Raw genomic sequence first — 229,015 nt, 5'->3', positions numbered from 1 at the left:
ATGCCGCGCCCCTCGTGCTGCGCCAGTCGGACGAGGCGGGGCGGCTGACCACCCACACCGGACACCCGGTCGACCGTATCGAGCGATGGGCGCTCGACGCCGACGGCAAGCTCTATGCCGCCACCGAGCACGGGCCAGCCATGGTGGAAGACCGCTATCTGCCCGCGGTCCTCGAACACATGCGCACGTCGTCCGGACGTCCCCTGCTCGACGACCCGCCTGGCTGGCTGGCCGATCCGCGTGCCGCCGCGCCCGGGCCGGCTCCGTCCACGCCCATCGTCTATCCGGCCGTCTCGCCTGCCGCCTCGCCGCTGGCACTGCTGCGGGAGCCCGCCAGTTCAGCCTTCGGTTTCGTGGACCGTCCCGCGCCTCCTGCCTGAGGCGCTCCCGCCGTCATGCCGGCGCCGCTCCTGACCGACACTTTCGAAGGCAGGCGCATGGCTGCTTCGAGCAGCCGGCGTCCCAGGTCTTCGCTGGCCGGCGTCATAGGAAGCCGCAGCTCGTTCTCCATCACTCCCTGCGCGGCGAGGAAATGCTTCAACGGCGCGGGGTTGGGCTCGGCAAACACCAGGGAAATCACCTCGCGCAGCGGCTGGAAGAGGCATCCGGCCTCCCCTTCCCGGCCCGCCTTCGCCCATGCCATGACCGCGGCGAAGAGATCCGGGCGTATATGCGCGGAAGCGGTAATGGCGCCCGCGTGTCCGCGCACGAAGTGGTCCAGGAAGGCGGCATCGTCCCCGCACAGAATGGGCGGTCCACCATGCGGCGGGCATGCGCGCAAGGCGCCCGGATCGCACGTCTTGACTGCGGTGCAATAGCCTTCCTGCCATAGCTGTACGAGGAGCTGCGGCGGCATCGGGCAACCTGTACGCTGCGGAACGTCGTAGACGATGACCGGCGCTTGCGTCACCTGCGCCACGCGGCGATAGTGCCAGATGACGCCAGCCGGCGCCGGACGCAGATAGTACGGCGGCGGCACCAGCCAGCCGTCGGGACACAGCGGGCCCAGCCTGTCGATGGACGAACAGAGTTCCCGGGTATCGACGCCGCCGGCGCCGAGCAGGATCGGCATATGCGGCAGCACTTCCCGTACGGCCTGAAAGCCGAGGATTTTCTCCTCGTCGGACATCAGGCTGCCCTCTCCGGTGGAACCAAAAAGCACCAGCCCGGCAATTTCCGGGGCTCCGTATCGATGGGCCAGGACGCGAAGCGCGTCCAGATCGATATAGCCGTCTCGCAAGGGCGTAACCAGCGGCAGCCACAGGCCGCCGATCGGACACCCACGGCCGGTTAATGGCGTCGTCATTGAATCAAGGCGTGAACGTTGCGGCACACATTGCCGAATTCGGCCTCTGGAAGATTCGCCATCACGGCGCTCATCAGCGTATCGACGGAGCAGCATCGAAGCCGCACCTGGAATGTGCAGCGGCCGGTACGGAGGTCGTCGTGAACCGTATATAGCTCTATCCTGTCCCCTAGGCAGGCGTGCAGCAGCCGCCGGGCCAGAGCCGCGTGGCAGGAGTCCACTCTTAGCGTGATGAGCGTGCAATCGGCATCCGCTTGGAGGTCCGGAGGCTCGTTCGTCGGTATCCGCGCTGCGGCGGCATGAGGTCTGAGCGCCATGGAGGAAGACGGCCCGGGGTGGGCCTCGGTAGTTGAGACGCCCCCACTATAGGAAGCCGCGCATATAAATGGCGCAAAAAATGGCCGGCCGGGCGTAAATACCGCATGCCAGATTTCCCGGCGCTGCCGGGCCTGCTGCGAGTTCAGCTCTGGAAGCGCTTGAGCAAGTCGCGCTCTTCCTTGAGGCGCCGCTGGTATTCGCGCACCTTGGCGTCGATCTGCGATTGCTCGTAGAAGTCCTTGGAGGCGGCGCGCGCCTGCTGCAGTTGTTCCACCGCGGCAGGCAGCGCCCCGGTCATGGCGTAGTAGTCCGCCATGGCGCGCCGCTCGTTCACCACGCGCCCCAGGCGCGAATAACTGACCGCCGCCATCTGGTGGAAGCGCGGCTCGCCGCTCCACTTGAGCATCTGTTCCTGGAGAAAGCCGACCGCCTCCTGGTCGCGCCCGGCCCGCTGCAGTGCCTCGGCCACGGCGACGGCCAGGCCGCGCTGCCGGGGCCAGCGCGCATAAGCGCTGCGGGCCAGCTCGACGGCGTGCGCGGTATCGTTGCGCGCCAGCGCCAGTTCGATGGCGAGGCGTTCGAGCAGGAAATGGGTGCGCGCGCCCGAGGTGGCGGCCATGTACGCTTCGTTGGCCTTGTCGAAGTCGCGCTGGCGCAGCCAGCCGACCGCCGCGCCATAATAGGCCGCGGCACGCTCGATGCCATCGGTCTCGGTTATGCGGCTCTCGAAATAGCGGATCGCCTCCAGTGTTTCCTGGCTGCCCGCTGCCTGCAGGACGCGCATCCTGGCTCGAACGAAATAGAAATCCGAGGAACTCGGGCGGACCTGCGCAGCGACGCCGCGCGCCCGGTTCTGCATATCGGACATGCGTTCGATGGACAACGGGTGGGTTCGCGTAAACGCCTGCCCGGTACTTTCGTTCAGGCCCGAGGCCTGCATCAGGCGGCCGAAGAACGACGCCATGCCATTGACGTTGTACCCGGCGGCCTCGAGCATTTGAAAGCCGGTGCGGTCGGCCTCGCGCTCCGCCTCGCGGGAGAACCCCAGCTGCGAATTGATGGCCGCGGCCTGGCCGAAGGCCATGGCGGCCTCGGGCGCCTGCGAATTGCCCCGGGAAGCCACCAGGGCCGCCAGCAGGGCCGCCACCATGATCAGGCTGTCCTGCTTCTGCTGGACCAGGCCGCGCGCAATGTGCCGTTGCACAACGTGTCCGATTTCGTGCGCCAGCACGCCGGCCAGTTCCGATTCGTTCTGCGCAGCCACCACCAGGCCGGTATGCACGCCGATATACCCGCCCGGCATCGCGAACGCGTTGATGGAGGGATCGCGCACGGCAAACACGTTGATCGCCGGGGTTCCGGCAGGTGCGTGGGACGACAATTGCGCCGCGATACCGGTCAGGTACTGGTTGAGGTCGGCATCGTCGATATAAGCGGGATCGCGCAGCGACTCCGTCATGATGGCCTCGCCCAGGCGCTGTTCCAGCCGGGGCGGCAGCTCTTGCGCAGACGAATCGCCCAGGTCGGGAAGGCCCACCGGCTGGGCCGGCGCCCAGGCGGGTACGGCGGCCGACAGCAAGGCCGGCAGCACCATGGCGGCCGCCTTGCGGCGTAGCGACGGGGGGCGTTCGGATTTGCGCATACCGGTATGATAGCCAGCTTGGGCGGCGGGTTCCCGCGCCGTATCGAAACGTAAAAAATAACCCAACACCATGAACACCAGTCCCCTGATCTCTCCGCAGGCATTGCATGCGTTGCAAACGTCGGGCAAGGCGCTGCTCGTCTGCGACTGCACCTTCGACCTGGCCGACCCGGGCGCTGGAGAGCGCGCCTACGAAGCCGGTCATATCCCCGGCGCCCGCTACGTGCACCTGGACCGCGACCTGAGCGGCGAGCCGACCGGCCGCAACGGCCGCCATCCCTTGCCGCGGCGCGAGGACTTCGCCGTCCTGATGAGTCGCCTGGGCGCTCGCGACGACACCTTGGTGGTGTGCTATGACGCCGTGGGCGGCGCCATGGCGGCGCGGCTATGGTGGCTGTTGCGCTGGGCCGGGCATGAGGCCAGCGCCGTGCTCGACGGCGGCCTGGCCGCCTGGCGCGAGGCAGGCCTGGCGCTGGAACCGGGACAGGCCCGCGCACCCCAACCGGGAGCGTTCAGCCTGCGCCCACCGCTGGTTGCTGCCGTCGACTACGACGAGATGCTGGCCAACGTCGGCCGGTCCGCCGGCCGTGTGGTGGTCGATGCCCGTGCCCCCGACCGCTTCCGCGGAGAAAACGAAACGCTGGACCCTATAGGCGGCCACATTCCCGGCGCGGTCAACCGCTTCTACCGCAACAACCTGCAGCCCGACGGCCGCTTCAAGCCGGCGTCGCAGCTGCGGGCCGAGTTCGGCGCGCTGGTGGGCACGACACCCGCGCAGCAGGTGGTCCACCAGTGCGGATCCGGCGTCACGGCCTGCCACAACCTGCTTGCCATGGAGATCGCGGGCCTGTCGGGCGCCGCGCTTTATCCTGGATCGTGGAGCGAATGGAGCAGCCGCCCCGGCTCCCCCATGGCCACCGGAGAACAATGATGCCGCAATCCCCCTTGACCCATTTCGATGCCAGCGGCCAGGCCCACATGGTGGATGTAGGCGCCAAGCCGGCCACCGCGCGGGTGGCGATCGCGGGCGGCACGATACGCATGCAGCCCGCCACGCTGGCGCTGATACGCGACGGCAGCGCCAAGAAAGGCGACGTGCTGGGTATCGCCCGCATCGCCGCCATCATGGCGGCCAAGAAAACCTCTGATTTGATCCCCCTGTGCCACCCCATACCGCTGACGCACGTCGCCTGCGAGTTCGTCGTGGACGAAGCCAATAGCGCCGTGCGCTGCACCGTACGCGCCGAGACCGTCGGCGGCACCGGGGTCGAGATGGAAGCGCTTACCGCCGTGCAAGTCGCGCTGCTGACCATCTACGACATGTGCAAGGCCGCGGACCGCGGCATGGTGATGAGCGATGTGCGGCTGCTGGAGAAACGGGGCGGCAAGTCGGGAACGTGGAAGGCGGCAGACGCGCCCTGACCTGCCCCTAGTGCAGCTTGACCCGCGGCTGCGAACGCCGGTTCAGGAAGCGGCTCAGAGACCGCAGGGTGGCGCCCCACCACCCGAGCACCGTGGCGTAATGCGACCAGTGCGTGGCACCGTACATCAGCCGCGCGATCCAGCCTTCCACCAGCAGTTTGCGGCCCGAGAGATTGCCCATCAGGCTGCCCACGCCTTCGGCATGGCCGATCGATACCAGCGAGCCGAAATCGCGAAAACGGAACGGCTGGGCTGGCGGCGCGCTGCCTTCTATGCGGGCCGACAGGATGCGCGCCAGGTAGGAAGCTTGCTGGTGCGCGGCCTGTGCCCGGGCGGGCACCGTCTTGCCGGTTTCCCGCCAGGGCGCGGCGGCGCAGTCGCCCAGGGCGTAGATATCGGGATCGGACGTGCGCAGGGTCTCGTCCACCTTCACTTGCTGCATGCCGTTCAGTTCCAGGCCGAGCTTGTCCATCAGCGCCGGCGCCTTGATGCCGGCCGCCCAGACACAGAGGTCGGCGTCGAACACCTTGTCTTGCGCCGCCACGGTATGGCGCGTGACTTCCGACACCCGGCAATCGGCCACGACCTGCACCCCCCGCTCGGTCAGCAACGCTTCGGCGGCCCGCGCCACGCGCTCGGGCAGCGGCCCCAGGATGCGGGGACCGCCTTCGATGAGGGTAATGCGCAAGTTCTGCGGACTCACCCCGGGCAGGCCATAGGCGGAAATAGTATGTCCTGCCTCGTGCAACTCAGCCGCCAGTTCGACACCGGTCGCGCCTCCGCCCACGATCACGACATTGACGACGCCCGGCGTGGCCTCGTCGGCGCCGATGGAAGCGCGCGCCATGATCTTGAGCAGCTCGAGCCGGAAACGCTCGGCAGCGTCGGTCGTATCGAGCGAAATGGCATATTGCTCGGCGCCGGGCGTATTGAAGAAATTTCCCAGGCTGCCGATCGCCAGCACCAGGGTATCGTAGGGAATGCCGCGCTCGGGAAGAATGGGCGAACCATCCGTGTCGCGCAGCGCCGCCACGCTGACCTGCCTCGCCTGGCGGTCGACGCCGGTCATCTCGCCAAGCACGAAGCGAAAGCCGTTGTCATGCGCCAGCATCGCGTAGGACAGGCCCTCGCGGTGGATGTCCACCGTACCGGCCGCCACTTCGTGCAGCGATGGTTTCCAGATATGGAAAGGCGAAGCGTCGATCAGGGTCACGTGCTCCGGCCCGTGGCGCCGTCCCAGGCGTACCGCCAGTTCGAGCCCGCCGGCGCCACCTCCGGCGATCACGATGCGATGCAATGGCCCTGATGTCATAAACGCTCCCTGGTGGCCGGCACGGGGATTCGTGCCGGGTCCGCTCTCCAGCAGACGGCATGCCTGCCGGCCGCTACTGGCCCGCGATCGACATTTCCGGCAGCAGGATGGACCCGGTGGTCTTGGTTCCCCGCGTGAGCGTATCCGCGCCTATTGCCGCGATGCTGCGGAACATGTCGCGCAGATTGCCGGCGATCGTGATTTCCTGCACGGCATGCTGGATCTCGCCGTTCTCGACCCAGTATCCGAACGCGCCGCGGGAATAGTCGCCGCTCACGTAGTTGATGCCCTGGCCGATCAACTCGGTCACAAGCAGGCCGGTTCCCAGCTTGCGCAGCATCGCGCGGAAGTCATCGGCCGGCTGCGTGAACCGCGAGGTCAGCGCCAGGTTGTGCGAGCCGCCGGCATTGCCGGTAGTGGCCATGCCGAGCTTGCGGGCGGTGTAGCTGGACAGGAAGTAGCCCTGGATGATCCCCGCCTCGACGACCTTGCGGGCCCGGGTGCGCACGCCTTCGTCGTCGAACGCGGCACTGCCTTGCGCGCCCTTGATGGCGGGGTCTTCCATGACGTCGATGTGCTCGGGAAACACCTGCTGGCCCAGGCTGTCGACCAGGAAGCTCGATTTGCGATAGAGCGCGCCGCCGCTCAAGGCCTGGGTCAGCGATCCCAGCAGGCCGCAGGCCAGCGGCGCTTCAAAGAGGACCGGATACCTGCCCGTGCGAATGCGCCGGGCCGACAGGCGCGATAGCGCGCGCTCGGCAGCGTAGCGGCCGACTCGGGCCGGATCGGCGAGCTTCGCCCAGTTGCGGTCGCTGGTGTACCAGTCGTCGCGCTGCATGTTGTCGCCCCGCCCGGCGATGGGCGATACCGACAGCGAGTGCCGCGAGTACGGATAGCCGCTCAAGAACCCGCGGGTATTGCCCATGATGAAATGCCCCTCGTACGAGGACACCGACGCGCCGTCCGAATTGGCGATGCGCTTGTCCGTGGACAGCGCAGCATGTTCGGCCTCGAGCGCCAGCTCGGCCGCCGCCTCGGCCGAGAGGCCCCACGGATGATAGAGCTCCAGGTCCGGGAACTCCGTCGCCAGCAGTTCCGCATCGGGCAGGCCGGCCGCCGGGTCCTCGGCGGTATGGCGGGCGATGTGATAGGCCGCCTGGACGGTATCGCGCACCGCCTGGTCGGAGAAATCGGACGTCGAGGCGGAGCCGCGGCGCTGGCCCACGTAGACGGTAATGTCCAGCGAACGGTCGCGGGTCTGCTCGACGGTCTCCAGCGCCCCGCGCCGCACCGACACCGCCAAGCCCTGGCTTTCGGATACCTCGGCCGCCGCGTCGGTCGCCCCGGCCCGCTTGGCCTCTTCCAGTACCCGCTCGACAAGCTGGCGGAAGGCGGCCTGGTCGGTCGAAAACGCGGGACGGGCCGAGGGGGAAGAAGGCGTTTTTCTGCGGGACGGGGAAGTGGTCATGGGCAACTTGGCTAATGGAGGCCCGCCGTGCGGGCAAGGCTTTATGATAGCGAATGTGGCCCACCTCTACCCGCTTCGCGCACCCGCGACCATGCCTCGCTCCAGACACTCTGCTTTGCCCTCCACAGCCGTTCGCGACCCCGGCGACGAAGACGAATTCCGCCCGCCCAGCAAGTCGCAGCTGAAGCGGCAGATGACCGCATTGCAGGAATTGGGCGAACGGCTCGTGGGCCTGCCGGACAGCAAGCTGCGACAGCTGCCGCTGGCCGAGCGGCTCTATGACGCCGTGCGCGAGGCCCAGCGCATCACCTCGCACGAAGCCAGGCGCCGGCAGCTCCAGTACGTCGGCAAGCTGATGCGCGACGCCCGGATCGAGCCCATCCAGGCCATGCTCGCGGAATGGGACGGCGAATCGATGGAGCAGATCGCCGCCTTCCATCAACTGGAACTATGGCGCGACCGCCTGCTGGCCGATGACCAATACGTGACCGCCTTCATGAATCAGTATCCGCATGCCGAGGCGCAGCCGCTGCGTGCGCTGATACGCGCCGCGCGCAAGGAACAGGCTGCCAACGCGGCGCTGCTTCCCGGCCGCGAACCGCAGCGCAAGCACTATCGCGCGCTGTTCCAGGAGATCAAGCGGCTGCAAGCCGCCGCCGACGCCGCCTCGCCGTCCCTGCCGGACGATGACGAAGACGGCGACGACGAAACCTGACCGGATTCTTCTTCGATACTCGCATTGCCATGACTACAGCCGACAAGCGCCTCGTGCGCCAACACCCCGACGAACTGCTCTGCGGACTGGTATCCATCAGCGACCGCGCATCGGCGGGCGTCTATGCCGACGAAGGCATTCCCGCCCTCAAGACCTGGCTCGGCAGCGCGCTGCGCACGCCCGTCCGCTATACCGAAAGACTGATCGCCGACGACGCCCCCGCCATTTCCGCCACCTTGATCGAGCTGTGCGACGAGCTCGGTTGCGATCTCATCCTCACCACGGGCGGCACGGGTCCGGCCCGGCGCGACGTCACGCCGGAAGCCACGCTGGCCGTGGCCAGCAAGGAAATGCCCGGCTTTGGCGAACAGATGCGCCAGATATCGCTGCGCTTCGTGCCGACCGCGATCCTTTCGCGCCAGGTCGCGGTGATCCGCGAGCGCGGCCAATCGGCCGACGACGGCGCCGCGCTCATCATCAATCTTCCCGGCCAGCCGAAGGCCATCCGCGAAACGCTGGAAGGCCTGCGCGAAGCCGACGGCACGCTGGCCGTGCCCGGAATCTTCGCGGCGGTGCCCTATTGCATCCAGCTCATCGGCGGCCCGTATGTCGAGACGCAAGACTCGGTCTGCAAGGCGTTCCGTCCCAAGGCGGCGATCCGGCCCGCATCCTGACCACGCATCGAACCTGGACACCGACCATGGCGAACCCTCTTCTTGAATGCGTCGAAGTCGAAACCGGCCCCCAGCCCTCCCGTGCCGTCATCTGGCTGCACGGCCTGGGCGCGGACGGCCACGATTTCGAACCCATCGTCCCAGAACTGGACCTGAGCGGCCTGCCGCCGATCCGCTTCGTCTTTCCGCACGCCAGCGTGCAACCCGTGACGATCAACGGCGGCATGGCGATGCGGGCCTGGTACGACATCGTCGCGGCCGACCTGGTACGGCGCGAGGACGAAGCCGGCATCCGGACCTCCCAGCGGCACGTCGAGGGGCTCATCGCCCGCGAGAACCAGCGTGGCATCGCCAGCCGGCACATCGTATTGGCGGGATTCTCGCAAGGCTGCGCCATGACGCTGCATACCGGCCTGCGCCATCCCGACAGGCTGGCCGGATTGCTGGCTTTGTCAGGCTACCTGCCGCTGGCTACGGGCTTCGCCGCCGAGCGACATCCTGCCAATGCCGCCACCCCCATTTTCATGGGCCACGGCACGGCCGACCCCATCGTCGCGCTGGACCGGGCAGCCGCCTCGCGCGATGCATTGCGGCAATTGGGCTACGACGTGGAGTGGCACGCCTACCCCATGCCGCATTCGGTCTGTGCACCGGAATTGGCCGATATTTCGGCATTCCTGCGCAAAGTGCTGGCTTGACGCCATCGAGACAGGCGATGCCCAGATGTGGTGTACTTCACGCGTAGCGTAGACGAAAGCGCCCGCGACACCTCACCGGCATGCGAGCGGTCATCTTCGTGACCTTCAAGGAGAAGCCATGTTCAAGAAAGTCCTGATCCCCACCGATGGCTCGCCGCTGTCCGCCCAGGCGGCCAACGCCGGCGTAAGCTTCGCGCGTTCGGTAAACGCGGAAATCGTGGCCCTGCACGTGACCCAGCCATTTGCTGCCACGATAGGCTTCGACGGCATGGCGGCCGCCTATGCGATCACCGACGATGCCTACGAAAAGGCCTCGGCCGAGCAGGCCGCCAAGTACCTGGACGCGGTTACCAGCCGCGCCGACACGGCCGGCGTGAAGAGCACGGCCCTGTCCGTTTCCAACTTCAATGTGGCCGACGGCATCGTGCAAGCTGCTGCCGAGACCGGCTGCGACCTGATCTTCATCGGCAGCCACGGCCGCAGCGGCTTGTCGCGCCTGCTTCTGGGCAGCGTCACGGCCAAGGTCCTGTCGCTGGCGCACGTGGCCGTCCTGGTCTACCGCGTCAAGGAAGACAAGAAGGACGACAAGAAAGGCAGCGCCGCTCCCGCCCGCTGACCCCTCGCTCGGCGCCGCGGCCGCATCCGCGGCGCCAGCCACTTCAGCGGTCTCCCGACTGCTCCCTGACGACCTCCCGCAGGCAGTCGAGCGCCATGTCCACCGCCGCGGGGCGCAATGTGTCATTGCGCCAGTACATCGCCACCGAGCCGAAGCCCGACAGCCGCAACGGCACGATACGCACCGCATTCATGTTTACCAGCCGCATGGCGGCCCGATGCGAGGCCACGCCCACCATGTCGCTATGCGCCAGCAACGTGACGTTCAGCGTGGCGGAGTTCGATTCGACGTAATCGGCCCGCGCATCCCGGCCCGCTGCAGCCAGCGCGGCATCCAGGGCATTGCGTATGGGCGTGCCCTTGGGCCACAGGACCCACCGATACGCCAGCACGTCGTCCCAGCCGGCCTCCGGCTTCTCGAACAAGGGATGATGCGGCCGGGCGACGAAGTGTATGGGCTCCAGGTACAGCGCTTCGGAGCGTATCGCGCGATCGTGCAGCTCCGGGGCGGAACGCCCCACCACGATGTCCAGGTCGCCCCGCTCCAGGCGCTCGATCAATTGGTCCATGGTGCTTTCCACCACACGTATCCTGGCCTGGGGCATGCGCTTGAGCAAGGCCAGCATCGCCAAGGGCACGGTATCGGGCGCCGAGGCGCCCGAGGTGCCGATCAGCACCTGGCCGCTCCCGCCTTCGCGCATCGCTTCCATCTCGCTGTGCGCGCGGTCGAGCTGGGCCTCGATGCGCCTGGCATGGGCGATCAAGGCCTCCCCATACGTAGTGGGACGCAAGCCGCGCGCGTGGCGCTCGAACAGCGGCAGGCCGATGTCGTCCTCCAGTTCACGCAGCCATTTGGACAATGCGGGCTGGGTGGTGTTGAGGGCGGCGGCCGAATGGCTGATATTGCGGGTCTGGGCAAGACTGAGCAGCATCTGGAGGTTGCGCAGCCGAAGGCGGTGGGTCCAATCCATGGCATGAAGATGCTCACCTATATCGACAAGGATATGGGTGAGAACAAAAAGTCATTTCTCAAAGCATATCTTTTTCCCGCATACTGACGGAAGAAAACCATGCCCGGCCAAGCCGGGTTTCCTTCCGGAGACATCATGCGACCCTTGCGTATTCTGGGCACCCTTGCCCTGGCCTGCGCCTGCACGAGCGCCTACGCCTGGCCCGATCGGCCCATCACCTTCATCGTTCCCTACACGCCCGCTACCGGCATCGACCTGGTGGCCCGCCACCTATCCGCCCAATTGCCCAAGACCCTCGGCCAGCCCGTAGTCGTCGAGAACGTCGCCGGCGCCAGCGGCAACATCGGCAGCGAACGGGCGGCGCGCGCCACGCCGGACGGCCATACCTTCATGGTGCAGGTGAACACCCTGGTCATGAACCGCAGCCTCTACAAGTCGCTGCCCTACGACCCGGTGGGCGACTTCGATCCCGTCGCACTGACCTCCTGGGGCACGCTGCTGCTGGTTTCGCCGCCTTCGCGCAAGCCGAACACCGTGGCAGAGCTGGTTGCCGCCGCCAAGGCGGAACCGGGCAAGCTCACGTATGCCACCCCCGGCGTCGGCACGCCGCATCATCTGTCCATGGCCCTGTTCCAGCAACAAACCGGGGTCGAGATGATGCACGTTCCCTACAAGGGCACGGCGGGCGCCGTTACCGACATCCTCGGGGGGCGGATCGACGCGATGTTCCTGCCGGTGCACGTGGCGCTTCCGCAGATCAAGGCGGGCAAGCTCAAAGCCATCGCCACCGGCAGCGCCAAGCGCCTGCCTCAGTTGCCGGACGTCCCGACCCTGGAAGAAGCGGGCATCAAGGGCGGCAATGTCGACATGTGGTACGGGGTCTTTGCACCCAAGGGCACGCCGCCCGACATCGTCGCGCGGATGAACCAGGAAATCTCCCGCATCCTGCAGGCGCCGGCCACCGCCGCCGCATTCGAGGCGCAGGGCATGGTGCCGGCCACTGCCACGCCCGCGGAATTCGGCAAGCTCGTCGCCAAGGATGCCCAGCGCTGGGCGGACGTGGTCCGCGCCGCCAACATCACCGCGGACTGAGGACCGGACCGTCCCCAAAGCAGCCTGCCCGGCCGAAAAACCCCACACGCCCAAGGCTTGTTTCGGCCAGAGTCGGCCTCATCCTGAAAGCGGAGATGACGGGAGGCCGCCTTGGACGATCTGCAGACGCTGTTGGTGCTTTATGGAGCATGGTTGGTATTCTTCAACGTCTTGTTGGAGCAAGCCGGCCTGCCCATCCCGGCCTATCCGCTGCTCGTAGTGGCCGGTGCGCTGGCGGCCCAGGGCGAACTTTCCTGGCCGCTGGTCCTACTGGGCACGACTGCGGCCTGCGTCCTCGCCGACAGCGCCTGGTATCTCGCCGGGCAGCGCTATGGCGCCCGGCTGCTCAGCACCGTCTGCCGCATTTCGCTCTCCCCTGACTCCTGCATACGCCAGACCCAGGGGCGCTATTCCCAGGTCGGCCCCCGTCTGTTGCTGGTAGCGAAATTTCTGCCGGGCGCCGGAGCGCTGACGACCGTCATGGCCGGCCTCACGCGAGCCCCCTATCGCGTGTTCGCGGGCTACGAGATCGCCGGCACGCTGATCTGGGCGGGGTCGGCCGTTCTGCTGGGCGCCGTGTTCCATCCACTGGTGGCCGACATCCTGCAGGCGATCGACGAATATGGCCGGATGGGCCTCCTGTTCCTGGGCACCCTGCTGGGGCTGTACATCGCCTACCGGATCTTCCAGCGGTGGCGCATCGTCAAGTACCTGCGCACGGTTCCCCGGCTGTCCGTGGACGAACTCATCGAGTGGGAGCAGGCCGGCCGCAAGCCGGTGCTGCTGGACGTCCGCCCCGCCCCGGCGCAGGATCCGTTGCCAGGTGCGCTGCCGGTCGATCTTCACGCCCGCATCGCCGATCTCGAGCTCGGTCCTCCGGACACCCCCATCGTCGTGTATTGCGCCTGCCCGAACGAAATATCGGCCGCACTGCTGGCAATGAGGCTGCGGACCGCCGGTTATGCCGATACCTGGGCGCTGCTCGGCGGGCACGATGCCTGGCGCGCCTACCGGGAAGCGCCCGACTCTGCGCTGGCCGCGCCGCTGACGGAACAGCCGTAAGCGCAGAGTCGGCGTGATGGCAATCCCGCGCACCGTTGCGGTTTAATTGAGCAACGCGCAACCACAAGGAAATTGCATGGGAATGGCTCACGTCATGCCGATCGAGATCGGGTTCAAGCACTGCGACCCGGCCGGTATCGTCTTCTACCCCCGATATGTGGAAATGCTCAACGACGCCGTCGAGCACTGGCTCAAACACGGCATAGGCAAGGGTTTTGCATTGCTGCATGGGGAACGCCGCGTGGCCATCCCCATCGTGAATCTCCAGGTGGATTTCGTCGCCCCCAGCCGCCTGGGCGAGGAACTGGAAGCGGAACTGCGCATCGAGGGGGTGGGCCGCACCTCGTTGAAGGTTGCCATCGAATTACGCGGCGCGGGGCCTGCGGGCACACGCCGCGTGCACGCCAAGCTGGTCCTGGTATTCATCGACATGAACTCCATGCGGCCGATCGCGGTGCCCGGCGACGTACGGGAAGCGATGATTGCAGGACGGTACTGGGAAGGTTGACGGGCGAAGCTGGACCGGGGCGATGCATCGCCTGCCTCTCTAGCGCCTTTCGCCTCGCCTGGGCACCGGTTTTTCCCCAGCCATGTGTATCCGTTCGCTAGCGGGGGAAGACCCGCGAGGGCAATTGTTCCGCCATGACAGCCCCTACTTCACCCATCAGTGACCGCCGATCCTCGCATGAGGCCTATGCGTAACACGCCGCGGCTGGCGGCTGTCCTACCCGCCCTTTGGGACGGCCGGCATAGATTTCCTGACATTTGAAATCTTTTGAAAATTACCCATCACATTGGCCACCTATACTCCGTCCGGCAAATAGAACGGGGAACGCATGGTTTTTCTGATCGTTGCTGCGGCCGTCGTATGCGTGGTCATTATCGTTTTCAAAGCCCGCCAGCGTGCGAGGGCCCGGGCCGCCGCACGCCAGAAATACGGCAAGCCCTGCCCCAGCTGCGGCAACTATGTTCATCCGGCCGCCGCCATCTGCAAGCACTGCTACGCGAGACTGCCGACGTCGAAGACCTGACGCAGGCGCGGGATCACGGCTTCCGGAATTTCAACAGGAGCCCGTCCGCTTCGCCGATGGCCGCATAGCGTTCACGATCCTTGTCCCCAAGCCGATAAGTAGGCGGCAAGGTCCAGACCCCCGCGGGGTGGTCCTTGGTGTCGCGCGGATTGGCCAGCAGTTCCGAACTTCCTTCCAGTACGAATCCGGCCTGCCGGGCCAGCCGTATCGCGTAGTCCTGACGCACGTAGCCGTCGGCAGCCTGAGGGTCCTGCGGCCGGTCGTCGCGGCCGCGATGGGCCTCGATGCCAAGCACGCCGCCCGGCTTGAGCGCCTTGTAGAACGCCGCAAAGGCAGCCTCGGCATAGCCGTCGCGCATCCAGTTGTGCAGGTTGCGGAAGGTCACCACCAGGTCGGCGGAACCCGGCGGGGCGATGTCGTAGTGGCCCTTGCCGAAGGCGGTTACCTGCACCTTGCCGTACTTGCCGGGATCGGCATCGAGCTTGGCGCGGAAATTGTCATAGTATTGGCGGTAATAGGGGCGGCCACCGCCTTCGCGGGGATATTGGGCGGCATAGTAAGTACCGCGGTCGTGCAAGTAAGGGGCGAGGATTTCGGTCCAATATCCGCCGCCCGGCGAAATTTCGACCACCGTGTCGTCCTGCTCGATGCCGAAGAAGTGCAGCACCTCGTAAGGCTTGCGATAGGTATCGCGGGCGACGAAGGCCGGTGTACGCGCCGGGCTCGCGACGGCTTGGCGCAAGGCTTCGTCCTCTTGCCGCGGAACGATGGCGCAAGCCGCCACGACCAGCGATAGGCCGGTAGCCACGATAATGGGTTTCAAGAACATGCGACCGACTCCTGTGAGAGTCCCAAGCGTATCACCCTACCCGTGCGTTCTGGCAAGGGCCGGCGTGCGGGGAAAACAGGACCGGTGCGCGCTCAGCGGCCGGAGGCCGCGGGCCGGTAGCTACTGAGCTGAGGCAGCACCTGGGCGCAAAGGACCTCGATCGCCTCCTGCTGGTTGGTCCCGACGTTGTGCAGGTAAATGCCGTCGAAGCCCATTTCGAAGTCCTCGGCCAGCCACGCCGCGTGCCTCGCAGGGTCCGCAGCGATCCGCACTGCGCGCTCGACATCGGCCGGCGTAACGTCCGCCGCCTGCCGCTCGAAAGCCTCCGTGGTCAGCGTATCGGCAGCGGTACGGCTGTCGCACACGTTTGTGCACCATTGGTCAAAGGCCTGCATCCTGGCCGTCTCGGCATCGCGTGCGTAGGCCATCTTCACTTGCAGATAAACAGGCTTGCCCACGCCGGCCGTTTCACGAAACGCATCGACAACCGACCGCATCGTCTCCCGCGCACCCGAGACGGTGATCAGGCCATCTGCCCATTCGCCGGCCCAGCGGGCCGTCTCGGGCGTCAGCGCGGCGGCAAGCAGCAAGGGCGGCTGGCCCGGCAAGGTATACAAGCGCGCGCGGTCCACGTGCACGGCCCCCCGGTGAGTCACTTCCTCGCCGCGCCACAACGCCCGCATGACTTCCACGGATTCGCGCAGCATCGCATGCCGCCGGGGCTTGTCCGGCCAAGGTCCGGCGATATGCTCGTTCAATGCCTCGCCGCTGCCCACGGCCATCCAGAACCGGCCGGGGAACATCTCGAGCAAGGTGGCGCACGCCTGGGCCACGATGGCCGGGTGATAGCGCAGAAAAGGACAGCAGACGACGCCCCCCGCGCAATCGGTCGAAGCCAGCGCAGCCCCCAGCCAGGACCATGCATAGCCGCTCTGCCCCTGGCGTCGGCTCCAGGGATGGAAATGGTCCGAGCAGCTGAAAACATCAAAGCCCCCGTCGCGTGCCTGCTTGACCAGGTCCAGCAACGAGGACGGGGAAAATTGCTCGTGGGAAGCGTGATAGCCGATCCCACCCGCAATGGACTGGCTGTAAGTGCTCGGTTGGACGCCCATGTACTCTCCGGAGAGGCTGGACCGTGCATGGACGGCGCCATGCACGGTCGACGAAACGACCGTGCCGGCGACGCTATATTCTCCCCATTAGCAGCAGCACGATCAGCACCACAAGGATGACGCCGATAATGCCCGAAGGCCCATATCCCCAATTGGCTGCGTGGGGCCAGGCAGGCAGGGCCCCGATCAAGGCGAGGACGAGAATAACGAGAATTATCGTAGTTAGCATGGCGTTCTCCTCAATGTGTGCCGGCTAGCCCTCGGCTCGAGGGCTGGCTGCGCATCAGCAATAATCACACCCGACCGTAGCCAAACGCACCGAGCAGCGGCAAGCCGGCCCCCGTGCGACGGACCGCATGTCCGTCGCCGGGGCAGGTGACAACGCCCCCGAAGGGGCGAAAGGGCTTGGCTCGTATAGACGGCTTATCGCTGCATCGATCCGCCGGACTGGGAGCCTCCACTGTCCGGCGTGGGAAGCGGCTTGCCGGACGAGCCGGTGGAAGGGCCCATGTCGGTCCGGGCATCCTTGTCATTGCCGCCGGGCATGGACCGTTCGCTGGGAGGGTTGCTCACCCCTGATTCGCCGCGTCCCGCAGGCAGCGGCTTGCCGGGCGCGCCGCTGGAGGGGCCCATGTCGGTCCTGGATTCGTGCTCGACGGCTCCCTGCGTCCTGGTAGAGTCCGGCTGGGTCTCGGAACCCTTGCCGGCCGGCAAGGGCTTGCCCGACGAGCCCGTCGACGGCCCCATGTCGGTCCGCGCATCGGCGTCTGTCTTATCTTGCGATTGCATACCGCGCGTGCTTTCCGTGGTTGAGCGGGTCGTGCCGGTATCGGTCGTTCCGCCGGAATACGAACCGGACTGCGCCAAAGCCAGCGGAGTGCCCGTGGCCAGCAGCGCGGCGAGAAGCGTCGTGCGGCAGTAGCTCAAGCGTTTCATGAGTTTCACCTTTCTTGCTGTTGGTGGAGCCACATAGCCCGCAAGAGGTGTACCCGATACCGCGCGTACTCCGGCCGGGCCGGCGCGATGCATCACGCCCGGATGGCCTTGGGCGCCAGCGTAAAACCGTCTCGCGGCATAGCAGGCAGGCGCCGCATGTCCAACGCCTCGGATGTCCGCACTACGTCGTAGTCGACGTGATTGAGCAGCACGTCCGCCGACACGTCCATCAAGGCCAACGTCGCGTCCTCCCCCGGACATCGATGGTGGGTCCGCGTGTCGGCGCCGCCCTGCGGTATGAAATCAAAATCGTTTGCAGCGCGCCGGCTGAAGCGTGCCGGAAGAAAGCGTTCCGGTTCACTCCAGCTGCGGGGGTCGTGATTGGTACCGTACAAATCCAGCATGGCGCGCGTGCCCCGCCGCAATAGCATCCCGTGCCACTCCGTATCTTCGGAGACGCGCGCCGCCACCGCGGGGAAAAAGGGATAGTAGCGGCGCACTTCATTGAGAAAGCACAGCCGGTAATCGGCGTCGCCGGTGCGCAACAGGGCCCGGCATTCCGGATATCGATGCAGCGCGTGGGCGACGAAGACAATAAAGACCGAGATCGCCACGACCGGTCTCAGGATATTGAGGAGTTCGGTTGCTGCGATACGGTTGGGCAGCGGCTCGCCATCGGCCCCCTGGTGGAACGCCGCGGCATGCAAGGCACTGCCCGCCGGCGCCTCCACCCTTCCCCGCCTCACCGCATCGATGATGCCGGCAAGCCAGCGCTCGGATCGCTGCCTGGCCAGGCGGGACTGCAGATGCGGAACGAGCCCGCGCGCCGCATCGTCGAACAGGGAAACGAGGTCGGCCGTCCGATCGCCTGCCGCAGCCTCGGGAACGGGCACCCCTGCCCACTCGAACACGGCTCGGCCCAGCACTTCCTGAGCCGCCTCATACAGCGCGACGGGCTGCCCGAGGGTCCAGGCCGACAGCATGGAATGCCACTGGCGGCGCACGCCGTCGGACAACGCTTGCAAAGCGGAACGGTCCAGGGCCTTGAGAAAAAGGGCCTTGCGTGCCAAGTGGGCCGATCCATCCAGTCCCTGCACCGCCCGTTTGCCGAACAAGGTGGCCTGCACCGCCTCGGGCGCGGCGCCCGCGCGCTGGAAATAACGGGTGTCGTAGAAGAACCGGGCCGCGTCGGCGCCGGTCATGCACACTGTGGGCTGGAGCAGTATGCGTGCTTCGAACAGGTCGGTGCCCAGCGCACGGCATTGTTTGGAGATAAAGCCGTAGGGATCGGCCAACAACGCAACGGTGCTGTCGATACGTCGGTCGCGCGGTACGGCGTGCATAGGCGTAGCCTTGGCATATCGCCAAGCGTGGTGGTGGGCAACCCTGGCGCGGCAGCAAGTTGCATACCGCGCACGCCGACCGCGATACAAAAAACAAAAGGGTTAGCGGCCTGAGGCACACTAACCCTTGGAATTCTTGGCGGAGCGGACGGGGCTCGAACCCGCGACCCCCGGCGTGACAGGCCGGTATTCTAACCAACTGAACTACCGCTCCGCAGCGGTATCTTTTACTACGGCCAACTTGCGTCGGCTGGCGTCCCCTAGGGGATTCGAACCCCTGTACTCACCGTGAAAGGGTGATGTCCTAGGCCTCTAGACGAAGGGGACCCGGAACTACAGTACTGCTAAACCACTTCTTCTTCACCTGGTGGAGGTAAGCGGGATCGAACCGCTGACCTCTTGCATGCCATGCAAGCGCTCTCCCAGCTGAGCTATACCCCCGTCCTGCGAAGAAGTGAGATTATGCACGTTTTTTAAATGTCGTGCAAGCGGGCCAGAACCTGTTCACGACCGAGCAGTGCCAGCACTGCATCGATGGCGGGGGTCTGCGCCCGCCCCGTTACGGCTACCCGCAACGGAATCCCGAGGGCCGGCATCTTAACACCATATTTCCCCAGGATGGTCTTCATCAGCGAAGAAATTTGCTCGCGGGTCCATTCGATGCCCGCCGCTTGCTGCGCGAAGTCCCGCAGCATCGTCCGCGCGGCATCGGTCAAGTGCTGGGCAACCAGGTCTCCCGGCGTCGCGGCCGGATCGAAGGCACCGCAGAACAGCATGGCGTCGTCCGCCAGTTGCTCCAGCGTCTCGGCACGCTCCTTGAGCAAGGCCATGATGGCCGGCAGGTCCACGCCGTCGGTCGACCCGCCGCGCTTGGCGATGCGCGGCGCCACCTGCTCGGCCAGGTCGGTGTCCGCGCTGTGCTTGATGTAGTGCGCGTTGACCCAGTTGAGCTTCTTGGGGTCCCACTGCGCGGCCGACTTCGACAAGCTGCGCGTGTCGAACCATTCGATCAGCTGCTCGCGCGTGAAGATTTCGTCATCGCCATGGCTCCAGCCCAGGCGCGCCAGGTAATTGACCATGGCTTCCGGGAGATAACCCTGCTCGTCGTACTGCATGACGCTGACCGCGCCATGGCGCTTGGACAATTTCTCGCCGTCGGGTCCGAGGATCATGGGGACGTGGCCGTACTCGGGCAGCGTGGCGCCCAAGGCCTCGAGGATGTTGATCTGGCGGGGCGTATTGTTGACGTGGTCATCGCCGCGGATGACATGGGTGATTCCCATGTCCCAATCGTCGACCACCACGCAGAAGTTGTACGTGGGCGTTCCGTCGGGACGGGCGATGATGAGGTCGTCGAGCTCCGCGTTGGCAATGGTGATCGGTCCTTTCACCAGGTCGTTCCAGGTGACGTCGCCATCGAGCGGGTTGCGAAAGCGCACTACCGGCTTGCGGCCTTCGGGCACCGGGGGCAGCGTCTTGCCCGGTTCCGGCCGCCAGGTGCCGTCATAGCGGGGCTTGCGGCCTTCCGCCCTGGCGCGCTCGCGCATGGCGTCGACCTCTTCCGGCGAGCAATAGCAGTAATAGGCCGAACCGGCCTGCAGCATGCCGGCCAGGACTTCGCGGTAGCGGTCCATGCGCTGCATCTGGTAGAACGGCCCTTCGTCGTGGTCCAGCCGCAGCCACCGCATGCCGTCCAGGATGGCCTGCACCGCCTCCGGCGTGGAGCGCTCCAGATCGGTATCCTCGATCCGCAACACGAAGGTACCGCCATGGTGACGCGCGAACGCCCACGAAAACAACGCGGTACGGGCGCCGCCCAGGTGCAGGAACCCGGTGGGCGAAGGCGCGAAGCGCGTACGAACCGCGGTATTGCGCCCCGAAGACGCCGAAGAATCGTTGCTCATAAAAATCTTGTCCTGATATCGATAAGTCCGGTAAAGCAGCCGCCAAGACCCGCGGCACGGGGACGCGGCTTCGCCGGTCCGCCAGTGCCGCCCGTCCGCGGGCGCGCAAAGCGCGCAGGGGGGACCATATATTACTTGCGACCCAGCCTCATATCCCTTGAAATGCGGTGAATCGCCGCACGACAAACCAAGGAGGGCCATGTCCCGCCACGCCCTGTCCCCGCTGTTCGACCCTCGATCGGTGATCGCCATCAGCGATCGTACGCTGCCGCTGATGGCTGCGCTTCCGGCCGCGCTGCGCGCCCGCACTACCGAGATCCGGCTGGACCAGCGCCTGAGCTACCGGTTGCCTGCCGCGCTGGCACAGGCCACCGGGCGGCCCGACCTGGCGGTGATCGGTGTGCCCCGTACCGCACTGCGCGCCACCCTGGAGACGCTTGCACCCGCGCGGCCCCAGGCAGTAGCCGTCCTCACGCATGAACCCTCGCTCGAAGACACCGAATTCTGCCGGGACTGGGCGGCCCGGCACGACTGCATCCTGCTGGGCCCGCACAGCTTCGGGCTACAACGCCCGCACGCCGGGCTCAACGCCAGCGTCCATCCGCAGCTGGGACGGGCCGGCCGTGTCGCCCTGGTCACTCAGTCCCGCTCGATCATGGCGGTCGTCATGGACTGGGCCGACGACAACCGCACCGGATTCTCCACGGTGGTATCGCTGGGCGCCGAAGCGGCGCTCGACATTCCGCGCGTACTCGACTTCCTGGTTGCCGATGCGCGCACCGACAGCATTGCGCTCTACCTGGAAGACGTGCGCGATGCCCGGGAATTCATGAGTGCGATCCGCGCCGCGGCCAGCGTCAAGCCAGTGGTGGTGCTCAAGGCGGGGCACACCGGCCGCGCGCGCACCAGCGTCCGGCCGCTCGGCGCGGCCGCCGGCGACGCCGTGGACGCGGCGCCGCCCGGGCCTTCGCCGGTCGCGCCCGACACGGTATTCGATGCCGCGTTGCGCCGGGCCGGCGCGGTACGGGTGCGCTACTTCGTACAGCTTTTTTCGGCGGTCAAGGCACTCAGCTTCACCAAGCTGCCCAGCGGCCGGCGCATTGCCGTGCTGGCCAACGGCAGCGGCCCGGCCCAGCTGGCGCTGGACTTGCTGGGGCCCGGCCGGGCCGTCATGCGCGCCGAGCTGGCCGAGGCTACGCGCGGCGAACTGGCCGCGACGCTCAGCAGCAACGCCTGGACCGACAACCCCGTCGTGGAGTTTTCACCGCCGGACCCCCAAGCCTGTGCGCAGGCGGTACGTACCATCGCCGCCGACCCCGGCGTGGACGGCCTCCTGGCCGTATTCTCGCCCGACCCCGAGGCCGATATGCGGGCGGTGGCGCAGGCGCTGGCACAAGCCGCGCCTGCCGCGCCCAAGCTGGTCATCACCTGCTTCATGGGAGATGCTGCCATGCGTCCGCTGCGGCGCATCCTCGACGATGCCGGTTCCCCCGCCTTCCGCACCCCCGAGGCCGCGGTGGACGCGTTCGGCAACCTGGCCACCTACCACTACAACCAGCAGCTGCTGCTGCAGACGCCACCGCCGGAGCCGCCGGGCCAGGAACCGGACCTGGGCGGCGCCCGCATACTGATCGACAGCGCCCGCCAGGACGGCCGCCTGACCCTCACCGAACCGGAAAGCAAGGCGCTGCTTGCCGCCTTCCACATTCCCGTGGTGCAGGTCATTCTCGCGCGCACGCCGGCCGAAGCCGTCATCGCGGCGCAACAGATCGGCTTTCCCGTCGCCATCAAGATCGACTCGCCCGACGTGGCCCGCAAATCCGCCGTGCGCGGCGTACACCTGGACATCCGCAACAGCACCGAACTGGTCACCGCCTATCACCGCATGCTGGCAAACGCGCAGGCAGCGGCGCCACAGGCCCGCATCGCCGGCATCACGGTGGAAGCCATGGCCGGCCCCCCGGGCTCGGCCAAGGTGTCCATGGGCGTAGCGCGCGACGCGCTTTTCGGCCCGGTCATCCGCTTCGGCCCGTCCCACTCGCGTGGCGAAGGTCCCGGCAACCGCAGCGTCGAACTGCCGCCGCTCAACGGGTTTCTTGCGCGGCGCTTGATGGAACGTTCGCCCATCTGGCGCTATGTGCTGGCCGCGCAGATTTCCCCGCGTGCCGTGGATATGCTGGAGGACATGCTGGTGCGCATTTCGGAAATCGTCTGCGCGCTGCCCGACATCGAAAGCCTGGACATCGATCCCGTCATGATCGATGGCGACCGGGTGGTCGCCACCGACACGCGGATTACGATGACACGCGAACCGGCCCGCGAGGCAGACCCGGGCCTGGGCGGCTATGCGCACATGGCCATCCATCCCTACCCCGCCCGGCTGGTCCGCCATCTGCAATTCAAGGACGGCTCTCCTTATGTAATCCGGCCGATACGGCCCGAGGATGCCGTGCCGTTGCAGGACTTCACGCGCCAGCTGTCCGAACATACGCGCTATATGCGCTTCATCTCTTTCATGAGGGAGCTCTCGCCGCGCACCCTGGCACGCTACACGCAAGTCGATTACCACCGCGAACTCGCACTGGTCGCAACGGTGTGGGAAGCCGACCCGGAACATGCGGGCGAGTTGCGCGAGGTCATCATCGGCGTCGCCCGCTATCTGTTGAACGCGGATGGCGAAAGCGCGGAGTACGCGCTGGTCATCGGCGACGCCTGGCAACGGCGGGGCCTGGGGCTGCAGTTGATGACCGCCCTGGTAGATGCCGCGCGCAAACAAGGCCTGAAGATCATCGAAGGCGTGGTACTGGGGACCAACCGCCCCATGCTCACGTTGATGGGCCGGCTGGGATTCCGCATCGACAAGGACGACGAGGATCCCAGCATGCGCCGCGTCTGGCTGCGCCTGGACCAAGAACCAGGCGCCACCGCTACTTCAGGCTGAAGTCCACGCCCGTCTGCCGGCCGCTCTGCGGCGCCTTGGACTCGACCTTGGGCGCCGTCAGGAAGGCCCGCTCGCCCAGCTTGGCTTCCCGCAGGACCGCCATGACGGCCTGCGCCCGCCTGACCGCCAGCTCACGCAGTTGTTCAGGCCCCGCCGGCACGCTCGCGGCCAGCAGCGCCTCCATCTCCGGGCCCGGCAGCGACTTGGCCAGGCCGATCATGTTGCGCGGCTTGTCGATCTTGGCATCGTCGTAGGCCGCCTCGAGATAGCGTGCCCGCTGCTGGGCGTCGAGCGGCGGCAGCGCATCGCCCGGCGTCTCTTTTTCCCGCTCGCGCAGTTCTGCGCGCTGCTGGGCGCGGATCAAGGCCTCCACGCCGGCCTTGCGCAACCCCTCGGTATCGACTTCGGGATTGGCACGGCCCGCCACATCCAGCCGCAGGCCCGGCCGGTCGTTCAGCGCCTTGACCAGGACCTCCACGCGCTTGCGGGCCTCGTCGTCCAGCACGGAACTGCCCGGCGCGAAGTCGATGTGCGACAGTTCCTCACCCGAACCGAAGGCCGACGCAAGCAGCGAAAACGGCGCCGTGACCGCCCGCATCACCAGATTGACGATCGCACGGAAAATAATGCCTCCGACCGAGAACTGCGGATCGTCCAGCGAGCCCGAAATAGGCAGCTGGATATCGATCTCGCCCCGGCTGTTCTTGAGCAGCGATACCGCCAGCTGTACCGGCAGCTTGAGCGCATCGGGACTTTCGACACGTTCGCCGAAGGTCAGCTGGTCGAGGAAGATCCGGTTGCTCGCTTGCAGCTTGCCGTCCTCGATCTGGTAATGCACATCCATCGACAACTTGCCGCGTTCGATCGCATAGCCCGCATACTTCGCCGCATAGGGCGTCAGCCCCGGCAGCTCCACGCCCTTGGCGCTGGCGCGAATGTCGGTATAGAGCCGCGGACCGAAGGGATGCAGCTTGCCGGTAATGTCGACCGGTGCATCGCCATCCACCTTGGCCGATACCTGCACGTCGGCCGGCTGCGGGTCGGCGGACGACACGGCCGAAATGCCGCCCTCGATATCCGTGAGATTGGCGCGATAGTTCGGCTTGATGAAGTTGTCGGTGAAATTGACGTGGCCCCGCGCCAGCCGCACCTGCCCGACGCGAAGATCGCGTTGCGTGGTGTCCGGCGCCCGCGCGGCCTCGCGAGGGGCTTGGGCTGCGGTGTCCTTGTCCTGCCGGGCGGCGTTTTCAGGCGCGTCTTCGGTGATGGAGCCGGACTGCTCTCCCGGCTGCACGAAGAGCTGAGAAAGATTCAGCCGCCCCTGCTCGTTCAGGATCAACCTGGCGAAGAAATCCTCGAGCGCGATGTCGCCCAGGTCGGCTTTGAGCGCATCGCCGGCACTCACCACGGCCAGGTTCTTGAACGCCAGCCGCTTCCACTTCAGGAAGTCGGCGGCATTGAGCTTGTCGACCATTTCGAGGTTGCTCACCTCGGCAGAACCGGTCCAGGACACGCGCTGGGGCTGCCTGCCGGTTGCCGCCATGTATTCGAGCCGGCCATTTGCGCCGGCCACGATACTGTTGACCGTCGCATTGAGCCGCTCGCCCAGGTAAGGCGCCAGGGCCGTCAGGTTCACGCGCCGTGCCCGGACCTGAGCCTTCACCGCAAGGGGTTCCGGCACGACGGTCCCCTTGAGGTCGGCGTTGCCTCGGCCCTGGATGGAGGAACTCAGCGAGAAATCGATGGGCGCCCGCAAATCGGAGCTGATGTTACGTGCGTCGAGCCGCAGGCCGTCCAGGCGCAGGTTCACGCGAGGCGCCACGGCTTCGTCGACCACGCGCAGGGAACTCTTTTCCAGAGCCAGGGTGCCGGCACTCCATTTCCACGGAGACTCGGCCGGGGCCGGCGTCCCGCGCGCACGAGACGGCGCGGGCGAGGACTTGGGCGAGGGCTTTTGGGCCACGGCCATCGAGGTCCAGCCTATCGCAGAAGAAGCACTGCGCCGGGCAGCAAGCGTCAAGCCGCTGAGCGCGATGCGCTCGGCGCGTATCGTCCGTGCGCCGGTGTCGCCCGCCAGGCCGCCGACATCGAGGGCGTCGAGCCTCAGGCTGGAGGCCTTGTCCGACAGCGGCGCCGCGACCAAACCGCGCAGGGCGAGACTGGCGTCGCTCCAGCGCACGACGGCGTTTTCGCCTTGTTCGAAGCGGAGCTTGGCCGCCGCGCCAACGCTCCCGTCGTCGATGCGCAGCGCGAGATACGGTTTCCAGAGGGGTGCCAGCGGAGCCAGCGCCATCTCGTCCAGCTTGAGATCGAGGTCGGCTGCCACGGGCTGGAGCCTGACCGTGCCGCCCGCCTCGATACGCCCGGCTTCGCCCACACGCGCGGCCAGCGTCACGGCCGGAGGCTCCCCCTGGCCGGCAGGCAGGCGCAGTCCGCGCAATTCCGCCGCGAGATCGGAAACCTGGTAGCCGAACTGTGCGGCTTCGTCATGCCAGTTCAGCCGTCCTTCCTGCAAGGCTACGGTACCAACGGACACGTTCCAGGCGTCTTCTGGCCCGGGCCCGGCCGAGGGTTGAGCGGGCTCAGCAGGCTCGGCAGACTGGGCCGGCTCGGCGCCTGCCGGGGACTGGAAGCGGGCCGCGATCTCCGCAAGATTCAGTTTCCCGTCGGCCGAGCGCGCGGCATGCAGCTCGGGTGCCGACAACACGATGCGCTCGGCATGGAAGCGGCGCGCCAGCGGTTCCAGCGAGAACTGTTCGACGGCCAGCTTGCCGAACGTAAACAAGGCGGCGTCGCCTGGGGCGCGCACGTCGGCCTCCCGCACGGCCGCCGTGCCTTCCAGCCGAACCTTGGGCGGGGCAGCGCCGCCCTCCTCGAACACGAGGCGGGCATCGGTATCGAGGCGGGCGTGCCTAAGCGTGAGCGGAATGGCGCCGGGCACCGCATCGGCCAGGGCATCCAGTCCCAGGTCATCGATCTTGAGATGGAGCAGCGAGGAACGCGGCGTATCGAAGGGCCGCGCGGTTCCTTCCAGGTTGAACGGGCTGCCGTTGATCAAGGCCGACAAGCGCGGCTGCACGTCGATGTCGGTGGCATAGGCCAGCGTCGACAGGAACGGGACGCCGATGGCCAGGTCGCGCACGGCATGCTGCCGGCCCGTGACCTTGTCGTCCACGGTGATCTCGCCTTGCGCCACGACGACATTGTTCAGCGAGAAGCGCGGCGGCGGGCCGTCCTCGGAAGCGGGTCGCGCGGCAAGGCGCTCGAGAATGTCGCTGAAGTTGAACTGCCCCGGCCCCTCGCGCACGATCGCAATCCGGGGCCCGGAAACAGTGAGCCCATCGACGACCGGCGCGAACCGGAATAGCGAAGAGATGGAGGCATTGACCTCGACCCGCGACACCGAAAGATCCGGGTTGACCCCCGCCCGGTCCAGAATCGCAAAGTCGTGGATCCGCAGGCGCAGCCTGAACGGGTTGAACGAGACATCGCCTATCCGTGCCGTCCGCCCCAGGACTTTCGGAATCTGCGCAGTGGCGACACTGCGGACCAGGTACGGAATACCCCAGGCGCTCAGGCCCAGGAACAACACCCACAAAGCAAGCAGAATGACCGCGATGCGCAGCAGCGGCTTGCGTCGCTGCCTGAGTTGGTCGCGCACCTGGGAAAGCGTGGCCGCCACGTCCCGGCGCGCTCAGCTGGCGCTGCGGGCGGACATGAACAGCTTGGTCGAACGTGCTCCGCTGCGGCAGAACGCCAGCACCGGGGCGGGCAGCGTGTCGAGCAGCGAGGAGAACTTGGCGACATCTTCGGGCTGGATATTCGCGCCGTTCACGGGCTGGTAGACGTAGGTCAATCCTGCCGCCTCTGCGGCAGCCTGCATCTGTGCGGTGGAGGGCTGCGCGGGCCCGCCCTCGAGGTCGGGCCGGTTGTTGATGACGCTCTTGAAGCCGGCGGCCGCGACGGCCGCCATATCCTCCGGTGCCAATTGCGGCGCCACGGCGAAATTCTCGGTAATGGGAGTGAAAGCGGACATGTGCGTCTCCGATGGAAGGGCTACCCTCTGCGCTTCGCACGGCGCCTCCCGGGCAACGCTGGCGGACCGGCGGAGCCGATCCGCGGTCCCTGGATGACACATGGCCAAAATTTTTGCAGCCCCTTGCCCGGGGGCGGCCGCTTGCGCGCTGGGGGCTCGCATAAGAGTCAATGCTAACCCGGAGACGCCTTGGAGACAAACGAAACGAGAGGCTCGCGTCGAGTTTCGCGGCGTCTTTCCCGGTTCGCCCAGCAAGCGCTGCAGGCTTGCGTGGATCCCGGCGGCTAGGGCCGCTGCGTGGCGATACGGCCGGCGGCCTCGCGCACCACTTCGATAAAAGCCGCCGCGGCAGCCGAAGGCGAGCGGAAACGGTCGCGGATCAGGACGATTTCGGAGCGGATCTCGGGCTCGCGCAACGGACGGGCCACGGTTCCGCCGTCGCTGGGCAGGAGAGCGCCATAGGGAGGCATGACCGCCACGCCGAAGCCCGCCTCCACCAGGCTGATGACCGTCGCCAGTTGGACGACCTCGATGGCGATCGACGGCCGCAGCCCCAGGCGGGCGAAACTGCGGTCGAGGAATTGGCGGAAGGTGTTCTCCGGCGTGAGGGTGACCAGTGGCGTGGCGGCCAGGTCGGACCACTTCAACACCCGCCGGCGCGCCAGCGCGTGACCTCGCGGAACCAGCGCCATGAGCGGTCCTTCGAGCAGGGGCTCGGTAAGGTATTCGTCGTGATCTTCGGGCAGTGCGCCTATGCCCAGGTCGATCTGGGCCGAAGCGATGCCTGCCGGGATCGCTTCCGAAGGAATGTCGCGCAACGTCAGCGCGATATGCGGATACGCCGCGCGAAACCGGGCCGCGATATCGACCAGCAAACGGGACATCAGCAACGGGGGCGCCGCGACGGTGACGTGTCCGTGCTGGCGCGAGGCCAAGCCCTTGACATTGCCCACGGCCGCCGACAAATCGGCTAGCAGCCGGGCTGCCGGCCCGCGGAATTCGCGCCCCGCGTCGGTCAGGCAGACCTGCCGCGTGCTGCGGTCGAACAACCGGCATTCCAGGCTTTGCTCGAGGTCCCGGATCAGGATGCTCAGACCCGACTGGGAAATATGGATGCGCTGGGCCGCCTTGCTGAAATTGCCCTCATTGCACACGGCGACGAAGGCTTCCAGCTGGCGCAGGGAAATGGACATCGCGGCCGCCCATCATTGGTAGTATTGAAATTCGATATAAATCTATATGAATATTTCAATTTTTACAATTAGTCTGCTCTGCTAGATTGCCAGGACCACTGACTGCAAGAGGCCCTGGCCGTGCCCGCTTCGCTCGTCCTTTACCGAGGCAAGATCATCACCTGCAACGATCGCAACGACGTTGCCAGTGCCGTGGTCATACGCGGACGGCACATCACCGCGGTCGGCAGCGACGACGACATGCTGGCCGCGGCCGGACCGGACGCCGCACGGGTGGACTTGGCCGGCAAGGCGGTGATTCCCGGCATGACCGACGGGCACGCCCACATGGACCGCGAGGGCCTCAAGCGCCACTTGCCGAGTCTGGCCGGCGCCGTCACGCGGGACGACATTCTCGACCTCATCGCGGCTGAAACCCGCAAGGCGCCTCCCGGGACCTGGATCGTGACGGGCCCTGTCGGCCAGCCCCCGGAATATCCCGAGCCGGAAGACCCGCTTGCCCATGGGCTCTACCCCACCCGTGACGAGCTCGACCGGGTCAGCGCCGGCCATCCGGTCTACATCCGTCCCATATGGGGCTATTGGCGCAACCGCGGGCCGCTGATTTCCGTGGCCAACAGCCACGCCTTGGCCTTGGCCGGCATAACGGCCGATACGGTATCGCCCTCGCCCGACGTGGACATCGAACGCGACGCGAGCGGGCGGCCCACGGGCCGCTTCGTCGAGCGGACCCTGGTTCCCATCGTCGAACATACCCTGATGCGAATCGCTCCAGGCTTTACCGCCGAGCAACGCGCGACGGGGCTGCGCCATGCCATGGCCGAATACAACCGCTACGGCACCACGGCGGTCTTCGAGGGCCACGGCGTAGCGGACGAAGTCATCCAGGCCTATGAGACGGTCCATGCGCAGCGAGCCTCGACCGTACGCGCGACGCTGGTGCTGAGCCCCTACTGGGGACCCTCGGGAAACGGACAGGCGTTCGAACTCTTGCGCGAATGGCGCGGCTGGCTCGCGCGCCGCGGCCGGGGCGACGAACTACTGCGCGTACAGGGGCTGTACGCCGAAATCGACAAGGACCCGCTGAACAACGCACTGCGAGCCGGCAACCATCCCTGCACCGGCTGGGCCGGCTTCCAGGCCGGCGCAGCGCTGCCGGCTGACGTGCTGGCCCCGCTGCTGGTAGAAGCAGCGGGAGCAGGCATACGCGTAGCAGGCATCTGGCCGGACCTGCTGCCGCTGTTCGCTGCCGCCCACCGGCGTCATCCGATCGATGGCCTGCGCTGGGTACTGGGCCACCAGCCCGTGCTCGATGCCGATGCCATCGCACAAATACGCGACCTGGGCATCGTGCTCACGACCCATACCAACCGCCACATCTACAAAGACGGCGACCTGTGGATGCAACGGCGCGGCGCAGCCGGGCAGGACGATATCGTGCCGCTGCGCCGGCTCCTGGACGCCGGCGTGCCTGTCGCCTTCGGGAGCGACAACCTGCCGGTGTCCCTCTTCGGCCCGGTCTGGCACGCCGTCGCGCGCCGCAGCCGCAGCGGCGGACACGTCGCACCGGCCCAGGCCCTGAGCCGGGAGGAAGCCCTGCGCATCGCCACGCGCGGCGGCGCCTATCTCACGGACGACGAAGGCCTGCGCGGCTCGATAGCGCCCGGCAAGCTGGCCGACCTCGCGGTACTGAATGCCGATCCATTGACGTGCGCCGAAGACGACCTCGCCACGCTGCATTCCCTATTGACGGTGGTCGACGGCCATCCCGTCGCCTCTGAACCTAGCAAGGAGATAGCCTTATGAAACCCGTCCTGCCGGCTCGCCGCCCCTTGACTGCCTGCCTCGTGGCTGCGGCCTGCTTCCATGGGTCCGCCGCCTGGGCGGCCGATGCCTGGCCGTCGCGTCCCATACGGGTCGTGGTTCCGTACGCGCCCGGCAATACCGGCGATATCACACTGCGCTTCGCCCAGCTCCAGCTGGAGAAGAAGTTCGGCGTCCGCCTCCTGATCGACAACAAGAGCGGCGCATCGGGCAACATCGGCGCGGACGAAGTCGTACGCGCGGCGCCCGACGGCTATACCTTTTTGCTCGGCGCGACGAACAACTTCGTGACCAACCAGTTCCTGTTCAAGAGCATGCGGTTCGACCCCATCAAGGACTTGATGCCTGTCTCGCTGGTCAGCAACGGCCCCTCCGTGCTGGTGGTCAACGGCGCCTCGGAAATACGGACGCTGTCGGACCTGACCGAGGCGGCCAAGAAGAACCCGGGCAAACTGAACTTCGGCTCCCCGGGCAACGGTACGCCGCCCCACCTGGCCGCGGAGCTGTACAGCCAGCTGGCCGACGTCCAGTTGACACACGTGCCCTATCGCGGCTCGCCTCCCGCCGTGCAGGCCCTGATGGCAGGGGAAATCCAGCTCTACATCACCGCGCTGAGCTCGGTCGCCGGCCATGTCGCGAGCGGCAAGCTTCGCGCCATCGCGGTCGCCGACAAAGAGCGCCTGCCTATCCTTCCTGCCGTCCCGACGACGGCGGAACAGGGGCTGCCTGGCTTGGTGACCGGGAACTGGTGGGGACTGGCCGCGCCGGTCGGGACCGATCCCCGGGTAGTCGACAAACTGGCCGGCGCGCTGCAGGAGGTGCTGCGGGACCCCGCCGTGCGCAAGCAATATACAGACATCGGCGTCACGCCGGTAGCCAGCACGCCGGCCGAGTTCGCCGCGCGTATCCAGCACGAAGCCCGGGCGTGGAAAACCGTGATCGAGAAAGCCAACATCCAGCAGGAATGACGCGCCCGTCAGAATTCGGTATGGACGCGCACCGAGAAGACCCTGGCCGGGCCGCGGTCGCGGTTGTAGCCCGGATGGCGGATGTATTGGGCATCCGCCGATATCCACAGGCGCCGAAGCGGCCGCCAGCTGTAGTAGAGCTCGGCGATCTGCTCGGTACCGTAGTTCAAGGCGCCGTCGCCCAAAAAGGCGCCCAGCCCGCCGCGGCGCAAGTACTCCCTATGTGGGCCGCTCAAGGCATTGAGCGCTAAGGCGGCGCCAGCTGCGTCGCCCGCGCGGCCCCATGCCGCGCCGTCGACCACCACGCCGCCGGAGATCGACCGGTCGATCTCCGTGAACGCATACGTTTCCGTCTTGCCATCAGCCCAACTGGCGCGCGCAAAGGCGATTGCATGGTCGCCCAAGGCCTGCTCGACGCCGATGCCCAGGCCGATCTTGGCGTGTTCGCGGCGCACCGGCGCAAGGTCGGGCACCCCGCCCTGGATCGACGCCGCTGCGACGGCGTCGTCATAGCGCGCCATGCGTGCCTTATTGCGAAAGGCCAGCAGGCGCAACGTGCCGGGACGGCCAAATAGCGCGTGGGATTTCTCGAACTCGACCTGGTCGCCATAGTGACGCCCCAGGCGCGTATCCAGCGGCAAGCCATTGGACTCCTTGGGCTGCATGAATCGCCCGGCCCGCACCGCCCACCCCTCGTCGATGTACTCCAGCGCAGCCCCCCACGTATAGCCGCGCGCGTCGGCCGGGTAGTCGTAGCTGCCATGGGTCATGAACGCCCAGTTCATGAACTGGGTGCGCGGATCATGACTCACGGAAACGGCATCGAAGATGTCCAGCGCCGAAAGGTTACCGGCCGTCAATACGATACGCCGCTTGTCGACGACACCTGCCAGTTGGTTCATATCGGCAGGCACGGCCTCGCTGCCCCGCCCAAGGCCCCACGTCTGGCGCAGGAACAGGCGTGCGCGATAGAACCTCATGTCCGAACCGGCGGTCTTGGCGAGTTCTCCGTTGGTCAACCCTCCCAGTCCGTGCAAGCCCGAAAACGGAATGCCTTGGGCCCGCTCGCCGTTCAGATGGACTTCCGCTCCTTCCCATAGCCGCGCGCCGACATCCACGGTGGCGGTCAGCGAGTAGCTGGTGGCCCGGCGGCCGGACAGGGAGTTCGTGCCGGCGTAAGGCGACGCGAAGGCGGGCTGACGTTGCCAGACGTAGGTCGATTGCCCATGGACCGCGAACCGCTCGGCAGGGTCGGCCGTCTCCTGCGCCACGGCGGGCAGGAGCAGCATAGGCATGAGCGACAAGCCGCACAAGAATGCCCGACAAGTGTGTGCCATGATTCTTTTTTGTGCTCGCAACCCAAAAGGCCAACGTACAATTGTGCGCCCGGGCCGTGACACGGTCGTGACGCCGCCCGGAATGCCAGCGCACACGCGCCCTTCCTGATGATGCAAGGAGAACCCATGACCTCTACGCCGGCCGAGCGGCCGCGCCAGCGCCTGATCGTGGCGATCACCGGCGCCAGCGGCTCCATTTACGGTCTGCGCCTGCTCGAAGCGCTACGCGAATTGCCCGATTGGGAAAGCCATCTCGTCGTGTCCGAGGCCGGTGTGCTCAACACCATGCACGAACACGGACTCGGCCGCAAAGACCTCGCCGGCCTGGCCGATGTCGTCTACCACCCCGGCGACGTCGGGGCCTCGATTGCCAGCGGCTCGTTCCTGACGGCGGGCATGGTCATCGCTCCCGCATCGATGAAAACCCTGGCGGCCGTCGCCCACGCCTATGCGGACAACCTCATCACGCGCGCCGCCGACGTGGTACTCAAAGAGCGGCGCCGCCTGGTCATGCTGACGCGCGAGACGCCGCTCAACCTGGCCCACTTGCGCAATATGGTGTCGGTCACCGAGATGGGCGGCATCATCTTCCCGCCCGTGCCCGCCTTTTATTCCGGCATCCAGAATGTGGATGACCTGGTCAACCACACCGTGCTGCGCACCCTGGACCTTTTCGGGATCCACTCCGAACGGCTCAAGCGCTGGAAAGGCCTCGGGCACCGTTCGTAGGAACCGCCGCGTCGATCAGAACGGCAGGCCGACGTAGTTCTCGGCCAGCGAGGTCGACGCAGCCTGGGAACCCACGAGGTAGTTCAGTTCGGCATGCTGGATCTTCTGCCCGAACTCGCCGTTCTCCGGAAACTTGTGCAGCAGCGAGGTCATCCACCAGGAAAACCTGACCGCTTTCCAGACCCGGGCCAGGCAGCGTTCGGAATACGTGTCGATGCCCTGCCGATCGCCGTCGTAGTAGCGGATGAAGGCATCCGACAAATAGCGCACGTCGGACACCGCCAGGTTCAACCCTTTCGCACCGGTGGGCGGAACGATATGGGCGGCATCGCCGGCCAGGAAGAGCCGGCCGAACCGCATCGGTTCGGCCACGAAACTGCGCAGCGGCGCAATGCTTTTTTCAATGGACGGACCCGTCACGAGGGAAGCGGCCGCTTCATCGTCCAGCCGGCGGCGCAGTTCGTCCCAAAAACGCTGATCGGACCAGTTCTCGACCTTGTCGTCCAGCGAGCATTGCACGTAATACCGGCTCCGCGTGTGCGAGCGCATGCTGCACAGGGCAAACCCCCGGACGTGGTTGGAATAGATCAGCTCATCGGAAACCGGCGGCGTATCGGATAGGACGCCCAGCCATCCGAAGGGGTAGATTTTCTCGTAGGTCTTGATGGCGGAGGCCGGCACGCTGGCACGGCTCACGCCGTGCGACCCATCGCAGCCGGCGATGAAATCGCACTCGACCACGTGTTCCACCCCGTCCTTGAAGTACTTGACCTTGGGATGGTCGGTATCGAAATCGTGCACGCTGACCCTCTCGGCCTCGTAGACCGAGGCATAGCCCGCGGCGTCCCGGGCGTCCATCAGGTCGTGCGTGACTTCCGTCTGACCATACACCGTGACGGTCTTGCCGCCGGACAGTTTCTTCAGGTCGATGCGATGGCGGCGGCCATCGAAACACAGCTCGATGCCTTCGTGCACCAGGCCCTGCTCATGCAGGCGCCGGTTGACGCCGATTTCGTCGAGCACGTCGACCGTGCCCTGCTCGAGTACGCCCGCGCGGATGCGCCCCAGCACGTATTCCTTGCTGCGCTGTTCGATGATGAGGGTATCGATGCCGGCACGGCCGAGGATCTGCCCCAGGAACAGTCCCGCCGGTCCCGACCCGATGATGGCGACTTGGACTCTCATGGCGCGTCTCCTATCAATGTTCTAACCCTGGCGATGTTACGAGGGCTACGCCACACGGTGAATAGATTTTGGGCACATCTTCATGGATAATCGGAACATTTGCCGCCCCTCGCGACTCCGCCATGAAAAGCAGCGTCCCAACCTATGCCCTGTACGGCGAACACGGCAAGAACCTTGTTCCTGAAAGCCTGCACTGCGAGTCCATCCCCCAGCGCAGCCGCCTTTACGATTGGGAGATCAAGCTGCATCGGCACGACTTGTTCGTGCAAATTCTGTACATACGATCCGGTACGGCAGCCATTCAGTTCGAGGACCGCCGGTTCGAAGCGCACGGACCATGCGCCCTGTTCGTGCCGGCCTTGCACGCGCATGGCTTCCACTTTTCGGAAGATATCGACGGCGCAGTGATCACCATCGTCACGCAGCAGATGGAAAGCCTGTTGACCCGGCATGCCGACTTGCTGGTCCCCTTCCAGGCGCCCAGCTTCATTCCCTTCGAAACCGAGGAAGCAGCCTATCGTCCGTTTTCCCAGGCCGTCGAGCTGCTGCTGGCCGAATACGCCGAATCCCATCCTTGGCGCCTGTCTCTGCTCGAATCGCTGCTCGGTACGGTACTGGTACTGATGGCGCGCAAGATCTCCACGCTGGCGCACTACGAGCCCGGCCGGCGCAGTTCGCGCGGCGTCATGCATCTGCATCGCTTCAAGGCGCTACTGAACCGCAGCTTCCGCGAACAGCGCGATATTTCCTACTATGCGCAGCGGCTGGGCATTACGCCCACGCAGTTGAACCGCATCTGCCGCGACGAGCTGGGGCTGTCGGCGCTGGGCGTGATCAATGACCGACTGCTGACGGAAGCCCGGCGGGATCTGGCGTATTCGTCACTAAGCGTAAAAGAAATCGCCCTCACTCTCGGGTTTTCCGACCCCAGCTACTTCTCGCGATTTTTCACCAAGCACGCCGGAACCTCGCCCAGCGAGTTCCGCACCATGGTGCGCGACCAGTTCGACCGTGAACGAATATCCCCCCCTACGGGGGCTTGACCGTCTGCGGTTTTCGCCATTACTTTCAGCAAGCTGTAAGCACATCGACCCGCTCGCCGCCCGGGTCCCCGGCTTGCTACCGCTGCCGATCGAGTACGCCGCATCGAGGACCCCGCCGTCATGAGCAACGCGTTCCCCGCATCGAACAAGCCCGCCTCCGGCACAGCGCCGCGCGAGGCCACGCACGCGCCGCGCCCCATGCTGAAGACGCTGGACATCATGGCGCTGGTGGTGGGCATCGTCATCGGGGCCGGCATATTCAGCGCGCCGTCGCTGGTCGCGGCACACGCGGGCAGTCCCACCTCCATGATGATCGCGTGGATGGTCGGGGGCCTGATCTCCATTGCCGGAGCCATGTGCTATGCCGAACTGGCCAGTACCTATCCGCACGCAGGCGGGGACTACCACTACCTGCGCCGCGCGTTCGGCGCCCGTCTGGCCTTTCTCTTCGCCTGGGCCCGGCTGACCGTCATTCCGACCGGCTCCATCGCCCTGCTGGGTTTCATCTTCGGCGACTACGCCTCCCAGATCGCCAATCTGGGGCCGGGCTCGTCGGCCATCTATGCGGCAGCGGTCATCGTGCTGCTGACCGCGGTCAACATCGCGGGACTGCGTACCGGTAAATGGACACAGAACGTACTGACCGCACTGGAGGTCGGGGGCGTGCTGCTCATCATCGCAGTCGGGCTGCTGTTCGCGCCGGAAGCAGCCCCCGCGTCCGCGCCCGCCCCGGCAACGGCGACCGCCAACTGGGGGCTCGTCCTGATCTTCGTCATGCTGACCTATGGCGGATGGAACGAGGCCGCCTACGTATCGGCCGAAGCCATGGGCCCGAGCCGCAGCCTGCCCCGTGCCTTGTTCTGGAGCCTGGCGCTGATCACGCTGCTGTACATGCTGGCCAACCTGGCTTACCTGAACGTGCTCGGCCAGGCCGGGATGGCGGGATCGTCCGCCGTGGCGGCCGACATGATGCGGCGCGCGCTGGGCGAGCCTGGCGCGCAACTCATCGCCCTGCTGATCGCCATCTCCGCGCTGACCTCCGCCAACGCGACGATCCTGACGGCCGCCCGCACCACCTATGCCTTCGGCCGCGACACGCCGGCGTTCTCGCTGCTGGCCAAATGGCATCCGCAATGGAACACGCCGGTCAACGCGCTCTGGGTGCAGGCCGGCATCGCCCTGGCGCTGGTCATGCTGGGCGCCTACACGCGCAGCGGCTTCGCCACCATGGTGGAATACACCGCGCCGGTGTTCTGGCTGTTCTTCGTATTGAGCGGGCTGTCGCTATTCGTCCTGCGACGCAAGGAGCCCGACGTGCCCCGTCCCTTCCGGGTCCCGCTCTACCCCCTGACGCCCCTGGTCTTCGTCCTCACCAGCGGCTACCTGTTCTATGCAAGCCTGCGGCATACCGGCGTCGGTGCGCTCGCGGGTGTCGCAGTACTGGCCATCGGCGCCGTCTTCATGTTGATCAGCCCTGGCCGCGGCGCCTCGGCCAAGCCCTGACCCTTCTTTCCGCCCCACTTCGGAGATAGTCCATGAAGCGACGCGATTTCTGCTTGACCGGCCTGGCGGCGACCGCCGCCACCGCAGCGCCCGCCTGGGCGCAGTCGTACGGCACCGCCCAACTCGTGGCGCGCTCGCCCGATGTGATCTTCGTACCGACGCCGCAACCGGTGGTGGACGCCATGCTGGAGGTCGCCAAGGTCGGCCCCAACGACATCCTGTACGACCTGGGCTCCGGCGACGGCCGCATTCCCGTCACTGCCGCCAAACGCTTCGGCATCCGGGCCGTGGGCGTGGACATCGACCCGCGGCGCATCGAGGAAGCCAATGCCAATGCCCGCCGCGAGCAGGTGACCGACAAGGTACGCTTCATCCAGGGCGACCTGTTCGAAGTCGACCTCAGCCCGGCCACCGTCATTACGCTGTACCTGCTACCGAGCCTGAACCTGAAGCTCCGGCCCAAGCTGCTCGCGCTCAAGCCAGGCACGCGCATTGTGTCGCACGCCTTCGACATGGGCGACTGGGAACCGCAGGAGCGGCTCACCGTGGACCATAAGCAGATCTATTTCTGGACCGTCCCGCCCAAACGCGGCTGAACGAGCGGCGTGCAGGGTCAAAGACGCGGCGAATTCAAGCGATCGAGGATTTCCAGCCCGTAGGCTTCGAGCTTGCGGGCGCCCACGCCGCTGATCGCACCGAGTTCGTCGAGCGAACGGGGTTGCGCAAGCGCGATTTCACGCAGGGTGGCGTCGTGGAAGATCACATAGGCCGGCACGCCATGGCTGCGAGCCACCTCGCCGCGCCACGCACGCAACGCGGTGAACAGCGCTTCGGCCTCCGGCGGCAGGTTGACGGGTGAACGGGCGCGGCTGCTCTCGCGTGCCCGGGCCGGCTTGGCGCTCTCGCGCCTGAGCATCAGCGTGCGCTCGCCCTTGAGCACGCTGCGGCTGCCTTCGGTGAGGGCCAGCGTGCCATAGGCGTCGTGGTCGACGGTAAGCAGGCTTTGCGCGATCAACTGGCGCAGCACATTGCGCCAGTCCTTTTCGCTCAGGTCGGCGCCCACGCCGAACACGCTCAGCTCGTCGTGGCGATGCTGCGCGATCCGTTCGGTGCGCTTGCCGCGCAGGATGTCGATGACATGGCCGGCACCGAAACGCTGGCCGCGTTCTTTCCAAAGCCGGTAGACCGCCGACAGTATTTTCTGGGCCGCCTGCGTGCCATCCCAGGCCTGGGGCGGCTCGAGGCAGGTATCGCAATTGCCACAAGGGCCGGATGCCTCGCCGAAGTACTGCAGCAGCCGTACGCGCCGGCACTCCACCGTTTCGCACAGGCCCAGCATGGCCTCGAGCATGGCCCCGGAGCGGCGCTTGTAGGCTTCGTCGCCGTTGGACTCGTCGATCATGCGGCGCTGCTGCACCACGTCCTGCAGGCCGTACGCCATCCACGCGGTGGCGGGCAGACCGTCGCGCCCGGCGCGGCCGGTTTCCTGGTAGTAGCCTTCCACCGACTTGGGCAGGTCCACATGCGCGACGAAGCGCACGTCCGGCTTGTCTATGCCCATCCCGAACGCGATAGTGGCCACCATCACCACGCCGTCCTCGCGCAGGAAACGGGCTTGGTTGGCCGCGCGGGTAGCTGCATCCAGCCCGGCATGGTAGGGCATGGCGTCGATCCCCTGGCCTCGCAGGAACTCGGCGATTTCCTCCACCCTCGCCCGCGACAGGCAATAGACGATGCCGGAATCGCCGGGGTGCTCCTGCTTGAGGAAGTCCAGCAGCTGGCGGCGCGGCTCGTTTTTCTCGACGATGCGATAGCGGATGTTGGGGCGATCGAAACTGGAAACGAAATGGCGCGCGTCGTGCAGCCCCAGCCGTTCGGCGATTTCATGCCGGGTCGCCTGCGTGGCGGTGGCCGTGAGGGCGATGCGGGGCACGCCGGGCCAACGCTCGTGCAGCGCGGACAGCCCCAGGTACTCGGGGCGGAAATCGTGCCCCCACTGGGACACGCAATGCGCCTCGTCGATCGCGAACAGGGCGATGCGGCCGCGTTCCAGCAACGACAGGCAGCGTTCGGTCAACAACCGTTCGGGCGCCACATAAAGCAGGTCGAGCTCGCCGGCGACGAAGGCCCGCTCGACCTCGCGCACGCGGGTGTAGTCCTGGGTGGAATTCAGGAATGCGGCGCTCACGCCCAGTTCGGTCAACGCATCGACCTGGTCCTGCATCAGCGCGATCAAGGGCGAGACCACGATGCCCGTACCACTGCGGACCAGCGCGGGCACCTGATAGCACAGCGACTTGCCTCCTCCGGTCGGCATCAGCACGAGCGCATCGCCGCCCGCGATGACATGCTCGACGATATCCTGCTGCGCACCGCGGAACTGGTCGTAGCCGAAAACCCTGCTCAAAACCTCCAGCGCGCGCTCGTCAGCCATGCGAGGCGGCCTTCCCGGCATGCAGCAGGTCCAGCGCTTGACGCAGGTCGGCGATCAGGTCGGCGGGGTCTTCCAGCCCGATGTGCAGGCGTACGGCCGGCCCTTCCGGCTGCCACCGGGTTGCGGTCCGGTAGGACGCGGCATGAACCACTGTGACCAGGCTTTCGAATCCGCCCCAGCTCGAACCAATGCCGAACAGCTGCAGGCCATTGACGAAACGGGTCAGCGCCGCATCGTCGACCGGCTTGAGCACTACCGAGAACAAGCCCGATGCGCCGCGGTAGTCGCGCTTCCACAGCGCATGCCCCGGATCGCTTTCCAGCGCCGGATACAGCACGCGGGAAACCTCAGGTTGCGCCTGCAGCCAGCGCGCTACCTGCAAGGCATTGCGCTCGTGCTGCCTGAGCCGCACGCCTAGCGTGCGCAGCCCGCGCAGCGCCTGGTAGCAATCGTCCGGGCTGACGCTGTAGGCATAGTCGTAGACCGTCTGGCGCACCGGTTTCCAATAGCGCTCGTTGGTGGACACCACGCCTATCATCAGATCGGAATGCCCCCCTATGTACTTGGTGCCGGCATGGATGGAGATATCGATGCCCAGCTCGAACGGCGAAGCCAGGTACGGCGTCACCCAGGTATTGTCGGCCAGCACGGGTATGCCGCGTGCGTGCGCCGCCGCGGCGATGGCCGGGATGTCCTGCATTTCGAAGGTGAGCGACCCGGGCGATTCGCAGAATACCGCGCCGGTGTTGTCGCGCAGGAGATCGGCGATGCCGGCGCCGATGAGAGGATCGTAATACTCGACCTCGATGCCGAGCGGGACCAGCCGGCGGTCGCAGAAGCCCCGCGCCGGCGAATAGGCGGAGTCGGTTACCAGCAAGTGCTGGCCCGGCTTGAGCACGGCAAGCAGCGCCACAACGATGGCCGACAGGCCATTGGGCGTGGCCACTGCCTGGTGGGCCCCTTCCAGTTGCGCGACGGCTTCCTCGAACGCGAACGTCGTGGGGGTGCCATGCCGGCCGTAGCTGACGGGCTTCTTGGCCAGGTCGCGCGGGGCCTCGTACGACTCTATCGTGGGATGGATGACGGTGGAGGTCCGGAAGACTGGCGTATTGACCATGCCGGAGTAGGCTTCGGGAGCGCGTCCGGCATGCGCCAGCAGGGTATCGGGCTTGGGCATGGCTGTCCTGGGTATGTTGCGGCGCTGCGCCGGTAGCCAGGGATTTTAGCGAAGTTGGTTGGTGCCCGGGAGCGGACGTCGGGCAAGTGCGTCCACGATCTCGTCGACGATCTCTTCAGGTGTGCGTTCCGCATCGGCCACGATGGCGTTCCTGGGGACCTCCAGGACCTGGAACTGGCTGCAGGCCAGGCGCGGATCGAAGAAATGCCCCTGCCGGCTGGCAAGGCGGCGCATGACGGTATGGTAGGAGACGTCGAGATGGACGAACACGATGTCCTCCCACGGCTTGGCCAGCACCGCCCGATAGCGCTCCCGCAGCGCCGAACAACTGAATACGTGCGTGCGTCCCGAGGCCAGGGCAGCTTCGATGGCTGCACGCATGGCGCGCAGCCAGGGAGCGCGGTCGCCGTCGTCGAGGGCCACGCCGCGTGCCATTTTTTCGATGTTGGCTTCCGGATGGAACACGTCTGCGTCGGAATAGCCGCAACGCAGGCGCGACGCCAGCAATCGCCCGATAGTGGTCTTGCCGCTGCCGGAAACGCCCATGATCACTATTACCATGCTGGTCTCCCCTTTTGATCGGCCGCAGCCTGGACGCGGATCATGCCGCGTGGCGGACGGGGGATCCGCAAGAATCATGCCGCCAGGGCCTCCACGCCGGCTGGCCGGTGGCACGCGGACATAAAAAAGCCGGCGCAGAACGCGCCGGCTTTTTTTGGCCCTGCCGACCGATCAGTTCTTCGGCTGCTGGCCGGGGCGGCGATGTTCGCGCTTGCGCTCGCCCCGCTCCAGGCGCTTCTTGACCACATCGGTCACGATCTGTTTTTGCTTGGCATCCAGCGATTCATAGGCCACGATCCAGGCATCGCGGGCAGCATCGAGCTTGGGCTTGAGCGCCTCGCGGTCGGCTTCATGCTTGGCCGTCAGGGCCCGCAGATCGAGCGGCCCCGCGTCCACCTGGGCACGCAGCGCCTTGAACCCTTCCTGGCGCTGGGCCCGCATGGCCTTGCCAGCTTCGCGGCTCAGGCCCTGGGCGGCATCCCACAGTTTCTGCTGGGACGCGTTCAGTTCGAGCTTGGACTTCAAGTGTCCCAGCATGGCCATAGGCGCCGCGCCGTGGTCGAATCCGCGGGGTCCCATGTGCCGATGGTGCCCGTGGTGGTGCCCGCGATGGCGCTCCGGCCCGGCCTTCTGCTCGGCCTGCGTGGTATTGTCCGCGGTGGCCTGGGCATGAGCGGCTTGCAGCACGCCTGCGCCTCCGGTAGCCAGGGCCAGTGACAGCGCGATCGTGCGAAGGGTGTTCTTGGTCATTGCGTTTACTCCTTGTCGACACCGCATCGAACTGCGGCGGTGACTGCATTCTGGTTCCGGACCGGTTTCGGACCCGTTGCGCGGCGGACCCCATCTGTTTCAACCGATTTCAGGCTGCTTGCGGCGGCCCCACCGTCACGAGAACATTTTCTCCATGGAAAAACCTGCCACCAAACTGCTCGTCGTCGATGACGACCCGGCCCTGCGCCAACTCCTGGCCGACTATCTGAACAAGCAAGGGTACGACACCCTGCTCGCGCCGGACGCCACCGACCTGGAGGCCCGCATCACCCGCTACTCGCCCGCCCTGCTGGTGCTGGACCGCATGCTGCCGGGCGGCGACGGGGCCGAGGCGTGCCGCCGACTGCGGCAACAGGGGGAAGACCTGCCGGTCATCCTGCTGACCGCGCGCGACGAGACGGTGGACCGCATCATCGGACTGGAATCCGGGGCCGACGACTACCTGGGCAAGCCATTCGACCCGCGCGAACTATTGGCGCGCATCGAGGCGGTCCTGCGGCGCAAGAGCGGTCCGTCGGCGCTGGTCAAAGACGCCCCGGTTTCCTTCGGGCCCTTCGTGTTCGACGCCAAGGCGCGGACGCTGCATCGCGGCGACGAACCGGTCCGCCTGACCGGCGGGGAATTCAATTTGCTCGAGGCGCTGCTGCGCAATGCCGGCAAACCGTTGTCACGCGAACGGCTGCTCGCCCTGGCTCGCGACGACGAGGCAGGCGAACGCAACGACCGCGCCATCGACATCGCGATCCTGCGCCTGCGCCGGGCCATCGAGGACGATCCCAAGCAGCCCCAGTGGATCCAGACCGTATGGGGAATCGGTTATCGCTTCGCCCCGCTGACGCCCAACGGCGAAGCGGCGCCGGCCTCGCCGCCGCTGCCATGAGCGCCACGCCCCGACCTCCCGGCGGACAGCCTTCCGCCCATGGCCCGGAAGCCCCGGCACCGCAGGGTAGAGGACCGGCCCGGTGGGCCGCTCGGCTGGTGCCGCGCTCGCTGCGCGCCCGCCTCATCCTCTTGATCCTGGGGTCGGTGCTGGTCGCACAGGCCGCGACCTTCCTCGCCATCGCGCACTATCGCCGCAATTTGCTGGAAAACGTGGCGCCGGACCTCATGGCCACCACGATCCGGACCCTGCGAGCATCCATCGCGCAGATCGACGAGAACGAGCGCGCCGCCTTCGTAGCGGCCGCGTCCCAAGGCGAGTGGCGCCTCGTTTCGCGCCCGGTGCCGCCACGGCCGCGGAGTGCCAACGAACGCCGGATGCGCGATACGCACCCTCCCCGGCCCCGGTTCGACCCCCTGCCGGGTGGCCGCATGCCCCCGGGCTTCCATCCGGGCGAGCACCGTTTCGGCCCCGAACGCCGCGGCCCCAGGGAAGCGCCGCGCTGGGCGGAAGACGATCCGCGCCCCGCCATGCGCGGCCTGATCCACCGGCTGAACACACAACTGGCCGACGGCACCCGCGTGGCCTTGTCGCGCGGCCCGGAACCTGCTTTGTTCATCTCGCTGAGCCCGGCGATCGGCAACGACGACGAACCGGTCATGCGGTCCTGGTTGGTGATTTCGCTGGAACGCATCAGTCCGCCCGTGAGGACGCCGCTCATCGTCATGTGGCTGGGTGGCCTGGGCGCGATCCTGCTGATCGCTGCCGGTTTCTCCTGGCACATCACGCGGCCCATTACGTCGCTCGCGCATGCGGCCGACCGGCTGGCGGCCGGCACGCCGGAACGGGTCGAGCCGGCCGGTCCGCACGAAACCCGCGTGCTGGGCGAGCGTTTCAACGCCATGCTCGACGCCCTGAACGAGGCCGACCGGGTCCGCCGCACGCTGCTGGCGGGCTTGCCGCACGATCTCAAGGGCCCCCTGGCACGCATGCGCCTGCGCACGGAAATGGTGGACGACACCGCGCTCAAAGAAGGCCTGCGGCAGGACGCGCAGGATATGCAACACATCGTCGACCAGTTCATCAATTTCGTGCGCGGCACCGACCGCGCCACCTATCACTTCACGCCCATCGACCTGGGCGACTGGCTGCGCGAACGCATCCACGCCTGGCAGGGGACCGGCAGCCAGGTCCGGTATGCCTCCCCGCCCGAGCAGGAATTGATCGTGCAGGCCGATGCCGTCGCCTTGGCACGATTGGTGGACAACCTGATCGAGAACGCCATGCAGCACGGCGCCCCGCCGGTGGAAATCTCCCTGGAAGCCCGCGCCGGGCAGGCATTGCTGGCCGTGCGTGACCACGGCCCGGGCATCAGCCCTGAGCGCCATGCCGACGCCTTCCGGCCATTTTCGCGGCTGGATCCGGCGCGCAGCCGCAGCGGCAACGTCGGACTGGGGCTGGCGCTGGTGGACGCCATCGCCCGTGCGCACGGCGGCCGGGTGGACCTGGAAGCCCCCCCCGGCGGCGGGCTGAAGGTGGTGGTGGCCATCCCGCTCCTTCGCGCCATGCCCCAGGAGGCCTGAACCGCCTGACGGCGAGCGCCTCGCGTAGGGGGGAACCCCGATTCATGGCAAAATCGGGACAAGGACTCGCTTGTCCAGCCACTCACGATGACCACACCCAACAAACCTGCTCCGGCCCCCGCCACCAATTTCCTGCGCAATATCGTCGAAGCGGACCTGGCGGCCGGCCGCTACGCCGACAAGCGCTGGGCCGGCCACCCGGGCCCGGCATCCGAGCTGGCGGATGCCCCGCTCGATCCGGCTCGCATCCGCACGCGCTTTCCGCCCGAGCCCAATGGCTACCTGCACATCGGCCATGCCAAGAGCATCAGCCTGAACTTCGGGCTGGCACGCGACTACGGCGGCGTCTGCCATCTGCGGCTGGACGACACCAATCCCGAAAAAGAAGAGCAGCGCTACGTCGACGCCATCGTCGATGCCGTGCGCTGGCTCGGCTACGACTGGACCGCCTTCGGCACCGAACACTACTACCACGCCAGCGACTATTTCGACTTCATGTACGAAGCCGCCGAAGCGCTGGTGCAGGCCGGAGACGCCTACGTCGACGAGCAGAGCCCCGAGGAAATCCGCGCCATGCGCGGCACGCTGACCGAACCCGGCACGGATTCCCCATGGCGCAACCGCCCGGCCGAAGAATCGCTTGCCAGGTTGCGCGAAATGCGCGAGGGCAAACATCCGGACGGGTCCATGGCGCTGCGCGCTCGCGTCGACATGGCCTCCCCCAACATGAACCTGCGCGACCCGGTCCTCTACCGGATCCGCCATGCCTCCCATCACCGCACGGGCGACAAATGGTGCATCTATCCGATGTACACCTACGCCCATCCCATCGAGGATGCGCTCGAAGGCATCACCCACAGCATCTGTACGCTGGAATTCGAAGACCAGCGGCCGTTCTACGACTGGCTGCTGGGCCGGCTGCGCGACCTGGGACTGCTGGCCGAGCCGCTGCCGCGTCAGCACGAATTCGCGCGCCTGAACCTGACCTACATCATCACCAGCAAGCGCAAGCTGCTGCAGCTGGTCAACGACGGCCATGTCGACGGTTGGGACGATCCCCGCTTGCCGACCATCCTGGGCCTGCGCCGGCGCGGCTATACGCCCGAGGCCATCCAGCTGCTGTGCGAGCGCACCGGCGCGTCGAAATCGGATTCGTGGATCGACTATTCGCTGCTGGAACAAGCCCTCCGCGACGACCTCGACCCCAAGGCCCCACGTTCGGTGGCCGTCTTGCGGCCGCTCAAGCTGGTCATCACCAACTACCCGGAAGGCGTCACGGAAGAATGCTCCGCACCGCGCCACCCTCACCATCCGGAGATGGGCAAGCGCGTCTTCCCCTTCGGGCGCGAGCTGTGGATCGAGCAGGAAGACTTCACCGAAACGCCGCCCAAGGGTTTTTTCCGGCTATATCCGGGCAACATGGTGCGCCTGAAGTACGGCTACGTCATCAAATGCACCGGCTGCGTGAAAGACGACCAAGGCAAGGTATTGGAAGTCCACGCCGAGTACCTGCCCGAAACCAAAAGCGGCACGCCGGGCGCGGACAGCGTCAAGGTCAAAGGCAACATCACGTGGCTCTACGCCCCCACCGCCGTGCCCGCCGAGATCCGGCTGTACGACCGGCTGTTCACCGAAGCCCACCCGAGCGCCGGCGGCAAGGACTTCCTCGAATACCTGAACCCCAACTCGATCGAGATCGTGCAGGGCTACCTGGAACCCGGCACCGACGGCACGCCCGGAACCTCGTACCAGTTCGAACGCTTCGGCTATTTCGTCGCCGACCGCGAAGACTCCACCACCCTGGCCCCCGTCTTCAACCGCACGACGACGCTGCGCGATTCCTGGACCGATAGGACGCCCCCCCCTACGCGCTGACGCGCGCCCCCCAGGGGGCGATGCGAGCGGACCGGCGGAGCCGGATCCACCGCATCCTGGGTCTAGTTCCGCTGTCTTGGCTTGCTGCGCCGGCGCTACGCTGGCAGCCAAATTCTCACTAGATCCAGAGCGCCGCGGATCCGGCTTTGCCGGTCCGCCAGCGCCGCCCCTTGAGGGGAGTGACCGTAGGTCACTCGGGGTGGGCTTTCCTTCCGGTCCGCCAGCGCCGCCCCCTTGAGGGGGAGCGGCCGAAGGCCGCCGGGGGGTGGGCCTCCCTAGGAGGGCTAGAGGTTGTGTCGGGCTCTCCCCGACACAACCTCTAACCCATCACAGCGCCGGTCCCGGTAGAATCTGCACTTTGCGCACTTGCGCCGTCCGGCGCCGCCCATGGAAGCCAGTCCCGTACTAGACATCAAAAGCACATCGCTTTATGCCATCCGCGTGGTGCTCCACACCTCGGATCTGCAGGCCGTCCTGTCCGCGCTCGAACAGCGCATGGAGGAAGCCGCCGGCTTCTTCGAGGACGAGCCGGTCGTGATCGATGCGTCCCGCCTGACCGCCCCGCTGGACTGGCGGGCGTTGGTGGAGGCGCTCAAACGGCATAGTCTGCCCACCATAGGCATCATGGCGCCGCCGGAGTTGGCCGATTCGGCCCGCGAAGCCGGATTGGCGCTGCTGTCGCTGCCGGCAGCCCCTGCCCGCTCGCCGTCGGCCGCTCCCGAGCCGGCTGCCGAGATCCCCGCGGCCCAGGAACCCGAGGCGCCGCCCGCCGCGAAGCCGGCCCCGCCCGAACCTGCGCCCCCGGCGGCCGACGTCCCGGTCGAGACCGTGGCCGAACAGGCGCCGGCGGCGCCCCGGTCGGTGCCGACCCTGGTCGTCGACAAGCCGCTGCGTTCGGGGCAGCGCGTGTACGCGCGCCATGCGGACCTCATCGTACTGGGCGTGGTCAGCCACGGCGCCGAGGTCATTGCCGATGGCAACATCCACGTCTACGGTCCGCTGCGCGGCAAGGCCATGGCAGGTGCCCGCGGCGACACGAACGCACGCATCTACACCACCCAATTCCAGGCCGAGCTGGTCGCCGTCGCGGGCGTTTACCGCACGTTGACCACCGCCCTGTCCCCCGACATCCAGGACAAACCGGCATTGATCCGCCTCGAAGGCGAAAAACTGCTGGTCGAACCGTTGCCCATCTAACTCATAAGGACCCACACCCCATGGCACGTATCGTTGTCGTGACTTCAGGCAAAGGCGGCGTCGGAAAAACCACTACCAGCGCCAGTTTCTCCGCTGGACTGGCGCTCCGTGGCCACAAGACCGCTGTCATCGATTTCGACGTCGGCCTGCGCAACCTCGATCTCATCATGGGTTGCGAGCGCCGCGTGGTCTACGACCTGATCAATGTCATCCAGGGCGAAGCCACCCTGAACCAGGCTCTGATCCGCGACAAGCAGCTGGAAAACCTCTACATCCTGCCGGCCTCCCAGACCCGCGACAAGGACGCCCTGACCCAGGAGGGCGTGCAGAAGGTCATGGATGGCCTCAAGGAAATGGACTTCGAATACATCGTCTGCGACTCCCCCGCCGGCATCGAAGCCGGCGCACTGATGGCGGCCTATTTCGCCGACGATGCGCTGGTGGTGACCAACCCCGAAGTCTCGTCGGTGCGCGACTCCGACCGCATCCTCGGCATCCTGTCGGCCAAGTCCCGCCGCGCCGTCGAGGGCGAGGAACCAGTCAAGGAATATCTGCTTCTAACGCGCTATAACGCCAAGCGCGTGGCCGAAGGCGAGATGCTGTCCCTCAAGGACGTGGAGGATATCCTGCGCATCAAGCTGATCGGCGTCATCCCCGAATCCGAAGACGTTCTGCAGGCGTCGAACCAAGGCTTGCCCGCGATTCACCTCAAGGGTACCTCGGTGGCCGACGCCTACCAGGACGTGGTCGATCGCTACCTGGGCCAGGACAAGCCGTTGCGTTTCGTGGACTACGAAAAGCCCGGCCTCTTCAAACGCCTGTTCGGAGGAAAATAACCGATGTCGCTGCTCTCCTTTTTCCTCGGACAAAAAAAGCCCTCATCGGCCGGTGTCGCCAAGGAACGGTTGCAGATCATCCTGGCACACGAACGATCGGGCAATGGCGCGTCGATCGACTATCTGCCCCAACTGCAGAAGGAGCTCGTCGCCGTCATTTCCAAGTACGTCAAGATCAATCCGGACGACATCAAGGTGCACCTGGAACGCCAGGACACCCTGGAGGTGCTGGAAGTCAAGATCGAGATGCCTTCGGCGAGCTGAGCCCCCGCGGCGCGCGCGCCGGCGCCGGCCTGCCCTGGGCGGCTCGCCAGAACGCTTCGGCAGCGGCGGGCTCCGCCTCGGCGCGCCGATACAAGCGGATGTCGAGGCCGATGCGCCACTCTTCCTCGCCCGCCGCAACCAACTCCCCTTTGTCCAGTTCGTCCCTCACCAGGCTGGCCGGCAGCCACGCGATTCCCCTCCCCCCGCGCGCCATGGACTGCAGCACCGTAGCCAGATGCGCGGTGACGGCTGTGTCGGCTCCCAGCCTGACCAACGCCGACCCGTGTACCGCCCGGATGATGCGCCCCAGTCCCGATTCGGCGCTGTAGGCCAGGATGGGCACGCCCCTGCCCGCACGGCGCTCCAGCGCGAAGCGCGGCCCGCCCCGCGCATCGGGGGCGCAAACCGGGATGAGTTCGTCGCCGCCCACCACGATGGACGGATAGGCGGCCGGGTCCAGCCGTGTCGGTGCCTGCTCGTGCGCATGGCATAGGAAGAACTGTGCTCGGCCCTGGGTCATCATGGCCTCGCACTGCTGAGCCACATCGGATACGAGCTGGATGGGGCCGAGGTTCAGGTGGGCTTCGAGCCGCCTGAGCCAATCGGGCAGGAAAGTCAGCGACAGCGCGTGCGTGGCGACAAAGCGCAATGTAGCCGAACTGGCCTGGGCCACCCGGCGCGCCTCATCGGGAATCCGTTCCACCCGGGCCAGCATATCCTGCGCCGTCGCGCGGAACCACAGGCCGGTGTCCGTCAGCGTAACCGGATGGGTGGTCCGGTCGAACAGGGTCACGCCCAGCCACTCCTCCAGCATCCGGATGCGTCGGCTGAACGCCGGCTGGGTCATGTGCCGCAGCTCCGCGGCCCGCGAAAAATTGCCGCACTCGGCAAGCACCAGGAAATCTTCCAGCCAGATCAGATTCATGGCCGATGCTTAGAAGGCATGGAAAGAGAAAAAACCGGCATTGGCCGGGCCGTCGGGCAAACGGCATGATACTCGCATGCATACTCCGGGAGTCGCCATGTCCATCCGTATTCTGGAAATCCGCGAAGTCACCAAGCCGATTTCTTCGCCTATCCGCAACGCCTATATCGACTTCACCAAGATGACGAGCAGCCTGGTGGCCGTCGTCACCGACGCCGTACGCGACGGCCGGCCGGTGGTCGGCTACGGCTTCAACTCCAATGGCCGCTACGGCCAGGGCGGCTTGATCCGCGAGCGGTTCGCGCCTCGCATCCTCGAGGCCGACCCGCGGTCGCTGCTCGACGACGCCGGCACCAACCTGGACCCTCACCGCATATGGGCCGCCGCCATGGCCAACGAAAAACCCGGTGGCCATGGCGAGCGCTCGGTGGCGGTCGGCACCCTCGATATGGCCGTATGGGACGCCGTGGCCAAGATCGAAGGGCAACCGCTGTTCCGGCTGCTGGCCGAACGCCACGGCGTCCAGGCCGACCCGCGCGTATTCGTCTACGCCGCGGGCGGCTATTACTACCCCGGCAAGGACCTCTCCGCGTTGCGCGCGGAGATGCGCTCCTACCTCGACCGTGGCTACAACGTCGTCAAGATGAAAATAGGCGGCGCCCCCATAGAAGAAGACCGCCAGCGCATCGAAGCCGTGCTGGCCGAAATCGACGGCCGCGGCCAGCTCGCCGTGGACGCCAACGGCCGCTTCGATCTCGATACCGCGATCGCCTACGCGAAGATGCTGCGGGACTATCCCTTGTTCTGGTATGAGGAAGCCGGCGATCCGCTCGATTACTCCCTGCAGGCCACGCTGGCGGAGTACTACCCGGGCCCCATGGCCACCGGCGAGAACCTCTTCAGTCACCAGGACGCGCGCAACCTGATCCGCTACGGCGGCATGCGGCCCGACCGCGATTGGCTGCAGTTCGACTGCGCGTTGTCGTACGGACTGGTCGAATACGAGCGCATCCTGGCGGTACTGCGCACCCATGGCTGGTCGCCGCGGCGCTGCATTCCTCATGGCGGCCACCAGATGTCGCTGAACATCGCCGCGGGACTGAGCCTGGGCGGCAACGAAAGCTACCCCGACCTGTTCCAGCCCTACGGCGGCTTTCCGGACGGCGTCGAGGTGGTCGATGGGCACATCACGATGCCCGAATTGCCTGGCATAGGCTTCGAAGGCAAGCGCGATCTATATGCCGAAATGAAGCGTCTCGCAGAGTGACCGCATAACGCCCCTGCCTGCTGTCCTGGACGCGTCGGCGCGCCTTGACGCAGGCCGTCCGCACCCATAAAATTGATCATGCTCAAAATTTAGCTCGTTCGATATCGAACGACGGGAATGAGGTGCTGGAGACAACATGAAGATCTGCCGCTATGACGATGGCCGTCTGGGCCTGGTGGAAGGAGACACCGTCTACGACGTTTCGAGCGTCAAGGACCGGCTGCCGCGGCTCGAGTGGCCGGTGCCCCCGGGCGACCTGCTCATCGAACGGCTGGACGAGCTCAAGCCCGCGCTGCTGGCCGCCAAGGCCAACGCGCCCACCCGCAAGCTCGGCGAAGTACGGCTGCTCAGCCCGGTGGCCACCCCGGCCAAGGTCATCGCCGCGCCGCTGAACTACCATGCCCACGTCGACGAATCGCTCGCCGACGCCCAGATCCATAACAACGTGCACGTGGCGCACTACGAAGGCTTCAAGAGCCCGGTCGCAAAGTTCGGCGTGTTCCTCAAGTCCGCGCAATCGGTCGTGGGCGCGGGCGAAGGCGTGCGCATCGCCTTCCCCGGCCGGCGCAACGACCACGAAGTGGAGCTCGCCGTGGTCATAGGCCGGCAAGGCAAGGACATCCCGGCCCGCGACGCCATGTCGTACATCGCGGGCTATTGCATCGGGCTGGACATGACCGTACGGGGTACGGAAGACCGCAGCTACCGCAAGTCGGCGGACACCTATACGGTGCTGGGTCCCTACCTCGTTACGGCCGACGAAGTCTCCGATCCGGGCAATCTCGGCTTCTCGATCCAGGTCAATGGCGAAATGCGGCAGAACGCCAATACCCGCGACCTGATCACCGGTATCGCCGAACTGATAGAAATCGCCTCGCACGTCTATACCCTGTACCCGGGCGACGTCATCATGACCGGGACGCCGGAAGGCGTGGGCACGGTCCAGCCGGGCGACGTCATGCATGCGCGGATCGAAGGAATAGGCACGATGGACGTGGCTGTGCGCGGCTAGCGCCTGCCTGCTGGCGACGCACCGCCTACGATGGCCGCGCCGCGAAGCCCGCCGGGCGGAGGAGACACATGGATAAAAGCACCCACGAAACGGCGTCGCCAACCAGCGACCGCGCTACCCGTGAAGCGTTCTATGCCCGTATCGGCGCCGATAACCTGGCGCCGCTGTGGGAACAGCTGCACAACCTGGTCACGAAGACCCCGCGGTCGGACTGCCAGCCGGCTCACTGGTCCTACCGCAAGGTGCGTCCGTACCTGACGGAAGCCACCGAGCTCATCACCGCCGAGGAAGCCGAACGCCGGGTACTCGTGCTCGAGAACCCAGGCCTGCGCGGCAAGGCCGCCATCACCACGTCGCTCTATGCCGGGCTCCAAGCCATCCTGCCGGGCGAGGTGGCACGCGCCCACCGCCATAGCCAATCGGCGCTGCGGTTGATCCTGGAAGGCAGCGGCGCCTACACCTCGGTCAACGGCGAAAAGACCATCATGCAACGCGGCGACTTCGTCACCACGCCATCGTGGACCTGGCATGACCACGGCAACGACAGCGATGCACCCATGATATGGCTCGACGGCCTCGACGTGCAGCTGGTGGGCATACTGGACGCCAGCTTCGCCGAGTCGTCCTCGTCCGACCGGCAGGCGCTGCAGCGCCCGGTGGGCGACAGCATCCTGCGCTACGGCAACGGCATGGCGCCGGTCGACTGGCAGCCGCCACCCAATCGGGCCTCGCCGCTGTTCTGCTATCCCTATGAACGCACCCGCGCGTCGCTGCTGGGCATGCGGGAGGGCGGCGCCCCTGACCCGCATCACGGCTACAAGCTGCGGTACGTCGATCCGCTCACGGGCGGTTCCCCGATGCCGACGATGGGCGCCTATGCGCAGCTGCTGCCCAAGGATTTCGCCAGCGCGCCCTACCGCTGCTCTTCGGGCACCGTGTTCACCGTGCTCGAAGGGCAGGTCAGAGTCGTGCTCGACGATCGCAGCTTCGAGGCGCAACCGAACGACGTCTTCGTCATCCCGAGCTGGGCCGCTCATCGCCTGGTCGCACAGGAGCAAGCGGTGCTGTTCAGCTTCTCCGACCGCCCGGTCCAGGAGGTACTGGGCCTCTGGCGCGAAAGCCGGGACTGAGGCGCTCGCTTACTTGCCTACGGCGGGCGATGGCGCCTGGACCGCCGCCGCGGCGGTGCCCGCGCTGCCGCTGTACGCGGTGTTCCCGTTGCCGCTCCGCGGCCGGGCCCTTCATGAACTTACTTGAGCCTTTGCCGATTCGAACCATGGAACATCACCCCGTCGTCATTTCCGGAGCCGGCCCGGTCGGCCTGGTAGCCGCACTGTCCCTCGCCCAGAAGGGCGTGAAAGTCATCGTCCTCGAGAGCGAAAGCCATATCCCCCAGGACCTGCGCGCCGGCACCTTCCATCCGCCCACCGTGGAAATGCTCGACACGCTCGGCATAGGCGAAACGCTGCGGTCGCGCGCGATACGCGTGCCGGAATGGCAGATCCGCGACCGCAAGGCGGGACTCGTCGCGCAATTCGACCTGGGCATGATCGCGGACCTGACGCCTTATCCCTTCCGGCTGCACGTCGAGCAGCACAAACTGTCCGCCATCGTCGCCGATGCGCTGCGCGGCCTGTCCAATGCCCGGCTGCTGTTCTCGCACCGGTGCACCGGCTACGAGCAGGATGCCGGCGGCGTCACCGTTCACTACGCCGGCCCGGACGGCGATGGTGAAATCCGTGCCAGCTACCTGATCGGCGCCGACGGCGCACGGAGCATCGTGCGCAAGACCATGGGAACGGAGTTCGAGGGCTTTACCTGGCCGGAACGCTTCCTGGTATTCGCCACACGCTACGACCTGCGGGAGCAGGGCTACACCGGCAACGCCTATATCGCCGACCCGGACGAATGGAGCGCCATCTTCATCCAGCCCCACGACGGTCCCCCTCCCATCTGGCGGATCGCCTTCCCCATCACACCCGACATGGACGAAACCGACGTGCTGGCGCCCGAGTTCGTCCAGGCCAAGATCAAGGGCTTCCTGTCCCCCGATCGCGACTACGACATTCCCTACAAGAGCGTCTACCGGGTTCACCAGCGCGTGGCCAAGGAGTTCCGCGACCGCCGGGTGTTCCTGGCCGGGGACGCGGCCCACGTCAACAACCCGCTCGGCGGCATGGGGCTGAACAGCGGCATCCACGACGCCATGAACCTGACCGAGAAGCTCGCCGAAGTACTGCTGCACGGCGCCGCGGACGACCTGCTGGACCGCTATCACCGGCAACGGCGCACGGTCAACGTGGAATACGTACAGGCCATCACCATCCGCAACAAGCGCCTGCTGGAAGAACGGGATCCCCAGGTACGGCAACAGCGCTTGGACGAGCTGCGGGCGACGGTCGCCGACAAGAAGGCCCATCGCCAGTACCTCATCAACTCGTCGATGATCGCCAGCGTACGGCGGGCCAACGAGATCCCCTGACCGGCGCGGTGCCGGCACCTGTCCATCGAAAAAAAGAGAGGAGACCATCATGCAAGATTCCGCCCCCTGCCCCGCGCGGCGCACATTCATGGTCGCCCTGGCGGCCGGCACGCTGGCGCCCGGCCGGCTCATCGCGGCCACCGATACCCTCGGCCTGTCCGACAAGACCGTGCAGGTCGTAGTGCCATTCACGCCCGGCACCACCCCCGACCTTTGCGCCCGGCTGTTCTCGCCCCGGCTGGCCGAACTTTCGGGCCGCACTTTCGTGGTCGAAAACAAACCCGGCGCATCGGGCATCATCGGCCTGTCGGCCGTGGCCAAGGCGCCGCCCGACGGCCACACCCTGGCCTTCAGCACCAATACCGCGTTGACGCTGCCGCTGGTCTACTCCTCGGTGCCGTTCGACGTCATCGAGAGCTTCACGCCGGTCGCCATGCTGGGGTCCACCAATTTCGCCCTGTGCGTGCATCCTTCGCTGGGCGTCTCGGACCTTGCGCAATTCATCGACCACGTCAAACGCAACCCGGGCACCGTGAACTACGGCTCGCCGGGCAAGGGCACCTTCCACCACCTCTGCATGGAAATGCTGGTCGCGCAGCTGGGACTGAACATGGTCCATGTGCCCTACAAGGGGTCGGCCGGCGCCACGACGGACCTGCTGGCCGGCCATATCAAGGCCATGTTCCAACCTATGCACGTCGCCGTCCCCATGCAGCAGGACAAACGCCTGGTCATCCTGGGCGCCTCGCGCCGGGAGCAAGACCCCACCTATACCGCCGTACCGCCCTTGGCGACGGTGGGTCTGCCCAACTACGACGCCGACGCCTGGTATGCCGTATGGGGACCGCGCGGCATGAAGGCAGACCAGGTGGGGCGCTACAACACCGCGTTCAATCGCTTGCTGGAAAACCAGGAAATCCGCGCCACGCTGGTGAAGCAGGGTGTCACGCCGCGCCCCATGAGCGCGGGCGCGCTGGGCGATCTGTCCAAGGCGGAACTGGCCAAATGGCGCGAAGTCGTGAAGGCTGCGAACATTCTTCCCGAGTAAGACCGGCGCGAAACCGGCACTCTGATACACAACGTCGTAAAAATGCAACAGCCTCGCCCGGTATCCCGGGCGAGGCTGCATGGACCTCTACCACAGCCGGCACGGGGCCGGTCTTTTGTCTTTCGTATTAGCGACGCTTGCCGACTTGGTCGCCCACGACGCCACCAATAGCGGCGCCGCCCACCGTACCCAGAATACCGCCGTTCGTGACCGCGGCACCGGCCAAGCCGCCCACGCCAGCACCGACCACGGTGCTCTTTTGCCGGCCGGACATGCTGTCCCAGGTGGAACACCCGGCTGCGGAGACGGCGATGGCGGCCCCGATCATCAGCTTGGCAACAAGATTAGCTTTCATGAGTGACTCCCTATAGTGCCTTGTGTACTGGCGGCCCGACTACCGTGCCGCTGCTTGGGATAACAGTGACAGATTCGCCTGCCGCTGTCTGTGAACGAACTCGACAAGCATTACACAAAGTAACCCTGTCCGCCTACATCCCGATATGAACAGGGGCTCGAATCCGCGCCCGATTAGGCTTATCCTGAATACCGTGCGAACTCGGAGATTTTCGGTGGACGCTGTTGTCACTGCACTACCCTGGCGCCTGGAAGACATCGATTTCTCGCGCGTCGACGCCAGCCGGGTCAAAGACGACGAGCCGCTGTTCTTTCTGTTGTGCAGCGCCTCGTTCGTAGAAAGCGGTTCCGATCTCTACACCCGCAACCTGGTCGATTATTACCGCGACGACCAGGACGTAGCGGGTTGGCTGGGACTGCACTGGGAACCCGAAGAACTGCAGCACGGCCGGGCCTTGCGGGCCTATATCGAGCATGTGTGGCCGGACTTCGACTGGGAAAGCGCGTTCAACAGCTTTTTCGACGAGTACTCGCAGCGTTGCACGCTGGAGGAATTCGAGCCTACCCGGGCCCTCGAACTCGCGGCACGCTGCGTCGTCGAGATGGGTACCGCCACGCTCTATCGCAGCCTGGCGGAATACGCGCCGGACCCGGTGCTGCGGGAACTGACCACCCATATACGGACCGACGAAGTCCGCCACTACAAGTACTTCTATCTATATTTCAACCGCTACAACTCGCTGGAAGGCAACGGGCGGATGAAAGTGCTGGCGGCCCTGGTGCGCCGGCTGCTGGAGATCCGCAACGATGATGCCGTGTGCGCGATCCGCCACGTCGTCAATCACCGCTACCCCGAACGCGCCAACGACCAGGCCTATGCGGACCGCATCAATGCCGCCGCGAGGAAGCTCATTCAGCGCAATGTCAGCGCCGACATGAGCGTCAAGATGTTCCTCAAGCCGCTGAACCTGCCTGCGCGCATGCAGAGCGGGATAGAAGTCCCCTTGACCCGGATGCTGCACTTCGCGCTACGCTGAACGCCGGGGCGCCGACGCGCCCAGCGTTTCGGCATGCCGGCCGTGCAGATAGTTGAGAATCTCCGCTGCCCGCTCCGCAGGCCAATTCCAGATTTCCGTCCATGGCAGGTAGGACGCAATGGCAAAATCGCGCTTGAATCCCGCCACCACGGCGGCGTAAGCGGTATAGCCCAGGCACTGCTCGCGCGCCCGGCACAGTTTCTCCAGGGCCGATTCGATACGATGACGCAGGACGGGATCCGCGCCTATGGTGCCAGGCACATGGCAGGCGTCGAACAAGCGGCCTTCGCCGCCATCGGACACGGGGAATAGGGGCTCGTTCATGGCATCGCTCCTGCGCGGGACGAAATGACAAATGGGCGGCACGATAGTCATTTGCGGTCGCTGCTTGAGCGCCGATCGGCGGGCCTGACTACTTCGCCGGTGGAAGGATCGAGATTGAGCTTGATCCGGGCGCCGCGCTTGTCGAACCCTTCGACTTCCCAGCAGCCATCGTCGCGCTCCACTTCCCGCACCTGGTAGCCGAGTTCCTCGGCCTTGCGTATGACCTGTTCGATGGGAACCCAGCGATCTGGGGGAACATAGGCACACTTGTCGGCCGCCTGGGCGGCGGAAGAAGCGGCAGCGGCGGCAACGGCGATAATCATGGCGGGCAACAGGCGCATGGCGGTCCTCGTTAGCGGTGAGTTGTCGATGGCAGGCAGAATAGCGGCCCGCCGCCCCGCCTTCCTGACCGCCCATGTCAGCGTTTTATCAGCCTATGCCTGCTAGTGTGCTTTCCATGTCTGCGAGCTTTCTCCTTCTCCGCCCCTTCCTGCCGCGCCTGGCCGCGCCGGCGCTGGCCATGGCGCTTGCCGCCGCCGCGGCACCAGCCGCCGCGGGGGACGACGATTGCGATAATGACCAGGACTGCGCCCGCGCCGCGCTGATGCAGGGCGAGATCCGCCCCTTGCCGGAGGTGCTGCGGGTAGTCCGCGACAAGGTGCCAGGGGATATCATCGAGATCGAGCTGGATCGCGAAGACGGGATGTGGATCTACGAGGTCAAGGTCCTGCCTTCCAGCGGACGCCGCAAGAAGCTGGAAATCGACGCCCGCAATCTCCATATCCTGAAGATCAACTAGCCATGCGCATACTGGTAGTCGAAGACGAGCCCCGCATCGCAGCCGACATCCGCGCCGGCCTGACGCAGGCGCATTACGCGGTGGACGAGGCCGCCGACGGCGAAACCGCCTGGTTCCGTGCCGGCACGGAAGATTACGACGCCATCGTGCTGGATCTGGGGCTACCCAAGCTCGACGGCCTCACCGTGCTGAAACGGCTACGCGCCGCCGACATCTCCACGCCGGTATTGATCCTCACCGCACGCGACGGCTGGCGCGACAAGGTCGAAGGCATAGACGCCGGCGCCGACGATTACCTGGCCAAGCCGTTCCAGATGGAAGAACTGCTGGCGCGGCTACGCGCCATCACCCGCCGGGCGGCGGGCCGATCGTCGGCCATCCTGCGCGCCGGTCCGGTGGAAATCGATACCCGCACGCGGATGGTGACGGTGCATGGAACGGCCATGGCCCTGTCCTCGCTGGAGTACCGGTTGCTGTCATACTTTCTGCATCATCCCGGCCGCGTCCTGTCCCAAAGCGAACTCATCGAGCATATCTACGAGGCCGGCAGCGACCGCGATACCAACGCCATCGAAGCCCTGGTCGCGCGGCTGCGCCGAAAGCTCGGGGTGGACCTGATCGAGACCCGGCGCGGCCATGGCTACCTGATTCCCGACGGCGCCCAATGAGCCGGCGTTCGCTGCTGGTCCGGCTCGGCTGCGCCGCGGCTCTGATGATTGTGCTGGCGCTGGCCTTGGGCGGCGCGGGGCTGACCTTGATTTTCGACCGGCAGATGGAGCGCCGCGCGGCGGCCGAGCTCGACGTGCATGCCAAGATGCTGGCGGCGCAGATACGCGTCGAAGCAAGCGGCGCGGTCTTCGTCGACGCTCCGCTGGCCGACCCGCGTTTCGAACAGCCCTATAGCGGCCTCTATTGGCAAGTCGATGCCCCGGGGGGCCGGCAAGCGCGCTCCCGTTCGCTATGGGATGCGGTCCTGCCCGTGGCGCCCGGACCGGCGGGCTTGCCGGCACGGACGGGTTGGATCGGGGGGCCCGAACACAGCCGGCTGCTGGCAGTCCAACGGACTGTGCTGCTGGAGGACGTCGGCCCCGAAACGGCAGTGCACATCGCCGTGGCGATCGACAGCGCCGACCTGCAGGCCGAGCGCCTGTCGTTCCTGGGCCTGTTGGTGCCGTCGCTGCTGGCCCTGGGCGCCGTACTCATCGTTGCCATGGCCGGCTTCATCCAGCTCGCGCTGCGCCCGTTCCGCGCCCTGCGTGGCGAACTGGGGCAGATCCACGCCGGTCGGCGGCGCCAGCTGTCGCGCGACGTACCGGACGAAGTGCAGCCGGTCGTGGACGACCTGAACCGGCTTATTGCCTTCCAGGACGCCGCGGTGGAACGGGCGCGAACCCAGGCCGGCGATCTCGCGCACGGACTGAAGACCCCGCTGGCGGTGCTGGCTGCCATGGCCCGCGAGGCGCGCGGGCAGGGCCGCGACAAGCTGGCCGCCGACATCGAGGAACAGGTACGGACCATGGGCCGCCACGTCGACCGCGCGCTCGCCCGGGCACGCGCCGGCATGGCGGCCGCGCTCGGTACCCATGCGGCCGACGTGGCGCTCGTGGCCCGCAAGACCATACGGGCGCTGCGGACGCTGCCCGGCGCGGACAGCCTGCGATGGAAAGAAGACATACAAGAGGGGCTGCGGTTCGCCGGCGACGAGGGCGACCTGACCGAACTGCTCGGCAACCTGCTGGACAACGGCCGCAAATGGGCTGCTGCGGAGGTACGCCTGACTGTGCGCACGGCCACCCCGGGCATGCTCGAAATCGTGATCGAGGACGACGGCCCCGGCCTGCCGGAGGACGAAGCCGTACGGATAGAACGCGGCCGGCGCTGGGATGAAACCCGCCCCGGGACCGGTTTCGGCCTGGCGATCGCACGCGACCTGGCCGAAGCCTATCGCGGCGCAATCGCGTTCTCCCGCTCTCCGCACCTGGGCGGGCTTAAGGTGACGATGACGCTGCCGCGAGCCCGGTCGGGCGCGGCAGGCGCCGGCGCTACTTCAGCGGCTTGAAGCGCACCCGCTTGGGCTTGGCGCCCTCTTCGCCCAGGCGCCGCTTCTTGTCGGCCTCGTATTCCTGGTAATTGCCGTCGAAGAACACGACCTGCGAATCGCCCTCGAACGCCAGGATGTGCGTGGCGATGCGATCCAGGAACCAGCGGTCGTGGCTGATGACCATGACGCTGCCCGCGAACTCCAGCAAGGCGTCTTCCAGGGCCCGCAAGGTCTCCACGTCCAGGTCGTTGGACGGCTCGTCCAGCAGCAGCAGGTTGCCGCCGGCCAGCAAGGTTTTGGCCAGGTGCAGTCGCCCCCGTTCACCGCCCGACAGGTTGCCGACGATCTTGTTCTGGTCGGCGCCTTTGAAATTGAAGCGCCCCAGGTAGGCGCGCGAGGGCATCTCGAAGCGGCCCACCGTCAGGAGGTCCGCCCCGTCGGCCACGGCGTCGAACACGGTCTTGCTGTCCTCGAGCGCATCGCGCATTTGCTCCACATAGGCCAGCCGCACCGTGGACCCGCGCTCGATCTCGCCGCTGTCGGGCTGCTCCTTGCCCGCGATCATGCGGAACAACGTCGACTTGCCGGCGCCGTTCGGGCCGATGATGCCCACGATGGCGCCAGGCGGCACGCGGAAGCTGAGGTTGTCGATCAGCAGGCGGTCGCCATAGCCTTTGCTGACATTCTTGAACTCGATGACTTCGTTGCCCAGGCGCTCGGCCACCGGAATGAAGATCTCGGAGGTTTCGTTGCGCCGCTGGTATTCGTGGGAGCTGAGTTCCTCGAAACGCGCGATGCGCGCCTTGGACTTGGCCTGCCGCGCCTTGGGATTCTGGCGTACCCACTCGAGCTCTTTCTTGATGGTCTTCTGGCGGGCCGACTCATTGGCCTCTTCCTGCTTGAGGCGGGCTTCCTTCTGTTCCAGCCAGGAGCTGTAGTTGCCCTTCCACGGAATCCCGTGGCCGCGGTCCAGTTCCAGTATCCATTCCGCCGCATTATCGAGGAAGTAACGATCGTGGGTGACCGCCACCACCGTCCCGGGGAATTTCTGCAGGAAAAGCTCCAGCCATTGGACACTTTCGGCATCCAGGTGGTTGGTGGGTTCGTCCAGCAGCAGCATGTCGGGCTTGGACAGCAGCAGCCGGCACAGCGCTACCCGGCGCTTCTCGCCGCCCGACAGGTTGCCCACCACGGCGTCCCAGGGCGGCAGGCGCAGTGCGTCCGCCGCGATCTCGAGCTGGTGCTCGACGTCGTCGCTGCCGCTGCCGCTGCCCGCTGCAATGATGGCCTCCAGCTCGGCCTGCTCCGTGGCCAGCGCATCGAAGTCGGCATCCGGCTCGGCATAGGCGGCATAGACCTGCTCAAGCCGCTTCTTGGCGGCGAACACTTCGCCCAAGCCTTCCTCGACGGCTTCCCGCACCGTATGCGCGGGATCGAGCTGGGGTTCCTGCGGCAGGTAGCCGATGCGCAGGTTGGGCATGGGCTGGGCTTCGCCCTCGATGTCCTTGTCGATGCCGGCCATGATACGGAGCAACGTGGACTTGCCGGCGCCGTTCAAGCCCAGCACGCCGATCTTGGCGCCGGGGAAGAACGACAGGGAAATATCGCGCAGGATCTGCCGCTTGGGCGGCACGACCTTGCCGACGCGATTCATGGTGTAGACGTATTGGGCCATGGATGAACGGTACGTAAAAGAGTCAGTCCAGCTTGATGCCGGCCTGTTTGACGATGTCTCGGTTGTTGTCGTACTCGGCGCGGATGAAGCGGGCGAAATCGGCCGCGCTGCCGCCGGTGGGCACGTTGTCGCTGCCCACCAGCCGCGCACGCACATCGGGCTGCGCCAGGGCCCGGTTGATCTCGGCGTTCAGGCGATCCAGCACGGCTTCGGGCGTGCCTGCGGGGGCGAAGATGCCGAATACCGACATCATGTTGGCCTTGGGGAAGCCGGCCTCGGCGAAGGTCGGCACGTCGGGCAGGAAGTCGATCCGGGCGGGCGCGCCCACCGCCAGCGGGCGCAGCTTGCCGGCCTTGATGTGGCCATTGAGCACGGGGCCGAGATTGGTGGTCAAAAGTTCGAACTGTCCGCCCAGGGCGTCGTTCTGCTGCTGGCCGCCGCCCTTGTACGGGATATGCGTGATGTCCACGCCGGCCGCGCGCTTGAACTGCTCCAGGGTAATGTGGCCGACCGTGGCCAGGCCGGAGGTACCCCATCGCAGCGCGCCGGGCTCGCGGCGCGCCTGCTCGACCACGTCGGCCAGCGTCTTGCCGGCGAAGGCAGGCGTGCCAAGCAGGACCACGGGGGAATACATCACGCCGACGACAGGAACGATGTCCTTGAACGGATCGTAATTGACCTTGCCCAGCAATGGGTTGAGCGACAGCGGACTGATGGACGAAAAGCCGATGGTGTAGCCGTCTGGAGCGGCCTTGGCGACCGCGTCCATGCCCAGCGTGCCGCCTGCGCCAGCCTTGTTCTCGACAATGACGGACGTGCCGAGCTGGGCGCCCAGCTTGTCGGCCAGCGCCCGCGAGACGATGTCGCTGACGCCGCCGGGCGGGTAGGCGACGACGATGCGCACGGGCTTGGCGGGCCAGGACTGGGCGGCGGCGGAAGTGGCGGCGAGCGCCAGCATGCCGGCGCAGACGGAGAGCAGAGGTTTGATCATGGCAATGGCGAAGAAGCGCCGCCCCGGCGCGCGGTGGCACGCGGGCGCGGCCTTGCGGAGGCGCTATTGTAGTGGACGCGGCTGCCAGCCTGTTCTTGGTATGCTGTGGGCACGAACCACTCACTGCCCGCCGCCATGCTGCCCTTCGACTGGAAATTCCCGTACCCCTCGCAGAAAATGCCGCTGCTGGCGGCAAACGCAGTCAGCACCAGCCAGCCCCTGGCGGCGCAGGCCGGCCTGCGCATGCTCTACGACGGCGGCAATGCGGTCGACGCCGCCCTGGCCACCGCGATTGCGCTGACCGTGCTCGAGCCCGTCATGAACGGAATAGGCGGCGACCTCTTTGCCATCGTCTGGCACGAAGGCCGCCTGCACGGCATCAATTCGAGCGGGCGCTCGCCGGCGGCGTGGACGCTGGACCGCTTTCGCGGCAGGACCACGATGCCGGTCACCGGTTGGGACGCCGTGACGGTGCCGGGCCAGGTCGCCGGCTGGCGTGCCTTGTCCGAGCGCTTTGGCAAGCTGCCGTTCGAGCGGCTGTTCGAGCCTGCGCTCGGGTACGCCCGCCAGGGCTTCCAGGTCACGCCCCAAATAGCCCGCCTATGGGAGCAGCAGGCGCCCGCGCTGGCCGGCGAGCCGGGTTTCGCGCAAGCCTTCTTCCGCGACGGCACGACCCCCCGGGCAGGCGATCGCTGGCGCTTTCCCGAACAGGCCGACACCCTGGCCGACATTGCGCGGACCGGGGGCGAGAGCTTCTACCGCGGCGCGCTGGCCCAGAGAATCGTTGACTTCGCACAGCAGACCGGCGGCGCGCTGGCGCTGGCGGACCTGGCGGCCCACGAAGCCCAGTGGGTCGAACCGCTGAGCCAGGACTTCCGGGGCTATACGGTGCATGAAATCCCGCCCAGTGGCCAAGGCATCGCCGCACTCGCCGCACTCGGCATGCTGGACCGGCTCGACCTCGAAGGCATGGGCCTGGACAGCCCGGCGATGTATCACGCGATGATCGAGGCAATGAAGCTGGCCTTCTCGGATCTGCACGAACATATTGCCGACCCGGCGGCGATGCGCGTTGCGCCAGCCGACCTGCTGGCCCCCGACTACCTGGCGCGGCGAGCGGCGCTGATCGACCCCGCCCGTGCCGGCGCTCCGGCCGCAGGCACGCCCAAGCTGGGCGGCACGGTCTACCTGGCGGCAGCCGATGCCGACGGCACCATGGTTTCATTCATCCAGTCCAATTTCCAGGGGTTCGGATCGGGCGTGGTGGTGCCGGGAACCGGCATCTCGCTGCACAACCGCGGCATCGGTTTCAATCTGCGCCCGGGACACGTCAATTGCGTCGGCCCCTCCAAGAAGCCGCTGCACACCATCATCCCGGGCTTCGTCACGCGCGACGGCCAGCCGGTGATGGCCTTTGGCGTCATGGGCGGGACCATGCAGGCGCAGGGACACGTGCAAATGATGGTGCGGCTGGGCGCGTTCGGCCAGAACCCCCAGGCCATGAGCGACGCCCCGCGCTTCCGGGTGGACGACGGCATGGTCAGGCTGGAGGCGCACACGCCGGCGGCGGTCGTCGAGCAATTGCGCGGCCTGGGCCACACGGTCGAAGTGTCCGAGCCGCAGAGCCTGGACTTCGGGTCGGCTCAGTTGATCTATCGCAGCGACGACGGCTACATCGCCGCCTCCGACTCACGGCGCGACGGCCAGGCCGTCGGTTATTGAACCTTGCCCGTAAGCCGCCCGGCGGGCGGCTTCAAGAGCGCGTCGGCACTTCGGGCGCCGGCGAGGCCTCTGGCGCAGTGTCCTCGGCGCGCGCTTCTTCCTCGCGGCGTTCCTGCCGGAGCAAACGGTTCGCGGCCTTGCGCAGAGGCGCCAGCAAGCGCGCCATGAGCGTCAACTGCGTCAGGACCAGGCGGTGACCGTCATCGGCATCGTCGGGCAGTTGCTCGAGTGCCAGCGCAAGCGCCTGCTCCTCGACGCTACTGGCCGCCAGCGGCGTCCGGTGGGTCAGTCCATCGGCGATTTCGTCCAAGGCCTGGATCACCCCCATGGTCATGCGCGCGATGTCGGCATCGCTGGCATGGTCCGACAGGCTTTCGCGATGGGCCCCCAGCCCCGACAGATAATTCAGCAGCGTGTGCGACAAGGTCAGGAAGCGCAGGCCCGCGTCGGCATCCCGCCGAAAGTGCCCGGGTTCGGCCAGCATGTTGGACATCGCCATGGAAAGCGCGGCATCGGCGTTATGCGCGTTGCGGCGCGCGAGCCGGTACGCCAGGTCGTCGCGCTTGCCGGTTTCGTACTGGATCATGATCTCGCGCAAGTAGCGGCTGTTGGCCGCCAGCGCGTTGGCCGCGACCTGGTTCAGCCGCCGTCCCTGCCAGTCCGGCATGACGACCAGTACCGCAATGCCCGCTACCAGTGCGCCCAGCAAGGTATCGACCAGGCGCGGCACGAACAGGTCGTAGCCATTGCCGATCTGGTTGAAGCACAGCAGCACCAGCAGCGTGATGGCTGCCGTGCCTATCATGTAGCGCGTGGCCCGGGTGGCGAAGAACACCACGCCGGCCGCGACCGCGAACAAGGCCTGCACCAACAGGCTGGAAAACAACTTGAACACCACCCATCCCAACGCCAGGCCCAGCACCGTCCCCAGCACCCGCTGCACCAACCGCGTACGGGTGGCGCCATAGCTGGGCGCGCAGACGAACAGCGTAGTCAGCACGATCCAGTAGCCCTGCTCGGGGTGCACGAGGTGCAGCATGCCGTAGCCCGCCGCCATCGCCACGGTCAGCCGCACGGCATAGCGGAATACCGGCGCGCTGGGCGTCAGCTGCAAGCGTATGCGGTCGAAAGCCTCGCCGACCGACTGGGGAGAACGGTCGAACAGGCTGTTGTCCTGCTGCTGCTCGTCCAGCTTGTCGGGATTGCTGGCGCTGCCCAGGCGCCGGTCCAGTTCGGCCAGGTTGGCCGAAAGCGCGCCGACGGAACGCAGCAGCCGCGCCCATTCCGGCCGGTTCAGCCGCCGCAGGTAATCCAGCGACGCATCGAGGTCCGCCTTGGCTTGCCGGGCCTCGTCGCCCGCGTCGAACGGCTGGCGCATCCGTATCGCGCGTGCCAGCCGCCGGCAGGCCTGTCCCTGCAGGTTCAACAGCCGCTGGCACCGGAACATGATGTCGCTATGAAAGAACGCCTCGGCCAGATCGTTGTACGGATAGTGCGAGGAGCTGGCCCGCTCGTGCACGTCCTGCGCGATGAAATAGAGGCGCAGGTAGCGGGCGGTCTTGCGACCGGGGCGGCTTTGGCCGAGGCGGCTGAAGATGCTTTCCTTGGCCGCGTTGAGTGCCGTGACGACCTTGCCGTTGAGACGCGCGAGCTCCAGCCGGCGCGCTTCGAGATCGATCCCGCGGACCGGCTCGAACAGCGATGCCTTCAGGACCAGGTAGTCGCCCAGCACCGCGTACAGCGCGGCCAGCCGTTGCTGGACCGGCTGGTGCACGAACAATGCCGCCCACAGCACCGACAATGCGCCATACCAGGCGGCGCCGGCCATCAACAGCGCCGGCTCGCGCCAGAAACCGCCATCGCCCCGGTTTTGCTCCACGCCTATGGTGGTGTAGATGGCCAGGATCAGCGTCGCGTAGCCTATGGCCCGGTAGCGCTCGCCGATGGCGCCCAGCATGGTCAGGCAGAAGGTAGAGACCACCATGCCCGCCAGGAACAGCCACGGATACGGAAACAAGGCCTTGACCGCGATCGCCGCCACGGCGAAGCATGCGAGCGTGACGAGCTGCGCCAGCAGCCGGCCGCGCCAATTGTCGTCGGTCTCCGCCAGCGCGCAGGCGATCACACCCAGGAACGCGGGAATCACCAGATCCATGCGGTCCTGCTGCCAGCACAGCGCCATGACGCTGGCCAGGGCGATGAACACGCGCAAGCTGTAGACGAAAGTGTCGTGCGCCCACAGGCGGCGCAACGTGTTGAGCATGGAAGCGACAGGCATGGAAAACCGAAAGGAGCAGCCAACCGTAACTATCGCATGCAGGACTCATGCCAGCGTGCCGGGGGCACAACAAATGCCGGCCGGCTGGCCGCGCGCCGGCCCCGGCGGCGGCCGGACGCGCCGGGCCGGGCCGGCCCGCCCGCGCATGCGATAATCGGTCAGGCGCCCGCCTCGCCCGGCCGTGCCTCTCCTTCCCAGCCCAGGCCCATGAAACAATACCTCGACCTCGTCCAAGCCATCCTCGACACCGGTTCCTGGCAAGTCAACCGCACGGGCATCCGCACGCTCAGCATGCCCGGCGCCGCGTTGCGCTTCGACCTGCAGGAAGGGTTTCCGGCGGTCACGACCAAGAAACTGGCCTTCAAGTCCGCCATCGGCGAACTGGTGGGCTTCTTGCGCGCCGCGCGCAGCGCCGCGGACTTCCGCGCGCTGGGCTGCAAGGTATGGGACCAGAATGCGAACGAGAACGCCCAATGGCTGGCCAACCCCTACCGCCAAGGGGAGGACGACCTGGGACCCGTGTATGGCGTGCAGTGGCGCCAGTGGCCCGCCTACAAGCTGCTCGACGCGGCCCGTGGCGAACAGCTGCGCGACGCGCTGGACCGGGGCTATGCCCGCGTCGCCGAATTCGACGAAGACGGCGTGCGCAAGGTCCTGCTCTACAAGGCCGTCGACCAATTGCGGCAATGCCTGGACACCATCCAGAACAATCCGGGCGACCGCCGCATCCTCTTCCACGGGTGGAACTGGGCGCAGATCGAAGAAATGGCGCTGCCGCCCTGCCACCTGCTCTACCAGTTCCTGCCCAACGCGTCGACCCGCGAAATCTCGCTATGCCTGTACATCCGGTCGAACGACGTCGGACTGGGCACGCCGTTCAACCTGACGGAAGGCGCAGCGCTGCTGCACCTGGTGGGTCGGCTGACGGGCTACAAGCCGCGCTGGTTCAGCTATTTCATCGGCGATGCGCACATCTACGAAAACCACCTCCCTATGCTGCGCGAACAGCTCACGCGCAAGCCCTTCCCGGCACCGCGCCTGGTGCTGTCCGACCGGATCCCCGACTACGCCGTCACCGGCCGGTACGAGCCCGAATGGCTGGAAAAGGTCGAGCCGGCAGATTTCTCGCTGGTCGATTACCAGCACCATGCGCCGCTGACGGCGCCGATGGCGGTGTAGGGGCTGCATATGGCGCGCCGGTGCCGCGCGCCATTCCCTCGCTCATTCCGGCGTCAGGCCGGCCGCCTTGACTCCCTCGCGCCAACGCGCAAGATCGGCCTTGATCTGCTCGGCATAGCGCTGCGGCGTCGTCCCTTCCGGCGCCAGTCCCAGTCCTTCCAGCTGGCGAGCGACGTCGGGCAGTTTGACGATGGCCGCGATTTCGCGCTGCAGCCGGTCGATGATGGCAGGCGGCGTCCCGGCTGGCGCCATCACACCGTACCAGGAGTTGATCTCGAAATCCGCGAAGCGGTCCGCGATGGGCGGCAAGTCCGGCTGCAGCGCCGCCCGCCCCCGCGTACTGACGGCGATGCCTCGCAACTGGCCGCTCTTGAGGTAGGCCACCACGCCTGAAATGTTCAGGAAAGCCATGTCGATCTGGCCGCCGAGCAGATCCGTGACGACCGGTGCGGCCCCCTTGTAGGGCACGTGCAGCAGTTCGACCCCGGCCTGCTTGCCCAGTATGGCGCCCGCCAGGTGCGTGGTGCTGCCCGGCCCGACCGAGCCATACGACAGCTTGCCGGGATGCGCCTTGGCGTAGTTGATCAGTTCGCCAAGATCGTGGATGGGCAGCTGCGGCCGCACGACGAGTACCAGAGGCGCCGAGACGACCTGGGTGACCGGCGCCAGGTCCTTCACGGAGTCATAGGGCATGTCGCGCTGCAGAGCAGGACTGATGGTGATGGGACCCACGTGCGAAAACAGCAAGGTGTAGCCGTCGGGCTTGGCGCGAGCCACCATGGCCGAGCCGATTACCCCATTGGCGCCGGCACGGTTCTCGACCACGAAAGTCTGCTTCATCCGCTCGGACAGTTTCTGCAGGATGGGCCGCGCCACAGCATCCGCCGGTCCGCCCGGCGTCCACGGATTGATGACCGTGACCGGCCGGTCCGGGTAGGACTGGGCGGCGGCCGGGCTCGCGGCCAGCAGGCCGGCTGCGACGGCAGCCCATGCCCGGCGCCACGGGCCGCATCCGGCCCCGCCTGCATGATGGATCGACATGATGGGTCTCCTCGTCTTGTTTTTTTCTGTGTCGGACGCTCAGCACGCGGGAATGCGCGCGCCGAGCTCCGATACGCCGTAGAACTGCAGGACCTGCTCGAACCGGCGCGGATCGGGCGACTGGTGGAAATAACCGTGATTGCTCGAACGCATGCCGCTCAAGCGGCGCAGGTCCACCAGCATCTCGGCCATCTTGAAAGATGTCGCCAGGCCATCGACCACGGTGGCGCCGCCGATCTGGTGAACGCCCGCCTTGGTGAGCAACAGGTTCATCGGCAGTTCCCCCGGCACGATGACGTCTGCTCCGGTTTCGCGCACCAGCTTCTCGCCCTGCTCGACAATGCGGGCCACGACGGCGTCGCGCCGGGAAGGATCCATGTGTCCGGCCAGCACGTCCTGGAACGACACGCCGGCATGCTCTATCCCGGCAAAGCGATTCTCCAGGCCCCAGTGCCGCATCTGCTCGGGCCAGAAATCCAAGCGCTCCTTGATGAAGAACAACATCCCGGCGCGGCGGCCGTACAGGCCTGCCAGGTTGAACGCGGCCTCCCCGTAGCCGACCACCGGGATATCGACGATGGTCCGGATCTCGCGCGCCATGGGGCCCGCGATGCTGGCCAACACCATGGCGTCGAAGCCCTGCCGCTGCGCCTCCCGTGCCGCGGCCAGCCATTGCAGGCCGTGCATCCAGTACAGCACGCCATACGCCAGGTCGGAGCCGGGATAGTCGCTCGTATAGGTGCCGGGGATCTGCCCATGCAAGACGACTTCCGTGTCGGGACGAACGATTTCTCCAATACGCTGATTGAGCGCCTCGGCGTAGGCGGGAAGGTCCTGCAACACGGTAAAGCTTTGATGCCAGATACGCATGATGGTGGCTCCAGGAATCAAGAGGTGGGGGCTTCGCGCTGTCGCGCCCAATCCCGCAGGACGTGGCGCTGCAGCTTGGAGCCATTGGCGGCGGTGTGGTAGGGAAGCGCGTCGACGAAATAGACGGCCCGCGGCGCCTTGAAATTGGCGATGCGCTCGCGGCTCCAGGCGATCAACTCGTCGGCGCTCAATGGCATGCCGGGACGCAGCTTGACGAACGCCACCGGCACCTCGCCCAGGCGCGGATCGCTGGCGGGGGCCACCGCCACGTCCTCTATCGCCTCGTGGGTGCGCAGCAATCCTTCGACCTCTTGCGGCGCGACATTGAAACCGCCGACTTTCAGCATGTCCTTGAGCCGGCCGACATAGAACAGGAATCCGCCGGCCGTCCGCACACCCAGGTCGCCCGTATGGAACCAGCCATCGCGGAATGCCGCGGCGGTGGCCCCGGGATCGTTGTAGTAACCGTGCATGACCGTCGACCCGCGCACCACGATCTCGCCCTCTTCCCCGGCCGGCCTGTCGCGGCCCGATTCCGGCTCGACGATACGGACTTCGACGCCCTCGGCCACTCTCCCGCCCGCCCTGACGCTCACGGCGAAGTCGTCGTCCAGCCGGTTGTACAGAATCATGGGATTGGTCTCGGTCATCCCGTAGGCATGGATGAAGCGGTAGATGCCCAGCCCGGGTCCCATGGCGCGCGCAAGCGCCTCGTCCAGCCCGGCCGTGAAGGCGATGGTGGCGCGGCGCGGCGGTTCGGGTTCCGCGCCAACCTGGCGGTTCTTGCCCTGGGCCGCCATCAACTCCCGGATCTGCACGTCTACGCCATGAATGACCGCGCAGGCCTGCGAGCGCAGCAGCTCGGCGGCCTCTTCGGGCCGGTAGCTGTCCTGGAACACCAGGCATGCGCCCGCCCCCAGCGTGGACAGGACCTTGTTGGCCCCGCCCGAAATCCCGAAGAACGGATACAGCGTCAGCACCCTTTCGCCCGGCGACAGTTCCAGCCAGCGGCCGGATCGTACCGAGTGCGGAAGCAGATGGGCGTGGGTCAATGGCACGCCCTTGGGGAACGAGGTCGTACCCGAGGTATAGAACAGGACCGCCAGAGCGGCGGCATCATCGCAGCGAGGCAGCGCCTTGCGTCCGGAAAGCTGCCGCCGGCCTTCGTCAAGCAAGGCAGCGGTGTCGAGCGCGGCGGGCGAAGGCGCCGTGTGCACGCCTATCACGATATCCAGCGCGGGCAGCTGGTCGTAGCCGCCGCCTGTGCTGGGGCGGCCACAGGCCTCGGCGATCTGGCCGGCGTAGTCGTGCCCGAGGTAACTGCCCATGGCGACCAGTGCGCGCGCGCCGGAGTGAGCCAGCACATGGCGCAGCTCGCGGCTGCGGAACCGCGGATTGATGGGGACGAACACCGCGCCCAGCCGCGTGATCGCGAACAGGTACAGCACCCACTCCGGGAAACTCGAGAGCATGACGCCGACCCGGTCGCCCGGCTGGATGCCATGCCGTTGCAGCGCCCACTGCAGCGCCCGCGCATCGCGCGCCAGCTCCGCATAGGTCCACCGGCGCAGGTTCGCGCCGTGCTGCCGATCGCTCGCGACCATGGCCTCGCGCTCGCCGAACCGCTCGCCGATCTCGTCGACGAAACGCCCGAATGTCCAGCCATCTACATCGACAAGCGGCATGCCGCGAGGGCCGGCGCTCATGCGAACATCTCCCGGCCCAGGCAAGCCCGCGCGATCTGGTTCTTCTGTATTTCGCTGGTGCCCTCGCCGATGCGGAAGGCCCGGGCGTCGCGGTAGATCATTTCGATCGGCGACTCCGCCATGTAGCCGGCACCGCCCAGTAACTGCAATGCACGGTCGGCGACCCGGCCCGCCATCTCCGTTGCGGAGAGCTTGGCCATCGACACCGCTGCCCGCGCATCGCCGCCCCGGTCCATCTCGCGGGCTGCGGCGTAGAGCAAGGCACGAGACTGCTCGATTTCCACCGCCATGTCGGCGACCATCCACTGCAGGCCCTGGAAGCTGCCCAGCTGTCGGCCGAACTGCCTGCGCACGCGAAGGTGTTCAACAGCGTAATCGTAGGCGCGCTGCGCCATGCCGACGCAATGCGCGGCCACCCCGATGCGGGACTCCAGGATGTTGGCCAATCCCAGCCGCAGCCCATCGCCGATGGCACCCAGCACGTTGTCATCGCCCACGAATACGCCATCGAAGACCAGTTCGCAGATCGGATATCCGCGCCAGCCCATCTTGCGGTGGATGCGCCCCACCGAAAACCCCGCGGCGCCGCGTTCGACGACGAAGGCGGCCGGTACGTCGCCGTCCGCCTGGGATGCCTTGGCGATCACGATGACGTAATCGGCATGATTCCCGTGCGAAATGAAATGCTTGGTCCCATTCAGCCGCCAGCCCCCTTGCTCGCGCGTAGCCCGGGTACGGATGGCGGCCGCATCGGAGCCCGCGCCGGGCTCGGTCAGGGCGAATGCCCAGATTTTCTCGCCCCGCACGGCGGGCTGGAGCAGCCGTTGGCGCTGTTCGCCCTGGCAAACCAGGAGCGCCTTGGGCGGGCGGCCCACCATGTCCGCCAGGGCCACACTCGCCTGCCCCAACTGTTCGCGTATAAGCACTTGCGCCAGATAAGGCAGGCCCGGCCCGCCGGCCTCTTCAGGCATGTTGAAGCCGAACAGGCCGAGCTCGACCGCCTTGGCGCGCAGCCGGGCCGCCAGGGACGGCGCCACGCAATCGGCCCGTTCCACTTCCTCTTCATGCGGCCACAGTTCCTGGCGCACGAACTGGCGGGTCAACTCGGCGAACTGGCTGAACTCCTCGGGAATCAGGTAATCCATATCAACCTTCTGCAATGACGAATACGGGAAGCGGCACGGCGGGATCCGACCATGCCTCGAAAACGCAGCGCACCCGCGCCCCCGCCCGCACCTCGCTCCGGTCCGTCGCGGTGATACGGGAAAACATGCGCACGCCCTCGTCCAGGTCGATAAAGGCCACGATGTAGGGTGCATCGCGCTGCAGCTCGGCGCGCGGGGCACGCGCCACCACGCTCCAGGTGGCGATGCGTCCGTTGCCGCTGGCCAGTCGCCATCCAGGCGGCTCCGGGCAGCGGCTGCATACGGCGCGCGGCGGCCACTGCCAGGCCGCGCAGCGCTCGCAGTAGGGCAGGGCCAGCACACCTCGTGCGGCCGCCTGCCGGTACGGCTCCAGCGGCGCGGAAGCAAGACCTAGACGTTTCATTGCGGCGCTCCGAGCAACAACGCGCCATGGGTCGCGAACACGCCGCCCATGCCGTGGGCCATCGCCAGCATCGGCTGCCCGGACTGGCGCGGCCCGGCTTCGCCACGCAGCTGCGCGACCGCCTCGATGACGTTGCCCATGCCGCCGGCACGGGCCGGATGACCATGCGACAACAGCCCGCCATGGGTATTGACCGGCAGGTCTCCCCCGCGGCCGAAACGGCCTTGCAGAAAATCCCTGCCCGCCTGCCCTCGGGCGGCCAGCCCCAGGTCTTCCAGATTGACCAGCATGGCGATGGTGAAGCAGTCGTAGACCAGCGCCACATCGATGTCGCTGCGCGCAGCGCCGGCCTGGCGCAAGGCCGCGTCGAGCGCGCGGCCGGCCGGGAATTCCGTCAGCGAGGCCGCCGCCGACAAATGCATGTGGCCGGTGGCGAAACCTGCTCCGCGCACCGGCACGCGGCGCGTGCCCGGCGTCCCGGTCAGCACCAGCGCGCCGCCGCCATCGGATACTGGGGCACAGTCCAGCAGGCGCAGCGGATCGGCGATCATGCGGCTGGCACGGTAGGCCGCTGCATCGAAAGGCTCGCGATGATGCGCGTTGGGATGGTCCGCTGCAGCCGACCTGTCGTGCATGGCCACGGCAGCCAGTTGCTCCTCGATGTCGCCCCAGCGTTGCGCGTAGGCCCGGGCAACCAGGGCGAACATGGCCGGCACCGTGGGACCGTAGGGCACCTCCAGCTCGGGATGGACCGGGCCGGCCTCCGCCAGGGCCGTGACGTAGGCCGCCCGCGACGCCGCCCCCAGCGGCATGTCGGCCGCCACGATGAGCACGGTGGAGGCGCTACCGCCTCGAATCAGGCCGCGTGCCGTCTCGACCATCGAGGCAGGCGCCGCTCCGCCGGCTTCCAAGGTCCATGCCACCGCCGGCTGTATGCCCAGGTATTCGGCCAGCGCCGCCGCATGGATCAGGTACGGATCGGAACGCGGCGATACGGTCAGCACGGCATCCACCTGGTCCAGCTCCAGCCCGGCATCCTCCAACGCGCGGCGCGCGAGTTCCGCATGCAGCGTCATGGTATGGGGCAGCGCCGAGCGGCCCTGGGGGAGCTCCCCCACCCCGGCGATGAAAACGTCGTCCATGCTCAACCCGCCCCGGTCTGCCGGCTGGACGCGGTGCACACCACCACCTGCCCGTTCGCGCTGCCGAGTTCCACGCCCAGGCCGTGCAGTTCCGTGTGTTGCTCGAATACCCGGACCGCCGTCGACAGCGCGTCCTCGATATCGACCGGCTCGGCCGGCCATTCCTGCAGCTGCTGTCCCAGATCGTCGACGAGGGCCAGCAAGTCCGCATGGCTGGCCGGCAGCGCCCGCACGACGCGATGCGCACCCACTCGATACGCGGGCAGCCAATTGGCCATGACTACCGGGCCGAAGTCCCTATCCTGTCCGATCTCCACGCGCAGCCAGGGAACGGCTGCGGAAGAGGCGGACAATCCGTGGCGGGCCAGCAGCTCGCCAGCCTGACCGCCGCGAACTATGCTCCCCGCACCGGCGCGGCCCGCCAGCGGCGGCGGAGGCACCGGGTCGAGTTCCTCGGGCGGCCGGCATGCGATGCGGGCCAGCGCCCGCATGCAAAGCTCGGGGTCGAGCAGCACGGCGATGCCGTGGCCGGCCAGCGCCGCATGGACGTCCGGCGCCAAAGGAACCCCGCAGCACACCACGACCGCCTTGCCGGTGGCATTGACGAACTCGGTCAGCATGGCGTGGTAGCGATCGATGATGGGACGTCCGAACACCATCCAGACATTGATGCTGTCGTCCTCGCGCAGCGCTGCCAGCGTGTGCGCCAGGATTTCCCCACGCGCCACGACGTCGGCCGACAGGTCGACCGGATTGCTGGAGGATCCATAGAGCGGGATGCCCCGGTCCAGGGTCTGTTGGAGCGAAGGCGGCAGTTCGGGCAGCTGCAGGCCGGCCTGGATGACGTGGTCCGCAATGACCGAACACGCGCCGCCCGAGGCGGAAATGATGCCCACCCTGGGCCCCAGCCGGTCGCCCACGCTGGTAAGCAGTGTCATGACATAGCTCAGCTCCGCCAGGGATGCCACCTGGATGACGCCGAGCTGGCGGAAGATGCCGGCGTAGACGTCACGGTCGGTCGGGTGCTTGGCAGTATGGGCGATCGTAGAGCGCAACGAATCCGGATATTCCCCCGCCTTGAGCACGACGATACGCTTGCCGGCTCGCCGGGCCGCCTCGGCGGCTGCAATGAATTTCCGGCCATTGCGCACGCCCTCCATGTAGCAGATGATGGTGTGGACCTCGGGGTCGGCGCTGAAGTGATCGATGAAATCGGCCGTCTCCAGTGTCGCCTCGTTGCCCAGGCCGATCCAATAATCGACGCCGATCCGATTGAGCTGCAACGAGGAAAAGATCAGCCCGCCCACGCTTCCGCTGTGGGTCACGATGGCGACGCCGCCCCGCAGGCCGGTATCCCGCCCGTACCAGTCGGCAAATGTCAGGGGCAAGTGCCTGCGGAAATTGACCATGCCCACCGTATTGGGCCCGACCACGTGCATGCCGGTCTCGGTGCACAGCCGCTGCAGCCGGTCCAGGCGGGCACGCCCCTCCTCGCCGCTGCGGCCTTCGCCGAAGCCTCCCGTCATCAACAGGCAGAAGCGGACGCCTCGGCGTGCTGCCGCCTCGATGGACGCGAACGCCGCAGCCACGGGAACGACGCACACCAGCAGATCCACAGACTCGGGCAGTGCCTCGACCGACGGGTAACACGGCATGCCGCCTATGTTGTCGTAGCGCGGATTGATCGGGAAGACCCGCCCGTCGAAACCACTCTTGGCCAGGAAGTCCAGGATCATCCCCGACAGCTTCCCGGGATCGCCCGAAGCGCCCGCAATAGCGATGGAACGAGGCTCCAGCAAGCCTTGCAGATTCATGACTGTGTTCTCCGTCCTGCCGCGGCGAACCGGCGGCCAGCCGCATCGATGCCGCGCATGGTCCTACTTGCCGGCAAAGCGCGGCGGCCGTTTCTCGAGCCAGGCCTCCACGCCCTCCGTCTTGTCCGCCGTTCCGCAGACGATGCCGAACAGGCGCCGCTCGTAGTCCAGGCCGTCGGCACGCCCCAGGTCGCCGGCACGGCGCACGCATTCCATGATGGCCCGCATCGCCACCGGCGGCCCGGCCGCAAGTTCCTGCGCGATCGCCATACCCTGCTCTCGCAGCTTGTCCGTGGCGACGACTTCCGTCACCAGGCCAATGCGCAGCGCTTCCTGTGCGTCGACGATGCGGCCCCTCAGCGTCAATTCCAGCGCCCGGCCTTCGCCGACCAGGCGAGGCAGGCGCTGGGTACCTCCCAACGCAGGAAAAATGCCTAGCTTCACTTCCGGAAAACCGCCACGGAAATCCTCGGAAGCCAGGCGGATGGTGAACGCAAGCGCCAGCTCCAGTCCGCCGCCCAGCACATAGCCATGCAATGCGCCCACCACGGGTTTGGACAGCGACTCCACCACCGTGTCGAGCCGTGCCGGCGCCCACCCGGCTTCCAGCATGGTCCGGGTCCGCAGCTCGCGGATATCGGCCCCGGCGCAAAAATGGCGCCCTTCTCCGGTCACCAGCACGGCCCTCACCTGCGGATCGACCTCGGCCTGGTGGAGGGCTGCCGCCAGCGCGCGCCTCATCGGCGTATTGAGCGCGTTACGGGCGTCGGGCCGGTTCAACGACAAATGCATGACCGCACCATCGCGGCGGACCAGGACGAGGTCCGACGCCGAATCGGGAATGGGATGATTCATGGGATGCCTGTGCTATCAGTTGTCCAGCTTGATGTTGAGCCGGCGCATCAGCTCCGAGAACTTGCGAATCTCGGCCTTGACAAAGGCGCCTGCTTCTTCCGGGGACGTTCCGCGCGCTTCGCCGCCTATGGACTTGAAGCGTTCGGACAGTTCGGGCGACTTGAGCGCCGCGAGCGTGGCGGCGTTGAGCCGCGAGATGACCGCGGGCGGCGTCGCCGCGGGCACGAACAGTCCATACCAGCCCATGGTTTCGACGTCGACGCCTTGCTCCTTGGCGGTCGGGATATCGGGCAGGATTTCCGAGCGCTTGGCGGTGGTGATCGCCAGCGCACGCAGCTGGCCGCTCTGGATGGCCTGAGTCGCCAGCGAGGAACCGGCTATCACGTAGTCCACCTGCCCGCCCACGAGGTCGGTAATCGCCGGGGCCACGCCGCGGTACGGCACGTGCAACGCCTCGATCTGGGCTGCGGCGTTGAAAGAGGCCTCGGCCAAATGGATGGACGTACCGATGCCCGAGCTGCCATATCGGAGCTTGCCGGGATGGGCGCGTGCGTACGCCACCATGTCCTGCAGCGTCTTGAACGGGCTGTCCTTGCTCACCAGAAGAATCTGGGCGCCGGAAAACAGGATCGAAACCGGCGTCAGCTCGCGCAGGAAATCGTAGGGCAGCGTGCGCCCGCTGGCGGTGTTGATCGTGGCGGCATCGCCGCTGAGCAGCAGCGTGTAGCCATCAGCGGGAGACTTTGCCACATAGTTCACGCCGACGATGGTCCCCGCGCCGTCGCGATTGACGACGACCACTGCCTGCCCAAGCTCGCGCTGCAATTGGTCGGCGACCGCGCGGCCGATCACATCAGCCGCGCCGCCCGGGGCGAAGGGTACGACCAGCCGCAGGGGCTTGGACGGAAAAGACTCGTTGCCTTGCGCCAGGCAGGAAGTCACCGGCAGCGCCTGCAACAGGAAGGCTGAAGCGATGCCCACTACGGCACGCGCCGAAGGCGAACGGGAGTAGCCCATGGTTGTCTCCTCGTGCGGCGATGGGCCGCGGGGAAAGTTCCGGCTCCGTACGTCGCGTATGCCGGACGTTTATCGGCCGCCATTGTGGAATCGGCCCGGCGGGGCGTCTAATGAAGAATGCGGCTCCACTCATTACCGGCGAGTAATGTTGCGCCGCAAAGCGGCCACCCTGCGCGGCGAGCCGGTGCTAAGATCGCCCGCACCTCGTGCGACGGAAACGGGCATGACGCAACTCGACTGGTACATAAGAAATGAATTGCGGCCGCGGCATCTCAGGTTGCTCGTGGCGCTCGACGATTTGCGGCACATCGGCAAGGTCGCCGCGCACATCAACGTGACCCAGCCCGCGGTATCCAAGATGCTGGGCGAGATGGAAAAGGGGCTGGACCTGAAGCTGTTCGAGCGCACACCCAAGGGGGTCTCGCCAACGCTCTATGGCGAATGCCTGATACGGCACGCGCGCCGCCTGCTCAGCGACTTCGGCCAGGCGAGGGATGAACTCAGGGGACTGCTGGATGGGGATACCGGACGCATCCGCGTAGGGGTGTTGTCGAACGTGGTACCCGCGCTATTGCCGCGCAGTGTCGCCATGCTCAAACAGCGCTCGCCCAGGACTAACGTCCTGCTGCGGGAAGGCACCATGGAGCGCCTGCTGCCGCTGTTGCTGCAAGGCGAACTCGATCTTATCGTGGGGCGCCTGGCGGAAAAGCACTCGCTGCCGGAGCTGGGCGGAAAGGTACTGTCTCAGGAGCCCGTGGTCCTGATCGCGCGGCTGGGCCATCCGCTGGCCCAGCGCAAACGGCTGGAATGGGCCGACATCATGCATTGCCCATGGGTCCTGCCATCGTCGGAAGGTCTGCTGCACGAGCCGCTGGAACGGACCTTCGAGCAGCATGGCGTTCCCATGCCCGCCGACTTCGTCGAGGCGCTCTCGGTGCAGTTCGTACTGGCGTACTTGCAGCAAACCGATGCGATCGCCACCATGACGCGCGACATCGCGCACCACTACCGGCGGCAGGGACTGGTATCGGTCCTGCCGTTCAACTTCCCGAAATTGATGCGGCCGTTGGGCATCACATGGAACCGCAACCGCACCATGTCGCCCGGCACGGCGCTGCTGATCGACTGCCTGGAGGAAGCCGCCGCGTCGGGGGCGCCCGCCTAGGCGCGGCGGCCCGGCAGCGCCGAGCGGGTGGCAGCATGCCGCCCGCCTGTGACGCGGCGCGATACCATCAACCTACGTGCTTGCGCAGGAACTCCAGCGTGCGCGAGAGCGCGAGGTCGGCGCTGGCCTTGTCGTAGGAACCGCGCATGTCGCAGTTGAACCCGTGGCCGGCCGGATAGGTGTGGACGATGACGTCCGGCTGGGCGGCGCGGATCTTTTCCACGTCCGACATCGGGATGGAGTGATCGGTTTCGCCGAAATGGGCCATGGTCGGAATGCGGGGCTTCTTGTCCGCGATGGCGGCGATGCCGCCGCCATAGTAGGGGATGGATGCGGACAGGCCGTCCAGCTGCGAGGCAGCGGCCCACGCGATGGTCCCGCCCCAGCAGTATCCGACGATGGCCACGCGGCCTGCTTCGCTGGCGACGGCCGCGGCGGCAGCCACGTCCTTGAGTGCCGCGTCCACCGGCACCTTCTGCATGAATTCCTTGCCCTTGGCGATGTCGTCCGGCGTATAACCCAGCTCCACGCCCGCCTGGACGCGGTCGAAGAATGCCGGCGCGATCGCCAGATAGCCTTCCTGGGCGTAGCGGTCGCACACGCTGCGGATGTGCACGTTCACCCCGAAGATTTCCTGGCACACGATGATGCCGCCGCGCGGCTTGCCGGCCGGATCGGCGCGATAGGCGGAAATGGTGACGCCGTCAGAAGCGGTCAATTCGATCTTCGTTCCCATGATTCCCTTGTCTGTGAATGAGCTGTCTCGTCATGCGGCTCCGCCGTCCATGCGGCCGGAGTCCAGTCCCTCGTTGTATCAGAAATTGCCGCGGGTGACAGCCTCCGTCTCGTGAATAGAGACTTTCGATGCCGGCCACCGTCCCGGCCATAACGCGCCGCCGGCCCGCGAATCGCCGCGATCGTGCTAGATTCGGGCCCTGACCGATCGATTCTCGCGCCATGCCCGTCCCGCTCATCCTTATCGTCGCCTACGCCCGCAACCGCGTGATCGGACGCGACAACGCACTGCCCTGGCGCCTTCGCGGCGACCTCGCGCACTTCAAGCGAACCACGCTCGGCCATCCCATCATCATGGGCCGCAAGACCTGGGAATCCCTGGGCCGGCCGCTGCCGGGCAGGCAGAATATCGTCATTACGCGCGACCCGGCCTACGCCGCCCACGGCGCGACCATCGTCCATACGCTGGATGAAGCCCTGTCCGCCGCCGGCGCGGCGGAACAGGTCTTCGTAATAGGCGGTGCCCAGATCTACGCCGCCGCGCTGGCGCGCGCCGACCGCATCATAGCCACGGAGGTTCACGCCGACGTCGATGGGGATGCCTGGTTTCCGCCGCTTCCTGCCGACCAATGGCGCGAGACGACGCGCCAGCCCCAGCCGCCCGAAGACGGCCTGGCCTACGACTTCGTCACCTATGAGCGCGCCCTCCCTTAGGGAGGATGTCGCGCAGCGACAGAGGACTCACCGCTAAGCAGGTGCGCGGCGGACTTGGCCGCCGCGCATCCTCCTCAGCTCGCCAGCCTATGCAGCCAGGGCATGTAGGGCAGGCTCAGCAGCACGCGCTCGCCCTGCACCTCCCGGCTGGCAGCCAGGGCCAGCGGGCAGAAGGCCGGTGGCAGCATCACCGAATGCAACGGCGAGCCCGGTCCCTGGCGGCGGCACAACGAGGTCTCCGATTCGAGCAAGCTCATATCGAGCGCCTCGCTGCGCTTGACCAGCAACGTTGCCTGCCGGTCCGGCACGTTGATCACCAGCAACGTCAGCTGGCGGCTCGCGGCCACACCGGCCGTCAGCAGCACCGCCAGCGCGGCTGCCGCTGACGAAACCACGATTGCCTTGCGCATGGCCCCTCCTTCAACGCTCGGGACGCAGCCTGGTGGTATCCGCCTTGGCGCGCTCGATCGCGCCGCGGCTGAACGCCAGCGGGAAGTATTCACCCTTGGACCAGGCCTCCAGCAGGTTGTCGTAGTACGGGCTTTCGGGATCGGCCGACTGCCCCGGCACGTTGATCGCGAGCGAGTTGTCCCAGTTGCCCACGTCGATGACCTGCCGGAACGACGCTCCGCTGGTAACCCGGAAGTCCGAACTGCGATAGGACGCCCGATGCACCGTATCGTTGGTGCCCCCGACCGGGAACCGCGACGTCGCCAGCCTGCCGGCCAGATCCGGATTGAGGAACTCCGCCAGTTCGTGGTCGAACTTGATGTGGTGCAACGATCCCCACTTCCAGGTCTGGACATCGCTGCCCATGCGGGTCTTCAGGTCGGTCATGGTCGATTTCAGCGTCTCCAGCAGCAGCGCATTGCGGCCGGCCACAGGATCGGCACCGAATACGTCATCGGGGTTGGCCAGGCGCTCGAACACCTTGGGCTTGGACAACGTGCCGAATACCGACCGCCCCGCCGCCGGGATGACCCGGTTCGACACCTCGGTCAAGACCTTGGGCATCCACACCTCGAAGATGGTGGCCGGTACCGACTCGACGGTGGCGACGTAGTCCCAGGCAAGCAATTGCCGCAGCGCCTCGGCCACGTCCGCGTCGGGTGAACTCAGGCCGTTCAACATCGGCACCAGCGTACGCGCCGGGATCGACAACTGGTCGATCTGCAGCTTGGCGGAGTCTTCCACCGTATGCTGGCTCGAACGGTCGAGCACTTCGACGATCCGGTCGAAGCGGTAAGGCTCCGCCCATCCCATGGTATTGGTCAGGTTGCGGTGCGTGTAGTCGTCGGGCACGTTGAACTGATTGGCCGTGGCGAAGTAGCCCTCGGGAGGATTGAAGATGCGCGGCAGCTGCGAACCCGGCAGGTGGCCCGCCCATTCGTAGCGTCCATCTCCCGGAACCGGAAGCAGGCCCGACCAGTCGGGATTGGGCCGTATCGGTACCAGCGCCCCCCCGAACCAGCCGATATTGCCATCCACGTCGGCATAGACCATGTTCTCGCCTGGCGTGTAATGGCGCGCCATGCCCTCGGTGAACTCGGTCCAGTTGTCGGCCTGGTTCAGGCGCAGGCTGGCGAGGTAGGCCGCGGTGCCCGGAAACTCCAGGTAGGCCGCGCGTACCGCGTATGCCTTGCCGGCTGCGGCGTCTTCATGAACAACCGGCCCATGGCGGGTGAACTTGAGCGTCACCTGCTGCTCGCCCTGGCCCCGGACCGGTATCGTCTCCTCGACCAGCCGCATGTCTTCCCAGCCGCCGTTGTAGCGGTATTGATTGGGATTCGCGGGATTGATCTCGTAGACGTATAAATCCTCTTCATCGCCGTAGGCGAAGATGGTCAGTCCGAAAGCAATGCGTTCGTTGTGGCCGATCGAGACCCCTGGCAATGCCGGCTCGCCGGCGCCGATCACGTTCCAGCCCGGCGCATTCAGGTGGACCATATAGCGCAGCGAAGGCATGCTGATCGCCCGGTGCGGATCGTTCGCCAAGATAGGCTTGCCCGTTGCGGTACGGGATCCGGAGACGGTCCAGTTGTTGCTCTCGTGCTGGAGCGCGGCCAGCTCCTCGGGCGCACGCTCGGCCGTTCCATTCGCCACCGACAGCACCGCTGCCAGCCGTTGGCGGTCCGGTTCGGACAAGGGGCTGCGCGGGAAGTCGCTGGCTTCGAAGTCCAGCCCATTGCGCGCGAGCTGGTAGTTGGCCAGGATGCCCGTGTTCAGCGTCGAGACATCGATGCCGGCAGGCACCTGCAGGGGACGCCTGGGCTCCATCTCGCTGAGCTCCTCGGTGGTGGCAGCGCCCACCGCGGCAATGCGCCGCGCGACCGAGATTTCGGTGCCGACGTTACGCGTAATGCCGTAGATGCGGATCAGCGAAGAGGTGGGCGACCAGCGGCCCGGCTCGGTACCGGTCAGCCGGAACTCGATCGGCAGCTTGGACGGGTCGGCCTTGACCTCGTCGACATAGGCGTTGACGCCGTCGGCGAACGCCGTGAGGATTTCCTTGCCCTCGGGATGGTAGCTGGCGAACTCGGCCTCCAGGTCGCCACGGAACAGGAACAGGCGGGCGGCACGGTCGGCCTCGACGAAACGCGGTCCGAATTGCTCGGCCATTTTGCCTTCGCCGCGACGCCGCCACTGATCGAGCTGCCAGAGCCGGTCGCGCGCCGCGTTATAGCCTTGTGCAAAGAACAGGTCGCGCTGGTTCTGCGCGAATATATGGGAGACGCCGTTGCGGTCTCGGATGATTTCCACCGACTCCGTCACCCCCGGCACCTCGGTGCCCGGCCCACCGCCTCCACCAGGTTTGTGATCGTCCCCGCCACCGCCACAGGCAGCCAATAGCACCGTGGCCGCCAGCGACGACCACCGGACTCGTCTGTTCCAGTTCATGTTTGTCTCCGTTTTTTCTTGGTGACACATCTGTCATTGCAGATCCCCGCCGCGCCGATGCGGCGCCGGCGGCACTACGCCACGCGTCTATGTCCTCCCCCTATGCAAGTGAACCGGTTGCCGCGGCACCCCCGTGCCACGGCGCCGACCGGAGATTCGTACCGGATGGCAGGCGCACCGATGCAACATCCATGCCATGGAAATGCGCTTCTCAAGGAATGTCACCACGCACCTTTCCACTGCCGGTGTTGCCATATTCCGCAAAATTGACAGGTAAAGATGTCCGGCCAGCCGCACTCGGCCGCAGCAGCCCGCCACGTGTGTGTCCCGTTACAATGGCGGTTCCCTTCGCCATCTTCACAGGTGCAGGATGCCATCTCTCGCAGGCCGCTTCGTGCTTCTTGCTGCGGCGGCAACCGCCGCATTGGGCGCCCTCCCCACGCCCGCCCAGGAACTGTCCGCCAGGCGCCCATCCTGGACTGCCGATCAGCTCTACGACGACTTCCTCGCCCAATTCGGCGGGGACACCAAAACCTGCTATACCGATTACCGCCTGGATGAGGGTCCGCCCTTGCCCGACGGCCCGGAAAGGGCCGCGCCGCGCTGGAAGAAAGCGGTGGTTGCCATCGATGCGTCCGGTTCGATGGCCGGCCGGGCAGGCGGCCAGCGGAAAATGGACGCAGCCAAGGCCGCCGTGAGGGAGTTCCTCAAGACGGTTCCGAAAGATGCGGAGGTCGGGCTGCTGGCATTCGGGCATCGCGGCAACAACGAGGAAAGCGGCAAGGCCGCCTCGTGCAACGCGGTCGAGATGGTGTCGCCGCTCGGGACGGTAGAGGCCGCGCAAGTGAGCCGTGCCCTGGACCGCTTCCAGGCGACGGGCTGGACGCCGCTGGCTGCCGCCATTGCCCATGCCGGATCAGCGTTCACGCCGGCCCAGGGGGCCGGCGAACAAGTCGTCTTCGTGGTGTCGGACGGGCTGGAGACCTGCGGCGGCGATCCCGTGGCGGCCGCTCGCGCCCTGCATCAGTCGAAGGTGAAAGCGGTGATCAACATCATCGGCTTCGACGTCTCGGCGGCCGACCACCAGGCCCTCGCGGCCATTGCCAAGGCCGGCGGCGGCGCGTTTTCACAAGCCAGCAACACCCAGGAACTGGTCGAGCGGCTGCGCGTGAGGTATGCCAACCTGCACGAGCGACAGGCGTTCGAGCAGGCGGCCTTGCAGGCGCTCACGCATAACAACACCGATGCCCTGAGCGCATCGAACCGCGCCAACAGCTGCATACTCGAAGCCGTCAACCGCGAAAACACGCTGTTCCTCGACCTCTCCAGGCGCATGGTCGAGAACGGACAGATCGATGCCGCCGCTTCCCGGGCCGCGCAACAGCGCCTGCGGGCGCGCCACGAAGCGCTGAAAGCGGAGATGTGGGCGTTCCAGAACCGCGCCAGGTCCGAGATGCAAGCGGTGAACGCCCGGATCGAGGCCAGGCGCGAACGTGTCAAGGCCGACTATGCCGGCCGATAGCGGGCTATCCTGCGGCCGGCCCGGCGGTCATCCGGACTGCGACCCCGGCTGCCAGAGATAGTCGCACCGCTGCACGTCGCCCATCCATACCAGGCCGTCGCCGACGTGTCCCGTCGCCGCGGCCTGCTTCACGGTTTCGTACAGGACGTCGGCATGATCATCGTCGACCACCATCTCGATACGAACCTTGGGCGAGAAATCCAGTAATTCCTCTTTCAGGTTCTGGGGCTGGTGCCGCGCCGGCGCGCTGCACCCCTCCACATGCGTTACGGTCATGCCCGGAAAACCCGGCGTGCGCATCAGTGCCTCGCGCACATCGTCCAGCCGCGTGGGCCGGATGACCGCCTTGATTTCCTTCATCCGAATGCTCCTCGTCGAACCCTCATCCATCCAGTGCTGTCCGGACGAATGAGGGTGCCTCTACATATCGCCGCGACAGGCCGCTACGCCTCCGGCGACTCCTCGTCGAACCACCGGTACAGGGTCGGCAGCAACAGCAAGGTCAGCAGCGTGCAAGTGATCAGTCCTCCGATCACGACCACGGCCAGCGGCCGCTGCACTTCCGATCCCGGTCCCGTGGCAAACAGGAACGGCACCAGCCCCAGCATGGCTACCGTCGCGGTCATCATGACCGGCCTGAACCGCAGCGTGGCGCCTTCCATCACCGCCTCGGCAAGCGGCTTGCCTTCCATCCGCAGCTTGCGGATATACGACACCATCACCACGCCGTTGAGCACGGCGATGCCCCATAGCGCAATAAAGCCCACCGATGCCGGCACCGACAGGTACTCCCCGGTCACGAACAAGCCGATGATCCCGCCTATGGACGCGAACGGCAGCACGGTGATGATCAGGGTCGCGTACCTGACGGAGTTGAACAGCAGGAACAGCAGGAAGAAGATGGCCGCGACCGTGGCGGGGACGATGATGGACAAATGGCCCAGCGCGCGTTCCATGTTCTGGAACTGCCCGCCCCACTCCAGGTAGTAGCCGCTGGGCAGCTGGACCTTTGCCCCGACCGTCTGCTGCAGTTCCGCCACGAATCCGCCCAGGTCACGGTCCTGGACGTTGATGGCCACCACCACGCGCCGCTTGCCGCCTTCGCGGCTGATCTGCGCGGGGCCATCACGCACTTCGATGCTCGCCAGGCTGTCCAGCGGCACCCGTACGCCGTGCGGCGTCGTCAGCAGGATCTGCTTGATGGCCTGCACGCTGCCCCGGAAATTCTCGGGCAGGCGTACCGCCGCGGAGAACCGCCGTTCGCCTTCGAAGATTTCGGTCGCCACCTTCCCGGCAATGGCCACTTCGATCACGTCGTGCACGTCGGACACGTTCAGGCCATAGCGGGCGATGGCCTGCCGGTCGATGTTGATGGACAGGTACTGTTGGCCGCTGACCCTGTCCACCCGGACATCACGCGCGCCTTGCACGGTCTCGGCAATCCGCGCGATCTCGTGCGCCTTCTGCAGCAGCCGGTCCAGGTCTTCGCCGAACACCTTGACCGCGACGTCCGAACGCACGCCGGTCACCATTTCGTCGACGCGGTCCGAGATGGGCTGCGCCATGATGATCTGCGCGCTCGGGATGACGCTCAGGCGCTTGCGGATTTCATCGGCGATGGTGTCCTGGGTCCATCCTTCCGGCCATTCGTCCCGGGGCTTGAGGCTGACGATAGGCGTAGACTCGTTCTGCGCCTGCGGATCGGCCGGACTCTCGCCACGCCCGACGCCGGAGATCGCCGACTTCACGCCAGGCACGCCCATGACGATCTTCATGGCCTGCTTCTCGAGCTCGATCGACTCCTCCAGCGAAATGTTGGGAACGCGGTTGACGCCGGGGACGATGGAACCTTCCTTCATCTCCGGGATGAACGCCGTGCCGAGCAAAGGCAACAAGGCCAGCGAAGCGGCAAAGGCCAGCACCGCCATCACCACCGTTTTCTTGGCATTGCGCAACACCCAATCGAGCATGCGCAGGTAATGGCGCTTCATGAAGGCGATCATCCGGGTGTCGTGCTCGGAGCCGCCCTTGAGCAGGTAGGACGAGAGCACGGGCGACAGCACCAGCGACAGCACCAGGGAAATGGCCAGGGCAATGGCGATGGTATAGGCCAGCGGCGCGAACATCTTGCCCTCCATGCCCTGCAGCGTCATCAGCGGCAGGAAGACCAGGATGATGATGCCGATACCGAATACCACCGGCGTCGCCACTTCGGCCACGGCCTTGAGGATGATGCGGGCCTTGCTCTCCCCGCTCGCCTTGGCATGGCCCAGGTGGCCGAAGGCGTTCTCGACCACGACCACCGAGCCATCCACCATCAGGCCGATGGCAATGGCCAGGCCTCCCAGCGACATGAGGTTGGCGGAAATGCCGAGCTGGTTCATCGCGAAGAACGTCAGCAGCGGCGTCAGGATCAAGGTCGCCACGACGATCAGCGAGGACCTCACGTCGCCCAGGAACAGGAACAGGACGACGATCACCAGCACCACGCCTTCCAGAAGCACCTTGGCCACCGTCCACAGGGCCGCATCGACCAGCTCGCTGCGGTCGTAGTACGGCACGATCTGCAGGCCGTCGGGCAGTATGCCCTGGCTGTTGATCTCGGCCACGCGCTCCTTGATCCGGGCGACCACCTCCTTGGCGTTGCCGCCGCGCATCATCATGACGACGCCGCCGACCGATTCGGTCACGCCGTTCTTGACCACCGCCCCGTAGCGCACTTCATGGCCCATGGTGACCTCGGCCACGTCGCGCATGTAGACCGGCGTGCCATTGGACTCGGCCAGCACGATGTTGCCGATGTCCTCCAGGTTCTCGATCAGGCCTACGCCGCGGATGAGGTATTGCTCGGCGTAGTGCGGCAGGATGCCTCCGCCGGAATTGGCGTTGTTGCGCGCCAGCCCCTGGTAGACCTGCTGCAGCGTGATGCCGTAGTGGCTCATGCGGTCGGGGTTGACCAGGACCTGGTACTGCTTGACGTAGCCGCCCTGCGAGTTGATCTCGGCCACCTGCGGGATGGAGCGCAACAACGGCCGCACGATCCAGTCCTGGACGATGCGCCGCTCCGTCAGCTCCTTGGGCGTCAACTCGCGGTCGCCGTCGTCGGGCCGGTCCAGGGTGTATTGGTAGACTTCGCCCAAGCCGGTGGAAACCGGCCCGAGCACCGGCGTCACACCGGTAGGCATGCGCGAGCCGATTTCGATCAGCCGCTCCATCACCAACTGCCGTGCGAAATACACGTCGGTCGCATCGGTAAAGACCAGCGTGATCAGCGACAGGCCCGGTTTGTTCAAGGACCGCATTTCCTCGAGCCCGGGCAGGCCCGTCATGGCGATCTCGATAGGGACCGTCACGAAACGCTCGACTTCTTCCGGTGACCGGCCCGTCGCATCGGTAGCGATCTGCACCTGGACGTTAGTCACGTCCGGGAAGGCATCGACCGATAGCTTGCGCATGGCATCCAGGCCCACGATCAAGGCCACGGCTGCCAGCACGGCGACGACCAGCCGCTGCTGCAACGCAGCGCGGACGATTTTCTCCAACATGGCCGTTACTCCGGATCGATACCAGTGCGCTGGTTGTTGAGGTGGAAGGCGCCTTGGACGACGACCCGGTCGCCCTCCCTCAAGCCGGACACGACCGCCCGCTTGCCGTTGTACGAGGTACCGGCCTGCACTTGGGTCGCCCGGTAACGGCCGGGTTCGACCTCGACATAGACCAGGTCCTCGTTCTCGAATCGCACCACGGCGGACTCGGGAATGACCAGCCGTTCACTGGGCCGGCTCGTGATCAGCATGGTTGCCAGCATGGCGGGCTTGAGCCGGCCGTCGGCGTTGTCGATCGCGGTGCGGACCAGCACCGTGCGCGTGCCGGGATCGACCACTTGCCCGACATAGATCAGCTCTCCACTGATCCTGCGGTTGCCCAGCGCGGGCACTTCGATGTCCACGGTCTGCCCTTCCGCGACCAGGTCGGCCTGCTGTTCAGGCACCTCGGCCACCGCCCAGACGCGCGACAGGTCGGCCACCGTGAACAAGGCGTCGGCCGGCTGCACCACCTGCCCCGGCGATACCTTGAACTCCACGACCGAGCCCCGCAGTGTCGACACGACGGGGGAAAAAGAACTGATTTCCCCCGACTCGCCCATGCGGGTAATGGCCGACGCGGACATGCCCAGCACGCTGAGCTGGTCGTACGCCGCGCGCAGCTCCGCCGCGGCGACTGCATATTCGTTCTCCCGCCGCTGCAGTTCGGCCTTGCCGATGACATCCGCGGCAAACAGCAGCCGCGCACGCTCGCGGGCATTCTTCTGGAGCTCGGACTGCGCCTTGGCCTTCAAGTAGGCCAGCTGGGCGCTGCCCAGTTCGGTGCTGTGCAGCCGGGCCAGCACGTCGCCCGGTTTGACGTTGGCCCCCAGGGTCGTGGTGATATCGGTGACACGGCCGGTGACGGAAGCGCCGATGCGCGCCATGCGTTGGCGGTCGAAGTCGATACGGCCGGCTACGCGGAGTATGTCGCTGAACGGTTCGAGCGTGGCCGGCGCCACCTGGATACGCTGGCGCATCGCGTCGTCGGCAACGACGATATTCGGATCCCCGGCCTCGGTGGGTGCCGCTACCGGAGCGGGCTTCTCGCCGCATGCCGCCAGGGCCAAGCAGAGCATGAGGACGCCGGGCCGGAAGAAGGGGGCTGCCTGAGAGGACTCGCGCCCTCCCCGGAAGGGTCGGCGCAGGCCGGCAGAGGCGCCACGGAACAAGGGAAAAAGACGACGCTGGATCATAGGGGACTACCTGCGGAAGAGTTTGCGAGCAGCCGCTCGATTTCGACAGCGGCCGTATGCAGATCGAACTGGGCGGCGATCAGATCGTTGCGCGCCGTACGCAGGACACGCTGGGCATCGAGGTAATCGATGATGCCGCGCTCGCCATAGCGATAGGCCGCCTCCGCCACGCGCAGCGCGGCTTCGGCCTGGCGCACGATGCCCGACTCCAGGGCCTCTACCTGCGACGCGGCGATCTGGTATTGCTGGTAGGCAGCGTCCAGTTGCTGGGTCAGCTCGAACTCGCGTCCCTCGAGCAAACTGCGCACGCGCATGGCGTTCGCGGCGGCTTCCTGGATCGGGCCCTGGCGCCGGTCCCAGAGCGGCACGCTGAGCACGACGCCGAATTGGGTATCGCGCACATCGGGGTCCCGGCTCGACATTGCCTTGAGCGCCACCGACGGCAGCCGCAGCGAACGTTCGTAATCGACAGCCGTTCGCGCCCGTTGCAGCTCGGCGCGGTAGCGGGCGAGCTCGGGATTGCCCTCGAGCATGACCTTGCGCAGCTGCTCCAGCGGCTCCAGGGGCGGGACTTCGCCCAACTGCCCTTGCACCGCGAAGCCGGCCGGCAATATGTCGCCCACCTGCTGGCGCAGGAACGATTTGGCCTGGTTCACGCGCAGCAAGGCGCTCTGGCTGTTCTTCTGCGCATTGAGCAGCTCGGCCTCGACCCGGATGGCTTCATACTTGGGCGCATCGCCGACGTCCACGCGGATCTGCGCGCGATCGTACAACTGTTGCGTCAGCGCCAGGTCCTCCTGCGCCGCCGCGAATTCGGCTTCGCGCCTGAGCGTCTCATAGAACCCGCGCTTGACCTGCGCCACCAGGGCGGCGACGAAGGACTCCTGGCCCGCCGTCGTGGCGCGCAGATTCCCTACCGCCAATTCGCGCCGCAAATGCCTCTGGTTGGGCAGGTCGATACGCTGGGTGATCGACAAGGTCTGGCCGACGCCCGTTCCGGCCCCGGGCTGGCGGGCGGAAACCCTGCCCGTGGTGAATTCCACTTCGGGATTGGGATAGGCTTCGGCGGTGTCGATGCCCGCCCGGGCGGCATTGACGCCGGCCGCAGCGGCTTCCACGCCATTGTTGCCTTGCAGGGCGAGGGACAATAGCTGGTCGAGCGTGTAGGGCTGGGCCGCGGCCACAGGCATGCACACGCTCGCCAACCACACTGACAAAACGAGTGTGATGGGCTTCATGATGGTCGATAGAACGGACACGCGCGGCGGCACTGCCGCCGGCAAAGGCGCTACGGCGTTCTAGCCGCAAACGGAAGGGACGGGATCAGGCCGTCAGTGACGGCGGGCGGTAGGCGCCGAAGACAGGCGCTGGCAAGGGCGGGTGCTGCAGCGCGATAAACAGGGCATCGGCCAAGGATGGTGCGACGACCATCAGGCTCAGCGGAAGATCGAACTCGTGAGGATCGGGAGGCGGTCCCGCACGGCCGCCGTCCTGGTCCGGCAGGCGGCAGGACAGGCTATCGACCGCGACGTCGCCCCAGCTGGGCTCGGAAATCTGCTCGACGATGTCGAATTCCTCTTCCAGCTCGAACTCCCAGCCCGGCATCTCGGCCGCCGGCCACGACGGCTCCCCGGAAAAGGACTGCCATACCGAATTCTGCACCACGTCGACGGCCTCGGCCTCGTTGAAGCTCCCCGGGGGGAGCTGGGCCGCTGCGCGCGCATGCTGGTAGTGGGATGGCGCATGGACGTCCGGCCGGCATGCCGCGGACTCCGCCCACACCCAATGGATGGGCAGACACAGCAATACGAGGAAGACGAACCAATTGCGCATGGCAGCATTTTAAGCGCTGCCGAAGTTTTTGCAATTCAGTCTCATTTCGGAATCCTGAGCAAGCGCCCCGCTTCATTCCGCCGCGGCAGCAGTCGACGGTTGAAGAGGCGCATCATCCGACAAACCCGGATGCAAGAAAGTTCAATGGGCCCGGTACGGCGAGCGCCGACGTTCGGGATTTCGTAAGCAGGCCCATGATAAATGGGGCGTTTGCCTCCACCCCGAGTCGCTGCCTTGCAACCCCCCGCCGCGCCGCTGAACCGGCGCATGATCACCCTCTCCATCATGCTTGCCACGCTGATGCAGACGCTGGACAGCACCATCGCCAACGTCGCGCTGCCGCACATGCAAGGGTCGCTATCGGCCTCGCAGGACGAAATCAGCTGGGTACTCACCTCGTACATCGTCGCCGCCGCCATCGCGACACCGTTGACCGGCTGGCTGAGCGCGCGCCTGGGTCTCACGCGCCTGCTGGCCATCGCGGTAAGCGGCTTCACGGTCGCGTCGCTGCTTTGCGGCATATCGGAGTCGCTGGCTCAGATCGTGGGCGCGCGGCTTCTGCAGGGCCTGTTCGGCGCAGCGCTGGTACCGCTGTCCCAATCCCTGCTGCTCGACATCAATCCGCGCGAGAAGCAGGCCCAGGCCATGGCCATCTGGGGCGTAGGAGTCATGGTCGGCCCCATCCTGGGTCCCACGCTGGGCGGCTGGCTCACGGAGAGCTACAACTGGCGCTGGGTATTCCTGATCAACCTGCCTATCGGCGCTTTTGCGCTGTTCGGTGTGCTGACCTACCTGCCCAAGATCAAGCCCGCGCCGCGCCACGGATTGGACTTCTTCGGCTTTGCGACCCTGTCGCTGGCCATCGGCGCCTTGCAGGCGATGCTCGACCGCGGGCAGCAGCTCGATTGGTTCAGTTCGACCGAAATTTGCATCGAGGCCACGGTGGCTGCCGTCAGCTTCGTTTTCTTCGCGCTGCATACGGCCACCGCGGGCAAGCGTTCCTTCTTCCGCTACGAACTGCTCAAGGACGCGAACTTCGTCACCGGCACCTGTTTCATCTTCGTCATCGGCGCCGTCATGTATGCCACGCGGGCCCTGCTGCCGCCCATGCTGGAAGCGCTGATGGGCTATCCGGTGGCAACCACCGGACTGGTCACGGCCCCGAGCGGGGTGGGCACCATGGTGGCCATGCTGCTGGCCGGCCGCCTGGTCGGCCGGATCGAAGTACGCGTCATGCTGCTGGCCGGTTTTCTGGTCTCCGCCGTCGCGCTCTATCAAATGATGGGCTACACCCTGGTGCTGTCGGAAAGCGACATCGTATGGCCGGGCGTCATCCAAGGCGTCGGCCTCGGTTTCGTCTTCGTGCCGCTGAGCGCGGTCACCTTCGCCACGCTCTCGCCCGAACTGCGGGCCGACGGCACGGCGATCTTCAGCCTCGTGCGCAACATAGGCAGCAGCATAGGCATATCGGTCGTCCAGGCGCAGGTCACCCGCAATACGCAAGTCGTCCACGCCTCCCTGGTCGAACATCTCACCCCCGCGCACCCCACGCTGGGCCAGCAATTCGACCTCGGCTCGCCCTCCGCGCTCGAATCGCTGAACCAGCTCGTGACCCAGCAAGCCGCCATGATTGCTTACATCGACGCCTTCAAGCTGATGTTCGTCGCCACGCTGTGCGTCGTGCCGCTGCTGGCGTTCATACGTTCCAGCCGGCGGGCGCCGGGCGCGGAGTCGCCTCACGTGGCGATGGAATGATACGAATCCCCATGGCGACTCAAGAGCGGCCTCAGGCGTAGTCGCTCGCTGGCGGGCAGGCGCACGCAAGATTGCGGTCACCATATAGATTGTCCACACGACCGACCGGCGGCCAATACTTGCGATCGCGCAGCCAGGGCAGCGGATAGGCGGCCCGCTCCCGAGAATAGGCGTGCGGCCAGCTTTCGGCCAGCAGCATCTCGGCCGTGTGCGGCGCATTCTTCAACAAATTGTCCAGGCGGTCCTGGGTGCCTGCCTCGACTTCGGCGATTTCCGCGCGAATGGCGATCATCGCCTCGATGAAGCGGTCGAGCTCGGCGCGGCTTTCCGATTCGGTGGGTTCCACCATCAGCGTGCCAGCCACCGGGAAACTCATGGTGGGCGCATGAAAGCCGTAATCGATGAGGCGCTTGGCCACGTCTTCGGCATCGATCCCGCAGCGCTGCTTGATAGGACGCAGGTCCAGTATGCACTCGTGCGCCACGTAGCCGCCGCGGCCGGTATAAAGAACCGGGTAATGGCTTGCCAGCCGGCGCGCCACATAATTGGCATTGAGGATGGCGACCTGGGTAGCACGGCGCAGTCCCTCCGCGCCCATCAGCGCCACATAAGCCGCCGGGATGGGCAATATGCCCGCCGAGCCCCAGGGCGCGGCGGCCACCGGTCCGCAGGGCGAGCCGGGCGCGAGCCGGCCATCCTCGCCCACTACGCCGGGCAGGTAGGGCGCGAGATGGCGCCGCACCGCGACCGGCCCGACCCCGGGCCCGCCGCCGCCATGCGGAATGCAGAAGGTCTTGTGCAGGTTCAGGTGCGACACGTCTGCGCCAATACGCCCGGGCTTGACCAGGCCGACCAGCGCATTCATGTTTGCGCCATCGAGGTACACCTGCCCGCCTGCGTCGTGGACGATGGCGCAGATCTGGCCGATGGCGTCCTCGAACACGCCATGGGTGGACGGATAGGTCACCATGAGCGCCGCCAGCCGCGGCCCGGCTTCCGCCGTCTTGCGGCGCAGATCCTCGAGGTCGACGTTGCCTTGGCGATCGCAGGCCACGACCACGACCCGCATGCCTGCCAACTGGGCCGAAGCGGGATTCGTGCCGTGGGCCGAAGCCGGAATCAGGCACACGTCGCGGGCCGCATCGCCGCGCGACGCATGGTAGGCCCGTATGGCCATCAACCCCGCATACTCGCCTTGGGCGCCGGAGTTGGGCTGGAAGCTGATCGCATCGTAGCCGGTGATTTCGCAGAGCGCCTGCGACAGCCGCGCGATGAGTTCGCGATAGCCGTCCGCCTGCCAGGCGGGAGCGTAAGGGTGCAGCGCCGAGAAATCCGGCCAGGTGATAGGCATCATCTCGGCCGTGGCGTTCAGCTTCATGGTGCACGACCCGAGGGGAATCATGGTCCGGTCGAGCGCCAGGTCCATGTCCGCAAGCTGCCGCAGCCACCGGAGCATGTCGGTCTCGGACCGGATCGAGCGGAACACCGGATGAGCCAGGATGGGCGTCTCGCGTACGAGGGCGGCCGGAATGGCGTCGGGCGCCGCCGCCGGCGATTCGGCGTCGAAGAGGGCACCCGGCTGGCCGCGGCCCTGGGCGAACACCGCCAGCAAGCGCTGCAGATCGTCGGCGCCCACGGTCTCGTCCAGCGACAAGGCCAAGTGCTGGTCGTCGAGCTTGCGCAAATTGATGGCGGCGGCCTGGGCCGCGTCCAGGATGGCGGCGGTATGGGCGCCGGTCCGGAGGTGCAGCGTATCGAAAAACGCTCCGTACTCGACCGGTATGCCGAGGCGGTCCAGCGCGCCACGCAACGCCACCGCCTGCCTGTGTACGCGGGTCGCTATCCGGCGCAGTCCTTCGGGCCCGTGCCAGACGGCATACATCGCCGCCATGACGGCCAGCAGCACTTGCGAGGTGCAGATATTGGAAGTGGCCTTTTCGCGCCGGATGTGCTGCTCGCGCGTCTGGAGCGCCAGCCGGAGCGCCGGCTTGCCGGCTGCATCGCGGGACACGCCCACCAGCCGGCCCGGCAAGTGGCGCTTCAACTCGTCGCGGCAGGCCATGAAGGCGGCATGCGGACCGCCGAATGCCGGCGGCACGCCAAAGCGCTGCGACGAGCCTACCGCGATGTCGGCCCCCCACTCCCCGGGCGGCCGCAGCAGCGCCAAGGCCAGCAAGTCGGTCGCGCACGCAACGACGGCGCCTGCCTCGCGAGCCTGCGCGGCCAGCTGGCCGTAATGGCGGATTTCGCCGGTCGTGCAGGGATACTGCAAAAGCAGGCCGAAGCAATCCGGGACACCGCAGGTTTCGTCGCCCACCACCACATCGATGCCCAGTACCGATGCCCGGGTGCGCAGCACTTCGACGGTCTGCGGATGGCAGCCGGACGACACGAAGAAGACCTGGCTCGCATTGGCGCTCGCGCGCCGTGCCATGGTCATGGCCTCGGCGGCGGCCGTCGCTTCATCCAGCAGCGAGGCATTGGCGATATCCAGCCCGGTCAGGTCGGACACCATCGTCTGGAATACCAGCAGCGCCTGCAACCGGCCCTGCGAGATCTCCGGCTGGTAAGGCGTATAGGCCGTATACCAGGCCGGATTCTCCAGAATGTTCCGCTGGATGACAGGCGGGGTATGGGTGCCGTAGTAGCCCTGGCCGATGTAGCTCCGGAACCGGTGGTTGCGGCGCGCCAGCGCTTCGAGCTCGGCCAGCACCTCTGCCTCGGTGCGGGGTCCGGGCAGTGCGAGCGGCGTGGACTCGAGGATGGTAGGCGGCACGACCTGGCGCACCAGGTCGTCGAGCGAGGCGGCGCCGAGCTCGGCCAGCATCCGGACGACGTCGGACTCGGCGGGGCCGATGTGCCGCCCGATGAATGCGTCGTCGTCTTCCAGCGCCTTGAGCATGGAGAGGCCGTTGGCGGCTGCGCGGGTCAATCGGCCTCGACGGACGCCTGGTAGCCCGCGGCGTCAAGCAGGCTCGCCGTGTCCGCCATATTGTCCGGCTTGAGCTTGAAGATCCAGGCTTGGTACGGCGTTTCGTTCAACAATTCGGGGCGGGAAGCCAGTTCCTCGTTGAAGGCCACGATTTCGCCCGCCACCGGCGCATAGATGTCTGAGGCAGCCTTGACCGACTCGACCACGCCGGCCGTCTCGCCTGCCTGGAGCCTGGCCCCGACCTTGACGTCGCCGACGTACACCAGGTCGCCCAGCTGGTCCTGGGCATGGTCGGTAATGCCCACCGTCAGCACGTCGCCTTCGGCGCGTATCCATTCGTGGGTCTTGGCGTACTTCAGTTCGGGAGGAAGATTCATGGATAGGGATCCTGGAAACGGAGTCTGGCTGGAATTGTATTGAACCTTGGGTCCCGGCCGGCGCCGGGCATGGAGGCCCTACGGACCCGCCCCTTCGAGGAGGCGGCCATGGCGCACGAAAGGCAGCCGGCACGCCACTGCAGGCAGGCGCCGGCCGCGGATCTCCACTTCGACCCGGTCTCCCGGCGCCACGCTTTCAGGCACGCGTGCGAAACCGATGGAAGTACCCACCGTCGGCGACATGGTGCCGCTGGTAATCATCCCCTGCCCCGCTCCGATGTGGACCGGCATATGCGCCCGCATCACCCCCCGGTCCAGTAGCCTCACGCCCAGCAACTGCCACTTCAGGCCGAACGCCAGTGCCGCGCGCCCGACGAAGTCGCGCTGCGGGTCGTGGTCCGAAACGGTCCAGGCCAGGCCGGCTTCGGCAGGCTGGGTCAGTTCGTCCATGTCCTGGCCGTACAAATTCAGCCCCGCCTCGATCCTGAGCGTATCGCGGGCCCCCAACCCGCAGGGCACGACCCCCGCTGCCAGCAGGTCCCGCCACAGAGGCGCGGCTTCGGCCGCGGGCAGCACGATCTCGACGCCATCCTCGCCCGTGTACCCGGTACGCGCGACCAGGGTGCCGGCCGTCGCCTCCGCGGCAAATGGCCGCAACGCCCGCGCCAACGCGCCGAGTCCGGGACGGGCCTGGGCCAGGCGTTCGCGGGCGCTCGGGCCCTGGACCGCGATCATGGCCAGCTCGCGCCGCGGCTCGATCACGACATCGTAGCCCCCGGCCTGCGCGACGCGCGCCATCCAGACCAGGTCCTTGTCTGCCGAGGCGGCGTTGACCACCAGCCGATAATGCTCGGGCGTGAGCAAATAGGCGATCAGGTCGTCCACTACGCCGCCCTGGGGATTGAGCATGCACGAGTACAACGCTTTGCCGGGCTCCGAAAGGCGCTCCACGTCATTGGCAAGCAGATACCGCAAGTAGGCACGCGCCTGGCTGCCCGTGACGTCCACGTTGAGCATGTGCGAGACGTCGAACATGCCGGCATCCCGGCGGACCGCATGATGCTCCTCGATCTGCGACCCGTAGGAAACCGGCAGCGACCAGCCGCCGAAGTCCACCATTCTGGCGGCCAGCGCCAAGTGCTCCGCAAAAAGCGGCGTTTGCCTGGGAACGGGCGTAGGACTCATGCGTGCTCCATGGCGGCGGACGGCTCAGCTCCGCACCGCGGTCCAGGCGGCCTGCGCACTGCCGGTGCGGGTTCCTTGCATGGTGTTGCCGTTGACCTTGCCCTGGTAGCGCACGCCTTTTGCGGTAAACGCGATCTCGTCGCCCCGGAGGCGGACGTCGGAGATGGGATCGGCGCCCAGCGTGCCTTCGACCTGCTGGTAGGTCTGCGTAAGCTTCAGGGCTTGGCCGTCCATGTTCCATGAGCCGGCGACCTTGGCGGGCACGATCCATAACAGTGCGGTGCACCAGCCCTGGCAATCGGTGGTGAGGGTCGCCTGTTCGTCAGGCTTCCAGTCGCCCATGGGGAACGTATTCGAGACGATGCGCGTACCCGGTTTGAGCTCGAGCAGGCGCGGCCGGAGTTTCTCGTTGATGGTGGGCAGCAGGAACAGCGTGATGACGGAGGCCTGCGACAGGTCCGTCTCGAACAGGTCCGCCCGGACGAAAGTGGCGCGCTCGGATACGCCCGCAGCGGCGGCATTGCGTCGCGCCAGCTCCACCATCTCGGGGTTGTACTCGATGCCATGCGCACGGATGCCGCGCCTGGCGGCCGTGATGACGGTGCGTCCGTCGCCCGACCCCAGGTCGATGAGGTGGTCGGCCGGCGTGACCTTGGCAAGCTCCAGCATCTTGTCCACCAGGACTTGCGGTGTGGGCACCCACACTACGTCCTTGCCCTGTTGGCCGACCTGGGGCACGTAGGAAGACGAAGACTGCTTGGTCGCCTCGGCACCGGCGGCCTGAGCAGCGGCGACGGCCGGAGCGCCCAGCGAAACGGCCAACGCCAGGGCCAGGCAGGCCGATCGCCCGGGCGGACGGCGCGGAGCCGGAGAACGGCTCGGGCGGCGGAAGACATTCGACTGCGACGAACTACCGAACAACACGCGCATCATGGGCTTTCCCCTTCGTGGACGAGTGGAGCGGAACGTGGGTGCGTCGGTTCGATTGTGCCTCAATGTTGCGACGAAATCAGCGTCCCGCCGCCAGCCCCCGGCCGGAGACGGAGTCGCCTGTCACGAATGCACGGCGAGGATCTTCCGGAACATCTCGACCAGCCTCGTCGCGGCGGGGGACAAGGCGTGCCCCGGCAATGTGACGATGGCCATATGGCGGACCAGCGTCGGCCTGACGATACGCAGCCTTTGCACCGCGGGGTCCAGCGGAGCGGGCAATGCCGTGGATGGCAGGATGGCAGCCCCCAATCCGGCCGTGGCCATGGATATCAGCGTTTGCGAGTGCATGAACTGGAACCGCGTCGTCAGTTGCAAGCCTTGCGCCCCCAGGGCCTGCTCGACGATGGTCCGCAAGGCGGTGCCCTGCTCCAGCACCAGCAGCGGCATGGCGGCCAGGGCCTTGAGCGAGATCGTCTTGCGGAGGTCGGGCAATAGCGCTCGCGGCACCAGCGCGACCAGCTCATCGCTCAGGAGCGGTTCGAAACGGAACTCGGGGGAATCGGTCGCCACGCTGATGCCGAGGTCCACCTCCCGTTTCCTGACGCTTTCGAACAGTGCCGCCGCGGTGAGTTCCCGCACGGACACCTGGATACCGGGATACCGGCGCTCGAAGGCCGCCAGCACCCGTCCGAGGTAGGCACCGGCGATAGTCGGCGCGCAGGCCAACGCGATGCGTCCGCGCTGGATGTCGGCCGCCTCCTGGATAGCGAGCAGCCCGCTCTCGACTTCCCCCAGGGCGCGCCGTACGCATTGCAGCAATTGCTCGCCTTCCCGGGTCAGCGTGACCTGCCGCGTGGTGCGATGGAACAACGGCAGACCCAGTTGTTCTTCGAGCTTGCGTATCTGGCTGCTGACCGCAGAGCCGGACCGGTGGGCGCGATCGGCTGCGGTGCGAAAGCTGCGGCTTTCCCCCACCAGCATGAAGGTATGAAGCAATTTCAGGTTGACCGCGGGAATGGAATCGCCTGCTCTTGCCATGGGAAGGGCCGAATATCCGACATCGTTCGATTGTACGGAAAAGCTTCTTAATCCTCATAACAATTGCGATTGTTGCTTGGACCGGCGGTTTCTACACTGCGCGGCAGGAAATCCGCACGATGCCCGTCCCGGGCACGATGCGCCCGCCGGAGCGTGTGTTTACCCGGCGCCCTCTGGAGACCAGCCATGCACCGTCCAAGCCCCCTGCGGTACCGCCTGTTCGCGGCGGCGGTTTTTGCCGCCACGCTCCTTCCTGCCGTGCCCGCCGGCGCGCAAGACACCTACCCCGCCAAACCCATCCGGATCATCGCGCCCTTCCCGCCCGGGAACTCGTCGGACGTGGCGGCCCGTTTCCTGGGCGAGCAACTGGCGGCGCGGCTCAAGCAACCGGTGGTCGTCGACAACCGGGTCGGTGCCGCGGGCCAGGTCGGCACGGCCTACGCCGCCAAAGCCGAGCCCGACGGCTACACCTTGTTGATGACCTCGACCTCCGCCACCATCAGTCCGGCCATCTATAAATCGATGCCCTACGACATCCTCGAGGACTTCACGCCCATCGTGCGGGTCGCGATCGCGCCCATGGTGCTGCTGGTGAAGGCCGACGCGCCGTACGCAAGCCTGGAGGACTTCGTGACCCAGCTGCGCCGCAATCCGGAGCGCTACACCTATGCCACGGCGGGCAGCGGCACCATCCAGCACCTTGCCATCGCAGCGTTCCTGTCCCGGCTCGGCACCGACGTGGTGGGAGTTCCCTACAAGGGCAGTCCCCAGGCGCTTACCGACCTGATCGGGGGCCAGGTCCAATTCATGTTCGACGCCGTGCTGTCGGGCCGGCCGCATGTGGAATCGGGCCGCCTCAAGCCGCTGGCGGTGGCCAGCCTCGCGCCCATCCCGCAGATGCCCGGCGTACCCGCGGCCGCCCAGTCGTCCATTCCGGAATTGAAGGACTTCGAGATCGAAGGATGGGTGGGCCTGCTCGGTCCCAAGGGCATGCCGCCCGACATCACCGAGCGCCTCAACCGCGAGATCGTCGCGGTGCTGACCTCGCCCGCCATGCAGGACAAGCTCGCCAAGGCCAACATCGCCGTCGCCCCGGCCAACTCGCCGCAGGATTTCGCCCGTTTCCTCAGGACGGACGCCAAGCGGTGGAAGGACATCGTCACCGCAGCCAGGATTCCCCAGGAGTAGGCATGACGACGCATGCGGACGATATCGAGCAGTTGTGCCGGCGCTTGCGCGAAGCGTCAGCCGCCGCGGCCTATGAAGCGATGGATCGCCGCGGCAACATGTCGACCTCGCTGCGGGCCCTGGTCGCCGACGCCCTGTGCGTGGGACCCGCCTACACCGTGCTGGCCCCGGCCGGGTGGGGCGACGAAATCATCCGCGCGATCGACGACGCCCCGGCCGGGTCCGTCATCGTGATCGACATCGGCCCGGAAGGCGAAGCATGCACCTGGGGCGGCACCGGCACCGTCGTCGCGCAGCGGCGCGGCATCGCCGGCGTGGTCAGCAACGGGCGGATACGCGACATTGCCGAAATACGCCGCGCCCGGTTCCCGGTATATGCCCGCGGCACCATCGTAAGCGGCTGGTCCCGCGGCCGCACCGGCAATGCCGGCGTACCGGTGTCGGTAGGTGGCCGGGTCGTCCATCCTGGCGACGTGATCTGCGCCGACGACGACGGCATCGTGGTCATTCCCCGCGACGAGGCGGCAGCCGTGGCGGTGCGCCTCCAATCGCGGCTGCATTTCGAAAAGAACGCGGCACGCATCGTCGGCCAGGGCGGCCGTTATGCCGATGTCGCGGCCGCCAAGCCCGCATGAACGGACGCCCGGCTCCCTTCCTGATCCATCCTCCAACCGCTTTCCCATCGCCTTGACCAGCATGCCACGCCCAGCTTCCTCCGTGCCGCAGACCGCCGCCGAGAAAATCCTTGCCCGCGCCTGCGGTCGCCCTTACGTGAGGCCAGGCGACATCGTGTCTCCCGAACCGGGGCTCGTCATCATTCATGACGGTTACGTGGAATCGGCCTACAACGAGCTGACCCAGCTGGGATACCGCCGTATCGCGCGGCCGGAGCGCGTGATGTTCGTGACCGACCACGAGGTCGCCTACGCCACGCCGGCCGGCGCCATGCGAGGCTCGCGCATCCGCAAGATTGCGCGCGAATGGGGCGTGGGCCGCTTTTTCGACGCGGGACGGGGCGGGCACGGACACATTTTCCCCATCGAGGCCGGCCTGGTGCGCCCTGGCATGTTCCTGTCGTGCTACGACATGCATTGCACGAATTTCGGGGCGGTCGGCGCGCTGGCTACCGCCCCGGGGCCCGAGATCGTCTCCGTACTGGCCACGGGGACAGTATGGGAACAAGTCCCCGCCACCATCAGGCTGGCGCTCCATGGCACGGCGGGGCCGGCCGTCACGGCGCGCGACGTGGGCTTCTACGTGACGACCCTGTTCGCCGCGGGCCGATTGCCGCCGTGCGATAACCGTATCGTCGAGTTCGCGGGGGACTATGTCGACACGCTTCCCCTGTCCGAGCGCGTCGCGTTGTGCAATTCGCTGACAGAGATCGGCGTCGCCAACGTATGGTTCACGCCCCCGGGCAGCTCGGGCCTGGGCGGCACTGTTTATGCCAGCGACCCGGATGCCAGCTACGAAGCCGAACTGGAGATAGACGTGGCGGCGATCGCGCCCCAGGTCGCGCTGCCCGGCGGGCCCCACCTGGGCGTGGACATCGGCCAGGTTGCCGGCAGGCACGTCGACCACGCCTATATCGGGTCCTGCGGATCGGGCATGTATGAGGATTTCGCCGGTGCGGCCCGCTTGCTGCGCGACCACCGGATCGCCAGCCACGTCCGCATGTTCGTGGTTCCCGGCACGGTCGAAACCTCGCTGCGGCTGGGGCGGGAAGGCCTGCTCGAAATATTCCAGCAGGCCGGTGCAATGGTGCTGCCGCCAGGCTGCGGTCCATGCGCAGGAGGGGTGATGGGTCCGCTGGCCGACGGCGAAACCTCCATCTCGACCGCGGCGACCAATCATGCCGGGCGCTTTGGTTCCAAGCAAGCGCAGGCCTATCTAGGCAGCCCGCTGACCGTCGCCGCATCGGCCATCGCCGGCCATATCGCCGACCCCCGCGCGTGGCTGGCATCATGAGGACCTCCCCCGTGGCAACGACACTGCGACGCTCCGGACAATGCCATGTATTCGGCGACCACATTCCGCTGGACGACGGACTGATTCCTTTCGAGATGGCCATCCGGCGGATCGACGACCCGGCCCTGCTCTGCCCGGAATTGCTCAAGCTGGTGGATCCCGGGTTCCCCGCGCGCGTGCAGCCCGGCGACATCGTGATCGCGGGCGCCGATTTCGGTTGCGGCAAGCCGCATTTCCAGGGATTCATCGCCATGGCGTCGCTGGGGCTGGCTGTCGTGTGCGTCTCCATGCCTTACAAGGCCCTGCGCGGCGCCATCTCCAAAGGCGTCCCCGTCTTGACGGGCCTGCCCGCAGACCCCGGTGCATTCGCGACTGGCGACCGCATCGAGGTGGATTTTTCGTCGGGCACGGTGGCCAATCTCGACACCGGGCATAGGGTAGAAGTCCCGCCCCTGTCGCCGCTGCTGGCCGACGTCGTGACGCAGGGCGGCACGCGCGGCATGCTGGCCGCATGGCTGGACGCGCACCCCGGCATGCGCGAGCCGGCCGCGACCGCGCCGGTGGAGCCGCCCGCGGGGTCGGTCTAGCGCCGGCCGACCGCCAGTCAGACCGCCTGGCCGCAGGCCACGCCGGACGCCCAGGCCCACTGGAAGTTATAGCCGCCCAGCCAACCGGTGACGTCCACCACTTCGCCGATGAAATGCAGTCCAGGCACGGCCTTGGCCTCCATGGTCTGCTGGTCGAGTTCGCGCGTATCCACGCCCCCGCGCATGACTTCGGCCTTTTTGTATCCTTCGGTGCCGGCCGGCACCACGGTCCAGCGCTTCATGCCCTCGGCCACCTGCCGCAAGACACGGTCGGGCAGGTCGGCAATGCGCTGGCTGCCTAGGCCCGGATGGGCGGCCTCCAGCCACAGCTCGGCCAGCCTGCGCGGCACCATGCCGGCCAGGACGGTGACCATCTGCTGCTTGCTGCCCGCCTTGGCGGCGAGCAGGTCGGCGGCAAGATCCACGCCCGGAGCCAGGTCGATGACGATGGGATTCCCCGGCTCCCAATAGCTCGAGATCTGCAGCACCGCCGGGCCGGACAATCCCCGATGCGTAAAGAGCAAGTCCTCCCGGAACGAGGGCGCCCGTTTGCCCGAACCCGTGCGGATATCGACCTCGAGCGCAACGCCCGCCAGCGGCACGAAGGGCTTCCATGCCGCCGCATCGAAGGTCAGCGGCACCAGCGCCGGGCGCGGCTCCACGATCTTCAGGCCGAACCGGCGCGCCATGCGCAGGCCGAAGTCCGTGGCGCCGATCTGCGGAATGGGCAGGCCGCCCGTGGCGATCACGACGTGCGCCGCGGTCACGCTCCCCGCCGAGGTATCCAAGGTATAGCCTTCCGCCTCGCGCCGGATGGCCTCGACCGCGCAGGGCATGCGCCAGGCCACGCCGCCGGCGTCGCACTCGGCGCGCAGCATGCGGATGATGTCGTCGCTGGATCCGTCGCAGAACAACTGGCCGCGGTGCTTCTCGTGCCACGCAATGCGGTGGCGGGCCAGCAGGGCCAGGAAATCTCGAGGCGTGTAGCGCGATAGCGCCGAGCGGCAGAAATTGGGATTCGCAGAAATGAAATTGGCCGGGCCGGCATCGCGGTTGGTGAAGTTGCATCGGCCCCCGCCGGAAATGCGGATCTTCTCGGCCAGCTTGCTGGCGTGGTCGATCAGCACCACGCGGCGGCCGCGCTGGCCGGCGACCGCCGCGCACATCATCCCGGCGGCGCCCGCTCCGATCACCGCCACGTCGAAGGCCGCGCCACGCGGCCCGCCATGCGCCATCAAGCGTCCTTCACGCAATCCACGTAGTGGCGCCGGTCGCCGTTGGGCAGCACTTCCTCCACCAACCCGTGGATGTCTGTACCGAACCCCGGGAACTGGGTATTGAACTTGCGCGCGAACTGCAGGTACTTGACGATGGTCTTGTTGAAGCGCTCGCCCGGTATCAGCAGCGGAATGCCGGGCGGATACGGCGTCAGCAGCACGCTGGTCACGCGGCCTTCGAGGTCGTCGATATCGACACGCTCGATTTCGCGGTGCGCCATCCTGGCGAAGGCGTCCGACGGCTTCATCGCGGGAACCATGTCGCTCAGGTACATCTCGGTGGTCAGACGCGCCACGTCGTGGGCGCGGTACATGTCGTGGATACGCGTGCAAAGGTCGCGCAACCCCACCTGCTCGTATTGCGGGTAATCGTGGCAGAACTCGGGCAGGATGCGCCACATCGGCTGGTTCTTGTCGTAATCGTCCTTGAACTGCTGCAGCGCGGTCAGCAAGGTGTTCCACCGGCCCTTGGTAATGCCGATGGTGAACATGATGAAGAACGAATACAGGCCGGTCTTCTCGACGATCACGCCATGCTCGGCCAGGAACTTGGTCACGATGGACGCCGGGATGCCCGTCTGGCCGAACGTGCCCGAGACATCCAGGCCCGGCGTCACGATGGTCGCCTTGATCGGGTCCAGCATGTTGAAACCCGGTGCCAGGTCGCCGAAACCGTGCCAGTCCGCGCCGGTTTCCAGGACCCAATCGTCCCGCTCGCCAATGCCGTCGGCCACCAGGTCGTCGGGCCCCCACACCTTGAACCACCAGTCGCTGGCGCCGAACTCGGCCTCCACCTTGCGCATCGCGCGGCGGAAATCGAGCGCCTCGAGAATGCTTTCCTCGACCAGGGCCGTGCCCCCGGGCGGTTCCATCATGGCCGCCGCCACGTCGCACGAAGCAATGATCGCGTACTGTGGCGAGGTCGAGGTATGCATCAGGTAGGCCTCGTTGAACACGTGCCGGTCCAGGGTCCGTGTCTCGGACTCCTGCACGATGATCTGCGAAGCCTGGGAAATGCCTGCCAGCAGTTTGTGCGTGGAGTGGGTGGCATACACCACCGCATCGGTGCTGCGCGGTCGGTCCTTGCCGATGGCGTGCATGTTCCGGTAGAAGTCGTGGAACGCCGCATGGGGCAGCCAGGCCTCGTCGAAGTGCAGCGTATCGATGCTGCTGCCCAGCAGTTCCTTGATCATCTCGACGTTATAGACCACGCCATCGTAGGTGCTCTGGGTGATGGTCAGGATGCGCGGCTTCCGCCCGGCCTTGTCCTTGGCAAAAGGGTTGGCCTGGATCTTCTTCTGGATGTTCTCGGGATGGAACTCCTCCAGCGGGATCGGTCCGATAATGCCCAGGTGGTTGCGCGTAGGCCGCAGGAACACCGGCACCGCACCGGTCATGATGATGGCGTGCAGGATGGACTTGTGGCAGTTGCGGTCCACCACCACCACGTCGCCGGGGGCCACGTTGGCATGCCAGACGATCTTGTTGGACGTGGACGTGCCGTTGGTCACGAAGAAACAATGGTCGGCATTGAAGATCCGCGCCGCATTGCGCTCGGACGCCGCCACCGGCCCGGTGTGGTCCAGGAGTTGCCCCAGCTCGTCGACCGCGTTGCAGACGTCCGCGCGCAGCATGTTCTCGCCGAAGAACTGGTGGAACATCTGGCCTACCGGGCTTTTCAGGAATGCAACCCCGCCCGAGTGGCCCGGGCAGTGCCACGAATAGGAACCGTCCTGCGCGTACTTGACCAGTTCTCGGAAGAACGGCGGCGGCAGCGATTCGAGATAGCTCTTGGCTTCGCGGATGATGTGCCGCGCGACGAACTCCGGCGTGTCCTCGAACATGTGGATGAAGCCGTGCAGCTCGCGCAGGATGTCGTTCGGGATATGCCGCGAGGTGCGCGTCTCGCCATACAGGTAGATCGGGATTTCGGCGTTCCTGAACCGCAGCTCGCCGATGAACGCCCGCAGCTTGCTGACCGCATTGGCCACGTCGTCGGGCATGCCCTCTCCGAACTCCTCGTCGTCGATGGACAGGATGAAAGCGCTGGCGCGGCTTTGCTGCTGGGCGAACGAGGACAGGTCGCCATAGCTGGTTACGCCGAGCACTTCCATGCCCTCGGCCTCGATGGCGGCGGCGAGTGCACGTACGCCGAGGCCGGAGGCGTTCTCGGAGCGAAAGTCTTCGTCAATGATGACGATAGGGAATCGGAATTTCATCATAGGGCCTCGGTACCCTGGATCGGGGCGAAGGGAGAGCGGGTCGTCGGTGTTCGCGCCTTGCGCGGTCAGGTGCGCGGCAGGGTCACGCCCTGCTGGCCCTGGTACTTGCCGCCGCGGTCTTTGTACGAGGTTTCGCAGACCTCGTCGCTTTCCAGGAACAGCATCTGGGCACAGCCTTCGCCCGCATAGATCTTGGCCGGCAGCGGCGTCGTATTGGAAAACTCCAGCGTCACGTGGCCCTCCCATTCGGGTTCCAGCGGCGTGACATTGACGATAATGCCGCAACGGGCGTACGTGCTCTTGCCCAGGCAGATGGTCAGCACGCTGCGCGGGATGCGGAAATACTCGACCGTGCGCGCCAGGGCGAACGAGTTAGGGGGAATGATACAGACGTCCCCCTTGAAATCGACGAAAGATTTCTCGTCGAAGGCCTTGGGATCGACGATGGTCGAGTTGATGTTGGTGAAGATCTTGAACTCGTCCGCACAACGCACGTCGTAGCCGTAGCTGCTCGTGCCATAGCTGACGATGCGCTTGCCGTCGACCGACCGCACCTGGCCGGGCTCGAATGGCTCGATCATGCCTTCGGCCGCCACGCGGCGGATCCAGCGGTCGCTTTTGATACTCATGGACGGGGCCTCGTCGGAATGACGAATGGAATAAACCCGGCGATTGTAGCGTCTGTCCGGCTGCTCCACGGCGCGTCATGGGCGCCCCGGCGCCATCTTGGCCATGGTCCACTTCCGTTCGTAGTCCATATGCGCAAAATGGCAGGTGAGGAAATCGATGAACGCGCGGGTCTTGGCGGGAAGGTATTTGCGGCTCTGATAGGCAATATTGATGGACAGCCGGGGCAGGTCCCAGTCTTCAAGCAGCGGAACCAGCCGGCCAGCGGCCACGTCGTCATAAATACTGTAGAGGGACTGGACCAGGATACCCTGGCCATCGAGCGCCGCCGCGCGCAGCAGGGCCGCATCATTGGCCTCCAAGCTCGGACGGAGCTTGATCCGCCGGGTCACCGCGCCGCGGGACAGGTGCAGCACATAGGGATGTAGTGCGTAGCTGTAGACCAGGAACCGGTGGGAGGCCAGGTCGTCGATGCCGGGCGGCCCTCCCCGCTTGCGCAAATACGAAGGTGCCGCCGCGAGGATACGGCGCGTCTGCGCCAGCGGACGCACCGTCATGCCGGAATCGGCCTCGTATTCACGCGTACGGATGGCCACATCGATACCAGCGTCGATCAAGTCCAGATAACGGTTGGCCGCGATGAGCTGGACATCGATGTCGGGATACACCGCGGCAAAGGACGACAACAGCGGCACCAGCTGCGTCATGCAGAACGACAGAGAGCTGGTTACCCGCAGCGTCCCCGACGGGCGGGACGAGACGGCGTTCACCGCGTCCTCGGCTTCGCGCATCTCGGCCAGGATGGCCTTGCTGCGCTGATAGAAGGCCTCCCCCACTTCGGTCAACACGAAACGCCGGGAGCTCCGGTCGATCAAGCGCGCGTTCAAGCGATGCTCGAGCGCGGCAAGCTTGCGGCTCGCCGTCGCGTTCGATATCGAAAGGCATTCGGCCGCGCGGCTCAGGCTGCCGTGCTCGACCGCCTGTACGAAGAGCTCCACTTCGGCCCAGCGATCCATGGGTGTCCCTTGTTTGCATTTTTTGAAATCTTAGTTTCCCTGCATCGGCCTTCATTTCCATTTTATGAATCATTACAGTGAGCCGGCCCGCCATACAAAGACTCACACGGAGGAGACCACCCATGAACCGACTTCATGTCGCTGGCGCCTGTCTGGCGGCTACCGCTACCCTGGCGACCCCGACCCACGCCGATGACTACCCCAGCAAACCGATCCGATTGGTGGTTCCATTTGCGCCTGGCGGCGGTACGGACATCGCCGCCCGCATCGTCGCCGAGAAACTACAGGCGAAATGGGGGCAGGCCGTGATCGTCGACAACCGCCCAGGTGCCGGCGGCAACGTCGGCGCCGACCTGGTATACCGCGCGGCGCCGGACGGCTATACCCTGCTGCTCACGCCGCCGCCCCCGCTGGTCATCAACGAAAGCCTCTATTCGACGCTTAGCTTCAAGCCCGAACGATTCACGCCGGTATCACTGATTTCGGCCAGTCCCAACATTCTGGTGGTACATCCATCGGTCCCGGCCAAGACGGTACGGGAACTGATCGACTACGCCAGAAAGCACCCGGACCGCCTCGACTACGCTTCGCAGGGCAACGGCACCACCTCCCACCTCACCGCAGAAATGCTGAAATCCATGGCCGGCGTCTCGCTGACGCACGTGCCGTACAAAGGCAGCGGCCCCGCGCTGGCCGATCTAATGGGCGGCCAGGTGGACCTCATGTTCGCCGAGATCAGCGCCGCGGTGAACCTGGTGCGCACCGGCAAGCTGCGCGCGCTGGCGGTGGCCAGCACCCAGCGCAATGCATCTCTGCCGGATACTCCCGTGATGCAGGACACGCTGCCCGGTTTCGTCTCGACCACCTCGTCCAGTCTGGTCGCGCCCCCTGGCACGCCGCCGGCCATCGTCGACCGGCTATCGGCCGCAGTGGCCGAAGCCATGCGCGACCCGGCGGTCATCGACCGGTTGACCCAGCTATGCGCCGAGCCGCTGGGTACCACCCCGGCAGAGCATGCCCGATACCTGGGCGAAGAACGGAAACGCTGGGCGGAGGTAATCCGGGCCGCCGGCATCCAGCTCGATTGACGCTTCACGAGACAGACGACATGAGCAACGCAATCTGGGATCCCTTCCTGACCCCGCGCGACCAGAAAGTCATCGCGGCCAGCGGTTTCGGCGCGGAACAAGGCTTCGGCGCCAGGCCGGCCGTGCTGGTGATCGATGTGAACTACAACTTCTGCGGCGACCGGCCGGCTCCCATCCTGGAGTCGATCAAGACCTGGCGCACATCCTGCGGCGCCGACGCATGGACCAGCATCGACGCGATCCGGCCGCTGCTCGCAGCTGCTCGCGATAAGGGGCTCCCCGTGCTCTATACCACGGGGATACGCCGTCCCGACAACTGGGATGCAGGGGCCTGGGCGTGGAAAAGCACACGCAGCCACGAACGCAGCATCACGGCCAGTACCCGTAGCGATGGCGATGTCATCGTGGCCGAGATCGCGCCACGGGACACCGACATCGTTGTCTTCAAGCAAAAACCCAGCGCCTTTTTCGGCACGCCGCTCGACAGCTATCTCACCCTGCTACGTGCTGACAGCCTGATCGTGACCGGAGCGACCACCAGCGGATGCGTGCGTGCGACCGTGGTCGACGCGTTCTCGCGCAACTATCGCGTGGCGCTGGTCGAGGAAGGCTGCTTCGATCGCTCGCAGGCCAGCCATGCGGTGTCACTGTTCGATATGCACGCCAAGTATGCCGACGTGGTCAAACTGGAGCGCGCGCTGGCGCACATCGGGCGATTGCCGGCCGGCCTGTTCGACCTGCCGCCGGCTAACTAGGCCAAGGAAGCGGTCCTGCCGGCCCAGGCCGTGCCGGCTTGAGGTGCCTCAGCGCGCGGGCGGAGCCTCCAAGCCGGCGGCCAGGAAATCCAACATGCGGGCCAGCGTCAGGTCCGCGCCGGCCTGGGAAACAGGCACGGCCGTCACATCGGGCATCAACCGCGCCACGCGTCCGTTATCGGCCCGGATGTACATCATGCTGCCGAAGACGCATTGCAGCCTTACATAGAGCTCGTCCCGCGAAAGGTGGGGGCAGGCCCGGGCCAGCACATCGACGAACAAACGGGCGACATCGTCGTGCACGCCGAAGACGATGTTCTTGACCGTGGGATCGGGCTCGACCGAACAGATGGCCGAGAGCCGGTTGAAGCGTGCCCCCTGCTCGCTCTGACCTAGGCGTATGCCCGGGCCGATGAAGGCTTCCAGCACCGCGCGTACCGGAGGCCGGGCTGCGGGATCGGCGGGCAGGCAAGCCTGGAGCAGCGCCCGCCGCTCGGCGTTCATCGCCCCTACCCGCGCCTCGAAAATGGCCCGCAGCAAGCCTTCCTTGGTCCGGAAGTAGTAATGGACCGCCGCCATATTGACCCCGGCCGTGGCCGTGATCGTGCGCAGGGACACCCCGTTGTAGCCATGTTCGGCAAACAGCTGTTCGGCCACCTCCACGATGCGGTCGCGGGTTGAAGCAGTGTCCGGGGGGTCGGCGGCGAATGAGGGCATGGACGATTCGGAAAGCACTAGACGGCTTATGTTACCCGTAATCCGTCCAAGCAATTCAGTCAGCTGATTAAATCAGTCGTTTGACTAAAAAGTGCGAAATTCCTATCATGCGGCCGACGCGCCCCTTGGCGTACAGAGGAAAAACCATGAACGGAAAAATCCGCCGCGTCGTCACCGGCCACGACGAACAAGGCCGGGCCGTGGTGCTGGAAGATGGCTACGCCCCCAATGTCCGTCACGACGCCGCCCGCCCCGGCTACTTCCTGACCCAGTTGTGGCAGACGCCCTCGGCGCCCGCCCCCATCGACAACGGTCCCGATCCCACGCTGGGGCCGGTATCGCTCACCCCGCCCCCGCTGGGGACGGTGGTCCGCATCATCGAATTCCCGCCCGCCGGCCTGGAGTTGCGCAATGCCGACGAAGCCACCGCCAAGCAGGCGTTCTCGATGTTCGGCGGCCAGCAGGCCTTGACCGGCCATGGCGGCGGCAAACAACGCCATCCCTTCATGCATCGCACGGAAACGATCGACTACGCGGTCGTACTGTCCGGCGAGATCACGATGCTGCTGGACGAGTCGGAAGTCACGCTCAAGGCCGGCGAAATCCTGATCCAGCGCGGCACCAACCATGCGTGGACCAACCGGACCGACGAACCGGCGCGGGTGCTGTTCGTCTTGATCGATGGCAAGTTCGATCCCGCTATCGCACAACTGCTGTAAACAACCTTCCACCAGGGGAGACCAGACATGCAAATCAAGAAATTCCTGTTAGCGCCGCTGCTGGCGGCCATTTCCGCCACGGCCACCGCGCAGGAGTACCCGTCGCGTCCCGTCGAAATCATCGTGCCCTATTCGGCAGGCGGAAGCGTGGATGTCATGGCCCGGGCGTTCAGCCGCGAACTGTCCGATATTCTTTCGACCCAGATCGTGGTGAACAACCGCGATGGCGCGGGCGGCACCATAGGCGTGGCAGCGGTAGCCTCGGCCCGTCCCGATGGCTATACGGTCCTGTTCTCGCCGTCGTCCCCGCTGACCCAGGCGCCCTTCCTGATGGGCCGCCTGCCCTACCAGACCGACAGCATCACGCCGATCTGCCAGATTTTCGAGAATCCCTTCGTCATCGCGGTGCGCAAGGATTCCCCGGTCAAGACCCTCAAGGAATTGCTGGAGCAGGCTCGCCAGCAGCCCGGCAAGCTGTCGTACGGCCATGCCGGCCCCGGATCGGTGCCGCACCTGGCCACGGCCAACCTGGCCAAATCCGCGGGCGTTGCCTTCAATGAAATCGCCTTCCGCGGCGATGCCCAGGTCATTCCGCAGCTGCTGGGCGGTCATATCGACTTCGGCGCGCTCGGCGTCTCGTCGGTGGTGGGCAAGGACCTGCGCATACTCGCCGTCTACGGCGACAAGCGCCTGCCCGGCATGCCCGAGGTCCCGGCCATTACCGAATTCGGCATCAAACATGCGGTCATCGCGCGCAACGGGCTGTACGTCAGGCAGGGCGTGTCCCAGGCCGCGCGCGACAAATTGCAGCAGGCCTGCCACGCGGCAACGGAGAAGACCGAGTTCCAGACCGCCGCCCGGCAGCTCTACCAGCAGGTGAACTATCTGGACAGCGCCACGTTCGCGACCCGGCTGGCCGACGACAACCAAACCAACCGGGCCCTGATCGAATCCCTGGGCCTGCTCAAGAGCGCCAACTGAAACGGACCGCCATGTACGAAATCATCGATGCGTCCTTGCGCGCCTTCGTCGAGGTCGATCCGGACAGCGACTTCCCTATCCAGAACCTGCCCTACGGCATTTTCTCGACGCCCGCCGGCGGAACGCGGGCGGGCGTCGCGCTGGGGACCTGGGTCGTGGACCTGCAGGCCCTGCAACGGGCCGGCCTGCTGCCGGAGAACCTGCCGCCCGGGCTGTTCGGCCGGTCCAGCTTGAACGCTTTCGCGGCGACGGGGCGCCCGTGCTGGAACGCCGTCCGCGCGCGGCTGGCTCAACTGCTGTCCGGTGAAGACCCGCGGCTGCGCGACGACCCGGCGCTGCGCCGGCAGGCGCTGGTGCCGATGGACGCATGCGCCCTGCAGCTGCCCTTCGAGATCGCGTCCTACACGGACTTCTATTCCTCCGAAGAACATGCCACCAACGTCGGCAAATTGTTCCGCGACCCGGCCAACGCGCTTACGCCGAACTGGAAGCACATGCCCATCGGCTACAACGGCCGGGCCAGCTCGGTGGTGCCGTCGGGACAGGACGTCCGCCGCCCCATGGGCCAGCTGGCCACCGCCGCCGGCGCGCCCGAATGGGGTCCGTGCCGGCAGTTGGACTTCGAGCTGGAAACCGCTTTCTTCGTCGGTCCGGATTCGCGCCTGGGCAGCAGGCTGTCGCCCGACCACGCGGCCAGCTACATCTTCGGCATGGTGCTGATGAACGACTGGAGCGCGCGCGATATCCAGCGCTGGGAGTACGTGCCGTTGGGGCCGTTCCAGGCCAAGGCATTCGCCACGTCCATCTCGCCTTGGGTCGTCACGCTCGATGCCCTGGCACCGTTCCGCGTGGAAGCGCCCGCGCAAGCCCCCTGCCCGCTGCCCTACTTGCAGGAACGCGAACGCACGACCTACGACATCGAATTGTCGGTGGCGCTGCGGACGGAAAGCGGGGCCTCCGCGACGATCTCGCGCAGCAACTTCCGCCACTTGTACTGGACCATGGCGCAACAGCTTGCGCACCATACCAGCAGCGGCTGCAATGTGCGCACCGGCGACCTCATGGGCTCGGGCACCATCAGCGGGCCATCTCCCGACGCCCTGGGCTGCCTGCTCGAAATGACCCGCAACGGCCAACAGCCGCTGGTCCTGCCCGACGGCGCCACGCGAAGTTTCCTGCACGATGGGGACGAGGTGATCATGAGCGGCCACGCCCGCCGCGGCGATCTGCGAGTGGGTTTCGGCCAGGTGCGCGGACGCGTGCTGCCTGCCATCCCCTGACGCGCGGCCGCCGCGGTCAATCGTCGAACAGCACGAAATACAGCAAGTCCAGCCCGTTCAGGGTTCCACCCTTGGCCACCGCCGACAGGCGGTTGGTCAGGCGGTAGCTGAGCTTGACGACGCCATCGCGGCCGGAAAGCGCCTGTTCGAAGCTGGCGTAAAGCCGGTCCGTCAGTCGCTTGCCGACCACCATGAACTGCGTATTCGACAAGGTGTTGGCCGACGAGGTACTGTCCCCGGCCACCGTGCGGTCCGGCAACAACCCGCGCGAACTGCCCACGTTGCCCGAGCGTACGCCTATCTCGTCGAGTCCGAGCTGGCGCGAAATGGGCTCGCTGCCCTGCGGTCCCAGCAGCGAGGTCGCCGCGCTCAGCAGCAGCGTAGCGTCGGCCCCGCCACCGCCCTCGTCCGGGCCCCGGCCCAGCAACAGCCAGGAAAGCTTTTCAACATCGCTGACCTCGGGCGTAGAGACCAGCGCGATACGCGGCCGGCGAGCCGTGCCGCTGACGCGCACGCCGGCCTCCACCCGCGGCCCGACGCGCACCGCGACGATGTCCAGCAGCGGATCGTCGATCGGCCCCTGGAAGGTCAACACGCCGCGCCGCACGGTCAACGTCTGCCCGTAGGCGTCGAACCGGCCGCCGCGGGTACGCACGGTGCCGCTGGAAGACAGGGCGCCCACCATTCCGACCAGGCGCAGGTCGCCGGTCACCCCGGTATCGAGGCCGTACCCCCGCAGGTAGAAGCCGTTGCCGAGCTTGACGCCCACGTCGATGGCGATACCCAGGGTCTTCTTCTGCGGCTCCTTGCCGCTGTGGCGCACGTAGACGTCATCCGACAGTGTTGCCGGAGCTTGGGTACCCAGGTCCACCCAGCCCGTGTCGACTTCGAACAGGCCGGCAATGCGCATACGGTCCGGGATGATGTCCATGTCCACGCGCCCCGAGCCCGCGATGAAACGGTCCGCCCGCTGGATGGCGGGAAACCTGTCGGCCTTCAGGGTGGCATGGCCCGAGGCCTGCGACATACGCCAGTCGGCGGTGATCTCCAGCGAACCGTCCCGGCTTTCGTTCTTGATCCATTCCTGCACGCGGGAATCCCGGGGATTCACCCGTATCACGCTGGGAAAACGCAAGGAATCCAGCACGATGCGATCGTCTTCCAGTGTCGCCTTGAGCGTTCCGTCCAGCAGGCGCACGCCGTCATCGAGCCGAACGATGCGTATGCCCTCTCCCTGCAGCCCGCCTGAGGCGCGCCACTGCCCGCCTTGCTGGACGACCCGGGCCGAGCCCGCCACCTTGCCCCCTAGCTCGACGCTATCGCCCACGAACAGGCCGAGCCAGCTCAGATCGTGCACGTCGACCTGGGCCTCGGCATGGGCCGGCCGCTCCTTGTCGAGCCCGAAGCCGCCGCCACTCGCGAGGATGCCGGCCTCGCCATCGACGCGCACCTGGCCCAGCCGTTCGCCTTCGATCAGGGCGTGCAACGCAATGCGGCTGCGGCCGCCATTGCCGTCCGGCATCGCGCGCAAGCTTGCCTCCAGCGTACGCAAACCGAGCGCCATCGGCGGCGTGCCGGGTACCCACAAGTCGCCGCTGCGCCGGCGGATCGCTGCGGACCCCTGCAGCGATCCCGCAAAGCGCAGGTCCCAGTCGGCATCCAGCACGACCATCCGGTCCGGCGGAACCGGCTTGCCGGCGAGCGTCTCCAGCAGGATGTCGGGCGCCCACGCCAACCCTTCGGCACGGCCGCGCGACTCCCACCTGCCATCGCCTCCGCGCGAGCCGTCGTGGATTAGCTTGCCGCGCTGCCCCCCGGGCAGCTGCAGAGCGATCTCGGTCGGCCCGACCTCCCATTGCCACTGCGGCGCCCGCAGCCCGGGCACATAGCTCAAGGTTACCGGCGCCTGCAGCGAGATGCCCAAGGAAGAACGGGCCAGTTCCAGGCTCGCCAGGGTGCCGCGCCAGCCCGGCGCCGCCGCGCGCCTCCCCTGGCCGCCATTCCCCCAGCCGCCGGCGAAACGCATGGCCAGCGTGGCCGGCGCGGATTGGTCCGCCGGCACGAATTCCGCATCGACGGTGCCCTCGTGCTGCGCCATGGTGCCCGTCAGGCGCAGCGTAGCCTGGCTCATGGTCGCCTGCGGCGCCGCAGAAAGCGCGAGCTTTTCAATGCGCAGGTCGACATCGGCCGGCGCGGCGGCAAACCCGCCCCGGCTCGAGCGCCCGCCCGCGGCAGTCCCGAGATTCGCCCGCCCTTGGACATGGCCGACGCGCACGTCACCGGGCAGCTGCAGATCGTCCGCCTCGAGCGTCATGTCGAGCACGGGCGCCTCCAGGGTTTCGCCCAGCTTGCCCCGGGCCATCAGGCGGCCGTGCAGCAAAGAAGAAAGGGTTTGCAGCCTGGGAGCGTCGAGGTCGAAGTCCAGCCTGTCGCCCACGTGCCCGAACGCCCCCCGCGCCTGCAGCCGGTTGGTGCCTGCTGTCAATGCCGCGTCGACCCGCGTCACGCGTGTCCCGGCGAATGCAAGATCGGCATGTCCGCCCAGGGGTTCGCCGTTCCAGCGACTTTCGTTGTCGATGCGAACCTGCGCCGACCCGCCCAGGGACGGCATCAGCGCCCCTTTGACGTCCGCCCGGGCCGACACCTTTGCAGGGGGCAGCACGGCGCTCCGCACCCAATGACCAGGATCGAAGCGGTCGAGCCGGAGCGCGGCGGCGAAACGGCGAGGCTCGGCCAATTGCAGCTCTCCCTTGCCTTGCGCCCTGGCCTCGCCTGCAGCCAGTTCCAGCCGTGACACTTGCAAGACCTCATCGCGCATCTGCGCCGCCAACCGGAGCGACAGCGGCACCTTGCGCGAACGGTCCGCCAGCTCGGCATTCAGGGATTGCTCGGCGGCATCCGCCGAAAATGCCAGCGTCCCGGCCAACCGGGTGGGCAACGCCGCGCCGTGGATGCGCGAGGCATCGACATTGGCAACCTCCACCCGGCCTTCCCAGTGCCCCACCACGTCATTGGATTGAGCCGCCCGCCGCCATTGCAGCTGTCCGGCCAGGCGTCCGCCGCCGGCCAGCTCGATGACCAGCCGGGAGACGTCCAGCGCATCGAAGGTCTCGACCGGCACGCTCACCTGTCCCGATATGCCCGCCACCGGCACCCCGTCCTCATCGAGCCGGCGCGGCGTCGAATTGGTCAACGAGACCGGCCCGCGCAACAGCGCCGGACCGCTGCCGGGTTCGACCGCGAGCTTCGCCGTCAGGCCCAGATTGGCAGCGGGCGCACCGGAGACCCAGGCCGCGGGATCGATGCCGGCCAGCTGCAACGTCAGGCCGCGCAGCGGAAACCCGCCCAGCAGCGCCGCCTGTCCCCGCGCATCGACATCCACCCCGGCCCCGTCGCCGCGCACGCTGAACTCCAGCTCCTGCAGCGAGCCGGAAGCCGTCACACCGAAATCGAAGGGGCGCGCCTGCTGAAGACCGTTCGCATTCAGTGCAAGCTTGATGGGAAAAGGCGCCTCCGCGCCGAGGCTGGCTTCGCCCCGCAGCGTGGCCTGGGCCTGCGGCGCCGACACCCCGAGGTTGGCCAGCAGCACGCGATGTTCAGTGCCGGTCGACGTCGCGCGCAAGTCTATGCCGGCAAAACTTGCGGGCAACCGCTCGCCGTCCATGTCGATATCCAACGTACCGATCGCCAATTTGTCCACGTCGGCCGCCAACGGCAGCCGCAGCGATGTCAGCGGCTCGCTCGGCTCGTCCGACGAACGCAGGCCGAGCCGGGCCCGCCGCGCCGACAGCTCCGAGACATGCAGCCGACCGCCGCGCAGCGCGCGCCACCGCACATCCAGCCGCATCCCTTCGACGTCGGCATCCAGCGTGGGTAACCGGATTTCCAGCGTATCGACGCTCAGGCCGGCCAGCAGCGACCCCTGGACCCCTTCGATGCGGGCCGACCCGCCGGCCAATTGCGTCCCCGTGCGCACGGCCCAGGCGGCACCGCCCGCCGTGCCCGCTGCCCAGCCCACGAAACCGGCCACGGCGGCCATGCCGAGCACGGCGGCGCCCGCCACCACCCAGGGCCAACGGCGCCGCTTGGGCAGCTTCGGTTCGGGCGAGGCGGGCTGGTTCAAAATGCGATCCCCAGGGAGAAATGCAGCCGGATATTCTTGTCCCGCACGGCATAGGCAAGATCGACGCTGAGCGGCCCGGCCGGCGTGCGGACCCGCAGGCCCGCGCCGACGCCCGTGGCCAGCTTCATCTCGTTGAAGCTGGACGCGACATTACCGGTATCCACGAACAAGGCTGCGCCGAAACGCTCGTCGAAGTAGCGGGTCCCTTCCACGCTGGCCACGAACAGGACGGCGTCCCCCATGATGGCATTGCCGACTTCGCGCCCCAGGCCGAGATAGCGATAGCCGCGTATCGACCGCGCACCGCCGGTACGGAACGCGAAATCGTCCGGTACTTGATTGATGTCCTGCGCCCACAACCTGCCGACTTCGCCTCGCACCGTAATGACGTCGCGTTTGCTCGGCGACCACCAGTACTGGCCCCGCACGCTTACCCGGCTGAAACGGTTGCTCGCGTCGAGCTCCGTACCGACGCCGCCGCCCAGTGCCAGCAAGGTCCCTTCGCGTGGGTCGTACTTGTCATTGACATCGCGGCGGATGATCTCGGCCGTCGCCGTGGCGGTATTCGTGGTGAACGAGTCGAAACCCTCGACATCCGTCGCTTCGTGCGACAGGCGGGCGCCATAGCGGGTCTCGTACTCGACCCGGCTGTTCAAGCCCCGAGGATAGGTCTTGGCGCGGATTGCGCCGATAGCCAGGCGCTTGACGTGCAGGCCCTGCACGTCCGAGTCCTGGGCCAGCACGCCGAAACTGTCGCGAAAACCGTTTTCGTTGGGCGCGAGATGGATGTCGGCATAGCCGAGCTTGCGCAGGCGGTCCAGCCGCAGGCCGGCCTCGAGTTCGACGGGCTGGCCCATGACCACGTTCTGGCGGTAGATGGTCTCGATCCGGGGACCGGCCTCGTCATCGATACCCAACGCGACACTCATGCGGCGCGGCCGCGATTCGATCACATCGGCCAGCACGGGAAGCGTCAGGTAGCTGGGGCCCTGATACGCCTGCTCGGTCCGGGTCTGGTCCTGCTCCAGCCCCTCCGGCAACAAGGCGGGGTCCTCGTCAGGACTGGGCGACAGGCCGCTGCGGTCGATATCGAGCTTGGCGCCCGAGAAGAAAGGGGCCGACTGCAGGGTCTGTTGCCACTCGACCATGCGGTCGCGATCATAGGGCTCGCCCGGACGTATCCGGACGTAGCGCTCCACCACTCCTGCCGGCACGCGCTTGAGCCCGCGCACTTCGACGCCGGAAAGCCGCACCGCCGGCCCGCTGTCGAGCTTCACGCGCAATGTGGCCCGCGCGCGATCGGCATCCACGTCCGCTGCGGTATCCACCAGGCGGGCCACGGGAAAATCGCGTTCGGACACTTCATCGAGCAGGTTGCGCTTGGCCGTTTCCCATTCCTCGTTGCGGAACGGACTCCCTTCCTTCAGGCCCCAATCCCGGCGCAGCTGCGTCGCGCGTGCGGCATACTCGGGCCCGGCGATGGTGCCCAGAAAGGAAATGTCCACGGTCTCGATAACCGTGCGCTCGCCGGGCACGATGGTAATGTCCCAGGTGGCTCCCGCCACGTCGGTTCCGGCCTCGAGGTCGACTTGGGCAGAAAAATAGCCTTCGGTCGCCAAGGCAGTCAGGGCCGCCTCGCTCGCCCGCCGGCGCAGGCGGATACTCTCGCCGCCGTCTTGATCGTCGGCCATGGCGGCCATGCTGTCGACCGCCTGCCGCACCGCCTGCAGCGCGCTGGCGGGCAAGCCGCCGGGGTCGATGGTGATTTCGGGCCGGGCGGCCAGTGCGGGCCGGGCCAACAGCGCGCACAGCAATGCCGGGGCCAGCGGCCGCCAAGCCAGGGTCAAGACACTGCGCGCCCGTCCCGCTGTGCTGCGCAACAACATCACGATTGCAGGACGAGTCGCGCAATGCCGCCGGGCGCTGCCGGGCCGCCCCCCCCAGCCGCCACGGGGGGACCGATCATGTCGGGCAAAGCCGCCGTGGGCTCTTTGACTGACAAACTCATGACGCTTCCGACGAATTCGTTCAGACGCAAGCATAGCGGATTGGGCGCAGCTTCTGCGAATGGCCGGCGGACGACGGATGGCACCATTTGCCGAGGCCTGCCACCAGGCCCCTATTCGTAGCATTGCCCATTTGGAATATGCCCGGCGTCGGCTATGCTACGGGGTCTACATCACAGAAGGCGGGGGAAGTGCGGTCAGATATGGCCGTTTTCCCGGGCGTTGGGGTCGTTTTCCGTACAAAATGGCGAAACCGGCCACGCCCGAACGTACCCGCCTGCAAACATGGAACTTGGCTTACTTCTGATTCTGTTCATCGCCAACGGCATCTTCGCCATGAGCGAAATTGCCGTGGTCACCGCCCGCAAATCCCGACTGCAGCAGCGCGCCGAGGAAGGCGACAGCAAGGCTCGCGCCGCACTGGAACTGGCGGAACATCCCACCCGCTTTCTTTCCACCGTCCAGATCGGCATAACGTCCATCGGCATCCTGACCGGTATCGTCGGCGAAGGGGCGCTGGCCCAGCCGCTCGCGGAAACCATCAGCGGCCACTTCCCGGCCCTGGCCGAAGCCGCCAGTGCCATTGCGCTGACCCTGGTCGTCATCGTCATCACCTTCCTGTCCATCATCATCGGCGAACTCGTGCCCAAGCGGGTGGGGCAGATGCATGCCGAAACCATCGCCGGCCTGATCGCACCGCCGATGCGCGTGCTGTCATGGATCGCCACGCCGTTCGTCAAGCTGCTGTCCCTCGCTACCGACACCCTGCTCAAGCTACTGGGCGCCAAAGAAACGAACGAACACCTCATCACCGAGGAAGAAATCCAGGTGCTCATGGCCCAGGGCGCCACCGCCGGCATCTTCGAGCACGCCGAGCAACAGATGGTGCGCAACGTTTTCAGGCTGGACGAGCGCCGGCTGTCCTCCATGATGGTGCCCCGTTCCGACATCGTCTATCTCGACGTGAACGACCCGCTGGAAGTATCCAAGGCCAAGATCGAAAGCTCGCATTACTCGCGCTTCCCGGTCGTGCGGGACGACCTCTCCGACGTCATCGGCTTCGTACGCTCCAAGGACCTGCTGGCCCAGCTCATGGCCGGTGAGCCGCTTGACCTGACCAGCAGGCTGACGCCGGTGCTGTACGTCCCCGAGACGCTGACCGGCACCGAGCTGGTCCAGAACTTCCGGGACTCCCATACCCAAACGGCGCTGGTGGTCGACGAATACGGCGACGTCCAGGGGCTGGTCACGCTACGCGACGTCCTCGAAGCCATCGTGGGGGAATTCCACACCTCGACAGCGCCCGAGGAATCCTCGGCCGTGCGGCGGGAAGACGGCTCGTGGCTGCTCGACGGCCTGCTCGACGTCCACGAGATGGAAGACATGCTCGAGCTGCCCGACCTTCCCGAGGGCGATTCGGGCACCTACCATACGCTGTCGGGCATGCTCATGCTATTGCTGGGACGCATCCCCCATACGGGTGAGCGGGTGGATTGGGGCGGGTGGAACTTCGAAGTCGTCGATATGGATGGCAAACGCATCGACAAGGTCATAGCCACCCGGATCGAACCGGCGCCTGCGCCCGAGGAACCGTATTGAAAACTGGCGCGCCAGGCCCATCTGTATAAAATGGCCCTGGCAGCAGCCCACCTGCGACGACGCACCACGACGGTGCCGGCAGGCATTCATCCCCGGGGATTACCCGGGATATCGCCCGTGAGGGGGAACTTTTCCACCGCTGTTCCTCACCAAACGCTTTGACCGCAACACGGGGGTCCAACAGGCCCGGCCCTGAACCGCTTATGACTGACATCATCGCCAAATTGCTCCGCACCGTCTTCGTCGCAGGCATCGCCCTGGTCGGCATGATCATGGCGGCCATCCTGCTGGCCTCGACCGCGGTGGCCCTGGCCATCGTCTATGTGGTCGCGAAGCTGCGCGGCAAGCCCTTCGCCGCCAACGCCTACTGGAAAAAATCGCAATCCCGCTGGGGCTTCGGCGAGAGCGGCGCGGGATCTTCACCCCGCAAGACGCAAGGTGGGAACTTCTCGGGCCGCTTCAACCGCCGCGACGTCATCGACGTCGAGGTGCGCGACATTCCCTGATTCGCCGTCCCCTGATGCTTGCCGGCGCCCCGCGCCGGAAACCCAAAAAACACCGCGCCCGGGCGACCGGCGCGGTGTTTTCATCTGGACGACCGATTGCCGGCAGTCAGTCGGCACTCAACTTCGCCGCCTCCACCACCTTCTTCCAGCGAGCCACCTCCGACTTCACGAACTCGCCCAGCTCCTGCGGGCTGCTGCTCTGCGGATCCGCGCCTTGCTCCTTGAACTTGGCAATGACCTCGGGATCGCGCAGCGCGGTATTGAGCGCCTTGTTGAGCTGGTCGACGATGGCCTGGTCGGTGCTGGCGGGCGCGAACAGCGCGTACCACTGAGGCACGCTGACGCCCTTGACGCCCAGCTCTTCCAACGTGGGGACGTCCTTGAGCACTTCGGAGCGGCGATCCCCGGCCAGGGCCAGCGCCTTGATCTTGCCCGAGGCCAGGTGGGGATAGGCGCTGAACAGGCTGGGGAACATGACCTGCGTCGTACCGGCCAACGTATCGGTCATGGCGGGGGCGGAACCCTTGTACGGAACGTGCAGCATGCTGGTACCGGTCACCATCTTGAAAAGCTCGGCGGTCACGTGGGGCGCCGTGCCCAGCCCCGCGGAGGCATAGCTGAGGCTGTCGGGCTCTTTCTTCGCTTTGGCAATAAGCTCCTGGACCGAGTTGACGCCCGCACCCGAAGAGACCACCAGCAGAGTCGGCGAACTTGCCAGCATGCCGATCGGCTTGAAATCCTTGACCGGGTCGTAGCGCAGCTTCTGCAGGGCAGGATTGATGCCATGCGTGGCGATGTAGCCGAAGAGGATGGTGTAGCCGTCGCCCGGCGCGCGGGCGACGTATTCGCTGGCGATGGCGCCCTGGGCGCCGGCCCTGTTGACGACGATCACCGTCTGCTTCAGGGTCTCTCCCATTTTCTGCGCGATGACTCGCGCAAAAGCATCGTTGCCGCCGCCCGGCGCGGTGGGAACGACGATCGTGATGGGGTGGTCGGGCCACGCCGCGTGGACATGGGCGGCGCCGAGGGATAGCGCAAAGGCGGTCACGCCGGCGGCAACGGCCGGCACGCGAAAGGGGGCTTGCATAAGAGTCTCCGTATAGTTCTTCGGATGTACCGAAGCGTGGGTATCGTCCGGGGCGTCTAAAAGCGCCGTGCGGATCGACACGTTCGAAACCTTGCTAGAACAGGTGGGCTGGCACGTAAAGCTGTCCTTCCATGATTTTCCGCGCGGTGCGGATCAAGCCTGCGCCGCGCACTTCCAAGCTTGACGACGCGCTCCGGAGCTCGACGTCGACCTCGATGCGGCCCGCCGGATGCGCGACTTCGATACGGTGCACGCCGGGCGAACGCATGGCGCCAAGATCGAATGCCACGGTACCCGGCGTCACGAATGCGGTCGCCACGCCGATGGCACCGGTGACGGCATGCGAGCGATGGCATTTGTGCGGGGTGAAATACCGCGACACCACCATGTCCCCGTGCTTGCCGGCACTCACCAATACCGGCTTGGGAATGACACTGTCGGTCACCTCGCCCAGTCCCATCCGCCGTCCCGCCTCGCGGCGCAGCGCTTCTAGCCGCTCCACCAAAGACAGGTTGGCATCAAGCTGCGCCGGCGTTTCGTTGCCAGCGGCGCCGAGCGACGCGGCACGAACGATCATCATCGGCATGGCCGCGTCGATACAGGTCACCGCAACGCCGTCGATGATGTCTTGCAAATGGCCGGTCGGGAATACCTTGCCCGTGACCGATCCCCATGCATCCAGGAAATTCAACCGTATCGGCGCGCCGGTACCCGGCACGCCGTCTATGCTGGCGTTGCCCTCGTACTCGGTCCTGCCGTCTGGGGTCTGCACCAGCGCGTCGATGGTCGAACGCGTGTTCACGTTGTAGATACGTACGCGAGTCTCGCCGTCGCCGGCGGGCACGATGCCCTGGTCAATAGCGAAGGGCCCCACGGCCGAGAGCATGTTGCCGCAGTTAGGGCGGGTATCGACCAGCTCGCGATCGACCGATACCTGGGCGAACAGATAGTCCACATCGCAGCCCGGCCGCGTGGACCGGGAAACGATCGCGACCTTGCTCGTCAAGCTGTTGCCGCCTCCCAGTCCGTCCACTTGCAACTCGTGCGGCGACCCCATCGCGGACAACAGGACGCGATCGCGTTTGCCGACATCCTCCGGCAGCCATTCGGCGCGGAAGAACGGGCCGCGGGACGTACCGCCCCGCATGAGGACACAAGGTATGGTCTTTTGCATGGCGGCATGATGCGCCGCGGCCTTGCATTAGTGAATTGCAACTTTTATATAATTTGATGCATGGCACGCATCAATTTCGACCTCCAGGAATTGCAGGCATTCGTCGCCGTGGCGGAGCGTTCGAGCTTCCGCGCGGCCGCCGAAGACCTGCATCTTTCGCAACCCGCGCTAAGCCGCCGCATCGAAAAACTCGAGGCGATTCTCGGCGCACGCCTGCTCGACCGCACCACCCGCCACGTGGCGCTGACCAACGTCGGCCGGGTGTTCCTGGAACGGTCGCGCGCGGCGCTCGACGAACTCGAAGGCGCCATGCTGGGCGTCAGCGACCTCGCCGCCCAGCTCAGCGGACTCGTCACCGTTGCCTGCGTACCCTCGGTCGCCTACTACTTCCTGCCCTCGGTACTGCGCGACTTCACGGCCAAGCATCCGCGCATCCGCGTGCGCGTCATCGACGAAGGCGCCAATACCGTCCTGAACGCCGTGATCTCGGGACGCGCCGACTTCGGCGTGAACTTCATCGGCACCCAGGAAACGGAAGTCGACTTCAAGGCCATTTTCAAGGAAAGCTTCGTGCTGGCGATGCGCAAGGATCACCCCTTGGCCAAGCGCAAGTCGGTCACCTGGGAAGACCTGTCGGGCGAGCGCCTGATGACCGTCGACAAGGGCAGCGGCAACCGCCTGCTGATCGAAGCGGCGCTGGCCAAGAGCGGCAAACGCTCCCAGAACGCCATCGAAGTCAGCCACATCCTGACCCTGCTCGGCATGGTCGAAGCCGGCCTCGGCGTCGCCGCCGTCCCCCAGCTGGCCCTCCCCCTCACCAGCCACGCCACCCTGGTCGGCATCCCGCTCGCCAAACCCCGCGTCAGCCGCACCCTCGGCCTCATCTCCAAGCACGGCCGCGCCCTGTCCCCGGCCGCAAACTTGCTCTATGCGATGCTGAAGAACGCCGGCCGCGCGGCGAAACATTAGCCCACCCCCTCCGCGCTTCGCGCGTCCCCCTCAAGGGGGCGGCACTGGCGGACCGGCGGAGCCGGATCCGCGGTGCCCTGGGTCTAGGGCGGGTTTCTTGGAGTGTGGCGGAGGGGCTTCGTGGGTCCCCAAGCGGGGCGCCAGGGGCGTTCGATTGGTGCGGCTTGTGCCCCCCCTTGGGGCGGCCCTGCCGGACCGGCGGAGCCGGATCCGCGGTGCCCTGGTCTAGGGCGGGTTTCTTGGCTTGGCGCGACGGGCTTCGTTGGTGCAAGCGGGGCTACATGGCCGGGTCTATGAGTGCCAGGGCTTCGCGTATCGGCGCAGCTTGGGTGGGCCGCACCAGACGCGCCACCTCCCGGCCCCGATCTAGAAACACCAGCGTCGGCCACAGCTTCACCCCGAACGACCGCCCCAGCGGGCGCCCCTTCCCGTCCTCCACCTTCACATGCCGCACCTTCGCATGCCCCTCGAACGCCGCCTCCAGCAACGGCTGCGCCGCCTGGCAATACCCGCACCACGGCGCCCCGAACTCCAGCACCACCGGCTCGCCCGACGCCTCCACCTCAGCCCGCGTGGGCTCCTGGGTCGCATAAACAGTACTCATCGACATGGCTGCCTCCTTCTATGCAGCAGTATGGCAAAAACGGCGCAAGCCGCGTGCCTGCAGCCTTCCCCGCTTTCCAACCCCCTCTGCCCCACCCTCGCACAACGCAAGGGTGGCTGGGGGCGCTGGGGGGCGTCGGGGCGCCCTGGGCGTGGGCGGTGGGGTAGGTGGGGCGTCAGGTCCAGCCGCTGTTAGCCGGCCCGGCGGGGAAGCAAGGGCGAAGCTGTCCGAGCGCGGCCTTCAGGACAGTCCGGGGGACTGTCCTGGCGCGAGTTCTTCGCCCGCCCCGCCGGGCCGGCTAACAGCGGGAAGTCCCGGCCCCGCCGGGACCTGGACCTCCGCCCGCCTACCCCACCGCCCACGCCCAGGGCGCCCCGCCGCCCCTCAGCGCTCCCAGCCGCCCGACTCAAGAACCCCCAACCAGCTAAAATCCCCCTTTGGCACTCATCCCCTCCAACCTCCGCCCCATGTCGCGCACACTATTCGTCACCACCGCCCTGCCCTACGCCAACGGATCCTTCCACATCGGCCACATCATGGAATACATCCAGGCCGACATCTGGGTCCGCAACATGCGCATGCAAGGCCACACCGTCCACTTCGTGTGCGCCGACGACGCCCACGGCGCGCCCATCATGCTCAAGGCGGAGAGCGAAGGCATCACCCCTCGCGAACTCGTCGCCCGCATCGCCGCCGAACGCCCCAAGTACCTGCAGGGCTTCCACATCGAATTCGACCACTGGCACTCCACCGACTCCGACGAAAACACGGAACTGTCGCGCCAGATCTACCTCAAACTGCGCGAAGCCGGGCTGATCGAAACCCGCACCATCGAACAGTTCTACGACCCGGTCAAAGGCATGTTTTTGGCCGATCGCTACATCAAGGGCGAATGCCCGAAATGCGGGGCGAAAGACCAATACGGCGACTCCTGCGAAGTCTGCGGGGCCGTCTATGCGCCCACCGACCTGCGCAACCCGTACTCCACCCTGACCGGCGCCACGCCCGTCCTGAAGAGTTCCGACCACTTCTTCTTCAAGCTGTCCGATCCGCGCTGCTATGCCTTCCTGCAGGAATGGACCGCCAGCGTCAACGGCAACGGCAGCCCGCGCCTGCAGCCCGAGGTCTATGCCAAGACCCGCGAATGGCTCGGCGAGGAAGGCAAGCTGGCCGACTGGGACATCTCTCGCGACGCGCCTTATTTCGGCATCGAGATTCCCGATGCCCCGGGCAAGTACTTCTACGTCTGGCTCGACGCACCCGTGGGTTACCTGGCCTCGCTGAAGGCCTATTGCGCCAAGACCGGGATCGATTTCGACGCCCTGCTCGATCCGCAAAGCGATACCGAGCAATATCATTTCATCGGCAAGGACATCGTCTATTTCCACGCGCTGTTCTGGCCCGCCATGCTGCATTTCGCCCAGCGCAAGACGCCCGATGGGCTCCACGTGCACGGCTTCATCACGGTCAGCGGCGAAAAGATGTCCAAGAGCCGGGGCACCGGCATCTCGCCGCTGCGCTACCTGGAACTGGGCATGAATCCCGAATGGCTGCGCTATTACATCGCCGCCAAGCTCAACGCGCACGTCGAGGACCTGGACTTCAACCCGGACGATTTCGTGGCCAGGGTCAATAGCGACCTGGTCGGCAAGTACGTCAACATCGCCAGCCGCGCCTCGAACTTCCTCATCAAGCATTTCGACGGCCAGCTCTGCTACGAAGGCGGCGTGCCTATCGAGCTCGAGAACGAACTCAACGCCTCGGCGGGTGTGGTGCGCAATGCGTTCGAGGCGCGCGAGTACGGCAAGGCGATACGGGAGATCATGGCCGTGGCCGACCGCATCAACCAGACTTTCGACGCGGCCCAGCCCTGGGTGCTCGCCAAGCAAATCGACGACGCGGACAAGAAGCGGGAACTGCACGACATCTGCTCGCGCACGCTGGTGGGGTTCAAGGCGCTTTCGGTAATGCTGACGCCGGTGTTGCCGGCATTGACGCGCCGCGTGGCGCACGAGTTGTTCGGCCTGGGCCGGGACTTCGAATGGCGCGACGTGGTCGTGCCCCCGCAACGCGTGGCGCCCTACAAGCACTTGGCGCAGCGGGTCGATCCCAAGCTGCTCGACGCCCTGTTCGAAGCGCCCGCGGCCCCGCCTCAGGCAGCGCCCGCACCGGGCGGCGAAGAGATCGCGCCCACCATCACCATCGACGACTTTGCCAAAATCGACCTGCGCATTGCCAGGATCGTCAATTGTGAATATGTGGAAGGCTCGGACAAGCTGCTCCGCCTGACGCTGGACGCGGGCGAGGGCCGCACGCGCAATGTCTTCTCCGGCATCAAGTCGGCCTACAAGCCGGAAGACCTCATCGGCAAGCTCACCGTCATGGTCGCCAACCTGGCGCCGCGCAAGATGAAGTTCGGCGTTTCCGAGGGCATGGTGCTGGCCGCCAGCCACGGCGACGAGAAAGCCCAACCCGGCATCTACGTGCTGGAACCGGTCGCCGGCGCGCAACCCGGCATGCGCGTGCGCTGAGCAGTTGTCGCCGCGCGGTCCCGACCGGCAGCCGCGCGGTGCGGCCGGTCAAGGGGTCCGAGCCGGCGAAGATCCGTCCTGCGGAACTGCGGATTTCGCCCGGTTCACGACCATCCTGTCATTCAGCTTCCTGACGATGGACGAACCGGTCGTGACGAACAGGAACGGGAACAAGCCGTGCACCAGCCCCGCCAGGGCGGCCACGAACATCCGGCGGGCGAATCCCCACGAAGCAGCGAGATGCTCGAAGTAGGTCTCGCCCACCGATGCCGGATGCGAGGTAAACGACCATTTGCGCATGGGGAACGTCGCGGAGTTGAAAAGTCATGATTACTTTATCAATGCGACTGCGGAAAATTAATGCAAAGTTCACCGCCTAAGGAACGAAAAGAGAAATAATTTTCTCTTTTTCCCGGAAACGCGCAAACACTTTCCCCGGCGGACCCGACACGCCTGCCCACCCGACCATCGGGCGCCGCCGCCGCGCGGGGTGCAGTAAACTCCCGAATGCAACGGACGCGCCGCGGACACGAAGTCCCGATGCGGTCCGGCATGCCCGAACATAGGTTAGTCATGGCCAAGAGTTACGAATCCGATATCACCCGCTTCCTGCAGGAACTCAAACAGCAGCGTCCCCAGCTCGAGATCGAGCAGAAGAAGGGGCGTGCCCGCCTGTGGGACAAGACCATCGATCCGGAACTCGCCGAAGGCTTCAAGGCCTCGGCGGTGCCGCAGAAACCGTATGTCTACCAACCGGAAAGCTGACCTGCCCCGACATGGGCGCTTCCTCATCCCCCAACGACGGGCTGGTCGCATTGGCTGAGCCCGAGGTCGACAGCACGCCCGACGTCGTCGATGGCGTGGCCATCGCGCGGCTCTATGGCGAGCCGCTCTTCGCGCTGCCCCAGGACCTCTACATCCCGCCCGACGCGCTCGAGGTGTTCCTCGAAACCTTCGAAGGGCCGCTGGACCTGCTGCTCTACCTGATCCGCAAGCAGAACTTCAACGTGCTGGACATTCCCATGGCGGAAGTCACCCGCCAGTACCTGTCCTACGTCGACCAGATCCGCGAGCGCAACCTCGAGCTGGCCGCGGAATACCTGCTGATGGCGGCGCTGCTGATCGAAATCAAGTCGCGCATGCTACTGCCCGTACGCAAGGCCGACACCGAGGAAGAAGTCGAAGATCCGCGCGCCGAACTCGTGCGGCGCCTGCTCGAATACGAGCAGATGAAGCTTGCCGCGCAGAAGCTCGACCAATTGCCGCAGCTCGGGCGCGATTTCGTGCGCGCGCAGGTGCTGCTGGAGCAGACCACGCAACGGCGCCTACCCGACGTCAGCGCGGAAGAATTGCGCGAGGCATGGGCCGAGATCGTCAAGCGCGCCAAGCTCAACGCGCACCATCACATCTCGCGCGAAGAACTTTCCGTGCGCGACCACATGAGCCAGATCCTGAGGCGGCTGCAGAACGTGCGCTACATGGAGTTCACCGAGCTTTTCATGGAACGCGTCCGGGACGGTGCGGGCGTACCCGTCATCGTCGTCCATTTCATCGCCATGCTGGAGCTCGCCCGCGAATCCCTGCTCGAAATCACGCAGGCGGAACCCTACGCACCGATCTACGTCCGCCTCGCTTTCACTTCCGTTCACACTCACTAAGACGGCACCGGGCGGCCCGCACAAGCGCGCAACCTCGAAGCCATCTCCAACCGTACCCACCGCCATGAAGGTCGTTCACACCATAGAAGAATTGCGCGATCAACTGCGCGGCCAGCTGCGGGTGGCCTTCGTGCCCACTATGGGCAACCTGCACGAAGGCCATCTCGCGTTGATGAAGACGGCTCGGCAGCACGGCGACCCCGTCGTGGCGAGCATCTTCGTCAACCGCCTGCAGTTCGGACCCAACGAGGACTTCGACCGCTATCCGCGCACCCTGCCATCCGACATCGAAAAACTCGAACGCGATCGCAACGTCTACGTGCTGTTCGCCCCGGACGAGCGGGAAATGTATCCCGAGCCGCAGAACTTCCGCGTGCAGCCCCCTGAAGATCTGGGCGGCATCCTCGAGGGAGAATTCCGTCCGGGCTTCTTCGCCGGCGTCTCGACGGTGGTGCTCAAGCTGCTTTCCTGCGTGCAGCCGCGCGTGGCCGTCTTCGGCAAGAAGGACTACCAGCAGTTGATGGTCGTGCGGGCCATGTGCCGCCAGTTCCAGCTGCCGGTAGAGATCGTGCCCCAGGAAACGATCCGCGCCGACGACGGCCTTGCGCTATCGTCGCGCAACGGCTACCTGAGCGCCGAGGAGCGCGCCGAGGCACCGCGGCTATATGCCACGCTGCGCGATCTCCAGGCAAGGCTGCACAGCGGCGAGCGCGACACCGCCGCGCTCGAGCGCGATGCGGCCGCCACGCTGGGCGGCCGCGGCTGGAAAGTCGACTACATCGCGGTACGCCGGCAGCGCGACCTGCTCGCACCGACGCATGAGGAAGTCGAACGGGGAGAACCGCTTGTCGCGCTGGCGGCCGCCAAGCTCGGCTCGACGCGCCTCATCGACAACCTCGAGCTCTAGGCATGCATCGGCCCGCCGTGCTTGCAAGCAATTGATACAGCAGGGCGCGGCGCGAGCCCCGGCCGCCGGCGGTTCGCTACAATTTCCGGCTCCGGATGGTTTACGATACGCCCATGCTCGAAGATCTCGACCTCCTAGCCAGCCGCATACGCCAGCTGACCGAACTCACGCAAAGCCTGCGCGACGAGAACGCGGCGCTCGGCAAGAGTCTCGCCCAGCGTGACTCTCACATTCGCATGCTGCGCGAGACGCTGGCGGCGGCTCAGACACGGGTCGAAGGCGTATTGGCCCGCCTGCCCGCCGGCACGCCGCCGGCTGGCGAAGCCGAGGGCGAAAGCGAAGTGGCGGGCGAAGAACAAAGCCCGGGCGAAGGAGAGGCCAGCGCGCCTGGCGATGCCTCTCCCCCTGCGGCAGAAGGCGCCGATCCGGGCGCGCGGAGTCTATATGGAACGACTTGACGTTACGATACTCGGCAAGGAATATCCGCTGGCGTGCGAACCGTCGGAAAAGGATGCCTTGCTGACCGCGGCCAACATGGTCGATCGCATCATGCAGCGTATCAAGGCAAGCGGCAAGGTTGCGGGCAACGAACGTATCGCCGTCATGGCCGCGCTGCAATTGGCCGGCGAGTTGATGAACGCGAAATCTCCGGCCTCCGGCCTTGCGGTCGGCGACTATAAGCGTAAAATCGAAGACATGCATCGCATGGTCGATGCAGCGCTGGGAACACAAGAAAAGTTGTTTTGAGTTTTGATGTTTGTGCGGTACTTTTCGGTACTTCGCAAGCGCGTATGATCAGTTTTCCCTGCCGTGCTCGTGTTTGGCCTTATATTTCTTGGACCCATGCTAATGGCATGAGGTTGTGGAAATTGCCCGCGGGCGTGATCGTCTCTCGTCAGACGAACCCGAAGCGAGGCTGACCGCGACCACCTTGAACCCACGGTTCAAGATGCCGGCCTAGCGACACAGGCGGGGACCCTATCCAACCCGGAGCATACTCGTTATGCTCCGGGTTTTTTTATGTTTGTGGGAAACGCTTTCCCACGCGTTCGCGCATGGCCCGGGGGGGCCTGCGCTGCGGCTGATCGGAGCAAAGGGTCAGCACGTACGAATTTTTCAACTTCGTGGCATAGATAAAAACATGGATCCTTTGTTCATTGTTGTGTTGCTCGTGCTGGGCGCCTGCACGGGTTTTGCCGCCGGACTCCTCGGCATAGGCGGAGGCATGATCATGGTGCCTTTCCTGACCATGCTGTTCACCTGGCAACGTCTGCCGCCGGATCTGGTCGTGCACGCCGCGATCGCGACCTCGATGGCCTCCATTCTCTTTACTTCCATATCGAGCGTGCGCGCCCACCACAAACGCGGCGCCGTGCGCTGGGACATCGTGGCCCGGTTCGCGCCGGGGCTGGTCATAGGCGGACTGCTGGCGGGCGGCGCCGTGTTCGCCTCGCTCAAGACTGGATGGCTGGCATTGGTATTCGCGCTGTTCGTCGGCTATTCGGCCATACAGATGCTGATGGACAAGAAGCCCAAGCCCAGCCGGCAGATGCCCGGCACGGTGGGAACGTCAGCGGTGGGGACAGGCATCGGCTTTCTTTCCGGTCTCGTCGGTGCAGGCGGTGGCTTTGTGTCCGTCCCTTTCATGACCTGGTGCAACGTGCCCCTGCACAACGCCGTGGCCACTTCGGCGGCATTGGGCTTCCCTATCGCGCTGGCCAATACGGCGGGTTACATCTGGTCAGGCATGCAGCAAGAAAGCATGCAACCCGGCATGTTGGGCTATGTCTATTGGCCGGGCCTGATCGTACTGACCGTGGCGAGCGTGCTGACGGCGCCGATCGGCGCCAGTACGGCGCACAAGCTGCCGGTACGCTCGCTCAAACGCATCTTCGCCTACCTGCTCATGCTGCTGGCGGCCTATATGCTCTATAAGGCCGTCACTGCGCTGGCCGGGGCCTAGCATCGAGATGGGCCGGCAGCGGCTGCGGCCGGCCCGACTCTTCAATCAGAATAAAGGAAACACGCCATGGCTTACCGCCTTGCTGTCACACCCACGCTGCGCCGCGCCTTCTGCGGAGCGGCACTGACGGCCCTTGCCGCACTGTCGTCTGTCGCCGTTGCCGGCCCCGACGAAGACAAGTCCGGGCGGCCCACGTTGTCGCTGTCGGCGGCGGCGACTTCCGAAGTCGCCCAGGACAAGGTCACCATCACGCTCGCCCACGAAATCGAAGGCAGCGACCAGGCCAAGCTCTCGCAACAGCTCAATCAACTGCTGGAGAACACGCTGGCCGAGGCCAAGCGCAACACCGCGGTCACGGCACGCAGCGGCAATTACAACGTCTGGGCCAACGCCGACCGCAACGGCCGCATCACCGGCTGGCGTGGCCGCGCCGAATTGATCCTCGAATCCAAGGACTTCGTGGCAGCCTCGAAGCTGGCCGGCGATCTCAGCAGGCTGATGGCCGTATCCAACGTGTCGTTCTCGCTGTCGCGCGAGGCGCGGGAGGCCGAAGAACAACGTCTGCTGGCCGAGGCGGCCAATGCCTTCCGCACGCGCGCCACCGATGCCGCCAAGGCCTTCGGTTTCTCGGGTTATGCGGTCAAGCAGCTGGACCTGAGCGGCACCGGCACGGTAACGCCCGCGCCGCGCGCCTACGCCATGGCCGCTCCCGCCATGGAAGCCAAGGCGGCAGACCTGCCGCTGGAAGGCGGCAAGTCGACGGTGACGGTATCCGTGCGCGGTACCGTGTACCTGCAGTAAAACAGCACCCGCCTGCCGCCCCGCTGGCGGCAGGCGTTCAGGCCGCCGCCTGCCGGCGGGACCAGGCGAACAACCCGACTCCCGCCAGCACCATGGGTACCGACAGCCATTGCCCCATGCTCAGGCCGGCTGCGAGCACACCCAGAAAGCTGTCCGGCTCGCGGGTATATTCGACCAGGAAACGGAAGATCCCGTAGCCCATCAGGAAGACGGCGCTGACTTGCCCCAGCGGCCGCGGCTTGGCAGCGTACAGCCACACGATCACGAACAGCGCCAGCCCCTCCAGCCCCACTTCATACAACTGTGAAGGATGGCGCGCCAGGCCGTCCCGCGCCTGGGGGAACACCATGCCCCACGGCACGGTGGTCGGCCGCCCCCACAGCTCGCCATTGATGAAATTGCCCAGCCGGCCGGCAGCCAGGCCGAGGGGCACCAGCGTGGCCACGAAATCCCCCACCTGCAGGAACCTGAATCCGCGGCGCCGCGCGAACAAGGCCATCACCAGCAGGACGCCGATCAGCCCGCCGTGAAACGACATGCCGCCATGCCAGACGGCCAGGATCTCCAGCGGATGCGAAAAGTAATAGGCGGGCTTGTAGAAGAGTACGTAGCCGAGGCGGCCGCCCAGCACCACGCCAAGCACACTATAGAAAAGCAGGTCGTCGAGGTCGCGCGCGGTCAGGGCGGTCTTGCCTTGCCTGATGCGCCAGCGACCCAGCGTCCAGGCGAGGACGAAGGCCACCAGATACATCAGCCCGTACCAGCGCACGGCCAGGGGCCCGATCTCGAATGCGATGGGTGAAAACTCGGGGTGAACCAACATGAAGGGACGCCTTACAGGAGAAGGCCGGACGCACAGCCGGCCACGATGTCGGGAAGGGGGGATGATAACTCCGCGCACCCCCGGTTCCCGTGTCAGCTTATCGCCCGCAACGGCCCGCCCGCGGCGTTGTTTATACTCTGCCCTTCGACGATCACGCGCTTCACGCGCATCTTTCATCCGGAAGACAAGCAATGCCCGTTCGTTCTCTCCATCTGGGCGCGCTGCTGGTACTGGCAGCCATGCACGCCACCGCCGCGGCCCAGACCGCCGGCCCCGATCTAGCCAAGGCCAAGAATTGCATGGCCTGTCATGGCGTCGACAACAAGCTCGTCGGCCCCTCGTACAAAAGCGTCGCCGAGCGCTACGCCAGCGATCCCGAAGCGGCCGGGAAGCTGGCCCAGTCCATACGCAAGGGCAGCGTGCGCAAATGGGGAGCCATCCCCATGCCGGCGCAGAACGCCGTCAATGACGACGAAGCGCGCCAGCTCGCGGAGTGGGTCCTCTCGCTCAAGCCCTGAGCGGACCAGGGGCGGCCGTCCGGCGCCCGCCGCAGGCATACACTATGGGCGTGGGCGCCCCGGCGCCGTTACCCAGGCGAGGAAGGTCATGGCTCAACAAGTCGAGAAAGCCGTATTCGGCGGCGGATGCTTCTGGTGCGTCGAAGCCGTATTCCAGCAGATCGAGGGTGTGTTGCGTGCGGAGTCGGGCTATGCCGGCGGACACGTGGAGCGGCCCACGTACGAGCAGGTATGCTCGGGCAACACCGGCCACATCGAGGTGGTTACCGTCACCTACGACCCCGCCGCGATCGACTACCACGAACTGCTGGAAATATTCTTCGCGTCGCATGACCCGACCACACCGGACCGCCAGGGCAACGACGTCGGGCCGCAATACCGGTCGGCCATCTTCTGGCAGACGCCCGCCCAGCTGGAAGCGGCGCGCGAAGTCATTGCCGATCTGGAAGCACGCGGCGTATTCGGCGCCCCCATCGTGACCCAGCTGCTGCCGCCGGCCCCCGTTTGGCCGGCCGAGGACTATCACCGCGACTACTTCCTGCGCAATCCCGGCCAGGGCTACTGCGCCTTCGTCGTTGCGCCCAAAGTCGCGAAAATGCGCAAGAACTTCGCCCATAAGCTCAAGAAAACCTGAAGGAAAACGCCCCATGATCGTGCGCAGGAGACTGCTTGCGGGCAGCCTCGCGCTGGCAAGCGCAGCATTCGCACTGCCGGCGCCGGCGCAGGACGCGCCCTATCCCGCCCGCCCCATTCGTTTCGTCGTGCCCTACCCGCCCGGCGGTCCGCTGGACGTCATGGCGCGCGCGCTGGCCGAAAAAGTGCGTCCCGCACTGGGCCAGCCAGTCATCGTGGAGAACAAGCCCGGTGCGGGCGGCAACATCGGCGCCTACCTCGTCGCGAGGTCGGCGCCCGACGGCTACACGATAGTAATGGGGGCCGTAGCCACCCATGCGATCAATCCGGCCTTGTTTCCTTCCATACCCTATGACCCGGTCAAGGATTTCTCGCCCATTGTCCTCGTGGCATCGGTACCCAATGTCCTTGTCATGAATCCCGCCACCGCCGCCAAGCTGGGGATCGGTTCGGTGCAGGACCTGGTCCGCTATGGCCGGCAGCATCCCGGCCAGCTCAACATGGGATCGGGCGGCAACGGCAGCGCCGGACATCTGGCCGGCGAACTGCTGAAAACGCGCGCGGGCGTGTTCGCCGCGCACATTCCCTACGCCGGCGCGACGCCGGCACAGATGGCGCTGCTGGCGGGCCAGACCGATTTCATGTTCGACAACCTCGCAGCCGCATCGGCGCTGATCGGGTCCGGCAAGCTCAAGGCGCTGGCGGTGACCACTGCCACGCGATCGCGCCTGCTTCCCGAGATACCCACGATGATGCAGGCCGGCGTGCCGTCCTTCGACCTGGGCACCTGGTTCGGCATCTTCGCGCCTGCGCACACACCTGAGCCCGTGGTGCAAAAATTACATCAGGAATTCGCCGACGTGCTGAAGAGTCCCGACATGCGGCGGCGCCTGGCGGACATGGGTTCGGACGCGGAGCCCGGCACGCCCGCCTCGCTCGCGGCACTGGTCGAAGCCGACCTGCGCAAGTATGCCGAGATCGTCAGGATTTCGGGCGCCAAGCTGAACTGATCGAGGGATCCGGGTCGGCCTCGGCCACCTGCAATCCCGGCATCTGCGCAAAGGCCGCCATCCGGCGGGCATGCATGCGCCACACCAGTTCCACCGCATTGCGCACGCCGAGCTTGGACAAGACGCGTGCGCGGTGGACTTCGACGGTGCGTATGGAAATCCCCAGCCTGTCGGCGATCACCTTGTTCGCCCTTCCTTCGACCAGCAGGTCCATGACCTCGCGCTCGCGCGGCGTCAGAACACAGATCCAGTCCGCACCGTCATCCTCCTGGCGGATATGCCTCATCATCCTTCCTTTCCTTCTCTTTTCCTTCTTTCGAATGCGTCGTTGCCAATCATGCATCCGATACTCGCCGACAAGTCTTGCACGTATTGTCCGAGGAAAAAATCTGTCAAGGCTGACAGGAGTCTGAACATCAGATAGATCAATTTGGCACAAAGTTGTGCCGATCCATCATTTTTCGGGAAAACCCCGACCCAATACGAACAATTTCATGATTCACGCGACCTTCCCGTGAGCTAACATGCCCGCCTTGCAAGTGAAGTCAGATAGGAGCCCACTTCCAATGCGCATACAGTCTCAACAGAACTTCTGGTCGGGGGTGATGTTCGTCGCTCTCGGCCTATTTTTTGCGGGGTTCGCCGTCGAATACCAGATGGGTACCGCAGCCAAGATGGGACCGGGATATTTCCCCTTCTGGCTCGGCGTGATCCTGGCGATCCTCGGCGCGATCATCGGTATCTCCGCGCTGTCGCCCAAGGCCGAAAAAACGGTGGTGCCCAAGTTCCACCTCAAGATCATGGCCATCATCATCGGCAACGTGATCCTGTTCGGCATTTTGCTGCGTCCGCTGGGCCTCTATCTGTCCGCATTCCTCCTTGTGCTGCTGGCCAGCATGGCGAGCCACGAATTCAAGTGGAAAGTCGCGATCATCAACGGCATCTGTCTGACGATCGCTGTCCACCTGATCTTCATCATGGGCCTGGGTCTGATCTTCCCGTTGTGGCCTTCGTTTCTCGGTTTGAACTAAGGAAAGCCATCCATGGAAGTGATTGATCACTTGGCCATCGGTTTTGGAACGGCATTATCGGTCCAGAACGTCATCTACGCATTCCTGGGTTGCCTGATCGGAACCCTGGTGGGCGTGCTGCCGGGACTCGGCCCCGTCCCCACCATCGCGATGCTGCTGCCCATTACCTATGCGCTGCCGCCCGTCGCCGGCCTCATCATGCTGGCAGGCATTTATTACGGCGCCCAGTACGGCGGCTCCACTACGGCCATTCTGGTGAACCTGCCAGGCGAAACCTCAGCGGTGGTCACCTGCCTGGACGGCTACCAGATGGCGCGAAACGGACGGGCCGGGCAGGCGCTGTCCATTGCGGCCATCGGCTCGTTCTTCGCCGGCTGCGTCGGCACGCTGCTGATCGCTGCGTTCGCACCGCCCCTGGCTGAAGTCGCGTTCCAGTTCGGTCCCGCCGAATACTTTTCGCTGATGTGCCTGGGCCTGATCGGCGCCGTGGTGCTGGCCTCCGGTTCCCTGCTCAAGGCCATCTGCATGATCCTGCTGGGTCTGCTGATCGGCATGGTGGGTACCGACGTGAACTCCGGCGTGGCGCGCTTCTCGTTCGGCATCCCCGAGCTGACCGACGGCATCGACTTTGCCGCGGTGGCGATGGGCGTGTTCGGCTTCTCGGAAATCATCAACAACGTCGAGCAAAAAGAAGAGCGCGAAGTCTTCTTGGACAAGATCGGCCACCTGTACCCCACCTGGGCCGACCTCAAGGACGCCGCCCCGGCGGTGGTGCGCGGAACGGCCATCGGCTCGGCGCTGGGCATCCTGCCCGGCGGCGGCGCGGTCATGTCGGCCTTCGCCTCGTACACGATCGAGAAGAAGCTCTCCAAGAAGCCCGAGACCTTCGGCAAGGGCAACATCCGCGGCGTGGCCGGTCCGGAATCGGCCAACAACGCCGGCTCGCAGACCTCGTTCATCCCGCTGCTCACGCTGGGTATCCCGGGTAACGCCATCATGGCCCTGATGGTAGGCGCCATGACCATCCACAACATCCAGCCCGGCCCGCAGGTCATGACCTCGAACCCGGACCTGTTCTGGGGCCTGATCGCCTCGATGTGGATCGGCAACCTGATGCTCGTGATCCTGAACCTGCCGCTGATCGGCATCTGGGTCAAGCTGCTCAAGGTCCCCTACCCCATCCTGTTCCCGGCCATCCTGCTGATCTGCTCGATCGGTGTCTACACGCTGAACTACAACGTGTTCGACATCTGGATGACGGCGGCCTTCGGTATCGTGGGCTACATCTGGTCCAAGCTGAAGTGCGAAGGCGCACCGCTGCTGCTGGGCCTGGTGCTGGGCCCCATGATGGAAGAGAACTTCCGCCGTGCCCTGCTGTTGTCTCGCGGCGACTTCACGACCTTCGTGACCCGTCCGCTGTCGGCGACCCTGCTGGTGATCGCGGCGATCCTGGTGCTCATCGTGGCCTCGCCCACGATCCGCAAGAAGCGCGAAGAAACCTTCGTCGAGGATTGATGCAGCACCCTGCCGCCCCTGCGCGGCGAACGAAAAAAGGCGCCCAAGCGGCGCCTTTTTTCATGTACCCTATCCCGTCCACTCAATCACTCCTCCCCACGCCGGTCCGCCATTCGCCTCCCGGGGCGCGCGCAAGCGCGTGGGGAACATTGCCATGGCATCGATCGGAACCAGAAGCTACGAACCCACCGGCCCGTTCAACGTCAGCTTCATCGGGCTGGGCGTCATGGGCTTTCCCATGGCCGGGCACCTGGCCCAGGCGGGCCACGCGGTCCGGGTCTACAACCGCACGCCCTCCAAGGCACGCCTATGGGTGCAGGAATTCGGCGGCACCCATGCTCCTACACCGCGCGAGGCGGCGGCCGATGCCGACTTCGTTTTCGTCTGCGTCGGCAACGACGATGACCTGCGCAGCGTGGTGCTGGGGCCGGACGGTGCGCTGGCCGGCATGAAGCCCGGCGCGCTGCTGGTCGATCACACCACCGCCTCGGCCAAGGTGGCACGGGAGCTCCATGCCCTTGCGCGGGACCAAGAGATTGGTTTTATCGATGCGCCCGTCTCGGGCGGCCAGGCAGGCGCGGTCAACGGCGTGCTGACCGTGATGTGCGGGGGCGACGTCGACGCGTTCGAACGCATGCGGCCGGTAGCCCTGAGCTATGCGCAAGCCGTGACCCGCGTCGGCGAACCCGGCGCCGGCCAGCTGGCCAAGATGGTCAACCAGATCTGCATCGCCGGATTGGTGCAGGGCTTGTCCGAAGGCATCGCTTTCGGCATGAAAGCCGGCCTGGACATGAAGCTGGTGCTGGAGGTGATCTCCAAAGGCGCGGCCCAGAGCTGGCAAATGCAGAACCGGGGCGCCACCATGGTCGACGACCAATTCGATTTCGGTTTCGCCGTGGACTGGATGCGCAAGGATCTGGGCCTGGTGCTGGAAGAAGCCCGCAACAATGGCGCCCGCGTGCCCGTCACGGCGCTGGTGGACCAGTTCTACGCGGACCTGCAGCAAATGGGCGGCAACCGCTGGGACACCTCGGCGCTGATCAAGCGACTGCGCTGATCAAACCGCCGCACCGATCTACCCGCTTAGGCGGAGCTACCGCCGCGCCGTGACCCCGGCCCCCATGGCAAGCCCTCAGGCCAGCGCGGCCAGGGTCTTGTCCAGGGGCCAGGCCAGGTCCACGACCAGCCCGGCGATGCCGTCCAGGTCGTCGAGGCCGACAAATGGCAGGAGCCTCGACGGCGGCGCAACGTCGCTGACGACCGCGCCTATGCTCGAATCGTCGGGATAGAGCCAGGACTTGCCATTCGCCGCGCGATGCACCTCGATCTTGACGTGGGCATCGCGCTTGAACCCTTCGACCAGTATGAAGTCGACCGGAGAAAAGCGGCCCAGCAGCTCGCCGAGTCGCGGTTCCGGCGCGCCGCGCAGCTCGTGCATCAGCGCCCACCTATGGCTGGATGCCACCAGCACTTCGGAAGCGCCGGCCTCGCGGTGCAGATAGGAATCTTTGCCCGGCTTGTCTATGTCGAAGGTGTGGTGGGCATGCTTGAGCGTCGATACGCTATAGCCCCTTTCCCGCAACGCAGGGATCAGTCGCGACAGCAGCGTGGTTTTGCCGGCACCGCTCCAGCCGGCCAGGCCCAGGACGCGCGTCATCAGATCAGTCCGTCGAAGGGCAGCACGTCAACCAGATCGCCGGCCGCCACGTTCCCCTGCTCGTGGTCCAGCACGACCAGGCCGTTGGCCTCGCTCATGCTGCGCAGGATGCCCGACCCTTGCGAGCCCGTGATGCGGACCTCCCAGCCCCCGCCCGCTGCGGGCGTGACGATACCGCGCTGGTATTCGGTGCGCCCGGGCTTCTTGCGTATGGCGCCGACGCTGGCGGCGCGCAGCATGGGCAGCGGCTCGGGCCGTGCGCCGCTCATGGCCAGCAGCGCGTCGCGCACCAACGCGTAGAACGTCACCATGACGGCCACCGGGTTGCCCGGCAAGCCGAAAAGGATGGCGCTGCGCCCCTCGGTGTCGATGCGGCCGATGGCCATGGGACGTCCGGGCCGCATGGCGATGCGCCAGAACAGCACGTCGCCCAGCTTCGCCATGATGGTCTTGGTGTAGTCGGCTTCCCCGACGCTCACGCCGCCCGAGGTAATGACCACATCGGCATTGGCCGCGGCGGCACGGAAAGCATCTTCGAGCGCCCGCGGATCGTCGCGCACCACGCCCATGTCGAGGATGTCGACCCCCAGCCGCTGCAGCATGCCCCACAGCGTATAGCGGTTGCTGTCATAGACACACCCCGGATCGAGCGCCTCGCCGATGGAACGCAATTCGTTGCCGGTGGAGAAAAACGCCACGCGCAGCCGGCGCCAGACGGGCACCTCGGCCCGGCCCAGCGAGGCCAGCATGCCCAGATCGGCAGGCCGCAGCACGCGGCCCGCGGCGAGCGCGACTTCGCCCCGCGCGAGGTCCTCGCCGGCCAGCCGCCGGTTTTCGCCAGGCTTGACCGCTCCGGCCGGTATGGTGACCCGGTCCCCGTCCAGCCTCGCGAATTCCTGCGGCACCACCGTGTCGAGCCCGCCCGGCATGGTGGCGCCGGTCATGATGCGGACGCACTGCCCGCGCGAGACGCTGCCTTCGAAGCCCTTGCCGGCCAAGCCGCTTCCCACGACCTGCAGCACCGTATCACCGCCATTTGCGAGATCGGCGCCGTGGAGCGCATAGCCGTCCATGGCTGAATTGTCGTGAGCCGGCACGTCGATGCCGGACACGATGTCGCGCGCGAGCACGCGGCCCAGCGCAGAACGGAGCGCCAGCATTTCGACGCCTTCCACCTGCGGCACCAGGCGGGCGATGAATTCGCGTGCCTGCGCCACGGGCAGCGCATTGGGATCGTAGCCGTTGACGCAGGACGAAATTTCTTCGAGGGTAGGAGTCTTGTCGTTCATGGCGTCATAGCTGCTGCAGTTCGGCCAGCGTATTGGCTCCCGCGAAAGCCAAGGGATCGTCGAAGGGAACCTCGACACAGCGGCGCGTGGCGGTCCATTTGTCGATCTTGCGTTCACCGGCCGAGGTAAAGGCGACCAGGCTGTCCAGTAATTCGGCCTTCATCAAACAGAACACCGGCTGCGTGCGCAGGACCCCGCCCTCGCGTGTAGCAGCCATCGCGATTTCCGCGTCGGCCTGCTCCAGCGCGTGCGCCAGCCGGGCGACCAGGTCGTCCGGGAACTTGGGCGTATCGCAGGGCACCGTGGCGAGGTAGGCGGTCTCGCAATGCTCGAGCCCGGTCAGGAATCCTGCCAGCGGCCCGGCGTAGTCAGGCAGCGCGTCGGGCCATACGGGCACGCCCATGGACTCGTACGCCGCCAGGTTCCGGTTGGCATTGATCAGGATCTGCCCGACCTGGGGCCCGAGCCTGAGCAGCGCATGCATGGCCAGCGGAATGCCCCGGTAGTTCTGCAGACCCTTGTCGACGCCGCCCATACGGCTGCCGCGGCCACCGGCCAGGATCACGCCGGTAATGGAATCTTTGTCGATCATGCGGCTGAGTATAGACGACCGGCTCGTCGATTTTCGCCGCTGGCGCGGTGGTGGTCTAATATCGATTATCGGCCCTGCGACATGCAGTTTTTCACTTACGAGTCCGCCCCATCCATGGCCACTTCCGAATCCATTCTCCAAGCCCTGCAGACGGTCGTCGACCCGAACACCGGCAAGGACCTCGTCACCACCCGCGCGGTCAAGAACCTCGAGGTGAACGGCGGCGACGTCTCGTTCGACGTCCTGCTCGGCTATCCCGCCAAGAGCCAGATCCCCGCCTTGCGCAGCGCGCTGATCGCCGCGGCCAAAAGCGTTCCGGGCGTTGCCAACGTCAGCGCCAACGTGCGCACCGAAATCATCGCCCATGCCGTGCAGCGCGGCGTGACCTTGCTGCACGGGGTCAAGAACATCGTCGCGGTCGCCTCGGGCAAGGGCGGCGTGGGCAAGAGCACCACCGCCGTCAACCTGGCGCTGGCGCTGGCCGCCGAAGGCGCGCGCGTCGGCCTGCTCGACGCCGACATCTACGGTCCCAGCCAGCCTCTCATGATGGGCATCGACGCGCGCCCCGTCAGCGACGACGGCAAGACCATGGAGCCGCTCGAGAACTACGGCGTGCAAGTCATGTCCATCGGCTTCCTGGTGGCGCACGACGAAGCCATGATCTGGCGCGGGCCCATGGCGGTCCAGGCCCTCGAGCAATTGCTGCGGCAGACCAACTGGAAAGACCTCGACTACCTCATCGTCGACATGCCGCCCGGCACCGGCGACATCCAGCTCACGCTGAGCCAGCGCGTGCCGATGACCGGCGCGGTGATCGTCACCACGCCGCAGGACATCGCGCTGCTCGACGCGCGCAAGGGCATCAAGATGTTCGAGAAGGTCGGCGTGCCCATCCTGGGGGTGGTCGAAAACATGGCAGTCCATGTCTGCAGCCAGTGCGGCCACGTCGAGCACATTTTCGGCGCCGAAGGCGGCAAGAAGATGGCGGCGGAATACGGCGTGGACTACCTGGGCGCCTTGCCGCTGGACATCAACATCCGGCTGCAGGCCGACAGCGGCAAGCCCTCCGTGGTGGCCGACCCCGATGGCGAGATCGCCGGCCTCTACAAGACCGTCGCGCGCCAGGTGGCGGTGTCCATTGCGGCCAAGAACAAGGACTTCTCGTCCAAATTCCCCACTATTTCCATCAGCAGCGATTCCTGAGTGCCGACATGAGCAACCGGGCGCCCTCCATCGACGTAGCGGTGATCATGCGCAAGGAGCGCGTGCAAGGCCCGATGAGCCGCTGGCAACCGTGGCAGTGGACGCTGGACGACGTGGTCATGAACGAGCCCGCGTTCGGCACCGCGCCGCACCGGCTTCGCGCGGACACCGAACGCGAACTGTGGCTGCACCCCGGCTACACCGTGGAGTTGTTCAGGGACGATGCCGAAGGCTACTACTTGAACGCGAGCACCGAGGCGCCATGCTGGTTCGTGATGTGGCGCATGGAAGACGCGCGCGACGCGGACCACGAACCGCTTGCCCGCCCGCAGCTGGTCACCCTCAGCTACTACCATGCGGGCCGGCTGCTCGATGCCCAGGAAACGGTCGAGCAGGTTCCCGCGCCGACATCCGTCGTCGAATGGCTGCGTGCCTTCGTGGCGGAACACTATGTTCCGGAACCCAAGCGCAAGCGCAGGCCCGTCAGCTTCGTTCCGCTCCAGGACCGCTTCGGCAATCCCGCCTCGGTCAGTACCGGCGTCGGGCGCAAAGGAGAGGACTCATGATTGCAATCATCGCGGCGACACTCCGTTCCGACGCCTGTGCGCGCCTGCGAACCGTTCGCCATGGCTACCGATAACGGACGCTTTCTCAGCCGCTGGGCCCGCCGCAAAGCCGAGGCTCGCGTGGCACAGGAGCGGGACGAGCGTCCCGCGGAGGACACGCGCGCGCCGCTTGCCCCGTCAACGACGCCAGACGCGGCGGCTCGCATGGAAGCCCCCGCCGCCGACCAGCCGCTTCAAGACGCAGCCTCGCCGCCGCAGGCTACCAATGCCCAGCCCGCAAGCGAGGCCGATGCACCGCGCCTGCCCACGCTGGAAGACCTCGCGGCGCTGACGCACGACTCCGACTTCTCGGCCTTCGTGCAACCAGCCGTGGCCCCGGAGGTCAAGCTGGCGGCGTTCAAGAAGCTTTTCTCCGACCCGCACTACAACGTCATGGACGGCCTGGACGTCTACATCGACGACTATTCCTCGCCCGAAGTCCTGCCGGCCACAGCGCTCAAGAAAATGGTGAGCGCACGCGTCCTCGCCCTGGTCGAAGACGAACCCGAAGCCCCGCCTGCGGCGCCGCCGGCGGGCGACGAGAACGCTCCGCACGATGCCGTAGGGGGCTCGCCGGCCACGGCGCCCCTTGCGGGATATGCCAATAATGCCGCCGCAGGATCCGTGCTAGAGTCGGAAGGACCGGCCGATGCCGACGGCGACGGCCAGACGCATTTCGATTTTCCCGAGCCCGATCGCCGCACATAGCGGGGCTCCTCGAGTACCTCATGCCCACACTGATTTGCGACTGCAACAAGACCATGCCCCTGGAGGCTGACGCCCTCGGGACGGCGCTGGACGAGCAACTGGTCCTGCATTCCACGCTTTGCCGGCACGAGGCCGGTGCGTTCCAGCAAGCCGTCACGGGCACGGCGCCCGTCGTGGTGGCCTGTACGCAGGAAAAGCGCCTGTTTGCGGAAATCGGCGAACAGACGGAAGGCGCCGTCGCGCCGGTGCGCTTCGTCAACATCCGGGAAACCGGGGGATGGAGCCGGGATGCGGCCTCTGCGATGCCCAAGCTCGCTGCCTTGCTGGCCGCTGCGCGGCTGCCCGAGCCCGATCCGGTGCCCACCGTGACCTATCGCAGCGCGGGGCGGTTGCTCATCGTCGGCCCGCTCGATGCGGCCGAACGCGCGGCCGCCATGCTCGACGATGCCCTGGAAGTCACGATTTTCGCCCGGGGCGGGCGGGCATCCGGCGGCGAACAGGAACGGCGCTACCCTGTCCTCGGCGGCCGCATCGAGTCCCTGCGGGGCTGGCTGGGCGCCTTCGACCTGGCCTGGACCCAGGACAATCCTATCGACCTGGACCTTTGCACGCGCTGCAACGCCTGTATCGCAGCCTGTCCCGAAGAGGCTATCGGTCTCGATTACCAGATCGACCTGGACCGCTGCCGTTCCCACCGTGCCTGTGTACAGGCCTGTGCCGCCGCAGGTGCGATCGACTTCGACCGCGCCACCGACCGGCAAGAGGCCCGCTTTGACCTGGTCCTGGAGCTGGGCGGCCAGACCCTGTTCACCCAGCACGCACCGCCGCAGGGTTATTTCGCCTGGGACGGCACCGATCCGGCGCCTCTGCTGAAGGTGCGCGAGCTGGTCGGCGAATTCGAAAAGCCCAAGTTCTTCAGCTACAAGCAATCGCTGTGCGCGCACAGCCGCAACGACACCGTGGGCTGCCGCGCCTGCATCGACATCTGCTCGGCCCGCGCGGTGGAAAGCGACAAAGGCCGTCAGCAGATCAAGGTGAACCCCAACCTCTGTGTCGGTTGCGGCGCCTGTACCACCGCGTGCCCGACCGGCGCGCTCACCTACGCCTATCCCTCCATGGCGGACCACGGCGCGACGCTGCGCACCCTGCTGGCGACCTACGCGCAGGCCGGCGGGCAGGCGCCGGTCGTGTTGGTCCATAGCCAGGAGGCGGGCCGCCGCCTGGTCGAACGGCTGGGACGCGAGGCCGGATTGGGCCGCCGGCACGGGATTCCCGCCAACGTCATCCCGCTGGGCGTCTGGCATACGGCCAGCCTGGGCCTGGAAGCGTGGCTGGGCGCCATCGCGCTCGGCGCCTCCCAGGTGGCCGTGCTGGCCACCGACGAAGAAGCGCCGCAATACCTGGAGGGACTGCAAGCGCAGATGGACATCGCGCAGACCATCCTGGAAGGTTTGGGGTACCAGGGACCGCACCTGCACCTGTTGCGTCCGGCCTCGGCCGGCGAACTGGACGCTGCGCTGCACGCGCTGGCGGCGCGGCAGCCGGGCGTTCCGGCCATCGCGGCCCGTTTCGCCATGGTCCGCGAAAAACGGGCCACGCTGGAACTGGCGCTCGATCACCTGATCGCCCACGCGCCGGCCGCGGCGGGCAAGGCTCCCGAAGCCATCCCGCTCCCGGCAGGCGTGCCTGGTGCAGGATCGCCGCTGGGCAGCCTCGCCATCGACACGGAAGCCTGTACGCTTTGCATGAGCTGCGTGGGCGCGTGCCCGTCCAGCGCACTGCTGGATAATCCCGACGCGCCGCAATTACGCTTCCTCGAAAAGAACTGCGTGCAATGCGGCTTGTGCGTGTCGACCTGTCCCGAAGATGCCCTGCGCCTGGAGCCGCGGCTGCTGCCGACGCCCGAACGCAAGCAGCCGCGCGTACTGAACGAGACCGCGCCCTATCACTGCGTGCGCTGCAGCAAGCCCTTCGGGACGCAGAAGGCGATCGAAGCCATGCTGGCACGCCTGGGCGGGCACCCCATGTTCCAGGGTAGTGGCCTGGAGAGACTCAAGATGTGCGGGGATTGTCGCGTGGTCGACCTCTACACCGCCTCCAACGAAGTGCGTATTACCGATCTATGACCGCGTCAATTTCCCCCGCCGACATCGGCTCCGCCTCGCTGGACGAGGAAATCGCCCGCGCCGAGGTCTACGGCGTGCTGGCCCAGCTGTACTATGCGCGGCCGGACCCGGCCTTCGCCGCGCGCCTGCGCGAAGCCCCCACCGATGCGCCGACGGCGGGCGCGTTCCTGGAAGCGCCCTGGCGCGACCTCGTTTCCGCCGCGCGCGCGGCGGATGACCAGGCGTTGCGCGACGAATACGACGCGCTGTTCGGCGGCCTGGGCAAACCCGAGGTCTACCTGTACGGCTCGCACTACCTCACCGGCTTCCTCAACGAGAAATCGCTGGTCAAGCTCAGGGACGACCTGGCCGGCCTCGGGCTGGCCCGCGACCCGGCCATGCCGGAAACCGAGGACCACATTGCCTATTTGTGCGAAGTCATGCGCTATCTGATCGCTGGCGATGATGCGGCGCAATGCAATCTTGCCAACCAGCGCAGCTTCTTCGGTGCCCACCTGCTGCCATGGGCGCCGGCCATGTGCGATGCGATCTCCGGCCATCCCAGGGCTAGCTTCTATGCTGCGCTGGCCGAATTCACCCGCGCCTTCGTGAGCGTCGAAGCCCAGGGATTCGACATGCTGCCCTGATGATGAATATGACACCCCGTTTGCCGCTGCCACGGACGAGCGACAATTGCCTGTAACTGGTTACAAGCGGTACAGTATGCACTGTATTTCATATGTCCCAGCCCCAACGGAGACAGACATGACCAAGACCGCCAAGATATCCCGCCGGGGGTTCTTCGTAGGCGCCGCCACCGTCGGCGCCGCTGCCGTAGGAGCTGTCATCGCACCTTCCATGCGCCCCGAACCCGCTGCCGAACCCGTTGCCAAGCCTGCGCCCAAGAAGGGGGGCGGCTACAGCGTCACGGACCACGTCAAGCGCTACTACAAGTCCACGCTGGTCTAACTATCGGAGCACGGCATGTTGCTGACCAAGAAAGCGAGCGCCGGCGCTTCCGGCCAATCCTCGTCCCCCTTCGTGCACAGCCTGCGCCGCGGCATGGCGCACGCGTTGCCCACCATGGACCGCCGCACCTTCCTGCGGCGCTCGGGCCTGGGCATAGGCGCCGGCCTCGCCGCCACCCAGCTCAACCTGGTCAAGAAGGCCACCGCTGCCGATGCGGGGCAGCAGGCCGGCACCGGCAAGGGCAAGGTCGAAGTCAAGCGCACGGTCTGTACCCACTGCTCGGTCGGCTGTGCCATCGACGCCGTGGTGGAAAACGGCGTCTGGGTCCGGCAGGAACCGGTCTTCGACTCCCCCATCAACCTCGGGGCGCACTGCGCCAAGGGCGCGTCGGTGCGCGAGCACGGCCACGGCGAGCATCGCCTGCGCTACCCCATGAAGCTGGTCAACGGCAAGTACGAACGCATCAGCTGGGACACCGCGCTCGAGGAAATCTCGGCGCGGATGCTGGCGCTGCGCAAGGAAAGCGGCCCGGATTCGGTCTACGTGGTCGGCTCGTCCAAGCACAGCAACGAGCAGTCGTACCTGCTGCGCAAGTTCATGAGCTTCTGGGGCAGCAACAACTGCGACCACCAGGCCCGCATCTGCCACTCCACCACGGTCGCCGGCGTGGCGAATACGTGGGGCTACGGGGCCATGACCAATTCGTACAACGACATGCAGAACGCCAAGGCGGCGCTCTACATCGGGTCGAACGCTGCCGAAGCCCACCCGGTCTCCATGCTGCACCTGCTGCACGCCAAGGAAACCGGCTGCAAGGTCATCGTGGTCGACCCGCGCTTCACGCGCACCGCCGCCAAGGCCGACAAGTACGTGCGCATCCGTTCCGGCACGGACGTGGCCTTCCTGTTCGGCGTGCTCTATCACATCTTCCAGAACGGCTGGGAAGACAAGAACTACATCCAGGCCCGCGTCTACGGCATGGATGACGTCAAGGCCGAGGTCCTGGCCAAGTGGACGCCGGACAAGGTTCAGGAAGTCTGCGGCGTGGACGAAGCCACGGTCTACGAAGTCGCCAAGACCATGGCCGAGAACCGGCCCAGCACGCTGGTCTGGTGCATGGGCCAGACCCAGCACACCATCGGCAATGCCATGGTGCGCGCCTCCTGTATCGTGCAGCTGGCGCTGGGCAACATCGGCATCTCGGGCGGCGGCGCCAACATCTTCCGCGGCCACGACAACGTGCAGGGCGCGACCGACGTCGGCCCCAACCCCGATTCGCTGCCCGGCTACTACGGCCTGGCCGAAGGCGCGTGGCGGCACTTCGCCCGCGTCTGGGACGTCGACTACGACTGGATCAAGGGCCGCTACGCCTCGCCCGCGATGATGACCAAGTCCGGCATCACCGTGTCGCGCTGGATCGACGGCGTGCTCGAAAACAACGAGCTCATCGACCAGGATCCCAACCTGCGCGCCGTGATCTTCTGGGGCCACGCGCCCAACTCGCAGACGCGCGGGCTGGAGATGAAGCGGGCCATGGACAAGCTGGACCTGCTGGTCGTGATCGATCCCTACCCGTCGGCGACCGCCGCGATGGCCGCCATGCCGGGCCGCAGCGAAGACCTCAATCCCAACCGCGCCGTCTACCTGCTGCCGGCCGCCACCCAGTTCGAGACCAGCGGCTCCTGCACGGCGTCGAACCGCTCGCTGCAATGGCGCGAGAAGGTCATCGAGCCGCTGTGGGAAAGCCGCACCGACCACATGATCATGTACCAGCTCGCGCAGAAGCTCGGCTTCGCCAACGAGCTGTGCAAGAACTACAAGATGCAGAAGGTCAAGGGCATGGACGAGCCCGTGCCCGAGGACATCCTGCGCGAGATCAACCGCAGCAACTGGACCATCGGCTATACCGGCCAGAGCCCCGAGCGCCTGAAGGCCCACATGCGCCTGATGCACGCGTTCGATGTCAAGACGCTGCGCGCCAAGGGCAGCGTGGTCGACAAGGAAACCGGCTACGACATCGCCGGCGACTACTTCGGCCTGCCCTGGCCCTGCTTCGGCACGCCGGAACTCAAGCATCCCGGCTCGCCCAACCTGTACGACACCACCCGGCACGTCATGGACGGCGGCGGCAACTTCCGCGCCAACTTCGGCGTCGAGCGCAACGGCACCAGCCTGCTGGCCGAGGACGGCTCGCACTCCAAGGGCGCCGACATCCCGACCGGCTATCCCGAGTTCGACCACGTGCTGCTCAAGAAGCTGGGCTGGTGGGAAGAACTGACCGACGCCGAGAAGGCCGAGGCCGAAGGCAAGAACTGGAAGACCGACCTCTCCGGCGGCATCATCCGCGTGGTCATGAAGAACCACGGCTGCCATCCCTTCGGCAATGCCAAGGCCCGCGCGGTGGTCTGGAATTTCCCGGACCCGATTCCGCAGCACCGCGAACCGTTGTACGGCACGCGTCCCGACCTGGCCGCCAAGTACCCGACGCATGACGACATGAAGACGTTCTGGCGCCTGCCCACGCTGTACAAGTCGGTGCAGCAGAAGAACGTCGATGAAAAGCTGTACGAGAAATTCCCCATCATCCTCACCTCCGGCCGCCTGGTCGAATACGAGGGAGGCGGCGAGGAAACCCGGTCCAACCCCTGGCTGGCCGAGCTGCAGCAGGAAAGCTTCGTCGAGATCAACCCGAAGGCGGCGGCGGAACGGGGCATCACCAACGGCTCGCGCGTCTGGGTGACCACGCCCACCGGCGCCCGGCTGAACGTCCAGGCCCTGGTGACCGAGCGCGTCGCGCCGGACACCGCCTTCATGCCGTTCCACTTCTCGGGTCGCTGGCAGGGCGCCGACATGCTCGATTACTACCCCACGGGGGCGGCTCCCATCGTGCGTGGCGAGGCAGTCAACACCGGTACCACCTACGGCTACGACAGCGTCACCATGATGCAGGAAACCAAGACCACCATCTGCAACATCGAGAAGGCATAAGGAGCGCGCCATGGCCAGAATGAAGTTCATCTGCGATGCGGAGCGCTGCATCGAATGCAACGCCTGCGTCACGGCGTGCAAGAACGAGCACGAAGTCCCGTGGGGCGTGAACCGCCGCCGGGTCGTCACCCTGAACGACGGCGTCCCCGGCGAAAAATCCATCTCCGTCGCCTGCATGCACTGCAGCGACGCGCCCTGCATGGCGGTCTGCCCGGTCAACTGCTTCTACCACACCGAGGAAGGCGTGGTGCTGCACAACAAGGACACCTGCATCGGCTGCGGCTACTGCTCGTACGCCTGTCCGTTCGGTGCCCCGCAGTTCCCCTCGCAGGGCACCTTCGGCGTACGCGGCAAGATGGACAAGTGCACGTTCTGCGCCGGCGGCCCCGAGGAACACGGCAGCGAGGAAGAGTTCAAGAAGTACGGCCGCAACCGCCTGGCCGAAGGCAAGCTGCCGGCCTGCGCCGAAATGTGCTCGACCAAGGCCCTGCTGGGCGGCGACGGCGACGTGATCGCCGACATCTTCCGCACCCGCGTCGTCATGCGCGGCAAGGGCGCCGAGGTCTGGGGCTGGGGAACCGCCTATGGTTCGCGCCAGGCAGGCCAGCCTCCCCAGAACGCCCAGCCCGGCGGAAGCGCCAACGGCGCCAACGGCACCGCGAACGGAGGCAAGTAATGAAAGCGACTGCGACGACCCTCCTCGCCATCACGCTCGTCCTGGGCACGGCAGCCTGTACGGAACGGGAGCAGACCCTGCACCAGGGCAAGACGGAAACCGACGCGCCGTCCTACGAAGGCACCGGCGTCTCGGCGTTCACCGCGCCGGGATGGAAGCCGGGAGACCGGAACAGCTGGGCGCAGGAACTCAAGGTCCGTGCCCAGCGGGGGCAGAACGAATACACCCGAGTGAACTGACCGGAGGACGCCATGTTACGGTCGCTACTCGCCGCACTCGCGTTGTGCGGCGCCACGCTGGGCCCCTTGGCCGCCACGGCGGCGGACGCCCAGCCGCCGGCCTCCGGCACCTCGATGGGCGCCATACAAAGCGCCAACATCTTCGACGTCAAGCCCGACGCCAGCCAGGATCCGGGCTATGCCGAACAGACCAATGCCCAGCGCACGCAGGTCCAGCCGGGCAACAACGCGCCGAACTGGCGCCTGGTCAATTCCGGCGAACCCGGCTATAGCAGCCTGCCGCGCAGCCAGGCCCCCGAAGCCGGCGTGCTGATCCAGCGCTTCGTGCAATACCCCGGCTCGGCCTACACCACGGCCGGCGAAGCCTGGCGCCAGGTGCGCAACGACTGGCTGATTCCCTACGGCGGCTCGCTGCTGTTGATCGTGCTGGTGGCCATTGCGCTGTTCTATTTCGCCAAGGGCCCCATCACCGTGCACGGCGCCGAGACCGGCCGCCGGATCGAGCGTTTCACCTATTTCGAACGCGCGGCGCACTGGACCAATGCCGTTGCCTTCGTCGTCCTCGCGATTTCCGGACTGGTGATGGCCTTCGGCAAGTTCTTCCTGCTGCCGGTCATGGGAAGCGCGCTGTTCGGCTGGATGACCTGGGCGCTGAAGACCCTCCACAACTTCGTCGGGCCTTTGTTCGCCGTATCGCTGCTGGTGGTCTTCTTCACCTTCATCCGCGACAACCTGCCCTCGCGGGACGACATCGTCTGGCTGCGCAAGGGCGGCGGCCTCTTCAACAACCAGCATGTTCCCTCGGGCCGTTTCAACGCCGGCGAAAAACTCGTGTTCTGGGGCGGCGTGATGTTCCTCGGTTTCATCGTGATCGGCTCGGGCCTGGTGCTCGACCGGGTCATCCCGGGGCTGGTCTATACCCGCGGCACCATGCAGATCGCCCACATGGTGCACGCCGTCGCGACCATCCTGATGATGTGCATGTTCCTCGGCCACATCTACCTGGGGACCATAGGCATGCGGGGCGCCTACAAGGCCATGAAAACCGGCTACGTGGACGAGACCTGGGCCCGAGAGCACCACGAACTCTGGTACAACGACATCCAGGCGGGCAAGATTCCTGCCGAGCGCACGCGGCCTGCCGGCAAGAAGCCGGACACCCGGCCTGCCAACGCCTGACCGGCCGCGTCCCTGGAAACCTGCACGCATCACGGCCCCCAACAGGAGACTTTGCATGAAAACCGCATTCGCCCTGCTCTTGGCCGCCCTCTCCACCAGTGCGCTGGCCAAGCTTCCTCCGCCCAGCCCGGAAGCCCAGGCCAAGGCGGCCGAAACCGCTGCGCGCGCTGCCTGGACTGCCAAAGTGGACAGCTACCAGCTCTGCCAGGCCCAGGACCGGGTCGCTGCCGCCTATTTCGCCAGCGCGCGCAATGCCGGCAAGCCCGCGCCACAGCCGGTTTCCACCGCTCCCTGCAGCGACCCCGGCCCCTTCGTCTATTCGCCGCCGGAGCGCAAGCCGCTGGAAGCCGCGGGCGCCCATTCCCCCTCGGAAACGGCCGCACAGCCGCACAACACCGAGACGCCTGACGCCGCCGCGCCCAAGAAGTGACGCCACCGTCCCGGCACCGTCCGTTCCTGACCGCCGCCGGGGCACCGCTCACGCGGGATATCGCGGTGGTCAACGAGTTCGGCGAACGCTCGGTTGCCTCCATCCCGGCCGAGCGTCCGCTGACGGTCTACGTCGACAAGCGTGAACTGGTCACCCTGATGACCTTGGGCGCGATGCCCGAGCTGCTCGTGCTGGGGTACCTGCGCAACCAGCGCCTGGTCCGCACGATCGACGACGTCGAGGCCGTCACCGTGGACTGGGAGGTCCACGCCGCGGCGGTACAAACGCGGCACGGGATAGAAGATATCGAAGCCCGCACGGCGCAACGCGTGGTGACCACCGGCTGCGGCCAGGGCAGCGTCTTCGGCGGCCTGATGGACGAGCTCGAAGACATCCGCCTGCCCGCCGCCTCGCAGCTGACGCAAGCGCAGCTGTACGGCCTGCTCGATGCCATCCGCCGGCAGGAAACCACCTACAAGTCCGCGGGCTCGGTACACGGTTGCGCACTGTTCCGGGGCGAACAGATGCTGATGTTCGTGGAAGACGTCGGCCGGCACAACGCGATCGACACCATCGCGGGATGGATGTGGCTGCAAGATCCGGCCACGATGGCGGGCGACGACAAAGTCTTCTACACCACCGGCCGGCTCACCAGCGAAATGGTGATCAAGGCCGCGCAAATGGGCATCCCGATCATCGTCTCGCGCAGCGGCATCACGCAGATGGGCTACGAACTGGCCGAGCGCCTGGACCTCTGCACCATCGGCCGCGCCACCAACAAGCATTTTCTCTGCTACACCGCGCCGCGGCGCCTGGTGCTGCAGCCGGAACTCGCCGCACCCCGGGCCGGCCGGCCGGCGCCCCAGGGCGCTTGAGGGCGCTCGCCTCCGGCCCCACCGTCAACGAGGCTTGGCCGGCTTGGGCGTGCGGAAGTTCCACCAGGGCAGCACCCGCCGCATGGACAGCACCTCGCCGCTGTGCAAGGGCTGGTACCCCGGCATCGCGGCCAGCTTGCGCTGCCAGGCCGGGCTGCGCAGGATGCCCAGCAGCGCCTGGGTCGCGGGCTGCTCCAGTGTCGACTTCAGGCACACCAGGAAATAGCGCTCGGACACCAGTGGAATGAAATCCACGCGATGCGCGCGCGCGGCCGCCTCGATGCCCAGGCCGGCATCTGCGGCGCCCGCAGCCACGGCATGCGCCACCGCGGCATGCGACGGCTCGGTGTGCGTGTAGCCCGAAATCGCCTGCGGCGGCACCGACTGCCGGGCCAGCAATTCGTCCAGCAGCACCCGTGTTCCCGTACCCAGCGGGCGGTTGACGTATCGGACGCCAGGCCGGACCAGGTCGGCCACCGTGGCAATGCCTAGCGGATTGCCGGGCGCCACCATCAACCCCTGGCTGCGCTGCGCGAACCCGATGATCTTGTGCAGGCCCGGACGCAGCAGCGGCTTGTAGGTGCGCTCGGCCAGCGAACCGGGCGGAGAATCGGCCGGCGCATGGAATCCCGCCATCACGCAGCGCCCCTCGTTGAGCGCCTTGATCGCATCGACGCTGCCGGTAAAGCGTATGTCCAGATGCAGCTTGTCGCTGGCCACCGCATGCTCGTGCAAGGCCGCCAGCGCATCGTCATGGCTCGCATGCAGCGCCACCACATGGGCGGCGTCATCGAAAGCCACCGCGAACGCCCGCTCCAGATCCGCATACAAGGCCCCGATCTGCGGCGCCAGCCGCGCCTGAGCCTGCCGTTCGGCCCACAACAGCTTGCTGCCGAACTCGGTCAACCGCGCCGGCTGCCCCTTGTCCCACACCACCAGGGCATGCCCCAGATCCTCCTCCCAACGCTTGAGTTCGCCCCACACATGGCGATAAGACAACCCCAAACCCTTGGCCGCCGCCGAGATCGACCCATGCTCCCGCACCGCGTGCAGCAAGTCCATCAACGGATTACGGATACCCGCCCCGCGCGAACGCGACACACCGAAGGTATAGGAAAGCTCGATCTGATGCATGGGGTAATTCAATTCCAAAGCGCCGCCATTAGGCCCGCCACTGCCGGAGAAAGATGACAGCCACGCAGCCCGCCAATGGCACATGACACGCCATTGTAGACACCGCCATCCCGTTCTCGGCCGTCAAAAGAAATGAAATGCCCCCGAAATGAAATGCCCCCCCGAAATGAAATGCCCCCTATGCACCCCCCTTCATATCGCACCAACTCCCCGCATCCGTTACCCTCGCCCCACAGAACACCATTGCTCGCATGAACACCCTGACCGAAAGCGCAGCCACCGCCCTGCGCCTCATCACCTCCCTCGACCCCGTGCTGCTCGACATCGTCAGGCTGTCGCTCGCCGTCAGCGCCTGCGCCTGCCTGCTCGCCTGCGGGGGCGGCCTGATCCTGGGCGCCTGGCTGGGCGTCGCCCGCTTTCCCGGGCGCGGCGCCGTGCTCACCTTGCTGAACACCTTGCTGGCGCTGCCCTCGGTCGTCGTCGGCCTGCTGGTCTATCTGCTGCTGTCGCGCTCCGGACCGCTGGGCTTCCTGGGCTGGCTCTTTTCGTTCCAGGCCATGGTGGTGGCGCAGGCCATTCTCGTCCTGCCCGTCGTCACCGCCTTGACCCGGCAGGTGGTGGAAGATGCGGAACGCAGCCACGGCGAGCAGTTGCGCTCGCTCGGCGCGGGGACCTTGATGCGCAGCCTGCTGCTGGCCTGGGATGAACGCTTCGCTCTGCTCACCATTCTCATCGCCGCCTTCGGCCGGGCCGTATCGGAGGTCGGCGCAGTCATGGTGGTAGGCGGCAACATCGAGGGTTATACCCGGGTGATGACGACCGCCATTGCCCTCGAGACGGCCAAGGGCGACCTGCCCCTGGCCATGGCGCTGGGCATCATCCTGCTCGCCGTCGTCCTCGTGCTCAACACGCTTATCGCCGTCCTGCGCCGCTGGCGCGAACGGCGCGACGCGGGCGCAGGCGGCTGGGCACGCCACATGCCGGACCCGACGGTATGAAGCGGCCGGATACGACCCTGGCCACCGCCTGGCCTCCGGGGCCGATCCCGCCGGCGGGCGACGCGGAACGCCTTGCGGACCCGCCGGCCGTCGCGGGCCCGGTCTTGTTCGACCTGCGTGACGTCGACCTCGACTACGGCCGGGTAGCCGCGCTGCGCGGCATCCGGCTCGCCATCCATACCGGCGAGCGCGTTGCGCTGGTAGGCGCGAACGGCAGCGGCAAGAGCACCCTGCTGCGCGTGCTGCACGGCCTGCTGGCTCCCACCGCCGGTACCGCCCGCTGCCTGCCGCGCAACCGGCAGGCGCTGGTCTTCCAGCGGCCCCATATGCTGCGCACCTCGGTCCAGAACAATGTCGCGCTCGGCCTCTGGCTGCGCGGCATGGGCTGGCGCCGGGCGCGCCAGGCGGCGCTCGAGGCGCTGGCGCGCGTGGAAATGGCCGAACTGGCCCGCCGCAACGCCAAGGCCCTGTCCGGCGGCCAGCAGCAGCGCGTGGCCCTGGCCCACGCGTGGGCCATGGAACCCGAGGCGCTGTTGCTGGACGAACCCACTGCCAATCTGGACCCGCATGCCAAGCGCGAGGTGGAGGCCTTGATGCAGGAGTTCGCCCGGCCGCGGGCCGGCCGGTCCATGACCATGGTGTTCAGCAGCCATAACCTGGGCCAGGTCAAGCGCCTGGCCAGCCGCGTGGTCTACCTCGAACGCGGACGCATCCTGGCCGACCTTCCCGTGCATCGATTCTTCAACGGCCCGCTGCCGGAAGAAGCGCACCTATTCGTCAAAGGAGAAAAAATATGAAGTTGTTCGATCGCCTGCGCCCCGCCGTCCTGGCCTGCCTGGTGGCGGCATCGGCCCTGGGCAGCGCACCGGCCGCCGCCGAGACCATCGTCATGGCCTCGACCACCTCCACCGAGCAATCGGGCCTGTTCTCGCACTTGCTGCCAGCCTTCAAGCAGGCCAGCGGCATCGACATCAAGGTCGTCGCGCAAGGCACCGGCCAGGCGCTGGATACCGGACGCCGGGGCGACGCCGACGTGCTGTTCGTGCACGACCAGGCTGCCGAGGAAAAATTCGTCGCCGAAGGCTATGGCGTCAAGCGCTACCCGGTCATGTACAACGACTTCGTGCTGATCGGACCGGCCAGCGATCCCGCCGGCGTCAAAGGCAAGGACATCGTCGAAGCCCTCAAGAAGCTCGCCTCCGCCAACGCCGACTTCATCTCGCGCGGCGACAAGAGCGGCACCCATGCCGCCGAACTGCGGTATTGGAAACAGGCCGGCTTGGACGGCAGGCAAGGCAACGGCTACAAGGCATGCGGCTGCGGCATGGGCCCCGCGCTGAACATGGCTTCGTCCACCGGCGCCTATGTGCTGTCCGACCGGGGCACCTGGCTCAGCTTCAAGAACCGCGGCACCCTCGCCATCCTGGTGGAAGGCGACAAGCGCCTGTTCAATCAATATGGCGTCATGGTCGTCAACCCTGCCAAGCATCCCCACGTCAAGGCTGCCCCTGCGCAGAAATTCGTGGACTGGATCATCTCGCCTGCCGGCCAGCAAGCCATCGCCGGCTACAAGATCGACGGCCAGCAATTGTTCTTCCCCAACGCCGACCAATAGCAGCACGAGCAGACGTAACGCCGGGCGTGACGCCCGGGTTCATCGGGGCGGCCCATGTGGCCGCCCTTTTCTTTGCCTATCGGACGGCCTGGAAAAGTGCGCCACCTGTCGCCCTCTTACAAATCCCATATTGAAATAAAAATGCGAACGATTACCATTACTGATTTTCGACATTGGACCCGGGACTCGTCTATGCCACCCGCCCCCTCTTCTCTGCGCCATGCCAGCCTGACGGTCGCGCTGGGACTGCTTCCCGCCGCGGCCATCGCGCAAACCGAATCCTCGCCCGCCACGCTGCAGGAAATCCGGGTAGAAGCCGCCACCGACCGCGAAACCGCCACCGGGCCGGTCTACGGCTATGCGGCCCAGCGCTCGGCCACCGCCACCAAGACCGATACGCCGCTCGTGGAAACGCCCCAGTCCGTCACCGTGGTCACCCGGGACCAAATGGTCGACCAGGGCGCCACCAGTATCCAGGACGCCCTGGGCTACGCGGCCGGCGTGCGCTCGGACGCCTACGGCCTGGACTCGCGGGTCGACTCCGTACGCGTCCGGGGCGCCAGTCCCGACACCTACCTCGACGGCTTGCGCCAAGCCTACGACTACTACACCAGCACCACCCGCACCGAGCCCTACACCCTCGAACGCCTGGAAGTCCTGCGCGGCCCCTCCGCCATGCTGTACGGGCAAGGCAGCACGGGCGGCATCGTCAACATGGTGAGCAAGCGCCCGCTGGCCGAATTCCAGGGAGAAGCGGGCATCCAGCTGGGCAATCATGGCCGCAAGCAGGCGCAGGTGGACATCACCGGGCCGCTCACGGCCGACGGCCAGTGGCTGTACCGGCTGGTGGCCCTCAAGCGCGACGCCGATACCCAGGTGGACTACGTGCCCGATAACCGGACCCTGGTCATGCCGTCGCTCACCTGGCGCCCCAGCGCCTCGACCTCGCTCACGCTGCAGGGGCTGTGGCAGAAAGACGAAAGCGGCTCCACCTCCCAGTTCCTGCCCTGGTCGGGCATGCGCACCGACAACCCCAATGGCCGCATTCCCACCAGCCGCTTCATCGGCGAGCCCGGCCGCGACCGCTACGACTCCCGCCGCAGCTCGTTCGGCTGGCTGTTCGAACACCGCTTCAACGACCAATGGGCGTTCAGCCAGGGCTTCCGCCACGCCAACAACAAGGTGGACTACTTCTCGCACTATGCGGACTCGTTCACCCTGCCGGGCGGCTGGGCCGAGGATCCCATCAACCAGCGCATCATCGGCCGCTATGCCGACGACAGCATCACCAAAGTTCGCATCGACACGCTGGACCAGCACCTGAAAGGCAAGGTGCAGACGGGCGCCGTGCAGCACCAGATCCTCCTGGGCTTCGACTGGACCCGCTACCGCCGCGACCGCCAAAGTGGCTTCGGCTATGACACCATCGACGCCTACGCGCCGGTATACGGCAACTACACGTCGCCCACGCTGAGCCAGGAACCGCAATACACGCTGCGCCAGGCCGGCCTCTACCTGCAAGACCAGATGCGGATAGGCGATCACTGGATCGTCACCGCCGGCCTGCGCCACGACCGCGCCACTTCCGGCCTGGCCGGCAGCGCCGACGAAAAAGACAGCGCCACCACCAAGCGGCTGGGCGCGATGTACCTGGCCGACAACGGCTGGGCGCCATACGTGAGTTATAGCGAATCCTTCACCCCCGTCCCCGGCACCGACCGCAGCGGCACGCGTTTCAAGCCCCTGCGCGGACAGCAGTGGGAAGTCGGGGTCAAGCACCAGTCCGCCGACGGCAGGCGCATCGCCACCGCCTCGGTCTACCGGCTCAAAGAGAAGAACCAGCTGGCCGGCGACCCGGTCAACCCGCTCTACTCCGTCCAGGTCGGCGCGACCAAGACCAAGGGCCTGGAACTGGAATACCGCGGATCGCTGACGCGCGCCTTCGACGTCATCGCGCACTACAACTACATCGACCTGGACGAATCGCTCGAAGGCATCCCCCGCCACCAGGCAGCCGCGTGGGGCAAGTGGCGTTTCTCGGTGGGCGACGTGCACGGCTTTGCGCTCGGTGCGGGCGTGCGCTGGATGAGCTCCTTCCGCGACGGCGCCGCGCCCACCACGCCTTCGGTCACACTGTTCGACGCCATGGTCTCGTACGAGACCGATCGCTGGCGCTACGCGCTCAACCTCAACAACCTGACCGACAAGACCTACGTGGCCACATGCCTGTCGCGCGGGGACTGCTGGTATGGCGCACGGCGCAGCATCATCGCGAGCGCGACCTATAAGTTTTGAGGAACCGGCGCCCCGCCATGCTGCATCGCGGCACGTCCAACATTGGACATTGCCCGCCACAAGCCTATACTTACGCCCGTGACGCAGGGGTCCTCGCCGTCCGGCTTCGCGCCGGCCCGGCGGGGTGAGAAAAACCCTTAGCACCTGTACGGATAATGCCGATGCAGGGAGCGTTTTCCGGCGGAACTCCGTTCCCGGTCCGGGCACCCGCCCAGGCCGCATGCACCACCCCCCGCCCGGCCGGCTAGACCGGCGCGGCACTCCCGGAAAATTCCTTCCTTCGTTCGGCTCCGGAAACCTTTCTTGGAGCTCTCATGAACGCCAATCCCAAGTTCCTCGCCGCCACGGCCCAGGTCGACCAGGCCGCCATCCAGCCGCTGCCCAAGTCGCGCAAGATCTACGAGCAAGGCTCGCGGCCCGACATCCGCGTGCCCTTCCGCGAGATCGAACAGTCGGACACGCCCACCATGTTCGGCGGCGAGAAAAATCCGCCCATCACGGTCTACGACACCAGCGGCCCCTACACCGACCCGCAGGCCAAGATCGACATCCGCTCGGGCCTGCCCGCGCTGCGCGAAGCCTGGATCGCCGAACGGGGCGATACCGAACAGCTCGACGGCCCGACCAGCGAATACGGCCGGCAGCGCCTGGCCGACCCCAAGCTGGCCGAACTACGCTTCGACCTCCACCGCGCGCCGCGGCGCGCCAAGCCTGGCGCCAACGTGACGCAAATGCACTATGCCCGCCGCGGCATCATCACGCCCGAGATGGAATTCATCGCCATCCGCGAAAACCTGCGGCGCGAGCAATACATCGAATCCCTGCGCACCAGCGGCCCGCAGGGCGAGCGCCTGGCCGAACTGCTGGGCCGCCAGCATCCGGGACAGTCCTTCGGCGCCGCGATTCCCGCACGCATCACGCCCGAATTCGTGCGCGACGAAGTGGCCCGCGGCCGCGCCATCATCCCGGCCAACATCAACCACCCGGAAATCGAGCCGATGATCATCGGCCGCAATTTCCTGGTCAAGATCAATGCCAACATCGGCAACTCGGCCGTCTCGTCCTCGATCTCGGAAGAGGTCGAGAAAATGACCTGGGCTATCCGCTGGGGCGGCGACACGGTCATGGACCTGTCCACCGGCAAGCACATCCACGAAACCCGCGAGTGGATCATCCGCAACTCGCCCGTCCCCATCGGCACCGTGCCCATCTACCAGGCGCTGGAGAAGGTCGACGGCAAGGCCGAGGAACTGACCTGGGAAATCTTCCGCGACACGCTCATCGAACAAGCTGAACAGGGCGTGGACTACTTCACGATCCACGCCGGCGTGCGCCTGCCCTTCGTGCCCATGACCGCCAAGCGCATGACCGGCATCGTCTCGCGCGGCGGGTCCATCATGGCCAAGTGGTGCCTGGCCCACCACAAGGAAAGCTTCCTGTACGAGCGCTTCGAAGAAATCTGCGAAATCATGAAGGCCTACGACGTCAGCTTCTCGCTCGGCGACGGCCTGCGCCCTGGCTCCATCTACGACGCCAACGACGAAGCCCAGCTGTCCGAACTGCGCACGCTCGGCGAACTGACGCAGATCGCCTGGAAACACGACGTGCAAGTCATGATCGAAGGCCCCGGCCATGTGCCCATGCACATGATCAAGGAAAACATGGACCTGCAGCTCGAGCATTGCCACGAAGCGCCCTTCTACACGCTCGGCCCCCTGACCACCGACATCGCGCCCGGCTACGACCACATCACCTCCGGCATCGGCGCGGCGCAGATCGGCTGGTACGGCACGGCCATGCTCTGTTACGTCACGCCCAAGGAACACCTGGGCCTGCCCAACAAGAAGGACGTCAAGGACGGCATCATCACCTACAAGATCGCCGCCCACGCCGCCGACCTCGCCAAGGGCCACCCCGGCGCCCAGGTCCGCGACAACGCGCTGTCCAAGGCGCGCTTCGAGTTCCGCTGGGAAGACCAGTTCAATCTCGGACTGGACCCGGACACCGCCAAGGACTTCCACGACGAGACCCTGCCCAAGGACTCGATGAAGGTCGCGCACTTCTGCTCGATGTGCGGCCCGCACTTCTGCAGCATGAAGATCACGCAGGACGTGCGCGAATACGCCGAGCAGATCGGCGTGAGCGAGACCGAGGCCCTGAGCAAGGGGATGCAGGAGAAGGCGGTGGAGTTCGTGAAGAAGGGGGCGGAGATCTATCACCGCTCCTGATCGATAAGGGCTGCTTGATACACTGCATTGAGAGCGTTTCTCGCTGACGCAACCGGCTTGGCCCGGCAGGCGGCACAGCGGCAGAGGTCCGGGTCCCGGCTTCGCCGGGACTTCCCGTGATTCGGGCGGCCCAATGCCGCTGTGCCGCCTGCCGGGCCAAGCCGGTTGAAGCAGCGTAATGCCACGGCTGTGGGCCGGGGCATGATCGATAGAGGTTTCAGGATTCAACCATGACAGACACATTCACCCTTGCCGGCAAGACCTATTCCTCCCGCCTGTTGGTGGGCACCGGCAAGTACAAGGACTTCGACGAAACCAAAGCCGCCATCGACGCCAGCGGCGCCAACATCGTCACCGTGGCCATCCGCCGCACCAACATCGGCCAGAACGCCGGCGAACCGAGCCTTCTAGACTACCTGCCGCCCAGCGAATACACCATCCTGCCCAATACCGCCGGCTGCTATACCGCCGATGACGCCGTGCGCACGCTGCGGCTCGCACGCGAACTGCTGGATGGGCATGACCTCGTGAAGCTGGAAGTGCTGGGCGACTCGCACACCCTGTTCCCGAACATGCCCGAAACCCTGAAGGCGGCGGAAACGCTGGTCAAGGACGGCTTCAAGGTCATGGTGTATTGCACCGACGACCCCATCCAGGCGCGCATGCTGGAAGAGATCGGCTGCGTCGCGGTCATGCCGCTGGCCTCGCTGATCGGCTCGGGCATGGGCATCCTGAACCCGTGGAACCTGCGGCTCATCATCGACCAGGCCAACGTGCCCATCATCGTGGATGCGGGCGTGGGCACGGCCTCGGATGCGGCGATCGCCATGGAGCTGGGCTGCGACGGCGTGCTGATGAACACCGCCATCGCCGCGGCCAAGGATCCGGTGCTGATGGCCAGCGCGATGAAGAAAGGCGTGGAAGCCGGGCGCGAGGCCTATCTGGCGGGGCGCATGCCGAAGAAGCTGTACAGTGCTTCGCCCAGTTCGCCGACGACGGGGTTGATTCAGTCCTGATAGGATCACCAGCGGCATCGGATATGCCGGTCGCGCTCAGTATCACGAATCCAGCACCATCCGGTTAAACTTCTCCGCATGCTCCCATTGCGCCCAATGCCCGCAGCGGTTGAATACATGCAGCTCGGCATTGGGCAGTCCCCACAGCAGGCGCAGCCCATGCTGGCGGTTCTGGCTGGACGGCGCGGCTGGCGATCATAAGCGCGCTCGCTCTCGGCTTGCATGGTCTACCGAGCGGCCCCACACCGTCCGTTCCATCGGGACGGCTTTCCCCTCCGGAAAAGAGTGGCTTCCACCACTCTAAAACACGCACTTTCTTGACACGTTCAAGGTGTTGCCGAATTCGCCGACAGCGTGTCCGGTTCAACCTGACACTGCATCGGCTTTCTCTTCGGAAACACTGATAGAATCGCGCGAAGCGAGCGCTCATATCCGTGCCAACATTGGCCTTCATCCGTGAAAGAGACGTCCGGAGAATGCGCTACCGTTGATGGGAAACCGGTTCAACCCGTTTATCCCAAGCTTGAGAAAATAAAAAACTTGCGAACGCCGTCGCAGCCAGTATTGGTTAGGGATGGAGCATTATTCCGATGATCAACCGCAAAACCTCGGGGACCGTAACATGCACAAGTTGACGATCGCTCTCGGCGCAGCGTTGTTGTTCACGACCGCCCATATTGCCCAGGCACAGGAAGAGATTGTCTCTTGTGCTGCACTAGGCAGTGCCGAACTCAACAAGCTCGAGAAGGTCTATTCGCTCGGGGATATACGGGTGTTCTACACCCAGCAGGCTCCTGCCAGCGGTACTGATCATAGGCTGCCGCCCCTTTCTCAAGTAGATGGCAATGGAAACGGCGTTCCCGATTATGTTGAGAACGTGGCAAAGCAAGCGGATGTCTCGCGCAAGCTATACAACGCGCTAGGTTTCAGGGATCCTCTCGGTAGCTCAAAGTACCGCGCCGTCAAAACAATTGATATAAACCTGCTCAATATCTCCGCAAATGCATTAGCGTACGACGGCGCGGTTTACTATCCGTCCGCACCGGGGCGGGGCCCTAACTGCACCCTTCGCGTAGATGTTTCGTCGAATCTCGAGCTTTCCGGAACGTTCACTACGCAGTGGTTTGTGGTGGGGCACGAAATGTTCCACCTGTTCCAGTACGGCCAAACCTTGTTCAAACGGGGATGGGTGAACGAGCCCACAGCGAAATGGGCAGAATATGCATCGCGCCCGGGCCCGTTCTACCCCTTGGGAAGTCCGTCCTATACGCTTCCAAGCACGCTGCCCGATTTCCAGGCCACAGTGGTAGCGGCCTCCACCAGCCAAAACGCGAACCGCTTCTGGAGCAGGCTGATCGACCTGGTTGAAAGCGAAGACGGCAGTCTTCGGATCCCAGCCCATTTGCTATCGGAGCAATACACAGATGGCATCGCCGTCATCAAGGATCAGACTTTGAGGGGCGCTGCACTGATCAGCGCGATATATCAGACCCTCGACGCTGAAGACGATATCGTTTCCCACTTGAATGGCTGGAATTCCTACAACTGGGCAGAGAGCGATCAAACCTCATCGTCTCACGATCCTCGCATTCTAGCCGCGGTCCAAAGAGCAATCCGGCGGACAGGCACCTCCAATCCCGAGTTGAACGCCTTCCTGGATATTGAGTAGCAGGCCTACCAGCCACGAACGCACAATAGCGAAGGCAGTGAAAGATGACGGTTCCCGAATGCAGCCCGTTGCTTGCGCGACCGTCAGCCATCAACAGCCGGGGCCATTGGCTCGCCGGCGTCCTCCTTTCGCTGATGCGGCTCACGCCGATGCATGCCGTGTCGTGCATCGTGCTCCACATCGTGTCCCAGCTCGCGCTCCTGGCGGCTGTCCTATTACCCTGGAAGCTGCTCATGATCCTCGGCTCGGATACGCTCCCGCGGCTGCTACCCGCCTTCCTGCGCGGCTACCCGGCCGACGACCTCGCATGGATCCTCGGCGCCGGCGCATTGGCGGCTTTCCTGGCGTACGCGCTGTGCGAAATGGGCATCGGGAGCGTCTGCGGCCGCGGCGCGCGGTCGATCCTTTCGCGCCATCGGAAGACCGGGCTGTTCGGCAGCCACAGGGAGCTGGCGACCGCCCTCTACCGGCGCCTGTTGCGCTCCATGGGCGCCGCCGTGTCCTGCGCGCTCATCGCAGTCTGGCTGCTGCTTTTCTACCCCCTGCTGCTGCTCGCGCTCGCCACTTATCTGTGCGGAGGCCTGATGGCGGCGCGATGGTGCAAAGGCCCCGCCCGCCAAGCATGGCTCGCGCGCCAATCGCCCCAGCTCCGGGCAAATGGCTGGTGGAGCCTTGGCTTCCTGTATGCGGTGGGGTGGGTAGTCGCCGATTACTCGCGCGACAGCCTGCCTGATACCATCGTCGTCTTCATTTCACTGCTGCTGGTTCGCCAGGCGCTTGTGCTCTCGGCCCACATTCATCGCACATATGGTCTCCTCGAGCAACAGCGCAGCAAGGCCGGCGCGCTGTTCCTCGCCGACATTCCCTGGCAGCCGGCCGCGCCCGCCGACGACGCCTTCCAGTCACTGCTGGAACGGGATCGCCTGCGGGACTGGGTCGGCGACGTCTTCGCCACGCACGTTGGACGGCCCGAGGGAGAAATCGCCACCCAATGCAGGCTGGCCGGCGGCGCACGAATCATCTCCGTCACGGCGAGCGGCCTGGCGGGCGGCCACAGGCAGTCCGTGCTGCTCAAGCTCTATCACGCCAGCCGGGAAGAGCTAGCCCAGCACGAAGGGGAAATCCTCCGGACGGCCGGCGGAAACTGGCCGGCCCCCGCGCTCGTCGCCGACCACGGGGTTGACGGCCATACCTGCCTCGTTTTCCGATGGCATGCCGACGCCCATTGGATGACCGCGGAAGAACGGGCCGTGCGGCTGCCCGTCATCCGCGAACGCCTGCTCGAATGCGAACTTCCCGAGGATCTTGCCGACCGCTACGATCGCAGCCATCCTCACCTCGCCGGTCGGCTGGGCGCCGTCGACCTGGCTTTTCTGGAAACGCTGGTTCCCGCGCGGTCGGCCGAGGCATTCGGCCGGTTGCGCGAACACTGGCCGGCGCTACAAGCCATGCTGCGGCAAATGCCTCGGCAAGTCGTCATTCCCCGGTTGCATCAGCAAAGAATCGGCAGTCTCGAAGGCCGGCCCGTCGTCTGCAACTGGTCCGGCTGGCGCTGGGAACCGGTCGGGGCAGGCTGGCCCCGGAGCGCCCATGGGCAGCTTCGCGCAGCGCTGGCGCGTGCGGCTGCAGGCCGCCGGGCATTGCGCGAAGTCATCCCGGGCCAGGCTTGCCTGGCCGCCCTTCTCTATGAGTTCGATCACTTCATGAAAAACAAGGATTTCGCGCCGGCGGTAAGACTGATCGCCCCGCTCTCCGACGCTTTGGGCCACGGCCCGGCCGCCGCAGATCCGGAGACAGAAGGAGGGACGCTTGTCTACCAACGTTGAAACGTCGGCTGCCATGCGTACCGACGCACGCTCGCAGGAATACCGTGTTGTCTGGCAAGCGGACGAGCTGAGGGCCCTGCTCGGCGGCGAGTGGCTCAACGCGCCCGGGGAAGGATGGCTGGCGCGCGATATCGCCATCACGGCGAACAAGTCGGATCTGCAGGGGGAGCGGTGCCTCTTCGTCGCGATCGACGAAGATACCTGGCACAAGGGCTCGGGGAACACCGGCATCTATTCCGGCTGGCCCGACACGCACGAAACGTTGAAGACCATCTATAAGCGATGCTGCGGCGCCATCGTGCAGCGGCCCGTCGAGGGCTTGCCCGACACGTTTCCCCAGCTCGTGGTGACGAATTCCTACGACGTCCTGCGCATCATGGCCGACGAAGCCCGCCGGCGGATGACCGGCAAGATCGTCGCGATCACCGGAACCGTGGGCAAATCGACCACCAAGGACATGCTGGCCATGGTCCTGGGATACGAGGGATCGGTAATCGCCACCCGCAGGAACCACAACACGCGCACCGGAACCTCGATCACGCTGGCGCGATGCGTCGTCGACCCGGACTTTGCCGTGTTCGAGGTCGCCCTGTCGGCCCTCTGGATGCGCAATGGCGGAGTAGGCCCGCGCATCAAGCCGCATATCGGCATCGTCACGGAAATCGGCATTACCCAGGTCGGAGCCAACGTCCGGGACGAACGGGATACGGCCCGTTTCAAGGCACGCGTATGCAACGGGCTCGTTCCCGGCGGCCACGCGATCCTGAACCGGGACATGAACGAGTTCGACTTCGTGGCGAGCGAAGTCCGCAACTACGGCGCCCAGGTCCTCACCTACGGGTTCCACCCCGAGGCAGACATCCGCGTTATCGATCACCTCGCGGATCATCAAGGCTCGACGGTGCGTCTCCTGATCGAGGGGGAGGAAATCGCATACCGCCTCGAAGTCCCGGGCAAGGGCATGGTGTCGAACTCGGTAGCCGTGCTCGCCGCGGTCAAGCTGCTTGGCCTGGATGTCGCGGCGGCAGCCAGGCGGCTGGCGGAGTACCGCAGCATCGGCAAGCTGGAAAGCAAGCCGCTGCCCCTTCGCGCCGGCGGCCAGGCGAACATGATCGACGACAACTACAACGCCGCGGTTCCGTCCATGAAGGCGGCGTTCGAGGTGGCGGGAATGCACCCCGTCGCCCGGGGCGCGCGGCGCGTCGCGGTGCTGGGGCGCATGGTCAATCTGGGAGAACGGGCCGCCGAACTCCACGCCTCCCTGGTCGAGCCGATCATTGCCGCTGGCTTCGACAAAGTATTCATGCACGGCGAGGAAATGGCGGCCGTGCATGAAAGGCTGCCCGAGCCGATGAACGGCGGGCTGTTCCAGGATGCGCGCCATCTTGCCGACACCGTGATGGACTACCTGCGCGACGGCGACCTGGTTCTCGTCAAGGGCAGCGTGCGCGCTTCCGAATTCCGATCGATGCCCAAGCTGCTGCAGGAGGCGGCGGACCGGCCCGCATCGAAACCCCGGCTGCAGGCCCTGCCAGCCGGCACGTCGGCGGGCATGCTGGTCGACCTGGAGACGGGCGAGGTCCTGCGCGCGACCAACGAAGCCTGCGTGTTCTCGCCACGGCACCTGAGCCAGCTCCTGCTGGTGGCGCTGTGCGCCGAGCGCATGGCGCAAGGCGATGTCGCCGCGGCCGATGCTGCCGCCGTCCGCCCGGTTTCCCCGAAGGCGGCCAAGGGTGGCCCGCTCGTGGGCGTACCCGCCGGAAGCGCCATGGCCGTCGGCGACCTCATCCGAGCCATTGCCGTGTGGAACGCGCGGGATGCGGCGGTTTCCCTGGCCGCCCACCTGCACGGGTCGGCGGCCGCCGCGCTGGACAAGCTGCAGGCCTTCGCTAGCGCGCTGGGCATGGAACATACGGTCCTCAAGAACGTTTCCGGCCGGATACAGACCGGGCAAAGCACCACGCTGGCCGATATCGCGCGCCTCGTCCGCCATTTCTGGAAACACTATCCAAACCGCCTGCACTGGTTTTCCGCCAGCGAAGCGGTATTCGCCAACCAAAGCTTCCGGAACTCGAGCAACCTCCTGGCCGATGGCCGGGCGAACTTCTCGTTCAATTCGGGAGGCAGCCCGCGCTGGGGTTTCGCCATCAGCCGCATCGGCGGTCGCGACGTGCTTGCATGCGCAGCGGGCGCGAGTGGCGCATTCAATCTCGACTATCGGCTGGACGGACTCCTGAGGGCAGCGCAAGCGACGTTCTTCCCCGCAACGGACGGCAGCCCGTCCGGCGGACCGGTCATGCTCCAGGCGGGCAGCGAGGGCCGGACCGCGCAGGTCAACGTCCTTGGCGATACCTATTTCGGGGAGTGGTACAGCGCGCGGCGGCAACGGCGGGGCGTCGAAGACGGGCTCACCCGCTACGGCTATGGACACTCCTTCGCGGGGCTCGGGGAAATGCTGGCGGAAGGCGATTTCAACATCGCCAATTTCGAGGCGGCGTTGTCGCGGCGCCGCGCCGCCGAGCTGGCTGGCCGCAAGCCCTTCCTGCTGACGGGGGACCCGGAGCTTTCCATCGCCGCATTGCGCCGAGCCGGCATCCACGCGGTGGCCCTGGGCAACAACCATGCCGTCGATGCGGGACTGGCGGGCCTGGCGGAAATGCTTGCGTCGTTCGACGAGGCAGGCATCGCGCGCTTCGGCGCCGGCCGGGATGCCGACGAGGCGGAGGCGCCGCTGGTCCTCCAGGCCGGCGGCAGGACTTGCAAGTTCTTCAGCGCATATTGGTTCCGGCAGTACATGGAACACGATTGCCGGTACTACGCCATGCCCGCCAGGGGCGGCGTGGCATGCCTTGCCGGCGGCCTGCTCGATGCGATACGGGCGGAAAAGCGCCAGGCCGATCCCGCAACGATCGTCGTGCTCGCGCACTGGGGCAGCGACTTCACCTGGACGTCCGACGCGCAACGCAAGCTGGCGCGGGAACTCGTCGGAGCCGGCGCCGACGTCATCATCGGGTCCGGCCCGCACATGCTGGGTGAATTCGAGCGGATCGATGGCAAATGGGTCGTCTACAGCATCGGCAACGGCGTATTCAACAGCGACGGCGAATATCGGGCGCGGGGCATGCCTCCGTATGGGTTCCTCGCCCGCCTGGGCATAGACGCAAGAGGAATCGAGATCGGCCTGTATCCCATCCTGGCTGACAACCTCCGGACGTTCTGGCAACCCCGGCCGGTGGATCCCACGGAATTCCAGCACGTGCTGACCGTGCTGCGGGAACGAGGCGTCGCGATATCGGACGCGCCCTTCGGCAAGGATGCCGCCCAGTGGGGAACGGATGACGCCGGCCGCCCGCGCATCGTGCTGCCCGCCTGACCAGGAGGAAATAGACGGCAATGGTATGGAGCGAAAGAGATGAACGATGAGAACGTGACGTATCCATATTCATTCAAGTGGTCGAAGGAGATCGAGGACTTCTTCGCCGAGCAGAACATCTATCTTCTCCACCCTTTCAAGATCAGGGGCGTCTATCGCGAAGGCGAGACGGTAACGATCAAGTCGCCCATCGTCGTCGAACCGTTCGCGACCATGTCGGGCAGGAATGGCTTCAGCAACTGCGGCGCATTCACCTACATGCACACCGCTTTCGGCAGCCGTGCCGAAGTCGGACGCTATTGCAGCATCGCGCCCTATTCGAGGCTGATGGGGAACGAGCATCCCCTGGACCGCATCAGCACGCATCCGTTCGCATGCCGGGACTACTATGCGGCGTGGATGGAGAAGCGTTTTCGCGTGGCGACCTCGGTCCCGCCCTTCGAGCAGACCGATCGCGGCCCCCTGATCGTGAAGGACGACGTCTGGATCGGCAACGGCGCGCTGATCCGCAGGGGCATCACCATCGGCCACGGCGCGGTGGTTGCCGCGGGCGCGATCGTCGTGAAAGACGTGCCGCCGTTTGCGGTCGTGGGCGGCGCACCCGCAAAAGTGATCAAGTATCGCTTCGACGACGCCACCATTGCGCGCATACTCGACGTAGCGTGGTGGCGCTATCACGTACGCGACCTCGCCGGGCTGGACGTATCGGACATCCACGGCTTCCTCGATGAGCTGGAGCGCCGCGTGGCCAGCGGCGAAGTCAAGGAATACTCGCCGCCCAGGATCGATATCGCCGCCGCGCTGTTCGAACTTGCGCGAAGGCGGGACAGAGGCGCCGCCGGCATGGGAAGGGAGCGCCCCCGCGCCGCGCCGGAGACGCCGGCGGCGCGCGCGGACCAGCGCGAGCCCGGGCAAAGACCCGCCTTCGACGCCGGGGCCAATGCCAGAATCATCGACGAAATCATGGCCGGCGGCGCCAACGATTTTTCGGCGTCCGATTATCACGGCCGCAAGGGCGACATTGCCCGCCACCTGATCGGCGACGAAGTCGCACGGCGCGGATGGCGCATCGAGAGCATCCGGAAACTGAGCTATCGGGTCGTGACTCCCGACGGCGATATCGTCTTCCAGCAGAATGCGCCGGACGTGGGAACCGGCTCGAGCCGGATCACCCTGGACAAGGTGGCCACCAAGGACTTACTGACGCGGAACGGCATCGGGGCGCCGGCTGGCCGGGTCTTCACCGACAGGGACGCGGCGGCCGCCTACTTCAGGACACGCTCCGTGGCCCAGGTCGTCAAACCGGCGGCGGGAGCCGGGGGAGATGGCGTCACCGCCGGCGTCGCCGACGAGCCCTCCTTCGTGCAGGCCTGGGAGCGGGCGACCGCCTTCGGCCGCCGCGTGATCGTCGAGGATTTCGTTGCCGGCGACGAAGTCCGCATGATCACGGTAGGCGGCAAGCTGGCCGCCGCCGTATGCCGCGTTCCCGCCTACGTCATCGGCGACGGCGTGCGGACGATCGAGGAGCTCGTGGCCGAGAAGAACAAGCTGCGCCTGCAGAACCCTCTTCTCAAGCTGTACCCCATCAGCAGTTTCGACCAGCTCGAGCTGGACGGACGAAGAAAATCGGAAGTGCCGGGCAAGGGCGAACGGGTCCATCTGTCCACGGTATCCAATATCGCGATGGGCGGAGAAAGCGTGAGCGTCATCGACCGGCTGCATCCGTCGATCGTCGCCGTAGCCGAGCAGGCCGCCAGGTCGGTACCCTGCGCCATCCTGCTCGGACTGGACGTCTTGATCAAGGATTTCTCCGCGAGCGCCGAGGACGGCAACGTGTCCATCATCGAGATCAATTCCAACCCGGCCATCGCCACGCTCTATTTCGCCGCTTTCGGGCCGCCCGCGTCGCATCTTCCCCGGACGCTGCTGAACTTCAGCCACCAGCGCCTCAGGGAAGAGAAAGGTAACGCGCCGGGCGCGCCGGCCATCGTGCCGGCGGCGCCCTATCGGGCCCCATGCGGCGGCGGTTCATTCAGGCGCGATTATTCGACCCAGATGCGCCTGATCCGCCAGGCCGCCTACGCGCGCAATCTGTCGGTGCATGCCCTGAGCAACGAACTCACCGTTCTTTCGAACGGCGACAGGCAAGTGGCCTTCTTCCAGGGAATGTCGGACCACACGCGATCAATTTCCCGCCGCGCCACCAACAACAAGGAGTGGACGAAGAGCCTGCTCCGCGAGGCGGGGATCAACACGCCGCAAGGGGCGATGTTCGCGCGCGACGCCGTCAAGGCGGCCTGGGAATTCGCCCAGTCCCTGGGCCAACCGGTAGTGGTCAAGCCGCTGAGCGGATCCGGAGGAGCGGGCGTCAGCACGGACATCTCGACCCTGCCCCATTTCGAGCAGGCCTGGGACCACGCACGCGCCGCCGGCTCGTCGGCCATCATCGTCGAACAGTACTGCCAGGGGAAGGACTACCGGATCCTGACAGTGGGCAATACCATAGCCGCGGCGGCCGAACGCGTTCCCGCCCATGTAGTGGGCGATGGGAAGCACACCATCGATGGATTGATTGCCATCAAGAACAGGCGGCGCGCCAGAAACCCCTACGACGGCTCCAAACCGATCAAGCTGACGCCGATGATGCTGCGCAACCTGGCGCAGCTGGGCATGGACGGGCGCACCGTCCTGGAAAACGGCCGCTATCTGCAGTTGCACAGCGTCGCCAACATCGGCTCCGGCGGAGAAAGCACGGACGTTACCGAAACCGTCCATCCGGATTGGGCGGAAGTCGCCGTCAAGGTGCGCCGCGCGGTCTTCGACCCCCTTCATGTCGGCTTCGACCTCCTCGCGGAAGACATATCCAGATCCCCGAAGGATCAGCGCTGGGTCGTCATCGAGGTCAATGCGAACCCCGACATGGGGCTGCATCACTTCGTGACCCATGGCACGCCCCGGGACGCGGCCGGAGCGATCGTCGATGCGTTGTTCCCCCGGTCCTCCGGCGCGGCGGACGAAGCGCGCAAATCGGTCCGGATCGTGGGATCGTGCCGCGGAAACGTGAAAATCTCGGTCCATCGCATCTGGCGCCACGCGCATCTGCGCATGCTCGACGGTTCGATCCGTCCATTGTCGGGACGCGAGCTCGAGCTGGTGATTTCCGGCGCGGGTAACGCCGTCGACGACATGCTGTCGGCATGCGCCACGGGGCCGCTGCTGGAGAAAAGCCGGCACTCCGCATTCCATGGGGACATCCCGCGCGGCTTTGCGGTAGCCAAATGACGGCGATGGCGAGGAAAAGCGATATGGCATACAGGCTGGTTTCGATATTCCTTGCGGCCTTGCTGGGCTGCTCGCTGGCGTTCGCAGACGACCAGACGGATGCGCCGCTTCCATGGAATGGAAAGGCCGACAAAAGCACCTGCCCCATCTCGTCGGGTGCCGTCTGGGCCGACTACCATTCCGGGCAAGACTGCATCCGCTACTTCGCCGCCGGCAACATCGAGCACGCTCCCGTGGCGGTCATCGTCTTCGGGGGGGACCGCCACCGGGCGGCCCGGATGCAGCCCGAGGAAATCCGGGACAACACGGTGCGCAAGCAGCAGGCCATCGCGGACCGGGTCGCGCGCCGGCTCGGACTGCCGGTCGTCATCGTTGCCAGGCCGGGTACCTATGGGTCGAGCGGCAATCATCTCCGGACCCGGCACATCGCGGAATTCCTGGCCCTGAACGCGGCGCTCGACGCAATCAAGGACCGCTACCGCATAGAGCGCTTCGTGGTCTACGGCCACAGCGGCGGGGCGACGGCCGGCGCGGCCTTGCTCACGATGGGACGCACCGATATTTCCTGCGCCGTGCTGACGTCGGGCGCCTTCGCGCTGTTCGAACGAGCCCGCATCCTGGACGAAGCCAAAGGAAGAAAACCGCGCGACAGGAAAAACAACCCCAGGTATGCGGACTTGTACGATCCGCTGGATCACGTCGACGGCATCGTGCGCGACCCCACGCGCAAGATCTACGTCATCGGCAACGAGAAGGACCAGGTGACACCGTTCGACCTGCAGAAGATGTTCGCCAACAAGGTGCGGCAGGAGGGCCACCAGGTGCAGCTCGTAACCCATGCGGCGGTCGGGCCCGCGTTCCATGACCTCAAGGATTCCATCGGGCTGACGACGGCCGCGAGCTGCGCGCGGCCCGGCCGGTGAGGCGGCGCCCGCCCGGCCGGCCTCGGCCCTCCGTCTTCACCGCTCGCGCAACGCCTCCCGCGCGCGGTTCAACGGCTTGATCAGGTATTCAAACACCGTCTTCTCGCCCGTGCGGATATCCACCGTGGCGATCATGCCAGGCACGATGGGGAAACGCTTGCCCGCCTTGTTGACCAGCGCATCGGTCGTGGTCTGGATGAACACGCGGTAGTAATACAGCTCCGGCTTGACCTCGTCCTGGATGGTGTCGGGCGAGATCGTCGTAACCACACCGTCCAGTCCGCCATAGACCGCGTAGTCGTAGGCGGTGATCTTGACCTTGGCCTCTTGCCCGGGACGGATGAAGGCAATGTCCTGCGGCGAAATGCGCGCCTCGATCAGCAGCTTGTCATCCAGCGGCACGATCTCCATCAGCATGCCGTTCGGCGGAATCACGCCGCCAATGGTGGTCACCCCGATCTGCTTGACCACGCCGCGCACCGGGGACCGGTGGGTCAGCCGGGTAAGCGAATCGGCCCGCCCTTTCACTACCGACGATAGCGCCTTTACCTCGGCCTGTGCCTTGGTCAACTCGTCGCGGGCGCGCACGCGGTATTCGGATCGTGTTTCGCTCAATTTGAGCTCGAGGTCGGCGGCCTGCCGGCGTAGCCGGATCACTTCCACATCGCTGGCGGCGCCATCCTTGAGCAGCGACTCGGTAATCGACAGCTCGCTGCGTACCAGCTTGAGGGCCTGCACGATCCAGGACGTCGATTGCTCGAGGCTGCGCTTGCGGGCCTCGAACAACTGGGTCTCGCTGGCGATAAGCTCCGGATAGGCCTTGAGCTCGGCCGGGAATTTCAAGGGCCGTTCGGCCACCTCGGCTTCCAGCCTCACCGTGCTGGCCAGCGCCGCCCGATAGCGAGCGGCGCTCTCTTCCACATTGGACCCGACCTTGGTGGGGTCCAGCTGCGCCAGGATCTGCCCCTGCTCGACGATTTGCCCCTCGGCCACGTGCAGTTCCGCAAGAATGCCGCCTTCGAGCGACTGGATGACTTGCTCGCGCGAGGTAGGTATCACCTTGCCGGTGCCCGAGGAGACCTCGTCGACCACCCCCACGTAGCTCCAGACCAGCAATACGGCAAACAGCGCGACAATGACCAGCACGATGCGCGCCGAACGGACCATGGTGGCGTCGTCGCCGTCGCCTACGGCGTCGACGGTTCCGGCCCGCCACGGTACGCCCGCCAGCGCCTGCGTCGCATTTCCCTTCATGATAGTCCCCCTGCCCGGTTCACACCGCCGCCTTCAGGCGCACCTTGGAGCGCCGGGTCAATTCCGCGATCACCTCGTCCTTCTCCCCGTCCAGGGCAATCATGCCGTTCTCCACCACGATGACCCGCTGCACCGCGCTCAACAGGCTGGTGCGATGCGTGGCCACCACCAGCGAACGGCCCGGCTCCAATCCCGCCAGGTAGCGGATGAAGCGCTTCTCGGTGGTTTCGTCCATGCTGGCCGTCGGCTCGTCCAGCAGCAACACCTTGGGGTCGCGCAACAGCAGCCGGGCCAGCAGCAGGCTTTGGCGCTGGCCGCCCGACAGCCCCAGGCCGCCTTCCTGGACCATGTGATCGAGCCCCTTGGGAAGACGCCGCAGGTAGTTGAGCGCCCCGGTCCACTCCAGCGCCTGCAGGATGCGCTCGTCGCTGGTGCGCGGCGCGCCGAGCAGCAGGTTGTCGCGCAGCGTTCCGTGGAAGAGGCGCGCGTTCTGGGTCAGTATCCCGATGTCGCGCCGAACGTCCGCCGGGTCGATGTGGGCCAGCCTGACGCCGTCCAGCAGCAACTCGCCCGCGGCCGGTTCCAGCAAGCCGGACAAGGCTTGCAGCAAGGTCGACTTGCCGGCGCCATTGCGTCCCAGCACCGCAATGCGTTCCCTGGGCTGGATCCGCAGGTTCTTGATTTGCAGCGTGACCGGACTGTCGGGCGTGTAGCGGAACGCCGCCATATCGAACTGGAAAGCTCCCTGTATGGCCGGGCGGTGAATGCGCTGCTCGTGTTCCGGCTGGTCCACCGGCAACTGCATGATCTGGTCCACGCTCTTGACGCCTATCCTGGCCTGCTGCCAGCGGCCCAGCACCTGGGTCATGCGTGCCATGGGCCCCATCATGCGCGACGAGAGCAGCGACGCCGCGACCAGCACGCCCGTGGTCATCTCGCCATCCATGACGCGCGGAGCGCCAAAGAAAATCACCGTGGCATAGACGCCGGTCTGCACCGTCTGGGTCCACACGATCAGCGTATTGGTGAGCGAACGCGTGCGCAGCTGCGCCTCGGCCGTGACCGCGTTGTAGTGGTTCCACTGGCTCTGGAAGCGGTCTTCGGCCTGCATCGTCTTGATGTCTTCGCTGCCTTGCACCGACTCCACCAGCATGGCATTGCGCAGCGACGACTCGCGCATCGCCGTCTGGGCATACCGGCGCAGGCGGCGCTGCACCAGCAGGCCAGGCACCAGCAGCAACACCGTCGCTGCCAGGGGCACGGCGACCAGCGGCCCCACCAGGTACCAGAAAACTACGAGGAACAGCAGGAAAAAAGGTACGTCGGCCAGCGCCGTCACCGTCGTGGAAGTCATCATCTCGCGGATGGACTCCAGGTCCCGCAGCTGCGAAATGAAGGTTCCCGTAGAGGCCGGGCGGGCCGTGCTCCGCACCCGCAGCGCATGGCCGAACACACGGTCGGATATACGCATGTCGGCGCGCTTGCCGAGCAGGTCGGTCACGGTAGTACGGACGCGCCTGAGAATGAAATCGAACAGCAGCGCAATCAGCACCCCGATAAAGAGTACGTAAAGCGTGGGCAGCGACCCGGCCGGGATGACGCGGTCGTAGACCTGCATGGAAAACAGCACGCCGGTCAGGGTCAGGATGTTGGCAACCAGCGACCCCAGCATGATGTGCCAGTACGGACGCAAGTCGCGCAGGACGATGCGCCGCAGCCAATGCGGCCGGTAGGGCGAAATATAGGCGTCCACGCGCGCATCGGGCACGTCGCCGACCGGCCGCATGACCGCCACCAGCACCGCCTGGTCGAGCAATTGGCGTGCGGACACCCGCGTCAACTGACCATCGTCGCCGCAGTAGGCGATGCTGGCCAAGCCATCCGCGCCGAAGGCCTCGAGCACGCCAACCTGCCCGTCCGCCAGTTGTACCGCCACGGGCAGGCGCCAGTTGGAGATTTCGGCCAGCGCGCCTTTGCCGCGCAGCAGCGTCAAGCCCAGGCCGGCGCGGCGGGCAAGGTCGCGCAGCGCTTCGTCCTCGTCGCTGCCGTCGGCCCAACGACGCGCGATATGCAGCGATTCTGGCGAACACGGCAGGCCGTAATGCCGGGCAATGGCCTGCACCGCCTCGATCCAGGCGCGATCCCGCGCGCCGGTGTCGGCCATGGACGCCCGATCGCCCGAGGCCGGATGGTCTTCCGCTGCCATCGTATTAGTCGTCATACGTATTCCCCGCCATGCGCGCGGCCTCTTCCAAGCCGTAGGCCCGACGCATCGCGCCGGTGGCATACAGACACTCGATACCCAAGCCCATCAGTTCGTACTTGGTATTGATCTGGTCGAAGCGCGACTGATGGAATTCCTGTTCCGCGTTCAGCAGGTCGATCAAGGACCGCGTACCGAGCGCCAGGTACTGCTGGCGGTACAAGTCCTTGGTCTCGCTAATGGACCGGCGGCGGCCGTCCAGCACCGCCATACGTTCGGTCAGACCGGACGTCTGTTCGCGTGCATCGGTCAGGGACTGCAGCGCCGACAACCTCGCGTTATCGCGCGAAGCGTCGGCCGCGCGCAGCGCGAACTCGGCCGCGCTGCTGCGGGCGCTGAGCGCACCGCCCTGGTAGACATCCATCGACATATTGAGCGCCAGCGTGAAATCGTCGCGCCGCGTCGCATTGCCGTTGAGCGCGCGGCCCACGCCCGCATCCACCGACAAAGTAGGAAGCCGATTCGAGCGCGCCGTCTCGAGCAGGGCCAGCGCCTGGTCGCGTTCGGCCTCGGCCACGAGCACGGCAGGCACCTCCGACCATTCCGGTTCGTCTACCCGGCATGCGGCCGCGGATTCCGGCGAAAACTCGACAGACAACTGGGGCAGCGCCGGCACGCCCAGCAACGTGCGGAGTACCCCGCGCCAGCGCGCGAGCTGGGAGGCATATTGCAAGGCGATGGATTCCGAGGCGGAGACGCGGGACTGCGCCTGCATGACATCCGAGCGCGTGCTGGCTCCCCGCTCGTGACGGGTCTTGACCAGCTTGGCGATCTCCGCGACGCCCGCTACCTGGTCGCGCGCGGCGGCCACCAGCTCCTCGTAGCGGCTGAGCTCGATGGCTGCTTGCACCGCGTCCCGCGCGACCTGGTCCACGGCCAGCCTGACACGGGCCTGGTTGACCCGGGCCGCTGCACGGGCCGCGGCTACGCTGCTGTCGACCTTGCCAAAGTCATACAGCATCTGCGTGGCCGACATGCTGAGCCGCCGGACCTGGCTGTCCGCCAGCGTATTGTCGCGGCCGGCGCGCAAGCCGGTCGAAATGCGTGGGTAGTAGCCCGCTTTGGCGACCTCGATCTCTTCGCCGCTTTGGTTCAGCCGCCCCATCGCGGCGGCGATGTTCGGATGCCAGCTGACCGCCTGGCGCGCGATAGCGGCCAAGGTCATCGCGCCCGGGTAGCCGTTGCCGCCTTGTCCTACCTCGCTGGCCAGCACCACGGTGTCGGCCGTGCCGAACCCTTCCTTGATCAGTTGGCTCGCCGCTACCGCGGGGTCCATGGGGCCCAGCGACTTGGCACCGGCCGGGCGGCGGGCGCGGTCCGGGGCCCCTTTTTCCTCCGCGGCGGCACTGACCGCAGTCTTCGCTGCGGGCGGCGACACTTGTTGGACGGGTGATTCGACGGGCAGCGCTGCCGGTGCCGCTGCCTGTTCCGGCGACTCGACCTGCGGTTCGGCCGGTGTAGCGGAATGGGCCGCTACAGGAGGATCGGTTTGGACCGGCGCGGGAGCTGCCGCGGGTGCGGGGGTTGCCGCGGGTGCGGGTGCGGGTGCGGCGACCGGCGCCTGCCGAGGCGTCGACGCAGGCACACTGACAGCCATGGGAGCACTCTCGAGAAGCCGTCCCATCGACATGGAGGGCACCAGCACCGGCTCCAGACGCCGCGCCGAAGCGGGCCCCGGCGCTGCCGCGGTTGCCGCGGCCATCCGCGACGAGCCATGCGCTGCCGTGGCGGCGGGCACTTCCTCTCCAGCTGCGCCCACCGTTCCCATGGCCAGCAATCCGACCACGTACCACGCGGTGCGGCATGAACCTCTCATGAATACTCCCGACAACTTCTCATGCGAACGGCCGGACCTGGATTGCCCAGGCCCGGCCGCTCATTCGGGCCAACTAACCGAACCGGTGGTCAGATTCCCGATACATCGTGCTGCGACCATGCCTGGTCTTCCGGGTCCTCCGTGTACACGTTGGCCAGGACGGAGGTAGCGGCGTCGGACAACGGCTCCGGCAGCAGGCTGTTGTCTTCTTCCTCCGCGAAGTACGTCTCGATCGGATCGGCCTCGGGCTGCAGGACATCCTCCAGCGCAACCGGTTGGTCGCTGCCGTCGTCGCTCGTGGCGTCGTCGGCGCCATCGGTGTCGTCGTCCTGCTCCAGCCCATCGAGCGGAACGTCGGCCGCGGCGGCCTCGGCCTCACCCTCTGCGCCAGCGGACTCGTCAGCCGGCGGCTGCGTACCGTCGGTTTCGCCGATGTTGACGGTCAACGTACCCTCCGAAACTTGCCCGTTGGCATAGTGCAGGCTGTAGTCGAACGAGTCGGACTGCCCGATGCCGTTGAGGTCGGCATTGGGCTCGTAGGTCCAGCTGCCGTCCGCATGCATGGTCAAGGTGCCGTAGGTACCCTGCAGCTCGATCGGGTCCACGCCCGGATACCGCACCGTCCCGTCCGCGTCGAGGCTGATGACGACCGGCCCGTCGACCGTAACGTCGATACCGGCTTCTTCCAGCACGTTGCCTTCCGCCGGATCGACGCCCTGCGCAGCCTGCTGGTCGAGATGCGCCACCTCTTCGGACATCTCCACGCTGACGCCTCCGGCGGCGCTCAGCACTGCATCAGTCGATACATTCAACCGATACTGGCCAGGACCGAGATCATCGATACGCGCTTCGAACTCCGTCGGCAGAAGGGTCAGCAAGTCGATCAGGCCGCCATCTTCGGAGTTACCGACCTCTACCCAATTGCCGTTTTCGTCCATGCGCTCCAGCGTGAGGTCCAGGTCACTCAGCAGCGAGGCCAGGCCCGAACCGGTGACGTCGAAGGTCACGGTCGACGTGGTGCCCTCGGCCACCGTGAACGTGTGGCTGCCCGAGGTCTCACCGATGACGATCAGTCCGCCCAATCCGCCCAGCAGCCACGAGAAGTCGATGACTTCTCCGCTGGACACTTGCTCGACCTGCGGTCCAACGATGACTTCCGCATCGGCGATGGTATCGGCCGCAGGCACGACCGTCGCGTCTGCGCCCGGGTTGGCGTCGTCCCAGACCAGGTTGACCTGATCGCTATCCAGGCGCACGTAAAGCGTGCCCGTATCCTCGCCCGCGGTGGGATGGACCAGCTTGTAATCGAAGACGTCGACCTTGCCTACGTTGGCAGCCGCGTTCTCGGTGTTGGGCTGATAGGAATAGCTGCCATCCGGCATGATGGTCAGGATGCCGTACAGGCCGGTAATGGCCGTGCCTTCGGCCGCCGGCGCGACAAACACTCCTTCCGACGTCTCGACCTGCAGCACCGCCGCTCCGTCGGGACCCAGGTTGTCCGCGGAGCCTTCGCCTAAGCCCGGGTCCGTAAGCACGTTGCCGGTAATCGGCTCGGCGCTTGCCACGTCGAACTCGGTAATGCTGGTGTGCTCCAGGTTCATGCTCCAGTCGACCTGGTGCGCCAGTGCGGCCAGCGCGTTGCCACCATACTCGATCCGGTACTGGCCGGCGGGAAGATCCTTTGCCTCGACCACGAGGTTGTCACCGGCCAGACCGATCACGTCGATCAGGTTGGCGCTCGACGTCGTAGCCACATCGACCCATTGGCCATCCTGCATGACTTGCAGGGAAACGAACGGCGCGCTGAGCAGAGACAGGAGGCTGCCCACATCGGCCGAGAACTCCACGTTACCCATCGTGCCTTCGGCGATTTCGAAGGTGTGGACCTCGGAGAGCTGGCCAATACCGATCAACACCGAATCGGTGCCGGACTGGGGCTCGGTAGAGATCACGCGATGCTCGAGTTCGAGCTCGGCCGTGGCGAGATCGTCGTAGGCGTCTACGTCAGCATCGGCATCCGCATCGGCGTCAGCATCCGCATCAGCATCCGCATCAGCATCCGCATCAGCATCAGCATCAGCGTCAGCATCAGCATCCGCGTCAGCATCGGCATCCGCGTCAGCATCGGCATCAGCATCCGCGTCAGCATCGGCATCAGCATCCGCGTCCGCATCAGCATCCGCATCGGCATCAGCATCCGCGTCAGCGTCAGCATCCGCATCCGCATCCGCATCCGCATCCGCATCCGCATCCGCATCCGCATCGGCATCCGCATCCGCATCCGCATCCGCGTCGGCATCCGCGTCAGCATCAGCATCAGCATCAGCATCAGCATCAGCATCAGCATCCGCATCCGCATCCGCATCCGCATCCGCATCCGCGTCAGCATCAGCATCAGCATCAGCATCAGCATCAGCATCCGCGTCAGCGTCAGCATCAGCATCGGCGTCCGAGTCAGAATCATCATGGTCGTCGTTGTTACTCAGGATGGCCGCGCCGATGCCCAGCGCCGCCAAGCCAGCCAACAACCAAACAGGCAGCGCGCCTCCACCCGGAAGCACGCCCATCAATTCTTCAGCTGCATTGATTTCAGCGAAGGAGAAGCCCGACCAAGGCGAGCTGTACTGGCCCCACCACAGCACACCGCTCGAGTCCTCGAGTATCAGCTCGCTGCGCGAGCCGTCGGCGGCGGTCTGGAAGAAGTTGGCCAGCGTCAGCTGTTCGCCGGACTTGAGCTGGACCACCAGGTTCGAACCACTGCGCTCGAAATTGGCAACAGACTCCGGGCCAAAAGGCAGTTTGACGATGCCCGCCGAGTTCAGCGTGACGTTCCCAACCGGAAGTTCGGTGGTCGCCCCATCGGCCTTGTTCATCACAATCATGTTCATGCAGCTACCTTTGCAATGTCCTGTTCGAGTGGTCGAGCCCTTCCGGGCCCATCAAAAAATCTCTGACGCAACACCCGGCCCCAAAAAGGAGCGCCGTAAAACGGGCCCTCGAAGAACCGGACGCATGCCAACAACCACAGCCCTGCTTGCCAAAAGCCGGAAAAACCAAAAAATAATAGACCGGCTATTTATTTCCCAGCCGCTTGTCGCATATTCGTTCGATTAAGACATCTCGTTTAGCGAGATAATATTTTTTTTAAGCGTTGCGTTCGCGTTTTCCCGCGATATTTAAATTCGGAGCAACCTTACTCGAGTCTTGTGCCACGCGTATCAAGGATTTCCCTAATACCGATTTACGCTTTATCGTTGTTTACGATAATGAGTGCTCGCTACTTCTATGATGCCCGCGAAAACACGAGGGGAGCAGCTCATCCAAAAGGCAATGAAAATCGAATACAGGGTTTTCTTACAAATATCTGCATAATCAAGATATTCAATCGATTTAGATATTCGCAAGTTTTGGATCATTTATTCGACATTAAATCTTGCGGAAACGGCCATAATGCTAAATCCTCTGGGTTTACTCGTTCGTTAATACGTCGAGATATCCGCTTTGGACGCGTGGCGACCCAGCCACGGATATTTACGTGACCGTTTCGTCGGCTTTAATCCAAGGACACCGCATGAGAATCGCTACTGTTGCAGCCCTGATGGGCACACTCATCCTCGCTGCATGCTCGGCCCCGCCCAAAAGCACGTCTACGAATCCCGTCGAGGTCACGCAAGACCCGTCAGGGTTCGAGAACATCAATGTGCCCGTCAGCAAGATGCCGCCGGCGTACCTGCGCAACGGCACGCCGCTCGACGCCAACCGCTTCGCGCAGGTCAAGCCCGGCGCCTCGCGGCAGGCAGTGATGAGCGCGCTCGGCGAACCCGTACACCGCAGCCCCGATGGCCGCTCGTACTACTACAATCTGGCCCTGCCGCTGCAGGGGCCTGGCGACGGCAACCTGGTTTGCCAGTACCGGGTGAACTTCGACGCAGCGGGTCTGGTGACCTCCGGCGAATGGCGCCGGCCGCAGTGCCAAGTGCTGGCGAGCGCCATGCGGCCTGTCGCGCAGCCCGCGCCGGCTCCCGCGCCTGTGCGCACCATCTCGATGTCGGCTGATGTGCTGTTCGAGTTCGCCAGCGCCCGGCTCCGTGTCGACGGGCAACGCGAACTGGATCGGATCGTCGCCTCGCTGCGCAACGAAACCCTTCCCTATGAAATCCAGATCGTCGGACACAGCGACCGGATCGGCTCGGAGCAGATCAACCGGCGCCTCTCGCTGCAACGCGCGCAGGCCGTTCGCGACTACCTGATCGGCCGGGGTCTGTCGCCGTCGGGACTGTCCGTGGATGGCCGCGGGTCGGCCGAACCCGTTGCCCAGTGCCAGGGCAACCGGGCAACGGAGGAACTCAAGAGCTGCCTGGCGCCGAACCGCCGCGTCACGCTGAACATTCGCAGCGTGCCGGGCGCGCGCGCCCGCTAAGCCGAGCGGCGCGCCGCGGGGAAATCGCTCGCCAAGCCGGGGCCTCAGGCCCCGCGCAGGCGCAGCGCGCGATCACGCCCTCCGGCGCGCAAGTACTTGAGGTAGGCGACCAGGCCCGACAGGTAGTGCTCGACATCGTCGATACGGACCCGGAAGGCGTGGTGCCGGATGAAGAAACTGCCGACAATACGGCGGGGATTCCGGAAGAACATGGCGTACTCGGGCCAGAAATGGCCGTTCTGCAAGTAATGCGCCCGCCGCTCGAGCGCCACATAAAAGGCGTCGATATCCACCGAGTCCAGCAACGGCTGCGTATCAGGGCGCGCCGGCAGCTTATGGAGCATCGCTTCGGCAGCCATCATGAGCTCCAGCAAGGTCGGGAACGTCGTGATCCGGTCTCGCACGAAGTCGAGATACCCGGCCACGTTCTTGATCCCGAATTCGAAATACCGAAGCTCGGGCCGGTAGGAAGTCAGCTCGTTGACGCAATAGCTCAGCCAATGGTCATGCGCCTTCCAATGCTCCGCGGCCATGAAATAGTCGAACGCCTTGACGACCGCCTCCAGCCAGCGCGCATCGCCCGTCAGGCCGTATAGGCGCATGAGCCCGAAGGCCGCCTCGCCGTCGTAGTAAATGATGCGAAACGGATCCTTGACCGACAGGTCGGGATAGTTCAGGACATGGCTGAACCGCCCCGTTACCGGATCCTGCATGTGCAGGATACCGAGGGCCAGCGACTCCATCAGTGCGTGATAGCGGCTAGTGCCGGTTACCGCCGCGTACTTGCTCAAGGCCAGCAAGCACACCGCATTGCCCCCTAGCTTGACTTCGCTGCCGCCGCCATCGACAAGAAAAGCGGCACGCTGGCCCGGCGCCAGTCCGCGCTCGGCAATCAAGGTACCGGTCAGGTAGTCCAGCGAACGGTCGATAGCCCGCTTGAGTTCATCGTCACCGGTCACTTCCCAGGCCTCGATCATGGCGTAGGTCGTGCTGGCATGGCGCAGGCTGTTGTACGCATTGATGGGCCGATCGAAGCAAGGATGCCATCCATAATGGAAGACGCCGCTGTCTTGCACCTGGGTCGCCAGGTAGCGGGACCCGCGCGCGATCATCCCCATGACGTCCTGCTCCGCCAGGCGCTCGGTGACTCGCCGGCCCGCGTGGCGCCCCGCGCCGTACAGCAGCCAGGACTGCTGTTCCTCTACATCGCGAAAGAGGCCTTGCGTCGTGAGGATATAGACCTCCCGTTCGTCACCGAGATCGATCTGCACCTCGGCACCGAAGCGCGTGGCCGCGTACACCTTGAAATTATGCGGATTGATCTGCGCGTGGGGAACGGTGTTGCCGCCATAGAGCATCGCGTTGCCGTTGAGCTCTTGCTCGAGAAAGGCAAGCTGCATCTGCTTGTCGAACGCGACGCCGTAGCGATAGTAATTGCGCTTGGTCCGGGCCAGTTCCCGGGACCAGTCCGCCACGGTCGAGGTCCTGACCGCCTTGACCCAGTCGACGCGCAGCCACCTCACTTGCACGGCCCGTCGCTGGACCAGCCGTTCCAGAGCGGCGGCGCCGGCGCGCCAGGCACTGGCAAAATCCGGCTCGCTGACATGGCACACGCGAGCCCTGGCCGAACCGTCGGACACGGAAAAGAACAACGTGCATGGCCAATCCGCGCCGGGCGTTGCGCACTCCGCTTCAACCTGCGGGCGGATATCGTCAAGAAGCGCGGACAGTTGCATAAGAGAGGCGACGCCTCGGCGTCGTGGCGGGTCAGGTTACGGCGAGCGCAATCCTAACCTGCGGGCGACGAGGCAGTCCATAGCCGCCGTCGCCGCGATGACTGACACCGGCCACGGCGTGCCGGCCGCCACGGCCTGCCTCGCACAGGCCCTCCCTCCGGGACAGGCTTCCTTCGTATCGTCAGGACTTGCCCAGTAGAAAATCCAGGTGTATCCGATTGAACGTCTCGGCATCCTCGAACTGCGGCCAGTGCCCGCAGCCGTCCATCACCGTGAACTGCGCGCCGGGAATCATCGAGGCAATACGGCGTCCTTCGCTGACATCCGCGGTGGGATCGTGCGACGTCCACAGCACCAGGGTCGGCGCCTGGATGCGGCCATAGTCCTCGGGATACATCAGATTGCGCTTACGTACCTCCATTTCCTGGAGGATCATGTTGTGCTTCATGGCCTGGGCCATTCCGGGCTGCTGGTAGATGGCCTGGCGGGTGGCGACCAGGTCGTCGTAGGCCTTGCTCTTGTCGGCCATCAGCCACTCCACGCGGGCCTTGATGAAGTCCCAGCTAGGATCGGTTGCGGCCTGCAGCGAAAGGCTCTTGAGCTTGGCCATCACGGCCGGATCGGCCTGCGACCCGCCAGCGGTGTTCAGCACCAGCCTATCCACCATCCGGGGATGGTCGGCAGCCAGCCGTGAAGCCACCCAGCCGCCCAGCGATTCGCCCGAGAAATGCGCGCGTTCGATACCGGCAGCGCGCATGAAGCGCTGGACGTGGTCGACATAGTGGTGGATTTCCAGGTCGTAGTCGGCCTTGTCCGTCCATCCGTGGCCAATCATGTCGATAGCCCATACGTCGAAGTGTTCGCCGTGGGACTTGAGATTGCGCACGTAGGCCTCGGCATGGCCGCCCACGCCGTGCAGCAGGATCAGCGCCGGCTTGCCGGCCGTGCCGCTGCGCAGATAGCGGGTACGTATGCCTTCGGCATCGATCCAGCCCTGGGAAAACGACAGGCCGCGCATGTCGGCCCAAATGCTCTGATACATGAATGACAGCTCCGTAGTAAGGGATGAATTCAGGACGCGGTCCGGCCAATGAAACGCAGCGCGTTGTCGCGCCGCAGGGCGCGCAGAACGTCCGCCGCGGCGCCCAGTTCGTCCAGCCGGACCAGCGGCTCGTGCTCCATGATGGCGAAGGGGTAGTCGGTTCCCAGCATCAGCTGGCTGGCGCCGAACAGCTCGATCAGCCGGGCGAGCGTCGAGCGGTCGTAGACCAGCGTGTCGTAGAAGAAGCGCCGCGCGTAGTCGTAGGGATCCTGCGTGACCGCCTGCGCCAGGACCGGAAAGGCCCTGCGGGCATGCCGCAGGCGTGGCAGCAAGGCGGCCAGCGTCCCGCCGCCGTGGCTAAAGCCCAGCCTCAGGCCCGGATGGCGGCCCAGCAGATCGCCGGTCATGGCCGACACGGCGGCCAGGCCGGTCTCGCCCGGGAAGGCCACCGCCTGCTCGAGAACCGGCGGACCGACCAGCCGGTCGGCCCCGGCCGGGCGGATGGGATGCACGAACACCGCCGCCCCCAGTCTTGCCGCGGCGGAAAAAAACGGTTCCAGCGACGGATGGCCGATCGGCACGCCGCCGATATTGGTGCCGATCTCCACGCCCGCCAGCCCGAGCTTGCCCATGGCATAGTCGAGTTCCTCGACAGCCAGGTCCACATCTTGCAACGGCACGGCGCACAATCCGGTGAACGCGTCCGGCCTAGCCCGCACGAACTCGGCAATCTGTTCGTTCACGCTCCTCAACAGGGCGCGGGCATCGGCAGGCTGCATCCAGTAGGACAGCAGTTCCGGCATGGGCGACACCACCTGATGCCGCACTCCCATTTTCTGCATGTCCGAGAGCCGCAGCTCCGCGTCCCAGCACTGGGCCGACACGGTACGGAAATTACGGCCATCGATCATCACATGCTTGTGCCCGCACTGGGCCGCAGGCTGCATCGTGGGCCAATGGCGCCGGGCCGACTCGCCCGGGCAAGCCGGCAGGTCCGACGGCACGAAGTGCGTGTGCACGTCGACCGCGCCGTGCGCGCAACCGCAGGCGCTCATTGCTCGCGCCCCGGCACGGAACCGGCGCTCTCGATCTCCCCCACCGCCGACTTGCGCGGGTCGATGCGCGAGCCCCAGAAGTCCAGCGATTCAGGGCCGGGCGCCAGCACGCGCAGCGGCCGCGCGCCCTGTTCCGGGAACTCCTCCATGCCGAAGCTGTACTCCACCGTCATCCCGTCGGGATCGAGGAAGTAATAGAACATGCTGCCCGAAGGCGGGTGGCGGCCGGGGCCGTACACCACCGGCACGCCGGCCTTGTCGAAGCGCCAGATGGCCCGCCCGATGTCGTCGACCTCGGTCACCATGAAGTTGATGTGGTGCAGGCCGGGGCGGCTGCCCTTGCCGATGCCGAGCGTGTGGTGCAAAGGATTGGGGAAGGCCCGCATGAAACTGATCGCCCCTGCGACCTGGTCCGACACACGGAAGTTCAGTACGTCCTGCATGAAGCGCGCCGCTTCCACGAAGCGCGGCGTCTTCAGCACCACGTGCCCCAGGCGCTGGATCTGGGCCACGGTAGGCTGGAACGGCCGGCCGGCCAATTCCTGCATGGACTCGAAAAACTCGAAGGTGGCCGTGGTATGCGGCTCGACCACCCTGACCGCGCGCCCCAGCCGGAAGGCGGCGCGTTCGGCCTCGGGCACCTCGGTCCAGGTTAGCTGCGCGCCGTCCAGCGCTTCGCATAGCGCGTCGAGCGCCTGCGGCGATTCCATTTCGAAACCCAGCCGCTTGAGCCCGGGCTGCGCACCCTGGAACAGCACGACACTGTGGTGGTGCGAACCACACCGCAAAAAACGGCAGCCATCGGGACCGCGCTCGGGCAGCACTTCCAGGCCCACCATGTCGCGGTAGAAAGCCTCGGATGCATCGAGATTGCTGACGTTGATGGCGACATAGCCCAGGCGGCGATAACGGATATTGGCAACAGTCATTTCAAGACCTCGAATGCTCGGTTGTCGAGGGGCGCATCGCATACCGGCCCGAGGCGAGCTGGCCCGCCGCCAGCAAGGCGGCGGACATGCTGCGCGCGTCGGCGATGCCGCGCCCGGCGATATCGAAAGCCGAGCCATGGGGAACGGTGACGTGGACATAAGGCAAGCCCAGATGGACCGAGCACGCGCCCTCGAACGCCGCGGTCTTGAGCGCGATCTGGCCTTGGTCGTGATACATGGAGATCACGATGTCGTACCGTCCATCCAGGCATTGGCGGAAGACGGCGTCGGGCGAAACCGGGCCCGACGCGTCGATGCCCCGCGCCCGGGCCTGCGCCACGGCCGGCGCCAGCACGGCTGTTTCTTCCTGCCCACGGGCGTGCGGATTCAGGCCGGCCAGCGCAATACGGGGCGCCTCGACGCCCCAGCCCGCCAGCGTGTCGTGCACGAGCCCGATCATCGCGGACACACGCTCGGGCGTCACCGTCGCGGCCACTTCGCGCAAGGGGATGTGCTCGGACAAAGGCACGATGCGCAGGCTTCCGCTGATGCGCAGCAAGGGCACGTCCTCCAGCACCGCCTCGCCCGACTCGGCGAGCCCCGTGCCCATCTTCAGGGAAGTGCGATCGATGGGCGCCATGACCCAGCCCTGCACCGCGCCCTCGGATACCAGGCGCTCGCATATATCCATCCAATGGCGTACGGCCCGCCCGGCTTGCGCATTGGGTTGGCCGAACGGCAAGCCGCGCAACGCGGCCGGATCCGGGTCCAGCACGGCAAGGGTTCCCGCGTTGCCGCGCGCTTCGCCGGGATGGCCTATGGCCCGCACTTTCAACGGGCTGGCAATCAGCTGCGCGACTCGCTCCGCCATCGCGGCACTGCCCACCATGAAGTAATCGGCGTAGGCTTGCGGCGCGCCGCTCGAAAGCGCCTTGATGACGACTTCCGGACCGATCCCGGCCGGGTCCCCCATCATCACGGCAATCACCGGACGAGGCCCGGCGGCATGATCAGGCATGGCCGTCATCACAACAGAAAAGTCAGGTTGTCGATGAACTCGTCGTTGTTGACGAGAAGCACTTTCTTGCTGCCGATCACCCACTGCCCCGAGCGGTGGCGCAACTCGTACAGGCAACGGCCGCCGAACACGTCCTGGTGGCCCCGGCGCACTTCGGTCAGCATGAAGTTCGCATCGACGCGCACGCTGCCCTCGCCCCCGGCCACTTCCACGTTGGAGATCACGCGCCGCAGGCGCGAGCGCGGCTGCTGCGCATGGGCCGATTTGCTCTTGAGGCGGAACACCCGGTCTTCCAGGCGCGGGCGATCGTCGTAGGCGATGGAAATGCTCCGCGCGGGATCGATGTCGTCAGCCCCGGCGGGAATCCAGTACCTCACGTTTTCCACATCCCACAACGCCAGCCATTCGTCGAACCGGTGCTCGTCCGCCAGCCGCGCCTCGCGGTAGAGAAAATCTTCGGCGTCGGCCCGCGTCATGGCGGCAGCCGCCGCCTCGACCGCTTCGAACGTCCTCACATCCCCCGTCATGCTGCTTGCTCCATCAATAATTTCCACTGTTTCAGCTGCCCCCGCTGGGTGGTCTCGTCGGTGATGGTGCCGACGATCGAGCCATCCACGTCGACCTTTTCCCGGTCCAATCCCCGGGCCAGCAATACCCACGGGTCCACTACCGCCGACAAGCCGATCTGGTTGCGTTCGAATATCTCGGCATCGTCGGGCGAACCTTGGCTGGCCGGACCGTAGAACGCCTCATGCGCCCGCAGCCGGCTCTCGTTGATGGCATCCGGAACGCCCTTGAGCACCGTGGGAAACATCAGGACTTCGGTCACATCGGCGGCAACCGGGCGAATCAGCCGGATCTGCGAACCGATCAACTGCAGGTTCGGAAACACCCCGATATGCGGATCGCCCGCCCAGACCAGGATCTCGTCGGCACGTTCCTGTCCCCATGCCTGGACCATCGCTGCGTAGTAGGCGTCCCACCCGGGCCGGCCCGACATCGATTGCAGGTAGCTGGCGTAATTGGCCTTGCGTACGGGATACACGTCGAGCATGACGTGGCCCTTGCCCAGGTCGCGCGTCAGGTTCGCCGATTCGTCGCTGAAGCTCTCGCCCTTGGCGCTGCCCACCGGTTTGCGGCGCCGGCGCAAGTCGTACACGGTCTTGTGCACATAGTTGGGGTGGTAGCCGTCCATGCCGACGAACTTCCAGTTGGCGCGGAACGAGGTCTTGGTCACCCCTGCGCGCGCATCGATCTCGCCCAACGGCGAGACGTCGAGGAACAGATCCATATAGGCCTTGGCCGGCCCCAGGTGCTCATCCAGGCTCTCGCCTTCGGGGCTCAGGCTCGCAAACACGAAACCCCGGTACTGGGCCACGCGCGGCGCGGGCGTCAATCCATAGGCGGACAGGTCGAAGCCGCGCCCATACGCATCCGCGTCGGGAACCAACTTGAGCTCGCCGGTCGTGTCGTACACCCATCCATGGTAGGGACAAGTGAAGCGCCGCACGCAACCCGTCTCGGTTTCCGTCAATGCCACCCCGCGGTGGCGGCAGCGGTTCATCAGCACGCGCACCTCGCCATCGGAGCCGCGCGCCATGATGACGGACTGGGTCCCCAGGCGGGTGGTGCGATACGCACCCGGCTCCGGGATTTCGGAAGCGTGCCCGACGCACAGCCAGGTGCGATGGAAGATGTGGCGCATTTCCATCTCGAAGATGGCCTGGCTCGTATAGATGCTTCCATGGACCCGGTCGCGCTGCACCAGCTGGGAGATTTCCCGCGGCGTGCACGGCACCGGCAGATCAGACATATCCATAAACGGGGTTTCCAATGAGACGATCACTTTTTGGCGGCCGCCGCCAGCTCGGCGGCGAGCTCCTTGTTGCGCGCGTATTCGACCTTGATGCGTTCGGCGAACTCGGCCGTGCCGCTGGTGCGCGCTTCGTTGCCCTGCGCGCCGATCCGGTCCTTGTATTCCTTGCTTTGCGTGACGGTGGCGAGGTCTGCCTGGATCTTGCGCACCAGCGCATCGGGCAGCCCCGGCGGGCCCATGACGCCTACCCAGTTGCCCGCTTCGAACTTGGGAAAGCCCAGCTCGTCCATGGTCGGCACGTTGGGTAGCAGCCGCGAACGCTCCAGGCTGCCTATGGCAAGCGGAACGACCTTGCCGGCCTGGATCTGCGAGAGCACGGTGGAGACGGCGACCCACATGACCGGTACGTGCCCGGCAACCACGTCCTGCAGCCCCGGGGCACCGCCCTTGTAGGCGATGTGATTGAGCTGGATGCCCGCCGCGCGCTGCAAGGCCTCCATGGACAAGTGGTGCGAGGCGCCGGTCCCGCCCGAGGCATAGTCGATCTCGCCCGGGCGGCGCTTGGCCAGCGCGATGAATTCGTCCAGCGTCTTGACGCCCAGCGAAGGATTGGCGACCAGGATCAGCGGAATGCCGGCAACCAGCGAAACCGGCTTGAGATCGGTCAACGGGTTGCAGGACGACACGCCAGGCAGGAACGGAACGCCGGTGATGGCGCCGTCCGTGGTCAGGAACAGCGTGGAGCCGTCGGGCGTGGCGCGCGACACATTTTCCGCCGCAATGACGCCGGCGGCGCCCGGCCGGTTTTCCACAATCACGGGTTCGTTCCAGACCGCCTTCATGCTTTGTGCCAGTTCCCGCGCAATGGTGTCGGTGGCTCCGCCCGGGGGAAAAGACACCACCATGCGCACCGGACGCGACGGGAACGCATCGGCCGCCCACGCGGAAAAAGGTGCGCCGGCAACGAGCGCGATCGAGGTGGCGGCTTTGAGCCATTGCCTTCTGGCACGGTTTGCGACTATCTTCACGACTCCTCCTGGAATATCGTTCTCTTAATGCAGAACATTGTTCTGTTTTAAAGATTACGGGAAAAAGGAAGGTGCCGCAAGCGCAAGACCAAACAAAAAAGCCCACGCGAGGACTCGCGTGGGCTCGATGGCGTAACGGCTGGGAAAAGGCTAGGCGGTAATCGGCGTGGGCGGCACGGGCGCATCCAGCACGGACTCGAGCTGTTGCAGCAAGGCGTTATCGGCGCCCAGGGCCCGGGACAGCTTGAGCGAGGCGCGGCGCAGCTGGCGCACGAAGAAATCGACCCGTTCCTCGGTGAAGCGGGCGCTCAATCCGGTCACGGCAATGGCACCCTCGCACTGGTTGCCGGTACCGAATACCGGCACGCTCACGGCGGAAAGGTTTTCTACATATTCCCCGTGGCTGACGCAGGCAAAAGCCTTGCGCACCGGCTCCAGCGAGGGCGTAGCGAGGTCATCGGAAAAAGCGCACAGCACGCGCCCGGCGGCCCCGCGCTGCAGCGGGAAGATCTCGCCCACCAGCGTGTGGTGCCGGATGGCGTGGGGCGACGGAACACAATCGACGCACACGCGGGCCTCGCCCCGGCGCACGTAGAAATTGACATTCTCGACCACCTCGGCCGCTACCGCCACGATCGCTTCGTGCACCAGTTCCGCCGGGCGGATGGAACGCTGGTAGAGGCGCGCAAGGTGCAAGGCGGCGGGACCGACGTGATACTGGCCGTCCTGCCGCTGGACCACGAAATGCCAATGCTGCAGCGACGCCAGCAAGCGCAGCAAGGTGCTCTTGTACAGGCCCGTGCGGCGCGACAGCTCCGCCAGGGACAACAACGGCTCCGCTTCGGAAAAAGTCGCCAGGATCGCTAGGGCGCGATCCAGGGTCGCTACGCCTTTGTCTTCCATGCCCTACCACCACCCGTGAAAATGATGCACCGGACCATGGCCGGCCCCCACTCCCAGCCGGTCGGCGTGCCGGATGGCCTCGGTCAAGTAATGCTTGGCGCGCCTGGCCGCTTCGGGCACGTCCTGCGACTGCGGCAACAACGCCGCCAGCGCGGCAGACAAGGTGCAACCGGTGCCATGGGTATTACGGGTGTCGATCCGCGGCGCCGAGAGCTCGATCATGCGGTCGCCGTCGTGCAGGAGGTCGATGGCCATGTCGCCGGGCAGGTGGCCGCCCTTGAGGAAGACCCAGCGCTCGCCGCTGTAGGCCAGTTGTTCGCGCAGGCGCTCGGCCATGCGGCGCATGTCCCGCAGCGTGTCGGCCGGGCGCTGTTCGAGCAGCACGCCGGCTTCCGGCAGGTTGGGCGTGATCATGGTGACCTGCGGCAACAGCGCTTCGCGCAGCGCGCCGACGGCGTCGCGGGCCAGCAGCGTATCGCCGCTCTTGGCGACCATGACCGGGTCGAGCACGACGTGCGGCGGCTGCCAGTGCGCCAGCCGGCCGGCCACCGCCTCGGTCACGGGGCGGCTGCCCAGCATGCCGATCTTGACGGCATCGGCGGGCACGTCGGCGAACAAGGTGTCGATCTGTTGCGCGACGAAAGCGGGATCGATGGGCAGGACGCCGGTGACTCCCTGGGTGTTCTGGGCGGTCAGCGCGGCCACGACGCCGCAGGCATAGGCGCCGAGGGCGCTCATGGCCTTGACGTCGGCCAGCACTCCCGCGCCGCCCGACGGGTCGACGCCCGCGATGGTCAAGGCCTTGGGAATGGGGCGAGCGGAAGACATGCAGATCCTCGAAAAGATACTATCCACGCGCGCCGCATGCCGGCCGCGCACGCCGCCAGTATAGTCGCCCGCCGGGGGCCGCCTCGAGCGGCTGGAGGATGTCCGTCCGGGCGAAGGCAGGTAACATAGCAGGCCCCTTAGACGGAACCGCCCTCGAGGGCAGAGGCTCGCCATGATCTATGAACTCGCGCACATCGAAGTCCAGCCCGGCACCCAGGAAAAATTCGAGGCCGGAGTCCAGGCGGCAGCCCCGCTGTTCCAGCGCGCCAAGGGCTGCCACGGCATGGAACTGCACCAGACGCTGGAAGATCCAAACAGCTATCTGCTGGTCGTGCAATGGGAAACCCTCGAGGACCACACGGTGCACTTCCGCGGCTCGGAGGACTTCAAGGCCTGGCGGACGCTGGTGGGCGACTATTTCGCCAAGCCCCCCATGGTGCGGCACACCACGACCATCGCCAAGCCGTTCTGATCCCGGCGGCCCGACATCGTCCGGTCTCGTGGTCTTGCTAGACTAGCGCACGCCCCGGCGCCCGGATCGCCGGGGCGGGGTTAGAATTGCATGTTTTGTTACGTTTCGCCTTCTTCCTAAATTGCTGCCATGAACGCTGCCTCCCTTCCAGACGTCGAACTCGCCCGCTTCAACATGGTGGAACAACAGATCCGCCCTTGGGACGTCCTCGACCCCAATGTGCTGGAACTGCTGTTCAAGGTGAAGCGGGAAGACTTCGTTCCGCCCTCGATGCGCACCCTGGCTTTCGCGGATACCGAGATTCCGCTGCACATCGACGACTACGACAGCGGCGAATGCATGCTCGCCCCCAAGATGGAAGCGCGCCTGCTGCAGGAACTGGCCCTCCAGCCCACCGACAGCGTGCTCGAGATCGGCACCGGCTCCGGCTACCAGACCGCCCTGCTGGCCAGCCAGGCCCAGACGGTCACCTCGATCGAAATCCTGCCCAAGCTGGCCGCCTTCGGCCAGGCCAACCTCAAGCGGGCCGGCATCGACAATGCCACCGTCCAGGTGGGCGACGGCAGCAAGGGCTGGGGCTCCACGGAATACGACGCCATCCTGGTCACGGGCTCGGTGCCCGAGGTGCCCGACAGCCTCAAATACCAGCTGCGCGTGGGCGGCCGCCTGGCCATCATCGTCGGCCAGCCGCCGGTCATGACCGCCTGGCTCATCACGCGGACCACGGCGGCAAGCTTCGAGTCGGTCTCCCTGTTCGAGACCCTGGTCAAGCCCCTGCGCGGCGTCACCGTTTCCAAATTCAAGTTCTAAGCGGAGCCCGGTGCCCATGCGCGCAAGGCCGTATGTCCCGATACTGTGCGCGCTGCTGGGCGCCTGTGCGTTCTCGACCGGCGCGGCGGCGCTGGACCTGGACCAGGCCTACCGCGCCGCGCTGGCCAACGACGCCACCTTCGCCTCGGTGCGCGCCGCCTATACCGCCACGCTGGAAAAACTGCCCCAGGCCCGCGCCGGGCTGCTGCCGGCGATCACGGTCAACGGCAACCGCGCCGAAGCGTCCACCACCCGCTTGCCGGGGGTGCAATACACCAGCGAAAGCTACACGCTGCAGTTGATCCAGCCGCTGTTCCGATGGGCCAACTGGCAAAGCTACGAACAATCCAAGCTGCAGGTCGCCATAGGCGAAGTCCAGCTGGCGCAGGGGCGGCAAGACCTGATCCTGCGGGTTGCCCAGGCCTATTTCGACGTGCTGGCGGCGCAGGACAACCTGACCTTCATCGGCGCCCAGAAGGCGGCGATTTCCGAGCAGCTGGAAGCGGCCAAGCGCAATTTCGAAATCGGCACCGCCACCATCACCGACACCTACGAAGCGCAGGCGCGCTATGACCTGGCCGAGGCGCAAGAGATCCAGGCCCAGTCCGACCTCGCTGTGCGCATCAGCGCCTTGCAGCAGATCATCGGCGGACCCGCCGGCGACCTCGCACGGCTGCCGCCTGCGGTCAATGTGCCGGCGCCCGAGCCTGCCCATGTCGATGCCTGGACCGAACAGGCGGCCGCCAACAACCTGGCGGTGGCGCAGGCGGGCCTGTCTAGCGAAATCGCCGAGCGCGACATCGAAATCGCCCGCAGCGGCCACTACCCCACGGTCGACCTGGCGGCCAACATCGCACGCAACCGCGGCCTGGTGGGTCAGAACGTGGTCAACGACTTCTACACCACGCGATCGGTGGGCGTGCAGGTGTCGGTGCCTATCTTTTCCGGCTTTGCCACCACCTCGCGGGTGGACGAGGCCGCCGCGCTGTCGCAGAAGGCCCGCAGCGACCTCGAGGCAGCCCGCCGCGCAGCCGTCCAGAACACGCGCGTCGCGTTCCAGGGCGTCAACGCCGGCCTGGCCCAGGTGCGCGCGCTCGAGGCCGCCCAGGTATCCAGCCGCAGCGCGCTCGATGCCAACAAGACCGGCTACGAAGTCGGCGTGCGCATCAACATCGACGTGCTCAACGCCCAGCAGCAGCTCTATTCGACCGAGCGCGACCTCGCCAAGGCCCGCTATGACGCGCTCATGTCCGGCCTGCGCCTGAAAGCGGCCGCAGGCATCCTGACCGAGGACGACGTGCGCCAGGTCAACGCGCTGCTGCGTTGACCCGGTCCTTCAGCCTGCCGTAGACCCGATACGCATTGCCGGCGTAGATCTTCGCCCGCTCGGCCTCGCCGATGCCGGCGGCATCGACGTAGCGGCGCGTATCGTCGAAGTAATGGCCGGTCTCCGGCTCCACGCCCCGCACGGCTCCTACCGTTTCCGACGCAAACAGGATGTTGTCGGCCGGAATCACCTTCAGCAGCAGGTCGATGCCGGCCTGGTGATACACGCAGGTATCGAAGAAGACATTCTCCAGCAGCAATTCCTTGAGCGGCGGCAGGCCCATATCCTGCGCCAGCCCCCGGTATCGGCCCCAGTGGTAGGGCACGGCGCCGCCGCCGTGGGGAATGATGAACTTGAGCGTCGGGAAATCCTTGAACAGCCGCGAGGTCAGGAACTGCATGAAGGCGGTAGTGTCGCCGTTGATGTAGTGCGCACCGGTCGCATGGAAATGCGGGTTGCAAGAGCCGCTCACATGGATCATGGCGGGCACGTCCAGCTCGACCATTTTTTCGTAGAGCGGATACCACCATTTGTCGTGCAGGGGCGGGTCTTTCCAGTACCCGCCCGTAGGATCGGGATTGAGGTTGCAGCCCACAAAGCCAAGCTCCTTCACGCATCGCTCCAGCTCGGGAATGCATTTGGCGGGCTCGACCCCGGGACTCTGCGGCAGCTGGCAGACGCCCGCGAAATTACCGGGATAGAGCTGGCAGATACGATGGATCAGGTCGTTGCACACCACGGACCATTCCGCGCTGGTCTTCTCGTCGCCGATGTGATGGCCCATGCCCACGGCGCGCGGCGAAAAAATCGTCAGGTCGGTACCGCGCTCGCGCTGGATCCTCAGCTGCTTGGTCTCCAGGCTTTCGCGGATCTCGTCATCGGAGATGACCGGGCGCGGGAATACCTGGCAGGTGCCGCACTCGCAGGCCGCCACCTGCAGGCGGCGGTATTCGTTCAGCGCTTCGGGGGCGGTGGTGTAGTGCCCATGGCAATCGATGATCATGCAAGCTCCTCCCTTCCATTGTGATCCGCTGCACCGGCCCATCTGCCGGCCAAACACGACACGAACGCCAGTGCGCAGGCTCTCCGCATTCTGCTGGCGCGCCCCGCTTTCATCCATTGAGTAAAACTTCCGGTGGCTTGAGCAAACGCTCAAGCGCCCTGGCTCGCCGCTTAACCATCTCCTCAACCCGGCGGAAGTTTTCCTCAATAGACCGGGCCGCGCCTTGCGTGCCACCATCCTTACCCGACAAGACATCGGCGCGCCATGAACGCCGGGAAAAGGAGACGAGCCGTGAAATTCCCCGCATTGCGAATTCGGCAGTACCCCCTTGTTCTCATTGCCGCGGCCCTTACCGCCGCGACCGCCCAGGCCGCACCGGCCGACGGCTATCCGGACAGGCCCATCAGGATGCTGCTGCCCTACGGTCCCGGCGGCATCGGCGACCTGACCGCCCGCGTCGTCACGCAGAAGGTCGGCGAGATCCTGGGCCAGCAGATCGTGATCGAAAACCGCCCCAGCGCGGGAGGCGTGCAGTCCTTCCAGGGCGCCCTGCAGGCGCCGGCCGACGGCTACACCATCGTCCAGGGCGGCAACGGCACCGCCATCAGCCAATCGCTGATGAAAGAGCTGCCCTACGACATCCTGAAGGACTTCATGCAGGTGGCGACGTTGTCGCGTTTCAGCCTGCTGGTGGTGGTGCGGCCCGATTCGCCGCACCGCACGCTGGCGGACCTGGTCGCGTACGCCAAGGCCAATCCGGGCAAGCTCAGCCTGGGAACCACGAACATTGGCTCGACGCAGCATTTGTCGGCCGAACTCTTCAAATCGGTGGCAGGCATCGAAGCCCAGGTCGTGCCCTACAAGATGAGCGCGGCGCTGCTGACCGGCGTGCGCTCCGGCGACATCGACGCGGCCTTCGAATTCGTCCCGCCCCTGCTGTCTTCCATCAAGGGCGGCGCGGTTCGGGCGCTGGCCATCGCTTCGGATAAGCGCAACCCCAACTTGCCGGACGTCCCCACGGCGGCGGAAAGCGGCCTGGACGGCTACCAGGTCAACTCGTGGAATGGCGTGTCGATCAGGACCGGCACGCCGCGTCCCATCATCGACCGCCTCAACCGGGCATTCACCGAAGCGGTCAATTCGCCGGAGGTGGCGCAGAAGATCCGCGAGATGAATTCCGAACCGTTCGCGCTGACTCCTGAACAGACGCGGGAACTGATGATCGCCGACATCGCCAAGTGGAAGGCGGTTATCGAACGCGCCAACATTCCCCTCAACTGATCGAGCTTCCCCATGAGACACGTCGTAGTACGCAATATCGAACGCGGCCCGCGCGATGCCATCGACGCGCTCGGCGCCGCCGGCGTGGCCACGGTGCACGAAGCCATGGGCCGCGCCGGCCTGATGGCCCCCGCCATGCGGCCCATCTACGCCGGCGCCAGCATCGCCGGCTCGGCAGTCACCGCGCTGGCGGCGCCTGGGGACAACTGGATGCTGCACGTCGCCATCGAACAATGCCAGCCGGGCGACATCCTGGTGGTCGCCGTCATGTGCGAAAACACGGACGGCATGATCGGCGACCTGCTGGCCACATCGCTCCAGGCCCGGGGCGTGCAAGGCGTAGTCGTCGACGCCGGCTGCCGCGACGTGCGCACCATTACCGAGATGCGCTTCCCGATCTGGTCGCGGGCGATCTCGGCCCGCGGCACGGTCAAGGCCACGCTGGGCAACGTGAACCTGCCGGTGGTCTGCGCGGGCGCGCTGGTGCAGCCGGGCGACGCCATTGTGGCCGACGACGACGGCGTCGTGGTAGTGCCGCGTGCCGACATCCAGAAAGTCGCCTCGCTGGCGCAGCAGCGTGCCGACAAGGAAGCCCGGTCCCGCGCCCGCTATGCGGCCGGCGAGCTGTCGCTGGACGTCGCCGGCATGCGGGCCGGCCTCGAAGCCGCAGGCCTCGTCTACGTGGACAGTATCGAAGATCTCTGACTCCGCAAGCAGTCCAGGACCCGACCCGTCATCCCTCTCATACCCGACCATGACCCAGCCCCCCCTCCCCCTGAAGATCGCCATCGCCACCTACGGCCATACCCGCGCGCTCAAGCAAGGCCAGGTGCCTATCGAAGGCGTGCAGCCCGACTTCATTGAAATCAAGCCCATCATCGCCGCCTTCCGGCGCATGGTGCGCGACGTGGAATTCGACGTCTGCGAGATGGCGCCCGCCACCTACATGATCGCGCGCGAGGCGGGTGCCCCGTTCAAGGCGCTGCCGGTCTTCATCTTCCGGCGCTTCCACCATGCCGGCCTGGTCTACCGCGACGATGCCGGCATCCGACAGCCGCGCGACCTGGAAGGCAAGCGGGTAGGCGTGCGCGCCTACTCGGTCACCACCGGCATCTGGACCCGCGGCATCCTGGCCAACGAATACGGGGTCGACAACGCGCGCATCACCTGGGTGGTGGACGATGAAGAACACGTGTCCTCGCTCCGGTTGCCGTCCAACGTACAGCATGCGCCGGACGGCAAGTCGCTGGTCGAGCTGATGGCCACCGGCTACCTGTCCGCCGCCTTCACCGACAATGCCGGCATCGGCCGCGCCGGCGCGCCGTCCGAAGGCTGGCAGGCCGGCGGCCGCGTCAAGCCGCCCGAGTATCTCGAGCTGTTTCCCGATGCCGCCCGGCTGGAAGCCGAATGGTTCCGCAAGACCGGCATCTATCCCCTGCACGGCCTGATCGTGGTCAAGGACGAGATCCTGGCCCGGCACCCGTGGGTGGCCCGGGCCTTGTACGAAGCCTTCGCGGCGTCCAAGGACATCTACCTGCGCCAGCTGGAGGCGGGCGAATCGGTTTCCGACAAAGACGACCACTACCGGGCCATGCGCGGTATCGTGGGCGATCCGCTGCCCTACGGCATCCAGGCGAACCGCCCGTCCATCGAAGCCATGATGGCCTATTGCTTCCAGCAAGGCTTGTTGAAGAAGCAGTACGCCATCGACGACATGTTCATCGACGTCGGCGCCTAGCGCCACGCCGCCCACGACGCGCCTCCTATCGACCTGCCCTACCGATACCCAGGAAGGAAACCATGGCTACTCGCCTCATCGACATCCACCCGCACATCATTTCGCCGGATACCCAGCGCTACCCGCTCGCCCCGCTCGGCGGCGAGCGCTCGGGATGGTCGGCCACGCGGCCCGTTACCTTCGAGCAATACGTGGCGGCCATGGACCAAGCCGGTATCGACAAAGCGGCCATCGTCCACTCGTCCACCACCTACGGTTTCGACAATTCCTACGTTGCCGACTCCATTGCCGCGCAGCCGCAGCGCTTCGCAGGCGTGTATTCCGTCGACATGCTGGCGCCCGACGCGCCCGAGAAAATCCGCTACTGGATGGGCCGCGGCATGGCTGGGCTGCGCATCTTTACCCATGGCAGCACCATGCCGGGACAGGCGCCGTGGCTGGAAGACCCCAAGCTGCACGCAGCCTGGGGACTGGCGGGAGAGCTGAAGCTGCCCGTGTGCGTGCAAATGACCAAGACGGCGATCCCCGCCCTGGAAAAACTGCTGACGGCCTTCCCGCAAACCATTGCGGTCATCGATCACTTGATGAAACCGGACATCACCAGTGGCCCGCCCTACCCCGGCGCCCAGTTCCTGTTCGACCTCGCCCGCTTCGACAATGTCTACTTGAAACTGAGCAGCCGCAATACCGAAGCGGCCTATGCCGGCCAAGCCACACCCGAAAGTTTCCTGGGCCGGGTGGTCCAGGAATTCGGCGCCGAGCGCATCGCCTGGGGCTCGAACTTCCCGGCGGCGGAAGACAGCCTGACCGACATCGTCAAGGCCCTCGAGGAATACATCGCCTTCCTGCCGGCCAAGGACCAGCACTGGATCATGGCCGGCACGGCCCAAAAACTCTATCCACGACTGGCCGACTGAAACAACGGCAAAGCGGCGGCGCCCAGGACGAACGGCGCCGCGGCACGACAACCCAGGGGACGGAACATGAGCAACACCGTAGCGGCGCGCATGACGCTGAAAACCAATCTCGCGGACTCTCCGGTCGCGATGGCCATGAAGGATGGCCGGGTCAGCTCGGACCTGGTCCACCTCGATTTCTGCGGACCGAAGACCGCGCACGACGGTTTCAAGCCCATGATCCGCCACAATGCCTTCGACGCCGGCGAGCTGGCCATCGTGACCTATCTGCAGGCCAAGGCCTACGGCAAGCCGTTCGTCATTCTGCCCACGCCCATGGTGGGCCGCTTCCAGCACCACTGCATAGGCTTCAACAAGGAGTTCGGCCACCTCGACCCCAAGGACATCGAAGGCAAGAAGGTCGGCGTACGCACCTATGCGCAGACCACGGGCCTCTGGGTGCGCGGCATCCTGCAGCACGAGTACGGCGTCGATCTCGACCGGGTCACCTGGCTGACCGTGGACGAATCGCACCTGGCCGAATACCAGGACCCACCCAACTGCCAGCGGCTGCCGCCCGGTTCGTCCATCGCCCAGATGATGCTCGACGGCGAACTGGCCGCGGCCATCCTCGGCAACGATATGCCCAAGGACCCGCGCGTGCAGACGCTCATTCCCGATGCGAAGGCAGCGGCCCGGGCCTGGTACGATCGCGAAGGGGTCATTCCCATCAACCATATCTTCGCGATCCACGAAGAGGTCTCCCGCAAGCGGCCCGACGTCGTACGGGAAATCTTCCGGATGATCGTAGAAAGCCGCCAGCTCGCGCCCGCCTCCGCGCTCGAGACCCTGCCGCCCATCGGCCTGGAGGCCAATCGCAAAGGCCTGGAGATGGCCATCGACTGGTCGTACGAGCAAAAAATCATTCCGCGGCGGTTCTCGGTGGACGAGTTGTTCGACGACACCACGGCCGCGCTGGGCTAATCCCATCCCGATGGCGGAGCCTGCGCCCGCCATGCACCGCTTGAGTAAAATCCCCCGGCTCGAAGGCACGGCCATCGCACTTTCTACCCGGGGGGCGGCATGACGCAGATCGACTGGTACCTGCAGGTCAACTTGAAGGCGCGCCACCTCCGATTGATTACCGCCCTGTACGACTACGGCAATCTCAAGCAGGTGGCCGAAGCCTCGCACGTCACCGTGCCGGCCGTCTCCAAGGCGCTGGCCGAGCTGGAAAAAGGCCTGGGCCTGGAGCTGTTCTCGCGCACTGCCCAGGGCTTGCGTCCAACCGCCTACGGCGAATGCCTGGTGCGGCACGCGCGCACGCTGCTCACCGAACTCCACCAGGCCAGGGACGAACTCAAAGCCCTGAGCTCGGGCGCCGAAGGCAAGGTCCACATCGGTGCCTTTCCCGCCGCCACCTCCATGCTGCTGCCCCAGGCCATCGCCGTGCTCAAGCAGCGCTCGCCGCGCACCAACGTGCTGGTAACCGAAGGCACGGCCCAGACGCTACTGCCCGAACTGTGGCAAGGCCGCGTGGACATCATCGTGGGACGCCTGCCGCTGCGCACCGCGGCCGACGGCTTCGAAGAAAAGGAATTGCTCGAGGACCCGGTCCGGCTCATGACGCGCCGCCAGCATCCCTTGGCCAAAAGAAAACGGCTGAAGTGGTCGGACCTGCAACCCTATCCCTGGGTACTGCCGCCGGCGGGCACCATCATGCGCGCGCCGCTCGAACGCACGCTGGAACAGCACGGCGTTGCGCTGCCGAACAACTATGTGGAGACGCTGTCCACCCATCTGGCCAGTGCGTACCTGCACGTGACCGATGCCATCGCGGTCATGGCGGGTGCCGTCGCTGCCGACGCCGCCGAAGCGCTAACCGTGCTGCCCTTGAGCTTTCCCAACCTGATGCGGCCGCGGGGCGTGTTGTGGAACAAGAATCGCGGGCTGAGCCCGGGCGCCGAACTCATGATCGCGTGCCTGGAGGAAGCCGCCGCCGGGATACGGCGCCGCTACGGACAAGCGGAACGCCCGGCCGCGGCCCCCCGCATTCCCCTGGCCGCTACGCCAGCCAGCCGCTGACCGCCCGTATCACTCGCTGCGTGGCGCCGGTATGGGTGGCGCTGAACCGCGCCGCCGCCTCGCGCATGGCCTGCCTCCGCGCACCGTCGTCGATCAAGGCCAGCGCCTGCTGCCATGCTGCGCGCGCGCTGTCGGCGCGCAGCGCGGCGCCGGCTTCGATCGCGTCTGCCGAGGCCTGCGCGAAATTAAAGGTATGCGGCCCCACAATCACCGGCACGCCGCAGGCGCTGGCCTCGATCAGGTTCTGCCCCCCCAGCGGCGCGAAGCTCCCGGCCACGATGGCCACATCGGCTGCAGCGTAGTAGAACGGCATCTCGCCCAGGCTGTCGCCCAGCACGACGGCTACTTGCGCGCCCACGGCCGCAGGCGGCATGCCGGCCATACCGGATCGGCGCTGCATGGCCAGCCCCGACTTCTCGACCAGGGCCGCCACTTCATCGAAGCGCTGCGGATGCCGCGGAATCAACAAGACCAGCGGCTGCACGCCGGCGGGCGTGCGAGGTGCCTCGCGCATGGCCGCCAGGATCTCTTCCTCTTCGCCCTCGCGCGTGCTGGCCCAGGCAATCACGGGGCGTCCCAGGCACTCGCGCCAGGCCGCTCCCGCCCGCACCAGCTCATGCGGCAGCTGAAGGTCGAACTTCAGGTTGCCCACCACCAGCGGATCGCGCGCGCCTACCATCCGCAGGCGATCGGCGTCGGCCTGCGTCTGCGCCAGCACCGCATCCAGGCGGCCGTAGGTGCGGCGCGCCAGGCTGCCCACGCGCCGGATCTTGCGCGCGGACTTGGCCGACAAGCGGGCACTGACCAGTGCCATCGGAATGCCATAGCGGCGCGCGCTCTTGATCAGGTTGGGCCAGACCTCGGTTTCGATCAGCAGGCCGCAGCGCGGCGCAAAGTAGCGATAGAAACGATTGACCGCCCCCGGCATGTCGTAGGGCAGCCAGGCCTGGCGCAGCCGGCCCTGGGCAATGTCCTGCTCGAACAGGCGCGCGCCCTCGGTACGGCCAGTGGCCGTCATATGGGTCAACAAGACCGGGAAGCCGCGCTCGAGCAAGGCGCGCACCAAGGGCTCGGCGGCGCGCGTCTCGCCCAGGCTCACGGCATGCACCCATACCGGCGTCGCGCGGAAGCCGGCCCGCGCCGGCGCGGCCTTGCGGTCGCCATAGAAACCGAAGCGCTGCGCCGGAAACAGTCCGTACACAGGCTCGCGCCGCGCCCGGCGCCAGATGCGCCAGAGCAGGAAAGGCGTGGCCATCCGCCACAGCAGGGAATACACCGCCTGCAACACCGCTGCGCGCATCAGGGCATCGCTCCCGCTGCCCCGGAAGGCGCATCCGTGGCCGGCAAGGCCTGGCCGATGGCGGCCAGGACCTGTTCGCAGGACGGCGGCGTACCGCGTCCGCCCAGGCTGGCGGTAAAGGCCGGACCGGTGACCGGTGTCAGCGCCGGATCGTAGTCCGCGTAGATGCCTATCGTGAGGCGGCCCAGGGCGCCCGCCAGGTGCGTCAAGCCGCTGTCCAGGCCCACCACCAATGCGGCCCCGGCCAGCACGCCGGCCACGTCCGCCAAGCCCATACGCGGCAAGGCCCGGGCACCGGCAATGCCGTCCACCAGGCGCTGCGCGCGCGCGGTTTCTTCGTCGTTGCCGGCAAATACCAGGGGCGCATAACCGGCTACCGACAGGCGCTCGAGCACGGTGCGCCACGACGCCTCGGACCACAGCTTGGTGACCCGGCTGGCCGACGGCATGATGGCGGCGTAGCGTGCCGGCAAGCCGGCCGGTGGCTCGGCCCGTATGCCGAATTCCGGCGGCCCGGCGAACTCATAGCCCAGCGCCAGCGCCGCCAGCTTGCGCATGCGCGCCACCGCCGACTGCCGGTACTCCACCCGGTGGCGGTGCCGATAAAGCAGCGCCGCGAACGGGTCCCGCGCCGAACGCAGATCGCAGCCATGCAACGGCCCGTTCGCCATGCGCGCCACCAGCACCGATTTCCACAGCCCCTGCATATCGATGACCGCGTCGTACCGGTGTTCCTGCAAGCGCTTTTTGAACGCGGCGCGCTCGGCCTTGACCGGCGCCGACCACCAGGCCTTGCGCCAGCGGCGTACCGCTACCGGAATCACCGTATTCAATTGGGGATGCAGCGCGGGAATGGCGGCAAATGCCTCTTCGGCCACCCAATCGATCACGGCGCCCGGCACATGGCGGGCGATGTCCGAAACGGCGGGCAGCGCATGGACGATATCGCCCATGGACGAGGTCTTGACGAGAAGAATGCGAGGCACGGACGAAAGCCGGGGGGAACCCGCAGCGTAGAAAGCGCGAATTTTAACCGCTACGGGCAATACGCCCGCGGCGCCCTACTTGCGCCCCCTCCACTGCCCCACCCAATACGCCGTGGAAGGATCGTGCCCCTCGCCGGCCGCATCGCCGGACAGTTCCTTGGCGATCCCGGTCGCCAGCACCTTGCCGTACTCCACGCCCCACTGGTCGAAAGGATTGATCCCCCAGACCACGCCCTGCACGAACACCTTGTGTTCATACAAGGCCAGCAGCGCGCCCATTGCATGCGCGGTCAAACGCGGCAGCACGATGAGGCTGGACGGACGGCCGCCGGGATGCGCCTTGTGGCGTGCCAGCCAGGCCGCGCGCGCCGGGTCGCTTTCCTTGGCGGCCACTTCGGCTTCCAGCGCCGAGGCCGGCTTGCCGCGCAGCAGCGCCTCGCGCTGGGCCAGGCAATTGGCCACCAGCAGGCGGTGGTGTTCGGGATAAGGATGGTCGGCCTCGCGGCAGATGATGAAATCCACCGGCGCCCCCTCCGGCCCCTGGTGCAGCCACTGGAAGAAGGTGTGCTGGCCGTCGGTGCCCGGCATGCCCCAGACGATGGGTCCGGTGGGCAGTGTCACCGGCCGCCCTTCCAGGTCCACCGACTTGCCGAGCGATTCCATTTCCAACTGCTGCAGGTAGGACACCAGGTGCAGCAGCCGCGCATCGTAGGGAGCGATGTTCACCGAGGGGTAGCCGAACACGTTGCGGTTGGCCAGGCCGGTCAAGGCCAGCTGCACCGGCGCGTTGTGCTCCAGCGGCGCCTGCGCGAAATGCTCGTCCATGGCCGCCGCACCCTGCAGCAGCCCGTCCAGCGCCTCGGCGCCCAGCGCCAGCGCAATAGGCAGACCGATCGCGGACCACACCGAATACCGGCCGCCCGCCCAGTCCCAGAACGTAAAGATGCGGTCCGGCGCGACACCCATGCGCTGGGCCGCCTCCGGGTTGGCGGTCACGGCCACCACATGCGACCACGGGTCGGCAATGCCGGCCTCGCGCAGCCATTGCAAGGCGCATTGCGCATTGTGCATGGTCTCGGTGGTGGTGAACGACTTGGACGACACCACCACCAGCGTGTGCTGGGGGTCGAGGCCGATCAGGCCCGCCTCGATCGCATGCCCATCGATATTGGACACGAAGCGCAGCTGGCGCCGGGTGCCGGCATAGCCCAGCGCGGACACCACCAGCTTGGGACCCCAATCGCTGCCGCCAATGCCGATATGCACCACGCTGTGGAAACGGCCCTCGGCATCGAGATGGCGCACGAAAGCCCGCACGCGATCGCGTTCGGCCACGATGCGGCCAGCCACGCGTCCCGGCGGCTCTTCAGCGCGCAGCGCGGTATGCCAGGCAGCGCGGTTCTCGGTGCAGTTGGCAATCCCGCCTTCCAGCAGCCGCTCACGGCAGGCGTCGAAATCCCGTGCGGCCAGCAACGCCGAACCGGCAGCCAGCAGTTCCGGCGACTGCGCCTGCGTGCTCAAATCCACCGACAGGCCAGCCGCCTCCAGTACCCGCAGCGTGCCGCCGCTGCGGTCCGCGCGGCGGGCGGCCTCGGCAAACGCCTGCCAGGCCGCGGTACCGGCCAGCGGCTCGACGGGATTCGGCAGATACGTAGGAGCGCCTTCCATCATCAACGGCCCTCCTTAAAACGGCAGCTTGGCATCGGGCGCCACGCGCAACAGCTGGGTACGGAAATCCTGCTGGATGCGCGCCAACGCGGCATCGTCGTCCGCCTCGAAACGCAGCACCACCACCGGCGTGGTGTTGGACGGCCGCGCCAGCCCGAACCCATCGGCATACTCCACGCGCACGCCATCGATAGTGATCACCTCGCGCGCATCGGTAAACTGGCCCTGCTGCTGCAGGCGCTTGACCACCTCGAACTGCTCGCCGTCGGCGGTCTCCATCTTCAACTCCGGCGTGGACTTGGCCTGCGGCAGGGCCTCGAGCACCGCCGAAGGGTTGTCCGAGCGCGACACGATCTCCAGCAGGCGGGCGCCGGTGTACAGCCCGTCGTCGAAACCGAACCAGCGTTCCTTGAAGAAGATATGCCCGCTCATCTCGCCGGCCAGCGGCGCGCCGGTCTCCTTGAGCTTGGCCTTGACCAGCGAATGGCCGGTCTTCCACATCAGCGGCTTGCCGCCCGCGGCCCGCACTTCCTGCGCGACGTAGCGGCTGCACTTCACGTCATAGATGATCTCAGCGCCCGGATTGCGCGACAGCACGTCGCGGGCAAACAGGATCAGCTGCCGATCGGGCCAGATGATCTGGCCCGACTTGGTCACCACGCCCAGGCGGTCGCCGTCGCCGTCGAAGGCCAGGCCGAGCTCGCAGTCGGTTTCGGCCAGGCAGCGGACCAGGTCCTCGAGGTTGTGCGGATCCGCCGGGTCGGGATGGTGATTCGGGAAGGTGCCGTCCACGTCGCAAAAGAGCTCCACCACCTCGCAGCCCAGCGCCTTGAACAACTGCACCGCAACCGGCCCGGCCACGCCGTTGCCCGCATCGACGGCGATCTTCATCTTGCGCGCCAGCTTCACATCGCCCACGATGCGCTGCAGGTATTCGGGCACCACGTCCCATTCCTTGCAAGTGCCCGGCGTGGCCGCGTCGGCCCCTTCGCCATCCAGCATGGGCTGGCGCAGCGCAGTGATAGCATCGCCGAACAGCGTGGTGCCCGCCATCATCATCTTGAAGCCGTTGTACTGAGGGGGATTGTGGCTGCCGGTAATGGCCACGCCCGAGCCCGTCCCGCTCACGTGCGCCGCGTAGTACACCAGCGGCGTCGGCACCATGCCAACGTCCAGCACCTCCACGCCACCGGCCATCAGGCCATTGCGCAGGCCCTCGGCCAGGTCAGGGCCGCTCAGCCGCCCATCGCGGCCTACCACCACTTGCTGGACGCCTTCGCGTCGCGCCTGCAGCGCAAGCGCGGCGCCAAGACGACGCGCGAACTCCGGGCTAAGGGGAGAGGGAACGACGCCACGGATGTCATAGGCCTTGAAGGCCGATGCGGCGATATCGACGGAAGGTAATGAGGTGGAAGTCCCCACACGATGCTCCTGAAATTCTGAAGTTGTCCGATAACAGCGAATATCTGAAATTACCGCCCAAGCACATGGCTCCCGGCAATCCGCCATCTTTCATGCGTACAGACGAGCAACCAATGCGATGCGCTACTCCGTACGCATGGGAGGCCGCCCATCGGCACAAACTTGCAGGTTACACACCAAGATTCACCCGGACTATAGAGGAAGTTGGAGACGTAAATATCGGTTTTAGTGTCTGGCGTAACTCGCGGTTACGGCATTCTAACGATGTAGCATCGGTCGAAAGTTCTAACCACGTGACAGTTCATGGATTGTCGTATATATAAAGATCTAAATACGGGCAAGGCTAAAGCCTGATAGCCGCCAGTTCCGCGATCGCGGCCCCTTCTTATTCCCACGAGCGTCCATGCTCAACTTGACCATCAGCTTCATCGTCTCGCTCCTGACCACTTTGTTCCTCGTGCGCTTCGCCAATCGCAACGCTGCGGCGACCGACTACGACTTGAGTGGCGTCCAGAAATTTCACGTGCATCCCGTACCACGCATAGGCGGCGTAGGCATCGTCGCAGCCTGTTGTGTAGCAGTGGCGGCACTGGCGGCGCGAGATCTTCCTCTCGCCATCGACCTGGCCTTGCTGCTGGCCTGTTCGATCGTCGTCTTCGGCGCGGGCCTGGTCGAAGACTTCACCAAACATGTCCGGCCCATGGTCAGGCTGGTATGCGCGCTAGTGAGCGGCGCGCTGGCTGCACTGCTGTTACGGGCGACCGTGATACGCATCGACATTCCCTTCGTCGACACCTGGCTCGCCATTCCCCTGATCGGCGCCCTGGTCGCCGTCCTGTGCGTGGGGGCACTGGTCAACGCCGTCAATATCATCGACGGCTTCAACGGCCTGGCCGCCGCCGCCGCCATGACGATGTTCGCATCGCTCGGCTACGTCGCCTTCAAAGTAGGCGACCCCCTCGTCCTGGCAGGCGCGCTCATCATGATCGGCGCCATCCTCGGCTTCCTGGTCTGGAACTATCCCTACGGTCTGATCTTTCTGGGCGACGGCGGCGCCTATTTCCTGGGCTTCATGCTGGCCGAACTGGGCATCCTGCTCGTCAGCCGCAATCCCGGCGTGTCGGCCTGGTACCCGGCGCTGCTTTTCATCTATCCCATCTTCGAAACTGCCTTCTCCATCTACCGGAAGAAGTACCTGCGCGGCATGTCGCCCGCGATACCCGACGGCATACACCTGCACATGCTCATCTACAAGCGGGTCATACGCTGGACCATAGGGCCTCGCAACGCGAAAATGCTCATCCAGCGCAATGCCGTAACGTCGCCTTACCTTTGGGCGCTCAGTCTGGTGGCCATCGTACCGGCCACCGTTTTCTGGGACCACGGCACCGTGCTGATGTTCTTCCTGGCCACCTTCATCGTCATCTACTCGTGGCTATACACGGCCATCGTGCGTTTCCGCACCCCGCGTTGGCTGGTATGGCGCAAGACCGACGAGCCGGCGCCAGGCAGACGCCCGCGCCGATAAGACAGCAAGGGCGCTACGCCCGCGAGCCAGCGCCTGCCGCTTAGAAGATGTAGAGCGGGATATCGGTACTGAAGAAAACGCCAAAAGAATCGTTGGCATTGCCGTTCGCGCTGCGCAGCATCATGGCACCGGCCCGGAAGGTCATGGGCGCCATGATCCAGCTCACCGAGAACTCGCCGCCGTAAAGGCGATCTTTTTCCGGGAAAGCCTGGTTGATGGCTTGACTGGTGGGGTTGACGTCAGCGTACAGCACCCGGGCGCTATAGCGCGTGTGATAGCGCGTATCGTCCGGAATAACCGAGAGCCCGGCCGAGTACATATAACCGCTGCCGCCGATGGCATGGCCGATGGGCAGGCCTTGGTGGTAGTAGCCGTCACGATAGAGGCCATGGCCGTAAGCGTAGCCGGGACGACCGGAGCCACTGAAGACGCGCGAAGCGTTGGTATCGGCCGCTTCAACGTGCCATTGCATGCGCGTGGCGCCAACCATGTGTTTGAACTGAAGGCCGCCCAAGGCGAGGAAATGGGACGGCCGCCCGCTTGCTTCGTCCTCACCTATACCTTGGAGGTAAAAGGTGAGCGGATTTCCCCACAACAGTCGGGTCGTGTACCGGATGTCGAAGCCGGCCAGCTCGTTGGAAAAATCCTGACCTGGACTATTAACATTGGAATTGCTGGTCAAGGCGTCCCAAAGCGCGCCCAAGCCATTGGGCCGCCCCTTTCCGCCCCATTGAATCATCCGCGACGCGCCCAGCTCCAGGCCTTCGATGGGCCGCACGTACAGGCGCATGTTCGCCACTCGGGTATCGGGAAGCGAGCGGGCACGCTGCTCCTGCCCCAGGAACAGTTCATAGCCCCACGGCCCTATCCACGACAGCCAGGGGGTTTCAAACGCACGGTCGGTACCGCGCCGCAGGCCCACGCCGGGAATGGCGGTCGAGACATTGGACCAGGCCAAGCTGCCATCCTGGCCCGGGCCCCACCAATGCGACAACTGGCCGACGTACAGCACTTGGCCGAACAGGGACGCAGCCGCATAGCTGCCTTGCATGTTGAACGTGGCTTGCCGGTTGGTAAGCGGATCGATGATGCCGTTGGCCTGGAGCTTGACAGCCAAATGATCGGTACTTGCCGCCACATAGGCGCTGGTGGTGACCGAACCCAGGCTTTGCGAGCCAAAACCCAGCTGGGGAATGCGATCGGTATTGACCTGCGCCTTGACGCCGATGGTCGTGCGCTTCTGGCGGGACACGAACTTGGTGACGTAATCCAGAGCCGCCTCGTCGGCGCGGGAAAGATTGGTCGAACGCCGCTCGATCAGCGCGTTTTCCAGCGCCGCCAACGGCAGGGGCCAGGTGGAGGTCGAAACGTCTATCACCCCCCTATCCACCAGCCATTGGATGTCCTCCCGCAGCCGTTGATCGCCCGCCTCGACCAACACCGCCGTGTCCGCCAATGCGGAAGTGGCGCCCGCGGCCCCAAGCGCCAGGCCGATCAGGACAGAACGGCCAATGCGAGCCATACGAGGGAGCGATTTCGCGGAAACGTTCGGGCTAAGTCTACGCATGTTCAGCTGTCGGTAAGGAGTTGGGGTGGGGGGCAACGGTACCATAAAGCTGGGAGCAGCCATACGGGCTACGACTCTGGACGTAAACCGGATTGCTACCAATTTGTAAAAGTCATTGAACCGGCAATACGGCGCCATTATAAAAATCCCAAAACAACGATAAACCTCCGGATGAGACAAACTGTGTCCCGCGGCCAACACGGCTGCCTTCTGGAGCGTCGAAATGCCTCTTGCTGCCGCCCCCGCCCTGCCCCTGGTCACGCGCACACCGGCAGCGATGCCCGAGCGCCTAGGAAAAAAACCTCCCGTCCCCATCGGACACTACTGGCCAGGCGAAGGCGGTGTCTATGCAGGGACGCTGCGCGCCGATTGGGGGAGCTATCACTTGATTGTTCCCCTGGCCGACTGCGCGGACCTGTGCCCCCATGCCTTGGAAGTGGACGAGGCGCTGGCCACCAGCGTGACCGATGGGCTCGCCAATACCCGGGAATTGCTTGCCAGTCACGCCCCGGCGCGGGAAATCGCCGCGCTTGAAATCGACGGCCATCAAGACTTCTACATACCTTCCAAGCGGGAGTTGGCCATGTGCGAAATAAATCTTTCGCATTTGTTCATGCCGTCACCTTATTGGTCCAGCACGCAATGCGGCCGCGATTATGCTTGGGCGTTGAGTTTCGACAGCGGCGCCATGCACGATTGGCCAAAAACGCTAGAATTCCGCACCAAGGCAGTCCGCCGGGTTGTTTCAGGAATCAGCACGAATTGCAATAATAAGCATCAGTTGCAACAAGAAGAAACCTGGATCTCATCCGCGCGCTCTCGTGCGAACCTCCGATAATAGAGCGTTTACCCTTATGCGTCCTTCGAACGCGGTATGTCCAGCCCGGGAGGTTTACGGTACAACCCGACGCGAAATTGAGTCCACCGCAGCATTTTGATACAGCCGATCGCGGCACTGTCCCATTAGTCTAGTGGATCGACATTCCCGAATTTGCGAATACCGAAACCGCAATACAGATGAGGGAATATGTGATACTCGCTGGCTTTTTATTAGTCGTGGTCAAGAAAAACAAGACCATCTTGATCCAAAATGGGCGGTAGGGAGAGGCAATCCATGAAGCAACAGCGGGAACCCGGATCCAACGCATCTCCTTACAGGCTATCCGTACCATGCAGGCGCAAAAAATCCATACCCTCAAACAGCGCGACTCCGGCAGTGGAGATTCGTTTGCCTTAGGCGTTCATGTCCGCGACTGCGGCCCCTACGTGGCCGCCTCCTCGCGTTCGGCGGCCATAGGCGGCAGCGAAACAGGCACAGGAGTAAGTCAGCGCTTACCATCACACACCCCGCGCATGAACAAGTACGGCCTGCTGTGCGCGGACATTGCAAGCCTGCTGCTGGCGCCGATCGGCGCGGCGATGCTTGAGCCCGCCTTGACGAGTTCCGGCCTGGGTCCAGACAGCCAAGCGCGCCTGAACGCGGGTCCGCTGGCGGTATACGGCTTCCTGGCGCTATTCGGCATCTTCTGGACCGCCGCCGTCCTCAGGCACTACAGCCATCGCAAGACGCTGGCCAGCGAACTGCGGGAAATCGTCAAGCTCATCCTGACGTTGGCGGTCCTGAACCTGGCGCTGGTAGCCTTGATGAACTGGCCCCTGAATCGGCTGGAATGGGCGTGCACCTGGGCCAGCGCATTGGCCCTGGTGCCTACCGGACGCTGGGTAGCTAAACGAGCTATGGCCCAATGGGGCGGATGGCGTAAGCCCACACTTATTATCGGTTCCGGCGAAAATGCGCGCGAGGCGCTCCTTGCCTTGCGCAGCCAGCCGTTGATGGGCCTGAATGTCGTCGGGTTCGTCTCGCCCCAACCCGACCAAGGGCCGCAGGAAATCGAAGGCATCCCGGTTTGGCGTGGCTTCCGCCCTGCTGGCGTGCGCGCCTTGGGCAGCATCCAGGTCGTGGTCGCGCTGGAACATCATGAACGCCAGCTACGCGACGACTGGATACGCGACCTGACGCACGAAGGCGTCCGGGACATTTCCGTGATTCCCGCGATGCGCGGCGTGCCGCTGTACGGGGCGGAGATTTCGCACTTCTTCAGCCACGAAGTCCTGCTGCTGCGCGTCAAGAACAACTTGGCGCGAACGACCTCCCGGTGGGTGAAGCGCGGCTTCGATGTCGTCATGTCTGCCCTCTTGCTGCTGCTATTGTCCCCCCTCTTTGCCTATCTGGCACTTCAGATTAGAAAGGACAAAGGGCCCGTATTCTTCGGACACAAGCGTATCGGCCAGAACGGCAAGGAATTCCCCTGCTATAAGTTCCGATCCATGGTGCCCAATGCCCAGCAAGTGCTCCAAGACTTGCTGGCCAGCGATCCTGCGGCGCGGGAGGAGTGGGAAAAAGACTTCAAGCTCAAAAATGACCCGCGTATTACCAAGATCGGTAATTTCATACGGCGCACCAGTCTTGATGAATTGCCGCAACTGTGGAACGTCCTCAGGGGAGATATGAGCCTGGTCGGTCCACGCCCGGTAATCAAGGCCGAACTCGAGCGATACTCCGGCGACAGCGTCTACTATAGAATGGTTAAACCAGGGATGACGGGCCTGTGGCAGGTGAGCGGGCGTAACGATGTCGATTATTCGACACGTGTTTACCTCGACGCCTGGTACGTGAAAAATTGGTCCCTGTGGTATGACATTGCCATCCTCTTCAAAACCGTCGGGGTCGTATTGCAACGCACGGGAGCTTACTGACACCGGCTCTTCAGCCAGCCCTTTTTATAATTTCCGTTGCCTATTTTTTTCGGCGCGGTTCCGCTTCATTCGTTTTTTGGTCAGATAAGATGAATATCGCAGTCGTTGGTACGGGCTATGTTGGCTTGGTAACGGGCGCATGTTTTGCCGAAATGGGCAATACCGTCACATGCGTAGACGTTGACAGCAAAAAAATCGAGGGGCTGAAAAATGGCAAGCTCCCGATCTACGAGCCCGGTCTGGACACCATAGTCGTAAACAACTACAACTCCGGCCGCCTGCTATTCACGACTTCCTTGCCCGAAGCCATGGCCGAGGCGGATATCATCTTCATTGCCGTAGGCACCCCGCCCGGTGAAGACGGCTCGGCCGACCTCAAATACGTACTGGCTGTGGCCAAGGAAATCGGCCAGAACCTGGACCGCTACTCCATTATTGTGGACAAATCCACCGTTCCGGTGGGTACCGCCGACAAGGTCGCGGCAACTATTCAAGCCGAGCTAGACGCGCGCGGGGTACAGATTGAATTCGATGTAGTTTCGAACCCGGAGTTCCTCAAGGAAGGCGCGGCAGTCGACGACTTCATGAGCCCCGACCGCATCGTTATTGGAGCCTCCAGCTCGCGCGCGCAGGAGCGCATGGCCGACCTATACGCTCCCTTTGTGCGCAACCACCCCCGCACCTTGTTCATGGGAGTGCGCGACGCTGAAATGACCAAGTATGCGGCCAACGCCATGCTGGCCACCAAGATCTCGTTCATGAACGAAATCGCCAACCTGTGCGAACGCCTGGGCGTGGACGTGGAAAACGTGCGCCTGGGCATAGGCTCGGACCAGCGCATCGGCTTCCACTTTATCTACCCCGGCTGCGGCTACGGCGGCTCGTGCTTCCCGAAAGACGTAAAAGCGCTGGTCCAAATGGCCAGCAAAATCGGCTTCGACCCGAAGCTGCTCAACGCTGTAGAAGCACGCAACGACGCGCAAAAGCACCGCCTGTTCGAAAAAATCACTGACCGCTTCGGCGCCGACCTGACCGGTAAAACCTTCGCCGTATGGGGGCTGGCCTTCAAACCCGGCACAGACGATATGCGCGAAGCCCCCAGCAAGGTATTGATCGAGGAGCTCATCCAAGCCGGCGCAAAAGTCAGAGCCTACGATCCCGTTGCCGTGGAAGTTGCCCGCGGCGAATTCCCCGCAAAGTTCTTCGACGAAGGTTTGCTCGAATTGGCGGAAGGTCAATACGACGCCGCCATCGATGCCGACGCCCTGGTGCTGGTGACGGAATGGAAGCCTTTCCGCCACCCGGACTTCAAAGCCCTGAAACGCCTGTTGGCGCAACCGGTCATTTTCGACGGACGCAACCAGTACGACCCGAAACAAATGAAGCGTGACGGTTTCAACTACGTAGGCATTGGCCGGTAAATTCACGCAAAAGGAGTTGTCATGTCGTCTGGGCAAACCCCGCGCACCGTCCAACCCGTCATTCTGTGCGGCGGCTCAGGCACGCGGCTGTGGCCGCTGTCGCGCACCGGCTTTCCCAAGCAGTTCCTCTGCCTTGCCGGCAATGAAAGCCTATTCCAGCAGTCGGCGCACCGTCTCACCGCGCTTGCCTCGGCACAGTTCGAAGTCTTGCCGCTGCTTGTCGTAACGGGCGAAAGCCACCGCTTTCTTGTCAATGAGCAATTGCGCGAAGCCGGCATCCAGCTCGGCGCCGCGTTACTCGAGCCAGTAGGACGCAACACCGCTCCGGCGCTGACCCTGGCGGCGCTGGCGGCGCTGGAGTCGGGCCAGGATCCAATCCTGGCCGTCACCCCGTCTGACCACGTGGTCGAGAATATCGCGGCCTACACAGCCGCTATGCAAGAAGCCATCCGGGAGGCCGAGGAAGGGAGCATTGTGACGCTCGGGGTAGAACCTACTCGACCCGAAACGGGATACGGTTACATCCAGGCAGCCAACGACGCCAGCGGGCACATCGAAACCGTACGGCGCTTCGTGGAAAAGCCCGACCTGGCGACCGCCAAGGGCTATCTGGAAGCTGGCGGCTTCTATTGGAACGCGGGAATTTTTGTCGTCAAAGCCTCTGTTTGGCTTGCTGCCGTGGCCCGTTTCCGCCCGGACATCGCCGAAGCGACAAGCAAGGCCTGGGCCGGCAGGAAACAGGACTCAAACCCTGAACAAAAATTCATTCGCCCCGATCCAGAGGCATTTGCCGCCATCCCGGGAGAGTCCATTGACTATGCCGTCATGGAACATGGCCCGGGCAGCGAGTTTGCCATCAAGGTGGTGCCCTTGGCCGCGGGTTGGAACGACGTTGGCGCATGGGATGCCGTGTGGAACGTACTTCCCCGGGACGAGTCCGGCAACGCCCACCAGGGCGACGTGATTGCCCAGGACAGCCGCAATACGCTCGTGCATGCCACCAGCCGTCTAGTCGGCTTAGTAGGCGTAGAAAACCTCGTCGTCGTTGAAACGCCTGATGCCGTCCTGGTCGCGGATAAGTCCCGCAGCCAGGACGTCAAGCATATTGTCAACGCTTTGGGCAAACAACAGCGCGAAGAACATATGCTACACCGCAAAGTACATCGCCCGTGGGGCTGGTATGACAGCATCGATGAAGACGAGCGGTTCAAGGTCAAGCGCATCCAGGTTAACCCCAAGGCCAGCCTAAGCCTGCAGAAACATCACCACCGTGCCGAGCACTGGATAGTGGTCAAGGGCACAGCCGAAATTACTTGCGGCGAAAAGACGTTTTTACTGACCGAGAACCAATCGACCTATATTCCCCTGGGCGAGGTCCACCGCTTGTACAACCCCGGCATGGTGCCGCTGGAGCTCATCGAAGTTCAGTCGGGCACCTACCTAGGGGAAGACGATATTGTGCGTCTGGCGGATGATTTTGGCCGTAGCGGGCAATGACGAAAGAACTCATGGCGGCCTGCCTACACGCAGCGACTGCTCTCGCTCGGGTCAAAATTACTCCTGTATGAAGATTCTCAAGAACCTCTTAGGCGGCAAGCGCAATAGCAACTGTGTCGAGCTATTTTATTGGCGCCCTTCGAATGGCAGCCAGAACTTTGGCGATCATTTATCGCATGTCGTAGTCTCTACTGTGCTATATCGACACGAACGGTTGCTGGACGAAGAGGTAAAGAACCCACGCAGGTTGCTTGCCATCGGTTCGATCTTGCACTTCGCCAAAGATGGAGATGTCATCTGGGGAAGCGGCGTAAACGGCAAAGTTCCGGAATCAACCCACCAATTCAAAAATCTTGACGTTCGTGCAGTGCGGGGGCCGTTGACTAAAGAGTTTCTGAGCAAACGAGGCATTTATGTCCCCGAAGTATATGGGGATCCCGCCCTTTTGCTACCTTTGTTGTTCCCCTCACGATTCCGCACGGACCAGAAAAGACGCGAACTTGCCGTCGTCCCTAACCTGCACGACATTAACCTGGTCCGCCATGATGAATCTTTCATCTCCCCGCTGCTGCCTTGGTACCAAGTCGTTGATGCCATCGTAAGCAGTGACCGAGTGGTCGCAAGTTCGCTACATGGCCTGATTATCGCCGAAGCCTTCGGCATCCCCGCTACGTATCTGCGACTAAGTGAAACCGAAGCCTTGTTCAAATTCGAGGACTACTACCAAGGAACAGGACGCGCAAACATTCCCTATGCCAAAACGCTTGACGAGGCCCGAGAAATGGGCGGAATGCCGCCGCCCAAAATAGACGGCCAGCGCTTACTGGCAGCGTTTCCCATTGACCTATGGCACCCGCAATGACCCTTGGCTGGGACACTCCTATCGGTATGCAGAAGGGCACCGAGAGTGAATAGCGTACGCGGCCGCTTGGTCAAAGCCAGCATGTGGATGAGCCTTTCGCGAGCCATCGTGAACGGCCTCACAATGCTGAGCACTGTAATCCTAGCGTGGTTCCTAGCCCCGGCCGATTTCGGCCTGGTAGCGCTCGGTACTACCATGCTGGCGATTGTCACAGGTGCAACGGAGCTCTCCCTCACACAGGCGTTGATCCGACACGATAGTCCAAAAGACTCGCACTTCAACGCCGCGTGGACGCTCAACGCCATGCGGGGGCTGCTTATTTTCCTTTTGTTCGCACTAGCTGCCTATCCTGCAGCAAAGTTCTACGACGACGACAGGCTAACCGGAATTATGCTGGCGCTTGGATTTAGTGTCTTTTTAAGCGGCCTCATAAATCCCCGTCTTATTACGTTCCAACGCGACCTGATTTTTCGGCAAGAATTTTTTCTAAGCGTCTCGCAGAAGTTCGTAGGATTGCTTGCCTCAGTAATCGTGGCGGCTATTTGGCACAGTTATTGGGCCTTGGTCGTCGGAATCGTTGCTACGCAGCTCGCAAATTTCGTGGTCTCCTACATTCTTCTACCTTATCTACCCAAGATCACGTTTCGGCACTTCAAGGAATTCTTTTCTTTTTCTGCCTGGCTTTCCGCCAGCCAAATTGCCAATACTCTAAACTGGCGCTTCGACGTTCTACTCATTGGCAAAATACTGGGGCCGACGTCCTTAGGCTATTACTCGATGGGTAACAACCTGGCGATCCTCCCAACGCGCGAAACCACAGCCCCACTGAAACAAACTATCTATCCCAGCTTCGCTAATATCAGGCATGACGCTGAACGCTTGGCAGCGGCTTACCAACGTGCACAGGCTTTAGTCACGGCTATCGCATTACCAGTCGGCGTAGGCTTTGCGGTCATCGCCGAACGGCTCGTCTTGCTGGTCCTCGGAGAAACGTGGCTTCCCGTCGTGTTCATCATTCAGGCACTTGCAGCTGTCTTTGCTATACAAACGCTAGGGTCACTCGTCCAACCTTTAGGAATGGCTCAAGGCGAAACCAAAATGCTCTTCAAGAGGGACATGCAAATGTTTGCCGTCCGTGTGCCAATCATCTTTCTAGGCGCTATGTACTTTGGCCTGAAGGGCGTCATTCTAAGCCGCATTTTTACCGGCCTTCTTTCCACTGCCATCAATCTATTCCTGGTAAAACGCTTCACCAACATCAGCGTACTCCAACAGCTATCCGCAAACACGCGAGCACTGATCAGCGTTCTCTTGATGGCCGCAGGCGTAATTGCAGCCTCTTATTTCTTTCCGGAGCCTAGCGAAAAAATAGAAATATTGGCGCAGCTCATTACGCAAATCGCACTGGGAATTTTTCTTTATTGTTCCTCCAACTTTCTTCTCTGGGTTTTGATGAAGAAACCGAAAGGCCCAGAAACCGAAATATTCGCAATAAGCTCTCAGATTCTATCCAAGCTGCGCAGCCGTGCGCTTCCCTAATTCTCTTTAAGCTCCCATGACGCAAGCGCCACATTTACAACTGATCGCAGAGCTACAAGCACAAATTCATACCTGCGTGAAGGAATACATTAGGCCAGGCCAGCCAGTGGCTTATCTGGATTTCCCCGACATCAAGAACTGCGGCGACTCCGCCATCTGGCTTGGACAAATAGCTTACCTCCGCGACCAATATGGCATGCAGCCCGCCTACATATGCCGTATTAAAGATTTCTCCAGGTCGACGATGCTGAGAAGAATAGGTGACGGCCCTATTTTCCTGCGGGGGGGCGGGAATTTTGGAGATATCTGGCTGGGCCATCAAAAATTTCGCGAAATGATTCTGAAAAAGCATCCAAGCCATCAGGTCGTCCAGTTCGCGCAATCAATCCACTTCGAATCCCGTGAACATTTGGAAAGCGCAAAGAGGTGCATCGGGGAACATAAGAATTTTGTGCTAATGGTCCGAGACAAGAAATCCCTGCAATTCGCTCAACAACACTTCGATTGCGTTGTGAAGCTTTGTCCGGACATGGCGTTCTGCATCGGCCCCGTCGCAACAGACAATCCCTCATTGAAAGTTCTCGCGGTACTGCGCCAAGACAAAGAGAAATCAAGCCGCGTCGATGATGAAATTCCGCCTGACATTCCTTGCGAAGATTGGATGTCCGAAAGCAAGATGGATGTACGACGAGCCAAATGCGCCGGACTAAAGTCTGCAATCCGCGACAGGGCGTTCTCGGACCTGCGATCCCGCATGCTCAACGCGGCGGCTAACCATCGCTTCCAGCGTGGCATCCAACATATCGCCCGCGCCCGCGCGATCGTTACCGACCGGCTACATGTACACATATGCTCACTGCTGGCGGGCAAACCGCATGCGGTGCTTGACAATAACTACGGAAAAGTATACGGCTTCATGGATACATTTTCTGGGGGAACGGCTCTGTCGTATAAAGCCGCAACCCTTACTGAAGCTATTGCTTGGGCTAGACAACAGGCCTGAATGCGTCGTCGCTTATCTCTCACAATATAAGTCATGGCCCTCATTACATTTATCATCCCAGTTCGCCACCAAGACAATGCTCGCGACTGGAAACTGCTCCGGGCAAATCTGGAGCAGACCATCGCGTCCATTTCATCTCAATCCTACGATGACTGGCGCGGGGTTATCGTCGCGAACCATGGCGCTGACCTACCTGAGCTGCCCGAAAAGTTCAGTGTGTGTCGTGTAGACTTTTCGCCGAATCTGTTTCACGAAAAGAAGTCCTCACCAACAAAAGAAGAATTCTGGGATGCCTTCCGCTTGGACAAGGGTAGGCGAGTCTTAGCAGGCATGCTGGGGGCGCGCGACAGCACCTTTTTCATGATTGTCGATGACGACGACTTTGTCAGCGCCAACATTGCAACCTTCGCAGCTCGCAACCCGGAAGCCAACGGATGGGTGATTACTCGTGGATATATTTGGGATCACGGCGGGAGAATCATGCTTGGACATGATGATTTCAATCATGTCTGCGGCACGTGCCTGATCGTTAACGCTGCTCTTTACCAACTGCCCGACCGCTTCGAAGACGCCTCCGAAGAATGGATTAAGTCTATGCTCGGAAGCCATCACCAAATTCCCAAAATTCTGACTGATCGCGGAACTCCGTTACAACCACTCCCTTTCCGGGGTGCAGTCTACCGGGTCGCACACCCAGGTTCACATAGCGCGACACCAAGCCTCATCCGCCGTTACTTTGTCACCAAGGCCGCTCTACTAAAACCGTCCGCCACCATTCGCAACCTCCGCAATCTCCGTAGGGTCGACGCGCAGGCGCAGCGTGAATTCTTTGGCGTCAAGTGAGAGCCGGCAGTGAAAATAGGCTTTCAACCTTACTCTAGTAAGCAGGCGCATAATCCCTACGTGGATCGCATGACTCAAATTCTTATGCGCCTCGCAACCGTTCGGGCCTTCCCCTCTCCCCGCGAATTCGTCTTTAGGCCCTGGTCTCTATTCAGGCGACGCTACGACTATGTATTTCTAAACTGGGTTGAGAGCCTGGCATTCGCCGGTCCGAACGGAGACATCTCACTAGCCAGACTCGCACTATTACGGCTTTACTTATTCGCTTGCCGGGTAGTTAGTACGAAGTTGGTATGGGTACGTCATAACAACCATCCGCATCATGTCAAAACGGAGAATGGCAAGGCCACTGCAAAGGCACTTCTCGACCACATCGAGTCAACTGCCGACATCGTCATTACACACTCCCCTCTCGAAGTGAACGGTGGCAAACGTTTCTACGTGCCTCATCCGTTGTATGCCAACGACATCGCGCCGACGAATCCAGTTCCATACAAAGACTACTTCTTTGTTTTCGGCCATATCGCCCCCTACAAGAAACTTGAAGAAGCCATCCGTTTACTACCGGATCAGGTTAGCTTGGTCATTGCAGGGCCAGTCAAAGACAAGGCTTACTTTGAGAAGTGCCAGAGCCTCGCGGCTAACAAGTCGAACGTCTTACTGATGCCGGGTTTTTTGGACTCCCCGACAGCGGCACGGATTGCCAGCGATTCACACGGATTACTGGTACTCAACGCGGATACCGACATGGTGGTCTCAGGCAGCTATATTTACGCGCTTAGTCTTAGTATTCCGGTGTTTGCCGTCCGTACGCCGTTCATCCAGTGGCTGTCCGCGGATGAAAGGCTTTCAGGCATTCATGCATTCGACAACATCAGCACCCTAATCTCTGCATTAAGCAGCCCAACGTTGCTCTCCAATAGGCCAGACCGGAAAGCGGTGGAATCTCTTTTTGGTGACGAAATCACCTTAGAAAAGCTTAAATTGGCCATGGGCATCTCGAGCTCGACTCGCTGACTTCGAATTTATGTAAGGTTGACGCATAGCATACACGTGCGAATAAATTATGCAACATCGCCACACAGCCTCGCAGTTTAGACTCGACATACAAGGCCTGCGTGCCGTTGCTGTCATTGCGGTCATTGCAGATCACTTACTGGGATGGCCGTCTGGCGGCTTCGTCGGCGTCGATATTTTCTTCGTGATATCCGGTTTTTTGATTACCGGCATTTTGCTTCGCGAATACGACGCACAAGGTACCATTTCCTTTAGGAATTTTTATATCCGACGATCCAAGCGAATTCTCCCCGCAGCCACGCTGGTTCTGGTCGCTACAGTAAGTGCAAGCTACCCGCTTCTCGGGTTTGATCGGACAAAGGGAGTCATTCAAGACGCGATTGCAAGCTTCTTTTTTTTAGGTAACTGGCAATTCGCTCTGCATGGAGTCGACTATTTCCGACAGGACATGCCGCCGTCCCCATTGCAACATTACTGGTCCCTGTCCGTTGAAGAGCAATTTTACTTTATCTGGCCGTGGCTTTTGCTAGGTCTTTTACTCTTTGGAAGTCGCTTTTTTAATTGGCAGCGTAACCACACGCGACTTGTGGCTGGATTAGCAATTGCAGGCATCTCGTTAATTTCGCTAGCTTGGTGCTTCTATGAAACAGCAAGCGACCCGAAGTTTGCATACTTCTCAACACTCTCGCGAGCGTGGGAGCTCGGACTTGGTGCGCTCATCGCCGCCAGTGCAACTTTTTTTTCAAAAATCGACAAGATAACCGCGAGTTTGTTGAACTGGCTCGGCGTCACGGGAATTGCGGCATCCCTATGGATAATTGGGCAAACATCCGCGTTTCCTGCCCCGTGGGCCATGCTACCTGTAGTATCGGCGGCCATTATAATTGCAGCAGGTTGCACGCATCAAAACGGCTCTTATTTTCTACGCAACCCGATTAGTCAATACATAGGTAAAATTTCCTATAGTCTCTACCTTTGGCATTTTCCAGTAGCAATACTGCTTCAATATGTTTTTATCAAAAGCAGTGCAGCTTATTACGTCGTTGGACTCGCACTGACCTTTTTACTCTCTTCCGTATCGTTTTATCTTGTGGAAGAGCCTGCAAGAAAAGGCACCTGGTTCAAATGGAATAGTGAAAAACGTCTGTCGGGGCTGTCAACCGGTTGGCTAAAATTTGCCTCGGCAGTCCTAGTGTTTTGCTTTCTTTCCGTGCTTTCAACGCTTCTCATCGACAAACTGTCACTGCCAGAAGCAAAGGTCCCCGATGCAGCCACTGCGGGCTTCTCTCCCGTTGCGGCGTTTAACTGCTTTGGAGCAGCTGCGCTCGATCCGCGCCAGCACTGCCCGTCGCTCAATCCAGGACCGGGCGTTAAGCCGAGACCTGTCGATGTGACTACCGATACCCAAGATGCGTATGATTGCTACACCTTTGCCAACCAGCCGTTGCGCTCGTGTCAATATGGAAGCCACCGCAAAGGGGCTAAGCGGGTCGCTCTCATCGGCGATAGCCACGCCGCCGCGTTGCTTCCGGCATTTCAGCCACAGCTAGAAGCATTGAATTGGAACTTAACCGTCATGACCGGCAACGGTTGCCAATGGCGTGATCAAACGCATAGAAAGAATGCTTGCGCGGAAGCAATGCAGCGGCGACAAGAAAAGCTGATTGCAGAACAATTTGATCTCATCGTCGCCACAGGGATCCGTACTACACCAGGCACGGTAGCTGAATATGCGGCTGCCATGGCGCCACTTCTTTCACGCGGACAAAAGATCGTAGTTATCGAGGATGTACCGGATGTTGCCTATGAAGCCGTTGCTTGCACTCAACGAATCGGCTTTTCCTATCAGAGAGATTGCATAACTTCAGCTACTACCGCATATGCTGACGAGGACCTGCTCGCCCAAACAGCCCAGCAGATGGGGGTGCCAGTTGTGTCGCTGAGGAATTACTTTTGTATCGAAGACGCCTGTCCGGCTGCGATTGGAAATGTTCTTGTATATCGAGACACCGCAGCACATATAACTGCCACTTACGCCACCACGCTGGGCCCTTATATCGTAGAAGGTATATTGAGTGCTTTAACCGCTAAGCCCATACTTACAAATTCGCGGCAGTAATTGAAAACAGACCCAACATGAACAAAATTAGTATCATATTACCGACATACAACCGCGCCCCTTACCTCACCCCCTCCATAAAAAGCGTTTTAAATCAAACGTGGGATGGGGACCTAGAGATGATTGTCGTTGACGACTGCTCCAACGACAATACCGAAGAAGTCATAGCAGCTCTCGACGATGCACGAGTTTCATACATTAAGAGTAGGAAACGCACTGGAGCCGCGTCGGCACGCAATACAGGCGTCAGAGCATCTACTGGCGAGTGGATCGCCTTCGTTGACAGTGACACCATTTGGTATCCTGAGAAGCTTGCCAAACAGGTAACTGCCATAAGCGATGCTTCCAATGACTATGCCTTAGTTTATTGCCGCTTAAGAAAGCAAAAAGGAAACGATTGGGAAGTACATCCCACCCGCGTACATAGTGGCGCGGTTTACGAGCAACTTCTCTTCGACAATTTTATAGATACGCCTTCTGTCCTCATGAAGCGCAAGGCTTTCGAGGCAGTTGGCGGCTTCGACGCCAGACTCCCCCGCTTTCAAGACTGGGATTTATTTCTTCGAGTCGCCCAACAGGGCGAGGTGCTCGGAATGGAAGAAGTTCTATTTGATTCCTTGACTCTGGCGGGTGCCATCTCCTCCAACCATAACGCTAGGCTTGAAGCTCTACTGATAATTCACTCAAAGTATTTAAACGACATAAGCAAAAACAGCGAGCTGACCTCTCGATTCTTAGCAAAAATTGTCAATGCTTACTTGATAGTTGATGAGCCGAGAAAGGCGGCTGCATTTTTAAAGACCCATTCGTGCGGAGGAACTTTTACCCTTTCGTCCCTCGTGAAAATTGGCCATTTACTACCCAAAGGCTTCTATAGAAAGCTATGGGACTTGCTTCGCTAGAATCTCACCTGTTGTCTTTATCTATAGCGCCTTTTAACATTGAGTAGCTTAGTTTTTCCGGAACCGCCGGCCGCAATACAAGGCGTCATGCATGAAGTCCATGTAATGACCCAGTGAAATCCTGCTCACGTCATAATCAAGGTAATCCCCCCATTTTTAGCGTTTGCCAGAAGTAGGAACGCTATGCGGCCATGGCGAGCCGCTGTTTCGGGGTAAATCCGCCCAGTGCCATGTTCGGGCGCTCGTGATTGTAGGACCACATCCACTGCGTAGCGACACGCTGAACGTGATCCAGATCGTCCCAATGATATTGGGACAGCCATTCGTAGCGAACGGTCCGGTTGAATCGCTCGACGTAGGCGTTCTGCTGGGGTCGGCCCGGTTGAATATATTCGAGCTTGATGCCCCATGTGCTTGCCCACTGCACAATGGCCGCACTCAGGTACTCCGGACCGTTGTCGCAACGAATCGCCGAGGGTTTTCCTCGCCAGCCAATGATCTGCTTGAGCGTGCGAATCACACGCTCTGAAGGCAACGAGAAGTCGACCTCGATGCCCAGCGCCTCGCGGTTAAAGTCGTCGATCACGTTCAGCACTCGGATGCTACGTCCGTCGGCAAGGTGGTCGTGCATGAAGTCCATCGACCACACCTGGTTGACCTGGGTCGGTACCGTCAACGGCTCGGGCACCTGCCTAACCAGCCGTTTGCGCGGTTTGATCCGCAAGTTCAACTCAAGCTCGCGGTAGACCCGGTACACGCGCTTGTGGTTCCACCGCAAGCCGCGGACATTACGCAGGTACAGAAAGCACAACCCAAAGCCCCAGTTGCGGTGGTTGTCCGTCAGGCGAAGCAGCCAGTTTGCGATCTCCTCGTTTTCGGCGTCGGTCTTGGTGACGTACCGATAGCAGGTCTGGCTAATGCTGAACACCTCGCAAGCCATCCGGATCGATACGCCGCGATCTTGCACGGCACGTCGGGCCATCTCGCGGCGGCGAGATGGCCTCACCACTTTTTTTCGAGCGCCTCCGTCACGATCTCGGCCTTGAGCTTCTCCCCGACGTACATCTTGCGCAGGCGCGCGTTCTCGGCTTCCAACTCCTTCATCCGTGCCATCAGCGACACATCCATGCCGCCGTACTTCGATCGCCACTTGTAGAACGTCGCCGAGCTGATGCCCAGCTCCCGGCACAGTTCGGGTACCGCAAGGCCAGCTTCCACCCGTTTGATGGCTTCGATGATCTGGCTGTCCGTGAATCGTGACTTCTTCATGCTGTAGAACTCCTCAACGAGAAAATTCTACTTCTGGCCTCAACGCTTTTGCGGGGG

The 229,015-nt window shown here is 65.3% G+C and carries 196 protein-coding genes, 3 tRNA genes, 1 other RNA gene and 3 pseudogenes (1 of these 203 cut by a window edge); 111 read left to right on the top strand and 92 right to left on the bottom strand.

The genetic code is table 11. From position 1 onward, the window contains the following. Positions 1-380, top strand: partial view of a DUF2946 family protein gene (locus tag QHC78_RS13360; protein WP_319745288.1) — the 3' portion only. 244 nt of this gene lie to the left of the window's left edge; 380 of the gene's 624 nt are visible here — the last part of the coding sequence; its start codon lies beyond the left edge, outside the window; the stop codon is at positions 378-380. Here the strand turns inward: QHC78_RS13360 and QHC78_RS13355 are convergent. Together QHC78_RS13355 and QHC78_RS13350 are read right to left on the bottom strand one after the other, a co-directional pair. Further along, positions 281-1,306 (bottom strand): dihydrodipicolinate synthase family protein, encoded by a 1,026-nt coding sequence (locus tag QHC78_RS13355; RefSeq protein WP_319745286.1) that lies wholly within the window; start codon positions 1,304-1,306, stop codon positions 281-283. The two genes, QHC78_RS13360 and QHC78_RS13355, sit on opposite strands and share 100 nt — an antisense overlap. 460 nt (positions 1,307-1,766) lie before the next feature. Then, entirely contained in the window at positions 1,767-3,266 is a 1,500-nt protein-coding gene (locus QHC78_RS13350) for a M48 family metalloprotease (RefSeq protein WP_319745283.1), read from the bottom strand. 70 nt (positions 3,267-3,336) lie between these two features. On the opposite strand from QHC78_RS13350, the gene QHC78_RS13345 reads away from it, so the two are divergent. Both QHC78_RS13345 and moaC read left to right on the top strand, forming a co-directional pair. Beyond that, positions 3,337-4,197, top strand: coding sequence for a sulfurtransferase (locus QHC78_RS13345; RefSeq protein WP_319745281.1), 861 nt, complete (start codon positions 3,337-3,339; stop codon positions 4,195-4,197). Further along, on the top strand, positions 4,197-4,688 hold the full coding sequence (moaC, locus tag QHC78_RS13340; protein WP_319745630.1) for a cyclic pyranopterin monophosphate synthase MoaC: 492 nt from the start codon (positions 4,197-4,199) through the stop codon (positions 4,686-4,688). The genes QHC78_RS13345 and moaC overlap by 1 nt, the downstream gene beginning before the upstream one ends. Before the next feature lie 7 nt (positions 4,689-4,695). Here the strand turns inward: moaC and QHC78_RS13335 are convergent, their stop codons facing one another. Both QHC78_RS13335 and pmbA read right to left on the bottom strand, forming a co-directional pair. Continuing rightward, a complete protein-coding gene (locus QHC78_RS13335) occupies positions 4,696-6,000 on the bottom strand; it encodes an NAD(P)/FAD-dependent oxidoreductase (protein WP_319745279.1) in 1,305 nt (434 codons plus the stop codon). A 73-nt stretch (positions 6,001-6,073) separates the two neighbouring features. Further along, positions 6,074-7,468 carry a metalloprotease PmbA gene (pmbA, locus tag QHC78_RS13330; protein ID WP_319745277.1) on the bottom strand — a complete coding sequence of 465 codons (1,395 nt, stop codon included), beginning with the start codon at positions 7,466-7,468 and terminating at the stop codon, positions 6,074-6,076. A gap of 91 nt (positions 7,469-7,559) precedes the next feature. Between pmbA and yjgA the strand changes: the two genes are divergently transcribed. The 4 genes from yjgA to QHC78_RS13310 all read left to right on the top strand — a co-directional run bounded on the left by yjgA (position 7,560) and on the right by QHC78_RS13310 (position 10,171). Beyond that, positions 7,560-8,183, top strand: coding sequence for a ribosome biogenesis factor YjgA (gene yjgA / locus QHC78_RS13325; RefSeq protein WP_319745275.1), 624 nt, complete (start codon positions 7,560-7,562; stop codon positions 8,181-8,183). A gap of 29 nt (positions 8,184-8,212) precedes the next feature. Next, entirely contained in the window at positions 8,213-8,857 is a 645-nt protein-coding gene (mog, locus tag QHC78_RS13320; RefSeq protein ID WP_319745273.1) for a molybdopterin adenylyltransferase, read from the top strand. 26 nt (positions 8,858-8,883) lie between these two features. Continuing rightward, positions 8,884-9,555, top strand: coding sequence for an alpha/beta hydrolase (locus QHC78_RS13315; RefSeq protein WP_319745270.1), 672 nt, complete (start codon positions 8,884-8,886; stop codon positions 9,553-9,555). A gap of 118 nt (positions 9,556-9,673) precedes the next feature. After that, positions 9,674-10,171 carry a universal stress protein gene (locus tag QHC78_RS13310; protein WP_319745269.1) on the top strand — a complete coding sequence of 166 codons (498 nt, stop codon included), beginning with the start codon at positions 9,674-9,676 and terminating at the stop codon, positions 10,169-10,171. 43 nt (positions 10,172-10,214) lie between these two features. Here QHC78_RS13310 and QHC78_RS13305 read toward each other — a convergent pair whose 3' ends face one another. Continuing rightward, positions 10,215-11,141, bottom strand: a complete 927-nt coding sequence (locus QHC78_RS13305) for a LysR family transcriptional regulator (protein WP_319745267.1) — start codon at positions 11,139-11,141, stop codon at positions 10,215-10,217. A gap of 135 nt (positions 11,142-11,276) precedes the next feature. Here QHC78_RS13305 and QHC78_RS13300 point away from each other — a divergent pair, with 135 nt between their 5' ends. From QHC78_RS13300 to QHC78_RS13285, 4 genes are all read left to right on the top strand, one after another. After that, complete coding sequence (locus tag QHC78_RS13300; RefSeq protein ID WP_319745265.1) at positions 11,277-12,233, top strand: Bug family tripartite tricarboxylate transporter substrate binding protein; 957 nt, start codon at positions 11,277-11,279, stop codon at positions 12,231-12,233. A 111-nt stretch (positions 12,234-12,344) separates the two neighbouring features. After that, positions 12,345-13,295, top strand: coding sequence for a DedA family protein/thiosulfate sulfurtransferase GlpE (locus QHC78_RS13295; protein WP_319745263.1), 951 nt, complete (start codon positions 12,345-12,347; stop codon positions 13,293-13,295). A gap of 76 nt (positions 13,296-13,371) precedes the next feature. After that, a complete protein-coding gene (locus QHC78_RS13290) occupies positions 13,372-13,803 on the top strand; it encodes an acyl-CoA thioesterase (protein WP_319745260.1) in 432 nt (143 codons plus the stop codon). A gap of 328 nt (positions 13,804-14,131) precedes the next feature. Next, entirely contained in the window at positions 14,132-14,326 is a 195-nt protein-coding gene (locus QHC78_RS13285) for a hypothetical protein (RefSeq protein ID WP_319745258.1), read from the top strand. 13 nt (positions 14,327-14,339) lie between these two features. Here the strand turns inward: QHC78_RS13285 and QHC78_RS13280 are convergent, their stop codons facing one another. From QHC78_RS13280 to gltX, 9 genes are all read right to left on the bottom strand, one after another. Further along, positions 14,340-15,155, bottom strand: a complete 816-nt coding sequence (locus QHC78_RS13280) for a class I SAM-dependent methyltransferase (RefSeq protein WP_319745256.1) — start codon at positions 15,153-15,155, stop codon at positions 14,340-14,342. A 92-nt stretch (positions 15,156-15,247) separates the two neighbouring features. Continuing rightward, positions 15,248-16,267 (bottom strand): TIGR03885 family FMN-dependent LLM class oxidoreductase, encoded by a 1,020-nt coding sequence (locus tag QHC78_RS13275; RefSeq protein ID WP_319745254.1) that lies wholly within the window; start codon positions 16,265-16,267, stop codon positions 15,248-15,250. Between the two features lie 73 nt (positions 16,268-16,340). Next, positions 16,341-16,496 carry a DUF3309 family protein gene (locus QHC78_RS13270; RefSeq protein WP_319745253.1) on the bottom strand — a complete coding sequence of 52 codons (156 nt, stop codon included), beginning with the start codon at positions 16,494-16,496 and terminating at the stop codon, positions 16,341-16,343. A gap of 194 nt (positions 16,497-16,690) precedes the next feature. After that, the gene (locus QHC78_RS13265) at positions 16,691-17,203 is read right to left on the bottom strand and encodes a hypothetical protein (RefSeq protein WP_319745251.1); all 513 of its coding nucleotides are present in this window, start codon (positions 17,201-17,203) and stop codon (positions 16,691-16,693) included. A gap of 92 nt (positions 17,204-17,295) precedes the next feature. Next, positions 17,296-18,546 carry a cytochrome P450 gene (locus QHC78_RS13260; protein ID WP_319745248.1) on the bottom strand — a complete coding sequence of 417 codons (1,251 nt, stop codon included), beginning with the start codon at positions 18,544-18,546 and terminating at the stop codon, positions 17,296-17,298. A 137-nt stretch (positions 18,547-18,683) separates the two neighbouring features. Then, positions 18,684-18,760: transfer RNA gene (locus QHC78_RS13255), tRNA-Asp, on the bottom strand. Between the two features lie 37 nt (positions 18,761-18,797). Then, positions 18,798-18,873, bottom strand: a tRNA-Glu gene (locus QHC78_RS13250). 38 nt (positions 18,874-18,911) lie between these two features. Next, positions 18,912-18,987: transfer RNA gene (locus tag QHC78_RS13245), tRNA-Ala, on the bottom strand. Between the two features lie 32 nt (positions 18,988-19,019). Then, complete coding sequence (gene gltX, locus QHC78_RS13240) at positions 19,020-20,450, bottom strand: glutamate--tRNA ligase (RefSeq protein ID WP_319745246.1); 1,431 nt, start codon at positions 20,448-20,450, stop codon at positions 19,020-19,022. Between the two features lie 199 nt (positions 20,451-20,649). Here gltX and QHC78_RS13235 point away from each other — a divergent pair, with 199 nt between their 5' ends. Then, positions 20,650-23,391: a bifunctional acetate--CoA ligase family protein/GNAT family N-acetyltransferase gene (locus QHC78_RS13235; protein WP_319745244.1), complete on the top strand. Its 2,742-nt coding sequence runs from the start codon at positions 20,650-20,652 to the stop codon at positions 23,389-23,391. On the opposite strand, the gene QHC78_RS13230 is transcribed toward QHC78_RS13235, so the two are convergent. From QHC78_RS13230 to QHC78_RS13220, 3 genes are all read right to left on the bottom strand, one after another. Continuing rightward, on the bottom strand, positions 23,378-27,073 hold the full coding sequence (locus QHC78_RS13230; protein WP_319745242.1) for a DUF748 domain-containing protein: 3,696 nt from the start codon (positions 27,071-27,073) through the stop codon (positions 23,378-23,380). The two genes, QHC78_RS13235 and QHC78_RS13230, sit on opposite strands and share 14 nt — an antisense overlap. A 12-nt stretch (positions 27,074-27,085) precedes the next feature. After that, positions 27,086-27,427 carry a protein tyrosine phosphatase family protein gene (locus QHC78_RS13225; protein ID WP_319745240.1) on the bottom strand — a complete coding sequence of 114 codons (342 nt, stop codon included), beginning with the start codon at positions 27,425-27,427 and terminating at the stop codon, positions 27,086-27,088. A gap of 284 nt (positions 27,428-27,711) precedes the next feature. Beyond that, positions 27,712-28,620, bottom strand: a complete 909-nt coding sequence (locus QHC78_RS13220) for a LysR family transcriptional regulator (protein WP_319745238.1) — start codon at positions 28,618-28,620, stop codon at positions 27,712-27,714. Between the two features lie 120 nt (positions 28,621-28,740). Between QHC78_RS13220 and QHC78_RS13215 the strand changes: the two genes are divergently transcribed. Beyond that, complete coding sequence (locus QHC78_RS13215; protein ID WP_319745236.1) at positions 28,741-30,426, top strand: amidohydrolase; 1,686 nt, start codon at positions 28,741-28,743, stop codon at positions 30,424-30,426. Next, positions 30,423-31,412: a Bug family tripartite tricarboxylate transporter substrate binding protein gene (locus tag QHC78_RS13210; protein WP_319745234.1), complete on the top strand. Its 990-nt coding sequence runs from the start codon at positions 30,423-30,425 to the stop codon at positions 31,410-31,412. Before QHC78_RS13215 ends, QHC78_RS13210 begins: the two co-directional genes overlap by 4 nt. 8 nt (positions 31,413-31,420) lie before the next feature. Here the strand turns inward: QHC78_RS13210 and QHC78_RS13205 are convergent, their stop codons facing one another. After that, on the bottom strand, positions 31,421-32,707 hold the full coding sequence (locus QHC78_RS13205) for a carbohydrate porin (protein WP_319745232.1): 1,287 nt from the start codon (positions 32,705-32,707) through the stop codon (positions 31,421-31,423). Between the two features lie 168 nt (positions 32,708-32,875). Between QHC78_RS13205 and QHC78_RS13200 the strand changes: the two genes are divergently transcribed. Then, entirely contained in the window at positions 32,876-33,478 is a 603-nt protein-coding gene (locus QHC78_RS13200) for a UbiX family flavin prenyltransferase (protein WP_319745230.1), read from the top strand. Between the two features lie 15 nt (positions 33,479-33,493). Here QHC78_RS13200 and pobA read toward each other — a convergent pair whose 3' ends face one another. Next, positions 33,494-34,663 carry a 4-hydroxybenzoate 3-monooxygenase gene (gene pobA, locus QHC78_RS13195; protein ID WP_319745228.1) on the bottom strand — a complete coding sequence of 390 codons (1,170 nt, stop codon included), beginning with the start codon at positions 34,661-34,663 and terminating at the stop codon, positions 33,494-33,496. 122 nt (positions 34,664-34,785) lie between these two features. Between pobA and QHC78_RS13190 the strand changes: the two genes are divergently transcribed. The 3 genes from QHC78_RS13190 (at position 34,786) to QHC78_RS13180 (ending at position 37,805) form a co-directional block, all read left to right on the top strand. Continuing rightward, on the top strand, positions 34,786-35,706 hold the full coding sequence (locus tag QHC78_RS13190) for a helix-turn-helix domain-containing protein (RefSeq protein WP_319745226.1): 921 nt from the start codon (positions 34,786-34,788) through the stop codon (positions 35,704-35,706). A 120-nt stretch (positions 35,707-35,826) separates the two neighbouring features. After that, complete coding sequence (locus QHC78_RS13185; RefSeq protein WP_319745224.1) at positions 35,827-37,209, top strand: APC family permease; 1,383 nt, start codon at positions 35,827-35,829, stop codon at positions 37,207-37,209. A 32-nt stretch (positions 37,210-37,241) separates the two neighbouring features. Beyond that, positions 37,242-37,805, top strand: coding sequence for an SAM-dependent methyltransferase (locus tag QHC78_RS13180; protein WP_319745222.1), 564 nt, complete (start codon positions 37,242-37,244; stop codon positions 37,803-37,805). 17 nt (positions 37,806-37,822) lie between these two features. On the opposite strand, the gene recQ is transcribed toward QHC78_RS13180, so the two are convergent. The 4 genes from recQ to QHC78_RS13160 form a co-directional block, all read right to left on the bottom strand. Beyond that, the gene (gene recQ, locus QHC78_RS13175) at positions 37,823-39,643 is read right to left on the bottom strand and encodes a DNA helicase RecQ (protein WP_319745220.1); all 1,821 of its coding nucleotides are present in this window, start codon (positions 39,641-39,643) and stop codon (positions 37,823-37,825) included. Next, positions 39,636-40,820, bottom strand: coding sequence for a cystathionine beta-lyase (gene metC, locus QHC78_RS13170; RefSeq protein WP_319745218.1), 1,185 nt, complete (start codon positions 40,818-40,820; stop codon positions 39,636-39,638). Before metC ends, recQ begins: the two co-directional genes overlap by 8 nt. A gap of 45 nt (positions 40,821-40,865) precedes the next feature. Next, positions 40,866-41,381, bottom strand: a complete 516-nt coding sequence (locus QHC78_RS13165; RefSeq protein WP_319745217.1) for a gluconokinase — start codon at positions 41,379-41,381, stop codon at positions 40,866-40,868. A 171-nt stretch (positions 41,382-41,552) separates the two neighbouring features. Beyond that, positions 41,553-42,131, bottom strand: a complete 579-nt coding sequence (locus QHC78_RS13160) for a hypothetical protein (RefSeq protein WP_319745215.1) — start codon at positions 42,129-42,131, stop codon at positions 41,553-41,555. Positions 42,132-42,285: 154 nt separating this feature from the next. Here QHC78_RS13160 and QHC78_RS13155 point away from each other — a divergent pair, with 154 nt between their 5' ends. The 6 genes from QHC78_RS13155 (at position 42,286) to minE (ending at position 48,787) form a co-directional block, all read left to right on the top strand. Beyond that, positions 42,286-43,032 carry a response regulator gene (locus QHC78_RS13155; protein ID WP_319745213.1) on the top strand — a complete coding sequence of 249 codons (747 nt, stop codon included), beginning with the start codon at positions 42,286-42,288 and terminating at the stop codon, positions 43,030-43,032. Continuing rightward, positions 43,029-44,615 carry a HAMP domain-containing sensor histidine kinase gene (locus tag QHC78_RS13150; protein WP_319745210.1) on the top strand — a complete coding sequence of 529 codons (1,587 nt, stop codon included), beginning with the start codon at positions 43,029-43,031 and terminating at the stop codon, positions 44,613-44,615. Before QHC78_RS13155 ends, QHC78_RS13150 begins: the two co-directional genes overlap by 4 nt. Before the next feature lie 87 nt (positions 44,616-44,702). Next, entirely contained in the window at positions 44,703-46,490 is a 1,788-nt protein-coding gene (locus QHC78_RS13145) for a glutamine--tRNA ligase/YqeY domain fusion protein (protein ID WP_319745209.1), read from the top strand. Positions 46,491-46,877: 387 nt separating this feature from the next. Next, positions 46,878-47,687, top strand: coding sequence for a septum site-determining protein MinC (gene minC, locus QHC78_RS13140; RefSeq protein WP_319745206.1), 810 nt, complete (start codon positions 46,878-46,880; stop codon positions 47,685-47,687). 20 nt (positions 47,688-47,707) lie between these two features. Beyond that, entirely contained in the window at positions 47,708-48,523 is an 816-nt protein-coding gene (gene minD, locus QHC78_RS13135; RefSeq protein ID WP_319745204.1) for a septum site-determining protein MinD, read from the top strand. A gap of 3 nt (positions 48,524-48,526) precedes the next feature. Beyond that, positions 48,527-48,787, top strand: coding sequence for a cell division topological specificity factor MinE (gene minE, locus QHC78_RS13130; protein WP_319745202.1), 261 nt, complete (start codon positions 48,527-48,529; stop codon positions 48,785-48,787). On the opposite strand, the gene QHC78_RS13125 is transcribed toward minE, so the two are convergent. Continuing rightward, positions 48,759-49,712, bottom strand: coding sequence for a LysR substrate-binding domain-containing protein (locus QHC78_RS13125; protein WP_319745200.1), 954 nt, complete (start codon positions 49,710-49,712; stop codon positions 48,759-48,761). The genes minE and QHC78_RS13125 overlap by 29 nt on opposite strands. A 97-nt stretch (positions 49,713-49,809) precedes the next feature. Here QHC78_RS13125 and QHC78_RS13120 point away from each other — a divergent pair, with 97 nt between their 5' ends. The 5 genes from QHC78_RS13120 (at position 49,810) to QHC78_RS13100 (ending at position 55,521) form a co-directional block, all read left to right on the top strand. After that, a complete protein-coding gene (locus QHC78_RS13120) occupies positions 49,810-50,979 on the top strand; it encodes a mandelate racemase/muconate lactonizing enzyme family protein (protein ID WP_319745199.1) in 1,170 nt (389 codons plus the stop codon). A 136-nt stretch (positions 50,980-51,115) separates the two neighbouring features. Further along, positions 51,116-51,991 carry a fumarylacetoacetate hydrolase family protein gene (locus QHC78_RS13115; protein ID WP_319745197.1) on the top strand — a complete coding sequence of 292 codons (876 nt, stop codon included), beginning with the start codon at positions 51,116-51,118 and terminating at the stop codon, positions 51,989-51,991. A gap of 68 nt (positions 51,992-52,059) precedes the next feature. Next, positions 52,060-53,121 (top strand): gentisate 1,2-dioxygenase, encoded by a 1,062-nt coding sequence (gtdA, locus tag QHC78_RS13110; RefSeq protein ID WP_319745195.1) that lies wholly within the window; start codon positions 52,060-52,062, stop codon positions 53,119-53,121. 146 nt (positions 53,122-53,267) lie between these two features. Next, positions 53,268-54,473 carry an FAD-dependent oxidoreductase gene (locus tag QHC78_RS13105; protein ID WP_319745193.1) on the top strand — a complete coding sequence of 402 codons (1,206 nt, stop codon included), beginning with the start codon at positions 53,268-53,270 and terminating at the stop codon, positions 54,471-54,473. Between the two features lie 49 nt (positions 54,474-54,522). Then, complete coding sequence (locus tag QHC78_RS13100) at positions 54,523-55,521, top strand: Bug family tripartite tricarboxylate transporter substrate binding protein (protein ID WP_319745192.1); 999 nt, start codon at positions 54,523-54,525, stop codon at positions 55,519-55,521. 127 nt (positions 55,522-55,648) lie between these two features. On the opposite strand, the gene QHC78_RS13095 is transcribed toward QHC78_RS13100, so the two are convergent. Next, positions 55,649-55,876: a glycine zipper 2TM domain-containing protein gene (locus QHC78_RS13095; RefSeq protein WP_319745190.1), complete on the bottom strand. Its 228-nt coding sequence runs from the start codon at positions 55,874-55,876 to the stop codon at positions 55,649-55,651. A 214-nt stretch (positions 55,877-56,090) separates the two neighbouring features. On the opposite strand from QHC78_RS13095, the gene QHC78_RS13090 reads away from it, so the two are divergent. Next, the gene (locus QHC78_RS13090) at positions 56,091-56,912 is read left to right on the top strand and encodes a ferritin-like domain-containing protein (RefSeq protein ID WP_319745188.1); all 822 of its coding nucleotides are present in this window, start codon (positions 56,091-56,093) and stop codon (positions 56,910-56,912) included. Here the strand turns inward: QHC78_RS13090 and QHC78_RS13085 are convergent. Together QHC78_RS13085 and QHC78_RS13080 are read right to left on the bottom strand one after the other, a co-directional pair. Next, the gene (locus QHC78_RS13085; RefSeq protein ID WP_319745186.1) at positions 56,904-57,236 is read right to left on the bottom strand and encodes a hypothetical protein; all 333 of its coding nucleotides are present in this window, start codon (positions 57,234-57,236) and stop codon (positions 56,904-56,906) included. The genes QHC78_RS13090 and QHC78_RS13085 overlap by 9 nt on opposite strands. Positions 57,237-57,283: 47 nt before the next feature. Further along, positions 57,284-57,577 carry a PepSY domain-containing protein gene (locus QHC78_RS13080; RefSeq protein ID WP_319745184.1) on the bottom strand — a complete coding sequence of 98 codons (294 nt, stop codon included), beginning with the start codon at positions 57,575-57,577 and terminating at the stop codon, positions 57,284-57,286. A gap of 116 nt (positions 57,578-57,693) precedes the next feature. On the opposite strand from QHC78_RS13080, the gene QHC78_RS13075 reads away from it, so the two are divergent. The 3 genes from QHC78_RS13075 to QHC78_RS13065 are packed head-to-tail and all read left to right on the top strand — an operon-like array spanning position 57,694 to position 60,094. Then, positions 57,694-58,035 (top strand): PepSY domain-containing protein, encoded by a 342-nt coding sequence (locus tag QHC78_RS13075; protein WP_319745182.1) that lies wholly within the window; start codon positions 57,694-57,696, stop codon positions 58,033-58,035. Positions 58,036-58,037: 2 nt separating this feature from the next. Then, positions 58,038-58,703 carry a response regulator transcription factor gene (locus QHC78_RS13070; protein WP_319745179.1) on the top strand — a complete coding sequence of 222 codons (666 nt, stop codon included), beginning with the start codon at positions 58,038-58,040 and terminating at the stop codon, positions 58,701-58,703. Continuing rightward, positions 58,700-60,094, top strand: coding sequence for a sensor histidine kinase (locus QHC78_RS13065; protein WP_319745177.1), 1,395 nt, complete (start codon positions 58,700-58,702; stop codon positions 60,092-60,094). Before QHC78_RS13070 ends, QHC78_RS13065 begins: the two co-directional genes overlap by 4 nt. Here QHC78_RS13065 and ettA read toward each other — a convergent pair. Then, entirely contained in the window at positions 60,078-61,751 is a 1,674-nt protein-coding gene (gene ettA, locus QHC78_RS13060) for an energy-dependent translational throttle protein EttA (RefSeq protein WP_319745175.1), read from the bottom strand. The two genes, QHC78_RS13065 and ettA, sit on opposite strands and share 17 nt — an antisense overlap. Before the next feature lie 22 nt (positions 61,752-61,773). Next, positions 61,774-62,742: a Bug family tripartite tricarboxylate transporter substrate binding protein gene (locus QHC78_RS13055; protein WP_413816462.1), complete on the bottom strand. Its 969-nt coding sequence runs from the start codon at positions 62,740-62,742 to the stop codon at positions 61,774-61,776. Positions 62,743-62,877: 135 nt separating this feature from the next. Here QHC78_RS13055 and QHC78_RS13050 point away from each other — a divergent pair, with 135 nt between their 5' ends. Further along, the gene (locus tag QHC78_RS13050) at positions 62,878-64,464 is read left to right on the top strand and encodes a gamma-glutamyltransferase family protein (protein WP_319745627.1); all 1,587 of its coding nucleotides are present in this window, start codon (positions 62,878-62,880) and stop codon (positions 64,462-64,464) included. A gap of 31 nt (positions 64,465-64,495) precedes the next feature. Here QHC78_RS13050 and yccS read toward each other — a convergent pair whose 3' ends face one another. Beyond that, a complete protein-coding gene (yccS, locus tag QHC78_RS13045) occupies positions 64,496-66,742 on the bottom strand; it encodes a YccS family putative transporter (RefSeq protein WP_319745173.1) in 2,247 nt (748 codons plus the stop codon). A gap of 207 nt (positions 66,743-66,949) precedes the next feature. On the opposite strand from yccS, the gene QHC78_RS13040 reads away from it, so the two are divergent. After that, complete coding sequence (locus QHC78_RS13040; RefSeq protein ID WP_319745171.1) at positions 66,950-67,921, top strand: thymidylate synthase; 972 nt, start codon at positions 66,950-66,952, stop codon at positions 67,919-67,921. Between the two features lie 42 nt (positions 67,922-67,963). Here QHC78_RS13040 and QHC78_RS13035 read toward each other — a convergent pair whose 3' ends face one another. The 9 genes from QHC78_RS13035 to QHC78_RS12995 form a co-directional block, all read right to left on the bottom strand. Then, positions 67,964-68,962: a Bug family tripartite tricarboxylate transporter substrate binding protein gene (locus QHC78_RS13035; RefSeq protein WP_319745169.1), complete on the bottom strand. Its 999-nt coding sequence runs from the start codon at positions 68,960-68,962 to the stop codon at positions 67,964-67,966. A 39-nt stretch (positions 68,963-69,001) separates the two neighbouring features. Beyond that, positions 69,002-69,832: an aspartate/glutamate racemase family protein gene (locus QHC78_RS13030; RefSeq protein ID WP_319745167.1), complete on the bottom strand. Its 831-nt coding sequence runs from the start codon at positions 69,830-69,832 to the stop codon at positions 69,002-69,004. A 17-nt stretch (positions 69,833-69,849) separates the two neighbouring features. After that, on the bottom strand, positions 69,850-71,538 hold the full coding sequence (locus QHC78_RS13025; protein ID WP_319745165.1) for a class I adenylate-forming enzyme family protein: 1,689 nt from the start codon (positions 71,536-71,538) through the stop codon (positions 69,850-69,852). Next, positions 71,535-72,683: an acyl-CoA dehydrogenase family protein gene (locus tag QHC78_RS13020; RefSeq protein ID WP_319745164.1), complete on the bottom strand. Its 1,149-nt coding sequence runs from the start codon at positions 72,681-72,683 to the stop codon at positions 71,535-71,537. The genes QHC78_RS13025 and QHC78_RS13020 overlap by 4 nt, the downstream gene beginning before the upstream one ends. A gap of 1 nt (position 72,684) precedes the next feature. Then, entirely contained in the window at positions 72,685-73,086 is a 402-nt protein-coding gene (locus QHC78_RS13015; protein ID WP_319745162.1) for a Zn-ribbon domain-containing OB-fold protein, read from the bottom strand. Continuing rightward, positions 73,083-74,228, bottom strand: a complete 1,146-nt coding sequence (locus tag QHC78_RS13010; protein WP_319745160.1) for a thiolase family protein — start codon at positions 74,226-74,228, stop codon at positions 73,083-73,085. Before QHC78_RS13010 ends, QHC78_RS13015 begins: the two co-directional genes overlap by 4 nt. Before the next feature lie 2 nt (positions 74,229-74,230). Beyond that, entirely contained in the window at positions 74,231-76,042 is a 1,812-nt protein-coding gene (locus QHC78_RS13005; protein WP_319745158.1) for a CoA-binding protein, read from the bottom strand. A 63-nt stretch (positions 76,043-76,105) separates the two neighbouring features. Further along, positions 76,106-76,897, bottom strand: a complete 792-nt coding sequence (locus tag QHC78_RS13000; protein ID WP_319745156.1) for an enoyl-CoA hydratase/isomerase family protein — start codon at positions 76,895-76,897, stop codon at positions 76,106-76,108. A 15-nt stretch (positions 76,898-76,912) separates the two neighbouring features. After that, positions 76,913-77,914 (bottom strand): Bug family tripartite tricarboxylate transporter substrate binding protein, encoded by a 1,002-nt coding sequence (locus QHC78_RS12995; RefSeq protein ID WP_319745154.1) that lies wholly within the window; start codon positions 77,912-77,914, stop codon positions 76,913-76,915. Between the two features lie 223 nt (positions 77,915-78,137). Here QHC78_RS12995 and QHC78_RS12990 point away from each other — a divergent pair, with 223 nt between their 5' ends. Beyond that, a complete protein-coding gene (locus QHC78_RS12990; RefSeq protein ID WP_319745153.1) occupies positions 78,138-79,079 on the top strand; it encodes a LysR family transcriptional regulator in 942 nt (313 codons plus the stop codon). A gap of 67 nt (positions 79,080-79,146) precedes the next feature. Here QHC78_RS12990 and QHC78_RS12985 read toward each other — a convergent pair whose 3' ends face one another. Continuing rightward, positions 79,147-79,815: a dienelactone hydrolase family protein gene (locus tag QHC78_RS12985; protein WP_319745152.1), complete on the bottom strand. Its 669-nt coding sequence runs from the start codon at positions 79,813-79,815 to the stop codon at positions 79,147-79,149. A gap of 221 nt (positions 79,816-80,036) precedes the next feature. Between QHC78_RS12985 and QHC78_RS12980 the strand changes: the two genes are divergently transcribed. Next, on the top strand, positions 80,037-80,528 hold the full coding sequence (locus tag QHC78_RS12980; RefSeq protein WP_319745150.1) for a dihydrofolate reductase: 492 nt from the start codon (positions 80,037-80,039) through the stop codon (positions 80,526-80,528). Between the two features lie 74 nt (positions 80,529-80,602). On the opposite strand, the gene QHC78_RS12975 is transcribed toward QHC78_RS12980, so the two are convergent. Beyond that, positions 80,603-80,938 carry a hypothetical protein gene (locus QHC78_RS12975; protein WP_319745149.1) on the bottom strand — a complete coding sequence of 112 codons (336 nt, stop codon included), beginning with the start codon at positions 80,936-80,938 and terminating at the stop codon, positions 80,603-80,605. Between the two features lie 10 nt (positions 80,939-80,948). Then, the gene (locus QHC78_RS12970) at positions 80,949-83,426 is read right to left on the bottom strand and encodes a penicillin acylase family protein (protein WP_319745148.1); all 2,478 of its coding nucleotides are present in this window, start codon (positions 83,424-83,426) and stop codon (positions 80,949-80,951) included. A gap of 370 nt (positions 83,427-83,796) precedes the next feature. On the opposite strand from QHC78_RS12970, the gene QHC78_RS12965 reads away from it, so the two are divergent. Next, entirely contained in the window at positions 83,797-84,948 is a 1,152-nt protein-coding gene (locus tag QHC78_RS12965) for a VWA domain-containing protein (protein ID WP_319745146.1), read from the top strand. Between the two features lie 27 nt (positions 84,949-84,975). On the opposite strand, the gene QHC78_RS12960 is transcribed toward QHC78_RS12965, so the two are convergent. The 5 genes from QHC78_RS12960 to QHC78_RS12940 form a co-directional block, all read right to left on the bottom strand. Beyond that, entirely contained in the window at positions 84,976-85,308 is a 333-nt protein-coding gene (locus tag QHC78_RS12960; RefSeq protein ID WP_319745145.1) for a P-II family nitrogen regulator, read from the bottom strand. 83 nt (positions 85,309-85,391) lie between these two features. Continuing rightward, the gene (locus QHC78_RS12955; RefSeq protein ID WP_319745143.1) at positions 85,392-88,493 is read right to left on the bottom strand and encodes an efflux RND transporter permease subunit; all 3,102 of its coding nucleotides are present in this window, start codon (positions 88,491-88,493) and stop codon (positions 85,392-85,394) included. A 5-nt stretch (positions 88,494-88,498) separates the two neighbouring features. Further along, a complete protein-coding gene (locus QHC78_RS12950) occupies positions 88,499-89,611 on the bottom strand; it encodes an efflux RND transporter periplasmic adaptor subunit (RefSeq protein ID WP_319745140.1) in 1,113 nt (370 codons plus the stop codon). Positions 89,612-89,724: 113 nt separating this feature from the next. Next, on the bottom strand, positions 89,725-90,918 hold the full coding sequence (locus QHC78_RS12945; RefSeq protein ID WP_319745138.1) for a TolC family protein: 1,194 nt from the start codon (positions 90,916-90,918) through the stop codon (positions 89,725-89,727). A 133-nt stretch (positions 90,919-91,051) separates the two neighbouring features. Further along, positions 91,052-91,561, bottom strand: a complete 510-nt coding sequence (locus QHC78_RS12940; protein WP_319745136.1) for a hypothetical protein — start codon at positions 91,559-91,561, stop codon at positions 91,052-91,054. Positions 91,562-91,846: 285 nt separating this feature from the next. On the opposite strand from QHC78_RS12940, the gene QHC78_RS12935 reads away from it, so the two are divergent. Beyond that, a complete protein-coding gene (locus QHC78_RS12935) occupies positions 91,847-93,316 on the top strand; it encodes a DHA2 family efflux MFS transporter permease subunit (protein WP_413816466.1) in 1,470 nt (489 codons plus the stop codon). A 31-nt stretch (positions 93,317-93,347) separates the two neighbouring features. Here QHC78_RS12935 and gcvP read toward each other — a convergent pair whose 3' ends face one another. From gcvP to QHC78_RS12910, 5 genes are all read right to left on the bottom strand, one after another. Then, positions 93,348-96,218 carry an aminomethyl-transferring glycine dehydrogenase gene (gene gcvP, locus QHC78_RS12930; protein WP_319745623.1) on the bottom strand — a complete coding sequence of 957 codons (2,871 nt, stop codon included), beginning with the start codon at positions 96,216-96,218 and terminating at the stop codon, positions 93,348-93,350. 26 nt (positions 96,219-96,244) lie between these two features. Then, entirely contained in the window at positions 96,245-96,625 is a 381-nt protein-coding gene (gene gcvH, locus QHC78_RS12925; RefSeq protein ID WP_319745134.1) for a glycine cleavage system protein GcvH, read from the bottom strand. A gap of 78 nt (positions 96,626-96,703) precedes the next feature. Beyond that, positions 96,704-97,810 (bottom strand): glycine cleavage system aminomethyltransferase GcvT, encoded by a 1,107-nt coding sequence (gcvT, locus tag QHC78_RS12920; RefSeq protein ID WP_319745133.1) that lies wholly within the window; start codon positions 97,808-97,810, stop codon positions 96,704-96,706. A gap of 24 nt (positions 97,811-97,834) precedes the next feature. Continuing rightward, positions 97,835-98,743, bottom strand: a complete 909-nt coding sequence (locus tag QHC78_RS12915; protein WP_319745131.1) for an SAM-dependent methyltransferase — start codon at positions 98,741-98,743, stop codon at positions 97,835-97,837. A gap of 120 nt (positions 98,744-98,863) precedes the next feature. Further along, on the bottom strand, positions 98,864-99,781 hold the full coding sequence (locus QHC78_RS12910) for a LysR family transcriptional regulator (RefSeq protein WP_319745130.1): 918 nt from the start codon (positions 99,779-99,781) through the stop codon (positions 98,864-98,866). 186 nt (positions 99,782-99,967) lie between these two features. On the opposite strand from QHC78_RS12910, the gene QHC78_RS12905 reads away from it, so the two are divergent. The 4 genes from QHC78_RS12905 (at position 99,968) to QHC78_RS12890 (ending at position 103,524) form a co-directional block, all read left to right on the top strand. Beyond that, the gene (locus QHC78_RS12905) at positions 99,968-100,969 is read left to right on the top strand and encodes a Bug family tripartite tricarboxylate transporter substrate binding protein (RefSeq protein WP_319745128.1); all 1,002 of its coding nucleotides are present in this window, start codon (positions 99,968-99,970) and stop codon (positions 100,967-100,969) included. A gap of 2 nt (positions 100,970-100,971) precedes the next feature. Further along, complete coding sequence (locus QHC78_RS12900; RefSeq protein WP_319745126.1) at positions 100,972-101,604, top strand: RraA family protein; 633 nt, start codon at positions 100,972-100,974, stop codon at positions 101,602-101,604. A gap of 154 nt (positions 101,605-101,758) precedes the next feature. Then, entirely contained in the window at positions 101,759-102,937 is a 1,179-nt protein-coding gene (locus tag QHC78_RS12895; protein ID WP_319745124.1) for a 3-isopropylmalate dehydratase large subunit, read from the top strand. Then, positions 102,934-103,524, top strand: coding sequence for a 3-isopropylmalate dehydratase small subunit (locus QHC78_RS12890; RefSeq protein ID WP_319745123.1), 591 nt, complete (start codon positions 102,934-102,936; stop codon positions 103,522-103,524). Before QHC78_RS12895 ends, QHC78_RS12890 begins: the two co-directional genes overlap by 4 nt. Positions 103,525-103,541: 17 nt before the next feature. On the opposite strand, the gene QHC78_RS12885 is transcribed toward QHC78_RS12890, so the two are convergent. The 4 genes from QHC78_RS12885 to QHC78_RS12870 form a co-directional block, all read right to left on the bottom strand. Then, positions 103,542-104,759: a BaiN/RdsA family NAD(P)/FAD-dependent oxidoreductase gene (locus QHC78_RS12885; RefSeq protein WP_319745121.1), complete on the bottom strand. Its 1,218-nt coding sequence runs from the start codon at positions 104,757-104,759 to the stop codon at positions 103,542-103,544. After that, positions 104,759-107,020, bottom strand: a complete 2,262-nt coding sequence (locus QHC78_RS12880; RefSeq protein WP_319745621.1) for an arginine/lysine/ornithine decarboxylase — start codon at positions 107,018-107,020, stop codon at positions 104,759-104,761. Before QHC78_RS12880 ends, QHC78_RS12885 begins: the two co-directional genes overlap by 1 nt. Positions 107,021-107,088: 68 nt before the next feature. Further along, the gene (gene dcd, locus QHC78_RS12875; RefSeq protein ID WP_319745119.1) at positions 107,089-107,652 is read right to left on the bottom strand and encodes a dCTP deaminase; all 564 of its coding nucleotides are present in this window, start codon (positions 107,650-107,652) and stop codon (positions 107,089-107,091) included. Positions 107,653-107,727: 75 nt separating this feature from the next. After that, positions 107,728-108,666: a LysR family transcriptional regulator gene (locus QHC78_RS12870; RefSeq protein ID WP_319745117.1), complete on the bottom strand. Its 939-nt coding sequence runs from the start codon at positions 108,664-108,666 to the stop codon at positions 107,728-107,730. A 122-nt stretch (positions 108,667-108,788) separates the two neighbouring features. Between QHC78_RS12870 and QHC78_RS12865 the strand changes: the two genes are divergently transcribed. Together QHC78_RS12865 and QHC78_RS12860 are read left to right on the top strand one after the other, a co-directional pair. Beyond that, positions 108,789-109,754, top strand: a complete 966-nt coding sequence (locus tag QHC78_RS12865) for a Bug family tripartite tricarboxylate transporter substrate binding protein (RefSeq protein ID WP_319745115.1) — start codon at positions 108,789-108,791, stop codon at positions 109,752-109,754. Between the two features lie 20 nt (positions 109,755-109,774). Continuing rightward, positions 109,775-110,509, top strand: a complete 735-nt coding sequence (locus QHC78_RS12860) for an isochorismatase family protein (protein WP_319745112.1) — start codon at positions 109,775-109,777, stop codon at positions 110,507-110,509. A 48-nt stretch (positions 110,510-110,557) separates the two neighbouring features. Here the strand turns inward: QHC78_RS12860 and QHC78_RS12855 are convergent, their stop codons facing one another. Beyond that, entirely contained in the window at positions 110,558-111,226 is a 669-nt protein-coding gene (locus tag QHC78_RS12855; protein ID WP_319745110.1) for a TetR/AcrR family transcriptional regulator, read from the bottom strand. 146 nt (positions 111,227-111,372) lie between these two features. Here QHC78_RS12855 and QHC78_RS12850 point away from each other — a divergent pair, with 146 nt between their 5' ends. The 3 genes from QHC78_RS12850 to fahA are packed head-to-tail and all read left to right on the top strand — an operon-like array spanning position 111,373 to position 114,206. Then, complete coding sequence (locus QHC78_RS12850; RefSeq protein ID WP_319745109.1) at positions 111,373-111,945, top strand: cupin domain-containing protein; 573 nt, start codon at positions 111,373-111,375, stop codon at positions 111,943-111,945. 27 nt (positions 111,946-111,972) lie between these two features. Continuing rightward, positions 111,973-112,926: a Bug family tripartite tricarboxylate transporter substrate binding protein gene (locus tag QHC78_RS12845; protein ID WP_319745107.1), complete on the top strand. Its 954-nt coding sequence runs from the start codon at positions 111,973-111,975 to the stop codon at positions 112,924-112,926. 11 nt (positions 112,927-112,937) lie between these two features. Continuing rightward, complete coding sequence (fahA, locus tag QHC78_RS12840; protein ID WP_319745106.1) at positions 112,938-114,206, top strand: fumarylacetoacetase; 1,269 nt, start codon at positions 112,938-112,940, stop codon at positions 114,204-114,206. Between the two features lie 16 nt (positions 114,207-114,222). On the opposite strand, the gene QHC78_RS12835 is transcribed toward fahA, so the two are convergent. Together QHC78_RS12835 and QHC78_RS12830 are read right to left on the bottom strand one after the other, a co-directional pair. After that, positions 114,223-118,329 carry a translocation/assembly module TamB domain-containing protein gene (locus QHC78_RS12835; RefSeq protein WP_319745104.1) on the bottom strand — a complete coding sequence of 1,369 codons (4,107 nt, stop codon included), beginning with the start codon at positions 118,327-118,329 and terminating at the stop codon, positions 114,223-114,225. Further along, positions 118,326-120,215: an autotransporter assembly complex protein TamA gene (locus QHC78_RS12830; RefSeq protein WP_319745103.1), complete on the bottom strand. Its 1,890-nt coding sequence runs from the start codon at positions 120,213-120,215 to the stop codon at positions 118,326-118,328. The genes QHC78_RS12835 and QHC78_RS12830 overlap by 4 nt, the downstream gene beginning before the upstream one ends. A 405-nt stretch (positions 120,216-120,620) precedes the next feature. On the opposite strand from QHC78_RS12830, the gene QHC78_RS12825 reads away from it, so the two are divergent. Further along, positions 120,621-121,934, top strand: coding sequence for a hemolysin family protein (locus QHC78_RS12825; protein ID WP_319745101.1), 1,314 nt, complete (start codon positions 120,621-120,623; stop codon positions 121,932-121,934). A 203-nt stretch (positions 121,935-122,137) separates the two neighbouring features. Beyond that, positions 122,138-122,440, top strand: coding sequence for a hypothetical protein (locus QHC78_RS12820; protein ID WP_319745100.1), 303 nt, complete (start codon positions 122,138-122,140; stop codon positions 122,438-122,440). A 106-nt stretch (positions 122,441-122,546) separates the two neighbouring features. Here QHC78_RS12820 and QHC78_RS12815 read toward each other — a convergent pair whose 3' ends face one another. Beyond that, positions 122,547-123,527 carry a Bug family tripartite tricarboxylate transporter substrate binding protein gene (locus tag QHC78_RS12815; protein ID WP_319745098.1) on the bottom strand — a complete coding sequence of 327 codons (981 nt, stop codon included), beginning with the start codon at positions 123,525-123,527 and terminating at the stop codon, positions 122,547-122,549. Positions 123,528-123,621: 94 nt separating this feature from the next. After that, complete coding sequence (locus QHC78_RS12810) at positions 123,622-124,701, bottom strand: 4-oxalomesaconate tautomerase (RefSeq protein ID WP_319745097.1); 1,080 nt, start codon at positions 124,699-124,701, stop codon at positions 123,622-123,624. A gap of 60 nt (positions 124,702-124,761) precedes the next feature. Here QHC78_RS12810 and QHC78_RS12805 point away from each other — a divergent pair, with 60 nt between their 5' ends. Then, positions 124,762-125,670, top strand: coding sequence for a LysR family transcriptional regulator (locus QHC78_RS12805; RefSeq protein WP_319745095.1), 909 nt, complete (start codon positions 124,762-124,764; stop codon positions 125,668-125,670). Positions 125,671-125,947: 277 nt separating this feature from the next. On the opposite strand, the gene QHC78_RS12800 is transcribed toward QHC78_RS12805, so the two are convergent. Further along, complete coding sequence (locus tag QHC78_RS12800; RefSeq protein WP_319745093.1) at positions 125,948-126,280, bottom strand: thioredoxin family protein; 333 nt, start codon at positions 126,278-126,280, stop codon at positions 125,948-125,950. A 461-nt stretch (positions 126,281-126,741) separates the two neighbouring features. Between QHC78_RS12800 and metG the strand changes: the two genes are divergently transcribed. Further along, positions 126,742-128,805 carry a methionine--tRNA ligase gene (gene metG / locus QHC78_RS12795; protein WP_319745091.1) on the top strand — a complete coding sequence of 688 codons (2,064 nt, stop codon included), beginning with the start codon at positions 126,742-126,744 and terminating at the stop codon, positions 128,803-128,805. 48 nt (positions 128,806-128,853) lie between these two features. Here the strand turns inward: metG and QHC78_RS12790 are convergent, their stop codons facing one another. Next, a complete protein-coding gene (locus tag QHC78_RS12790) occupies positions 128,854-129,105 on the bottom strand; it encodes a DUF6356 family protein (RefSeq protein WP_319745089.1) in 252 nt (83 codons plus the stop codon). A 273-nt stretch (positions 129,106-129,378) separates the two neighbouring features. Here QHC78_RS12790 and QHC78_RS12785 point away from each other — a divergent pair, with 273 nt between their 5' ends. The 8 genes from QHC78_RS12785 to QHC78_RS12750 all read left to right on the top strand — a co-directional run bounded on the left by QHC78_RS12785 (position 129,379) and on the right by QHC78_RS12750 (position 134,134). Next, positions 129,379-129,570, top strand: a complete 192-nt coding sequence (locus QHC78_RS12785; RefSeq protein WP_319745087.1) for a DUF3460 family protein — start codon at positions 129,379-129,381, stop codon at positions 129,568-129,570. 11 nt (positions 129,571-129,581) lie between these two features. After that, entirely contained in the window at positions 129,582-130,463 is an 882-nt protein-coding gene (locus QHC78_RS12780) for a segregation and condensation protein A (RefSeq protein ID WP_319745085.1), read from the top strand. A 64-nt stretch (positions 130,464-130,527) separates the two neighbouring features. Continuing rightward, entirely contained in the window at positions 130,528-131,370 is an 843-nt protein-coding gene (panC, locus tag QHC78_RS12775) for a pantoate--beta-alanine ligase (RefSeq protein WP_319745084.1), read from the top strand. A gap of 113 nt (positions 131,371-131,483) precedes the next feature. After that, on the top strand, positions 131,484-131,828 hold the full coding sequence (locus tag QHC78_RS12770; protein ID WP_319745082.1) for a coiled-coil domain-containing protein: 345 nt from the start codon (positions 131,484-131,486) through the stop codon (positions 131,826-131,828). Then, positions 131,815-132,117: a cell division protein ZapA gene (locus QHC78_RS12765; RefSeq protein ID WP_319745080.1), complete on the top strand. Its 303-nt coding sequence runs from the start codon at positions 131,815-131,817 to the stop codon at positions 132,115-132,117. The genes QHC78_RS12770 and QHC78_RS12765 overlap by 14 nt, the downstream gene beginning before the upstream one ends. 52 nt (positions 132,118-132,169) lie before the next feature. After that, positions 132,170-132,350: non-coding RNA, 6S RNA (gene ssrS / locus QHC78_RS12760), on the top strand. Positions 132,351-132,511: 161 nt separating this feature from the next. Further along, complete coding sequence (locus tag QHC78_RS12755; RefSeq protein WP_319745078.1) at positions 132,512-133,333, top strand: sulfite exporter TauE/SafE family protein; 822 nt, start codon at positions 132,512-132,514, stop codon at positions 133,331-133,333. 66 nt (positions 133,334-133,399) lie between these two features. Beyond that, complete coding sequence (locus QHC78_RS12750) at positions 133,400-134,134, top strand: SIMPL domain-containing protein (protein WP_319745076.1); 735 nt, start codon at positions 133,400-133,402, stop codon at positions 134,132-134,134. A gap of 37 nt (positions 134,135-134,171) precedes the next feature. On the opposite strand, the gene lgt is transcribed toward QHC78_RS12750, so the two are convergent. Beyond that, on the bottom strand, positions 134,172-134,957 hold the full coding sequence (gene lgt / locus QHC78_RS12745; RefSeq protein WP_319745074.1) for a prolipoprotein diacylglyceryl transferase: 786 nt from the start codon (positions 134,955-134,957) through the stop codon (positions 134,172-134,174). A gap of 191 nt (positions 134,958-135,148) precedes the next feature. Here lgt and QHC78_RS12740 point away from each other — a divergent pair, with 191 nt between their 5' ends. The 3 genes from QHC78_RS12740 to QHC78_RS12730 all read left to right on the top strand — a co-directional run bounded on the left by QHC78_RS12740 (position 135,149) and on the right by QHC78_RS12730 (position 137,118). Further along, positions 135,149-135,475 (top strand): c-type cytochrome, encoded by a 327-nt coding sequence (locus QHC78_RS12740; RefSeq protein ID WP_319745072.1) that lies wholly within the window; start codon positions 135,149-135,151, stop codon positions 135,473-135,475. 88 nt (positions 135,476-135,563) lie between these two features. Beyond that, positions 135,564-136,109: a peptide-methionine (S)-S-oxide reductase MsrA gene (gene msrA, locus QHC78_RS12735; protein WP_319745070.1), complete on the top strand. Its 546-nt coding sequence runs from the start codon at positions 135,564-135,566 to the stop codon at positions 136,107-136,109. A gap of 13 nt (positions 136,110-136,122) precedes the next feature. Beyond that, the gene (locus QHC78_RS12730; protein WP_319745068.1) at positions 136,123-137,118 is read left to right on the top strand and encodes a Bug family tripartite tricarboxylate transporter substrate binding protein; all 996 of its coding nucleotides are present in this window, start codon (positions 136,123-136,125) and stop codon (positions 137,116-137,118) included. Between the two features lie 85 nt (positions 137,119-137,203). On the opposite strand, the pseudogene QHC78_RS12725 reads toward QHC78_RS12730, so the two are convergent. Beyond that, positions 137,204-137,356 (bottom strand): annotated as a pseudogene (locus tag QHC78_RS12725) (response regulator transcription factor); the annotation flags it as partial. Positions 137,357-137,684: 328 nt separating this feature from the next. Between QHC78_RS12725 and QHC78_RS12720 the strand changes: the two are divergent. The 3 genes from QHC78_RS12720 to QHC78_RS12710 all read left to right on the top strand — a co-directional run bounded on the left by QHC78_RS12720 (position 137,685) and on the right by QHC78_RS12710 (position 140,721). Next, entirely contained in the window at positions 137,685-138,149 is a 465-nt protein-coding gene (locus tag QHC78_RS12720; RefSeq protein WP_319745066.1) for a tripartite tricarboxylate transporter TctB family protein, read from the top strand. 12 nt (positions 138,150-138,161) lie between these two features. Continuing rightward, complete coding sequence (locus tag QHC78_RS12715) at positions 138,162-139,664, top strand: tripartite tricarboxylate transporter permease (protein WP_319745064.1); 1,503 nt, start codon at positions 138,162-138,164, stop codon at positions 139,662-139,664. Between the two features lie 154 nt (positions 139,665-139,818). Next, positions 139,819-140,721, top strand: coding sequence for an NAD(P)-dependent oxidoreductase (locus QHC78_RS12710; RefSeq protein ID WP_319745062.1), 903 nt, complete (start codon positions 139,819-139,821; stop codon positions 140,719-140,721). 75 nt (positions 140,722-140,796) lie between these two features. Here the strand turns inward: QHC78_RS12710 and mobB are convergent, their stop codons facing one another. Genes mobB through mobA form a run of 3 tightly spaced genes read right to left on the bottom strand, consistent with a single transcriptional unit; the run spans position 140,797 to position 143,202 of the window. Further along, entirely contained in the window at positions 140,797-141,321 is a 525-nt protein-coding gene (gene mobB / locus QHC78_RS12705) for a molybdopterin-guanine dinucleotide biosynthesis protein B (RefSeq protein ID WP_319745061.1), read from the bottom strand. Further along, positions 141,321-142,610 carry a molybdopterin molybdotransferase MoeA gene (gene moeA, locus QHC78_RS12700; RefSeq protein ID WP_319745059.1) on the bottom strand — a complete coding sequence of 430 codons (1,290 nt, stop codon included), beginning with the start codon at positions 142,608-142,610 and terminating at the stop codon, positions 141,321-141,323. The genes mobB and moeA overlap by 1 nt, the downstream gene beginning before the upstream one ends. A gap of 4 nt (positions 142,611-142,614) precedes the next feature. After that, a complete protein-coding gene (gene mobA, locus QHC78_RS12695) occupies positions 142,615-143,202 on the bottom strand; it encodes a molybdenum cofactor guanylyltransferase MobA (protein ID WP_319745057.1) in 588 nt (195 codons plus the stop codon). Between the two features lie 114 nt (positions 143,203-143,316). Between mobA and apbC the strand changes: the two genes are divergently transcribed. From apbC to QHC78_RS12635, 12 genes are all read left to right on the top strand, one after another. After that, positions 143,317-144,405, top strand: a complete 1,089-nt coding sequence (gene apbC, locus QHC78_RS12690) for an iron-sulfur cluster carrier protein ApbC (RefSeq protein ID WP_319745055.1) — start codon at positions 143,317-143,319, stop codon at positions 144,403-144,405. A gap of 8 nt (positions 144,406-144,413) precedes the next feature. Beyond that, positions 144,414-144,971: a DUF3305 domain-containing protein gene (locus QHC78_RS12685; RefSeq protein WP_319745053.1), complete on the top strand. Its 558-nt coding sequence runs from the start codon at positions 144,414-144,416 to the stop codon at positions 144,969-144,971. Between the two features lie 60 nt (positions 144,972-145,031). Next, the gene (locus tag QHC78_RS12680; RefSeq protein ID WP_319745051.1) at positions 145,032-145,718 is read left to right on the top strand and encodes a DUF3306 domain-containing protein; all 687 of its coding nucleotides are present in this window, start codon (positions 145,032-145,034) and stop codon (positions 145,716-145,718) included. 20 nt (positions 145,719-145,738) lie between these two features. Further along, positions 145,739-147,844 carry a 4Fe-4S binding protein gene (locus QHC78_RS12675; protein ID WP_319745049.1) on the top strand — a complete coding sequence of 702 codons (2,106 nt, stop codon included), beginning with the start codon at positions 145,739-145,741 and terminating at the stop codon, positions 147,842-147,844. Continuing rightward, positions 147,841-148,470 carry a TorD/DmsD family molecular chaperone gene (locus QHC78_RS12670; RefSeq protein ID WP_319745047.1) on the top strand — a complete coding sequence of 210 codons (630 nt, stop codon included), beginning with the start codon at positions 147,841-147,843 and terminating at the stop codon, positions 148,468-148,470. Before QHC78_RS12675 ends, QHC78_RS12670 begins: the two co-directional genes overlap by 4 nt. A gap of 118 nt (positions 148,471-148,588) precedes the next feature. Next, positions 148,589-148,792, top strand: coding sequence for a twin-arginine translocation signal domain-containing protein (locus tag QHC78_RS12665; protein WP_319745045.1), 204 nt, complete (start codon positions 148,589-148,591; stop codon positions 148,790-148,792). Positions 148,793-148,807: 15 nt separating this feature from the next. Then, positions 148,808-151,780, top strand: a complete 2,973-nt coding sequence (locus QHC78_RS12660) for a formate dehydrogenase subunit alpha (RefSeq protein ID WP_319745043.1) — start codon at positions 148,808-148,810, stop codon at positions 151,778-151,780. Positions 151,781-151,790: 10 nt separating this feature from the next. Next, on the top strand, positions 151,791-152,456 hold the full coding sequence (fdh3B, locus tag QHC78_RS12655) for a formate dehydrogenase FDH3 subunit beta (RefSeq protein ID WP_319745041.1): 666 nt from the start codon (positions 151,791-151,793) through the stop codon (positions 152,454-152,456). Then, on the top strand, positions 152,456-152,695 hold the full coding sequence (locus QHC78_RS12650) for a hypothetical protein (protein WP_319745039.1): 240 nt from the start codon (positions 152,456-152,458) through the stop codon (positions 152,693-152,695). The genes fdh3B and QHC78_RS12650 overlap by 1 nt, the downstream gene beginning before the upstream one ends. Before the next feature lie 12 nt (positions 152,696-152,707). After that, positions 152,708-153,874, top strand: coding sequence for a formate dehydrogenase subunit gamma (locus QHC78_RS12645; protein ID WP_319745037.1), 1,167 nt, complete (start codon positions 152,708-152,710; stop codon positions 153,872-153,874). A 55-nt stretch (positions 153,875-153,929) separates the two neighbouring features. Then, complete coding sequence (locus tag QHC78_RS12640) at positions 153,930-154,304, top strand: hypothetical protein (protein ID WP_319745035.1); 375 nt, start codon at positions 153,930-153,932, stop codon at positions 154,302-154,304. Further along, the gene (locus QHC78_RS12635) at positions 154,301-155,179 is read left to right on the top strand and encodes a formate dehydrogenase accessory sulfurtransferase FdhD (protein ID WP_319745033.1); all 879 of its coding nucleotides are present in this window, start codon (positions 154,301-154,303) and stop codon (positions 155,177-155,179) included. The genes QHC78_RS12640 and QHC78_RS12635 overlap by 4 nt, the downstream gene beginning before the upstream one ends. 24 nt (positions 155,180-155,203) lie before the next feature. Here QHC78_RS12635 and QHC78_RS12630 read toward each other — a convergent pair whose 3' ends face one another. Then, a complete protein-coding gene (locus tag QHC78_RS12630) occupies positions 155,204-156,313 on the bottom strand; it encodes a substrate-binding domain-containing protein (protein WP_319745031.1) in 1,110 nt (369 codons plus the stop codon). A 251-nt stretch (positions 156,314-156,564) separates the two neighbouring features. Between QHC78_RS12630 and QHC78_RS12625 the strand changes: the two genes are divergently transcribed. The 6 genes from QHC78_RS12625 to QHC78_RS12600 all read left to right on the top strand — a co-directional run bounded on the left by QHC78_RS12625 (position 156,565) and on the right by QHC78_RS12600 (position 164,465). After that, positions 156,565-157,311 (top strand): ABC transporter permease, encoded by a 747-nt coding sequence (locus tag QHC78_RS12625; RefSeq protein ID WP_319745029.1) that lies wholly within the window; start codon positions 156,565-156,567, stop codon positions 157,309-157,311. Further along, positions 157,308-158,108: an ABC transporter ATP-binding protein gene (locus tag QHC78_RS12620; RefSeq protein ID WP_319745027.1), complete on the top strand. Its 801-nt coding sequence runs from the start codon at positions 157,308-157,310 to the stop codon at positions 158,106-158,108. The genes QHC78_RS12625 and QHC78_RS12620 overlap by 4 nt, the downstream gene beginning before the upstream one ends. Then, positions 158,105-158,926 carry an ABC transporter substrate-binding protein gene (locus tag QHC78_RS12615; RefSeq protein ID WP_319745026.1) on the top strand — a complete coding sequence of 274 codons (822 nt, stop codon included), beginning with the start codon at positions 158,105-158,107 and terminating at the stop codon, positions 158,924-158,926. Before QHC78_RS12620 ends, QHC78_RS12615 begins: the two co-directional genes overlap by 4 nt. A gap of 192 nt (positions 158,927-159,118) precedes the next feature. After that, entirely contained in the window at positions 159,119-161,221 is a 2,103-nt protein-coding gene (locus tag QHC78_RS12610) for a TonB-dependent siderophore receptor (protein WP_319745024.1), read from the top strand. Between the two features lie 314 nt (positions 161,222-161,535). Then, positions 161,536-163,449, top strand: coding sequence for a phosphomethylpyrimidine synthase ThiC (gene thiC / locus QHC78_RS12605; protein WP_319745022.1), 1,914 nt, complete (start codon positions 161,536-161,538; stop codon positions 163,447-163,449). Positions 163,450-163,679: 230 nt separating this feature from the next. Further along, positions 163,680-164,465 (top strand): thiazole synthase, encoded by a 786-nt coding sequence (locus QHC78_RS12600; protein WP_319745020.1) that lies wholly within the window; start codon positions 163,680-163,682, stop codon positions 164,463-164,465. A 42-nt stretch (positions 164,466-164,507) separates the two neighbouring features. Here the strand turns inward: QHC78_RS12600 and QHC78_RS12595 are convergent. Further along, positions 164,508-164,624: pseudogene (locus tag QHC78_RS12595) on the bottom strand (2-hydroxy-6-oxo-6-phenylhexa-2,4-dienoate hydrolase); the annotation flags it as partial. A gap of 463 nt (positions 164,625-165,087) precedes the next feature. On the opposite strand from QHC78_RS12595, the gene QHC78_RS12590 reads away from it, so the two are divergent. From QHC78_RS12590 to QHC78_RS12570, 5 genes are read left to right on the top strand one after another with little or no spacing between them, the layout of a single operon-like run. After that, the gene (locus tag QHC78_RS12590; RefSeq protein ID WP_319745018.1) at positions 165,088-166,134 is read left to right on the top strand and encodes a hypothetical protein; all 1,047 of its coding nucleotides are present in this window, start codon (positions 165,088-165,090) and stop codon (positions 166,132-166,134) included. Positions 166,135-166,178: 44 nt separating this feature from the next. Then, positions 166,179-167,960, top strand: a complete 1,782-nt coding sequence (locus tag QHC78_RS12585; RefSeq protein WP_319745016.1) for a hypothetical protein — start codon at positions 166,179-166,181, stop codon at positions 167,958-167,960. Then, on the top strand, positions 167,944-171,333 hold the full coding sequence (locus QHC78_RS12580; RefSeq protein WP_319745014.1) for a CapA family protein: 3,390 nt from the start codon (positions 167,944-167,946) through the stop codon (positions 171,331-171,333). Before QHC78_RS12585 ends, QHC78_RS12580 begins: the two co-directional genes overlap by 17 nt. Before the next feature lie 39 nt (positions 171,334-171,372). Further along, a complete protein-coding gene (locus tag QHC78_RS12575; protein ID WP_319745012.1) occupies positions 171,373-174,615 on the top strand; it encodes an ATP-grasp domain-containing protein in 3,243 nt (1,080 codons plus the stop codon). Positions 174,616-174,638: 23 nt separating this feature from the next. Next, entirely contained in the window at positions 174,639-175,538 is a 900-nt protein-coding gene (locus QHC78_RS12570; protein WP_319745010.1) for an alpha/beta hydrolase family protein, read from the top strand. 36 nt (positions 175,539-175,574) lie between these two features. Here QHC78_RS12570 and QHC78_RS12565 read toward each other — a convergent pair whose 3' ends face one another. The 5 genes and pseudogenes from QHC78_RS12565 to QHC78_RS21145 all read right to left on the bottom strand — a co-directional run. Beyond that, on the bottom strand, positions 175,575-176,705 hold the full coding sequence (locus tag QHC78_RS12565; RefSeq protein WP_319745619.1) for an HlyD family type I secretion periplasmic adaptor subunit: 1,131 nt from the start codon (positions 176,703-176,705) through the stop codon (positions 175,575-175,577). 106 nt (positions 176,706-176,811) lie between these two features. After that, entirely contained in the window at positions 176,812-179,013 is a 2,202-nt protein-coding gene (locus QHC78_RS12560; protein WP_319745008.1) for a type I secretion system permease/ATPase, read from the bottom strand. After that, positions 179,003-180,871, bottom strand: coding sequence for a TolC family protein (locus QHC78_RS12555; RefSeq protein ID WP_319745006.1), 1,869 nt, complete (start codon positions 180,869-180,871; stop codon positions 179,003-179,005). The genes QHC78_RS12560 and QHC78_RS12555 overlap by 11 nt, the downstream gene beginning before the upstream one ends. Before the next feature lie 89 nt (positions 180,872-180,960). Then, positions 180,961-182,823, bottom strand: a complete 1,863-nt coding sequence (locus QHC78_RS12550; protein WP_319745004.1) for an Ig-like domain-containing protein — start codon at positions 182,821-182,823, stop codon at positions 180,961-180,963. 636 nt (positions 182,824-183,459) lie between these two features. After that, positions 183,460-183,744, bottom strand: a pseudogene (locus tag QHC78_RS21145) (BapA/Bap/LapF family prefix-like domain-containing protein); the annotation flags it as partial. A 698-nt stretch (positions 183,745-184,442) separates the two neighbouring features. Between QHC78_RS21145 and QHC78_RS12540 the strand changes: the two are divergent. Continuing rightward, positions 184,443-185,291: an OmpA family protein gene (locus tag QHC78_RS12540; protein ID WP_319745000.1), complete on the top strand. Its 849-nt coding sequence runs from the start codon at positions 184,443-184,445 to the stop codon at positions 185,289-185,291. Positions 185,292-185,335: 44 nt separating this feature from the next. On the opposite strand, the gene QHC78_RS12535 is transcribed toward QHC78_RS12540, so the two are convergent. The 10 genes from QHC78_RS12535 to thiD form a co-directional block, all read right to left on the bottom strand. Further along, positions 185,336-186,943, bottom strand: coding sequence for a YyaL domain-containing protein (locus tag QHC78_RS12535; RefSeq protein ID WP_319744999.1), 1,608 nt, complete (start codon positions 186,941-186,943; stop codon positions 185,336-185,338). Between the two features lie 265 nt (positions 186,944-187,208). Next, positions 187,209-188,069, bottom strand: coding sequence for an alpha/beta fold hydrolase (locus QHC78_RS12530; RefSeq protein ID WP_319744997.1), 861 nt, complete (start codon positions 188,067-188,069; stop codon positions 187,209-187,211). Between the two features lie 29 nt (positions 188,070-188,098). Then, entirely contained in the window at positions 188,099-189,124 is a 1,026-nt protein-coding gene (locus QHC78_RS12525) for an amidohydrolase family protein (RefSeq protein ID WP_319744995.1), read from the bottom strand. Beyond that, a complete protein-coding gene (locus tag QHC78_RS12520; protein ID WP_319744993.1) occupies positions 189,121-190,053 on the bottom strand; it encodes a VOC family protein in 933 nt (310 codons plus the stop codon). Before QHC78_RS12520 ends, QHC78_RS12525 begins: the two co-directional genes overlap by 4 nt. Before the next feature lies 1 nt (position 190,054). Next, entirely contained in the window at positions 190,055-191,071 is a 1,017-nt protein-coding gene (locus QHC78_RS12515) for a PdxA family dehydrogenase (protein WP_319744991.1), read from the bottom strand. Positions 191,072-191,079: 8 nt separating this feature from the next. Beyond that, entirely contained in the window at positions 191,080-191,598 is a 519-nt protein-coding gene (locus tag QHC78_RS12510; protein WP_319744989.1) for an aromatic-ring-hydroxylating dioxygenase subunit beta, read from the bottom strand. After that, positions 191,595-192,890: an aromatic ring-hydroxylating oxygenase subunit alpha gene (locus tag QHC78_RS12505; RefSeq protein ID WP_319744987.1), complete on the bottom strand. Its 1,296-nt coding sequence runs from the start codon at positions 192,888-192,890 to the stop codon at positions 191,595-191,597. The genes QHC78_RS12510 and QHC78_RS12505 overlap by 4 nt, the downstream gene beginning before the upstream one ends. Positions 192,891-192,913: 23 nt before the next feature. Further along, positions 192,914-193,915, bottom strand: a complete 1,002-nt coding sequence (locus tag QHC78_RS12500; RefSeq protein ID WP_319744986.1) for a Bug family tripartite tricarboxylate transporter substrate binding protein — start codon at positions 193,913-193,915, stop codon at positions 192,914-192,916. 150 nt (positions 193,916-194,065) lie between these two features. Beyond that, positions 194,066-194,818, bottom strand: a complete 753-nt coding sequence (locus QHC78_RS12495; RefSeq protein WP_319744984.1) for an IclR family transcriptional regulator — start codon at positions 194,816-194,818, stop codon at positions 194,066-194,068. Between the two features lie 3 nt (positions 194,819-194,821). Next, complete coding sequence (gene thiD, locus QHC78_RS12490; RefSeq protein ID WP_319744982.1) at positions 194,822-195,646, bottom strand: bifunctional hydroxymethylpyrimidine kinase/phosphomethylpyrimidine kinase; 825 nt, start codon at positions 195,644-195,646, stop codon at positions 194,822-194,824. A 172-nt stretch (positions 195,647-195,818) separates the two neighbouring features. On the opposite strand from thiD, the gene QHC78_RS12485 reads away from it, so the two are divergent. From QHC78_RS12485 to QHC78_RS12475, 3 genes are all read left to right on the top strand, one after another. Then, a complete protein-coding gene (locus QHC78_RS12485) occupies positions 195,819-196,118 on the top strand; it encodes an antibiotic biosynthesis monooxygenase family protein (protein WP_319744980.1) in 300 nt (99 codons plus the stop codon). Positions 196,119-196,247: 129 nt separating this feature from the next. Continuing rightward, positions 196,248-196,928 carry a protein-L-isoaspartate O-methyltransferase family protein gene (locus QHC78_RS12480; protein WP_319744978.1) on the top strand — a complete coding sequence of 227 codons (681 nt, stop codon included), beginning with the start codon at positions 196,248-196,250 and terminating at the stop codon, positions 196,926-196,928. 16 nt (positions 196,929-196,944) lie between these two features. Continuing rightward, positions 196,945-198,255 (top strand): TolC family outer membrane protein, encoded by a 1,311-nt coding sequence (locus QHC78_RS12475; RefSeq protein ID WP_319744976.1) that lies wholly within the window; start codon positions 196,945-196,947, stop codon positions 198,253-198,255. On the opposite strand, the gene QHC78_RS12470 is transcribed toward QHC78_RS12475, so the two are convergent. Then, positions 198,236-199,258 carry an amidohydrolase family protein gene (locus QHC78_RS12470; protein ID WP_319744974.1) on the bottom strand — a complete coding sequence of 341 codons (1,023 nt, stop codon included), beginning with the start codon at positions 199,256-199,258 and terminating at the stop codon, positions 198,236-198,238. The genes QHC78_RS12475 and QHC78_RS12470 overlap by 20 nt on opposite strands. Before the next feature lie 291 nt (positions 199,259-199,549). Between QHC78_RS12470 and QHC78_RS12465 the strand changes: the two genes are divergently transcribed. The 6 genes from QHC78_RS12465 to QHC78_RS12440 all read left to right on the top strand — a co-directional run bounded on the left by QHC78_RS12465 (position 199,550) and on the right by QHC78_RS12440 (position 205,258). Continuing rightward, the gene (locus QHC78_RS12465; protein ID WP_319744972.1) at positions 199,550-200,539 is read left to right on the top strand and encodes a Bug family tripartite tricarboxylate transporter substrate binding protein; all 990 of its coding nucleotides are present in this window, start codon (positions 199,550-199,552) and stop codon (positions 200,537-200,539) included. A gap of 12 nt (positions 200,540-200,551) precedes the next feature. After that, on the top strand, positions 200,552-201,244 hold the full coding sequence (locus tag QHC78_RS12460; protein WP_319744970.1) for a 4-carboxy-4-hydroxy-2-oxoadipate aldolase/oxaloacetate decarboxylase: 693 nt from the start codon (positions 200,552-200,554) through the stop codon (positions 201,242-201,244). 49 nt (positions 201,245-201,293) lie between these two features. After that, complete coding sequence (locus tag QHC78_RS12455; RefSeq protein WP_319744968.1) at positions 201,294-202,277, top strand: ABC transporter substrate-binding protein; 984 nt, start codon at positions 201,294-201,296, stop codon at positions 202,275-202,277. Positions 202,278-202,339: 62 nt separating this feature from the next. Further along, the gene (locus tag QHC78_RS12450) at positions 202,340-203,194 is read left to right on the top strand and encodes an amidohydrolase family protein (RefSeq protein ID WP_319744966.1); all 855 of its coding nucleotides are present in this window, start codon (positions 202,340-202,342) and stop codon (positions 203,192-203,194) included. A gap of 66 nt (positions 203,195-203,260) precedes the next feature. Then, positions 203,261-204,157, top strand: a complete 897-nt coding sequence (locus QHC78_RS12445) for a substrate-binding domain-containing protein (RefSeq protein ID WP_319744964.1) — start codon at positions 203,261-203,263, stop codon at positions 204,155-204,157. A 99-nt stretch (positions 204,158-204,256) separates the two neighbouring features. Next, positions 204,257-205,258 carry a LysR substrate-binding domain-containing protein gene (locus QHC78_RS12440; protein WP_319744962.1) on the top strand — a complete coding sequence of 334 codons (1,002 nt, stop codon included), beginning with the start codon at positions 204,257-204,259 and terminating at the stop codon, positions 205,256-205,258. Here QHC78_RS12440 and QHC78_RS12435 read toward each other — a convergent pair. The 4 genes from QHC78_RS12435 to QHC78_RS12420 all read right to left on the bottom strand — a co-directional run bounded on the left by QHC78_RS12435 (position 205,239) and on the right by QHC78_RS12420 (position 210,634). Then, positions 205,239-206,546 (bottom strand): 3-deoxy-D-manno-octulosonic acid transferase, encoded by a 1,308-nt coding sequence (locus QHC78_RS12435; RefSeq protein ID WP_413816465.1) that lies wholly within the window; start codon positions 206,544-206,546, stop codon positions 205,239-205,241. The two genes, QHC78_RS12440 and QHC78_RS12435, sit on opposite strands and share 20 nt — an antisense overlap. 11 nt (positions 206,547-206,557) lie before the next feature. Then, positions 206,558-207,544, bottom strand: coding sequence for a lipopolysaccharide heptosyltransferase I (gene waaC / locus QHC78_RS12430; RefSeq protein ID WP_319744957.1), 987 nt, complete (start codon positions 207,542-207,544; stop codon positions 206,558-206,560). 75 nt (positions 207,545-207,619) lie between these two features. Further along, positions 207,620-209,215 (bottom strand): glucose-6-phosphate isomerase, encoded by a 1,596-nt coding sequence (gene pgi / locus QHC78_RS12425; RefSeq protein WP_319744955.1) that lies wholly within the window; start codon positions 209,213-209,215, stop codon positions 207,620-207,622. A 12-nt stretch (positions 209,216-209,227) separates the two neighbouring features. After that, a complete protein-coding gene (locus QHC78_RS12420) occupies positions 209,228-210,634 on the bottom strand; it encodes a phosphomannomutase/phosphoglucomutase (RefSeq protein WP_319744953.1) in 1,407 nt (468 codons plus the stop codon). Between the two features lie 403 nt (positions 210,635-211,037). On the opposite strand from QHC78_RS12420, the gene QHC78_RS12415 reads away from it, so the two are divergent. Continuing rightward, entirely contained in the window at positions 211,038-212,162 is a 1,125-nt protein-coding gene (locus tag QHC78_RS12415) for an MraY family glycosyltransferase (RefSeq protein WP_319744951.1), read from the top strand. Between the two features lie 40 nt (positions 212,163-212,202). On the opposite strand, the gene QHC78_RS12410 is transcribed toward QHC78_RS12415, so the two are convergent. Beyond that, positions 212,203-213,684: a capsule assembly Wzi family protein gene (locus QHC78_RS12410; protein WP_319744950.1), complete on the bottom strand. Its 1,482-nt coding sequence runs from the start codon at positions 213,682-213,684 to the stop codon at positions 212,203-212,205. A 268-nt stretch (positions 213,685-213,952) separates the two neighbouring features. Between QHC78_RS12410 and QHC78_RS12405 the strand changes: the two genes are divergently transcribed. From QHC78_RS12405 to QHC78_RS12355, 11 genes are all read left to right on the top strand, one after another. Beyond that, positions 213,953-214,567, top strand: coding sequence for an Lcl C-terminal domain-containing protein (locus QHC78_RS12405; RefSeq protein ID WP_319744948.1), 615 nt, complete (start codon positions 213,953-213,955; stop codon positions 214,565-214,567). Positions 214,568-214,899: 332 nt separating this feature from the next. Continuing rightward, on the top strand, positions 214,900-216,486 hold the full coding sequence (gene wbaP / locus QHC78_RS12400; RefSeq protein WP_319744946.1) for an undecaprenyl-phosphate galactose phosphotransferase WbaP: 1,587 nt from the start codon (positions 214,900-214,902) through the stop codon (positions 216,484-216,486). Between the two features lie 89 nt (positions 216,487-216,575). Then, positions 216,576-217,907 carry a UDP-glucose dehydrogenase family protein gene (locus QHC78_RS12395; protein ID WP_319744945.1) on the top strand — a complete coding sequence of 444 codons (1,332 nt, stop codon included), beginning with the start codon at positions 216,576-216,578 and terminating at the stop codon, positions 217,905-217,907. Positions 217,908-217,928: 21 nt separating this feature from the next. After that, complete coding sequence (locus tag QHC78_RS12390; protein ID WP_319744943.1) at positions 217,929-219,404, top strand: mannose-1-phosphate guanylyltransferase/mannose-6-phosphate isomerase; 1,476 nt, start codon at positions 217,929-217,931, stop codon at positions 219,402-219,404. A 67-nt stretch (positions 219,405-219,471) separates the two neighbouring features. Next, positions 219,472-220,266: a polysaccharide pyruvyl transferase family protein gene (locus QHC78_RS12385; RefSeq protein WP_319744941.1), complete on the top strand. Its 795-nt coding sequence runs from the start codon at positions 219,472-219,474 to the stop codon at positions 220,264-220,266. Between the two features lie 45 nt (positions 220,267-220,311). Continuing rightward, on the top strand, positions 220,312-221,805 hold the full coding sequence (locus tag QHC78_RS12380) for a lipopolysaccharide biosynthesis protein (protein ID WP_319744939.1): 1,494 nt from the start codon (positions 220,312-220,314) through the stop codon (positions 221,803-221,805). Positions 221,806-221,821: 16 nt separating this feature from the next. Next, positions 221,822-222,808 carry a polysaccharide pyruvyl transferase family protein gene (locus tag QHC78_RS12375; protein WP_319744937.1) on the top strand — a complete coding sequence of 329 codons (987 nt, stop codon included), beginning with the start codon at positions 221,822-221,824 and terminating at the stop codon, positions 222,806-222,808. A gap of 33 nt (positions 222,809-222,841) precedes the next feature. Further along, entirely contained in the window at positions 222,842-223,651 is an 810-nt protein-coding gene (locus tag QHC78_RS12370) for a galactosyl transferase (protein WP_319744935.1), read from the top strand. 69 nt (positions 223,652-223,720) lie between these two features. Continuing rightward, complete coding sequence (locus tag QHC78_RS12365) at positions 223,721-224,668, top strand: glycosyltransferase family protein (protein ID WP_319744933.1); 948 nt, start codon at positions 223,721-223,723, stop codon at positions 224,666-224,668. Positions 224,669-224,717: 49 nt separating this feature from the next. Continuing rightward, complete coding sequence (locus QHC78_RS12360) at positions 224,718-226,787, top strand: acyltransferase family protein (RefSeq protein ID WP_319744932.1); 2,070 nt, start codon at positions 224,718-224,720, stop codon at positions 226,785-226,787. Between the two features lie 17 nt (positions 226,788-226,804). After that, entirely contained in the window at positions 226,805-227,689 is an 885-nt protein-coding gene (locus QHC78_RS12355) for a glycosyltransferase family 2 protein (RefSeq protein ID WP_319744930.1), read from the top strand. Positions 227,690-227,870: 181 nt separating this feature from the next. Here QHC78_RS12355 and QHC78_RS12350 read toward each other — a convergent pair. Further along, positions 227,871-228,958, bottom strand: a protein-coding gene (locus tag QHC78_RS12350; RefSeq protein ID WP_319744928.1) for an IS3 family transposase whose coding sequence is annotated in 2 segments (ribosomal slippage) — positions 227,871-228,706 and positions 228,706-228,958 — 1,089 coding nt in all. Because the reading frame shifts where the segments join, the coding sequence is not laid out codon by codon here. Positions 228,959-229,015: the final 57 nt, after the last annotated feature.

It is taken from the genome of Pigmentiphaga sp. (assembly GCF_033795525.1).
Taxonomy (GTDB): domain Bacteria; phylum Pseudomonadota; class Gammaproteobacteria; order Burkholderiales; family Burkholderiaceae_B; genus Pigmentiphaga.
This window is presented reverse-complemented; position numbering and strand designations above follow the sequence as displayed.

What these genes read in the sequence shown, in the direction of transcription:
- QHC78_RS13355 (WP_319745286.1), bottom strand. Translation starts at nt 1,306, where the DNA reads ATGACGACGCCATTAACCGGCCGTGGGTGTCCGATCGGCGGCCTGTGG.
- QHC78_RS13350 (WP_319745283.1), bottom strand. Translation starts at nt 3,266, where the DNA reads ATGCGCAAATCCGAACGCCCCCCGTCGCTACGCCGCAAGGCGGCCGCC.
- QHC78_RS13345 (WP_319745281.1), top strand. Translation starts at nt 3,337, where the DNA reads ATGAACACCAGTCCCCTGATCTCTCCGCAGGCATTGCATGCGTTGCAA.
- moaC (WP_319745630.1), top strand. Translation starts at nt 4,197, where the DNA reads ATGCCGCAATCCCCCTTGACCCATTTCGATGCCAGCGGCCAGGCCCAC.
- QHC78_RS13335 (WP_319745279.1), bottom strand. Translation starts at nt 6,000, where the DNA reads ATGACATCAGGGCCATTGCATCGCATCGTGATCGCCGGAGGTGGCGCC.
- pmbA (WP_319745277.1), bottom strand. Translation starts at nt 7,468, where the DNA reads ATGACCACTTCCCCGTCCCGCAGAAAAACGCCTTCTTCCCCCTCGGCC.
- yjgA (WP_319745275.1), top strand. Translation starts at nt 7,560, where the DNA reads ATGCCTCGCTCCAGACACTCTGCTTTGCCCTCCACAGCCGTTCGCGAC.
- mog (WP_319745273.1), top strand. Translation starts at nt 8,213, where the DNA reads ATGACTACAGCCGACAAGCGCCTCGTGCGCCAACACCCCGACGAACTG.
- QHC78_RS13315 (WP_319745270.1), top strand. Translation starts at nt 8,884, where the DNA reads ATGGCGAACCCTCTTCTTGAATGCGTCGAAGTCGAAACCGGCCCCCAG.
- QHC78_RS13310 (WP_319745269.1), top strand. Translation starts at nt 9,674, where the DNA reads ATGTTCAAGAAAGTCCTGATCCCCACCGATGGCTCGCCGCTGTCCGCC.
- QHC78_RS13305 (WP_319745267.1), bottom strand. Translation starts at nt 11,141, where the DNA reads ATGGATTGGACCCACCGCCTTCGGCTGCGCAACCTCCAGATGCTGCTC.
- QHC78_RS13300 (WP_319745265.1), top strand. Translation starts at nt 11,277, where the DNA reads ATGCGACCCTTGCGTATTCTGGGCACCCTTGCCCTGGCCTGCGCCTGC.
- QHC78_RS13290 (WP_319745260.1), top strand. Translation starts at nt 13,372, where the DNA reads ATGGGAATGGCTCACGTCATGCCGATCGAGATCGGGTTCAAGCACTGC.
- QHC78_RS13285 (WP_319745258.1), top strand. Translation starts at nt 14,132, where the DNA reads ATGGTTTTTCTGATCGTTGCTGCGGCCGTCGTATGCGTGGTCATTATC.
- QHC78_RS13280 (WP_319745256.1), bottom strand. Translation starts at nt 15,155, where the DNA reads ATGTTCTTGAAACCCATTATCGTGGCTACCGGCCTATCGCTGGTCGTG.
- QHC78_RS13275 (WP_319745254.1), bottom strand. Translation starts at nt 16,267, where the DNA reads ATGGGCGTCCAACCGAGCACTTACAGCCAGTCCATTGCGGGTGGGATC.
- QHC78_RS13270 (WP_319745253.1), bottom strand. Translation starts at nt 16,496, where the DNA reads ATGCTAACTACGATAATTCTCGTTATTCTCGTCCTCGCCTTGATCGGG.
- QHC78_RS13265 (WP_319745251.1), bottom strand. Translation starts at nt 17,203, where the DNA reads ATGAAACGCTTGAGCTACTGCCGCACGACGCTTCTCGCCGCGCTGCTG.
- QHC78_RS13260 (WP_319745248.1), bottom strand. Translation starts at nt 18,546, where the DNA reads ATGCACGCCGTACCGCGCGACCGACGTATCGACAGCACCGTTGCGTTG.
- gltX (WP_319745246.1), bottom strand. Translation starts at nt 20,450, where the DNA reads ATGAGCAACGATTCTTCGGCGTCTTCGGGGCGCAATACCGCGGTTCGT.
- QHC78_RS13235 (WP_319745244.1), top strand. Translation starts at nt 20,650, where the DNA reads ATGTCCCGCCACGCCCTGTCCCCGCTGTTCGACCCTCGATCGGTGATC.
- QHC78_RS13225 (WP_319745240.1), bottom strand. Translation starts at nt 27,427, where the DNA reads ATGTCCGCTTTCACTCCCATTACCGAGAATTTCGCCGTGGCGCCGCAA.
- QHC78_RS13220 (WP_319745238.1), bottom strand. Translation starts at nt 28,620, where the DNA reads ATGTCCATTTCCCTGCGCCAGCTGGAAGCCTTCGTCGCCGTGTGCAAT.
- QHC78_RS13210 (WP_319745234.1), top strand. Translation starts at nt 30,423, where the DNA reads ATGAAACCCGTCCTGCCGGCTCGCCGCCCCTTGACTGCCTGCCTCGTG.
- QHC78_RS13205 (WP_319745232.1), bottom strand. Translation starts at nt 32,707, where the DNA reads ATGCCTATGCTGCTCCTGCCCGCCGTGGCGCAGGAGACGGCCGACCCT.
- QHC78_RS13200 (WP_319745230.1), top strand. Translation starts at nt 32,876, where the DNA reads ATGACCTCTACGCCGGCCGAGCGGCCGCGCCAGCGCCTGATCGTGGCG.
- pobA (WP_319745228.1), bottom strand. Translation starts at nt 34,663, where the DNA reads ATGAGAGTCCAAGTCGCCATCATCGGGTCGGGACCGGCGGGACTGTTC.
- QHC78_RS13190 (WP_319745226.1), top strand. Translation starts at nt 34,786, where the DNA reads ATGAAAAGCAGCGTCCCAACCTATGCCCTGTACGGCGAACACGGCAAG.
- QHC78_RS13185 (WP_319745224.1), top strand. Translation starts at nt 35,827, where the DNA reads ATGAGCAACGCGTTCCCCGCATCGAACAAGCCCGCCTCCGGCACAGCG.
- QHC78_RS13180 (WP_319745222.1), top strand. Translation starts at nt 37,242, where the DNA reads ATGAAGCGACGCGATTTCTGCTTGACCGGCCTGGCGGCGACCGCCGCC.
- recQ (WP_319745220.1), bottom strand. Translation starts at nt 39,643, where the DNA reads ATGGCTGACGAGCGCGCGCTGGAGGTTTTGAGCAGGGTTTTCGGCTAC.
- metC (WP_319745218.1), bottom strand. Translation starts at nt 40,820, where the DNA reads ATGCCCAAGCCCGATACCCTGCTGGCGCATGCCGGACGCGCTCCCGAA.
- QHC78_RS13165 (WP_319745217.1), bottom strand. Translation starts at nt 41,381, where the DNA reads ATGGTAATAGTGATCATGGGCGTTTCCGGCAGCGGCAAGACCACTATC.
- QHC78_RS13160 (WP_319745215.1), bottom strand. Translation starts at nt 42,131, where the DNA reads ATGACCAAGAACACCCTTCGCACGATCGCGCTGTCACTGGCCCTGGCT.
- QHC78_RS13155 (WP_319745213.1), top strand. Translation starts at nt 42,286, where the DNA reads ATGGAAAAACCTGCCACCAAACTGCTCGTCGTCGATGACGACCCGGCC.
- QHC78_RS13150 (WP_319745210.1), top strand. Translation starts at nt 43,029, where the DNA reads ATGAGCGCCACGCCCCGACCTCCCGGCGGACAGCCTTCCGCCCATGGC.
- QHC78_RS13145 (WP_319745209.1), top strand. Translation starts at nt 44,703, where the DNA reads ATGACCACACCCAACAAACCTGCTCCGGCCCCCGCCACCAATTTCCTG.
- minC (WP_319745206.1), top strand. Translation starts at nt 46,878, where the DNA reads ATGGAAGCCAGTCCCGTACTAGACATCAAAAGCACATCGCTTTATGCC.
- minD (WP_319745204.1), top strand. Translation starts at nt 47,708, where the DNA reads ATGGCACGTATCGTTGTCGTGACTTCAGGCAAAGGCGGCGTCGGAAAA.
- minE (WP_319745202.1), top strand. Translation starts at nt 48,527, where the DNA reads ATGTCGCTGCTCTCCTTTTTCCTCGGACAAAAAAAGCCCTCATCGGCC.
- QHC78_RS13125 (WP_319745200.1), bottom strand. Translation starts at nt 49,712, where the DNA reads ATGAATCTGATCTGGCTGGAAGATTTCCTGGTGCTTGCCGAGTGCGGC.
- QHC78_RS13120 (WP_319745199.1), top strand. Translation starts at nt 49,810, where the DNA reads ATGTCCATCCGTATTCTGGAAATCCGCGAAGTCACCAAGCCGATTTCT.
- QHC78_RS13115 (WP_319745197.1), top strand. Translation starts at nt 51,116, where the DNA reads ATGAAGATCTGCCGCTATGACGATGGCCGTCTGGGCCTGGTGGAAGGA.
- gtdA (WP_319745195.1), top strand. Translation starts at nt 52,060, where the DNA reads ATGGATAAAAGCACCCACGAAACGGCGTCGCCAACCAGCGACCGCGCT.
- QHC78_RS13105 (WP_319745193.1), top strand. Translation starts at nt 53,268, where the DNA reads ATGGAACATCACCCCGTCGTCATTTCCGGAGCCGGCCCGGTCGGCCTG.
- QHC78_RS13100 (WP_319745192.1), top strand. Translation starts at nt 54,523, where the DNA reads ATGCAAGATTCCGCCCCCTGCCCCGCGCGGCGCACATTCATGGTCGCC.
- QHC78_RS13095 (WP_319745190.1), bottom strand. Translation starts at nt 55,876, where the DNA reads ATGAAAGCTAATCTTGTTGCCAAGCTGATGATCGGGGCCGCCATCGCC.
- QHC78_RS13085 (WP_319745186.1), bottom strand. Translation starts at nt 57,236, where the DNA reads ATGAACGAGCCCCTATTCCCCGTGTCCGATGGCGGCGAAGGCCGCTTG.
- QHC78_RS13080 (WP_319745184.1), bottom strand. Translation starts at nt 57,577, where the DNA reads ATGCGCCTGTTGCCCGCCATGATTATCGCCGTTGCCGCCGCTGCCGCT.
- QHC78_RS13075 (WP_319745182.1), top strand. Translation starts at nt 57,694, where the DNA reads ATGTCTGCGAGCTTTCTCCTTCTCCGCCCCTTCCTGCCGCGCCTGGCC.
- QHC78_RS13070 (WP_319745179.1), top strand. Translation starts at nt 58,038, where the DNA reads ATGCGCATACTGGTAGTCGAAGACGAGCCCCGCATCGCAGCCGACATC.
- QHC78_RS13065 (WP_319745177.1), top strand. Translation starts at nt 58,700, where the DNA reads ATGAGCCGGCGTTCGCTGCTGGTCCGGCTCGGCTGCGCCGCGGCTCTG.
- ettA (WP_319745175.1), bottom strand. Translation starts at nt 61,751, where the DNA reads ATGGCCCAATACGTCTACACCATGAATCGCGTCGGCAAGGTCGTGCCG.
- QHC78_RS13055 (WP_413816462.1), bottom strand. Translation starts at nt 62,742, where the DNA reads ATGATCAAACCTCTGCTCTCCGTCTGCGCCGGCATGCTGGCGCTCGCC.
- QHC78_RS13050 (WP_319745627.1), top strand. Translation starts at nt 62,878, where the DNA reads ATGCTGCCCTTCGACTGGAAATTCCCGTACCCCTCGCAGAAAATGCCG.
- yccS (WP_319745173.1), bottom strand. Translation starts at nt 66,742, where the DNA reads ATGCCTGTCGCTTCCATGCTCAACACGTTGCGCCGCCTGTGGGCGCAC.
- QHC78_RS13040 (WP_319745171.1), top strand. Translation starts at nt 66,950, where the DNA reads ATGAAACAATACCTCGACCTCGTCCAAGCCATCCTCGACACCGGTTCC.
- QHC78_RS13035 (WP_319745169.1), bottom strand. Translation starts at nt 68,962, where the DNA reads ATGTCGATCCATCATGCAGGCGGGGCCGGATGCGGCCCGTGGCGCCGG.
- QHC78_RS13030 (WP_319745167.1), bottom strand. Translation starts at nt 69,832, where the DNA reads ATGCGTATCTGGCATCAAAGCTTTACCGTGTTGCAGGACCTTCCCGCC.
- QHC78_RS13025 (WP_319745165.1), bottom strand. Translation starts at nt 71,538, where the DNA reads ATGAGCGCCGGCCCTCGCGGCATGCCGCTTGTCGATGTAGATGGCTGG.
- QHC78_RS13020 (WP_319745164.1), bottom strand. Translation starts at nt 72,683, where the DNA reads ATGGATTACCTGATTCCCGAGGAGTTCAGCCAGTTCGCCGAGTTGACC.
- QHC78_RS13015 (WP_319745162.1), bottom strand. Translation starts at nt 73,086, where the DNA reads ATGAAACGTCTAGGTCTTGCTTCCGCGCCGCTGGAGCCGTACCGGCAG.
- QHC78_RS13010 (WP_319745160.1), bottom strand. Translation starts at nt 74,228, where the DNA reads ATGGACGACGTTTTCATCGCCGGGGTGGGGGAGCTCCCCCAGGGCCGC.
- QHC78_RS13005 (WP_319745158.1), bottom strand. Translation starts at nt 76,042, where the DNA reads ATGAATCTGCAAGGCTTGCTGGAGCCTCGTTCCATCGCTATTGCGGGC.
- QHC78_RS13000 (WP_319745156.1), bottom strand. Translation starts at nt 76,897, where the DNA reads ATGAATCATCCCATTCCCGATTCGGCGTCGGACCTCGTCCTGGTCCGC.
- QHC78_RS12995 (WP_319745154.1), bottom strand. Translation starts at nt 77,914, where the DNA reads ATGGGCTACTCCCGTTCGCCTTCGGCGCGTGCCGTAGTGGGCATCGCT.
- QHC78_RS12990 (WP_319745153.1), top strand. Translation starts at nt 78,138, where the DNA reads ATGACGCAACTCGACTGGTACATAAGAAATGAATTGCGGCCGCGGCAT.
- QHC78_RS12985 (WP_319745152.1), bottom strand. Translation starts at nt 79,815, where the DNA reads ATGGGAACGAAGATCGAATTGACCGCTTCTGACGGCGTCACCATTTCC.
- QHC78_RS12980 (WP_319745150.1), top strand. Translation starts at nt 80,037, where the DNA reads ATGCCCGTCCCGCTCATCCTTATCGTCGCCTACGCCCGCAACCGCGTG.
- QHC78_RS12975 (WP_319745149.1), bottom strand. Translation starts at nt 80,938, where the DNA reads ATGCGCAAGGCAATCGTGGTTTCGTCAGCGGCAGCCGCGCTGGCGGTG.
- QHC78_RS12970 (WP_319745148.1), bottom strand. Translation starts at nt 83,426, where the DNA reads ATGAACTGGAACAGACGAGTCCGGTGGTCGTCGCTGGCGGCCACGGTG.
- QHC78_RS12965 (WP_319745146.1), top strand. Translation starts at nt 83,797, where the DNA reads ATGCCATCTCTCGCAGGCCGCTTCGTGCTTCTTGCTGCGGCGGCAACC.
- QHC78_RS12960 (WP_319745145.1), bottom strand. Translation starts at nt 85,308, where the DNA reads ATGAAGGAAATCAAGGCGGTCATCCGGCCCACGCGGCTGGACGATGTG.
- QHC78_RS12955 (WP_319745143.1), bottom strand. Translation starts at nt 88,493, where the DNA reads ATGTTGGAGAAAATCGTCCGCGCTGCGTTGCAGCAGCGGCTGGTCGTC.
- QHC78_RS12950 (WP_319745140.1), bottom strand. Translation starts at nt 89,611, where the DNA reads ATGCTCTGCTTGGCCCTGGCGGCATGCGGCGAGAAGCCCGCTCCGGTA.
- QHC78_RS12945 (WP_319745138.1), bottom strand. Translation starts at nt 90,918, where the DNA reads ATGCCTGTGGCCGCGGCCCAGCCCTACACGCTCGACCAGCTATTGTCC.
- QHC78_RS12940 (WP_319745136.1), bottom strand. Translation starts at nt 91,561, where the DNA reads ATGCGCAATTGGTTCGTCTTCCTCGTATTGCTGTGTCTGCCCATCCAT.
- QHC78_RS12935 (WP_413816466.1), top strand. Translation starts at nt 91,847, where the DNA reads ATGCTTGCCACGCTGATGCAGACGCTGGACAGCACCATCGCCAACGTC.
- gcvP (WP_319745623.1), bottom strand. Translation starts at nt 96,218, where the DNA reads ATGCTCAAGGCGCTGGAAGACGACGACGCATTCATCGGGCGGCACATC.
- gcvH (WP_319745134.1), bottom strand. Translation starts at nt 96,625, where the DNA reads ATGAATCTTCCTCCCGAACTGAAGTACGCCAAGACCCACGAATGGATA.
- gcvT (WP_319745133.1), bottom strand. Translation starts at nt 97,810, where the DNA reads ATGAGTCCTACGCCCGTTCCCAGGCAAACGCCGCTTTTTGCGGAGCAC.
- QHC78_RS12915 (WP_319745131.1), bottom strand. Translation starts at nt 98,743, where the DNA reads ATGATGCGCGTGTTGTTCGGTAGTTCGTCGCAGTCGAATGTCTTCCGC.
- QHC78_RS12910 (WP_319745130.1), bottom strand. Translation starts at nt 99,781, where the DNA reads ATGGCAAGAGCAGGCGATTCCATTCCCGCGGTCAACCTGAAATTGCTT.
- QHC78_RS12905 (WP_319745128.1), top strand. Translation starts at nt 99,968, where the DNA reads ATGCACCGTCCAAGCCCCCTGCGGTACCGCCTGTTCGCGGCGGCGGTT.
- QHC78_RS12900 (WP_319745126.1), top strand. Translation starts at nt 100,972, where the DNA reads ATGACGACGCATGCGGACGATATCGAGCAGTTGTGCCGGCGCTTGCGC.
- QHC78_RS12890 (WP_319745123.1), top strand. Translation starts at nt 102,934, where the DNA reads ATGAGGACCTCCCCCGTGGCAACGACACTGCGACGCTCCGGACAATGC.
- QHC78_RS12885 (WP_319745121.1), bottom strand. Translation starts at nt 104,759, where the DNA reads ATGGCGCATGGCGGGCCGCGTGGCGCGGCCTTCGACGTGGCGGTGATC.
- QHC78_RS12880 (WP_319745621.1), bottom strand. Translation starts at nt 107,020, where the DNA reads ATGAAATTCCGATTCCCTATCGTCATCATTGACGAAGACTTTCGCTCC.
- dcd (WP_319745119.1), bottom strand. Translation starts at nt 107,652, where the DNA reads ATGAGTATCAAAAGCGACCGCTGGATCCGCCGCGTGGCGGCCGAAGGC.
- QHC78_RS12870 (WP_319745117.1), bottom strand. Translation starts at nt 108,666, where the DNA reads ATGGATCGCTGGGCCGAAGTGGAGCTCTTCGTACAGGCGGTCGAGCAC.
- QHC78_RS12865 (WP_319745115.1), top strand. Translation starts at nt 108,789, where the DNA reads ATGAACCGACTTCATGTCGCTGGCGCCTGTCTGGCGGCTACCGCTACC.
- QHC78_RS12860 (WP_319745112.1), top strand. Translation starts at nt 109,775, where the DNA reads ATGAGCAACGCAATCTGGGATCCCTTCCTGACCCCGCGCGACCAGAAA.
- QHC78_RS12855 (WP_319745110.1), bottom strand. Translation starts at nt 111,226, where the DNA reads ATGCCCTCATTCGCCGCCGACCCCCCGGACACTGCTTCAACCCGCGAC.
- QHC78_RS12850 (WP_319745109.1), top strand. Translation starts at nt 111,373, where the DNA reads ATGAACGGAAAAATCCGCCGCGTCGTCACCGGCCACGACGAACAAGGC.
- QHC78_RS12845 (WP_319745107.1), top strand. Translation starts at nt 111,973, where the DNA reads ATGCAAATCAAGAAATTCCTGTTAGCGCCGCTGCTGGCGGCCATTTCC.
- fahA (WP_319745106.1), top strand. Translation starts at nt 112,938, where the DNA reads ATGTACGAAATCATCGATGCGTCCTTGCGCGCCTTCGTCGAGGTCGAT.
- QHC78_RS12830 (WP_319745103.1), bottom strand. Translation starts at nt 120,215, where the DNA reads ATGTTGTTGCGCAGCACAGCGGGACGGGCGCGCAGTGTCTTGACCCTG.
- QHC78_RS12825 (WP_319745101.1), top strand. Translation starts at nt 120,621, where the DNA reads ATGGAACTTGGCTTACTTCTGATTCTGTTCATCGCCAACGGCATCTTC.
- QHC78_RS12820 (WP_319745100.1), top strand. Translation starts at nt 122,138, where the DNA reads ATGACTGACATCATCGCCAAATTGCTCCGCACCGTCTTCGTCGCAGGC.
- QHC78_RS12815 (WP_319745098.1), bottom strand. Translation starts at nt 123,527, where the DNA reads ATGCAAGCCCCCTTTCGCGTGCCGGCCGTTGCCGCCGGCGTGACCGCC.
- QHC78_RS12810 (WP_319745097.1), bottom strand. Translation starts at nt 124,701, where the DNA reads ATGCAAAAGACCATACCTTGTGTCCTCATGCGGGGCGGTACGTCCCGC.
- QHC78_RS12805 (WP_319745095.1), top strand. Translation starts at nt 124,762, where the DNA reads ATGGCACGCATCAATTTCGACCTCCAGGAATTGCAGGCATTCGTCGCC.
- QHC78_RS12800 (WP_319745093.1), bottom strand. Translation starts at nt 126,280, where the DNA reads ATGTCGATGAGTACTGTTTATGCGACCCAGGAGCCCACGCGGGCTGAG.
- metG (WP_319745091.1), top strand. Translation starts at nt 126,742, where the DNA reads ATGTCGCGCACACTATTCGTCACCACCGCCCTGCCCTACGCCAACGGA.
- QHC78_RS12790 (WP_319745089.1), bottom strand. Translation starts at nt 129,105, where the DNA reads ATGCGCAAATGGTCGTTTACCTCGCATCCGGCATCGGTGGGCGAGACC.
- QHC78_RS12785 (WP_319745087.1), top strand. Translation starts at nt 129,379, where the DNA reads ATGGCCAAGAGTTACGAATCCGATATCACCCGCTTCCTGCAGGAACTC.
- QHC78_RS12780 (WP_319745085.1), top strand. Translation starts at nt 129,582, where the DNA reads ATGGGCGCTTCCTCATCCCCCAACGACGGGCTGGTCGCATTGGCTGAG.
- panC (WP_319745084.1), top strand. Translation starts at nt 130,528, where the DNA reads ATGAAGGTCGTTCACACCATAGAAGAATTGCGCGATCAACTGCGCGGC.
- QHC78_RS12770 (WP_319745082.1), top strand. Translation starts at nt 131,484, where the DNA reads ATGCTCGAAGATCTCGACCTCCTAGCCAGCCGCATACGCCAGCTGACC.
- QHC78_RS12765 (WP_319745080.1), top strand. Translation starts at nt 131,815, where the DNA reads ATGGAACGACTTGACGTTACGATACTCGGCAAGGAATATCCGCTGGCG.
- QHC78_RS12755 (WP_319745078.1), top strand. Translation starts at nt 132,512, where the DNA reads ATGGATCCTTTGTTCATTGTTGTGTTGCTCGTGCTGGGCGCCTGCACG.
- QHC78_RS12750 (WP_319745076.1), top strand. Translation starts at nt 133,400, where the DNA reads ATGGCTTACCGCCTTGCTGTCACACCCACGCTGCGCCGCGCCTTCTGC.
- lgt (WP_319745074.1), bottom strand. Translation starts at nt 134,957, where the DNA reads ATGTTGGTTCACCCCGAGTTTTCACCCATCGCATTCGAGATCGGGCCC.
- QHC78_RS12740 (WP_319745072.1), top strand. Translation starts at nt 135,149, where the DNA reads ATGCCCGTTCGTTCTCTCCATCTGGGCGCGCTGCTGGTACTGGCAGCC.
- msrA (WP_319745070.1), top strand. Translation starts at nt 135,564, where the DNA reads ATGGCTCAACAAGTCGAGAAAGCCGTATTCGGCGGCGGATGCTTCTGG.
- QHC78_RS12730 (WP_319745068.1), top strand. Translation starts at nt 136,123, where the DNA reads ATGATCGTGCGCAGGAGACTGCTTGCGGGCAGCCTCGCGCTGGCAAGC.
- QHC78_RS12720 (WP_319745066.1), top strand. Translation starts at nt 137,685, where the DNA reads ATGCGCATACAGTCTCAACAGAACTTCTGGTCGGGGGTGATGTTCGTC.
- QHC78_RS12715 (WP_319745064.1), top strand. Translation starts at nt 138,162, where the DNA reads ATGGAAGTGATTGATCACTTGGCCATCGGTTTTGGAACGGCATTATCG.
- QHC78_RS12710 (WP_319745062.1), top strand. Translation starts at nt 139,819, where the DNA reads ATGGCATCGATCGGAACCAGAAGCTACGAACCCACCGGCCCGTTCAAC.
- mobB (WP_319745061.1), bottom strand. Translation starts at nt 141,321, where the DNA reads ATGACGCGCGTCCTGGGCCTGGCCGGCTGGAGCGGTGCCGGCAAAACC.
- moeA (WP_319745059.1), bottom strand. Translation starts at nt 142,610, where the DNA reads ATGAACGACAAGACTCCTACCCTCGAAGAAATTTCGTCCTGCGTCAAC.
- mobA (WP_319745057.1), bottom strand. Translation starts at nt 143,202, where the DNA reads ATGATCGACAAAGATTCCATTACCGGCGTGATCCTGGCCGGTGGCCGC.
- apbC (WP_319745055.1), top strand. Translation starts at nt 143,317, where the DNA reads ATGGCCACTTCCGAATCCATTCTCCAAGCCCTGCAGACGGTCGTCGAC.
- QHC78_RS12685 (WP_319745053.1), top strand. Translation starts at nt 144,414, where the DNA reads ATGAGCAACCGGGCGCCCTCCATCGACGTAGCGGTGATCATGCGCAAG.
- QHC78_RS12680 (WP_319745051.1), top strand. Translation starts at nt 145,032, where the DNA reads ATGGCTACCGATAACGGACGCTTTCTCAGCCGCTGGGCCCGCCGCAAA.
- QHC78_RS12675 (WP_319745049.1), top strand. Translation starts at nt 145,739, where the DNA reads ATGCCCACACTGATTTGCGACTGCAACAAGACCATGCCCCTGGAGGCT.
- QHC78_RS12670 (WP_319745047.1), top strand. Translation starts at nt 147,841, where the DNA reads ATGACCGCGTCAATTTCCCCCGCCGACATCGGCTCCGCCTCGCTGGAC.
- QHC78_RS12665 (WP_319745045.1), top strand. Translation starts at nt 148,589, where the DNA reads ATGACCAAGACCGCCAAGATATCCCGCCGGGGGTTCTTCGTAGGCGCC.
- QHC78_RS12660 (WP_319745043.1), top strand. Translation starts at nt 148,808, where the DNA reads ATGTTGCTGACCAAGAAAGCGAGCGCCGGCGCTTCCGGCCAATCCTCG.
- fdh3B (WP_319745041.1), top strand. Translation starts at nt 151,791, where the DNA reads ATGGCCAGAATGAAGTTCATCTGCGATGCGGAGCGCTGCATCGAATGC.
- QHC78_RS12650 (WP_319745039.1), top strand. Translation starts at nt 152,456, where the DNA reads ATGAAAGCGACTGCGACGACCCTCCTCGCCATCACGCTCGTCCTGGGC.
- QHC78_RS12645 (WP_319745037.1), top strand. Translation starts at nt 152,708, where the DNA reads ATGTTACGGTCGCTACTCGCCGCACTCGCGTTGTGCGGCGCCACGCTG.
- QHC78_RS12640 (WP_319745035.1), top strand. Translation starts at nt 153,930, where the DNA reads ATGAAAACCGCATTCGCCCTGCTCTTGGCCGCCCTCTCCACCAGTGCG.
- QHC78_RS12630 (WP_319745031.1), bottom strand. Translation starts at nt 156,313, where the DNA reads ATGCATCAGATCGAGCTTTCCTATACCTTCGGTGTGTCGCGTTCGCGC.
- QHC78_RS12625 (WP_319745029.1), top strand. Translation starts at nt 156,565, where the DNA reads ATGAACACCCTGACCGAAAGCGCAGCCACCGCCCTGCGCCTCATCACC.
- QHC78_RS12620 (WP_319745027.1), top strand. Translation starts at nt 157,308, where the DNA reads ATGAAGCGGCCGGATACGACCCTGGCCACCGCCTGGCCTCCGGGGCCG.
- QHC78_RS12615 (WP_319745026.1), top strand. Translation starts at nt 158,105, where the DNA reads ATGAAGTTGTTCGATCGCCTGCGCCCCGCCGTCCTGGCCTGCCTGGTG.
- QHC78_RS12610 (WP_319745024.1), top strand. Translation starts at nt 159,119, where the DNA reads ATGCCACCCGCCCCCTCTTCTCTGCGCCATGCCAGCCTGACGGTCGCG.
- thiC (WP_319745022.1), top strand. Translation starts at nt 161,536, where the DNA reads ATGAACGCCAATCCCAAGTTCCTCGCCGCCACGGCCCAGGTCGACCAG.
- QHC78_RS12600 (WP_319745020.1), top strand. Translation starts at nt 163,680, where the DNA reads ATGACAGACACATTCACCCTTGCCGGCAAGACCTATTCCTCCCGCCTG.
- QHC78_RS12590 (WP_319745018.1), top strand. Translation starts at nt 165,088, where the DNA reads ATGCACAAGTTGACGATCGCTCTCGGCGCAGCGTTGTTGTTCACGACC.
- QHC78_RS12585 (WP_319745016.1), top strand. Translation starts at nt 166,179, where the DNA reads ATGACGGTTCCCGAATGCAGCCCGTTGCTTGCGCGACCGTCAGCCATC.
- QHC78_RS12575 (WP_319745012.1), top strand. Translation starts at nt 171,373, where the DNA reads ATGAACGATGAGAACGTGACGTATCCATATTCATTCAAGTGGTCGAAG.
- QHC78_RS12570 (WP_319745010.1), top strand. Translation starts at nt 174,639, where the DNA reads ATGGCATACAGGCTGGTTTCGATATTCCTTGCGGCCTTGCTGGGCTGC.
- QHC78_RS12565 (WP_319745619.1), bottom strand. Translation starts at nt 176,705, where the DNA reads ATGGTCCGTTCGGCGCGCATCGTGCTGGTCATTGTCGCGCTGTTTGCC.
- QHC78_RS12560 (WP_319745008.1), bottom strand. Translation starts at nt 179,013, where the DNA reads ATGACGACTAATACGATGGCAGCGGAAGACCATCCGGCCTCGGGCGAT.
- QHC78_RS12555 (WP_319745006.1), bottom strand. Translation starts at nt 180,871, where the DNA reads ATGAGAGGTTCATGCCGCACCGCGTGGTACGTGGTCGGATTGCTGGCC.
- QHC78_RS12540 (WP_319745000.1), top strand. Translation starts at nt 184,443, where the DNA reads ATGAGAATCGCTACTGTTGCAGCCCTGATGGGCACACTCATCCTCGCT.
- QHC78_RS12530 (WP_319744997.1), bottom strand. Translation starts at nt 188,069, where the DNA reads ATGTATCAGAGCATTTGGGCCGACATGCGCGGCCTGTCGTTTTCCCAG.
- QHC78_RS12525 (WP_319744995.1), bottom strand. Translation starts at nt 189,124, where the DNA reads ATGAGCGCCTGCGGTTGCGCGCACGGCGCGGTCGACGTGCACACGCAC.
- QHC78_RS12520 (WP_319744993.1), bottom strand. Translation starts at nt 190,053, where the DNA reads ATGACTGTTGCCAATATCCGTTATCGCCGCCTGGGCTATGTCGCCATC.
- QHC78_RS12515 (WP_319744991.1), bottom strand. Translation starts at nt 191,071, where the DNA reads ATGCCTGATCATGCCGCCGGGCCTCGTCCGGTGATTGCCGTGATGATG.
- QHC78_RS12510 (WP_319744989.1), bottom strand. Translation starts at nt 191,598, where the DNA reads ATGACGGGGGATGTGAGGACGTTCGAAGCGGTCGAGGCGGCGGCTGCC.
- QHC78_RS12505 (WP_319744987.1), bottom strand. Translation starts at nt 192,890, where the DNA reads ATGGATATGTCTGATCTGCCGGTGCCGTGCACGCCGCGGGAAATCTCC.
- QHC78_RS12495 (WP_319744984.1), bottom strand. Translation starts at nt 194,818, where the DNA reads ATGGAAGACAAAGGCGTAGCGACCCTGGATCGCGCCCTAGCGATCCTG.
- thiD (WP_319744982.1), bottom strand. Translation starts at nt 195,646, where the DNA reads ATGTCTTCCGCTCGCCCCATTCCCAAGGCCTTGACCATCGCGGGCGTC.
- QHC78_RS12485 (WP_319744980.1), top strand. Translation starts at nt 195,819, where the DNA reads ATGATCTATGAACTCGCGCACATCGAAGTCCAGCCCGGCACCCAGGAA.
- QHC78_RS12480 (WP_319744978.1), top strand. Translation starts at nt 196,248, where the DNA reads ATGAACGCTGCCTCCCTTCCAGACGTCGAACTCGCCCGCTTCAACATG.
- QHC78_RS12475 (WP_319744976.1), top strand. Translation starts at nt 196,945, where the DNA reads ATGCGCGCAAGGCCGTATGTCCCGATACTGTGCGCGCTGCTGGGCGCC.
- QHC78_RS12470 (WP_319744974.1), bottom strand. Translation starts at nt 199,258, where the DNA reads ATGATCATCGATTGCCATGGGCACTACACCACCGCCCCCGAAGCGCTG.
- QHC78_RS12460 (WP_319744970.1), top strand. Translation starts at nt 200,552, where the DNA reads ATGAGACACGTCGTAGTACGCAATATCGAACGCGGCCCGCGCGATGCC.
- QHC78_RS12455 (WP_319744968.1), top strand. Translation starts at nt 201,294, where the DNA reads ATGACCCAGCCCCCCCTCCCCCTGAAGATCGCCATCGCCACCTACGGC.
- QHC78_RS12450 (WP_319744966.1), top strand. Translation starts at nt 202,340, where the DNA reads ATGGCTACTCGCCTCATCGACATCCACCCGCACATCATTTCGCCGGAT.
- QHC78_RS12445 (WP_319744964.1), top strand. Translation starts at nt 203,261, where the DNA reads ATGAGCAACACCGTAGCGGCGCGCATGACGCTGAAAACCAATCTCGCG.
- QHC78_RS12440 (WP_319744962.1), top strand. Translation starts at nt 204,257, where the DNA reads ATGACGCAGATCGACTGGTACCTGCAGGTCAACTTGAAGGCGCGCCAC.
- pgi (WP_319744955.1), bottom strand. Translation starts at nt 209,215, where the DNA reads ATGATGGAAGGCGCTCCTACGTATCTGCCGAATCCCGTCGAGCCGCTG.
- QHC78_RS12415 (WP_319744951.1), top strand. Translation starts at nt 211,038, where the DNA reads ATGCTCAACTTGACCATCAGCTTCATCGTCTCGCTCCTGACCACTTTG.
- QHC78_RS12410 (WP_319744950.1), bottom strand. Translation starts at nt 213,684, where the DNA reads ATGGCTCGCATTGGCCGTTCTGTCCTGATCGGCCTGGCGCTTGGGGCC.
- QHC78_RS12405 (WP_319744948.1), top strand. Translation starts at nt 213,953, where the DNA reads ATGCCTCTTGCTGCCGCCCCCGCCCTGCCCCTGGTCACGCGCACACCG.
- wbaP (WP_319744946.1), top strand. Translation starts at nt 214,900, where the DNA reads ATGCAGGCGCAAAAAATCCATACCCTCAAACAGCGCGACTCCGGCAGT.
- QHC78_RS12395 (WP_319744945.1), top strand. Translation starts at nt 216,576, where the DNA reads ATGAATATCGCAGTCGTTGGTACGGGCTATGTTGGCTTGGTAACGGGC.
- QHC78_RS12390 (WP_319744943.1), top strand. Translation starts at nt 217,929, where the DNA reads ATGTCGTCTGGGCAAACCCCGCGCACCGTCCAACCCGTCATTCTGTGC.
- QHC78_RS12385 (WP_319744941.1), top strand. Translation starts at nt 219,472, where the DNA reads ATGAAGATTCTCAAGAACCTCTTAGGCGGCAAGCGCAATAGCAACTGT.
- QHC78_RS12375 (WP_319744937.1), top strand. Translation starts at nt 221,822, where the DNA reads ATGACGCAAGCGCCACATTTACAACTGATCGCAGAGCTACAAGCACAA.
- QHC78_RS12370 (WP_319744935.1), top strand. Translation starts at nt 222,842, where the DNA reads ATGGCCCTCATTACATTTATCATCCCAGTTCGCCACCAAGACAATGCT.
- QHC78_RS12365 (WP_319744933.1), top strand. Translation starts at nt 223,721, where the DNA reads ATGACTCAAATTCTTATGCGCCTCGCAACCGTTCGGGCCTTCCCCTCT.
- QHC78_RS12360 (WP_319744932.1), top strand. Translation starts at nt 224,718, where the DNA reads ATGCAACATCGCCACACAGCCTCGCAGTTTAGACTCGACATACAAGGC.
- QHC78_RS12355 (WP_319744930.1), top strand. Translation starts at nt 226,805, where the DNA reads ATGAACAAAATTAGTATCATATTACCGACATACAACCGCGCCCCTTAC.